A 163,218-nucleotide genomic window follows, 5' to 3' on the forward strand; every position below is an offset into this window, starting at 1 on the left:
GATCCGCGTTCCCGTTCGTTTGGGGTCGGTGCCGGTCCGGGGTACCGGTTACACGGGCAATGGCGCCGCAGGTCTGCGAGCGTGCACGTCCGGGTCGGGGGCGCCCGTGTAACCGGCACCCCTCCCCGTCCCCTTCCGACGGTCGTGCGGCTGCGGGCCGGTGAGGGTGCGCGTCACCTACACCTCCGCCGCGTCCCCTTCCGACGGTCGCGCGGCTGCCTGCCGGTGAGGGGGCGCGTCACCTACACCTCCGCCCCGTCCCCTTCCGCCCGGAGCGCGGCTGCGGGTGCGGGTGCAATGGGGGGTGCGCCTTACGCGCAACCGGCACGGCCGGGCCGCGGGTGCGGGTGCGATGACCCCGCGCCCGGCGGCGTCACCCTCCGGAACCCGGGCCGACCGTGGGAGGATCGCCGGTGTCATGACTGCGACCGCACTCTCCACCCAGACGCCCGACACCCCCACCGAGTCCACCGGGCACGAGGCCCTGCACCGGCAGGTGATCGCCTGGTTCGACACCCATGCCCGCGACCTGCCCTGGCGCCGGCCCGATGCCGGTGCCTGGGGCGTGATGGTCAGCGAGTTCATGCTGCAGCAGACGCCCGTGAACCGGGTCCTTCCCGTGTACGAGCAGTGGCTCGCGCGCTGGCCGCGGCCCGCCGACCTCGCGAAGGAGGCGCCGGGCGAGGCCGTGCGCGCCTGGGGCCGGCTCGGCTACCCGCGGCGTGCGCTGCGGCTGCACGGCGCCGCCGTCGCCATAACGGAGCGGCACGGCGGCGACGTACCGACGAAGCACGCCCAACTGCTCGCGCTGCCCGGCATCGGCGAGTACACCGCGGCGGCCGTCGCCTCCTTCGCGTACGGGCAGCGGCATGCCGTGCTCGACACCAACGTGCGCCGGGTCTTCGCCCGCGCGGTGACCGGCGTGCGCTACCCGCCGAACGCGACCACCGCGGCCGAACGGCGCCTGGCCCGCGAGCTGTTGCCCGAGGAGGAGGCCACCGCCGCGCGCTGGGCCGCCGCCTCGATGGAGCTCGGCGCCCTGGTGTGCACGGCGAAGGGCGAGGAGTGCGGGAAGTGTCCGATCGCCGCGCAGTGTGCGTGGCTGCAGGCGGGCAAGCCCGAGCATCAGGGGCCGCCGCGCCGCGGGCAGACGTACGCGGGCACCGACCGGCAGGTGCGCGGCAAGCTGCTCGCCGTGCTGCGCGAGGCCGTGGCGCCCGTGCCGCAGGACGTGCTCGACCGGGTGTGGGACGAGCCGGTGCAGCGGGCCCGTGCCCTCGACGGGCTGGTGGCGGATGGTCTGGTGGAGCCGATGGAGGGCGGGTTGTACCGGCTGCCCACGGCCTGAGGAGGGCCTGAAGAGGGCCTGAGGACGGACGGCTCGCTGCGGCCGGGCACCTGGTGGGTGCCCGGCCGCAGGTGTGTTCCGCAGGGGCGGCTGAAGGATCAGCGGCCCAGGAACGCGTTGTGGAAGGTCAGCTTCGAGGTGTTGCCCTGCCGGTCCACGACGGTCGCGCGGAGCGTGATGCCCTTGCCCTTGGCGGGGGCGAGGACGGCGGCCCGGCCGAGGAGGGCCGGTGCCGTCACCCAGTGCTCGCCGCCGTCGTAAGAGGCCTCGATCTTCAGGGACTTGAGGTTGTCTCCGGCCGCCGCGCCCTGGATCTCGTACGGGATGAGCAGCGGGCGGTGGGCCTTGACCTTCGACTCCAGGTCCACGGCCGGGTGGAAGCGGACGGTGGAGGCGGGCACCCAGCCCGAGTCGCCGGACTTGGAGCGGAAGCTCCAGCTCGCGTCGATGCGCGTGCCCGCCCAGAAGTACCGCGGATCGCGGATCTGGGTCGTGGTCAGCGTGTACGCGCTGTCCTCGGCCGGCACGGCGAACGAGGCGAAGCTCAGGTCGTTGTCGCTCTCCGCGATCTTCTCGCCGTTGCGGTGGAGGGTCGTGGTGGCCTCGGGCGGGTCGATGTCGGAGAAGATCCCGGTCTCGTGGCCGTCCCCGTCCGCGAACATGGAGAGGAAGGCGTAGAGCGTGTCGCCGGAGCGGGTGATCCCGGCGCGCTCCTCCTCGTCGAACACCGGCCCGAAGACACCGGTGTTGAAGTCGGTGCGGTGGGTGCGGCCGGCCTCGAACTTCTTCCCGGAGACCGTGTAGCCGACTTCGGTGGGCAGCCAGCCGTTCGGCAGCGGGTCGCCGATCTGGTCGGCGTTGAGGTACCAGGTGGCGTCGTTCTCGGTGGACAGGTACAGGTGCTGCCGCATCGGCGCCTCGGTGAACCGGCCCGAGGTGTAGCCCTGGACCGAGCTGCCGCCGATCCTGACGAAGCCGCCGGCGGAGATCCACCCGGTCTTGCCGGCGGCGAGCGTGCCAAGACCCGCGTCGACATGGGCCAGTTCGCGCTCGGCGGCGTGCTTGGTGTAGCCGTCGCCGAGGCGCGTGACCGTGCCGCCGTAGACCAGGGAGTACTGGGTGTTCTCGCCCTTGACGAAGTCGGCGTCCCAGACCTGGCTCAGCGAGCCGTCCGTGAGCTCGGGGCCGAGGTGGGCCGTGCGCACGTTGTCATACGTGTCCAGCTGCCAGGCGAACCGGTTGTCCCGGTAGCCCTTCTTCACGCCGTACGACATGAAGGCCTGGTCGGGCGTGGCCTCGCCGTCGGGCACCGTGATGTCCACCGGCTTCGCCGTCCGCGCGTCCAGGGTGAGGGAGCTGCCCTTGTCGGTGACGACGAGCTTGGGCTGGGCGATCCAGTCCAGGCCCTTCGACAGGTCGGCGCGGTCCTCGATGATCATCGACTGGACGGTGTACTCGCCGGCCGGCAGCCGCAGCGTGCTGGAGTCGCTGGTCTCGTCGAGCTCGAACTCCTTGACCTCGTACTGATCGCTGAGCTCGGTGACGTAGGTCTGGAAGTGCTTCGCCGCCTGCCCGTCGCGTCCGAGGTTCTTCAACTCGACCGGGTAGGAGGCGATTTCGCGGTTGACCGCGAAGGCGCTGCGTACGCTCTGGCCCTCGGCGGTGGCGACGACGGCCCCGCTGTAGGCGCCGTTCGGTGCCTCCACCTTGGTGTCGGCGGTGACGGCGGCCTCGGCGGTGCCGCCCGCGGGGACGGTGAGTCGCGCCGGGCTGACCGTGAACATGCCCGCGGGGGCGGGCGTGCCGTCCGGGCCCTTGCCGCCGGCGGTGAGGTCGAAGGTGACGTCGGCCGTGCCCTCGTTCTTGTACGTGAGGGTCTTCGTGACCGGCTCGTCGTCCTCGTGCGGGTACTGTGCGGTGCCGAAGTCCAGGGAGACGGGCGTCGCGTGGACGGTCTGCGCGAGGGCCCGGTCCGACTGGATGCGGCCCGCGCCCTGCTCGAAGGCCGTGTGGCCGACATCCTTGGCGGAGGCCGTCAGAACTCCCTTGAGCTGGGCGGCCTTCCAGGCCGGGTGCTGCTGCTTGAGCAGGGCGGCGGCGCCCGCGACGTGCGGGGTGGCCATCGACGTACCCGAAATGGTCATGTAGCCGGGCGGGTTCTCGCCGTACTCCTCGGCGATGGAGTTCCCGGGGGCCGAGGCGGCGGTGATGTCCACGCCGGGGGCGGAGACGTCGGGCTTGATGCCCGCGTCGCCGACGAGCGGGCCGCGGCTGGAGAAGTCCGCGAGCTTGTCGCTCTTGTCCACGGCGGCGACGGTGAGCGCGCCCTCGGCGGCGCCCGGGGTGCCGACGGTCTTCTCGCCGGGGCCCTCGTTACCGGCCGCGATCGCGAACAGGACGCCCTGCTCGGTGTACCGGTTGACCACCTCTTCGAGCGGCTCGACGCCGGGGGCGTCCGGGCCGCCGAGGCTCATGTTGACGATGTCGGCGCCCTCGGCGGCCGCCCACTCGATGGCCTCCATGATGTCCGACTCGGAGCCGCTGCCCTGGTCGTTGAGCACCTTGCCGTCGATGAGCCGCGCGCCGGGCGCGACGCCCTTGTACTGCACGCCCTTGCCCGCGATGGTCGAGGCGACGTGGGTGCCGTGGCCCTGGCGGTCCTTGGTGTCGGCCGAGGTGGAGAAGTTCTTCTCGACCAGCTGCTGCCCGGCGAGTTCGGGGTGGGTCTCGTCGACGCCGGTGTCGAGGACGGCGACCTTCACGCCCGTGCCGTCGTAGCCGGCCGCCCAGGCCTTGTCGGCGCCGATCTGCGGGACGGAGACGTCGAGTTGGGCCTTGACCTGGCCGTCGAGCCAGATCTTGGCGATGCCGGAGGCGGTGGTGGTGCTGACAGCGTTGTCGGACGCGGCGGTGAGCGCCTGCCACAGCCGCGGCAGGTCCTGCGCGGGGGTCGTGACGGCCTCCGCGTTCAGGGACGCGAGGGTGCGGCGGATGGTGGTGGCGCCCGCGTCGTCGACCTGGGCGCGGGCCGCGGGGGCCTCGCCCTGGTAGCCGACGATGACCTTCAGGCCCTTCCTGTACGCCGCCCGCGCGTCCGCGGTGCTCAGGGCGGTCGCGTCGAACAGGCGCCGGTCGAGCCTGCCTCGGGAGATCAGGCGCTGGGCGTCCAGCGGTACGGCGTACTCGTGCGCGCCGTGGCTGCGCACGCTGACGGGTATGCCCTCGCGGCCCTTCGCCGGGTGGAATCCGGTGACGCGCCCCTCGGTCACCTCGACGGTGTCGCCGGTGATGAGCCGGACGCGGTGCGGGACCGCCTTCCTCTTCGGCGCCTTCTGCTGCGCCTTGTCTTCCTGCGCCTTGGTGGCCCGGGCAGCCGTCGGGGCGCCCGGGGTGCCGGCCGCGCCCGCCGGTGCGGCGGCTCCTGCTGTCATCGCCAGGGCCGCGGTGGCGGCCAAGGCGACGAGGCCTGGTCTTCTCGCCTGGCTTCGCACGTGAATCCTTACGGGTCGGGTCGTCGCCGCATGGCGAGCCCCCGACCGTCGTGCACTGGCGAGTCGAACCGCCGGCGACAACCGGCGCTGCTGCGCCAGAAGTTGCTTGCGCGGCGCAGTATTCAGGCGCCCTCCGGGGTGATCAATAGGTTCGACGGTAGCGGTATACCGTTAGCCCACGTTTGCCGGGAAAGCTTTTTCCCGGTCTTGGCCTACGGCTACGGGGTGCACCGGCGAGGACGCGCGGGGTGATGGCCGCAAACGGCAGGGAGCGGCGGTTCAGGACGGGACCGAGGGTGGCTCGCACCCCCTTCGAGACCCCCTGAAACCGGGCATACGAGGCGCCCCTTTACGCACCCCGTACTTCTGTTACACAACCGAGGGCCAGCCGTGCGGCCACCGCAGGCTCGTTCGCGAATCCCCGTTACACCGCCTCCGTAGCGTCGAAGACGGAGCCGGGAGAGATCGGGTTCCACCTTCACGAAGCGGTTCGAGGAAGCGTTCGGGGACGGAACGGAGGCGGTTGGAATGGCGCACGGCGAGGTGCTCGAGTTCGAAGAGTACGTACGGACGCGGCAGGACGCCCTGCTGCGCAGCGCACGCCGTCTGGTCCCCGACCCGCTCGACGCGCAGGACCTGCTGCAGACCGCTCTGGTCCGCACTTACCACCGCTGGGACGGCATAGCCGACAAGCGGCTCGCGGACGCCTATCTGCGCCGCGTCATGATCAATACGCGTACGGAGTGGTGGCGCTCCCGGCGTATCGAAGAGGTGCCGACCGAGCAGCTGCCCGACACCGGCATGGACGACTCCACCGAGCAGCACGCCGACCGCGCGCTCCTCATGGACGTCCTGAAGGTGCTCGCCCCCAAGCAGCGCAGCGTGGTCGTGCTGCGACACTGGGAGCAGATGTCCACCGAGGAGACGGCCGAGGCGCTCGGCATGTCGGCCGGCACGGTCAAGAGCACGCTGCACCGCGCGCTCGCCCGGCTGCGTCAAGAGCTGGAGAGCCGGGACCTCGATGGGCGATTCCTGGAGCGTGAGGAGCAGGAGCGTTGCGCGGCCTGAGCGGCGGCAGCAGCCCGGAGGATCCGGGCGGGCGTACGGCGGGGGCGGGGACGGCCCCCGGCCGGCGCAGGCGCAAGGCGGGGAGCACGGCCACGGCCGGGCTCGCCGCCCTCGCGCTGTGTGCGGTGGCCGCGACGGCCTGCGGCACCGGCGGCACCGGCACCCGCGACGAGGGCGCGGCCGAGGTGGCGGGCGAGCACGCACCGAAGACCAGCGCCTCCCCGGCACCGGCCGAGAAGCACCTGACCACGGTGGACGCGGTCGCCCTCGTCAAGGACGACCCGAAGGTCAGCGCCCGCGTACGGGCCGATCTGAAGCCCTGCTTCAAGGACGCCTATCCCGTCGACGTCTCCTACGGCAACCTGACCGGGGGATCGTCCGACGATGTCGTGGTCAACGTGATGACCTGCGGAGATGCCATCGGCGTGGGCAGTTACGTCTATCGCGCGGACGGCAAGAAGTACCAGAATGTCTTCAAGGCCGAGGAACCACCGGTTTACGGCGAGATCGACCAGGGTGATCTGGTCGTCTACCGGCAGCTGTACGCCGAGGACGACCCGGTGGCCTACCCCTCCAGCGAGGAGGTCATCACGTATCGCTGGCAGGGGGACCGGTTCAAGGAGACGGACCGGACGCACAACGACTACAGCAATGCGGTGAACGGGCCGGAGGCCGCGCCGCCCGAGGAGAACTGAGAGCAGGCGATGGCCGATCAGAGCAAGACGCGCGTGCTGTTCGTCGAGGACGACGACGTCATCCGCGAGGCCACACAGCTCGCCCTCGAACGCGACGGCTTCGACGTCACCGCCATGCCCGACGGCCTGTCCGGCCTGGAGGCCTTCCGCGCGGAGCGGCCCGACATCGCGCTGCTCGACGTGATGGTGCCGGGGCTCGACGGGGTCTCGCTGTGCCGCCGTATCCGCGACGAGTCCACCGTGCCGGTGATCATGCTGTCCGCGCGCGCCGACTCCATCGACGTGGTGCTCGGCCTCGAAGCCGGCGCCGACGACTACGTGACCAAGCCCTTCGACGGCGCCGTCCTGGTCGCCCGGATCCGCGCGGTCCTGCGCCGCTTCGGGCACGCCGGCGGCCCGAACGGGGGGACGGCCGGCGGCGAGGAGCCGGTGCAGGCCGGCTCGGGGGTGCTGTCCTTCGGCGATCTGGAGATCGACACCGAGGGCATGGAGGTCACCAAAGGCGGCGAGCCCGTGGCCCTGACGCCCACCGAGATGCGCCTGCTCCTGGAGTTCTCGCACGCGCCCGGCACCGTGCTGTCCCGCGACAAGCTCCTGGAGCGCGTCTGGGACTACGGCTGGGGCGGCGACACCCGCGTCGTGGACGTCCACGTGCAGCGGCTGCGCACGAAGATCGGCCAGGACCGCATCGAGACGGTCCGCGGCTTCGGCTACAAGCTCAAGGGATGAGCGCACAGGGATGAACCGCACGGGGGCTCAGGGGACCGCCCGCAGAACGGCTCCGGGGACGAGCCGTACTCCTGCCGCCGGCGCTCCGCGCACGGCCCGCCTCACCGCAGGCGCCCAGCGGCTCAAGCAGCGCCTCACGCACGGGATGCGCACGGGTCTGCGCTGGAAGCTCAGCGTCGCCATCGCCCTGGTCGGGGCGCTGGTGGCCGTCACGCTCAGCCTGGTCGTGCACAACGCGGCCAAGGTCTCGATGCTGGACAACGCGCGCGATGTGCAGGACGAGCGGATCGTGTTCGCGCAGCGGATCTACGAGTCGACCAAGCGCACCCAGTTCAACACCCGGCTCGACGACCCCGCCCTGCCCGCCGAGCTCAAGGACAAGGCGGCCGAGGGCCGGCGCGCCACCTACGTCCAAGAGAACGAGGACGGCCCGCCCGACATCTGGGCCGCGATGCCGGCCGGCGACGGGCACGTCCTGTCCCTGCACAGCAAGTTCACCGACCGCAGCGCGAGCATCATGAGTGACCTCGACCAGGCGCTCGTGATCGGCTCGATCGCGGTGGTCGTGGGCGGCAGCGCGCTCGGCGTGCTGATCGGCGGCCAGTTCTCGCGCCGGCTGCGCCAGGCGGCCACCGCGGCGAACAAGGTGGCCCAGGGCCAGACCGAGGTCCGCGTGCGCGAGGCCATCGGCGGTGTGGTCCGCGACGAGACGGACGACCTGGCCAGCGCGGTGGACGCGATGGCCGACGCGCTCAAGCAGCGCTACGAGGCCGAGCGCCGCGTCACCGCCGACATCGCCCACGAGCTGCGCACCCCGGTCACCGGCCTGCTGACGGCGGCCGAGCTGCTGCCGCCCGGCCGCCCCAGCGAGCTGGTCAAGGACCGCGCGCAGGCGCTGCGCACCCTGGTCGAGGACGTCCTGGAGGTGGCGCGCCTGGACGGCGCGTCCGAGCGGGCCGAGCTGCAGGACCTGATGCTCGGCGAGTTCGTACGGCGCCGGGTGGGCATCGCGTTCCCCGACGTCGCCGTGCAGGTGCTGCACGAGTCCGAGGTCACCACGGACCCGCGGCGCCTGGAGCGGATCATCGGCAATCTCCTCGCCAACGCGGCCAAGCACGGCAAGGGGCCCATCGAGGTGTTCGTCGAGGGCCGCGTGATCCGGGTCCGCGACCACGGCACCGGGTTTCCGCCGGAGCTGCTCGCGGACGGCCCGAGCCGCTTCCGTACGGGCAGCAGCGACCGCGCCGGGCACGGCCACGGCCTCGGGCTCACCATCGCGGCGGGCCAGGCCCGGGTGCTCGGCGCCCGGCTGACCTTCCGCAACGTGGGCTCGGAGGGCGGGCCGGTCGAGGGCGCGGTGGCGGTCCTGTGGCTGCCGGAGCACGCGCCGACGAACACGGGGAGCTTCCCGATCCTTCAGCTGCCGCCGCAGAAGTGAGCGGGCGCGCCGGGGCGCCCGCGGTCAGCCCCAGGACTTCGAGAAGTCCAGCTCCTCGTTGCGCTCGGTCAGCGAGTACCAGTTCCCGTTGTCGTCGCGGAAGATCGCCTCGATCCCGTACGGACGCTCCTGGGGCTCCTGCAGGAACTCCACGCCCTTCGCCTTGAACTCCTCGTAGTCCCGGCGGCAGTCGTCCGTCGTGAAGGCCCCGGCGCCGATCGCCCCCTTGGTCACGAGCTCGGTGAGCGCCTTGGCGGTCTCCGGGTCGGCGCCGGGACCGTCCGGCCGCATCAGGGCGAGCTCGACCTCGGGCTGGTCCTTGGCGCCGACGGTGATCCAGCGCATGTCGCCCATGGCGAGGTCGGTGCGCACCTCGAAGCCGAGCTTCTCGGTGAAGAAGGTCTTGGTCCGCTCCTGGTCGAGCGTCCAGACGGTGCTGATGGCGAGTCCCTTGATCATGGCTGCCGCTCCTGTCGTGTGGCGGTGGATTCCGTGGTTTCACGGTAGGCAGCACCCTTCGAGCGGGGCTTCTCCAAAATTGCGGTGACCCAGGTCTCAACGCGTTCCGTCCCCTCGTGACATGACGCACAGGCGTTTTGTCCGTTACTACCCGGAATAGTGGAACGCCGGGTCCTCGAGGCCGGGACTTTGGTCCCGCGAGGGCTGGACCATATGTCCCATTTGCCCGTGACCAAGAGCCGGCAACGGAAATCTCGCCTCAGGCGCCCCCGCGAAGTGCGACTAAACCTGCGTACGACAAAGTTTGCGGAGAAAACCGGCGAACCGGCGCGCAGGCCGCCCCGACCCGTCAAGGGCCGGGCAGCCCTCGTCCGGTTTACGAGGTTGCGTAGTAGATGAGGGGTTTGGGCTGAGGCGTCCCGGCGGGTTACCAAGGGATGGCCACCCCGGCCGTGCGGTCCTCGACGAGGCCTTCGCGACCGGGTCCGTTCATGTCAGGCCACGCTCACGTCCCCGAGCCGCAGCCCCTGGAGGAAACGCGATGTCGAAGCGCGCCAAGTCCCACATACCCGGCCCCCTGTTCTCCCGTACCCGCGTCACCGCAGCCGCCGTGACCGCCGGTCTCGCAGCCACCACGCTGCTCGGAGCAGGGGTCGCCACGGCAGCGGACGAGGCAGCCGGCGACGCGCTGCAGGATGTCACCGCCACCCAGGTGACGAGCCTCAAGGCGCAGGCCGCCGCCCAGGCGAAGTCGGCCGGCACCGCCCAGCAGGCCGCGGCCAAGAAGGCCGCCGGCTGGGAGGACCCGGTCGACGACTACACGCTGACCGCGAGCTTCGCGCAGGCGGGCGGCATGTGGGCGCACAAGCACTCCGGCCAGGACTTCGCGGTGCCGGTCGGCACCCCGGTGGACTCCGTGCACGCCGGTACGGTCGTCAAGGCCGGCCCGAACGGCGCCGGCGACGGTCCCGCGTACGGCAACGCCATCGTGATCAAGCACGACAACGGCAAGTACTCGCAGTACGCCCACCTGTCGAAGATCCAGGTCCGCGTCGGCCAGAAGGTGAACACCGGCCAGCAGATCGCCCTGTCCGGCAACACCGGCAACTCCAGCGGTCCGCACCTGCACTTCGAGATCCGTACGACCCCGAACTACGGCTCCGCGATCAACCCCGTCGCCTACCTGCGCTCGCTCGGCGTCACGGTCTGATCCACCCCGACACCTCCACCGGGGACGACTGAACTACTGCTCGCCGTGGCCCGCGTGGGCCCGGGTGACGAGATCGATGGCGACCTCGAGGACAGCGGCACGCTTGTCCTCGGGGTCGCCTTCGGCGTCCTGGAGGTGGAAGTTCCCGGCGTGCATCGTGATCAGCGCGCTGACGCAGCGGACCTGGTCGACCAGGGGCGCATCCGGCTCCTTCAGGATCGCCATCAGCTCCAGGATCCGGTCCTTGAACATCTCGCCGATGCTCAGCTCCCGTACCGTCGCCTGGTTCTCCTGCATGAAGCGGAAGATGGGCCCGGCGTCCATGACGATCCCGCTGTAGCGCCGCAGGACCTCCTTCTTGGTCTCCAGGCCGTGCGGCTGCCCCTCCGCCCACTCCACCAGCTCCCTGATGGGCCGCGTGCGGTCCTCGAAGACGCTGATGAGGATGTCTTCCTTGGTCTTGAAGTGGTAGTAGAGCGCCGCCTTCGTCACTTCGAGCCGCTCGGCGATCTCGCGCAGCGAGGTCTTCTCGTACCCCTGCTCGGCGAAGAGCTCCAGCGCGACGTCCTGGATGCGCTTGCGGGTGTCGCCCCGGCGGGGCTGCCGCGTACTGCTCGTCATGGCTCTCTCCTGCCTGCCCCAGTGGCCCCGAAGCCCTAGGTCCAAGGGCGGAGCCAGGGTCAACACAAACTTACTTGACGCCCGGCTAGTTGCCCAGCTACCTTCACATCGTAGCGAACTAGCCGGGCGGCAAGTAAGTGCCGGGGACAGGGAAGTGATGGGGATGGCGACCCAGAGCGCGGGGACGGCCCCGCAGGACAGCGCGGGCATAGCCCCGCAGGGCGTGGCGGAGAAGGAACCGAAGCAGCGCAGCGTGCGCGTCGTGCTCGGCGCACTCATGATCGCGATGCTGCTCGCGATGCTGGACAACATGATCATCGGCACCGCGATGCCGACGATCGTCGGCGAGCTCGGCGGCCTCGAGCACCTCTCGTGGGTGGTCACCGCGTACACGCTGGCCACCGCCGCCTCGACCCCGATCTGGGGCAAGCTCGGCGACATGTACGGGCGGAAGGGCACCTTCCTCACGTCCATCGTGATCTTCCTGATCGGCTCCGGACTCTCCGGAATGGCCCAGGACATGGGCCAGTTGATCGGCTTCCGCGCGATCCAGGGCCTGGGCGCCGGCGGCCTGATGGTCGGCGTCATGGCGATCATCGGCGACCTGATCCCGCCGCGTGAGCGCGGCAAGTACCAGGGCATGATGGCCGGCGTCATGGCGCTCGCCATGATCGGCGGACCGCTGGTCGGCGGCGTCATCACCGACCACCTGAACTGGCGCTGGACCTTCTACATCAACCTGCCGCTCGGCATCCTCGCCCTGATCGCCGTCACCGCCGTCCTGCACCTGCCGAAGAAGCGCGCGCAGGCCCGGATCGACTATCTCGGCGCCGCGCTCCTGACCGTCGGCATCACCGCGATCGTCCTGGTCACGACCTGGGGCGGTACGGAGTACGCCTGGGGCTCGGGCCAGATCATCGGCCTCGCCGTCCTCGGCGTCGTCTCGCTGGCCGCGTTCATCGGCTGGCAGACGAAGGCGGCCGAGCCGATCCTGCCGCTGCACATCTTCCGCAGCCGCAACTTCTCGCTGATGGCCGTCATCGGCTTCCTGGTCGGCTTCGTGATGTTCGGCGCGACCCTGTTCCTGCCGCTCTACCAGCAGTCCGTGCAGGGCGCGTCGGCCACCAACTCCGGCCTGCTCCTGCTGCCGATGCTGCTGTCGATGATGGTCGTCTCGCTGGTCGTCGGCCGGATCACCACCAACACCGGCAAGTACAAGATCTTCCCGATCGTCGGCGGCGTCCTGATGATCGTCGGCATGTTCCTGCTGTCGACCATGGACACCGGGACCTCGCAGGTCACCTCCGGTGTCTACATGGCGGTGCTCGGCGCCGGCATGGGCTTCCTGATGCAGATCACGATGCTCGTGGCGCAGAACAGCGTGGAGATGAAGGACATGGGCGTGGCCTCCTCGTCGGCCACCCTGTTCCGTACGCTCGGCTCCTCCTTCGGTGTCGCGATCATGGGCGCGCTGTTCAACAACCGGGTCCTGCACGAGATGGCCTCGCGCGGCGCCGCCGAGCTGCAGAACGCCCAGCTCACCCCCGAGCAGCTGAAGGGCCTGCCGGCCCAGGCCCGCGAGGCCTACGAGTTCGCGGTGTCCTCGGGCACGCACCTCGCCTTCCTGCTCGGCGCGGGCATCACGGTGATCGCGCTGATCGCGGCCTTCTTCGTCAAGGAGATCCCGCTCAAGGGGGCGGGCCCCAAGCCGGCCGAGGCATCCGCGGAGGGTGGGGACGCTCCGGTGGAATCTCGGGACACCCGGGACAAGGCGGCCGTAGCGGAGACCGTCTGACCCCTGGCCCAGCCCGGCCGACGAAGCCCCCGGTGACCTCTGGTCGCCGGGGGCTTCGTGCGGCGCAGGTGGTCGCCGGGGGCTTCGTGCTGCGCGCGGGGGCTTCGTGCTGTGTACGGCGCATCCTGCGGGACGCCGTTGTCAGTCCCGCGTGCCAGCATCGAGTCATGGCCCCGGAACCGCCGCCACCCGCTCCCCCGCCCCCGGACGTCACCCCCGTGACCCCGCACCTGACCCACCTGCGGCAGCTGCGCCTGGCCAAGGACGCGATGGACCGCGACTGGTCGGACCCGGAGCTCGACCTGGACGCGGTGGCCGCCCACGCCGGCTACTCGCGCTTCCATTTCGTACGGGCCTTCAAGGCCGTATACGGAGAGACGCCGGGCCAGTACCTGTCGCGCCGCCGCATCGAGCGGGCCGAGGAGATGCTGCGCACGGCGGACCTCTCCGTCACGGAGATCTGCATGCTGGTCGGCTTCAGCAGCCTGGGCACCTTTTCCACCCGCTTCAAACAGCAGACGGGCCTCACGCCGAGCGCGTACCGGTCGAAGAACGTCGGCCGCGGCGCCGCCCTGATCCCCGGCTGCTATGCATTGCTGTACGCGGGCGGCTTCCCGGGCCGGGAGCGGCACCGCCGGGCGGACTCCTAGCGCCCGGACGGCAGGCACGGGCGGTGTCGGAGGCGCGTGATAGTTCTGCCGCATGGCCGCGTTCAAGGACTTCAACTTGAAGCTCGTCGTGATCGACGTGCTCATGTACCGGCAGGGTCTCCTCACGCCCGCCTTCGATCTCGATACCCGCATGCGGGAGCGGGGCATCGAGATACCCGCGGTGTACGTGCTGGAGAACGACATCGACGACGAGATCCTCGACGAGTCGCGCACCTTCTTCGAGGAACTGGTGATCGCGGACGAGCTCCTGGCCGAGGTCGATCTGCTCTGCTTCGACGCCGGCCAGGAGATCTACCGGCACTGCGCCCCGGCCTGGGGCGGCGAGGACGACCTCTTCGACATCCGCTCCCTGGACGACCTCGCGCTGCTGCCGAACCTGAAGCGCGTCACCGCCGTGCACGACGGTGTGCTGGTCGCACCGGGCAAGTGGGAGACCTTCGCGGCCCGCGGCATCGAGGCGAGCTGAGGGGCGTGGACATGGCACCCGGACGAGCGGTCATGCTGTGTGCGTACTGCCGACGCGAGATCGTGTGCGGGCGACCGGCCCTGGGCGGCCCGCCCTGCCCGGGGCAGTTCCACGTGCACAGCAACGAGGCGGCGTGCTTCCCCGAGCAGGGCGCGGCGAGCCCGCGCGCCTGGCCACCCGGCGGGTGCGGCTGCAAGCCCCGGGAGCTGAGGCAACGCGTGACCGGCCCGCCCCCGGCACCGAGGGCCGGTACGGAGCAACTGGCCGAGACCGGCAAGGCGTTCCTCGGCCTCGCACCGGGTGCGAGGGTGAACGTCGTCGAGCTGCCGGACGGCCGGGGCGTGTGCGTCGTCCAGACCGGACGAGGCGGCGGCAAGGCATACGTCGCCCCGGACCGCACCGTCCTCTTCGTCCCGTCCGGCACGGACTTCGACACCGGCCTCGCGGCCTTCCTCGGCGGCGCGCGCACCCCCGCGAAGGACTCCGAAGCCCGGACTTAGGGTCAGACTCCCGGGCTGCGGACTCCAACTCCCTGAAGACACAACGGCGTTGGACGTACGCTCGGATCATGGTCGATCCGGGAATGGTGGGGGTCCGTGTCGCATCGAGCGCCGTCGCGCCCCTGGTCCGCAAGCTCTTCGCGCAGCCGGGGCCCGGGGCGGGTCTGGTCGAGAAGCCCGTACGGATTTCCTCCCTCGTCAGCTTCAAGGGTGAGCAGCGCACCCTCGGCCCCAAGGAACTGAAGCGCCTCGTAAGGGAGTTGGTGCGGCGCACCGGCGAGCGGCACGTCCCCGGTGAGCTCGACGCGGTCGCCGACGCCCTCGAACGCACGCTGTACGCGCTGGGCGACCTGGACCTCGATGACGTACAGGCCGTGGGCCTCGGCCACCAGGCCCTGGCCCGGCGCCTGCGCTACGCGGCGGGCGGCGACCAGGTCGTCCGATGGCTGAGCCAGGCCGCCGAGGACCTCTATGCGCGGCTCCTGGACAGCGCCTGCCTCCACATCCTGCACTTCTTCAGCCGGCGCTCCCCGTTCGTCGCCCGCACGCTGGTGGAGCAGAGCCGGCAGCTGCGGGACCTGATCGAGGGCATCGACCTCCTCGTCGAGCGCATCGGCTCCCAGTCCGCGATCGACGCCGGTTTCGAGGAGCGGTACGCGGCGCACATCGCCAAGAAGCACAGCAGCCTCACCATCTACGGGATCGACCTCACCGAGAACGACCAATGGCCGCTGGACACCGCGTACTTGAGCCTGCGGGCCACCGCGGAGCCCGCCTTCGGACACGTCGACGGCGCCGAAGCCGGCAGGGGCGAATGGACGCCCTCCGCCGTCCCGTCCGCCGCCCAGCCCGCCGACCGGGCGCTGTCCGGCCGCTCCCGCATCCTGCTGCGCGGCAACGCCGGCTCCGGCAAGACCACGCTCGTGCAGTGGCTCGCGGTGACCACGGCCCGACAGGACCGCCTCACCGGCGACCTCGCCCATCTCATCGGCCGCGTCCCGTTCGTCCTGCCGCTGCGCACCCTCACGCGCAAGGGCGCCGACCTGCCCCCGCCCGCGGACTTCCTGCGGGCGGTCGGCTCCCCGCTCACCGGCGCCGAACCGCAGGGCTGGGCGGACCGTGTCCTTGCGGCAGGACGCGGACTGCTCCTCGTCGACGGCATGGACGAGGTTCCCGAGCAGGAGCGCGCCCGCGCCCGCGGCTGGCTCACCGACCTGCTCGCCGCCTATCCCGACACCCTGTGCCTGGTGACCTCGCGTCCGTCGGCCGTACGCCAGAAATGGCTGGACGGCGAGCAGTTCACCGAGCTGTCCCTCGCCCCGATGACCCGCGAGAACCTCAAGGTCTTCATCGACCGCTGGCACGAGGCGGCGGGCGCGGACCCGGCGCTCGCAGCTACCCTCCTCGACGCGATCCGCACCAAACAGGACCTGAGCCGCCTGGCCACCAACCCCTTGATGTGCGCGCTGATCTGCGCCCTGCACCGCGAACGCCGCGGCTTCCTGCCCCGCGGCCGCAAGGCCCTCTACGACGCCGCACTCTCGATGCTCCTGGAACGCCGCGACCGCGAACGCGACATGGCGGGCGCCGGCCTGGAGCTCGACGAGGAGTCCCAGACCGAACTGCTCCAGCGACTCGCGTACTGGCTGATCCGCAACGGGCGTTCGGTCATGGAGCGGTCGGACGCCCTCGTCCAGCTGGACCGTCTGCTCCCGGCCATGCCGTACGTGGCGCAACAGGGCGACGCCGAGGCGGTGCTGCGCCATCTCCTCGACCGCTCCGGCCTGCTGCGCGAACCCGCCACCGGCACCGTCGAGTTCGTCCACCGCACGTTCCAGGACTACCTGGGAGCGCGGGCCGCGGTGGAGGAGCGCGACTTCGACCTGCTCCTCGGACAGGCGCACCTGGACCAGTGGGAGGACGTCCTGCGCATGGCCGTGGCCCACGCCCGGCCCGACGAACGGGCCCGGCTGCTGCGCGGGTTGGTCGAGCGCGGCGACAAGGAGCCGGGCCACCGCACCCGTCTGCACCTCCTCGCCACGGCTTGCCTGGAGCACGCGGCGAAGCTGGATCCGCAGGTAAGGGCAGAGGTGGAGGAGCGGGCGTCCCGGCTCATCCCTCCGTACGACTTCCGTGAGTGCGACGAGCTCGCGGCCCTCGGCCCGATCGTCCTGGAACTGCTCCCAGGGCCCGAAGAGCTGGCAGACCCCGCTGCCGCTCCGTACGTCATCCACACCGCCGGCCTCATCGGCGGTGATGCGGCCCTGCCTTGCATGCTGAAGTACCGGTCGAGCGACGACCGCATCGCACGCTTCCAACTCGCCCGGCATTGGGTCGACTTCGACACCGACACCTACGCCACCCAGGTCATCGACGGGCTGCGTTTCAAGCCTCTCACCTCGATCACCGTCCGTTCCACCGCGGAACTGGCGGCCTTGGTCCGCCTCGGCGGCCACGACGACGTGGACTGCGTGGGCGACCTCACCGCTGCGGAGCTGGTGGAGCATCTCGCTCTTATGCCCGTACGGCGCCTGCGGATCGCCGAGAATGCGGTCCTGGACGGACTGGAATTCCTCCGGGATTTGCCGGACCTGCGCGGTCTCACGCTCTACCGGTGCCCCAGGATCTCCTCATTGGAGCCCCTGCGCGGGCTTCCGCTGGAAGACCTGTTCGTGAACGAGACCCCCATCGCCGATTCCGGCCCGCTGCGCACACTCACCTCCTTGAGATCCGCGAGTCTGCGCGGTGTATCGGCGTCCCTCGATCTGGCCGACCTTTCCCGGCAGGCCCCGTTGGAGGTCGTCCATCCGCCCGTCGACACGACAGGGCTCGCCGCCCTGGGCGAATTCCCCGGACTCCGTCTCGTCGGCCTCGAACTCACAAATCTCCCGGGCCCCGAGGACTGGAGAGCCCTGGCACGGTTGCCGGAGCTGAGATACGTATCCCTGACGGGCCGCGAACTCCACTCCCTTACGGCCGGGGGCGCCGTTCTGGAAACGGTCCGCACCCTCGTGGTCCAAGGCGAGCACGAGACAGTGCACACCCGCGGTCTGGCCGAGGCGCTGCCCGCACTCACGACCCTCACGGTGACCAACGCCTCCGAGATCGACCTGGCCCCCCTCACGGCCTGCTCGCGTCTGGAGGTCCTGAACGTGCGAGATACCTCCGTGGTCAGGCACGCCGACGCCTTGCCGGAGCGCATCCGGCTCACGCGCCACCCCCGCCCCGACCGCCACCCCTGACCGCCACCCGCCCCACCAAAAAGACCGGCCCGGCCGCTCCCCGAAGGGAACAGCCGGGCCGGCCTCATGAGCTCACTCCGAACGCTTACGCGTCCTTCGTCAGGTTCGGACCCGAGCCGCCGGTGGCGGACTCGATCGGCGGGACGTCGGGCAGCGCCGACTTCTCCTCGCCGCGGAAGGTGAAGGTCTTCTCCTCACCCTCGCCCTCCGTGTCCACGACCACGATGTGACCGGGGCGCAGCTCGCCGAAGAGGATCTTCTCCGACAGGCTGTCCTCGACCTCGCGCTGGATCGTGCGACGCAGCGGCCGCGCGCCCAGGACCGGGTCGTAACCCTTCTTGGCCAGGAGCTCCTTGGCGGACTGGGAGAGCTCGATGCCCATGTCCCGGTCCTTCAGGCGCTCGTCGACCTTGGCGATCATCAGGTCGACGATCCGCAGGATGTCTTCCTGGCTGAGCTGCGGGAAGACGACGACGTCGTCGACACGGTTGAGGAACTCGGGCCGGAAGTGCTGCTTGAGCTCGTCCGAGACCTTGTTCTTCATGCGCTCGTAGTTGGTCTTCGTGTCGCCCTGCGCCGCGAAGCCCAGGTTGAAGCCCTTGGAGATGTCACGGGTTCCAAGGTTGGTCGTCATGATGATGACCGTGTTCTTGAAGTCCACGACGCGGCCCTGGGAGTCGGTCAGGCGACCGTCCTCCAGGATCTGGAGCAGCGAGTTGAAGATGTCCGGGTGGGCCTTCTCGACCTCGTCGAAGAGGACCACGGAGAACGGCTTGCGGCGCACCTTCTCGGTGAGCTGACCGCCCTCTTCGTACCCGACGTAGCCGGGAGGCGAGCCGAAGAGCCGCGAGACGGTGTGCTTCTCGCTGAACTCCGACATGTCGAGGGAGATCATCGCGTCCTCGTCGCCGAAGAGGAACTCGGCGAGCGCCTTCGACAGCTCCGTCTTACCGACACCGGACGGGCCGGCGAAGATGAAGGAACCACCGGGACGCTTCGGGTCCTTGAGGCCCGCACGCGTACGACGGATCGCCTTGGAGAGCGCCTTGACGGCGTCCTCCTGGCCGATGACGCGCTTGTGGAGCTCGTCCTCCATGCGCAGGAGTCGGGAAGACTCCTCTTCCGTCAGCTTGAAGACCGGGATGCCCGTGGCGGTCGCGAGGACCTCGGCGATCAGCTCGCCGTCGACCTCGGCCACGACGTCCATGTCGCCGGCCTTCCACTCCTTCTCGCGCTTGGCCTTCGCGGCGAGCAGCTGCTTCTCCTTGTCGCGGAGCGAAGCTGCCTTCTCGAAGTCCTGGGAGTCGATGGCCGACTCCTTGTCGCGGCGCACGCCCGCGATCTTCTCGTCGAACTCGCGGAGGTCCGGCGGCGCGGTCATCCGGCGGATGCGCATCCGGGAGCCGGCCTCGTCGATCAGGTCGATCGCCTTGTCCGGCAGGAAGCGGTCCGAGATGTACCGGTCGGCCAGCGTGGCCGCCTGCACGAGGGCCTCGTCCGTGATGGAGACACGGTGGTGGGCCTCGTAGCGGTCGCGCAGACCCTTGAGGATCTCGATGGTGTGCGGCAGCGACGGCTCGGCGACCTGGATGGGCTGGAAGCGGCGCTCGAGCGCGGCGTCCTTCTCCAGGTACTTGCGGTACTCGTCGAGCGTGGTGGCACCGATGGTCTGGAGCTCACCGCGGGCCAGCATCGGCTTGAGGATGCTGGCGGCGTCGATCGCGCCCTCGGCGGCACCCGCACCCACGAGGGTGTGGAGCTCGTCGATGAACAGGATGATGTCGCCGCGGGTGCGGATCTCCTTGAGCACCTTCTTCAGGCGCTCCTCGAAGTCACCGCGGTAGCGGGAACCGGCGACGAGCGCGCCGAGGTCGAGGGTGTAGAGGTGCTTGTCCTTGAGGGTCTCGGGCACCTCGCCCTTGACGATGGCCTGGGCGAGACCCTCGACGACGGCGGTCTTGCCGACGCCGGGCTCACCGATCAGGACCGGGTTGTTCTTGGTACGGCGGGACAGGACCTGCATGACGCGCTCGATCTCCTTCTCGCGCCCGATGACCGGGTCGAGCTTGGATTCGCGCGCGGCCTGCGTGAGGTTGCGGCCGAACTGGTCCAGGACGAGGGACGTCGAGGGCGTGCCCTCGGCGGGGCCGCCGGCGGTGGCGGTCTCCTTGCCCTGGTAACCGGAGAGCAGCTGGATGACCTGCTGCCGGACCCGGTTGAGGTCTGCGCCCAGCTTGACCAGGACCTGGGCGGCGACGCCCTCGCCCTCACGGATCAGGCCGAGCAGGATGTGCTCCGTGCCGATGTAGTTGTGGCCCAGCTGAAGGGCCTCGCGGAGCGACAGCTCCAGGACCTTCTTGGCACGGGGGGTGAAGGGGATGTGCCCGGACGGAGCCTGCTGACCCTGCCCGATGATCTCCTCCACCTGCTGGCGGACCGCCTCGAGCGAAATCCCGAGGCTCTCCAGGGCCTTAGCGGCGACACCCTCGCCCTCGTGGATCAAGCCCAGGAGGATGTGCTCGGTGCCGATGTAGTTGTGGTTGAGCATCCGGGCTTCTTCCTGAGCCAGGACGACAACCCGCCGCGCGCGGTCGGTGAACCTCTCGAACATCGTTAATCGCTCCTCAGAGCGGTCAGGCAGTTAGGGGTCGGTCCCCTCCCTGTCCTTCCGCAGCTTAGTCCCGCAAGCGGGGACCGCTCATTCCAACTGCCGACACCCGGCCCAGAACCTCGGGGGCTTTTCTGCCCCGAGAGCCGACAACTGCTCCAACCCGATGGTGCGAGACGATGTTCCCGCAGGCCAGGCAGTTACCCCTTCCTCCAGTACGCCGATGGCGAACGTGAGACGCCCAAGTCCTGCGTGTCGCCCCTCCCCACTAGGGATGTCTTACCCGCAGGCACTGACAGTCCATGCGGCGCACACCGGTTCCCTCCGCTACGGGCGAACACCCTTGCGCCCCCACGGCGGCCTTGACGCCCACCGGAAGCGAACCATCCGTACACGGCTTGGAACGCTGCGTAACCCCGGATGGTTCCCGGGAGTTGCTCCTGGCATGGTCCCCGTCGCCCACGGCACCCCCGCGGCTCCGCTCCAGGAGACCCCTCGCGTACCGCTCCCCCGCCGCCCGCTCGTCGGCGACCGCGTGCGGCGGTGGTACGAGAGGGAGCTGGGCTGGGCGGTCGTGCCCGGGGCGCGGGTGCGGCTGCGCACGGGGCTGCGGTTCGACGTCATCGAGGTGCCGGCCGCCGCGGGCCGCGCGGTGTGCGAGCGGCTCGGCCCGCACGCGACGGGGCCGGTGGCCCTGCACGGGACCGTGCTGCGCTTCCTGGTCGCCGCGGGCGCCGCCGACGAACTGCCGGGGCTGCTCGACTGGCTCGAGTGGGGTCCGCTCGCGCGCGACGTGCGGGCGGTGGGCGCGGGCGGAATGATCGACGCCCCGCTGCCGCCCGCGATCCCGGGCCCGCAGGGGGCCGCCGTATGGCTGCGCCCCCCCGAGCCGGGGTGCGAGGTGGAGCCGACATTGCCGGCCCTCACCGGTCTCGGGGGCGGCGCGCAGGCGTCGCCGGGCCCCGATCTCGTACGCCTGGTGGACGCGGCGGCGACGGAGTGCCACCGGGCCCGGCTGCTGCGTGCGGCTCAGCCGTTGGCCTTCTGGTAGGCCTCGCGGATCTCCTGCGGGACGCGGCCGCGCGGCTTGACCTCGTAGCCGTTGTCCTTGGCCCACGCACGGATCGCGGCGGTGTCCTCGCTGCCGCCCGCGGCGGCGGCGCGGCCCTTGCCCCGCGCGCTCGACGCACGGCCACCGGTGCGACGGCCGCCCGCGACGTAAGGAGCCAGGGCTTCACGGAGCTTGTCCGCGTTGGCGGTGGTGAGGTCGATCTCGTACGTCTTGCCGTCCAGCGCGAACGTCACGGTCTCGTCGGCCTCGCCGCCGTCGAGGTCGTCGACAAGAAGGACCTGAACCTTCTGTGCCACCGGATTTCCTTTCATCGATAACTTCAAGGGCCCGGCGCCAGTGGCCTCGTCCGCCGCTGTTTCACCGCCCCCGGTTATATGGAGTACGCCGGAAAGCAAACCGCTTTTGCTGGGAAAACACAAACCCCCTGGGAGAACCCCACGAGCCAAGAGCCCTTGAAACATGCGCGTTTCGGACATAGCAGCCGCTTCAAGAGCGGCCTCCGGAACACTGCTCAGGAACAGCGCCCGAAAAACCTCACAGGTGCAGAAGCATCCGGCTGTTGCCCAAGGTGTTCGGTTTCACTCGTTCGAGACCGAGGAACTCCGCGACGCCTTCGTCCGCGGACCGCAACAGCTCGCTGTACACATCACCGTCGACCGGAGTCTCGCCGATCTCCACGAAACCGTGCTTCGCGAAGAAGTCGACTTCGAAGGTGAGACAGAAAACCCGGCGCACTCCGAGCCAGCGCGCGGTCTGCAGCAACTTCGCGAGGAGTTGGTGCCCCACTCCCGCGCCCTTGACCTCACCGTTCACGGCGAGCGTGCGGACTTCCGCGAGGTCTTCCCACATCACATGCAGGGCGCCGCAGCCCACGACCTTCGCGTTGTCATCACGTTCCGCGACCCAGAACTCCTGGATGTCCTCATAAAGCGTCACCGTCGCTTTGTCGAGGAGGATGCCCCGGCGCACGTAGGAGTCGAGGAGCTCGCGGACCGCGGGGACATCCGCGGTGCGGGCGCGGCGGATGGTGACGGCTTTCGCCGGCTCCCGCGGTTCGGGAACCGGTTCTCGGCGTTCGGGAAGTGCAGCGGACATGTCCGGACGCTATCGCCCTTGACCGCCTTCGTCGGACGGGGGGTTGTCCGGTCCCTGCACCACCCGCATCGCGTCGCTCAGCGCCTCGCGCTGCTCGGGGGACATCATCCCGAAGAAGGCGACGAGTGCGGCGGCCGCGTTGTCGCTGCGCGACCAGGCTTCGTTCATCAGAGCCGCGGCGTACGCGGCACGCGTGGAGACCGCTTCATAGCGATAGGCGCGGCCTTCCGCCTCCCTGCGGACCCAGCCCTTCTGATGGAGATTGTCCAGAACGGTCATCACGGTGGTGTACGCGATGGACCGTTCCTGCTGGAGGTCTTCGAGAACCTCGCGCACGGTCACCGGGCGGTTCCACTTCCACACCCGCGTCATGACCGCGTCTTCGAGTTCTCCCAGGGGGCGAGGCACAGCAGCACCTTAGTGGGAAATGTCCACTATGGCCTGCGTTTGACCTGCGTTTGGAGCCGGACTTCGGGAAAGGGAAGTGCGCCGCGGCGCAAAAGCGCCGGGAAAGGCCCCGCGGTCAGGCCTTCGGGGCCTCGGGCGTGGCCGCCGCGCTCTGGCGGGCGGCCTCGGCACGGGCGAGGGCCGCGTCCACCGCGGCGTCCTCCTTGGCCTTCTTGTCGCCGCCCTGGGTCTTCACGATCACCCTGATGACCGCACCGAAGAAGACGGCCATCACGACGGGGGGCACGAGCGCGGAGACGTAGTCCATGTCTTCCAGAGTAGCCACGGGGGTGTGGGGGTCCGGCCTCGGGCCCGGTTTGCCGGACCCCGGCCGGACCGGCCGGACCGCCCCGAAGGTCAGCCCGCCGCGCGCTTCTGCGGCGGGTCGGCGGGCGCGGGCGCCGGTGCGGGGCGGCGCTTGGGCGGGAAGACCTCGGCCGGGGTCGGCACCGGGCGCGCGGGCGCCGGGCGCTGGGGCTGGGGACGGTTCGGACCGGGCTCGTCGGCCGCGCGTCCGCCGGGCAGGGCGAGCAGGCGGGTGCGCGAGAGCGGGACCGTACGGCCGGAGAGCTTGGCGCGTACGGCGGCTTCGGCGAGCGTGCGGCAGCGGTCGAGCAGGGCGGCCGCGACCGGGTTGCCGCGCAGCGCGCGCAGGGCGGCGAGGTCGTCGGGGTTGGGCCGGTAGCCGGCGGCCAGGGCATCCGCGAGGAGTTCGAGGTAGCCGGGCGTGCTGCCGGGCAGGGCCTGGCGGTAGCGCGCCAGGTCGGCCAGCAGGAAGGCGCGCAGCCGTTCGCTCTCACGAACCGCTTCGTCGAGGCTGTCCGCAAGGCGCAGACAGTCCTGCAGCAGGGCCTCGTCGGGGGTGCCGGCGTGGTCGGTCTTCAGGGCGATGGCGAGGGCGCCTTTGAGCACACGCAGCTCGTCTGCGCTGAACGCCATGCCGCCGCGGGATCCGTATGGCGTGGGCATGGGCCGACGATACGCACTAATCGGACAAAAAACGTTTAAGGGTTCTTTGGTGGGCGCGTTGCCGAAGCCTGAGGGCAGGGCGTGCGGGATCGGCGCCTGGTCCGTGGCGGGCCGGCGCCTGTGCCGCGTACGGACGCAGGCGCCGGTCCCCCTTCGTCAGCTGCGCGCCACGTTCCGCTCGTACACCAGGCGCAGGCCGATCAGCGTCAGCCAGGGCTCGTGTTCGTCGATGACCGTGGAGTCGGCGAGGACCAGCGGGGCGAGGCCGCCCGTGGCGATGACCGTGACGTCGTCCGGGTCCTCGGCGAGCTCCTTGGCCATGCGGTTGACCAGGCCGTCAACCTGGCCCGCGAAGCCGTAGAGGATGCCGGACTGCATGGCCTCGACGGTGTTCTTGCCGATGACGTTGCGCGGCCGGTTGAGCTCGATCTTGCGGAGCTGGGCGGCGCGGACGCCGAGTGCCTCGACCGAGATCTCGATGCCGGGGGCGATGACGCCACCCACGTACTCGCCGCGCGCGCTGACCGCGTCGAAGGTGGTGGCCGTGCCGAAGTCGACGACGATCGCCGGGCCGCCGTACAGCTCGTTGGCCGCGACGGCGTTGATGATGCGGTCGGCGCCGACCTCCTTCGGGTTGTCGAAGAGGATCGGGACGCCCGTCTTGACGCCCGGTTCGACGAGGACGGCGGGGACGTCGCCGTAGTGCCGGCGGGTGACCTCGCGCAGCTCGTGCAGCACGGACGGGACCGTGGAGCAGATGGCGATCCCGTCGATGCCGTCGCCGAGCTCCTCGCCGAGCAGCGGGTGCATGCCCATCAACCCGTTGAGCAGCACGGCGAGTTCGTCGGCGGTGCGGCGGGCGTCCGTGGAGATGCGCCAGTGCTCGACGATCTCGTCGCCGTCGAAGAGGCCGAGGACGGTGTGGGTGTTGCCCACGTCGATGGTGAGCAGCATCAGACGTCAGCTCCGGTCGCTTCGCGCAGGTCCAGGCCGATGTCGAGGATCGGCGACGAGTGGGTCAGGCCGCCGACCGCGAGGTAGTCGACGCCGGTCTCGGCGTAGGCGCGGGCGGTGTCGAGGGTGAGGCGGCCCGAGGACTCCAGGAGCGCGCGGCCCTTGGTGAGGGCGACGGCCTCGGCAGTCTCGGACGGCGTGAAGTTGTCCAGGAGGATCAAGTCGGCGCCCGCGTCCAGGACTTCGCGCAGCTGGTGCAGGGTGTCGACCTCGACCTCGACGGGCAGATCGGGGAACTGCTCCCGTACGAGCTTGAAGGCCTGCGCCACTCCCCCGGCCGCCACCACGTGGTTGTCCTTGACCAGGGCCGCGTCCGACAGCGACATGCGGTGGTTGACGCCGCCGCCGCAGCGGACCGCGTACTTCTCCAGGGCGCGCAGGCCCGGGGTGGTCTTGCGGGTGTCGCGGACCTTGGCTTTCGTGCCCTCCAGGACGTCGGCCCACCTGCGGGTGGCGGTCGCGATGCCGGACAGGCGGCACAGGAGGTTGAGCGCGCTGCGCTCGCCCGTGAGCAGGTCGCGGGTACGGGTGGTGACGCTGAGGAGCTTCTGGCCGGCCTCGACGCGGGCGCCGTCCTCGACGTGCCGCTCGACCTCGAAGGCCTCCTCGCACACGATCGAGAGCACCGCCTCGGCCACGCGCAGGCCCGCCACGACGCCGGCCTCGCGGGCGGTGAAGTCGGCGGTGGCGACGGCGTCTTCGGGGATCGTGGCCACCGAGGTCACGTCCACGCCGCCGTCGAGGTCCTCCGAGAGGGCCATGTGCGCGATGTCCTCGACGAGTACGGGGTCGAGGCCCGCCTCGGCGAGCAGCTCGGCGAGCGCGGGGTCGAGGCCGCACTCCAGGAGCGCGTCCTCGTCGGAGCCGCAGGCGCAGCCGTCGCCGCAGCCTTCGTCCGACTGGGCAAGGGGAAGGTCGGTGCTCACAGCTGCTCCTGGGCTCGGGTCGGAGGGAATTGCGCGGTGTCGGTGGTGCGCACGGCGAGCGTGCGGTCGGGGTTCAGGGTCACGACGATGTGCCGGCGCCAGCTCGCGTCGTCGCGCTCGGCGTGGTCCTCGCGCCAGTGGCAGCCGCGGGTCTCCTCGCGGCGCAGGGCGGCGGTGACCAGGACGCGGGCGACGCACAGGAGGTTGGTGGCCTCCCAGGTGTCCGTGCCCGGTTCGGCCGTCTTGCCGTGTTCGGCGAGTGCGCCGCGGGCCGCGGCGTGGATGGCCTCGATCTCCTCGGCGGCCTTGGCGAGCGAGGCGGCGCTGCGCAGGACCCCGGCGCCCTCGGTCATGATCCGCTGGATCGCCAGGCGCGCCTCGGCGGGAAGCAGCGGGTACTTCGGCACGTCCGGGTGCGGCACGGGGACGGGGGCGCCCGTGGCGGGCAGGCCGGACGCGATGTCGGCGGCGATGCGCTCGGCGTAGACCAGGCCTTCCAGAAGGGAGTTGGAGGCCAGGCGGTTCGCGCCGTGCACGCCCGTGCAGGCAACCTCGCCGCACGCGTACAGGCCCGGGACCGTCGTACGGCCGTGCAGATCGGTGCGGACACCGCCCGAGGCGTAGTGCGCGGCGGGCGCGACCGGGATGGGCTCAGTGACCGGGTCGATGCCGTGGGCGCGGCAGGCGGCGAGGATCGTGGGGAAGCGCTGCTCCCACATCTCGGCGCCGAAGTGCCGCGCGTCCAGGTACATGTGCGCGGCGCCCTGCTCCTGCATGCGGCGCATGATGCCCTTGGCGACGATGTCGCGCGGGGCGAGCTCGGCCAGCTCGTGCTGCCCGACCATGAACCGGACCCCGTCGGCGTCGACGAGATGGGCGCCCTCGCCGCGTACCGCCTCCGAGACCAGCGGCTGCTGGCCCTCCGCGTCCGGGCCGAGGAAGAGCACGGTCGGGTGGAACTGCACGAACTCGATGTCGCTGATCTCCGCGCCCGCGCGCAGGGCGAGCGCCACGCCGTCGCCGGTGGACACCGACGGGTTGGTGGTCGCGGAGAAGACCTGGCCCATGCCGCCGGTGGCGAGCACCACCGCGCGCGCGTGCACCGCGCCGACGCCGTCGTGCTGGCCCTCGCCCATGACGTGCAGGGAGACACCGGCCGCGCGGCCCTCGGCGTCCGTCAACAGGTCCAGGACCAGGGCGTTTTCGATCGTACGGATGCGGCCTGCCGGATCCGGGGCGTCGCTCGCGTACTTGGCCGCCTCGACCAGCGCGCGGGAGATCTCGGCACCGGTGGCGTCGCCGCCCGCGTGGGCGATACGGCGGCGGTGGTGGCCGCCCTCGCGGGTCAGCTCGATGACGCCGAGCGCGTCCTTGTCGAAGTTGGCGCCACTGTCGATCAACCGCCGTACCGCGCCCGGGCCTTCGGTGACCATGAGGCGCACCGCGTCCTCGTCGCACAGGCCCGCGCCCGCGACCAGGGTGTCGTCGAGGTGCTGCTCGGGGGTGTCGCCCTCGCCGAGCGCGGCGGCGATGCCGCCCTGCGCCCAGCGCGTGGAGCCGTCGTCGAGGCGGGCCTTGGTGACCACGACCGTGGAGAGGCCCGCGGACGCGCAGCGCAGTGCGGCGGTCAGGCCCGCGACGCCGGAGCCGACCACGACCACGTCCGCGTCGATGGACCAGCCGGGAGCGGGGGCGTGCAGTCGTATGCCCGTTCCTGTCGTCCGTGTCGTCATGCGGGGGCTCCGAAAGTCAGCGGAATGTTGTCGATCAGGCGGGTGGTGCCGACCTTCGCGGCGACCGCGAGGATCGCCTCGCCGGTGAAGGAGTCGTCGATCTCGGTGAAGTCGGCCGGGTCGACCAGCGCCAGGTAGTCCAGGACCAGCGGGGGCCGGGCCTTGACGGCGTCGTCGAGCACCGCGCGGGCGGCGGCGCGGACCGCTGTGGGACCGCCGCTGTGCGCCTGCGCCACCGCGTGCGCGTCGGCGGCCGCGCGGGCCTCGCCGAGCGCGCCGAGCGCCTTGGCACGGGCCTTGGTGGCGGGGGACGCCTGGGCGCGGGCGTGCAGCGCGGCCTGGGCGGCGAGGCGGTCGCGGCCCGCGAAGAGGGCGGCGGAGAGGGAGAGCGCGGTGCGGCGTTCGGCCTCGGAGAGGTAGCGGTTGCGGGAGGACAGGGCGAGCCCGTCCGCCTCCCGTACGGTCGGTACGCCGACGATCTCCACCGGGAAGTTCAGGTCCCGCACCATGCGCTTGATCAGGGCGAGCTGCTGCGCGTCCTTCTGGCCGTAGAGGGCGATGTCGGGCGAGGTGAGGTGGAGCAGCTTGGCGACGACGGTGAGCATGCCGTCGAAGTGGCCGGGACGCGTGGCGCCTTCGAGACGCTCGCCCATCGGGCCCGCGGAGAGGCGGACCTGGGGCTCCCCGCCCGGGTAGACCTCGTCCGTGAAGGGCGCGAACACGGCGTCCGCACCGGCCTGTTCGGCGATACGGAGGTCGGCGTCGAGGGTGCGCGGGTAGCGGTCGAGGTCCTCGTTCGCCCCGAACTGAAGCGGGTTGACGAAGACGGTGCCCAGGACCTGGCCGCCCTGTCCCTTGGGTCCGGCGAGCTCGCGGGCGCGGCGGATCAGAGTGGCGTGGCCCTCGTGCAGGGCGCCCATGGTCATGACGACGGCGCGGGTGCCGTCGTGGCGCAGTTTGCGCAGCTCCTCGGCGGTGCGCAGCAGTACGGTCATCGGCCTTCCCCGTCCGCTCCGTTGGCGAGTACCCCGAGCAGGTCCTCCGCCAGCTCCGGCTTGAGCAGGCCGTGGGCGAGGGCGCGGTCGGCGGTGGCGCGGGCCATCGCGAGGTAGCCGGCGACGGTCTGCGGCGCGTGCTTGCGCAGCTCCGAGACATGGGCCGCGACGGTGCCCGCGTCGCCGCGCGCCACCGGGCCGGTGAGGGCCGCGTCGCCGGAGCGCAGCGCATTGTCGAGCGCGGCGCCCAGCAGCGGGCCGAGCATCCGGTCCGGGGCCGAGACACCGGCCTGGCGCAGCAGGTCCATGGACTCGGCGACCAGCGTGACCAGGTGGTTCGCGCCGAGCGCGAGGGCCGCGTGGTAGAGCGGGCGGGCGGACTCCTCGATCCACTCGGGCTCGCCGCCCATCTCGATGACGAGGGCCTCGGCGGCGAGCCGCAGCTCCTCGGGCGCGGTGACGCCGAAGGAGCAGCCCGCCAGGCGCTGGACGTCCACGGCGGTGCCCGTGAAGGTCATCGCGGGGTGCAGGGCGAGCGGCAGGCCGCCGGCGCGCAGCGCGGGCGCGAGCACCTCCACGCCGTACCGCCCCGAGGTGTGCACGAGCAGCTGGCCCGGGCGGACCGCGCCGGTCTCCACCAGGCCCTCGACCAGGCCCGGCAGGGCGTCGTCGGGGACGGTGAGCAGCACGAGGTCGGCGCGCTGGAGCACTTCGGCGGGCGTGACGATCGGGACGTCCGGGAGCATCTCCCCGGCCCGGCGCACCGAGGCGTCGCTGACGCCGGAGACGGCGACCGGGCGGTGCCCGGCGAGTTGCAGGGACGCGGCGAGCGCGGGGCCCACACGGCCCGCACCGACGACGCCCACGGTGAGGCGGGCGGGGCGCTCGCTCGGGTCGGGCAGGCCGGAGCCCGGGCGGGCCGGTCCTGTCGGACCTGAGGAGTGGCCCGGTCCCTGCGGGTGGCCCGGTCCGGGTGGGTGGCTTGCGTTCACTAGACGACGGCCTTCCGTTCCAGTCCGCTCGGGGTACCGGACGTTTCCGTCCGCTCATGCAGCGCGGTCTGCTGCCGGACGATTTCTCGTCATGTTAACGCGAGGGGGTGCGGCGGGCTCCGGCCGTCCACAGGCTCCGCCCGGCCCTCGGGAGTTATCCACAGGCTGTGCGCGGGCGGCGGGGTGTGCGCGAGTATCTGTGGATGGAGCGGAACGACGCACGGGAGCAGGGGGCGGGGACCGTGGAGCAGGTGGACGAAGTGGACGAGGTGGTCGTCCGGGCGGGCGAAGGCGCCGTCCGGGCGGGCGAGCAGGCCGACCAGGAGGGCGGCGTTCCCGATGCGCGGGAGCGGCGGCTCGCGGCGCTGCGGGCGGCGAAGCGGGTGCTGTCCCGGCCGTCGGTGGACCGTACCCTCGCGGACAGCCTGGAGCGGCTGACGCGCCGTGCGCCCGAGGTGTACGAACTGGGCAGCAATGCGGACATATACGGCGACGCCATCGTCGAGGAGGTCGAGCGCCGGGTCGCCGGGCTGCTCGGCCTGGAGGACGCCGCGTTCTTCCCGACGGGCACGATGGCGCAGCAGATCGCTGTCCGGGTATGGGCGGGCCGCACGGGGAACGGGACGGTGACGCTGCACCCCCTGTCCCACCCCGAGCAGCACGAGCGGGACGCGTTCTCGGTGGTCAGCGGGGTGCGCACGGTGCATCCGACCAGCGAGCGCCGGCTGCCGACGGCCGAGGAGATACGGGACTTCGAGGAGCCGTTCGGCACGCTGATGCTCGAACTGCCGCTGCGCGAGGCCGGGTTCGTGCTGCCCACGTGGCAGGAGCTCGTCGAGGTGACGGAGGCCGCGCGGGAGCGGGACGCCGTGGTGCACTTCGACGGTGCGCGCCTGTGGGAGTGCACCGTGCATCTCGGGCGCCCGCTCGACGAGATCGCCGCGCTCGCGGACAGCGTGTACGTGTCGTTCTACAAGTCCCTGGACGGGCTCGGCGGCGCGGTGCTCGCGGGCTCGCGCTCGTTCGTGGCCGAGGCGAAGACCTGGCGGCACCGGTACGGCGGGCAGATCTTCCAGCAGTACCCGACGATGCTGTCCGCGCTGATCGGCCTGGCGGACGAACTGCCACGGCTGCCTTCGTACGTGGCGCACGCGCGGGTGGTCGCCGGGGCGCTGAGCGAGGGCTTCGCGGAGGCAGGGCTGCCGTTCTTCCGCGTCCACCCGGAGGTGCCGCACACGCATCAGTTCCAGGTGTGGCTGCCGTACGGGGCCGAGGTCCTGGACGAGGCGTCGGTGCGGCAGGCGGAGGAGACCGGGGTCGGCCTGTTCCGGCGGTGGTTCCCGGGCGAGATCCCCGGGGTCTCGGTCACCGAAGTGACGGTCTCCGGACCGGGGTTGGAGTGGTCGGCGGAGGAGGTGCGGGCTGCGGTGGGCGAGTTCGTGCGGCGGTTGGGGTGACGGGGTCGGTGCGGCGGTTGGGGTGACGGGGTTCGTGCCGTGGTCGAGGTGAGGCGGCTGGCGCGGCGCTTGAGGTGAGGGCGGCTGGCGCGGGGCTCAGCGCAGTACGCCCTCGATGAAGTCGCTGCCCAGGCGGGCCACCTTGCTCAGGTCCAGCTGGTGGAGCACGTAGCGGCCGCGGCGGCGTGCCGTGATCAGACCCGCCTTCTTCAGGACGGCCAGGTGGCGTGAGATCTCGGGCGCGCTCATGCCGTGCACGTCGACCAGTTCGCTGGTCGTGTACGCGCCGCGCGCGAGGTTGCGGCACAGGCGCATCCGTACCGGGTGCGAGAGGGCCTCCATGCGGCGGGTCAGTTCGTCCACCGACGCGGCCGAGGACAGCGCCTCGCCCGCCACCGGGTAGTGGATCACGGGCGTCCAGCCGTACCGGTGCAGCACGAGCAGGTGCGGCCGGCCCATCACGGTGGGGATGAGCCGCAGCGTGCCGTTCTCGGGCAGCGCCACCCGGCCCACGACCAGCTTGTCGACGCCGATCTGCTGCCCGTCCTCGGACAGGCTCAGCGCCTTCGAGGCCGCGGTCAGGGCCTCGCCCAGGCCCTTGCGCCGCAGCAGGTCCGTCTTGTGCCGTGCGTCGGCGGCGAGCTGGTGGTGCACCCGCGCCCAGACGTCCCCGAAGAACGCCTCGTCGCAGGCCTCGAAGAACCGCCGCAGCCAGGCCCGCACGGCCGGCGGGTCGTCGAGCAGCCGCTGGGTGAACTGCACCTGCCGGGTGCCGCGGGTCGCGGCCAGTTCGAGCACGCGCTGGCGCGCGGCCGCGTCCGTGAGCAGCGGGGCGGCGGCCAGCTTCCCGTACGCCAGCGTGCAGGTGAACTCGAGCGCCGCGTCGACGAACTGCTCGTCCTCCAGCTTGTCCAGCTGGTCGAGCTCCTCGCCCAGCGTGCCGGCGGGCAGCGCCTCGACGTCGGGCAGGCCCGAGAACGGCAGGAAGATGTCCGAGAACGTGGACCGCCACAGGAAGTCGGCCTCGCACATCATCTCCGCGAGGCACTGGTCGAGGCCCGCCATCACCGAGGTCGCCCAGCCCTGCAGCCCCGGGTGGTGGCCCGGCTCGCCCAGCGCGTGCAGCGTCATGCTCAACTCCGCCAGGGGCGAGGGCACGAAGGCCACGCGCTCGGGCAGCCGGTCCTGCGGAAGGGCGCTGATGTCGACGGTGAAGCTCATGGCCCCAGTGTGCCTGCCACCGAGACGGACCCCGCGCCCGATTGACGGCTCCCGTCAATCGTCACGGCCCTCCCGGCACTAGATAGGTTGCATTGCTAACTAGGTCGCCCTACTGTCTAGATAGCTGCACAGAAGCTGTTGAGGCAGGTGCACAGACGAAGCGCCAAGGGGGAACCATGACCGTCCACCCGGAGTTCGGCACCGCAGGTGCCGTCGCGGCCTCGGCCCTGGCCGCGTATCTCGTCCTCGTCGATCCCTGGATCGGGCGGCGGATGTACGCGTCACTCGAGCGCAGCCGCGCCGCCGAGCCCGAGGCCAAGCCCGAGACCGAGACCGAGACCGAGACCAACGCGGGCAGCAGCGAACCGAGCGCGCTCACGCGCTACTTCACCGTGGTGACCGTCCTGTGGTGGCTGCTCGCCGCGGCGGCCGTGGGCGCCCTCCTCGTCGCGGAGAACGTGAGCGCGGCGGACGTCGGGCTCACCGCACCCGAATCCCCTTGGTACGCGGGCCTGTTGTGCGTCCTGCTCGTCGGCATGGCGGTGGCCACCGGGCGCAGTCTGCGCCGGCTCGCCGCCGAGGGCCGCAACGTACCGGGGCTGAGCACCATCGCGGCGATGCTCCCGCGCACCCCGGCCGAACGCCGCCTCGCCACGGTCGCCGCCGTCACCGACGGCCTCTGCGCGGAGTTCGTGTACCGGGGCGTGCTGATCGCCTTCGGCGTCGGCGTGCTCGGCCTGAACCTCTACGCCGCCGCGGCACTCTCCCTCGCCGTCCACGCGCTCGCCGGCCTCTACCAGGGCCGCCGCGGGGTGCTCGCCTTCGCGCTGTTCGGCGCCGTCGCCACGCTCTTCTACCTGGTCACCGGCTCGCTCCTGGTGCCGGTGGTGTTCCATGTGGCGATGACCGTACGGGATCTGGTCTTCATCCCCGTACCTCCGCGCGAGCGGCACACGGGCGCACCCGCGGCCCTGTGACCGCCGCAACCGACCCGGCATGAGAGGCAGTCCTGTGAGCGCGACCCCGGCCGACCGCAGAGCCAGCTGGTTCAAGGGTGTTCTCGACCTGCTGGTGCTCGCGAGTCTGACCGGCGGGGAGAGTTACGGCTACGAGATCGCGAAGTCCCTGGACGCGGCGGGGTTCGGGCGGATCAAGGGCGGGACGCTCTACCCCGTACTCAACCGGCTCGAAGAGGCCGAGCTGGTGGCGGCCGAGTTCCGCGCCGCCGAGAAGGGGCCGGGGCGGCGGTACTACACGCTGACCGACGCGGGGCGCGCGGTGCTGAAGGAGCAGGGGGCGCAGTGGCTGGCCTTCGACGCGTCGGTACGGGAGTTGCTGGCCGAGGGGGGCGTGGCATGAGCGGCGAGGACACCGGTACCGCAGGCGGCAACGGCGACGGCGACGGCAACGGCAACGGCAACGGCAACGGCAACGGCAACAACACCGCGTATCTCGTCGAACTCGCCTCCGCGCTGCGCGCGTCGGGCCTGCCGGACGAGCGGATCGACGCGACGGTCGCGGATCTCGCCACGCATCTGGAGCAGACCGGGACGGACGCGGTCGAGGAGTTCGGTCCGGTCGGGGAGTTCGCCGGGCAGCTGGCGCCGCCGGACGGGGCTGGCGCGGCCGAGAACCCGGTCGAGACCTGGCGCTGGACGGCCGACACCTACGCCGACGAGGCGCTGCTCAACCGGTTTGGCGCCGAGGGCTGGGAAGTCGAGCGGATCGACGCGCTCGGCCGCTTCGTGAGCCGGCGCGACACGGAACAGGTCCAACAGTGGGAGTACCGGCGGGAGTTGGTCTCGCTGCTCGGCCGCGAGGGCCTGGACGAGCGGCTCGCGCCCGACGGCTGGGAGGCGTGCGGGAACTGGCTGGTGTACGCGTGGTTCAAGCGGCCCGTCGCGGTGCGCGAAGGCCCGGCCGCCGAGCTCGCGGCACCGCCGCCGCGCCCCGCGGCCCCCGGGTTCCGCGCCGCCTTCGGGCGCCGTTTCCGGTGGACGCTCGCCGTCACGGCCGCTGTGATCGTCGCCGTCGCGGTGACCGTGGGCGTGCTGGAGGGCGACGCGGCTTCGGGCCTGGGCTTCGCGACCGGCCTCCTCGCGGGCGCCGCCGTTCCCCTGGCCTTGATGGCCGTGGCTTCGTGGCGCACGGAACGGGCGCGGGCGAGGGCGGACTCGGAGGCGCTGTGAGCGAGGCGGACTCGGAAGCGCCCCCCGCTAGTCGAACCGAATATGCCGCACCCCGGTCGCCACCCGCCGCAGCCGTCCCCGTACCGCCCCGTCCGTGTTCGGGAGCAGCGGCAGGCCCGCCGACTCGGCGATCCTGTCCGCGACTTGGGGGATCGTGACGGCGTCCGTCCACAGGTGCTCGGCGAACTCGGGGCGCGCCAGGGACTCCAGGCAGGCGTCGAGGCGGCGTACGGCGAAGGACTCGCGTCTCAGGGGCGCGTCCTTGCCGGCCACCAGCTGCAGCGCCCGCCCGAACGCCCGCTCGCGCAGTCGGCGAAGGACCGTCTCGCGCGCGGCGAGGAGCGCGAAGTGGCGGACGTCGTGGCCGCGTTCGCGCAGCCGGCCGACCGTCTCCTCGAAGTACGCGGGCTCGATGACGGTCATCGGCACGATCACCGGTCCGTCGTGCTTGGCCAGGGTCAGGTCGAGGACTTCGTAGACGCCTTGCCGCCAGGCCGGAAGGTCCTGGAAGTCGCCGCGCAGCCCGGCCGGCATCATCCGGTGCAGCCCGAAGCCCACGTGCTCCGGGTCGCAGACGACACTGCCCGGCAGCCTGCGCCGCAGCTCGTACGCGGTCTGCGTCTTGCCGCCGCCGAAGGGGCCGTTGATCCAGACGAGCACGCGGTCAGCTCCCGCCGCCGGCGCGCACCAGACCCGTCTCGTACGCGAGCACCACGACCTGCACCCGGTCGCGCAGCCCCAACTTGGTGAGGATGCGGCCGACGTGGGTCTTCACCGTCGCCTCGGACAGGACCAGGCGCGCGGCGATCTCGCCGTTCGACAGGCCCTGCGCCACCAGGACCATGACCTCGCGCTCGCGGCCGGTGAGCAGCTCCAGCTCCTTCTGCGGCGGCTGCGCGCCCGTGTGCGGCAGCATCGGCGCGAAGCGGTCGAGCAGGCGGCGGGTGGTGGACGGGGCCACCACCGCGTCGCCGCTGTGCACCGAGCGGATCGCGCCGAGGAGTTCGGCGGGCGGCACGTCCTTGAGCATGAAGCCGGAGGCGCCGGCCTTCAGGCCCGAGAAGGCGTACTCGTCGAGGTCGAAGGTGGTCAGGATGAGGACCTTCGGCGGGTTCTCCTGCTCGCAGATGCGGCGGGTGGCCTCCACGCCGTCCAGCTTCGGCATGCGCACGTCCATCAGGACCACGTCCACCGCCGTGGCCCGCAGCACCTCCAGCGCCTCGGCGCCGTCGCCGGCCTCCGCGACCACCTCCATGTCCGGCTGCGCGGCCAGCACCATCCGGAACCCGGTGCGCAGCAGCACCTGGTCGTCGACGAGCATCACGCGGATGGTCATGGGGTTCCTTCCGGGGACTTCGGGCGAGGGACAAGGGGCAGAGGAGCAGGGGCAGAAGAGCAGGGGCAAGAGGCAGGGGTCAAGGGCCAGGGCCCAGGGGGCAAGGGCCAGTGACAGGTGTCAGTGGGCCGGTTTGAGAGGCAGCAGGGCGCTGATGCGGAATCCTCCGCCGGGACGCGGCCCGGCGTCCAGGGTGCCGCCGACCATGCCGACCCGTTCGCGCATCCCGATCAGACCATGGCCGCGCCCGTCGGCGCCGCCGTCCTCGTACAACTCGTGCGGCGCTCCCTTGCCGTCGTCCTCGACGAGCAGGCCGAGACCGTCGTCGAAGTAGACGATGCGCACGCTCGCCCCGGCGTGCGGGCCGCCGTGCTTGCGGGTGTTGGTGAGGGCTTCCTGGACGATGCGGTACGCCGTGAGCTCCACGCCGCTGGGCAGCGGCCGCGGTGTCCCCTCGATCTTGAAGTCGACCGTGAGTCCGGCCTCGCGGCACTGGCTGACGAGGTCGTCGATCTGCTCGACATCGGGCTGCGGCACGTACTCGCCGCCCTCGGCCGGCTCCCCCGTGCGCAGCACGCCGAGCAGCCGGCGCATCTCGGCCAGCGCCTGGCGGCCGGTGCCCGAGATGGTCTCCAGGGCCTTCTTCGCCTGGTCGGGGGCCTGGTCCATGACATACGCGGCGCCGTCGGCCTGCACCACCATCACCGACACGTTGTGCGCGACGACGTCGTGCAGCTCGCGCGCGATCCGGGCGCGCTCGGCGGCCACGGCCACCTTCGCCTGCGCCTCGCGCTCCTGCTCCAGGCGGGCCGCGCGCTCCTCGAGCTGGGCGAAGTAGGCGCGGCGGGTGCGCAGCGAGTCGCCGAGCACCCAGGCGAGCAGGAACGGGACGATGAGCATGCCCGCGATGAAGATCTTGCCCGCGGTGCTGGCCTGCTGCTCCTGCCAGCGCATCTGCGCGAGCGGCGAGGCGACGACGGCGCCGCCGAGTGCGAAGCGCCGCGCCCAGGTCACGTCGCGCGTGGCGACCGTATAGATGATCACGAGCATCGCGAAGTTCGAGATCATCACGTCGGTGTCGGTGATCAGCTGGAACAGACCGCCGGCCGCCGACAGGAGCAGCATCTTCTCGGGGGCCCGGCGGCGCAGGGCGATGACGACGCACTGCACGAGGGCGAGCAGCACCGTGATCGCGTCCGGGTCGCGGCCCTGCTGACCGGCCTCCGTGGCGAGTCCGAGCGCGGTCACCCCGAACAGCACGACAGCCCAGAAGCTGTCGACACCGGTGGGGTGTCTGCGGAGGAAGTCGTAGAGGCGCTGCACGTAACCCAGCGTAGAGAGAAGCAGCACGTGCTGGGGTCAACCGCTGGGGCGATACGTGGTGAGGCCGCCTACTCCCCAAGGTGGAGGCGCCCACCGACCCGCAGCGGACAACCTGCCGCCGCCCGGCCCTGTCCTAGGCTGAACCGGCACGCGGACGACGAGAAACCGAGGTGAGCGGCGTGGCCGAGACCGCCGACAGCGGGCAGCTCCAGGACCTCATGGCCGAGCTGGCCGCGCTCGATGACCCCAAGGTGCGCGCCGTGAACGAGAGGCACGGCGACGACCACGGCGTGAACCTCACCAAGCTGCGCGCCGTCGCCAAGCGCCTGAAGACCCAGCAGGACCTCGCGCGCGAGCTGTGGGCCACGGACGACACCGCGGCCAGGCTGCTCGCGCTCCTGGTCTGCCGGCCGAAGGACTTCGGCCGGGACGAGCTGGACTCGATGCTGCGCGCGGCCCGTACGCCCAAGGTGCAGGACTGGCTGGTCAACTACGTGGTCAAGAAGAGCAAGCACGCCGAGGCGCTGCGCCTGGCCTGGACGGACGACCCGGATCCGGTGGTCGCGAGCGGCGGCTGGGCGCTGACCGCCGACCGCGTGGTGAAGAAGCCGCAGGGCCTGGATCTCGACGGGCTGCTCGACGTGATCGAGGCGCAGATGCGGGACGCCCCGGACCGGTTGCAGTGGGAGATGAACAACACCCTCGCCCACATCGGCATCGAGCACCCCGCCCACCGGGCCCGCGCCCTCGCCATCGGCGAGCGGCTCAAGGTGCTCGAGGACTACCCGACCTCGCCGGGCTGCACCTCGCCGTACGCGCCGGTGTGGATCAACGAGATGGTCCGCCGCAAGGAAGCCGCGGGCAGCTGACCCCGGCCGAAGCAGCGGTCGGGGCACCGGCCGGGAGCGATACGGACAGCGGGTGTCACGCCCCCTGCTGCCCCGACATCCACCGGTCGGGAGCGGCCGTCCGGCGTCCCGTGCGCGAGCGCTCGGCCTGGGACTCCAGCAGCTCGGCGGCCTCGGCCGAGGGCCGCAGCCGGGCCGCGACCGAGGTGTTGGCGCCGGTCTCGACGTGCACGTCCGCCACACCCTGGCGCCGCATCCACGGCCCCTGGATCAGCCGTACGCTCTGCACCTTGGCGTGCGGGACGAGGGACAGCTTCCGGCGCAGCCGGCCGTGCCGGGCGGCGAAGACGGTGTCGGTGACCGCGAGCCCGTAGCCGCGCCACCACAGCGGTACGCACCACCGCGCCGAGGACGGCGGCCGCGACAGCGCGCCCGTGGCGGGCACCACGACGCCCGGCAGGATCCGCTCGATGACCTCCGCGGCCACCGCGCGGGGCGCCACCGGGACGAGCACGTCGTTGGAGGACCCGGCCACGTCCAGCTCGATGCGCACCCACCCGCGCCGCCGCCACAGCAGCGGCTCCACGACATGCACGGTCTGCACCCGGCCCGGCGGCACCGTCTCGTGCGCCTTGTCGAGCAGGCCGTGGTCGAGCCGCAGCCCGTCCGGGGATGCGCCCACCGTCCAGTCGTACTCCTTGATGAACCGACCCACACTGCTCGCGCCCGCCGCCCCGAGGAGCGGCAGTCCCGTGCCGATGACCAGCGGAATGGACTGCGTGGCGAACCACAGCAGGACGGGCACGGTGATCCCGGTGACCGCCCACGCCCACATCCCGCCGGACAGGACCAGCGACATGGCGAGCATCTGCGGCGGTACGTGGAGCAGCACCGCGGCCGGCGCTTCGCCCACCTCGCGGGCGCGCTCGGGCGCGAACCCGGCCGCGCGGGCGAGCAGTTCGGCGCGCAGGGCGCGGGCCTCGGGCTCGCCGAGGTAGGCCAGCTCGTCCTTCTTGTCGGTGCCGATGACGTCCAGCTTCAGCTTGGCCACGCCCAGGAAGCGGGCGAGCAGCGGCTGGTTGAGGTCCACGGCCTGGAGGCGGTCGAGCCGGATGTGGGCGGTGCGGCGGAAGATCAGGCCCGTACGGATACGGAGCTCGGTGTCGGTGACCGAGAAGTGCGTGAACCACCAGCTGAGGAAGCCGTAGAGCGAGGCGGCGATCAGGAGCGCGCCCGCGGCGAGCAGGATCGTCTCGGCGGCGAGGTCGGAGACCCTGCGGTAGGCCCCGTCCGGGTCGTGCACGGCCCAGCCCGCACCGACCGCGACCGGCGCCCAGGCGCGGCGCAGCGGGGTGACGGGGTGCAGCCGGCGCTCGACGGCGGTGGACTCCGCGGCGTCCTGCACCCCGTGCTGCCCGCCCACAGCCTCGCCGGACTCCTGCTGCCCGCCCACAGCCTCACCGGACCCTTGCGGCCCGCTCACGGTCTCACCGGACTCCTGCTGCCCGCTCACAACCCCGCCGATCGTGCCTCGCCCAGCTCGGTCAGGCGGTCGCGGAGGCGTTCGGCCTCGGCCGGGTCGAGGCCCGGGATCGTGGCGTCGGTGGCGGCCGCCGCCGTGTGCAGCTGGAGCGAGGCGAGCCCGAACTTCCGCTGGAGCGGCCCCGATTCCACCTCCACGAGCTGCATCCGCCCGTACGGGACCACCGTCTCCTCGCGCCACATCACGCCGCGCTGGATCAGCAGGTCGTCCGCGCGCTCGGCGTACCGCCACGAGCGCCAGTTGCGCCCGAGCATCGGCCAGCCCCACACCAGGAAGAACCCGGGGATCAGGGCGAACAGCGCCCACCCGGGTCCGGCGAGCAGCCCGAGCAGCAGCCCGGTGGCGGCCGTGACCGGCACCAGCCACAGCACAAGGAGCAGCCGGCGCAGCCGCAGCATCGCCTCCGGGAGCCCCTGCCAGACGGGCTCCTCGCGCGCGGGCCGGTCCTCGCGCTCAGTGGGGCCCGCGGGCCCCGCGTCCTCGGCCGAGCCCGTCATCCCCGTATCCCCTGCCTTCACGCGTACCACCCTACGTACGAGAGACTGTTCGCCATGAGTCCCAAGACGGAGACCATGGTCGGAATCGGCGGCGCGGCCGAGAGCACCGACATGGTGCTCAACATCGGCCCGCAGCACCCGTCCACGCACGGCGTCCTTCGCCTGAAGCTGGTGCTCGACGGCGAGCGCATCGTGCAGGCCGAACCGGTGATCGGCTATATGCACCGCGGCGCCGAGAAGCTCTTCGAGGCGCGCGACTACCGGCAGATCGTGATGCTGGCCAACCGCCACGACTGGCTCTCCGCCTTCTCCAACGAACTGGGCGTGGTCCTCGCGGTCGAGCGGATGCTCGGCATGGAGGTCCCCGAGCGCGCGGTGTGGACCCGCACGCTGCTCGCCGAGCTGAACCGCGTCCTCAACCACCTGATGTTCCTCGGTTCGTACCCGCTCGAACTGGGCGGAATCACCCCGGTCTTCCATGCCTTCCGGGAGCGCGAGGAGCTCCAGGCGGTCATGGAGGAGGTGTCCGGCGGCCGGATGCACTACATGTTCAACCGCGTCGGCGGCCTCAAGGAGGACCTGCCGCTCGGGTGGACGCAGCGGGCCCGCGCCGCGGTTGCCTCGGTGCGCTCGCGGATGGACGTCTACGACAAGCTCGTGCTCGGCAACGAGATCTTCCGCGGCCGCACCCGCGACATCGGCGTGCTCACGCCCTCGGCGGTGCACGCGTACGGGGTGAGCGGGCCGATCGCCCGCGCTTCCGGGGTGGACTTCGACCTGCGCCGCGACGAGCCGTATCTCGCGTACGGCGAGCTCCAGTCGGTGCTCAAGGTGGTCACGCGCGAGGAGGGCGACTGCCTGGCCCGCTTCGAGTGCCTCCTGGAGCAGACCCACAACTCCCTGGACCTGGCCGACGCCTGCCTGGACCGGATGGCCGAGCTGGCGCCCGGGCCGATCAACCAGCGCCTGCCGAAGGTGCTCAAGGCCCCCGAAGGCCACACGTACGCCTGGACCGAGAACCCGCTCGGCATCAACGGCTACTACCTGGTCTCCAAGGGCGAGAAGACCCCGTACCGCCTCAAGCTCCGCTCGGCCTCGTACAACAACATCCAGGCGCTCATCGAGCTGCTGCCCGGGACGCTGGTCGCGGACATGGTCGCGATCCTCGGGTCACTCTTCTTCGTCGTCGGCGACATCGACAAGTAGCGCGTCCGGAGAGACGGGTCCCGCGGGCTGCAACAGCCAGCCGAAGTCGCCGAGGCCGCCGGGCGCGGTGAGCTCGGCGGCCTCGCCGGTGCTCGCGAGTGCGCGCACGTAGGCGGCCGGGTCGGTGCTCGCGAGCGCGAGCGGCGGCCGCCCGGCGCGCAGGCCCAGCGCGTGCAGGGCCTCGCGCTGCGTCAGGAGTACGGCGCCGGGGCGGGCGCAGGCGTCGAGCGCCACGTGGGCGGTGATGTCGCAGGAGCCGTCCGGCACGGGACGGCACTCGCGGCCCTCGCGGAACCCGGTGAGCGTCCCGAACGGCGGCCGCTGCGCCTGCTCGTGCGCGTAGTCCACGGCCACGGCGAGGCCGCCGCGCACGGCCCGTACCGCCTCCGCCCAGGCCTCGTCGCGCGGGCGGCCGATCTCGGCGCGGCTGCCGGGCTCGTCGCCGAGCGGCCACCAGCGCGCGAGCCAGTCCCGGTCCGGTCCGTCCGGCAGCGGCTCGCCGAGGGTCTCGGTGCCGTCCTCCTCCGATACGAGGACGAGGCGGGGGATGCCGTGCTCGTCCACCTCGACGACGTCGACGGGCACGTTGTCTAGCCATTCGTTGGCGAAGAGCAGGCCGTCGACCTCCGCGGGGATCTCGTCGGTCCACTCGATGCGGCCGTCGTCGAACCCGGCCGGCCGGGGTGCCCGCTCCACGGCGTACGCCCTCGTGCGGGCGGCCACCTCGGGGGGCAGCGCGTCGAGCACACCGCGGGTCAACTCCGCGCGCCCCGCGCCCACATCGATGAAGTCGAGCGGGTCCGGGCGGCCCAGGGCCCGGTCGACCCGGGTGAGCAGGGTGGCGACGGCGCGGGCGTAGAGCGGGGAGGCGTGCACGGAGGTACGGAAGTGGGCGGCGGGGCCGTCCGGCCGCAGGTAGAAGCCGCCGGGGCCGTACAGGGCCCGCTCGGTCGCCGCGCGCCAGCCGCGGGGGTCAGTGCTCACCGGGTTCACCGGGTGAGTATCCACCGCCACCCGGGAGGGCCGGCAGGCGAGGCCGTCCCCGCCGCGTACGGGTCCTCAGGACATCGCGGACCGCAGCCCCGCCACGTACGCATCCTCAGGACATCGCGGACCGCAGCCCCGCCACGTCGATCTGCTCGGTCTCGTCGTGGGCCGTGAGGTCGATGACCTCGCCCACCGCGCGCTCGGCGGCGGCCTTGGACTTGAACTCCCCCTCGGCCTCGGCCTTGTGCAGCGCCAGCGCCTCCGCGCCCACCACGTCCGCGAGGTCCTCGTTCTGCACCGCTTCGATCTGCGCGGCGCCGCCGCCCGTCTTCGTGCCGAAGAAGTCGAAGCCGCCGATGAGCGGGCGGCGCACCGGCGTGTGCGGCACCACGGCGGCCGCGGGACGCGTGGCCGGGTGCAGGGCGGCGGCCGGGCGCTCGTGGGCGACGGCCGCCTCGGGCTTCCCCTCCGCCGTCGCCTCCTCGGACGCCGTCCCCGGTGCGGGGCCGTCACCCGAAGTGCGCTGCTGTGGCACCCGTGCCAGCTTGTCCAGCGCCGCGTTCGCCTTGAGGTAGAGCGAGACGGTGCCGCGCGGTGCGCCGTCCGCGTCCGCCGGCGGCAGCGCCTTCGCCGGCGCGGAGGCCTCGATGGCCAGCCGGCGCCGGCCTTCGAGGGCGCTGGCACGCTCGGTCTCGGCCGTCGCGTACCGCCGCAGCAGCGCCGCGTGTTCGCCGCGCAGCGCGGCCAGTTCGCCCCGCTTCGCCCGCAGTCGGGCCTCCAGCTTGGCGCGCAGCTCGCGCGACTCGTCGAGGTCCGTCTCCAGCTCGGCCACGCGCTCTTCGTGCTTCCACTCGTCGCTCGCGCGCGCCCGGGTCAGCTCGGCCACCTGCTTGCCGGCGAGCCGGTCCCAGCGGCGCATGACCACGGCGCCGGTCACGGCGGAGGCCGCCGCGACGCCGGCGAGCAGGCGCAGCACCAGGGTGTCGGGAACCAGCCAGGCGCTCGCCGCGGCGACGACCGACACGGCGGCGACCGTCGACGGGGGAAGCAGTCGGTGCAGTGGGGGGGAATGGCGGTGGCGTCCACGTGGCATGGCCAGAAATTTACCGCGCGTAAGGCCCGGTCGGACCCCCGCCCGGCAATCTGTTCCCTTCCGGTTACTCAACTTCGCAAACGGAACTCGGCCACCCCTACTCCCCCGCCGCGCCTACTTGAGCAGACCCTTCGATTCCAGGTACTCCTTCGCCGCGTCCGCTTCCTTCACGCGCTCCGCGTCGACCTTGCGGTTGAGCTCCACGAGATCCTCGGTCGTGAGCGTTTCGGTGAGCTTCGCGAGCGCGGCCGCGATGTCCTTCGCGCCTGCGTCCTCGGTGTTGACCACCGGGAGAATGTTGTCCGCGTTCTGGAGCTTCTTGTCGTCCTCGAGCAGGACCAGGTCGAAGTTCTCCAAGGTGGCGTCGGTCGTGGTGGTCAGGACGAGCTGGTCCTCACCGTTCTTCACGGCCTGCTTGGACTGCGGGGTGCCGACGCCCTTGGGGTCGATGCCGGTGACGTCGATGCCGTACTTCGACTTCAGGCCGGGCGCGCAGAACGGCCGGACCTCGCATTCCTCACCGGCCGCGATCTTCACCTTGAGCTTCGACTTCCCCAGATCCGAAAGGGTCTTGAGCTTGTTCTTCTCGGCGTATTCCTTGGAGACCGCGAATGCGTTCTGGTCCACGGCCTCGCCGGCGGGCAGCGCGGTGAGGCCGCGCGGCGTGGCCAGCTTCTCCAACTCGGCCACCGTCTTGGCCACATCGCTGGAGGCGACGGGCTTCTCCTCGGAGGCCTTCGGCCCGTTCACCTTGGTGTTGAGGAATTCGGCCATCGTGGCCGCGTACTCGGGCACCACATCGATATCGCCCTTTTCCAGGGCCGGTTCATAGACCTCGCGGCTGTCCACCGTCTTGATGGACGTGCCGTATCCGGCGTCGCTGAGCAGCTGCGCGTACAGCTCGGCGAGCACCTTGGACTCGGTGAAGCTCGCCGAGCCCACCACCAGCGAGCCCTTCTTCTTGTCGCCTCCGGCACTGCCGCCGGAGCCGGAGCCCTTGTCCTCGAGGCTGTCGCCGCCGCAGGCGGTGAGCCCCGCGCCGAGAGCCACGACGGCGGCCGTGGCCGCTGCCATCCGTATGCCACGGGGGAACTTCTTCATGGGGTCCACCATTTCGGGAATCGTCTTCCGCAATCACTGGTCGTCAGGCGGCTGTTCGCAGAACATCCGCATCGAGAACGTGTATGTCGCTGCTCACACCGCCCGTGCCGCCCGCCCCCGCATCGGGTCGCACACCTTGCCGACCACCACGAGCAGCAGCTCCACCAGGAGCGCGAGCGCGGTGACGAGGACCGCGCCGGCGATGACCTGCGGGGTGTTCTGCACCGTGAAGCCCTGCGTGATGATCCGCCCGAGGCCGCCTTCGCCGGCCATGGACGCCAGCGTCGCGGTGGCCACCACCTGCACGGCGGCCGAACGCAGGCCGGTCATGATCAGCGGGTACGCCAGGGGCAGTTCGACCCGCAGGAACAGCTGGCCGCCGCTCATGCCCATGCCGCGCGCCGCCTCGACCACCGCCTTGTCCACCTCGCGCATGCCGAGGTAGGCGTTGGTCAGCAGGGGCGGCACCGCGAAGAGCACGAGGGCGATCAGCGTGGGCGCGTCCCCGTACCGCCCGAGCGGGCTGAGCGTGAGCAGCACGAGCACCGCGAGGGTGGGGATCGCGCGGCCCACATTGGAGATGTTGACCGCGAGCGCGCCGCCCTTGCCGATGTGCCCGAGCCACAGCGCGAGCGGCAGGGCGATCAGCACGGAGGCGGCCAGGCACACACCGCTGAAGTAGAGGTGCTCGGCGAGCCGGTGCCACACCCCCCGCTCGCCCTGCCAGTTGGCCCCCGTGGTCAGCCATTCGAAGGCACCCGATAGCGCGTTCATGCCGGCTCCGTCACCTTCGCGACCCCGGTCGGGGATATGTGGCCGCCCGAGGGGGCGGTCCGTATGCGGGTCCAGGGTGTCAACAGCCGCTGGAGCAGCAGCAACAGCAGATCCGCGGCGATGGCGAGCAGCACGCACAGCACGGACGCGGTGAGCACCTGCGCCTTGAAGTCGCTGCGCAGCCCGGACATGATCAGGCCGCCGAGCCCGCCGTATCCGACGATGGCGCCGACCGTGGTGAGCGCCACCGTCGAGACCGTGGCGATCCGCACGCCGGCCAGGATCGCCGGTATCGCCAGCGGCAGTTCGACCTCCCACAGCATCCGCGCCGGACCGTATCCGAGCCCGCGCGCGGCCTCGCGCGCCTCGTCGGGCACGGCCTCCAATCCCGCCATCACATTCCGTACGAGGATCGTCAGGGAGTACAGCGCCAGGCTGGTGATCACCGTGGCCGGCGAGAGCCCGAACACCAGCAGCAGCAGGGAGAACATCGCGAGCGAGGGCACCGAGTACAGCGCTGTGGTCACCCCGAGCACCGGCCCGGCGAACAGCCTTCCGCGGCGCGCGAGCAGCGCCAGCGGGAAGGACACGACCAGCCCGATGGCGACCGAGGCGGCTGTGATCCCCACATGCTGGACGGTCGCGTCGATCAGCTCCTGGCTGCGCGTGTCGAGGTATTCGAGGCACACCCAGTCGTTCGTCACCAGGCAGTTCTGTCGGCTCACGGCGCTCACCTCCCCCGTCACGCCGAACCTATGTATGACTCGTCCGTATCCGCGTACGAGTCGTCTGTCCGTCCCGCGACCCTAAACCCATGGACTGACAATCGCCGAGGGCTGTTGTCTTGCAGCAACATGGCGTTCACAACAAGCCCACCACAATGGGGAGTCATGATCCGGTTCGAGCACGTCAGCAAGCGGTACGCCGATGGCACCACGGCGGTGGACGACCTGTCCTTCGAGGTCACGGCGGGTGAACTGGTCACGCTGGTGGGCCCGTCCGGCTGCGGCAAGACCACCACGATGAAGATGGTGAACCGTCTCATCGAGCCGACCTCGGGGCGGATATACCTCGACGGCGAGGACATATCCGATATCGATCCGGTCCGTCTGCGGCGCCGTATCGGCTATGTCATCCAGCAGGTCGGCCTCTTCCCGCACAAGACGGTCCTGGAGAACACCGCGACCGTCCCGCATCTCCTCGGCTGGAAGAAGGGCGACAGCAGGAAGCGCGCCGCCGAACTCCTCGACCTCGTGGGCCTCGACCCCTCGGTCTACGGCGACCGCTACCCCGAGCAGCTCTCCGGCGGCCAGCGTCAACGCGTCGGTGTGGCACGCGCGTTGGCGGCCGATCCGCCCGTCCTGCTCATGGACGAGCCGTTCGGCGCGGTGGACCCGGTGGTGCGCGAGCACCTCCAGACGGAGTTCCTGCGGCTTCAGCAGGAGCTGCACAAGACGGTGCTCTTCGTCACGCACGACATCGAGGAGGCCGTACGGCTCGGCGACCGCATCGCCGTCTACGGCCAGGGCCGGATCGAGCAGTACGACGCACCGGCGGCCGTGCTCGGCGCCCCGGCCACCCCGTATGTCGCCGATTTCGTCGGCTCCGACCGCGGCCTCAAGCGCCTGTCGGTCACGCCGATCGAGGAGGGCGACCTCGAACAGCCCCCGGTCGTACGCCTGGAGGACCCGGCGGAGTCCGCCGCCGCGCGGATGCGGGCGGAGGAGGCCGGCTGGGCGGTGGTCCTGGACGCCGCGGGCCATCTGCACGGCTGGGTGGGCGCCGACCACCTCACATCGGGCACCGTGTCCGACCATGCGCGCCGGATGGAGGCCTGGCTGCCGGTCGGGGCTTCGCTGAAGCGGGCGTTCTCGACGATGCTCCAGCACGACGCGGGCTGGATCGCGGTGATCGACGAGAGCGGCGAGGGCCGCTTCCTGGGCGTCCTGACCCCGGCCACGCTGCACGAGGCCTTGCGCAGATCGACGGCGGCGGACGCGCGGGACATCTCGCGGGCCGAGGTGGAGCTGGAGTCGGTGAGCGGGGTGTGAACTCCCTTCCTGGGTTCAGGCCTTGAGCCGTTCAGGCCTTGAGCCGTTCACGCCTTGAGCCGTTCACGCCTTGAGCCGCTCACGCCTTCAGCCGTTCAGGCCTTGAGTCGCCCGCTGATCCACACCAACGTCGCCGGGATCTCCCGCCGCCACGTGTTGAAGTTGTGGCCGCCCGAGTCCAGCAGGATCGAGGAGACCCTCGTCGGGGACTTGACCTTGTCGATGAACTTCAGCGTGTCCGCGTAGTTGTCCTCGCCCTGCTTGCTGCTGGTGGCGAGGAGCGAGACGGGCGGCGCGGGCCGGTGGTCCAGGAGCCACATCAGGTCGGACTCCCGCCTGACCTTCTCGTCGCCCTGGAAGAGGTCGCCGGTCTGGTCGTCGATCGGTGCCATGTAGTTGGCGGAGAGTCCGGCGCCGGCGGCGAAGCGGTCGGGGTGCTTCATCGCGATCTTCAACGCGCAGTAGCCGCCGGTGGAGTTGCCGATCACGCCCCAGTTCTCCGCCTTCGTACCGACGCGGAACGCGCCCTGGACCGCGGCCGGCAGGTCCTCGGCGAAGAAGGTCTCGGTCTGCGGGCCGTGCGGTATGTCCACGCACTCGGTGTCCCGGCCGGGCACGATCGCGGGCCGCAGCATGACGAGGACCATCGGCTGCATCGTGCCCTCGCGGGCCTGCTTGTTGGCGGTCTGCGGGTAGTGCAGGCCCTTGATCAGGTTCTCGGCGGTGCCCGGGTAGCCGGTGATCACGACGGAGGCCGGGAACTTCTTGTCCTTGTACTCGGGCCTGAAGTACTCGGGCGGGAGATAGACGTACGCCTGACTGGAGAGCTTCGACTTCCGGCCGGCTATCTCCACCTTCTGTATCTGGCCGCCGACCTGGAGCTTCGCGCCGCCGGGCACGTTCACGGACTGCTTGCCGGTGACCTTGACCGGACCGCTCGCGCCGCCCGCCGTGTCGTGGTCGACCACCACACCCGGCTCCTGCTCCTGCCCGAAGAGGTCCGCCCATGAGGCGTAGAAGCCGAACTCGCGGTTGGCCGCGAGCCCGATCGAGGCGAAGACCATGACCTGCGTCAGGGCGAGGAGCACGATCCGGCCCAGGACTGCACGCCAGGTGCGCCCGGCCAGCTTCGGCCAGAGCCAGACCGTGCCGACGAACAGGAGCACGGCCAGAAGGACGGCCAGTGCCAGCACTGTGTTGCTCGTGAGACCCATGGGATGACTGCCTGTTCTTGCGTGCTGCGAGGGGAAGGAAGGCCGCCGCCCGGTTTGCACAGGTTTTCTGCGGCCACGAATGAACCCACCTCCCGGTCACGCCGTCCTAAAGGGCGCAATTCGTCCGGAGCGCAGGCGTCCGGACCTCGGCTCTCGCAGAACCATGGGATGCGATGTCCAGCAGGATAGATGCGGAAAAAACGGACGGGGTTCCCCGTGCTGCCCAGATCACATCCGGCTCCACTGCTGGTCCCAGGATGCGCAGGCTCGCCCGCGGCCCGCGCTCCGAGAAGGTGCCGGCCCTCGTCGCGACCGCCTGCACCCTGATCGGCCTGCTCGACATCGCCGCCGGTGTCTTCCCGCGCTTCCGGCACAGCCGACTGCACGCGCTGGCCGCTGATCTGCTGCCGGGCGCCCTCGGCCCGTACGCCGCCGCCCTCGCCATCTGCGCCGGCGTCCTGCTCCTGCTGCTCGCGCACGGTCTGCGCCGCCGCAAGCGCCGTGCCTGGCGGGCGGCCGTGGTGCTGCTGCCCGTCGGGGCCCTGGCGCAGTTCACCTACCGGCACTCGCTCGCCGGGCTCGTGCTGCCGCTGCTGCTGCTCGCGCTCCTGCTGGGCCATCGGAGTGAATTCACCGCCCTTCCCGACCCCCGCAGCCGCTGGAAGGCGCTGACGAATTTCCTGCTGATGAGCGCCTTCTCGCTCGGCCTCGGCACGGTGATCGTCTCCACCCACCCCGCGCACGTGGTCGGCGACCCCTCCGTCACCGATCTGCTCACGCACGTCGTCTACGGCCTCTTCGGCGCGGAGGGCCCGGTCGACTACCACGGCCGTACGTCCTGGCTGGTCAGCACCTCGCTCGGCGCGCTCGGCCTGCTCACCGCGCTGACCACGATCTACCTGGCGCTGCGGCCCGAGCACCCGGTCGCCCGCCTCACCGCGGAGGACGAGGACCGGCTGCGCGCGCTGCTCGCGCGGCACGGCGCCCGGGACTCGCTCGGCCAGTTCGCGCTGCGCCGGGACAAGGCCGTGGTGTTCTCGCCCAGCGGCAAGGCCGCGGTCACCTACCGCGTCGTCTCCGGCGTGATGCTCGCGAGCGGCGATCCGATCGGCGATGTGGAGGCCTGGCCGGGCGCGATCGAACGGTTCCTGGCCGAGGCCGAGGCCCACTCCTGGACCCCGGCCGTGATGGGCTGCTCGCAGACCGGCGGCGAGGTCTGGACCCGCGAGAGCGGCCTGGACGCCCTGGAGCTGGGCGACGAGGCGATCGTGGACGTGGCGGACTTCACGCTGTCCGGACGCGCGATGCGCAACGTCCGGCAGATGGTCAAGCGCATCGAGCGCGCCGGCTACACCACGCGCGTCCGCCGCGTCCGCGACCTCACGCCCGAGGAGCTCGACCGCGTACGCCGCGCCGCCGAGGACTGGCGCGGCACCGACACCGAGCGCGGCTTCTCGATGGCGCTGGGTCGCATCGGCGACCCCGCGGACGGCGACTGCCTGATCGCCACCGCCCACCTCGCCGACAGCGAAGTCCCGGGCCCGTACGGGGACTTGAAGGCGATCCTGCACTTCGTGCCGTGGGGCGAGGACGGCGCGTCCCTCGACCTGATGCGCCGCGACCGCGCCGCCGACCCGGGCATGAACGAACTGCTCATCGTCGCCGCCCTCCAGGCGGCCCCCGCCCTGGGCCTGACGCGCCTGTCGCTGAACTTCGCGATGTTCCGCTCGGCCCTCGCCCGCGGCGAGCAGCTGGGCGCCGGGCCGGTCCTGCGCCTGTGGCGCGGACTCCTTGTCTTCCTCTCCCGCTGGTTCCAGATCGAGTCGCTCTACAAGTTCAACGCGAAGTTCCGGCCGCGCTGGGAGCCCCGCTTCGTCGTCTTCCGCTCCTCGCGCGACCTGCCGCGCATCGGCTTCGCCGCGATGCAGGCCGAGGGCTTCGTCACGCTGCGGCTGCCGCGCTTCCTGCGCCCGACACGCGCCTGCCCGCACCAGCTGCACGCCCGCCCCGCCGCCCACGGCTCCCCGACGGGGGCGCACCCGCACCCGCCGGAGGGCCCTAGGCTGGCCCCATGAGCAAGCCGCACGGCCGAGGACATGTCGAGGGCCTACCCGATTGGGACCGCTGCGCGGTCATGGGCGTGGTCAACGTGACCCCGGACTCCTTCTCCGACGGCGGCCGCTGGTTCGACACCACCGCCGCCGTCAAACACGGCCTCGACCTGGTCGCGCAGGGCGCGGACCTGGTCGACGTCGGCGGCGAGTCCACCCGCCCGGGCGCCACCCGCGTCGACGAGGCGGAGGAGCTGCGCCGGGTGATCCCCGTCGTACGGGGCCTGGCCTCCGAGGGCGTGACCGTCTCCGTGGACACGATGCGCGCCAGGGTCGCCGAGCAGGCGCTCGCGGCCGGCGCCCTCCTCGTCAACGACGTGAGCGGCGGTCTCGCCGACCCGGCGATGATCCCGGTGGTCGCCGAGGCCGGGGCGCCGTTCGTGGTCATGCACTGGCGCGGCTTCAGCGAGGACATGAACAGCCTCGCGGTGTACGAGGACGTGGTCGGCGAGGTGCTCGCCGAGCTCCGCGTCCGCCTGGACGCGGTGGTCGAGGGCGGCATCGCCCCCGAGCGCATCGTGGTCGACCCGGGCCTCGGCTTCGCGAAGAACGCCGAGCACGACCTGGCCCTGGTGGCCCACATGCGCGAACTGCGCGCCCTGGGGTACCCGGTCCTGGTGGCGGCCTCGCGCAAGCGTTTCCTCGGCCGGGTCCTGGCAGCCCCCGGGGCCACCCCGCCGCCCGCGCGCGAACGCGACGCGGCCACGGCGGCCGTCTCGGCCATCGCCGCCCACGAGGGCGCCTGGGCGGTCCGCGTCCACGAGGTGCGGGCCACCGCGGACGCGGTCCGGGTGGCGCGCGCGGTCGAAGGCGCCGTATCGCCCCCGCGGCCCGCCCGCGCCGGAGCGGACCCGCAGCACCCCCACCCGAACCCCGAAGGAGCCCGGTGACGTCACGCGTGGATCTCGAGGCCGTCGAGCAGGCCAACACCGCCTTCTACGAGGCGATGGAGGGCGGCGACTTCGAGACGCTCTCCGACCTGTGGCTCACCGGCGACGAGGGCGACGGCGTCACCTGCGTCCACCCCGGCTGGCCGGTCCTGACGGGCCGCGGCGAGGTGCTCCGCTCGTATGCCCTGATCATGGCGAACACGGAGTACATCCAGTTCTTCCTGACGGACGTCAAGATCTCCGTGAACGGCGACACGGCCCTGGTCACCTGCACGGAGAACATCCTGAGCGGCGCCCCCTCGGAGGAGGCGGGCGAACTCGGCCCGCTGGTCGGCCAGTTGGTGGTCGCCTCCAACCTCTTCCGGCGCACCCCGGACGGCTGGCGCCTGTGGTCCCACCACGCCTCCCCGGTCCTGGCGGAGCGTGACGAGGACGAGGACGAGGACTGACCGCAGACCTCGGATCGCAGCCACAGGACTGACCAGGGTCCGCCGCTCAGACGGGAAGCGCCCGCCGCGCAGCCTCCCCCGTAAGCTCCCCGCTCCTCTCCCGCGCCGCCGCACGCGCCGCCGCCGCGAAGGCCTGGAGCGCGCCGGTGTGGTTCCCGGCCCGCCACACCAGGCCGTACCCGACGGGATCCGCATCGACGAACGGGACGTACGCGATGCCCGGCCGCGCGTAGTACGTCCGCGTGTGCGCGGCCGTGAACAGCGCGCCCCGGCCGCCCGCGACCAGCATCAGCGCCTCCTGCATGTTGGTCACCGCGGGCCCACGCGCGATCGGCAGCCCGCCAGGGGTGTGCGCGGGCGCCTGGAGCTCCTGCCAGTAATCCGGCACGTCGCCGTCGATGGTGAGCAGCGGCACGTCCGCCAGGTCCTCCATGGAGACCGCGTCCCGCACGGCGAGCGGATGCGAGGAGGGCACCGCGAGCACCCGCTCCTCGGCGAACAGCTGCGGTCCGCCGCCGAGATCGTCCTCGCGTACGGGAAGCTCCTGCAACTGCACGTCGAACTCCCCGCGGCGCAGCTGCCCGTACGGATCGGTCAGCGGGACCTCGCAGATCTCCACCGCGAGCCCGGGGTGGCTGACCCGCAGTGCCTCGGTCGCCTTGAGGACGATCTCACCGGTCAGCGGCGTGGAGAACCCGACGTGCAGCACGGTGTCGATGCCGCGGGCGGTGGCGACGGCGCGGGCGAGCGCGGCCTGCATCGCGCGGTGGTGCGGCTCCAGGTCGGCCCGCAGCTGCCGGCCCAGTGAGGTCAGGGCCACGCGGCGCGAGGTCCGTACGAACAAGGGGGCGCCGACCCGCCGCTCCAGGCGCTGCACCAGCTGGCTGACCCGGGCCCGCGAGAGCCGCATGCGCTCCGCCGTCCGGCCGAAGTGCAGCTCTTCGGCGAGCAGCAGGAAGACCTCGACCTCGTCGCGTTCCATCGATTCCCCCAGGTGAACCGGGCCGCCCCGGGCCCGTCCCCGGATCGGTAAGCGTGGTTGAACGAACGTCGAGTTCTTCGCCGTTGTTCCCGCCCGGCACCCCGGCGGAAGGTGGTTGCACTCTCAACCACCTTTCCTGCTCCAGGAGTTGATCCGCCATGCCTGCCACCAGTCCGCCGAAGAGCCCGTCCGCCTCGCTCGGCGCCCGCGAATGGGGCGTGCTGCTCGTCCTGTGCGGCGCGATCTTCCTCGAGGGCATCGACGTGGCCATGCTCAACGTGGCCCTGCCCGCCATCCGCGCCGACCTCGGCCTGTCCACCGGCTCCCTCCAGTGGGTCATGAGCGCCTACGTCCTCGGATACGGAGGCTTCATGCTGGTCGGCGGACGCGCGGCCGACCTCTTCGGGCGGCGCAGGATGTTCGTGTTCTGGCTGACGGTGTTCCTGCTCTTCTCCGGCCTCGGCGGCTTCGCCACGGACGGCTGGATGCTGATCACCGCCCGCTTCGTCACCGGGGTCGCCGCCGCCTTCATGACCCCGGCCGGCCTGTCCATCATCACCACCGGCTTCGCCGAGGGTCCGCAGCGCAACAAGGCGCTGCTCGTCTACTCCGGCACGGGCGCGGGCGGCTTCTCCATCGGCCTGGTCGTGGGCGGGCTGCTCGCCTCGGCCGACTGGCGCTGGGTGTTCTTCGCGCCGGTGGTGCTCTCCGCGCTGATCCTGGTGGCGGCGCTGGCCCTCGTACCGAAGGCGCCGCGCCCCGACCGCACCGGCCAGAGCCTCGACCTGGCCGGCGGCCTCGCCGTCACCGCGGCGATCCTGCTCCTGGTGCTCGGCGTCGAGCGCGCGAGCCACACCTCGGCCGCCTGGACCGCGGGCACGCTCGGCGCGGGCCTCGCCGCCCTCGCCGCGTTCGCCGCCGTCGAGCGCCGGGCCGCGGCGCCCCTGGTCCGTATGGGCATCTTCCGCAACGCCGAGCTCGTACGGGCCAACGCGGCCGGACTGCTCTTCGCCGCCGGGTTCTTCGGCTTCCAGTTCCTGGTGGTCCTCTACCTCCAGGAGCTGCGCGGCTGGTCCACCCTGGAGACCAGCTTCGCGATGGTCGTCGTGGGCATCGACGCGATCCTCGCGCCGACCCTGGTGCCCCGCCTGGTCACCCGCTTCGGCAACGCCCGCCTGATCCTCGCCGGACTGCTCGTGACCTCCACGTCGTACGCCCTGTTCCTGCCGCTCGGCGCCGACTGGACCTACCTGGCCATGTTCCCGAGCCTGCTGCTGCTCGGCATCGCGTTCGCGCTGACGTACGGCCCGCTCACCATCGTCGCCACCGAGGGCGTGGCGGAGGAGGAGCAGGGCCTCGCGGGCGGGCTGCTCTACACCTCGTTCCAGTTCGGTGCGGCCCTCGGCCTCTCGGCGGCCGCGGCCGTCAACGTGGCCGCCACGGCGTCGACTTCACCGGCCGCCCTGCTCGACGGCTACCGGGCGGCCCTGTGGGTGCCGCTGGCGGCGGCCCTGCTCGCCACGGCCGTGAGCGTCTTCGGCGTACGCCGCTCCGCCGCCGGCCGGGTGATCGGCGGGGGCGACGACACGGCGGCTCCCGACCGCACGACCGAACAACTCCCCACCGCCCACTGACCCTTGCCCCGCCCCTGTTGAGGAGGACCTCCCGTGCCCACCACCAAAGCCGCCGGCTTCACCGACCTCCAGGACACGTTCTTCGCGTACATCCGCGAGATCAAGTACGCCACGATGATCACGCTCGACCGCAGGAACCGCCCGCGCGCCCGGGTCCTGTTCCCCGTCTGGGAGGTGGTGGACGGCCGCCCCGTCGGCTGGCTCGCGGTGTACCGCACGCCCGTCAAGACGGCGCACCTCGCCCACAGCCCGCACACCACCTACTCGTACTGGAGCCCCCGCCAGAACACCGTCCACGTCGACGCCCGCTCCACTTGGGACGAGGACCCGGCCGACAAGCTCCACGCCTGGGAGCTCTACCGGCGGGGCGGGCCGCCGGGAGTCGGGTACGACCCGGTGCACTACTGGCGGGGCGGCCCCGAGGACCCCGAATACCACGTGATCCGCATCGACCCGTGGCGCGTACAGCTGGTCCGCGGCTCGGACCTGAAGAGCACGATCTGGCAGGCGGAAGAGAACTGACATCCGCCGCGGCACACCTCCCGCGCCCCCTCGTGTCCCCCGCCGGAGTGGGCACCGGCCCGAAAAGGGTTGGTGTCCACTCCGGCGGGTAGGCGCCGCAACCAGCCGCCCGTAGTGCCCGGCCTTAGCACCACCCAGCCCACCTGTCCATAGCCCCCACGGGCGAGCACCGCCCTCACCCGAAGGTAGATTCGAAGGGGACTGGTGTGCCGACCGCACTCGGCTGCAGCCCGCCGAAACCGAGATGAGCAGGAGTGATTCGCGTGGACCGTGTCGCGCTGCGCGGCCTGAAGGCCCGTGGTCACCACGGCGTCTTCGCCCATGAACGCGAAGAGGGCCAGACCTTCATCGTGGACTTGGTGATGAGCCTGGACACCCGCTCGGCCGCCGCCGACGACGACCTGACGAAGACGGTGCACTACGGCGTGGTGGCCGAGGAGGTCGTGGCCGTCGTCGAGGGCGAGCCGGTCGACCTCATCGAGACGCTCGCCGAGCGGATCGCCCAGACCTGCCTGAAGCACGAGCCGGTCCAGGAGGTCGAGGTCGTCGTGCACAAGCCGGACGCCCCGATCACCGTGCCGTTCGACGACGTGACGATCACGATCACCCGGAGCCGAGTATGAACAACGTGCAGAGCGACCCCACGGTCCAGCCCGTACCCGCCTCCGTCACGGCGCAGGTGGACGCAGCCGACACCACGCTGCAGAACCCCAAATTCGCCGTGATCGCCCTCGGCTCCAACCTCGGCAACCGCCTGGAGACCCTCCAGGGCGCCGTGGACGCCCTCGAGGACACCCCCGGTCTGCGCGTGAAGGCCGTCTCGCCCGTGTACGAGACGGAGCCCTGGGGCGTCGAGCCCGGCTCGCAGCCGAGCTACTTCAACGCGGTGCTCGTCGTGAAGACCACGCTGCCGCCCTCCTCGCTCCTGGAGCGCGCCCACGCCGTCGAGGAGGCCTTCCACCGCGTACGCGACGAGCGCTGGGGCCCGCGCACCATCGACGTGGACATCGTGGCCTACCAGGACGTCGTCTCCGACGACCCGCAGCTCACCCTGCCGCACCCGCGCGCCCACCAGCGCGCCTTCGTGCTCGCCCCCTGGCACGACGTGGACCCCGAGGCCGTCGTGCCCGGCCACGGCCCGGTCGCCCAGCTCCTCGCCGCCGTGACGCGCGAGGGCGTGGCCCCGCGCGCCGATCTGGAACTGCGGCTGCCCGAGTAATCGTTAAGGTCTAACGGGCCCGGGTACGAGGGCCCGCGGGCTCCCATCCGAGAGCCCGGGGCTCCCTGCGCGGGGCCACTCGGACCGTACGAGGGCGGGACCACCCCGCCCCTGTGGAGGCGAACGCACTCGTGAAGCAGCTGCGCATCAGGACCCTGGCGGGCCTCTTCGTGGTCGCCGGCGTCCTGTCCTGGGCCCTGGCCAAGCTGCTGGTCGCACGGGACTCGCTCGGCACCCTGCCGAGCGTCCCGCTGGCCGCCCCCATCGTGCTCGCGGTCATCGCGGCCGCCATCCTGGCCACGGCCCTCTCGCTCCGCTCCCGCCTGCGCGCCCAGCGCGACCGCGTTCCGGGCGCGAAGGGCGTGGAGCCCCTCATGGCCGCCCGCGCGGTGGTCTTCGGCCAGGCGAGCGCCCTGGTCTCGGCCCTGGTCAGCGGGGTCTACGGCGGGGTCGGCGTCTTCCTCCTCGCCCACCTGGACGTCCCGGCCCGCCGCGACCAGGCCATCTATGCGGCCTTCGCGGTGGTGGCCGGCATCGCCGTGGTGGCGGCGGCGCTGTTCCTTGAGCGCGTCTGCAAGCTCCCCGAGGACGACGACACCCAGGGCGCGCCCGCCTAGCCTCTTCTCCGCCCGTATACGAGGAGGGCGCGGCATCCTGGGATGCCGCGCCCTCCTCGTATACGCCCTGGTCAGCGCGCCATGATCAGACTCATCGCCTCGGCCCGCGTCGCCGGGTCGCGCAGCTGCCCGCGCACCGCCGACGTCAGCGTCTTCGCCCCCGGCTTGCGCACCCCGCGCATCGTCATGCACATGTGCTCGCACTCGACGACCACGATCACCCCGCGCGGCTCCAGGATCTCCATCAGGGAGTCGGCGATCTGCGTGGTCAGCCGCTCCTGCACCTGCGGCCGCCGCGCGTAGACGTCCACAAGCCGGGCGAGCTTCGACAGGCCGGTGATCTTGCCGTCGGTGGACGGGATGTACCCGACGTGCGCGACCCCGTGGAAGGGCACGAGGTGGTGCTCGCAGGAGCTCATCACCTCGATGTCCTTCACGAGCACCATCTCGTCGTGCCCGAGGTCGAACGTCGTGGTCAGGACGTCCTCGGGCTTCTGCCACAGGCCCGCGAATATCTCCCGGTACGCCCGCGCCACCCGCGCCGGCGTCTCGAGCAGGCCCTCGCGGTCCGGGTCCTCGCCGACCGCGATGAGCAGTTCGCGTACGGCGTTCTCGGCGCGCTTCTCGTCGAACTCGCCGATCTTGGACGCGCCGTCCAGCGTCACCGGGTCGGTCATCTGTGCCTCGTTCCTGTACGTCGCCCTCGGGCCCTGCCGGGCAGCCACTCTGGCGCCCTCCCCCGAGCTCTCGACTCGTTCGAGCTGGGGGCGCCCCCAGCGGGCATACGGAAATGCCGCGCCCCCCAAGGCTAAAACCTGGGGGGCGCGGCATCCATTCCGGGCCTGCTGAGGCCGCCGGGGCGGCCGCTCGCAGGGTCACGCCTCGGGGCGGTCCTCCGGGGCGGGCGCCGGGGCCTTGTTCAGCTCCGGCGTGGCCGTCTCGGTGGCGGTGACCGCGGGGGTCGCGCCATTGGCACCGTTGGTCAGCGAGAGCTCGCGGGGCGAGAGCACCGGGGGTCGCGTCGAGGGCGTACGTCGGGCGGAACCGGTCCACGCGGGGCGGGCCGGACGCTTGACGATCGGCGCGAAGATCTCGGCGATCTCCTCCTTGTTGAGCGTCTCCTTCTCCAGGAGCGCGAGGACCAGGTTGTCGAGAACGTCACGGTTCTCGACCAGGATCTCCCAGGCCTCGTTGTGCGCGGTCTCGATGAGCTTCTTGACCTCTTCGTCGACCAGCGCCGCGACCTCTTCCGAGTAGTCGCGCTGGTGCGCCATCTCCCGGCCGAGGAACGGTTCGGTGTTGTCGCCGCCGAACTTGATGGCGCCGAGCCGCTCGGTCATGCCGTACTGCGTGACCATCGCGCGGGCCGTGGCGGTGGCCTTCTCGATGTCGTTGGCAGCACCGGTGGTCGGGTCGTGGAAGACGAGCTCCTCGGCCGCGCGCCCGCCCAGCATGTACGCGAGCTGGTCGAGCATCTCGTTGCGCGTGGTCGAGTACTTGTCCTCGTCCGGCAGCACCATCGTGTAGCCCAGAGCACGGCCTCTCGAGAGGATCGTGATCTTGTGGACCGGGTCGGAGTTCGGCGAAGCCGCCGCGACCAGGGCGTGCCCGCCCTCGTGGTACGCGGTGATCTTCTTCTCCTTGTCCGACATGATCCGGGTCCGCTTCTGCGGGCCCGCGACCACACGGTCGATCGCCTCGTCCAGCATCTGGTTGTCGATCAGCTTCTTGTCCGAGCGGGCCGTGAGGAGCGCGGCCTCGTTCAGGACGTTGGACAGATCGGCACCGGTGAAGCCGGGGGTGCGGCGGGCGACGGCCGAGAGGTCGACGTCCGGGGCGACCGGCTTGCCCTTCTGGTGGACCTTGAGGATCTCCAGACGGCCCTGCATGTCCGGGCGGTCCACCGCGATCTGGCGGTCGAAACGGCCGGGGCGAAGCAGCGCCGGGTCGAGGATGTCGGGCCGGTTGGTGGCGGCGATCAGGATGACGCCGCCCTTCACGTCGAAGCCGTCCATCTCGACGAGCAGCTGGTTGAGGGTCTGCTCGCGCTCGTCGTGACCGCCGCCGAGGCCGGCGCCGCGGTGGCGGCCGACCGCGTCGATCTCGTCGACGAAGACGATCGCCGGAGCATTCGCCTTCGCCTGCTCGAACAAGTCACGGACTCGGGAGGCACCGACACCGACGAACATCTCGACGAAGTCGGAACCCGAGATCGAGTAGAAGGGGACCCCCGCCTCACCGGCGACGGCGCGCGCGAGCAGCGTCTTACCGGTACCGGGCGGGCCGTAGAGCAGCACACCCTTGGGGATCTTGGCGCCGACGGCCTGGAACTTGGCCGGCTCCTGGAGGAACTCCTTGATCTCGTGGAGCTCCTCGACGGCCTCGTCCGACCCGGCCACGTCCGCGAACGTGGTCTTCGGGGTGTCCTTGGTGATCAGCTTCGCCTTGGACTTCCCGAACTGCATGACGCGCGAGCCGCCGCCCTGCATCTGGTTCATCAGGAAGAGGAAGACGACGACGATCAGGACGAAGGGCAGCAGCGAGAGCAGGATGCTGACGAACGGGTTCTGCTTGGAGGGCGAAACGGTGTAGCCCTCCTTGATGTCACCGTTCGCGTAGCTGTCCTGCAGCGTGTTGGCGATCTGGAAACCCTGGTCGCCGATGTAGCTGGCCTGGATCTTGGCGCTGCCGCCGTACTTGTCCTTGTCGGCGTCGCTGATGTTGTCCTTCAGCTCGACCTTGATGAGCTGCTCGTCACCGGTGGTGAGCTTGGCGCTCTGGACCTGCTTGTCCTTGATCGCCTGGTAGACCTGGCCGGTGTCCACTGTCTTGTAGCCGCCGGACGAGCCGACGACCTGCATCAACACGACCACGGCGAGGACGGCCAGCACGATCCACATGACCGGCCCACGGAAGTATCGCTTCACGTCCATCCATACGGAGCGGAGCCGCCCCGTCCCTCCTGCCATAGTGAGTTTGATAAGGCTTCAAAAAAGCTGTTCTTCGGACGGTACCCCAGCATTGTCACCCGACACGGCAGGGGACGGCCGGTAAACCCGCCTTCCCATGCTCCAACGCGGGGAATCGGGCGAGGGTTCCCGCCGCGAGAAGAGCGGGGCCCCAACGGCCGTACGGGGTACGGAAGCTCAGCCGCCGCGCACGGACGGCGCGACCGGGGTCAGCCGCCGTAGACGTGCGGGGTACCCGGGGTCAGCCGCCGTAGACGTGCGGGGCGAGGGTGCCGACGAACGGCAGGTTCCGGTACTTCTCGGCGAAGTCCAGGCCGTAGCCCACGACGAACTCGTTGGGGATGTCGAAGCCGACCCACTCGACGTCGATCGACACCTTGGCCGCCTCGGGCTTGCGCAGCAGGGTGCAGACCTTGAGCGACTCCGGCTCGCGCGAGCCGAGGTTCGACAGGAGCCACGAGAGCGTGAGCCCGGAGTCGATGATGTCCTCGACGATCAGGACGTGCTTGCCCTTGATGTCGGTGTCGAGGTCCTTGAGGATGCGCACCACGCCCGAGGACTGGGTCCCGGCGCCGTACGAGGACACCGCCATCCAGTCCATCGTGACGGGGGTGGACAGCGCGCGCGCCAGGTCCGCCATCACCATCACGGCGCCCTTGAGGACACCGACGATGAGCAGGTCCTTGCCCGCGTACTCCGCATCGATCTTCGCGGCCAGCTCGGCCAGCTTCGCGTCGATCTCTTCCTTGGTGATGAGCACCTTCTCGAGGTCGGTGCCCATGTCTTTCGCGTCCACCCGCATCACTTTCGTCGTCCGAGGTGCCGGCCGCATCAGGAGTCTGCGTCAGCCCTGCCGGATGACAAGTCTGCCACCCTGGCGCTGGGCGACGACCCGGCCGGGCAGATTGATGGCCCCCTGGCCGCGCCAGCCGGTGATGAGACGGTCGACCTCCTCGATGTGCCGGGCGAACAGCGAGCCCGCGGGCGCCCCGGCCTCGATGGCCGCGCGGCGCAGGATCCGCCGGCGCACGGCGGGCGGCAGCGCGTAGAGCTTCGCGCACTCCAGGAGCCCGGTGTCGTCCCGTACGGTCGGATCGGCCTGTGCGGCCCAGGAGTCGAGGGCGTCGGCGTCGTCCCGGGAGAGCTGGGCGGTGCGGGCCAGCGCCTCGACGACGCCCTTGCCGAGCGCCTTCTCCAGGGCGGGCAGTCCTTCATGACGCAGACGCGACCTCGTATAGGCGGGGTCCGCGTTGTGCGGATCGTCCCAGACGGGCAGCGACTGGACCATGCAGGCCTTGCGCGCCGTCTGCCGGTCGACTTGCAGGAACGGGCGGCGGTAGCGGCCGGCGACCCCCGAGGTCTCGGCCATACCGGACAGCGAGCGGATCCCGGAGCCGCGGGCGAGGCCGAGCAGCACGGTCTCGGCCTGGTCGTCGCGGGTGTGGCCGAGCAGGACGGCGGCGGCGCCCAGGCGCTGGGCGGCTTCGTCGAGTGCGGCATAGCGGGCGTCGCGCGCGGCCGCTTCGGGGCCGCCTTCGCGGCCGACGGTGACGGCGGCGGATTCGACGGGGGCGAGGCCGAGGGCGGTCATCCGCACGAGGACCTCGGCGGCGCGCAGATCGGAGCCGGGCTGGAGACCGTGGTCGACGGTGATGCCACCGGCGCGGATGCCGAGTTTGGGTGCCTCGAAGGCGAGGGCCGAGGCCAGGGCCATGGAGTCGGCGCCGCCGGAGCAGGCGACGAGGACCAGGGGGCCGTCGGGGGTGTCAGGGGTGTCGGTGAGGATGTCGTGGAGAACGCGGCGGACTGCCAGGCGTATCGCCGCGACCGCAGGATGGGGACCCATGTCCGGTTCCCTTCGTGGAGCTCTGTGGAGTACGGGGGCGTGAGTACGAAGTCTTGCCAGCTGGCCTTTGTCACTCAGAGTGCATAGATGGTGACAGAGACGAGTCGCTCCCTGAGCATTGCACGCCTTCCGCAGGCCCACGGTCCCTCGGAAGGGTGATTACGGAGGCCCTGTTCTGCCGTTGGGTGGCGTGCGGCTCAGGAATCTGCTTTGCGGTGCACCCGCGCGACCCAGTCCGCCGGTTTCGCGATCTCCGACTTGGTGGGCAGCGTGTTGGGTGAGGTCCAGACGCGGTTGAAGCCGTCCATTCCGACCTCGTCAACGACTGCGCGCACAAAACGTTCGCCATCGCGGTACTGCCGCAGCTTCGCGTCGAGCCCGAGCAGCTTCCGCAGCGCCATATCCAGCCGCGAGGCACCCTTGGCCCGGCGCTGCTGGAACTTCTCCCTGATCTCCCCCACCGACGGCACGACATCGGGTCCGACACCGTCCATCACGTAGTCCGCGTGCCCTTCGAGCAGGGACATCACGGCGGTCAGCCGGCCGAGGATCTCGCGCTGGGCGGGGGTCTGGACGATCTCCACGAGCGAGCGGCCGCCCTCGCCCTCCTCGTCCTCCGACTTGTTCCCGGCCAGCGCGGAGGCCGCCTCGCGGAAACGTTCGAGCACGGTCATCGGGTCGACCTCGGTCTCGCCGAGGAATGACTGGATCTCGCCCTCGAGGTGGTCGCGCAGCCAGGGCACCCCGGTGAACTGGGTGCGGTGGGTCTCCTCGTGCAGACAGACCCAGAGCCTGAAGTCGTGCGGGTCCACGTCGAGTTCGCGCTCCACGTGGACGATGTTCGGCGCGACGAGGAGCAGCCGGCCGCCGCCCTCGGCGCTGCCGGGCAGCTCCTTGGTGGGCGGCGCGAAGGTCTCGTACTGGCCGAGGACGCGGGAGGCCAGGAAGCTGAGCAGCATCCCTAGCTCCACGCCGGTGACCTTGCCGCCCACGGCGCCGAGCATCGCGTTGGCCGGGCCGCCGCCGCGCCGCTCGTGCATCTTCTCGAGCAGCGGCTTGAGCACCTCGCGGAAGCCCGCGACGTTGGCCCGCACCCAGCCCGGGCGGTCCACGACGAGGACGGGGGTGTCGTGCACTGCCTCGGTGGCCATCTGCGTGAAGGAACGGACGTGCTCCTCCGAGGACTTGGCGTGCCGGCGCAGCTCCGCGACGATGGCGCGCGCCTCGTCGCGGCTGACCTCGGGACCTGGCCGCACCAGGCGGGTCGCGGTCGCGACCGCGAGATTCCAGTCGACCATCCCCTGTGCGGCACCGCCGATGCTCGTCATGCGTCAACCGTACGTTGTCGACGGGCCGGGCGGTGAGGGTTCGGGACGGGGTGGGTTGTTTCCGGGGGTTCGCCCCTAGGGGCCCGGATGGCGGGGGCGGGTACGGACGCCCACCCTCACCGGCACCCGCAATTCGCCACCGTCGCCGCCAGCCGGTCCAGGGTCGACTGGGCCGCCTGGGGGGCGGCGGTGCCCGAGGCCGTGAAGGCGAAGAGCAGCAGGCGGCCGTCGGCGTCCACCACCGAGCCGGCCAAGGTGTTGATGCCGGTCAGCGTGCCCGTCTTCGCGCGGACCAGGCCCGTGCCGGGGGCCGCGCCCTCGGAGTCGTAGCGGTTCTTGAGCGTGCCCGTGAAGCCCGCGACCGGCAGGCCCGTCAGGGCAGAGCGCAGTTCGGGACGGGCCGGGTCAGCGGCCTTCGCGAGCAGGGCCGTCAGGAGGCGGGAGGTCACGCGGTCGGCGCGGTTCAGGCCGCTGCCGTCGGCGAACCGGGCGCCGTCCACGGGCAGTTGGAGCTCGCGCAGCCGCTTCTCGACCGCCTTCGCGGCCCCGTCGAAGCTCGCCGGCTCACCGGAAGCGAGGGCCGTCTGGCGGACGAGGGCCTCGGCGATGTCGTTGTCGCTGTGCGTCAGCATCCGCTCGACCAGCGCCGACAGGGGCGCGGACGCGGTGCTGCCGAGCTCCTCGGCCTTCGGTCCCGCCTTCGACGCCTGCGGCGCCCCCTCCAGCCGTACGCCTTCCTCGCGCAGCAGGTCCGCGAAGCGCTTCGCGGCCGCCTGTGCCGGGTCGCCGGTGCGCGGGGCCGGGCCGCTGGTGGAGTCGTCGAGCCGGCCCTCGTCCATCATCAGGGCGCTGACCGGGGCGATGTTCTCGTTCGGGCCGATGGGGTGCAGGGGCGGGCCCGAGTAGAGCGAGGTGTCGTACGTGAGGCGGATCTTGCCCTCGCGCGAGTGGTCGAGCAGCGACTTCGCGGTGGCCCGGGCGAGTTCGCGCAGGCTGGAGCCGCCCTTCACCTCGTCCCTGCCGGTCAGGGTGGGGTCGCCGGCGCCGACGAGGACCACCTCGTTCGCACCGGGGTCCGCGACGGTCTTGGTGACGATGCGGTGGTCGGGCCCGAGCGCGCTCAGGGCCGCCACGGCCGTGGCGATCTTCGTGGTGGACGCGGGCGTGACGGGGTCGGCCGCTCGGGCCGCGTAGAGCTCCTCGCCGGTCAGGGCGTCGACCACCGAGGCGGTGCGCAGGCTGCCGAGCGAGCGGTCCTTCAGGAGCGGGTCGAGGACGTCGGCGAGGGCGCTCTTCGTCGGTGCGGGCGCCGAGCCCTGCGGGCCGCCGAGCGCGGACAGGACGTCCGGAGCGAGGGGTGCGGCGGCGGGCCTGCGGCCGTCGCGGCCGTGATCTGCGCCACCTGCGGCTTCCCGCGATGCGGCCCGGGCCCGCTCGGCCGTACGCTGGCCTGAGTCCCAGGGACCGGCCGCGGTCACCACCACGGCCGAGAGCACCACACCGAACGTGGCGGCGGCGGCCGTGAACTGCCAGGTCTTCAGCGGTCCGCGCCGCCGAACGGACCGGGGCGGCTGCGGCCTCGACGGCTCGGAGAGCTCGGCATCCTCTGCGAGCTCCGGGTCCTTGAGCTCGGGCACCACGGACCAGCCCCTTTCGCGATCACACACCTGCGTGAGGGACACTTAATCACTGCGCATTAACAAGTATGTGTTGATCATGGAGGAGACACCGGTGGAGTTCGACGTCACGATCGAGATCCCGAAGGGTTCGCGTAACAAGTACGAGGTGGACCACGAGACCGGTCGTATCCGTCTGGACCGTCGTCTGTTCACCTCGACCAGCTACCCGGCGGACTACGGCTTCGTCGAGGACACCCTGGGCGAGGACGGCGACCCGCTGGACGCGCTCGTCATCCTGGACGAGCCGACCTTCCCCGGCTGCCTCATCAAGTGCCGCGCGATCGGCATGTTCCGCATGACCGACGAGGCGGGCGGCGACGACAAGCTGCTCTGCGTCCCGGCCTCGGACCCGCGCGTGGAGCACCTGCGCGACATCCACCACGTCTCCGAGTTCGACCGCCTGGAGATCCAGCACTTCTTCGAGGTCTACAAGGACCTGGAGCCCGGCAAGTCCGTCGAGGGCGCGAACTGGGTCGGCCGCACCGAGGCCGAGGCCGAGATCGTCCGCTCCTACGAGCGCTTCAAGACCGAGGGTCACTGACCCCTCGGCTCACCGAGCCATTTCGCGGTCGCGGCGACGGGCCGCCCGCTTCCCGGTCAGGGGAACGGGCGGCCCGTTCGCGTGTGCCCGCGGGGGTGCGGGCGCCGCCCCCTCGGGGTGTACGGGCGCCGCTCCCGGTTACCGGGAAGATCGCGTGCGGATACGGAAGGGGCCGGTGCGCCGGTTCGAGTATCCGTACGCATACTGGGCGTATTGGCCGTGCCGATGATGGAGAAGAGGGCGTGACGGAACCGGAGGCCGAGGACCGCAAGCCGGTATCGGACGAGGCGCGCAGCGCCTTCGCACCCGTGGGCGGGATCGAGGCGCCGCCGGTGCCCGAGGTCGACCAGCCGACCTCGGAGTTCACCATCCCGGAAGGCCTCAGACTGCCGCCCGCCCCGGACGCGGACAGTTCGGCGTTCTCGGCGCCGCACACCTACCACCACGGGGCCTTCACACCGGCCGAGGGCATCCCCAAGGTGCGGCTCACCAAGGACGCGCCCTGGCAGGACCGGATGCGCACCATGCTGCGCACCCCGGTGGCGGACCGGCCCGCGCCCGAGCCCACGCAGAAGCACGAGGACGAGGGTCCGGCCGTGCCGCGCGTGCTCGACCTGACGCTGCGTATCGGGGAGCTGCTGCTCGCCGGCGGCGAGGGGGCCGAGGACGTGGAGGCCGCGATGTTCGCGGTCTGCCGCTCCTACGGGCTCGACCGCTGCGAGCCGAACGTCACCTTCACGCTGCTGTCCATCTCGTACCAGCCCTCACTGGTGGACGACCCCGTGACGGCCTCGCGGACGGTGCGGCGGCGCGGCACCGACTACACGCGTCTGCAGGCCGTCTACCACCTGGTCGACGACATCAGCGCCGAGGAGATCGACGTCTCCCTGGAGGAGGCGTACCGCACGCTCGCGCAGATCCGCCGTAACCGGCACCCGTATCCGGGCTGGGCGCTGACCCTGGCGAGCGGGCTGCTCGCGGGGGCGGCCTCCGTGCTCGTGGGCGGTGACACCCTGGTGTTCATCGCGGCGATGGCGGGCGCCATGCTCGGCGACCGACTGGCGTGGCTGTGCGCCGGGCGCGGGCTGCCGGAGTTCTACCAGTTCGTGGTGGCCGCGATGCCGCCGGCCGCGATGGGCGTGGCCTTCACGCTCAGCCATACGGCGAACCTCAGCGGCTCCGCGGTGATCACCGGTGGGCTGTTCGCGCTGCTGCCCGGGCGGGCGCTCGTGGCGGGTGTGCAGGACGGTCTGACCGGCTACTACATCACCGCATCGGCCCGGCTCCTGGAGGTCATGTACTTCTTCGTGGCCATCGTGGTCGGCGTGCTGAGCGTGCTGTATCTGGGCGTGCAGCTGGGGGCGCAGCTCGATCCCGACCAGACGGTCCGGATCACCGAGCGGCCGGTGATCCAGATCCTGGCGTCGATGGCGCTGTGCCTGACCTTCGCGATCCTGCTTCAGCAGGAGCGGGCCTCGGTGCTCGTGGTCACGCTCAACGGCGGGGTGGCCTGGGTGATCTACGGGGCGCTGCACTACGCGGGCGACATCTCGCCGGTGGCCTCGACCGCGGTGGCGGCCGGAGTGGTGGGTCTGTTTGGACAGCTCTTCTCGCGCTACCGGTTCTCGTCCGCGCTGCCGTACATCACGGCGGCGATCGGGCCGCTGCTGCCTGGTTCTTCCACGTATTTCGGTGTGCTGTCGATCGCCCAGGACGATGTGCAGGGCGGGCTCGGGTTCCTCACCCGCGCGGCGGCCACGGCGATGGCGATCGCGATCGGCGTGAACCTCGGAAGCGAGATCTCGCGGCTGCTGCTGCGGGTGCCGGGGGCGGCCGGCCGGCGGGCGGCGAAGCGCACGCGCGGCTTCTGACGCGGCGTGCGCACGGCTTCCGACGCGGCGTGCGCACGGCTTCCGGCCCCGCGTGTGCGGGCGGCTCCACCGCCGCCCGCCGCCCGGTGTCAGCGCTTGGCGTGGCGGCCGCGCTGCTGCGGGGCCACCGCGCCCGCGCCGTCGCCCGCGGCGCCCGCCTTCTTGGACTTCGAGCGGGCGCGCAGGAACTCGATGATGATCGGCACGACCGAGAGCAGGACGATCCCGATGAGGATCATCTCGATGTTCTCGTGGACGAAGTCGACCTTGCCGAGCGCGGCGCCGAGCAGGGTGACGCCCACGCCCCAGAGGATGCCGCCGATGATGTTGAAGGTGATGAACGAGCGGTAGTTCATCCGGCTCACGCCCGCGATGATCGGCGTGAAGGTGCGCACGATCGGCACGAAGCGGGCCAGGACCAGGGACTTCGGGCCGTACTTCTCGAAGAACTCGTGCGCCTTCGTCACGTTCTCCTGCTTGAAGAACTTCGAGTCCGGGCGGTTGAAGAGCGCGGGCCCGACCTTGCGGCCGAAGAGGTAACCCACCTGGTCGCCGACGATCGCGGCGATCGCAATCAGGGTGCAGACCAGCCACAGCGGATAGTCGAGCTGGTTGGTCGTGACCAGCAGGCCCGTGGTGAACAGGAGCGAGTCGCCCGGCAGGAAGAAGCCGATGAGCAGGCCGGACTCGGCGAAGACGATGAGCAGCAGGCCGTAGAGCCCGAACTCGTTGAGCAGAAAGTCCGGATCGAGCCAGCTCGGTCCGAGCGCAAGCGTCGTCATCACGGGTCCGGGCTCCTGTGGGGGTGTCGTGGGCATGAAAGCGCGCGGCGGGGCGTGGGCCGCCTAAAGCTATCAACGCAGGGAGACAGGGCCAGGTTCCACCGTGGTGCTTCCAGGATGCACCGGGGGCGAAAAGGGACAAAGCTCTGCAGGTGAGGGGGGTGGGACGGGCGCGAAGGAAGGGTCGGCGGATGGGAATCGAGGAATTCGGCGGCGGCCAGGGGCCGCAGTCCGACGTGCTGGTCGTGACGACCAACGACGTACCGGGCTATCAGGTGCAGCAGGTGATCGGCGAGGTCTTCGGGCTCACCGTGCGCTCGCGGCATCTGGGCAGCCAGATCGGCGCCGGGCTCAAGTCGATGATCGGCGGCGAGCTCAAGGGGCTGACCAAGACGCTGGTCGAGACCCGCAACCAGGCCATGGACCGGCTGGTCGAGCAGGCCCGCGCCCGGGGCGCCAACGCCGTCCTGATGTTCCGCTTCGACGTGACCGAGGCGCAGGACGTGGGCACCGAGGTGTGCGCGTACGGCACCGCCGTGGTGATCACGCGGACTGCTTGAGGCGTACGAGGCGTCCGCACGTACATGGCCGCGAGGCGCACGACTCCGCTGTCGTGCGCCTCGCCCGCTACATGTGCCGGAGCGCGTTGGCGATCATCGCCTTGCTCATGTACGCGGCCAGACCCGGCTTGGCCTTGTCGATGTTGTTCGTGAACCGCTCGTCCGCCACGAACATCTCGCCCAGGCAGCTGTGGATCTCGTGCGTGCACGTGTAGTGGTAGCGGCAGATCTGGAGGCGGTGCTCCTCCGCCATGTCCATCGCGGCCTCCGACTCCGGGTCCGCCCCCGAGTCGATGAGCGCGATCATCCGCTGCGTCCACTCGTCGGCCTCGGCCTTGATCCGCAGCCAGTCCTCCTTGGTGTAGGAGGCGGTCTTCCGCTTGGACTCGGCCCAGGCGTCGGTGCCGCCCCAGCGCTGCTCGGCCTCCTCCTCGTACTGCTCGGGGTCGTGCTCGCCGAAGACCTCGAACCGCTCCTCGGGCGTGAGGTTGATGCCCATCTTCTTCGCCTCCATGGCTTGTTCGACGGCCGTGGCCATCTTCTGCAGCTGCTCGATCCGGCCGGACAGCAGCTCGTGCTGGCGCCGCAGGTGCTCCTGCGGGTCCACACCGGGGTCGTCGAGCAGCACCTTGACCTCGTCGAGCGGGAAGCCCAGCTCGCGGTAGAAGAGGATCTGCTGCAGCCGGTCGAGGTCCTCGTCGCTGTAGCGCCGGTGGCCCGCGTGGCTGCGCTCGCTCGGGGCGAGCAGGCCGATCTCGTCGTAGTGGTGCAAGGTGCGCACCGTGACGCCCGCGAGGCCGGCGACATGTCCGACGGAGTAGCTCATGGCCGCCGATCCTTTCTGGTCCGTGCCGGCCGGGTGCGTGCGGGTGCCGCCCGCCTGTCCCGGCCGTTTCGTGCTGTCCGGTTCCCCGGTACGCCTTCACCTTGAGGCCTCACGCAACGTGAGGTGCAAGTCCGCTTTCTCCGGGCGGCTCCCGGGTTTCCCCGGGCGACTCTCGGGTTTCTCCGAGCACCTCCCGGGCTGATACATCCCGTATGCCCGTTTAGTGTGGCGAGGGGGGCATCCGAGGAGGCGAGCATGTCCCTGCACCGCGGCGCGGCACCCCACCCTGACGGAGACGGGAGCGAGCTGCGCAGGCTGTCCCTGAACCCCTTCCTCGGGGAGGCCGACCCGCTGGGCGGGATGACCGAGGCGCCGCCCCGGCACCGGCTGCCGGCCGGCCCGCTGCCGCCGTCGACCGCGTACCAGCTGGTCCACGACGAGCTGATGCTGGACGGGAACGCCCGCCTCAACCTCGCCACCTTCGTCACCACCTGGATGGAGCCGCAGGCCGGGGTGCTGATGGCGGAGTGCCGGGACAAGAACATGATCGACAAGGACGAGTACCCGCGGACCGCCGAGCTGGAGCGGCGCTGCGTGGCGATGCTCGCCGACCTCTGGCACGCGCCCGACCCGATGGCCGCGGTCGGCTGCTCCACCACCGGGTCCAGCGAGGCCTGCATGCTGGCCGGGATGGCGCTGAAGCGGCGCTGGGCGCAGCGGAACGCCGACCGGTACCCCTCGCGCGAGGCCCGGCCCAATCTGGTGATGGGCGCGAACGTGCAGGTGTGCTGGGAGAAGTTCTGCAATTTCTGGGAGGTCGAGGCGCGGCTGGTGCCGATGGAGGGCGAACGCTTCCATCTGGACTCCGAGTCCGCGGTGGCGCTCTGCGACGAGAACACCATCGGGGTGGTGGCAGTGCTCGGCTCCACCTTCGACGGCTCGTACGAACCTGTCGCGGACATCTGCGCCGCACTCGACGGGCTCCACGAGCGGACCGGGCTCGACATCCCCGTGCATGTCGACGGGGCCTCGGGCGCGATGATCGCTCCGTTCCTCGACGAGGACCTGGTGTGGGACTTCCGGCTGCCGCGGGTGGCTTCCATCAACACCTCGGGGCACAAGTACGGGCTGGTCTACCCGGGTGTCGGGTGGGCGCTGTGGCGCACCGCCGAGCAGCTGCCCGAGGAACTGGTCTTCCGGGTCAACTACTTGGGCGGCGACATGCCCACCTTCGCCCTCAACTTCTCGCGTCCTGGCGCCCAGGTGGTCGCGCAGTACTACACCTTCCTGCGGCTCGGCCGGGAGGGGTACCGGGCGGTGCAGCAGGCCTCGCGGGATGTTGCGCGCGGGCTCGCCGAACGGATCGAGGCGATGGGCGACTTCCGGCTGCTCACCCGCGGCGACCAGCTGCCGGTGTTCGCCTTCACGACGGCGCCGGACGTGACGGCGTACGACGTCTTCGACGTGTCGCGCCGGCTGCGGGAGCGGGGCTGGCTGGTGCCCGCGTACACCTTCCCGGCGCACCGCGAGGACCTGTCGGTGCTCCGGGTGGTGTGCCGCAACGGCTTCTCGGCGGACCTGGCCGCGCTCCTGATCGAGGACCTGGGCCGCCTGCTGCCCGAACTGCGGCGCCAGCCGCATCCGTTGGGGCGCGACGAGTCGAAGGCGACGGCCTTCCACCACTAGCGGGCCGGTGGCACGCCGGGCCGGCCCGCGTCGGACCGGCCCGCCGCCTTCACCTTCCGCCTCACTGCGGCGGTCCGGGTTGGCACCCGTGACCGCAGCGGCCCGGGATGGCGCCCGTCAGCGCGGCGCCCGTGACCGCGGCCCTAAGCCGTGGCGCCCGTCAGCGGTGGTCGTGGTGGTGGCCGCCGTGCGGGTGGCCGCGGCGCTTCACCGTGTCCACCAGGGCTGCCGCCATCGCCGCCTCACCCTTCGCGTTGGGGTGGAAGGGCGCGGCGGGGCTGGTCGGGACGAGCGGCTCGACCCAGCGGACGTCCGGTGCCTGGCACACGTCGTGGCCGATGGTCGGGGTGTACGTGTCCACGAAGCGGGCCCGGTTGTCGTGCGCGGTCGCACGCAGCATCGCGTTGAGCCGCTTGCCGGTGTCGCGCAGATACGGGACGTCGCCCTCGGCCATCTGCACGGCCGGCCAGCACCCCTTGCCGCTGTCCGCGACGATCACCGGGTAGCCGACCACGTACACGCGGGCGCGGGGCGCGCGGTCGTGGATCGCGTCGATCACCTTCTCGATCTTGGCCGAGGTGTCCGCGATCCGCCCGGCCAACTGGTCGGTGCCTCCTGCCGTGTAGTGCTTCTCGCACGGGTTGCCGTACGGGTCGGCGAAGCTCAGCCGCGTACACGTGCCGACGATCTCGCCGAAGCCGATGTCATTGCCGCCGATGCCCACCGTGACGAGCGTGGTCTTCCTGTCCAGCGCGTCGAGCTGCGGCGGGTTGGTGCCCTGTGCCTGCCACATGTGCACGGTGGTCGCGCCGCCGCAGCTGGCGTCCTTGAACGAGGAGACGCGCAGCTTCAGGGCCGCGACGGAGGGGTAATTGCGGTTGGAGCGCGCGCAGTTGGCGTCCACCTGGTCCGGGATGCCGGGACCCGAGGTGTACGAGTCCCCGAGCGCCACATACCGCTCGCCGCGATGCCGCTGTCCGGCCTCGGCCGGCACCGCGGTCGCGGCGAGCAGCAGCGCCGCCGCCCCGCCCGTGGCGAGCGCGCCACGCACCGCCCTCCTGGTTCTGCCGCCATGTGCCTTCGTGCCCGATTGCTCCGCCACGCCTGCCTCCCGCTCCACCGACACCAGGGGTACCGACCGGTCGGTAGCTTCGGGGCGGCGCGGGGTTGTGTCAATGCATCCGACACGAATGAGGCGACGGGCTCCGCAACGCGTCCGGCAGGAAGAGCCCGCCGGCGCGCTCCGCAATCCCCTTCCCTAATCGGTCAGTTGGAAGGTGTGCCAGCGCACCCCGTCCTTCGATATGCGGTACGTGCCGTTGCCGTAGCTGTCGCTCCACAGCCACCCGAGCGGAGTCTCGTGCGCCGATCCCGCGGGGCCGGTCGAGCCCTCGCCGGGGCGGAAGGTGCGGCCGCCGGTGGCGCTGGTCCAGGCACCGCTCTCGCCGTAGACCGTGAGGGACCCGTCGTCGGCCGCCACCGCGCCCAGCACCGACCGCGGCTCGATGCCCGAACGGAAGGCCCACACGCGCTGCCAGGTCCGTCCCTCATCCTTGCTCGCGTAGATCGCGAGCAGCCCGTTCTTCACGGTCTCCTCGGCTGGCAGTTGACCCCGCTCGAGGGCGAAGAGGCCCGCACGGCTGGAGACGACATCGAAGCCCCAGCCTTTCGGGTTCGCCTTCGGCGGCTCCGACACGGTCCATGTGCGGCCCCGGTCCGCGCTGACGGCGAGCGCGGGCCTGCCGGATTCCCGGGACTCTCCGGAGGCGAAGAACAGCCGGCCGGTCTCCCCCGCGGGCTGGACATAGCCGGCCAGGGGCGGCTGGGAGGCCAGGGCGCGGTACTCGCCGGTGGTGGGCAGCACGGTGGCGAGGCGGGAGCGGCCGCATATCTCGTTCCCGTCGGGCTCCTTGTCCCAGCGGTCGCAGTGGCCGACCAGCCGGGATCCCGCGGGCACGGCCGCCGCGGTGCCGGTGACCTTCGTCGTGCTCTCACGCCAGGTGCGCCCGCCGTCCTTCGTGAACCACGTGCGGTCGTCCACGCTTGCCAGGCCCTCGGTGATCAGCGCACGTCCCGGGCCGATCAGCATGAGGTCGGAGGTCACGCCCCAGTCGTCCTTGGTGTCGGGCACGGGCACATCGATCACCCGCCAGGTCTTCGCCCCGTGGTCGAGGACGGCTCCCTTGTGGACGCATCCGGTGCCCCGCTCCCGCTCCTCGTCCTCGTTCGGACAACGCGCGATCAGCGCGAAGCCCGAACCGTCGGAGGCGAAGCCCAGGCTGTACGCCCAGCCGGGCAGTCCCGTCATGGAGGGGATCCGCGGCGGGCTCTCGCCCCTGGGTGCCGCGGAGGCGCCTGCCGAGCCGGACGGCCCCTTCCCTCCGTCCCGTACTCCTTCGGCGGAGCTGCACCCCACCACGAGCAGGGCGGCCGCACTCAGCGCGGCCACCACCGCCCGCTGCCCGTATACCCAGTTCATGGCACCCCCGGCCTGCGGTGCCGGCCGCATCGGGCGGCCGGCAGGTACTTCTGATACACCGCAGGCCGGGTCGAGGTTCCCCTTCTCGGGCAGCAATTCCCGTACGGGGAGCGGGAGGTGGCCACACCAGGGTGTCGGCGGGTGCCGACCAGGCCCCGAGGCCCGTTGTCAGTGGCCGCCGATAGGCTTGAGCGGGGCGGTTCCCCCGGGTGGGAGGGCTTTGTCCACGGGAGGGAGGGCTATCTCCACAGGAGGGAGGGCTTTGGCACCCTCACCGGCTCAACCGCCCGAACCTCCGCACCGCCAGCGGAAAGAACACCGCCACCAGCACCACCGGCCACACCACCGCGAGCAGCGAAGCGTGCTCCGAGGCCCAGGACGCCGTCGAGACGCCACCCTCGTTGCCGAACAGGTCGCGTACCGCCGTGGCCGTCGCCGACATCGGGTTCCACTCGACCACCGCGCCCAGCCAGCCGGGCATGGACTCCGGGGTCGCGAACGCGTTGGACAGGAAGCTGACCGGCCAGACCAGGATCTGCACGGCCATCACCAGTTCCGGCTTGCCCGCGACCATCGCGAGGTGGATGCCCATCCACAGCATCGCGAAGCGCAGGAGCAGCAGCAGCCCCATCGCGCCGAGCACCGCCGCGAACGAGCCGTGCCAGCGCCAGCCCACCGCGAGCCCCACGCCCATCAGGATGATGAGGGACAGCAGGGACTGGAGCATGTCGGCGGCCGAACGACCCACCAGGACCGCGCCGTTGGTCATCGGCATCGAGCGGAAGCGGTCCACCACACCCTTGTTGAGGTCCTGGGTGACCGCGACCATCGTGGCGTCCAGGCCGAACGCCATGGTCAGCGCGAACATGCCCGGCACGAGGTACTCGCGGTAGTTGCCCTCGATACCGAGGCCGCCGCCCATCAGATAGCCGAACATCAGGAGCAGCATCACCGGGAAGGCCAGCCCCACCACGACCTGCACAGGCTGGCGCGCCCAGTGCAGCAGCTCGCGCCGGGTCATGGTCCAGGAGTCGGCGAGCGCCCAGCCCAGCCGCGTACCGCCGGCGGATCCGGCACCGGTCTCCACGGCCTCGAACGTCGTCGTGCTCATGCGTCCTCCTTCACTTCGGTGCCGCGTCCGGTCAGGTCCAGGAACACCTCGTCCAGCGTCGGCCGCCTGAGCGCGATGTCCTCGGCCTCGATCCCGGCGTCCTGCAACGCCCGTACGACCTGGGTGAGCGCCGCCATCCGGTCCGCGACCGGGGCGCTCACCATCCGCCGGTCCTCGTCCACCGAGGCCTCGCCCGGCAACAGCACTGCGGCGGCGGCCAGTTGGGCCGAGTCATGCAGGACCACGTCGATCCGGTCGCCGCCCGTCTTGGCCTTCAGCTCGTCCGAGGTGCCGTCCGCGATGACCCGCCCCTCGTCGATCACGGAGATACGGTCCGCCAGTTGATCGGCCTCCTCCAAGTACTGGGTCGTGAGCAGCACCGTCGTACCGCCGCCGACCAGCGAACGCACCGCGCCCCACACCTCGCCGCGCGCCCGCGGATCGAGACCGGTGGTCGGCTCGTCCAGGAACAGGACCTCGGGGTCGGTGATCAGCGAGGCCGCGAGGTCGAGCCGGCGCCGCATGCCGCCGCTGTACTGCTTGACCGCCTTGCTCCCGGTGTCCGCGAGCCCGAAGCGTCCGAGCAGCTCGTCCGCCCGCGCCCGGGCCCGGCGCACACCGAGGTGGTAGAGCCGCCCGAACATCTCCAGGTTCTGCCGGCCGCTCAGGTCCTCGTCGACGGCGGCGTGCTGCCCGAGCAGGCCGATCCGCCGCCGTACCGCGTCCGCGTCCGTACGGACGTCGTATCCCGCGACCCGCACGTGTCCCTCGTCGTGCCGCAGCAGGGTCGCCATGATCCGCACGGCGGTGGTCTTGCCCGCTCCGTTCGGCCCGAGCACGCCGTGCACGGTGCCGCGGGCGACCGTCAGATCCAGGCCGTCCAGGGCCTTCCTCGCCCCGTAGGTCTTCCGTACGCCTTCGACCGTGATCGCGTCGGTCATGAGCCTCCTTCTTCCGCCCGCACATTAGTCAAACTTGACTAGACGCACGAAGGTACTCCCCGTCCCGAGCATTAGTCAAACTTGATTACGGAGATTTCCGCGGTGGCGCCAGGCGCAGCCCTACTCCCGGTCCCCCGGATGCACCTCACCCGTCGCATACGGGTTCTCCTGGTCCTCGGCGAGCACGCCGACGAACGGCTCGCCCTCGCCCGAGAACGTGTACGCCCCGCCCTCGATCCGCTCGATCAGGCCCCGCGTCCACTCCGCGCCCGCGTCGGCCGAGTGCACCCACAGGTGCATGATCTCGCCGATGTGGCCGAGCTGGCCGGGACCGTCCTCGGGGATGTAGTGCTCCAGGACGCCGGCACGCCACTCCTCGATCGCCTCGACCCGCTTCTTCAGGAGGGCCACCGCCTCCTCGCGGGGCAGGTCGACGATGAAGCCGATCGCGGACGAGAGCACGTCCATCTTCTGGTCGTAGGCGACCAGGGACTCCTTGAGGAGCGTGAAGTACTCCTCCGTGCCCTTCTCGGTCACCTCGTACTCGGTGCGCGGCGGGCCGCCGGCCGTGGAGGGCGCGACCTCGTGCGCGTGCAGCAGGCCCTGCTTCGCCATCTGCTTGAGCGCGTGGTAGATCGAGCCCGGCTTGGCGTTGGACCACTCGTTGGCGCCCCAGAACTCCAGGTCGTTGCGCACCTGGTAGCCGTGGGCGCGGCCGTGCATGCGGACGGCGCCGAGGACGAGCAGACGGATCGCGGAGGGGCCGGACATGCACGGGTCCTTTCAGTCGAGTGCCTCCCAGCACCGATACGTTCTATTCAACTTTGACTAGGCTACCCGTATGACCGCGAAGACCAAGCAGGCGCGTGCCAGGACGATCCCCATCCTCCCCTGCCGGACCCTCCAGCCGGTGCTCGACTTCTACTCGGCGCTCGGCTTCGAGATCACCTTCCAGCAGAAGAGCCCGAACCCGTTCGCCGTCGTCGCGTACGGGGACATCGAGTTGCAGTTCTTCGGCCTGAAGGCGCACGATCCGCAGGCCTCGTACAGCACTTGCTACGTGCTGACCGACGAGGTCGACGAGCTGTACGAGGCCTTCCGTGCCGGGCTCAAGGCCGCGTACGGGAGGATCCCCACCCGCGGGCTGCCGCGGATCGGCACGCTCAAGGACATGTCGTACGGGGTACGGCAGTTCCTGATGACGGACCCGGGCGGGAACTGCATCCGGATCGGCAAGAAGATCAGCGAGGACCAGCGGCACAGGCCCGCCCCGCAGGAGACGTTCGCGCGGGCGCTGCACAACGCCTCGCTGTTCGCCGACTCCAAGGAGGACCCGGCCGGGGCGGCGAAGATCATCGACCGGGTGCTGGGGATGGCGGACGAACAGCCCACTCCCGTCCAGCTGTTGAGGCTGCTGGTGCTGCGGGTGGATGTGGCGCTGCGGCTCGGGGACGAGGAGCGGGCCCGTGCCGCGCGTACGGAGGCGGAGTCCGTCGCGGCTCAACTCGGCGGCGTTGAAAGGGAGTCGGTGCGCGACGAGCTGGCACGGCTCGCGGATCTCGGGAGCAGTTAGCGGCGGCTGCCCGCCGGTTGTCGGTGGTGACGCGTACCGTACGCAGGCACGTACACCCGAGGGGGAGAGCATGGGCGACTGGTTCCGGACGATCGTCGACACCGAGGCCACGGCGGAGGAGGCACAGGAGCTCGCGGCGGGCCTGCTCGACTGGCTGATCGCGGACGGTTACGTCGTGGCGGAGCGGACCGACTGCGTCCTGGGCGCCGACGCCGGGCACGCGCCGGGGCCGCGGTACGCCGAAGCCGTGGTGGAGCCGGACCCCGGGCTCGCCGCCCTGTGGAGCAACGGGCTGCACATCACCGTGGAGCGCACGGTCTTCGACGCCGGGCAGGGCGAGCCCACGGCCGTCACCTGCCCGCACTGCGCGACGGAGGTGCCCTTCGTCGACGAGCGCTGGATGCCCGTCGAGGGGAACTGGGAGCTGTTCGCGGACGCGGTGCATTCCTGGGCCGACGGGGACGACGAGCCCGTCGCGTGCCCCTCCTGCGGTCGCACGGCCCCCGTGCACACCTGGCGCTGGGCCGATGACTACTTCGCCTTCGGCCGGCTCGGCTTCACGTTCTGGAACTGGCCCGAGCTGCGCCCCGAGTTCCTCGCGGAGTTCTCGCGCCGGCTCGGGGGCCACCGCACCGTACTGCTCGAAGGAAAGCTCTGACCCGCGCGGGGGCGCACACGCCGAACCCCAGCTCTGACCCGCGCGGGGTCACGCGCCCAACCCCAGCGCTGACCCGCGCGGGAGCGCGCGCCTAACCCCAGCTCTGGCCGCTCTCCTCCGCCACCAGGTCCCAGGCCGACTTTCCGTCCAGGGACTCGCGGATGATGTCGGCGTGGCCCGCGTGGCGGTTGATCTCGCGGATGAGGTGGAGGCCCACCCAGCGCAGGGAGACGCGCTCGTCCTTGGGGTACCAGGGCTCGTCCGGCAGCGCGAAGGTGGCGTTCAGGTCGGGGGCCGAGCGGAAGAACTCCTCGGTCTCGTCGGCGACTTGCTTCCAGTACGCGAGCTGCGAGGCGACCGTCTCCTCGCCGACGAGCGTGAAGCACTCGTGCCAGTTCGACTCGTCGCGCTGCACGCGCTCCGGCTCGCCCTTCGCCTTGGCGATCCAGCCCTGCTCGACCTCGGCGACGTGCTTGACGAGCCCGGCGAGCGAGAGCTCGCTGGCGCTGGGCTTGGACGAGGCCTGCTCGTCGCTCAGGCCGAGCACCGAGCGGCGCATCCCGCCGCGGGCCTCCTCGATGAAGGCGAGCAGCGCGCCGCGCTCGTCGCCGTGGGCCTCTGCCGATACGTGGGTGACCATGGTCCGTCCGCCTTTCGCAGCGCCTGGTACGTGGGCGTGCGGCTCGCGCAGCGCCTGTCTCCTGCTGACAGAGACCACGCTACGGACCCTTGCGGTCAGCCGCTGTCCTAGTTGTCCACCGCCACGTAACGACTACAAAGGGAACCCGCTCCTGCACCCGCTTCCTACAGCGGGAACTCGCTGCGCCCGTGCTGCACCGAGATCCACTTCTGCGTGGTGAAGGCCTCGACGGTCGCGTCCCCGTTCAGGCGCCCGAGCCCCGAGTGCTTCTCGCCGCCGAAGGCGACGAAGGGCTCGTCGTGCACGGTGCCGTCGTTGACGTGCATCATCCCGGTCTCGATGCGCTTGGCGAAGCGGACGCCGCGCTCGACGTCGGCCGTGTGCACGGCGCCGCTGAGGCCGTACGGGGTGTCGTTGGCGATCCGTACCGCGTGCTCCTCGTCGTCGAAGGGCACGAGCAGCACCACCGGGCCGAAGATCTCCTGGCGCAGGATCGGAGAGTCGGCGGGCAGGCCGGTCAGGACGGTGGGCTCGACCAGGTTGCCGACCGTGCGGCCCTGGAGGAGCGCGGTGGCGCCTTCGTCGAGCGCTTCCTTGACCAGGGCGGAGAGCGCGTCGGCCTGGAACTCGTTGATCACCGGGCCGATGTGGGTGTCGGGGTCGCGCGGGTCGCCGGCCTTCAACGCCCGTACGCGCGCGAGGAACTTCTCGGTGAACACCTCCCACAGCGAGCGGTCCACCAGGATGCGGTTGGCCGCCATGCAGACCTGGCCCTGGTAGACGAAGCGGCTGAAGACCGCGGCGTCCACCGCGTAGTCCACATCGGCGTCGTCGAGCACCACCAGGGCGCTGTTGCCGCTGAGTTCGAGGATGGCCTTCTTGAAGTGGGCGGCCGTGACGGCCCCGACGTGCCGGCCGACGCGGTCGGAACCGGCGAAGGAGATCACCTTCGGGACGGGGTGCTCGATGAGCGCGTCGCCGATCTCCGCGATGTCCGTGATCAGCACATTGAGCAGGCCGGGCGGCAGGCCCGCGTCCTCGAAGATCTTGGCGATCAGGCCGCCGCCGACCACCGGGGTGTTCTGGTTCGGCTTGATCACCACGCCGTTGCCGAGCGCGAGCGCCGGCGCCACGGACTTCAGGGTCACCAGGAACGGGAAGTTGAACGGGCTGATGACGCCCACGACGCCGACCGGGATCCGGTAGAGCCGGTTCTCCTTGCCGGCCGTGGGCGAGGCGATGATGCGGCCCTCGGGTATCAGCGCGAGCTGGATGGCCTCGCGCAGGAACTCCTTGGCCATGTGCACTTCGTAGTGCGCCTTGAGCCGGGTGCCGCCGAGCTCGTCGATGATCGCCTCGACGATCTCCGGCTCGCGCTCCTCGGTGATCGCAAGGGCCCGCTCGATGACGGCTCGTCTCTGGTACGGGGAGGTCTCCGCCCAGTCCTTCTGCACACGCTCGGCCGCGCGGTACGCCTCGTCGACCTCGAAGCGCGAGGCGACGGTGATGGCGGCGAGCTTCTCCCCGTTGTACGGGTTGAAGTCGATGATGTCCCACGAGCCGTTGCCCGTACGCCACGCACCGTCGATGTACTGCCGGCCCAGGTCGGTGAAGAAGGACATGCGACCCCTGTCACTGCTCTGCTGTCACGTCACGTCACATCACTGCTCTGCTGTCACAGCTGTGCGATCACTGCCGGGCGCCTGGTGAGCACGTACGACAGATCCTGATAGCCCGTCATCGTACTTGTGTTTCAGGACAGTTGGAGTAGACCACGGAGCAGATCGCGGGTCTGGTCCGGATTCGGACTGTCCTTCTGGAGCCGCTCCATGGCCTTCTCGTACAGCGCGACCTCCTCGCGCTTGTCGAGGTACAGGGCGCTGGTCAGCTGTTCCAGGTAGACCACGTCGGAAAGGTCCGATTCGGGGAAGCGCAGCAGAGCGAAGGCGCCGGACTCCCCGGAGTGGCCGCCGAAGCTGAACGGCATCACCTGAAGGGTGACATTCGGCCGTTCCGAGACCTCGATCAGATGCTCCAACTGCCCGCGCATGACCGAGCGGTCGCCGTACGGGCGGCGCAGCGCGGCCTCGTCGAGCACGAAGTGCAGCTGCGGGCCGCGCTCGTCGACGAGCAGCTTCTGTCGCTCCAGGCGCAGGGCGACGCGGCGCTCCACCTCGGCATGGCTGATCTTGTCCGCATTGCGCGTGACGACCGCGTGCGCGTACGCCTCGGTCTGCAACAGGCCGTGCACGAACTGGACTTCGTACGCGCGGATGAGGGAGGCGGCGCCTTCCAGACCGACATACGTCTGGAACCAGCCGGGCAGCACGTCCGAGTAACTGTGCCACCAGCCCGCCAGGTTGGCCTCGCGGGCCAGATCGAGCAGGGGCCCCCGCTCGGCCTCGTCCGTGACGCCGTACAGCGTCAGGAGATCCTCCACGTCCCGCGCCTTGAAGCTCACCCGTCCCAACTCCATGCGGCTGATCTTCGATTCGGAGGCACGGATCGAGTAGCCGGCCTGCTCGCGGGTGATCCCGCGCGACTCCCTCAGGCGCCGCAGCTGCGACCCCAGCAGGATGCGCCGCACCACTGAGCCGCTCGACTCCCCAGCCGTCACTGACTTCTACCCTCCCAAGCCCCCTCCGGGCTCCCACAGGAGCCGAAGTCTGCCATTAAACGCTTCTGCGCGTACTCATCTGGTTACAGAAACAGGACTCTCACAGAACGACTACGAAAGAATACGCAGGAAGAAATAAGCAACAACCGGTACTTGAAGGTCCAACTCCGGCACGTGCACGTGCATCTGCCCTTGCATCCGCCGTACGCATTCGGAACGATGGGCGCGCGCACCACCGCAACATCGCTACGGCCGCGGAACCGGGAGTGCCTCGCATGGGGACGAATGGATCGACCATGCTCGAGCCGTTACGGCAGGGGCTTCCCCCCATCGACCCCTCAGCGGTGTCCAGCGCGGCCTCGGTGGCCCTGCCCGCCCGCTACGAAGCGGTGCGCGGGGCACGGCAGTTCACCCGCAGGACCCTCGACGAGTGGCAGCTGGACGAGCGCTTCGACGACGTCGCCCTGGTGGTCTCCGAACTCGTCACCAACGCTCTGCGCCACGCCCTGCCCGCCGACACCGTCCGCGAAGACACCGCACCGGTGCGGCTGCACCTGATGCGCTGGAGCTCGCGGCTCGTGTGCGCGGTGCGCGACCCCAGCCAGGAGAGCCCGGTCTCGCGCGAGGCGGAAGCGTACGAGGACTTCTCGGCCGAGTGCGGCCGAGGGCTGTTCCTCGTCGACTCCTTCGCCGACAGCTGGGGCTGGCACCCGCTCGCGGGGACGCTGGGCGGCAAGGTGGTGTGGGCGCTGTTCCGGCTCGACGGCGCCGAACAGCCGTCGGCCTGAGGGGCTGGTGCGGCGGAGCTGCTTGAGCGGCTTGTGCGGCCGGAGCTGCTTGAGCGGCTGTTGCGGCCCGAGTAGTTCGGACACGCAGAAGAGCCGCCGCCCGCAAGGGAGTTGGGGCCGGGACGCCGATCGGGCGGCCCGGCCCTCGTGCTGCGTCAGGCGCCCGCTATCAGGTGGTCGAACTCGCCGTCCTTCACGCCGAGCAGCATCGCCTCTATCTCCGCGCGCGTGTAGACGAGCGCGGGCCCGTCGGGGAAGTTCGAGTTGCGGACCGCCACCCGCCCCTCCGACAGCCGGGCGAACTCCACACACGCGCCTTGCGAGTTGCTGTGCCGGCTCTTCTGCCAGACGACCCCGTCGAGCTCTGTGGCCGCCATACCGTTGTACGCGTGGTCCACAAGTTGCTCCCGTTGGCACTGAGACTGATGATGCGGTGCGGTCAACTGTCCCGGATCATAGCCGTGTTCACCTGCACTTGCATGGGCAGATGCACGTGCACGCGGGGTGCGCACCTGGTTACAGCCCCGGGAGCGCTCCCCTGGCGCACGCGCCACGGCGCCGTCACAGCGCCGCGAGCACGGCCTTCAAGGCGTCGAGTACGGACGAACGCCAGCCGCCGCCCATGATCTTGCGCGCCATGAGCTGGGCCGGGTCGTCCGGGTCGAAACCTTCGTGCACCAGGAAGAGACGCGTCCCGCGGCCTTCCGGCTCCAGCGTCCACGTGATCGTCCAGTCCGCGGCATCCGGACGCCGCGCGTCCTGCCAGCGGACGGCCAGCATCCGCTCCGTCTCGTACGCGAGCACCTCGGCCGCCACCGTCCCGGAGAACTCGGTGTTGGGCCGCGGCAGCGCGGTCATCGTGTAGCGGTGCCCCACTTCCAGACGGAAGTCACCGGGCATCATCCACTGGGCGATCAACTCGGGCTCGGTGAGCGCCCGCCAGACCTTGGCGGGCGGGTGCGGCAGGAACTGGGCGACGCGGATCGTGGTGAGATCACCGTCGTCGTCCGCGGCCTCTTGCTCGTACGGGGGTGTGGTCATGCCTCATCGTCGGGCAGCCGGTCGAGCAGACTGCCGAGCTCCTTGAACCTGTCGCGCCAGAACCGCTCGTACGGATGGAGCCAGTCCTGCACGTCGGCGAGCGGCGCGGCCTCCAGGCGGTAGATGCGCTGCCGGCCCCGGCGCTCCTCGGAGACCAGGCCGGCCTCCCGGAGCACCTTGAGGTGTTCCGAGAGGCTCGGGCGCGCCATGTCGAAGTGGTCCGCGAGCGCCTGCACGGCCTGCGGCCCCTCCTCGCGCAGGAGGCGGAGCACCTCGCGGCGCGTGCTGTTGGCGAGGGCGGCGAAGATCCGGTCCTCGAGGGCGGTGCTCGTCGGGGAACTGGCCACTTCGGTCCTTCGGTCAGGCGCTGGGGTGCTCCGCAAGGAGCATGAAGCCGTTGCCGTCGGGGTCCCTGAAGCCGGCCATCCGCCCCCAGGGCATGGGGTCGGGACCGGTCACATCGACTCCGGCGGACTTCAGGCGCTCGACGTCCGCGTCGACGTCGGACGTCACGAACATGATCCCCTGCGTCTGGCCCGGCGTGAAGCCGCCCATGCCCGGCCCGGAGAGCGTGAGCACGGTCTGGGCGCCCTCGGGGGCGACCTGGAGCCAGCGGCCGGGCGGCATCTGCCGGTCGGCGGTCACCTGGAAGCCGAGGGTCTCGGTCCAGAAGCGCAGGGCGGCGTCCTGGTCGGTGACGGGGACGGTGATGAAGGAGGCGTGGGTGATGGTCATGCCCTCCACGATAGGTAGGGAAATCCCTACGCGTCAAACGTAGGGGATTTCCTACGCATCAAGCGGTGGGGATTCCCTACGCGTCCGCTTGCTCGTCAGCGCGGCGGCGACGGCGCCAGCGCGTCCGACAGCTCGTCGAGCGCGTCGAGCAGCAGCCGGGCCCCGCGCAGCACCACCCGGTCCGGCACCCCTTCGCCGTCCCAGCAGTCCAGGCACTCGCGCACGGGTTTCCAGTCGGGCACCTTGCGCTCGCGCACCGCCCTCGCGCCCTGCTCCGCCGACTCCCGCAGCGCGTCCGCCAGTCGGGCCGCGGCGGGCACGGGTGTCGTGCCGCGCTCGGGCAGGTGCGCCTCCATGAGCATGCCGATCCGGGCGATCTGGGCCAGCGCCTCGCCCGCCCCGTCCGCGGCGGAGCGCGACAGGCCGCGGTGGCGCACAGGTTCGGTCTCGGCCCGCTTCAGGGCGTCCTGCCAGGCGATCCGGGCCGCCCGCGCGTCGAGCAGCGCCTGGCGGACCTCGCTGCTGCCGTGGCCCGCGGGTTCGGCGTAGTGCTGGACCACGGCCGCCGCGTACCGCCCGTCCGCGACCAGCCAGTCGGCCAGCCTGGTGCGCAGCCGCGGGGTCTCCCACGCCGGGTACACCGCGTACGAGATCATCGCGAGCACCCCGCCGAGCAGCGTGAGCAGCACCCGCTCGTAGACGGTCTGGCCCACGTCCGCGCCGATCGTGCCGAGCAGGAAGACGATGTATGCGCCCACGACGATCTGCGAGATCACGTAGCCGGTGCGCATCAGGAGGTACATCAGGCCCGCGCAGACGATCACGAGGGTGATCGAGAGCGGGATGCCGGGTTCCGTGGCGTACACGATCGCCGAGGCGAGCGAGACGCCGACGATCGTGCCGCCGAAGCGGGCGACCGCGCGGCCGTACGTCTGCGAGAAGTCCGGGCGCATCACCATGACCGAGGTGAGCGGCGCCCAGTAGGCGTGGCCGAACGGCAGGTAGTGGCCGAGCACATAGCCGATGACGACCACGGCGGTGACCCGGATCGCGTGCCGCAGGTAGGGCGAACCGGTCTGCGTGAGCTCGTCCTTGAGTGTGCGGGCGGCTCTGGGGCCGAGTTCGGGGACGCTCGGGCGGATGAGCGGGATGGGGCGGGTGTCGGACTGGACGGTGCCGGGGGCCGTCGTGGGTGGGTCCGAACGTCCGCCTCCGATGGGGCGTTCGGGGGTGCGGCGCAGGACCAGGGCGAGGCGGGCGAGCACGGTCCTGGGCGCGCCCGCCGCCGTGTCGGGCGTGGCCGTCTCCACCACGTCGTCGAGCAGCACCGCGAGCCGGCGCGCGGCGCGGGCGGCGGGGCCGGTGAGGATCGCGCCGGTGTCCGGGGTGCGCAGGGCGGCCACCGCGCCCGCGGGCAGGTCGACCGGGTCGCCGTGGCGGATGGCGCGGGCGGCGGCGTCGAGCACCGAGCCGGCCGCGGCGAGCAGTTCGCGGACGCGGTCGCGTTCGGGGCCCTCCGCCGCGGCGCCGACGGCCGGGTCGGCGAGGGAGGCGAGCACCGGGCGGATGCGTTCGGCCAGGCCGCGGGCGCCGTGCAGTTCGGAGGGGCGCTTGCGGGCCTGGCGGGCGGTGACCACCGCCGCCTCGCGCGCGTGCATCAGCGGCGCGGGGTCGAAGGGGGCGGTCGGGTCGTGGCGCAGCCGGCGCGCGTAGTCCGCCTCGGCGGCGAGTGCGTCCGCGAGCGCGTCGCGCTGGGCGCCCCAGCGGCGGATCGGGAACAGCACGATCAGAGCCGCCTGCACCAGGCCGCCCAGGAAGATCACGGCCGCGTGGCCCGCCGCCTCGGCGACGGTGGTCGGCAGCGTGACGGTGACAAGCACCATGGCCACGTTCGAGGAGGCGATCACGCCGACCGTCGGGCCGAGGGTCCAGCTCAGACCGGCCGCGAAGGTCCAGACGGCGAGCAGGCTCAGGAAGAGCAGCAGATGCGCGCCCGCGAGATAGCCGAGGAAGGTGGTGACCGCGAGCGTGCTGCCGGAGGCGAGGGCGAGCACCGGGCGCGGGCGCCAGCTGCGCTGGAAGGTGGCGATGGCGGCCTGGAAGGCGCCGAACGCCGAGCTCACGGCGGCCTCGGGGCCGGACAGGACCAGCGTGCCGACCACGACGAGGGCGAGGCCGGCGGTGGCGCGGAGGGCGAAGAGCGGTTCGAGCCGGCTGCGCTCGACCTTCAGGCCCGAGCGCGTGGTCTCTTTCAGCGCTCTGAGCCAGCTCACGGGGTTCAGGATACGGAGGTACGGGGGTTATGCGGCGTTTGTGCGGGCGGGCGGGTGCCCGGGGGACGGAGCGCCGGGGCGGCGGCCGGGGCTCCGTCGGGGGCGGCTCCCCGTCTCCTCTGCGAGGATTTGTCCGTACGTGAAACGGAGCGGATCATTCCGTACGCGCCCGACCCGCACAGGTCGACCCGCAAAGCCCCCCCACCCCCGCACCCCGCACCCCGCACCCAAGGAGCCCCCCAGATGCGCGTGGCCCTCGCCCAGACCGACTGCGAGCTCGGCGATGTCGAGAAGAACCTGGCCGTCGCGCGGGAACAGGTCGAGCAGGCCGTGGCACAGGGCGCGAACCTCGTGGTCTTCCCCGAGCTCAGCCTGCACGGCTACCACCTGGGCGGGCTCAAGCGGGACGAGTCGATCGAGGCGCAGGACCCGCGGGTGCTCGAGCTGAGCACGCTGGGCGCGGACGTGCTCGTCGGCATGCACGAGCACACCAGCCTGCGCGCGTACAACACCTCGGCGTACTACACCGAGGGCCGCCTGCTGCACGCCCACCGCAAGCTCTACCTGCCGAACTACCTGGCCTGGGAGGAGCGCAAGCACGTCAGCCCCGGCCAGCACATGCGCGCCTACGACCTGCCCCGCGGCATCGGCCGCGCGGCCACCCTGGTCTGCAACGACGCCTGGCAGCCGGTGCTCCCGTGGCTGGCCGTGCAGGACGGCGCCGAGGTCATCATCGTGCCGACCAACAGCGCCGCGAGCCTCGACCCGGAGGCCATGGACACGGGTCTGTACTGGGACACGCTGCTCTCGTACACCGCCCGCATGCTCCAGTGCTGGGTGGTCTTCGTGAACCGCGTCGGCAACGAGAACGGCGCCACCTTCTGGGGCGGCTCGCGGGTCGTGGACCCGCGCGGCACCGTGGTCGCGCAGGCCCCGAAGTGGGAGCCCGGCCTGGTCACCGTGGACATCGACGTGCACGAAGCCCGCCGCCAGCGCCGCGCGGTCCCGCTGGTGGCGGAGGCGCGGCTCGGCCTGGTGGGCCGCGAGGTGCGCCGGCTCATCGACGAGGGCGGGGACAGCTAGCCCCGCGGTCGGGGGCGCTCAGCGGGCCGGCTGCGCTCCCACCGCCGCGGCGTACACGTCCAGGGCGGGCCGGGGCTCGCGGCCGAGCAGCGTGCGCAGGTGGCCGACCGGCACCCCGCTGCCGTCCAGGAAGCCGCCCTGGATCGCCGAGTACGTGCTGAGCAGCATCGGCACCTGGAAGGGCAGCGCCTGCCCGGCCGCGGTGATTGCGGCGCGGGTGGCCGCCAGCGTCCCGGGCTCGTACGAGCCGCCGACCGCGGCCGCCAACTCCGCGCCCCCGAGCGCCACTTCGCCCACCAGCTCGTAGGTCCGCCCGGCGTGCGCGGCCGGGTCGAGGGCCACCCGCACCGCCGCCTCCGCCAGGTCCGCGCGCGCCACCGCCGCGAGCCGGCCCTCCCCGAGCGGCGCCGCGATCGTGCCGTCGGGGCCGGGTGCGGCGACGGCGGCGAGGAACTCGGCGTACAGGCCGTTGCGCAGCACCGTCCAGTCGAGCGAGGAGGTGCGCAGGCGGCGTTCGGTCCAGCGGTGGGCGAGGGCGTACGTGAGGTGGTCGCCGTCGCCGCTGAGGCTGGTGTAGACGACGCGCCGCACGCCCGCCTTCTCGGCCGCCGTTATCACCGCGTCGTGCCGGGCGATGACCACGTCGTCCTCGGCGGCGCCCGCCGAGATCATCAACAGGGTGTGGACGGAGGTGAAGTCGAGCGAGGCCGGGTCGTCGAAATCGATGCGCCGCTGCCCGGGTCCGGGGTTGCGCGTGCCGACGACGACGTCGGAGCGGTCCGCGAGCAGCGGCGATGAGGTGACGAGACGGCCGAGAGCGCCCGTGGCGCCGGTGATCAGAAGCATGGACTTATCGTTGCCGGGGCCGGCCCGCTTCGTAAGGAGGCACTTTCATGTCACCAGGGCACACCGATGTAACCGCGCAGGTCACGGGCGCGCAGGTCACGGATGCGCAGCCCGTGGGTGCGGACGCCCGGGTCACCGCGGAGGGCGATCCCGTCATCGTCTGCGAGACCCCGCAGGACGAGTGCGGTGTACGGGACGTCCTGGACCGCCTCGGCGACAAGTGGTCGGTGTACGTCCTGGTCGAACTGACCACGGGCACCCTGCGCTTCAAGGAGCTCCAGCGCCGTATCCACGGCGACGTCTCGCAGCGCATGCTCACCCTGACCCTGCGCCGCCTGGAGCGCGACGGCCTGGTGCAGCGGACCGTGCATCCGACGATCCCGCCGCAGGTCGAGTACGAACTGACCGCGATGGGCCGCTCCATGAGCCATCTGCTCCGGTCCCTGTCCGAGTGGTCGATCGCGCACCGGCCCGCCATCGCGGACGCCCGCCGCGCCTACGACGCAAGCCACCCGGCCTCGTGACCGACGCGACCGGCCGGTCCGGGCGCGGCGGCCGGACCGGCTCCGGCGACTCCACCGGCACGGGCGGCGCGTCCGACCCGGTGACCCGCGCCTTCGAGGCCGCGCTCTACACGGCCGACGACTCCGCGCTCGACACGGGCGCCGCCGTACTCGCCGCCGATCTCTCCCTCGTACGGGAGGCACGCGCGCGCGGCGCGGAGTTCGTCACGCAGGCCTGGCGGCGCGGCTGGCAGCCCGCCGACGTCGTACGGATGGTCCGTCGCGAACTGTCCGAGGAACACGCCCAGTTGGCCTCCGGCCTGATCCAGGACGAGACCGCGCGGTACGGGGACGGCCTGCCGCCGCGCTGGCAGGAGCAGCTCGCCGCGCTGCCCGGACGCCGCGAGCCCGCGGACCGTTTCCTGTACGCCACGGCGCTCCTCGAACTGTTCCGGCTGCTGCTGCGGCTGCCCGCACTGGAGCCGGTCGGCCCGGCACCGGGCACGGCCGGCCGGCTGCCGCCGCCGGCCCCGCACGAGCCGCGCATGCTGACCCGGATCCGCGCGCTGCTCGCGAAGGCCGAGGCGACCCAGTACCCGCAGGAGGCGGAGGCGCTCACCGCCAAGGCCCAGGAGCTGATGGCCCGGCACAGCATCGACGAGGCGCTGCTCGCCCACCGCGAGCACCCGGCCGAGACTCCTGCGGCCTGCCGGATCGGGGTGGACGCACCGTACGAGACGGCGAAGGCGATCCTGCTCGACGCCGTCGCCACCGCCAACCACTGCCGCGCGGTGTGGAACGAGTCCTTCGGCTTCTCCACGGTCGTCGGTTTCGCGCCCGACCTGGAGCTGGTCGAGCTGATGTACACCTCGCTCCTGGTGCAGGGCACGGCGGCGATGACCACGGCCGAGGCGGCCCAGCGCTCGGGCGGCCGCAAGCGCACCAAGACCTTCCGCCAGTCCTTCCTGATGGCGTACGCGCACCGGCTCGGCGAGCGGCTGCGCGCCACCTCGGAACACGTCGTGCCGGAGGACTCCTCACTGCTGCCGGTCCTGGCGGCACGGGAGGTGGCGGTGACGGGCGCGGTGGACGCGATGTTCCCGTCGACGACCACGACCCGCGTGCGGGGTGTGGACGACTCGGCCGGCTGGGAGCACGGCAGGGCGGCGGCGGACCGGGCGCGCACGGCGGGCCACGGCGCCGGGTCGCGCACACCGAGCAGGGCGCGGGGCGGAGGCGGCGGACGCGGGAGTGGTCCGCGTGGCGGCGGCTCGCGCGGAGACTGATCGGATCCGGGCGGCTCGCGCGCGGGGCCAGGTGCCGGGGTGCCGGGGCGGGAGACACCGGGCGCGAGACACCGGGGGCATGGGCCACCGGGGCGCGAGCCGCACCCCGAACCGCCGGCACCCGGAATTGTCAGTGCCGCCTGCCACCATCGGGACCATGACGCGGTGGGCCCTGGAGGCGACGGAGGACGGGGGCGCCCGGCTCGTCGCGCTGACCGCCGACGGTCATGCGGACGGGGAGATCCGCCAGGAGCCCGACCTCGTCGCCGCCGTGCGCAGCCGCCCCGAGGTCACCCGCTGGGTGTGGCGTTCCACCTTCGGCGTCTATCCGCGCCTGCTCGCCGCCGGTGTGCGGGTCGAGCGGTGCTACGACATCGAGGACGCCGAGTCGCTGCTGCTCGCCCACGAGGGCCGGCTCGGCGAGCCCCGTTCGGCAGCCGCGGCCCTCGCCCGGCTGCGCGGCGGCCCCGTCCCGCCCGACCCGCCCCAGCGCGCGGCCGAGCCCGGCTCGCAGTCCTCGCTCTTCGAGCCCGGCCCCGTCCCCGTATCCCTGGAGGAGCTCCTCCAGGTGTACGCGGACCAGCTGAAGCGGCATGACGCGGCCGAGCATCCCGGGCGGATGCGGCTGCTCACCGCGGCCGAGTCGGCGGGCATGCTGATCGCCTGCGAGATGAACCGCTCCGGTCTGCCCTGGAGCGCCGAGGTGCACCGCGAGGTGCTGACCGAGCTGCTCGGCGAGCGCTATGCGGGCGGCGGTGAGCCGCGGCGGCTCGCGGAGCTGGCGGACGAGGTGTCGGCGGCCTTCGGGCGGCGGGTGCGCCCCGATCTGCCCGCCGACGTGATCAAGGCCTTCGCGCAGGCCGGGATCCGCGTGAAGTCCACACGGCGCTGGGAGATCGAGTCGGTGGACCATCCGGCGGTGGAGCCGCTGCTCGCGTACAAGAAGCTGTACCGGATCTGGGTGGCGCACGGCTGGTCCTGGCTTCAGGACTGGGTGCGCGAGGGCCGCTTCCGCCCCGAGTACCTGCCGGGCGGCACGGTCACCGGACGCTGGGTCACCAACGGCGGCGGTGCTCTTCAGATCCCCAAGGTGATCCGGCGCGCGGCGGTCGCCGACCCCGGCTGGAAGCTGGTGGTCGCGGACGCCGACCAGATGGAGCCGCGCGTGCTCGCGGCGATCTCGCGCGACCCCGGTCTGATGGAGGTGGCGGGCCGGCCCGGCGACCTCTACCAGGCCGTCTCCGACCGCGCCTTCTCCGGCGACCGCGAGATGGCGAAGCTCGCGGTGCTCGGCGCGGTCTACGGACAGACCTCGGGCGACGGCCTGAAGAACCTCGCGCTGCTCCGCCGCCGCTTCCCGCGCGCGGTGGCGTACGTGGACGACGCGGCGCGGGCGGGCGAGGAGGGCCGTCTCGTACGGACCTGGCTGGGGCGCACCTGTCCGCCGGCCGCGGGGGCGGGCGAGGCGGAGGAGGCGGGCATCCCGCAGGAGGCACCCGAGCCGCCGGGCCCGGGCCCGGGCCCGGCCTCCGGCCCTGGCTCGGCTTCGGGTTCGGCTTCGGCTTCGTCGGAGGAGGACGAGGCCTGGGTCCCGGGCTATGCCTCGACCAACTCCCGTGCCCGCGGCCGCTTCACGCGCAATTTCGTGGTGCAGGGCAGCGCGGCCGACTGGGCCCTGCTGATGATGGCCGCCCTGCGCCAGTCCATGTCCGCGGCCAAACTCGCCGCCGAGCTGGTCTTCTTCCAGCACGACGAGGTGATCGTGCACTGCCCGGAAGCGGAGGCACCGGCGGTCGTCGAGGCGATCCGCGAGGCGGCCCAGCGGGCCAACGTGATCGCGTTCGGCGAGACGCCGGTGCGTTTTCCGTTCAGTACGGCGGTGGTGTCCTGTTACGCCGAGGCGAAGTGACCGGACACCGCCGCTTGTTACCCGTGCCCCTCTCCCGCCCTTCTACTGTCCTTCGACCCACTTCGGGCTGGTGGCAAGGGACTTGAGCTGTTCCTGGGTCAGGGCAGGTGTCGCACGGGTCGGCGCGTCGTGCTGCGTACCGGAGTTGAAGGCGCTGACGACCACGCGCAGTCCGTCCATGCGGATCGTGTCGGCGGTCCACATGACGCTCCCGTCGACGCCCTTGTCGCCACCGCTCTCGCGCCAGGTGTAGAGGATTCCGCCGGGCAGCTCCTCGGCGTCGCCGAAGAGTTCGCCGCTGACGTCCTCCATGCCCGGCTGGACGTTGATCTGGACGAGGCTCGCGCCCTTGCCGTCGTCGACGACGGCGTACGCGTACTCGCCCTCGCCGCCCTGGTGCAGGACCTTCATCCCCTTCGGCAGCAGCGAGAGGAACGTGGACCGGACGGCCTGGACCTGCGCCGCGTCCCCACCGCTGCCCGGTCCCTCGTCCGCGGTACCGCCCTTCGCGGCCTCCTCCTTCGCCGCCCCCTTCCCCGAGTCCTTGCCCGAGCCCTCCCCGGCGAGGCCGTCCGCGGGGCTCTTGCCCGGCGTGAGCCCGCCCTTGCTCTGGCCGGTCGGCTTCTCGAGTGCGGGGGCGTCGAAGACCGGATCCCACTTGTCGGAGGTCACGAGCGCCTTCAACTGCGACGGGGACAAGGGCGGTTGGGACCGGGTGACCGGAGCATCCTTCTCCGCGGCCGCGTTGTGCGCCATCGCGTCGATGAGGTGCCCCTCGTGGGTGGCGAGGACGGCCCGCCACTCCTTGGTCTCCGCGCGGCGGTCCGGATACACGTAGCCCTGGAACACCATCAGCCGCGACCCGTCCTCCAGCGTGCTGCTGGTGCACGCGTCGTGCGGGACGAGAACCTTGTCCGGGCAGGTGGTCATGGAGCGGGCCTCGTCGCCGTCCGGATCGGCCACCCGGTTGAACGAGATGGCGACCGCACCCTTGCCCTTGCCGTCGTCCAACACGACCCGGGCGTACGGCCCCGGCAGCTCATCGGTCCCCCGCCCGTCCGACTCGGTGACCTCCCCCTTCGGCAGCAGCGAGGTCAGCGTCCCGATCAGCTGCTCCCGGGTGACCGTGTCGCCCGTGGCCGGGGTGCCCACACCTGCCACCGCGCCGGTGCCGTCGCCTGACGACTCCGCGCTCTCCCGGCCGGCGGCCGCGGGCTGCGCCGGCCCCTCACCGGCCAGACCGGGCACGGCGACGGCACCCGTCACCGCGAGCGCAGCCACCGCCGCGGCCCCGCCGAACACCGCCGCCCGCCGCCTGCGCACCATGCGCCGTCCGCGCAGGTGCCCGCCCTCGACGAGCGTGTGCTGATCGGTGCTGAACCCCTCGCCCGCGCGCCGCAGCGCCTCGCCGAGCTCATCCTCGTACGACATCCGCTCTCCGTATCCCCTCATCGCCCCGTCCGTCCTCACCCGCACCGCCCGGCCTCACCGGCCGGCGGCATACTCCCCGACCTCGCCCCCGAGCAGCTCCCGCAGCCGCGCCAGTGCCCGCACCGAGCGGGTGCGCACCGCCGCCGAGCTGACGTGCATCACATCGGCGGTCTCCTCGATCGACCGGTCCTCCCAGTACCGCAGCACCACCACCGCCCGGTCCTTCGCGGACAGCTGCCGCAGCGCGTCGAGCAGCGTCAGCCGCAGCACCGCGTCCGCGTCCGGCGGCCCCGGTCCGTCCGGCAGCACCGCGGCCGGCCGCTCCCCGCTGCTGCGCCGCCGCGCATGCGCGAGATAACTCCGTACGAGAACGGTCTGGGCGTAACCGGCCGGATTCCCGATCCGCGCCACCCGCCCCCACACCAGGTACATCCGCCCGAGGGTCTCCTGTACGAGATCCTCCGCGAGATGCGTATCCCCGCCGGTCAGCAGGCAGGCCGATCGATACAGCTGCCGCGACCTCGCCCCCGCAAACTCGAGATACGCCTGCTCCCACTCCCCCGCCCGTCGCATACCCTCCCCGTCCGCTGTGGCGTGCTCTACCTATGTGATGCGGCGGGGACGGGAAATGTTTCAGTGTTCTCGCCGCGCATTCCGGCGGGTGTTTCTCCGCGCGCGGCCGGGCAGTCGGCGGGCCGGCACCGCTCGCCTGCCGGCGGACGCGGTCCGGCAGGATGAGCCGCATGCCCGACAGCCCCATAGCCACCCCCGACCGCCACACGGCCTCCGGCACCGGCACGGCCTCAGCCCCGGTTCCAGCCCCGGCCCCGGCCCCGGCCTGCAATGAGAACCTCCTCCCCGCCGCCCTGAGCGGACTCATCGAGGGCTCCGGCAACTGGCGGCCCGGCACGCTCGCCGGGTTCACCGAGGCCGGTGCCTACCTGACCGGGCAGCGCACGGAGGCGCCCGTCCGCTGGCAGGGCTGGAACTGGCACCGGTTCATCGGCGGGATCGGCGCGGTGGCGCTGCGGGCCACCGCCTTCCACGTGCCCGACGACCTGCGCGCGGTCCAACTGGCCCTGCTGGACGTCTGGTCCGCGACACCCTTCGCCGATCCTGAGGTCCGGGCCCGGATGCGTACCGGCACCATCGAGCTCGCCGACAAGGACACCTACGCCGCGCGGGACGCCCGCGGCGCGGTGTTCGCGCCGCACGGGCTCGGTTCGGGCGAGGAGGGGCAGCGCTTCATCGAGCTGCGCACGGCCGCGCCCGAACCTCCGGCGCCCGGCCGGGTCCTGAGCGGCGAGCCGGTGCCCGCGGCGAGTTGGGAGACCCCGGAGCGGCTGCGGCGCCTCGTCGGTCTCGTACGGGAGAAAGGGCCCGCGCCCTGGGACCGTGCCGCGGCCGCCCGCCTCGCCGGGGCGACGGGCCTGAGCCGGGCCGGCGCCGCGCTGCTGCTCGCCGGAATCCCCGATGTCGCGTACGGGCACCGGAGTCTGAGCTCCGAGGCGCGCAAGGTGATGGGGCTCGGGCAGGCCGAAGCGGCAGCAGGGGAACGCGAGCTGGCGGCGCTGCGCGTGTCCGCGCGCCTCGCCCTGCTGGCCGACGTCCTTCCGGAAGACCCCGGGCAGCTCTGGCGGGAGGGCGGCCAACTGGCGCTCGCCGAACGGATCGCGGACGCCTGGCGGGCCCAGCAGGGCGTGCGTCCGGACGTGCCGGAGGCCACGCTCGCCGTGGCCACGGAGCACACCGACGTACGGATGGCACCGGCCGCTCTCTGCGCGGTCCTCGCCGACCCGTCCCGCGAACCCCGCCTCACCCGCACCCCCGACACCCGCCTGCGGGTGAACCGCATCAGCCGCGGCGGCTGGGAGGGCGAGGAGGGCTTCCGGTTCACAGAGCTGATGACTGCGCTCTGCGACGCCGTCGACTGGATCTACGCGGAGCTCCCCGAAGGAGACCCCGTACGCGGCGGGGTCCCCGAGGCCATACGGCTGCTGCGGGAACGCCTGGCCGATCCGCACCTGCTCCTTTCGGCCCGCGGCCGCAGCCTGCGCGGCCGCGAGGTCGCCACACTCCTCGACACCTTCCCCGGCGCCGGTCCCTACCTGGACGCGGCCGAACCCCTGGAACACCCCACGCTCGACGACGGCCTGGTCGTCGTGGCGGAGGCCGGGCACGACCGGCGCGGCGACCGCGAGGCCCCCTCCGTGTTCTTCCGGCCGGGCCGGTACGGCGCCGATGAACGCTCGCGCCGCCTCGAGAGCGTGATCGACACGCAGCCGTACCCTTTCCCGTCACACCTGGCACGGGTCCGCTGGCTGCGCGGACCCGAGTGCGAGCGGATCGTGCGGCGCATCGCGGACCGGACGCTGCCGCCCGGCGGCTACGAATCGGACCCGCGCCTCTCCGCCCCGGACGTGGTCGAGGAGGCGGCCGCCACGACCGGCCTGCCCGAGGACGCCGCGACGCTCTACCTCCAGCTGCTCGCCCTGCCCGTCCCCACCGACCGCCGCATCCGCCGCTTCAACCGCTGGACGCCCGCCCACCACAAGGCGGTGACGTCCGCGCTCGTCGAGGCCGGCCTCGTGACCCCCGACCGCAGGGCGCGGGCGGGACGCGGGGTGTTCCTGCCCGGCGGCTGGGCGCGCGGCGACAAGTTCCACCCGCCGATGGAGACGTGGAAGGCACGGCTGCTCGGCGTCCGCGTCATCGGCGACAAGACGTACTCCGTCCCGGTGGCGGGCCCGCTGCCGGAGCTCTTCGCGAGGGCTTGGCGGGACCGCCCGCGCGAGACCTGACCCCTCACGATGCACACGGTCCCGCCCCTGCCCGGCCCCTGCCCGGACGGGGTGCGGACCGCGCCCGCGGCCCTGGTCGGAGGCACTCCGATTAACCCTGTAGACTTGGCGTCGCTGCTGATGCGAACCTCTTCCCACGGGGAGAGGTTCTCGTACGCACCTCGTACACATCGCCGCGGCGCCGCCTTAGCTCAGATGGCCAGAGCAACGCACTCGTAATGCGTAGGTCTCGGGTTCGAATCCCGAAGGCGGCTCACTTGGACCCCAGGTCAGACTGTGTCTGACCTGGGGTTTTTCATGCCTGGGGGTGGCGGCGGCGACGGAGACGAACGCGGCGAGGCTCCGTGGTCTCAGTTGTGGTCTCAGTAGAGCTCACCAACGGGGGTGCGCTCAGAGCTGTCCGGGCTGCCCTGGTGAACCTTTCCCTACTGAGTTCACGCTCCTCCCGGTTCCGCTGAAGCTCCTCGACCATCGCGAACGCCTGCTCCGAGGCGGCGAAGAGCCGCTCGTAGTTCGCGTTCAACGCTTCCATCGCCTCCCCAGAGGCTTGCCGGTATCGCTGAATGCTCTCCATCGCTGCGCGCAGTACGGGGTGCCCATCCAGTTCTCGAAGATCCCGGCCCTGTTCTCTATATGCCGCCACGAGATCTGCGAGGTCCCGGTGACGGCGCTCGTACTCTGCGGTTGCCTCGGGCACCGCGTCGACGGGAACAGGGTTTCCTTCAACCTCTGTTGTCGCGGCCCGCATGGCCTCAACGAACCTGATTGCGATGGCCACGTCTTCCCCCATCGACTTGGCGAGGGACTCAGCCGCGTACGTGACATCCTGCGGCCCCAGAAGCGCAATGCGCCGTGCACGTTCCTCCATGCGTCCTGCGGCAAGTCGAAGAGGCTCCAGTGCCGCCGCATCGGTGGAGTCGGCGTCAGCAGATCCTTGGGAGAGCCGTAGGCACTCATCCCAGGCTTCAAGAAAACTCTCGTAGGTACTGAGGCGTTCTTGGCGCATCCAGTGACCGTGCTCGACGGCGCCTTGGTCCTGTACCTGCCGCCGGACGGCTTCGGCGTTCTTCTCCGCGCCGAACCTAGCTGCCCGCGCTCCAACAACGGCTCCCAAGCCGGTTGCCACTAAACCGATCACCGCGATGGCGAGAGGTACCACGAAGTCCGTCACGGCGGCACATCATCGCTGGCCGATCGGTTCAGGGGAACACCGCGTTGTATACGAGCCCCCAGGCCGAAGGCGACTTCGGTCCGGGGGCTCTGTTCAATGGATGCGGCACCGACGGCGCGACCTGGCTGCCCGGGTGTCGTTCTGCCCAGTCTCGGACTCAGCGACGCCGGGGCGATTCTGCGACTGAGGGACGAAAAACTCGCCCATGCGTCGCATCGCGTCCTTCGAGAGGTGCGATCTTCGGCCGGCCGTGCGCGCGCGAGAACACATCGTCGAACTCCTGCCAAAGCTCCCCCGCCGCCCTGCACGCCTCGTCCTGCGTCATCTTGTGCTCACGCACGAACGGGATGAAGACGGGCGGGATCGGTACGGGTTCTGGCTCTTCACATGGAGACGATGGTCCCCGGCAAGCGGCACGGTGAACGCCGGCCACTCGGCCCGCTCCCACAACTGCCGCCCGAACTCGTCGGTCGCGTCGTAGTCCGCGCCGTAGAGCAGTTCTGCGGCTTCCTCACTGTCGGCGCACGACGTGAGGTGCCCCAGCCAGAACAGCGGCTCGTCCAAGAGCTGTGGCTGGTGCGTGAGTGGGCCGCCGTCGTATCCCGCTATGCGGGTGGGGTGCGGGTCTGCACTGTTCGACACGGGGACATCTTGCCGGGCGCGGGCGCCCGCCCGGAATCCCATGGATCCGCCGGGGCCGACACGGCAGAATCCCCGCAGAACCAGGGCGAGGGGGAATATGGTTGGACGTGTTCGAGTGTGCCGCGTGCGGTACGGAGCTGACGGCACCGGTGGCGCGGGTCGCTCTCCCTGTGCACACGCACTATGGGGCGTGGGAAGAACTCCATCCTCCGCTGATGGAGCCCGCGACGTACGCGGTGGAGCCCCTGCCCACCGGACCGCCCTGGCGGTTGTGGGAGGACGTCGGGGCGGAAGTGGCCGCTCAGCAGGGCGTGTTCGCCCGGGTGTACCGCGTCTCCTTCGGCGCGCGGAACAGGATCGTCATCGCCCCCGGCGACTCCCGGTCGATGGTCCTCATCCCCGAGAAGTGCGAAGGCTACTGCCGGGGTGTGGACGGCCGGGACGGTCCGAACCTGGCGTGTGAGGGGTGCGGGGACCCGGTGGCGACGCGTATGGACGACTGCGGCATGTGGCAGATGGTCTGGCTCGAGCCCGAATCGGTCGTACGCCGCTCCGCAGGTCCGCCGAGCGGACCACCTCCTGACTGGAGTGACCTGGAGCGTCCCGAGCATCGCGTTCCACCCGTCGAATCCGACGGATCGTGGAGCCGGCGCTGGGAGGCAGCCGTCGGCGTCGCACTGGCGCACCTTGTGGCAGTCACCGATGACCGTCCCGTGAGCCTTCCGGCCGGTTCTGTCTCGGAGTTGCTCGGACACGCGGTCGGTCAGTGTCTGCGGATTGGGAAAAACGGGGCATGGTCCTTGGAGCTCGGCGGGCCCGGGATTCCACTGCAGCACCCCCGGCCCGACGTCCTGCTCGTGCCCCGCCACCCCGTGACGGGCGCACCCTGGCGGCCGCCTGGTGACGAGGGGGCCGTGGTGCCGCTGGACAGCGGAGTCTGGGCCTACCTCGCGCACCCGCAGGAGACCTCTCCGATGCCCGCGGCCGGGGTACTGCCCAAGGGCATCCTGCGTGACGACTACCCGCTGCCCCCGCGGCCCTGGCGTCTGCTGACCGCCCACCGCTACGCCCTCACGGACACCTTGGCCCGCCTACCTGCCATACGCAGCCCCCGACTGCGCAGGTTCCGCGAGGACTGAGGTAGTCCGTGCCTACCCGAGCGGTCTTGCTGTCGTCCCCACCCGACGGAGGTCGGCTCATGGAGGACCTGGCTGCGGTCCGGGGCGGCCGAAGGGCCGGTGACGTCTATGGGAGGCGGGCGGCCTGCATCCCGGATGACAACGGCAAGAAGAAGTAGCCCGCACCACCTCGGCTGCGGCTCATTCGGCCCCAGGTCACGTACTCCGTGACCTGGGGCGTTCCCGTGACACGAGGGTGTCGGCGCAATGACGACAGAGGTTGTCGGGTTTACGGCCGACGATGCCCGTATGCGCGAAACCCCAGAAGAACTCGACAAGCTCCAGTCCCTCCTCGACTCCTCCCTCTCCGGCTCGACTGCACACCTCCGCTCGATCGTCGAGGGCCGCACGATCACCGCGGCGCAGCTCAGCGGGGTCCTCACCGGCATGTGCACGCTCGCCCTGTCCACGGTGACCGCGAAGGGTGAGCCGCGGATCAGCGGTGCCGACGGGCACTTCCTGCACGGCCGGTGGCACTTCGGCACGGCCCGCACCGCCGCCAAGGCCCGTCATCTCGCGGCCCGTCCGGCCGCCAGCGTCGCGCACCTGCGCGGCGAGGACCTCGGCGTGTTCACCCACGGCACGGTGGAGGAGCTGAACCCGCTCGGCGCCGAGCCCACCGCCGACTGGCGGGAACTCCTCGCCTACTTGAAGGACCACTACGGCGACGAGGACGCCTTCGACTGGGACCGCGAGGTCGTCTACTACCGGCTGAACCCGCACTGGATGACCGTCTACGCCCCCGACCTCGACAAGCTCATCGGCACGTGACGCCGGGTGCCTGCGCTCCGGGCCGGCGTCAGGGGTGACCCCGCGACCGCACTCAGGGTCCCCGCAGGGAAACGTCGGGGCGGCCCCCGATGTCCGGTGGGGTGGTGCGGCGGCACGCTGAAGGCATGATCGCGTCGAGGTTCCGCCGTCACCGTCAGCTGCTCGCCCCCGCCGTGTGGACCACCGTGGTCCTCGCCGTGGCGGCAGCCCTCTGGATGCCGTCGGTCAACGATCCGGGGCTCAGCCCCTTGCAGCTGACGGTCAGCGACTTCGCCGCGCTGGACCGCGGCGGGCCGATCGAGACCACGATGGGGCTGCTCGGCGCCGTGTCGCTGGTGCTGCTCGCGGTGGCGAGGACGGGGCGGCTGCCCGTGCGCGGGCTGCCGTCGGTGCTGATCGGGGTCTGGGGTGTGGGGCTGCTCGTCGCGGCCGTGGTGCCCACCGACCCGCTGACCGCCGAGCTCAGCGGGCCCGCGTATGTGCACCGGTACGCCTCCATCGCAGCGTTCCTGGCGCTGCCGCTCGCCGGGCTGATCCTCGACCGGCGGACGCGTCCGCTGCCGGGTGCGGCGGTGAAGTCGGGCGGGGCTGTGGTGGACGCGGCGGTGTCGGGCGCGGGGGTGACGGGCGGCGCGGTGTCGAGGGCCGCAATGCCCGTGCTGCGGCTGCGGGTTCTGGCCTGGGCGGCGCTGGCCGGCGCGGTGGTGATGGCCTGGTCGGCCGGGCCCGGCGGGCGGGAGCTCATCGGCCTGGTGGAGCGGGTGCTCCTGGGCTGCGAGGTCGCGATGATCGGGGTGTTCGGGCGGTACGTGCAGCGGTGGACGCCGCCCTCCGGGCTGCGCCTGGCGGCGTGACGGTGCTGCGGGTGCTGCGGGTGCTGCGGGTGCTGCGGGTGCTGCGGGTGCTGCGGGTGCTGCGGGTGCTGCGGGCATGGCGGAGGCGGAGGCGACCCTCGCCTCCGCCTCCGCCATGCCCGGGTTCCGGCGTGCCCGCTGTCCCGGCTTCCCGCCGTCCCGCCTTCCCGGCTACGCGCTCAAGTGCCCGTCCCCTGCCGCGCGTTGATGGCCTGCAAGCGGTCCAGGAGCTCGTCCTCCCTGCGGTCGAACGTCTCCTCGTCGATCTCTCCCGCGTCCAACTTCGCTTCCAGCGCGCGCAGTTCGGCCTGCACGGCCGAGGGGTCGTAATAGAGGCGCTCCGCTTCCGCCACCACCTGGTCCAGAACCCACATAGAGCCACGGACCGGGGCGAGCGGCAGCAGGAGCACCTCGCTCAGGAGGCCCATCGCCGCGTCAGGAGGCGGCGGACGAGGCCGACGGTGTCTGTTCGACGAAGCTGTACGGCGGCAGCGGGCCGTTGACCGTGAGGACGACGTGCGGGAGCTGCTGCCGGAGTTCTTCGACGGCCTGGAGGAGCTGTTCGGAGGTCTTGCGATCCACCAGGAAGGACAGGTTGGCGATCCAACCGCTGCTCTCCGGGCCGGGGTTGACGGCGTCGGCGTGCGGGGCGAGTGCCGCCCGTACCACCTCGGCGTCCTCGCTCTCGCGCTGCTGCACGCAGCGCGCGACCGCCTCGCCCAGGCGCAGCTTGTCCTCGTGGCTGCCGCCGCCCGCCGCCCGGTTGCGGGCAGCCAGTTCGCGCAGGTCGTCGTGGTCCGCCATCACGGTGCGCAGCACGCCCTCTTCGTCGTGCTGGGCCTTGACGTTGTACTCGACGCGGTCCTGCAACGCGGAAAGCCGCTCCTTGTAGTGCTCCGCGTGCTCCTCCAGCGCGGCGACGACCGCCGCGTCGTCCTCGGCCACGCTGCCGAAGCGCATGGGCAGCACGGTGCCGGCGGCCCCGGCCTCGGCCAGCACGTTCTGGTGCGCGAGCAGATCACGGCGCTTGGGCCGCAGCCCCTCGGGGGCGTCGCCGACCACCGCGGCGAGCCCGGCGCCCGTCACGACGCGGACCGTGGTCGCCGGGCTGCCGACGCCTTCCATGCCTTCGGGCAGACCCGTGTGGTCCGCGTCCGCGATCCCGTAGACGTACGTGCTCACTCCTGCTCCTCCTTACGGCTCGACGTGCGGCGCCGGCTGCTGGTCTGGCCTTCCTGGCGGGCCTGCTTGAACGCGTCGGAGATGGTCTCCGCCGCGCCGGACAGCGCTCCCTTGGTCTTGCCGCGGGCCCCGGACTCCAGGGAGTCGCCCACGATGTCGGTGAGCCCCGAGGGCTTCTTGTTGCCCGTCTCCAGGTCGAGGCGGTTGCACGCCTCGGCGAAGCGCAGATACGTGTCCACGCTCGCGACCACGACACGTATGTCGATCTTCAGAATCTCGATGCCGACGAGCGACACCCGGACGAATGCATCGATCACCAGTCCTCGGTCCAGAATGAGTTCGAGGACGTCATAGAGGCCACTGGTGCCTCCGCTCCCACCACCTTGGGTCGTGGCGACGGTCATGGGTGGTTCTCCTCCTCGCGTGCGTACGTCGTACGGTCTGCTGTGCCTGTGCCTGTGCCTGTGCCTGTGCGCCTGTGCCGGTCCGCCCGCGCGGGGGCGGTTCAGCCGGAGCCGCGGGCGTCCGACCGGCCGCGCTCGTAGCGCCGCACCCTGCGGTAGCCGGTGAGCATCCCCTCGTCGTCGAGCGTGACCTCGTAACTTGCGAGCAGGCTCATCGTGTCCGGGACCCTGGACAGCTCCAGGACCTCGACCTCCAGGAGCCAGCCGTCTTCGGTGGCGGCGAAGGACGACACCGACTCGACCGGCTGCCCGATGAGCTCCGCCAGTTGTTCGCGCCCTGCCCGAACTGCCTCCGCCGGGCGTAGCTTTCGCGGCTTCCCGGACTTCGCCTCGTCCCCGGCCTTCGCGTCACCGTCGGCCTTCGCGTCACGCTTGGCCTTGGCGTCTCCGTCGGCCTTCGCCTCGCCCTTGTTCCTCGCCGCTCCGGAAGAATTCGTCATCAGCGCCTCCCCGCCCGATTGCCCGCGTTTGCCCGGCCGAATCTCCGGTTCGCGTATCCGTGTGCCTGTTCCGGGTGTCCATGTGTCCGGGTGCGAGTCCGCGTGTCCGCGTATCCATGTGTCCGGGTCACGGATCGACACCGCGTCGTGACGGCACCGGGTGACCCGTACCGACGGCGGCAAACCATGCCCGGGGCACGTGACCCCGAGGGCCGCGCCGGTCGGCACGCGCGCGGTCCCGGCCGTCGCGAGCCGGGCTGCATGAGGGCGGACGGGCCGGGCAGACGGAGGCCGAAGGCGTACGCATCCGGCGAGGAGGAACAGACATGCTGATGGCACATCCGGCGGTGCACACGGAACTCGTCGCCCAGTACGACGCGCTGCGGGTCCTGAACGCCGAGCAGAGTTCGCCCGCCGTGCGCCAGCGCATGGACGACCTCGCGTACACCCTGTGCACCGCGACCGGTACGGCGGATGTCGACGCCGCGCTGGTCGCCGCCCGGCACCGGCTCCCCGGCGCACGCCCCGAGGACGACTCGCTCGTGACCGACTAGGGCCACGGACTCACGCGTACGGTCAGCGCAGCGGCACGTACGCCGTGACGACCTTGCCCAGGCCGTCGGCCCGGACCTGGATGACGGTGCGGGTGGAGACCCGTTCGACCAGGGCCCAGCCGAAGCCGCCCGGCTCGCCCGCCCGGCGTACGGGCGAGACCGGCAGGGCGGTGGACCCGTCGGCCACGGCGATCACCACGTGGCCGTCCTCCGTCCGCACCTCCAGCGCGGTGCAACCGCCGCCGTGCCGACGGGCGTTGGACAGCAGCTCCGAGCAGACCAGCTGGGCGTCGGCGAGCCGGTCCTGCGGCACCTCGGCGAGCCCGAGGGCGGCGCCGTACTCGAGCATCGCCGTCCGCACCAGGTGACGGGCCTGGGCTCCGGAGAGCTGACCGGGCGGCGCGGGCACGGGCAGCGCGTCGGATACCGGCGCCATGCCGGGCAAGGGGTCGGGCCCAGGCGCCTCACCGAGCCGCGGCTCCGGCAGAAGCGTCGTCCCGTCCACCGCGGACGGCAACTCGCCTGCTGAGTCCGCCTGTTCAGCCGCGAGCGGGACCAGCCCCTCGGGGACGTCCTGCGCGTCCTGTCCCCCCGCCGTGGTCAAGAGAACTGCCCGGCACCCGAGTTGTCCGCGCTCCGCGGCGCCGCCTCGTCCGCGGTGTCGGCGGCCGCCGTACCTCCGTCCTCGGACGGTCCGGCCAAGTGGTCGAGCGTCCCGGTGATCTCAAGGAGTCTGTCGAGGCCGGCGCTGCGCCGGTCGAGCCGCAACTCCACCTCTCTCGCCCGCAGTCGGCGCCGTAGCATCAGGAACGCCGAGAGGCCCATCGAGTCCACATGGTCGATGCCCGTGCAGTCCACGCGCAGCAGCTCGGTGCCGGGGTTCTCCGCCAGCGCTTCCGCCACGTAGCGGTCGAATTCCTCGCCGGTGTCGAAGTCGAGCGCGCCCACGGGGCGGACGGTGAGCACCCGCCCCTGCCGGACGGCGGTCAGTTCCAGGCCGGGCCGCCGGCTCATTCGTGCCTCCCCGGGTGCGGGATCGTCAGGGCGCTGCGGGCCGCGGTCAGGGTGGCCGCCGCGCGCGGGAAGTCGCCGAGCTGGTGCAGCAGCGAGTCCAGGGCCGGTACGAGGCACCGGGGCGGGACCCCGCGCGCCTGGAGGATGCCGCCGGTCCAGGTGATGAACGAGGTGAACAGGGCGGGGTCGTCGACGTAGAGCGCCGTGGCCAGGAAGCCGACGATGTGGTCGATGTCCTCCGCGGTCCGCTCGCGCTGGAACTCGCTGTACGAGCGCATCGCAGCGAAACCGTTCTCCACGTCCGCGAGCGTCTGCTTCACCAGCTGCGCCTTCGTGCGGCGCACCAGCGTGTACTCCTGGTCCTTGAGATGCGGCAGGTCCAGGTCGGGCGTGCGGGCCGCTTCGGGGCCGGGCTGCTCGAGACCGCGGGCCAGCAGCTCCGCGGCCGCCGTGGCGTCGGGCGCCCACTCCGCCTTCATGAGCCGCGCGTACCGCCCCTGGTCCCCGAACGCCGCGCCGCCCGCCACCACCGGCACCCCGGCGGCCTGGCAGGCGCTGATCGCGGTGTGGGCGGTGGGCAGGTGGCTGGGGATCGAGGAGGACAGCAGGACCGCCTCGGCACCGCTCGTGTGGACGTGGGCCACGAGGTGCTCGGTGGGCACCTGTGCGCCGAGGTAGTCGACGCGCCATCCGCGCAGCCGCAGCACCTCGGCGACCAGGCGCGCCGGCAGCGCGTGCCACTCGCCGTCGACGCACGCCACCACGGCCCGGCCGCGGTGGGGCGGGGGCAGCGCGTCCGCCGCGTCGTCGAGGAGCGCGGCCACGCAGCGCTCGTTGATCGCGGTGGCCGCGTGCTCCTGGGCGACGGTGAGCTCGTTCGCCGCCCACGCCAGGCCCACCCGGGCCTGCGCGGGCGCTATCAGGGAGAGCAGGACGTGCTCCACGGCCGCGCACCGGTCGCCGTCGAAGCCGCCGACCGCGGTGCGGACCGTGGCCACGGCGTGGATCTCGTCGCAGTCGAGCAGCGCGTCCCACAACTGGGTGCGCAGGCCGGCGAAGGAGTGCAGCTCCCTGCTGAGGGTCGTCATGCGGTGAACCTGCCCCTGGTGTGCCCGTCCACCGCGGTGAGATGGGTGTTTCTGGGCGCGGTGATCGCCAGCAGCGCCATGTCGTCGTGCCGTCGCTCGCCGGCCCACTGCGAGGCCAGCATCTGGACCCGTTCCGTGACCGCGTCCGCCGGCAGGCCGGCGCACTCGGCCAGGGTCTGCCGCAGCCGCCGCTCGCCGAACATCTGGTCGCCGAGCGGTCCTCCGCGGGCCTCGGTGATGCCGTCCGTGTAGAGCAGACAGGTCTCCCCGGGCGCCAACTCCACTGCCGCCGTACGGACTTTGATCTCGGGCAGGGCGCCGATGAGGGTCCCCCTGGTGTCGGCGGCCTCGACCGTGCCGTCGCCGCGGACGATCAGCGGGGCGGGGTGCCCCGCGCTGGTCACCCGCAACCGCACGACCCGGCCCTCGCGCCGCGCGGAGACCAGGGCGAGGGTGGCGAAGCGGGTGTGGTGCGAGGAGAGCAGGGCCGTGTTGAGGAGCGTCAGGAGCCGTTCGTGGTCGGCGGAGAACGGGAGCAACGCCTCAACGGTGTTGCGGATCTTGCCGGTCAGGACCGCGGCCTCAAGACCCTTGCCCGCGACGTCGCCGAGGACGGCGAAGGTCTCCCCCGTGGACTGCCCCGGACCTGCCTGCCCCGCACCCGCCGTCTGCCCCGCACCTGAGGGCTGCCTCGGGCCTTGGGTCTGTCCCGCACCCGGCGCCTGCCCCGGACCTGACATCTGCCCCGTAACCGCGGCCGACACCTGACCGGCCGACTGCCCCGCACCGGCCGACTGCCCGGACCCGGCGACCCGTCCCGGACCGGCCGGCGGCCCTGACCCAGACCCCGGCCCCGACCCCGCGGCCTCTCCCGGCCGCCCGTCCTCCACCTGCGCGGGATGGACGTCGTAGAAGTCCCCGCCGATCCGCTCTCCCGCCGTCGCGGCCCGGTAGCGCCCGGAGAAGTCGATGCCCTGGACGCGTGCGAGCTCGGGCGGCAGCAGGTCCCGCATCAGGACGCCGGCGATGTGCGTCTGCTCCGCGTAGATCCGCGCGGCCGAGAGCGCCGCCCCCGCCCGCGCCGCGAACAGCCGGGCGAAGTCCTCCTCCGCCTCGGTGAACGCCGACTCCCTGCTGCGCCGCAGCAGCACCACGGCCCCGGCCGGCAGCCCGTGCCCGGGCAGCGGGACCACCACCACGGAGCCCAGCTCGGCCACGGATCCGGCGAAATCGGCGGGCACGATCCAGGAGGGGACCCGGCGCGGGTCGATCCAACGGGAGGGCACGGGCGGGAAGCCGAGCAGCGCCTCGGGCAGGCCCGGCATCTCCTCGGGATCGACCGCGACCTTTTCCCGTACGGCGTCACCGCCGGTGACGCACCACGTCACGGGGCGGCTGCGTCCGCTGCCGACCCCGACGATCGCGACGGCGTCGGCCAGGTGCTCGGCCGCGAGGCGGGCGGTGACCTCCATGCACCGGTCCACGTTCAGGGACGCGAGGAGTTCGCTGGAAACCTGCTGCAACAGCCGTGAGCGGGCGCGCTCGGAGTCCAGACGGGTGCGCAGCGACCGTGCTTCGCCGTCGTCGACCAACCACCAGAGCAGGGCGCCCCGCCTGGTGCGGCCGGGGAAGGCGTCCACGCCGTGCTCGCCTATCAGGCCGCGCGCCGGCTGCGGGTACGCGTCCTCGCCCAGGGCTACCCGCTCGTCGTGGGCGCGCGCGAGCCACGGCGGTACGACGTCGGCGAACCGGGCTCCGGGGTGCGCCCCCGGCAGCAGCGCGCCGGCCCCGTCGCTGACGGAGACCACGGCGCCGCCCGTGTCGACAACGATCGACGGCCGCGCCTCGGAGGTACGCGACTCGGAGGCACGCGACTCCGAGGTACGCGCCTGCGGAACGCGTCCCGCGCACGTCGGTTCCGGAATGGAGACCATGCTTCGGCTGCCGCTGTCGCGACCGCCCACCGCCCTCTCTCGCGCGGGAATCAGTCACTCCACCGTACGGGGCCCGCGGGAACCGGCACAGGCCCCCTCGTCCGGCCTCCGCCTCCCAGGGCTGCTACCAGCGCAGACGCGGAGGGCGAGGGGGCCGGATTCACGCGGAAGTCGGAGTGCTCGCACACAAGCCCGGCCGGCGCGAGCAGCGCAATCGGCGCGAGCAGCGCAGTCGGCGCGATCAGCTTCACCGGGCACTAGGCGGAGAAGACACCGCCTGGCATCAGGCGGCGAGAACCTCACCCGGCGCGCGGCGGCGAGAAGCAGGCCGTGACGTCCTTGCCCTTGGGGCACGGCTGGGCGGACCAGGTGTCGGCGAGGGCGTCGACGAGCAGCAGACCGCGGCCGCCGAGCGCGTCGGCGCCCGGCTCGCGGGCCTCGGGCGGCAGCGGCGAGGAGTCGTGCACGGTCACGTGCAGGCACTCCGCGTCCCAGGTCAGGACGAGTTGGGCGGTGCTGTGCGCGTGCACGTGCGCGTTGGTGACGAGTTCGGACACGGTCAGGAGCACGGCGTCGGCCGTCTCCGGGGCGGTACGGGTCCACCCGAGGTCGTCCAGGCGCGCCCGGGTCCAGTCGCGTGCCGCCTTCACCCCGCTGCTGACGGGCAGCGAGCGCGCCCAGCCCACCGCCTTGAGCGACGCGTCGTCCATGGCCGTTCCCCTTCGTCCGCCCCGTATGCCGGTACGCGGCGGCCGTCCGCCCCGCGGTGGGGGCCGGCACCGCGCATGGTCACCCGTCGTTCCGCGCCGCCCTGCCGACGGCTTCCGCCACGCTGTCGCACATCTCCAAGTAGTCGCAGGTTCCCGTCAGTTCGAACACCCGCATCGCCTGCTGCGGCACCGCGACAAGGAGCAGCCTGCGCTGCCGGGCCACGCGCAGTACGTGGTTGAGCAAGGAGGAGTCACAGAAGGTCAGCGCCTTCATGTCGAAGGCGACGGGGCCCTCGTGCATCCGGAACGCCAGCGCCGTGGCCTGGGCCACCGACTCCACGTTCTCGTGGTCGAAGTCCCCCTTGAGCTCGATCACCCACAGCGGGCCCCGGGCATACGAAGCCCCGATGCCCGGCCAGTGATCACTGCGATCCACTCCGTCCTCCTTCGGACAGCTGTCACCACTCGGTTCCCCTGTGCGCCGCTTCCATGCCGGAGGGCGCGCCCGGGGCACAACTCGCCTGACCGAACGCCGCCGAGGGGCCGCGGAGGGAGAACGTGCCTCCGCGGCCCCTCGGCGCAGCACGGCTCAGGTGGTGGCGAGCAATTCCTTGCCCAGCCGCTTCATGATCTTGTTCAGCAGCCGCGACACGTGCATCTGCGAGCAGCCGAGCACCTCGCCGATCTCCTGCTGGGTGCGCTCCTCGACGAAGCGGAGATGGATGATCGTGCGGTCGCGCTCGTCGAGTTCGCCGATCAGCGGTGCCAGCGTGTGGAAGTCCTCGATGAGTTCGTACGCGCTCTCCTCCATGCCCACGAACTCGGCGAGCGGAGCCTCGCCGTCCTCGTTCTGCCCGGAGAGCGAGGCGTCGAGCGAGGACGCGTTGTAGCCGTTGGCCGCCATCTGCACCTGCGCCACCTCGGCCGGCTCCAGCTGCATCAGCTCGGCCAGCTCCTGCGTGGAGGGCGTGCGGCCAAGCCGGGTCTGCAACTCCTCGGTGGCCTTCGACAGTTCGAGCCGGGCCTCCTGGAGCCGGCGCGGCACGTGCACCGCCCAGGTCGTGTCACGGAAGAAGCGCTTGATCTCACCGGTGATGTACGGCACCGCGAAAGAGGTGAACTCGACTTCGCGGGACAGGTCGAAGCGGTCGATCGCCTTGATCAGGCCGATCGTGCCGACCTGCACGATGTCCTCCATCTCCTGCGGTCCGCGGTGCTTGAACCGCGAGGCGGCGTACTGGACCAGGGAGAGGTTCATCTCGATCAGTACGTTGCGCACGTACTGGTGCTCGTGGGTGCCCTCCTCCAGGGTGTGGAGCCGGTCGAAGAAGGGCTTCGAGATCTCGCGTGCGTCCTTCGGCGCCACCGATGCCGGGTCCACAACCGGGAGATCGGCCAGCTCCTGGGATGCCGTGGGACGCACCGGCGCTGAAACCGTCTGGGTGGTCATGTCCTTCCCTTCCGCTCGTGGTCGACTGCCGCTCGCTGTCGCGCTGTTGCCGGATCCATGTGCCCCGGTCCTCGGTCTCCACACCTCTTCCCGCTGAAGCGTGCGGAGGGATGACGCAAAATGTGCGCCGCGGTGCCCTGCTCAGATCCGGCCTGCGGTGAGGCGGGTGAGCGGTCCGTGCGCGGCGCGTTCGGCCCGCCGCCCGGCGGCGAACGCGGCCGCGGCCACAGCGGTGACCCCTGCCGCGCCGGAGGCGGCGACCAGCTTGCGCCCGCGGACTGCGGTCCATGCGGAGGCGGCCGCGGAGCCGGCCCGGCTCACCACGGGGGCCGCCTGTGCGCGGACGGTGCCGAGCGCGGAGGCCACGGCCGCGGTCGGGGAGGCCGCGGATGCGGACTTTGCCGCCCCGGCCGCCTTGTCCGTGACCGTCTTGGCCGCCCCGTCCGTCTTCCCCGCTGCTGCCGTCGACTTCGCCGTCCCTGCCGTCGACTTGGCCGCCCCTGCTGTCGACTTGGCCGCCGCGGCCGACTTCCCGGTGCCTGCCGTCGACTTGGCCGTACGTGCTGTGTTCTCGTCCTTCTGTCGTGTGTTCGCCATGGTCTCCGCATTGCCGCATCCCCCGCCGACAAACAACTCCGCCCTGCGCCGGCCCCCGCCCACTGCCCACGAGACCCCTCAACTCCCCCGTGCTGCCAAGCGAGTTGGACACTCGCATCCCACGGGTTTCACCTCGGCGCGCGCGGACATCAGAGGTTCCACCGTCACCCTTCGTCCACGGGAGGAAGACCCATGACCGAGAGCGTGTCCAGGCCCCCGTCCGGGAGAGCGCCCTTCACGGCCGAGGAAGTGATCGGCTTCGGCGTGCAGGCCGCCGACGGACCCGCGGGCGAGGTCGGCCGGCACACCGCCGAGGTCGGCCCCGACCACCTGGTCGTCAACCGCGGCGGCACCCTGTTCGACAAGCACGTCCTGCTGCCCTGCCGGATCGTGACGGACGTCGACCGGACCGCGGGCGTCGTGTACGTCTCCGCAACCCGGGACCTGATCAGGGACGCCCCGCGCTTCGACCCGGACCTCCGCGTGACCGACCCCGGCTACCGGGCGCACATCGACGCGCACTACGGGAGCGGCCCGGTGTGACACCCCGGCCGCGCCGTGCGCCCGCGGGGAGTTACGCACCCACGCCCGCGGGGAACCGACCCCGCATGAGCCACACCCCCTCCGACCCGGCGCCGGCCGGCACACCGGATGCGGATCCCGAACTCCATTCCGCCCTGCGGCTGTTGCGCGCATGCGGCGCCGAGGACATGGACCACCCCGGCGGCACCCTGCTCGCGCATCTGCTGCGCGTACGGCAGCGGCTCGCCGTCTGGGAGGCCCGCCCGGCGCTCCAACTGGCAGGCCTCTGCCACGCGTTCTACGGCACCGACGGCTTCGCCCAGGCCCTGCTGCCGCTTGAGCGGCGGCCCGAACTGGCCGAGGCGATCGGCGCGGAGGCCGAAGCGATCGTCCACTTCTACGGGGCATGCGACCGGAAGGTCTCGTACCGCGAACTCGGCACGTACCGGAACAGGTTCACGGGCCGCACCCGCGACGCCACACCCCGGGAGCAGCGGGACCTCGCCGAACTGACCGCGGCGAACGAACTCGATATCGCCCTCGCCGACGAGGAGTTCAGACTCCGCCACGGCGCGGACCTGCTCGAACTGTTCACGAGGATGCGGCCGGCCCTGAGCCCGGCCGCGTGGCGGGAGACGGCGAAGGTACTGGGCGACACCGCGTGAGCCACACCACGTAAGCCACACCGCGTGAGCGACACCCGCTGAGCGGCGCCGACCCGAGGGGCGCCGCCCCGCACCCTCAGTGACCCCCCACCCCCTCCTGCGCCTTGAGCGGCAGCAGCCGCAGGGCCGGGAGGCAGACCGCTGTGATCGCGAGGACCACGAGCAGGCTGATCTTCATCGCGTGCACCGAGCCGTCGGCGAGGAAGTGGAAGTAGACGGTCGTGACGGTGGCGGAGCCGATCCCGTTGGCGAGTTGCTGCACCGCGGTGAGGGAGCCGCTCGCGCTGCCCGCCTCGTCGGGGTCGATGTCGCCGAGCGCGATGTCGAAGATCGTGCCGAAGCAGGCGCCCATGCCGAGGCCGGTGACGAAGACCGCGGGTGCCAGGGCCCAGAGCGAGACGGACAGGCCCGAGGTGAGGACCAGGGCGAGCAGCCAGCCCGCCCCGGCCATGGTCAGGAGCATGCCGATGAGGACGAGCGTGCGGCCCAGCTTCGCGGCGAGGCCCATGCCCGCGAAGGCGGCCACGATGATGCCGAGGGTCAGCGGCAACATCCCGAGCGCGGTGTCGCCGGGGCTCGCGTGCAGCCCCTGCTGGAGGAAGAGCGAGATCACGTACGTGAGTCCGCTGGTCACCGCGAAGAAGAGCAGGCCGACGAAGAGGCCCGAGGTGAAGCCCTTGTTCCTGAGGAGCGAGGGCTTGATCAGCGGGCTGGCCGCGGTGCGCTGACGACGGGCGAACAGCGCGAGGAAGACCAGGCCCACCGCGAGCGACCCGAGCGACAGCGCGCCCCAGCCGTACGTGGAGCCCTCGATCAGGCCGAACATCAGGCCGAACATGGTGACGGCGAGCAGCCCGGCACCGCGCCCGTCGACGACCGTGCGGTGGTCCCCGTCGTCCTTCGGCAGCAGCCGCGTGGCGGCGAACAGGCCGAGGACGCCCAGGACCAGGTTGACGAGGAAGACCGGCCGCCAGGACAGCCCGCCGAAGTCGGCGTCGATCACGAAACCGGCCAGGACCGGGCCGCCCACGGAGGCGATGCCGAGCAGCGGGCCGAAGAGCTGGAAGGCCTTGCGCAGCATGTCGCGCGGGAAGGTCTTCGTCAGGATCGCCATGCCCTGCGGGATCATCAGCGCGCCGAAGGCGCCCTGCACCGCGCGGGCCACGACGAGCAGCGCCGGGTCGGGCGAGAGGCCGGCGACGGCGGAGGCCGCGGTGAACCCGGCCATGCCGATCAGGAAGAGCCGACGCTGGCCGTACTTGTCGCCGAGCCGGCCGCCGACCACGAGCAGGACGCCCATGGCCAGGGCGTAGGCGGAGCCGAGCCACTTGATCAGGGACTCGCCGCCGCCGATGTCGCCGACGATCGTCGGCGCCGCGATGTTGGTGACGGTCGCGTCGATCATGTCGAGCGCGTCGGCCAGCAGGACCAGGCCGAGGATCAGCCACAGGGCGGTACGGGAGAGGGCGGCCGCCGTCGTGGGCGGCCCGGTGAGAGCAGGCGTCGCGGACATGACGGCCTCCTTGGGGGGTGGGTGGGGGCGGGACGAGTGGCGGCGTGCTCGCCGCGGGCCCGCGTCGGATGGCGGCCGCGGTGGCCGCACTTCCAGAAAAGCACACCCATTACGAAACCGCAATCACTACGGTTTTGTAGCGCATACGGGTGTGGGATCGCTTCGGTAAGCTGGCGGCATGGCGGAAACAGCGAAGAAGGCGCCGAAGGTGGCCTCGCCGAGGACAGGCGCGCAGAAGGAGCCCGGGCGCCGTGAGCGCAAGAAGGCGGCGACGCGCAAGGCGCTGTCGGACGCCGCGCTCGAGCTGTTCCTGGAGCACGGCTTCGAGAAGGTGACCGTCGCGCAGATCGCCGAGCGCGCCGACACCGCGGTGACCACGCTGTTCGCGCACTTCCCCGGCGGGAAGGAGGCGCTGGTCCTCGGTGACGACGTCGAGCGCGAGGCCTCGCTGACCGCGGCGGTGCGGGAGCGGGGCGAGGGCGAGTCGGTGCTCGACGCGCTGCACCGGTTCTTCGAGGGCCGCGGGATCTTCGCGGCCGACCTGGACAACGAGTACCGCAAGCGGGTCGAGTTCGTGGCGGCCACCCCCAGACTCCGGGCGCACGCACGGCAGTTGTGGGTGGCGTGCGAGGAGTCCCTCGCGAAGGTCATGGCCGAGGAGACCGGCCGCCCGGAGGGCGATCTCTCGCTGCGGGTGCTCGCGCGCTACGTCCTGGAGACCCCGGACCTGGCCTCACTCGAACCGGACCCGCGCCGCGCACTCGACACCGTCTTCGAGCATCTGCGACGCGGGTGGCCGGAGGTCTGATCCGGGCGGCCGAGAGGCCGACCCTGAGCACCGCTCAGGCGCCGGCGCTCGGCCCTCAGGGCACACTCATCCGACCACCATCCCCACCGCGAGCCCCGCGATCAGCGCACTCGACGCGGCCGCCGTCGCCAGCCGGCCCCGGCGCCCGGTCAGCGCCCGGCCGAGCAGCGCTCCCCCGCCCGCGAGCAGCAGCTGCCAGCTCGCGGAGGCGGCGAACGCGGCCAGGACGAACACCGTCCGCTCGGCGCCGCCCGCCGGGGCGGCGGACCCGGACCCGAGGACGAGCGCGGTGAAGTAGACGATCGTGACCGGGTTGAGCAGGGTGATGCCGAGCAGGCTCAAGTAGGCCCGGAGTGGGGTGAGTTCGCGGACCTCGCGGCCGTTCGCCGCCGCGCCCCGGTACTGGCGGACGGCGGTCAGGAAGCCCCGTACCGCCAGAGCGAGGAGCACGACGGCCGAGGTCCAGCGCAGCGGCGTGGTCACCGAGGCGAGCAGCGGGGCGAGTGCGGTGCCGCCGAGCGCGGCGGTCAGGGCGTAGAGGCCGTCGGCGCTCGCGACGCCCAGCGCGGCCGAGGCTCCGGTGCGCAGGGAGGTGCGGGCGGTGAGGGCCACGAGATAGGTCGCGACCGCTCCGACCGGGATGGCGATGCCGTATCCCGCGAGCAGTCCGGCGACCAAGGCCGTGCTCACGCGGGACGCGGATCGGGCCTCCGGTGGACGCCGGGCTGCTGCTGCGCGCGCACCGGCGAGGTGGCGGCGGTCTTGGGGCATCCCCTGAACGCATTGCTCGGGGAAGGCCGGGCGGCGGAAGAGAGGGATGTCATGCGTGGATCGTGGCGCCGCGGCTCCGGTGACGGCAACTCGATTTTCCGGGCTCGACCTCCCCGGCTCGATCTCTCCGGCTCGATCTCCCGGGGCGCGATCTCGCGGGCTCAATCTCCCGCGGGCCCCCGCTGTACGCCCCCGAGCTTGTCCGGGTTCACCTGGAACCGCAGATCGTGGATCCGCCCCTCCGACACCTCGTACGAGAGCGTGCCGATGGTGACGCCGTCCAGCGTGAACAGGAGGCCGAGTTCACCGTTGATGACGGCCGGCGTGGTGGCCATCGCCGCATAGTCCGGCTTCGCGAGGACGCCGAGCACCCAGCGGGCGACCGCGTCGGCGCCGTGCAGCGGCCGGCGGGCCGCGGTGACCTTGCCGCCGCCGTCGGACCAGCAGGTCACATCGGGGGCGAGCAGCGCCATCATGCCGTTCAGATCGCCGCCGGACGCGGCCTCCAGGAAGAGCTGCGTGACCCGTTCACGCTCGGCGCCGTCCGCCTCGTACCGCGGCCTGCGCGCCTGGACGTGGGAGCGGGCGCGGTGCGCGGTCTGGCGTACGGACTGCTCGGACCTGCCGAGCGTCTCGGCGATCTCCGCGTGCGAGTAGCCGAAGACCTCGCGGAGCACGAACACCGCGCGCTCCACGGGCCCGAGGGTTTCCAGGACGACCAGCATCGCCATGGAGACGGACTCGGCCATCTCGGCCTCCTCGGCGACGTCGGGGGTGGTGAGCAGCGGTTCCGGCAGCCAGGGGCCCACATAGGTCTCGCGGGTGGCGCGGGCCGAAGTCAGCCTGTTCAGGCAGAGGTTGGTGACGGTGCGGACGAGATACGCGCGGGGGTTGGCCACATCCGAGCGGTCCGCCTTGGACCAGGTCAGCCACGCGTCCTGGAGCACGTCCTCGGTGTCCGCGACGCTGCCGAGCAGCCGGTAGGCGGTCGCGAAGAGCAGCCGGCGGTGCGCCAGGAAGGGGTCGTCGGGGTGCGGGGCTGCGGTGGCGCGATCGTCCGGCATCGCGCCACCTTGGCAGTCGACTCGCTTACGGTTCAAGGGGGTTCACGCCTTCGTCGCCCGGCCGCCCTGCGGCCAGACCAGCGCGCCGGCGAGCTTCCGGGTGAGCCGGTACGTCTTGACCGGGCTGCCGCTGACCGTCTCCTTGTAGAACACGGCGCTGCGGCCGGTCAGGCGGATCCGCCGGGGGGTGTCGTCGGGCCGCGTGAACTGGATGACCGCGTCCTTGCGCCCGAGGCTGACCGGCTGGTGCACGTAGCCGAAGCGGAACGGCTTCACCTTCCGTCCGCGCAGCCGCCGCGCGATCGCGTCCGCGGTGTACGCGGCCGAGGGGATCCCCGACTGGCAGGTCCCGTGCACCGTCCCCCAGGCCTGCTCGATGCGCGCGGCGTCGCCGATCGCGTGGATCTCCGGGTGCGACACGGAGCGCAGCGTGCCGTCTGTCCGGATCCGCCCGGCCTCGTCTACCGCGATCCCGGCGTCAGCGGCGAGCGCCGGCACGCGTACGCCCGCGGTCCACAACGACACGTCGGAGACGAGCAGTTCACCGTCCGCCAGCTCGACGGCGTCGGGCAGCACCTTCGCCACCCGCACCCCCGCACGCACGGTGACGCCGAGCCGGTCGAGGGCACGGAGCAGATACGCCTGCGCCTTCGTCCCCATCATCGAGCCGGGCACCTCGTGGCTGAGCAGGGTGACATCGAGGCCCGGGTGCGCCTCGGCGATCTCGGCCGCGGCCTCGACCCCGGTGAGCCCGCCGCCGCTGACGGTCACGGCCCCGCCCCGCACCGCGAGCCGCGCCAGTTCCTGGGACATCCGGCGGGCGGTACGCGGGTCGTTCAGGGTGTACGCGTGCTCCGCGACGCCCGGCACGCGGCTGGTGTCGGTGGAGCTGCCGAGGGCGTAGACGAGGGTGTCGTACGGGAGCGGCTCCGCGCTGCCCGACACCTGGACCTCCCGGGCCTCGACGTCGATCGCGGTGGCCCAGCCCTCGACGAAGGCGACGCCGGTGCCGTCGAGCAGCTCGGTGATCCGGTGGTCGGCGAGCTCCTGTCCGGCGGCGATCTGGTGCATCCGCAGCCGCTCGGTGAACCGCGGCGACGGGTTGACCAGCGTGATCCGTACCGCCGGGCCGCGGCGGGTGCGCCGCGCGAGCCGGGTGGCGGTCATCATGCCGGTGTAGCCGGCACCGAGGACGACGATGCGGTGGGGGGTGGCGGGGGCGGACTCGGTGTTCATCACGGGCTCCTCTGCTGTCTGTTCCGCACGGTGTCGCCCATGGGACAGACGGCCCCGCCCGGATGTGACAGGAGGCCCGCTGTGACCTGCGTCACAGCGGGCCTCGGGGAGGAGAGCAGCACGGGATCCCGCGCGTATCCGCAGCTCAGCAGCGCTTCCCGTCCTCCGGCGCCTTGCCGTCGAGCAGATAGCGGTTGACCGCCGTGTCGATGCAGTCGCTGCCGCGCCCGTACGCCGTGTGCCCGTCGCCGTCGTACGTGAGCAGCGTGCCGGTGGCCAGCTGACCGGCCAGCGACTCCGCCCACTTGTACGGGGTCGCGGGGTCGCGGGTCGTGCCGACCACCAGGAGCGGGGCCGCGCCCTCCGCCGTGATGCGATGGGCCGAGCCGGTGGCCTGCTCGGGCCAGTACGTGCAGGTCAGACCCGCCCAGGCCAGCCCCGTACCGAAGACGGGCGAGGTCTTCTCGAACTCGGGCAGCGCCTTCTCCACCTCGTCCGGCCCCTTGAACGCGGCAGGCAGATCAAGGCAGTTGACGGCCGCGTTGGCGAACATGATGTTCCCGTACGAGCCGTCGGGCTGCCGCTCGTAGTAGCTGTCCGAGAGCTGGAGCAGCCCCGAGCCGTCGCGGTCCTTCATCGCCGAGCCGAGCGCGTCGCGCAGCTGGGGCCAGGCGCCCTCGTCGTACATCGCGGCGATCACGCCGGTCGTGGCGAGGGATTCGCCGAGCCTGCGGTCGCCGGCCGGGATGGGCTGCTTGTCCAGCTGCAGGAAGAACTCCGTCAGCCGGCGGCCCGCGCCCTCGGCGTTCTTCGTCCCGAGCGGGCAGTCGCTCTGCCCGACGCAGTCCTTCGCGAAGGACCGGAAGGCCGTCTCGAAGCCGGCGGTCTGGTCGAGGTTCATCTGCTCGGCGGGCAGCGAGGGGTCCATCGCGCCGTCGAGGACGAGGCGGCCGGTGCGCTCGGGATACAGCTCGGCGTAGGTCGCGCCGAGGAAGGTGCCGTACGAGGCGCCGACGTAGTACAGCTTGTCGTCGCCGAGCACCTCACGCAGCAGATCCATGTCCCGCGCGGCCTCGACGGTGGAGACATGCGGAAGGACCGTGGCCGACCGCTTCTCACAGCCCTGCGCGAACTCCTTGTAGGCGGTGACCAGTTGCTCCTGCTCGCGCTCGTCGTCGGGGGTCACGTCGGTCTGCGTGTACGCGTCCATCGCCTTGTCGTCGAGGCACTCGACGGGCTCGCTGCGGGCCACGCCGCGCGGATCCATGCCCACCATGTCGTAGCGGGCGCGGACCGGGGCCGGATAGCCGAGGGCCGCGTACGCCTGGAGGTACTCGATGGCGGAGCCGCCGGGCCCGCCCGGGTTGACCATGAGCGAGCCGATGCGCTTGCCCGGGCCGGTGGCCTTCTTGCGGGAGACGGCCAGCTTGATCTGCCCGTCGTCCGGCTTCGCGTAGTCGAGCGGCGCCCGGAGCGTGGCGCACTCGAACCCCGGCACACCGCACTCGCGCCACTTCAACTTCTGTGTGGCGTACGGCTTCAGGGCCTCCTTCGCCGAGGAGTCGAGGGAGGACCGGGCCGAGGGATCCGGCGAACTCCCCCCGGAACAGCCGGAGATGAGCAGCCCCGCCGCGAGCAGGGCGGCGGCGGTACGGGCGAGGGGGGCCTTGATGCGCATCCACCGAGGGTAACGGGGCGGTAGCGGTACGCAGTTGCTCCGACTCGTACGAGTGAGCCGGGCCTCCGGGGAGTCCCGGCGTCAGCCCGCCCGCAGCGCCACCCTCACCGTCACCGCGTCAGCCCGCCCGCAGCGTCACCGTCACCGCGTCAGCCCGCCCGCAGCGCCATCGTCATCGCCTCCACCGCGAGCAGCGGGGCGACATTGGACTCCAGGGCCTCGCGGCAGGCGGAGATGGCCTCGATGCGGCGCAGGGTCGACTCGGGCGAGGAGGCGCGGGCCAGCCGCTCCAGGGTGTCCCGCTGGTCGACGTTGGCGAGGGCGACCTGGGAGCCCAGCTGGAGGGCGAGCACATCACGGTAGAAACCCGTGAGGTCGGTGAGCGCGAGGTCGAGGGTGTCGCGCTGGGTGCGGGTGCGCCGCCGCTTCTGCTTGTCCTCCAGGTCCTTCATCACCCCGGCCGTACCGCGCGGCATCCGTCCGCCCTGGGCCGCGCCGAGCGCCGCCTTCAGCTCCTCGGTCTCCTTGGTGTCGACCTCCTCGGCGAGCTGCTTGGCGTCCTCGGCCGCGGAGTCGATCAGCTCCTGGGCGGCCTTCAGACACCCGCCGATCTCGTCGATCCGCAGCGGCAGCTTGAGCACGGCGGCCCGCCGCTCGCGCGCCCGCTCGTCGGTCGCGAGCCTCCGGGCGCGCCCGATGTGCCCCTGGGTGGCCTGGGCCGCGGCCGCCGCCACGGGCGGCTCGATGCCGTCGCGCCGTACGAGGATGTCGGCCACGGCGGCCACCGGCGGGGTGCGCAGCGTCAGGTGCCGGCAGCGCGAACGGATGGTGGGCAGCACGTCCTCGAGCGAGGGCGCGCACAGCAGCCACACCGTGCGCGGCGCGGGCTCCTCGACGGCCTTGAGCAGCACATTGCCCGCGCCTTCGGTGAGCCGGTCGGCGTCCTCCAGGACGATCACCTGCCAGCGCCCGCCGGCCGGGGACATCTGGGCCCGCCGCACGAGGTCGCGGGTCTCCTTCACGCCGATGCTCAGCAGATCGGTCCGTACGACCTCGACATCCGCGTGCGTACCGACAAGGGCCGTATGGCAGCCGTCGCAGAATCCGCAGCCCGGCGCGCCGCCGAGCGCACGGTCCGGGCTCACGCACTGCAACGCGGCCGCGAACGCGCGCGCCGCCGTGGAACGCCCCGATCCGGGCGGCCCCGTGAACAGCCAGGCATGCGTCATCTTCGAACTCGACGGCAGCTCACCGCCGCCGGCCGCGACCGTCACATAGGCGTCGGCGTCCCGCGCGGCAGCCTCCAGCTGCGCGGTGACCCGGTCCTGACCCACCAGGTCGTCCCATACGGGCATGGGTGCCGCCTCTCTTCCGGTGCGCGGGCTGTGGTGCCGACGTCGGTGCCCTGCCCGTCCATTGTGGGGCAGGGCACTGACAAGCCCGGACCGTCAGCGGCGCCGGCCGCGGCCCCGGCCGTCCTCGTCGTCGTGGTCGCCGAGCAACTCGTCCGCCAGGGAGGGCAGATCGTCCAGCGGGGTCTCCTCCGCCCAGTCCGAGCGCGGGCGGCGGCGCGGCCGACCCGTCTCGTCCACCTGCGGCAGCTCGCGCGTACGGTCCTCGGCCCCGGCCTCGGGCCGCTCATCGCGGAACAGGCCGGGCGGCAGCCGGTCGGCCGGGTTGTCGCCCGGCACCGGCGGCACCGCGTCCACGCGTACGGGCGGCAGCACCGCGGTCTCGTCCGCGGCACCCGGGGCGGGCGGCGCGGGCAGCACGGCGGTCTCCTCGGACGGGCTGACGGCCGGACCGCCGGACGGTGCCTTCGCTTCGGGCGCCGAGTCACGCGCGGGCTCGGAACCGGACTTGGATCCGGACCCGGATCCGGACTTGGAACCGGCTTCGGGAGACGAGGCGGCCCCGGAGCCCCCGGCACCCCGCCCGGGCTCCTCCTCCTGCACCGCCGGCAGCACCGCCGTCTCGTCGGCGGGCGGCGCCGAGGGCGAGGGCGCGACGATCGGCGTGGAGACGGTGGTCTCGTCCGCGCCCTTCACGACCGGCGTCGGCACCGTGGTCTCCGCGTCGGGCAGCGCTGCGGCCGCGGCCGCAGCGGCGGCCGCGGCATCCGCCCGGCGCGCCTCCTCGGCCCGCAGCAGCGCCTCCTCGGCCTTGCGCTGCTTGTCCAGGCGCCGCGCCTCCGCCTCGTCGCGCAGCCGCTGCTCCTCGGCGGCCTGCCGCCGGCGGCGCTCCTCCTCCGCGGCCCGCAGCTGCTCCTCGGCCTCACGTCGGCGGCGCTCCTCCTCGGCGAGCCGGCGCGCCTCCTCGGCGCGGGCCCGGGCCTCCTCGGCCTGCCGCTCCTCCTCGCGGCGCCGCGCCTCCTCCAACTCCCGGCGCTTGCGCTCCTCCTCCTCGGCGCGCAGCCGGGCCAGCTGCTCCTGGCGCTCGCGCTCCAGGCGCTCCTCCTCGGCCTTGCGCGCGGCCTCTTCCTCCGCGCGCCGCCGCGCCTCCTCCTCGGCCGCCTTGCGGGCCTCTTCCTGCGCCTGCTTCTCGGCGTCGGACAGCGGCAGCATCTGGTCGAGCCGGTGGCGTACGACGGTGGTGACGGCCTCGGGCTCCTGGGCCGCGTCGACCACGAGGTAGCGCCCGGGGTCGGCGGACGCGAGGGTCAGGAACCCGGCGCGCACCCGCGCGTGGAACTCCGCCGGCTCCGATTCCAGCCGGTCCGGCGCCTCGGTGAACCGCTCGCGCGCGGCCTCGGGCGAGACGTCGAGCAGCACGGTCAGATGCGGGACGAGCCCGTCGGTGGCCCAGCGCGAGATCCGGGCGATCTCGGTCGGCGAGAGATCGCGGCCCGCGCCCTGGTAGGCCACGGACGAGTCGATGTAGCGGTCGGAGATGACGACGGCGCCGCGCTCCAGAGCGGGGCGGACCACCGTGTCGACGTGCTCGGCGCGGTCGGCCGCGTACAGGAGCGCCTCGGCCCGGTGCGAGAGTCCCGCGCTCGACACGTCGAGGAGGATCGAGCGCAGCCGCTTGCCGACGGGCGTGGCCCCGGGCTCGCGCGTGAGCACGACCTCGTGGCCCTTGGCACGGATCCACTCGGCGAGCGCCTCGGCCTGGGTGGACTTGCCCGCGCCGTCGCCGCCCTCCAGGGCGATGAAGAACCCGGTGGCGGCCGGGACCTGGGCGGGCTCGGCGCCGCGCAGCGCGTCGGTCAGATCGCGGCGCAGCGGCACCCCGGACCGGTCGTCGGTCTTGGCGAGTACGAGCGCGGCCACCGGAAGCAGCAGCGCACCGGCCAGCATCAGCAGGAAGGCGGCGCCGCCGTGCGCGAACACGAACTTGCCGCTCGCGAGCCGGTGTTCCCCGATCAGCCCGGCGAGCACCGGCGCGATCACCGCGGAGAGCGCCACGGTCACGCGGACGACGGACTGCAGATGCTCGGTGGTCCGGGTCCTGCGGAAGTCCTCGACCTCCTGGTCGAGCAGGGTGTGCCCGGTGTTCGCGGCGATACCGGCCGCCGTACCGGCCAGGCCGAGCAGCAGCAGGACCGTGGTCTGGTCCGGTACGAGTCCGGCCGCGAGCAGCGCGATCCCGGCGACCGCGACCGCCAGGGCGAGCAGGCGGCGGCGCGACAGGGCGGGCAGCACGGAGGGCGCGACACGGATGCCGAGCACGGTGCCGGCGGTCAGCGCGGCCACGAAGATCCCGAACAGGACGGGCCCGCCGCCCAGGTCGATCGCGTGCAGCACCACCACGGCGACGGCGGCGGCGATGGCCGCGGCGACCGAGGCGCAAGCGAAAACGAGCAGCGGGATGGCCCCCGTGCGCCCCTTGTCCACGCCGCTGCCGGTCTTCGGCCGGCGCAGCCCCTCAAGCGGCGAACGGGCCCGCGGGGTCTGCGCGTCGGGCAGCTCGATGAAGTAGACGACGGACAGCGAGGCGGCGAAGAGACCGGCGGCGACATACGAGGCGAGCGCGGCCTGGTGCTGCGCGAACCAGTCCACGCCTGCACCGATCAGATTGCCGATCAAGGTGGCGGTGATCAGGACGAGCGCGCCGATGGGCAGCGCCACGAATCCGGTACGCAGCGAAAGCCGGCGCAGCGCCTCGGTGTGGTCCGGCAGCGGCCGCACCGTCGCGCCCTCCAGCGGGGGCGCGGGCAGCAGCGCGGGCGCGGCGCTCTCGCGGGCCACGGTCCAGAAGCGCTCGGCGACCCCGACCACGAACACGGTCACGAGCAGCACGGCGAGCGCGCTGTCCGGGGTCCAGTCGATCCACAGCGGGGCGATGATCAGGAGCGCGGCCCGCAGTCCGTCCGCGGCGATCATGGTCCAGCGGCGGTCGAGCGGGCCCTCGGCGGCGGTGAGCGCGGTCAGCGGTCCGAGCAGGACCGCACCGAACAGCAGGGTCGCGAGCACGCGCACCCCGAACACGGCGGCGATCGCGAAGGCCACCCCGCGGTACCCGCCCCCGAAGGACTGCTCGGCGAGCGCGGCCTGCACCCCGAGCAGCACGAGCACGAGCAGCGCGAGCGCATCCCCGATCCCGCCCACGAACTGGGCGCTCCACAGGCGCTTCAGCGGGGGATGGCGCAGCAGTGCACGAACAGCACGCTCACGGGAGTCGGCGACCAGGGCGGCATCGGAGTCGTCTCGGGTCATCCGGCCAGCCTATCCGGAGCGCCCCCGTCCCCGGACCACGTCCCGAACAAAGTTCCGCCCCCCTCACACCACCGCCCCGACGGCGAGATGCGGGGGCCCGGGGGGGCAGGCCCCCAAAGCCGAACGCCGAGGACGCGAGCCCAGAATCGCCCTCCACGAGGACCAGGTGCGGGGGCCAGGGGGCGGAGCCCCCGAAGTCGGGCGTGTGGGCGCGAGCCCGCAAAACACCCCGCCCCCGCCCGGGAGTCCGAGGGCAGAGCCCTCGGTTTCGGGAAGGGGCGGGGTGGGGGAAAGCTCAGTCCTCAACCGGAGCCGACGCCGCAGCCTTCTTCGCCGCCGCGGCCGTCGCCTTCTTCGCCGGAGCCTTCTTCGCAGCCGTCTTCTTGGCGGCGGTCTTGGTAGCCGCCGTCTTCTTCGCGGCCGTCTTCTTCGCCGCCGTCTTCTTCGCCGGCGCCTTCTTCGCCGCCTTCTTGGCGGTCTTCTTCGCCGGGCCCTTCGCCCGCTTCTCGGCGAGCAGTTCGAAGCCGCGCTCCGGCGTGATCTCCTCCACGGAGTCCGCCGCCCGCAGCGTCGCGTTCGTCTCGCCGTCCGTCACGTACGGACCGAAGCGCCCGTCCTTGACGACCACCGGCTTGCCGGAGACCGGGTCCTCGCCCAGCTCCTTCAGCGGCGGCTTCGCGGCGGCACGCCCCCGCACCTTCGGCTGGGCGTAGATCGCCAGCGCCTCGTCGAGCGTGATCGTGAAGAGCTGCTCCTCGCTCTCCAGCGAGCGCGAGTCCGTGCCCTTCTTCAAATACGGACCGTAGCGCCCGTTCTGCGCGGTGATCTCGACACCCTCGGCGTCGGTGCCGACCACGCGAGGCAGCGACATCAACTTCAGCGCGTCCTCGAGCGTCACCGTGTCCAGGGACATCGACTTGAACAGCGAGGCGGTCCGCGGCTTCACCGCGTTCTTGCCCGTCTTGGGCGTGCCCTCGGGCAGCACCTCGGTGACGTACGGACCGTAACGCCCGTCCTTGGCCACGATCTCGTTGCCGCTCACCGGGTCCTTGCCCAGCGCGAAGTCACCGCTCGGCTTGGCGAGCAGCTCCTCGGCGAGCTCGACGGTCAGCTCGTCGGGCGCGAGGTCGTCCGGCACGTCGGCGCGCTGGTGCCCCTCGGAGTCCTTCTCACCGCGCTCGATGTACGGACCGTAGCGCCCGACGCGCAGCTTGATGTCGTTGCCGACGGGGAACGAGGAGATCTCGCGGGCGTCGATCGCCCCGAGGTCCGTGACCAGCTCCTTGAGACCGCCGAGGTGGTCCCCGTCACCGTTGCCGGCGTCGGCCGCACCGCCGGCGCCGGCCGTGCCCTCGGGGCCTTCACCGAAGTAGAAGCGCCGCAGCCACGGCACGGCCTGCGCCTCGCCCCGCGCGATGCGGTCGAGGTCGTCCTCCATCTTGGCCGTGAAGTCGTAGTCCACGAGCCGCCCGAAGTGCTTCTCCAAGAGGTTGACCACGGCGAAGGACAGGAAGGACGGCACAAGAGCCGTGCCCTTCTTGAAGACATAGCCGCGGTCGAGGATCGTGCCGATGATCGACGCGTACGTCGACGGACGGCCGATCTCGCGCTCTTCCAGCTCCTTGACCAGCGAGGCCTCGGTGTAGCGGGCCGGCGGCTTGGTCGCGTGGCCGTCCACGGAGATCTCGTCGGCGGACAGCGCGTCGCCCTCGGCCACCTGCGGCAGTCGGCGCTCGCGGTCGTCCAGCTCGGCGTTCGGATCGTCGGCGCCCTCGACGTACGCCTTCAGGAAGCCGTGGAAGGTGATCGTCTTGCCGGAGGCGCTGAACTCGGCGTCCCGTCCGTCGGCTGCGGTGCCACCGATCTTGACCGTGACCGAGTTGCCGGTCGCGTCCTTCATCTGGGAGGCGACCGTGCGCTTCCAGATCAGCTCGTAGAGCCGGAACATGTCGCCGGTCAGGCCGGTCTCGGCCGGGGTGCGGAAGCGGTCGCCGGAGGGGCGGATCGCCTCGTGCGCCTCCTGCGCGTTCTTGACCTTGCCGGCGTACGTGCGCGGCTTGTCCGGCAGGTAGTCGGCACCGTAGAGCTGCGTGACCTGCGTACGGGCGGCCGTGATCGCGGTGTCGGACAGCGTCGTGGAGTCCGTACGCATATAGGTGATGTGGCCGTTTTCGTACAGCTTCTGCGCGATCTGCATCGTCGCCTTGGCGCCGAAGCCGAGCTTGCGCGAGGCCTCCTGCTGGAGGGTGGTCGTACGGAACGGCGCGTACGGCGAGCGGCGGTACGGCTTGGACTCGACGGAGCGGACCGCGAACTGCGCGTTCTCCAGGGCGGCGGCGAGCGCGCGGGCGCCCGCCTCGTCGAGGTGCAGCGTGTTCGCGCTGTTCGCCTTGAGCTGCCCGAGCGAGTCGAAGTCGCGGCCCTGCGCCACGCGCTTGCCGTCGACCGTGGTCAGGCGCGCGATCAGCTGCGAAGGGTCGGAGGCGTCGCCCTTACGGCCCGTGCCGAAGGTGCCGGTCAGGTCCCAGTACTCGGCGGAGCGGAAGGCGATGCGCTCGCGCTCGCGCTCGACGACGAGCCGGGTCGCGACCGACTGCACACGGCCCGCCGACAGCCGCGGCATGACCTTCTTCCACAGGACCGGCGAGACCTCGTAGCCGTAGAGGCGGTCGAGGATGCGGCGGGTCTCCTGGGCGTCGACCATGCGCTTGTTGAGCTCGCGCGGGTTGGCCACGGCACCCTGGATCGCGTCCTTGGTGATCTCGTGGAACACCATGCGCTTGACCGGGACCTTGGGCTTCAGGACCTCGAGGAGGTGCCATGCGATGGCCTCGCCCTCGCGGTCCTCATCGGTGGCGAGGAAGAGCTCGTCGGAGTCCTTGAGGAGGTCCTTGAGCTTCTTGACCTGGGCCTTCTTGTCGGCGTTGACGACGTAGATCGGCTGGAAGTCGTTGTTCACGTCCACGCCGAGCCGGCGCACCTCGCCGGTGTACTTCTCCGGCACCTCTGCGGCGCCGTTCGGCAGGTCGCGGATGTGCCCGACGCTCGCCTCGACGACATACCCCGGGCCGAGGTAGCCCTTGATCGTCTTCGCCTTGGCAGGGGACTCGACGATGACGAGTCGGCGGCCGCCCTGTGCGGTCTCGCTGGTCGGGGACAACGTGGCTCTTCTCTCCGGTCGACGCTCTCGCTGCTGACATCTGCGGTCCGTATGCCCGGCATACGGCTCCCGTTCCGTATGCCTTCATACGACGGAGCCGCAGACATTGCCACGGCGGCGCCCTATGCGTTTATACGGTGACGCTGCGGAGTGTGACGGTACAGCCCGCCCCCGTGTCAAACGGGGAAAGCCCGCAGCAGCCACTCGAACGGTAACCCGACTCCCGCCCTTCCTGCCGCCCGGACTGCCGACCTGCCCTTTCCCGGGAAGCGGAGCCTTCTCTCCCGGATTGGCCGTTTCCGTACCCTCGGGAGATCACTGGGAGGTTCGTGCGGAGATCGCGGACGGGCCGGTGGGGAGGCCGCGGCGGGGCCCGGGCCCAGATCGCCGCGAGGTCCGTGCGGAGATCACCGAGAGGTCCGGCTCACATGCGGACGAAGCACCAGACCCCGAGCAGCAGCGCGGCGGCCGCGACGAGCGTGGCGAACGTGGCCGAGGTCACCGGGCGGGCGCCGTGGGCCACGGGCCTGCGGTGCGCGACCCGGACGGCGGTCCACGTCAGCAGACCCGCCCCGAACAGCGCGAACACCGTGCCTGCGAAGATCGCCGGTCCGCTCTCCATGGCTCGCATCCTCCCCGCAGGATCGCCTCGATCGCGGCAGGCTGGCAGACACGGACCACGGACGGGCGTCTTCCGGGCGAACCCGGGGTGAACGCCCGCCCCGACGTCTGGCCCGACGCCCGACCCCTGACCCGACGCCTCGCCTCAGGCCCGCACCCCGGCCGCCTCCTCCAGCGCCGTCTCGTCCTCCGCGCCCTCCCCGGCGGCCCGCATCCCGGGGATCGCGAGCGCCACGAGCGCGGACAGGAGCGCCACCACGCACCCGATCAGGAGGCCCACACGGAACCCCGCCTCGGAGGCCAGCGTCCGGCCGCCGACGCTGATCGTCATCTGCGCGAGGACCACACCCACCAGGGCGGCACCGACCGTGGTGCCGAGCGAGCGCATCAGGGCGTTGAAGCCGTTGGCCGCCGCCGTCTCGGAGAGCGGGACCACGCTCATGATCAGGGCGGGCATCGCCCCGTACGCGAGCGCCACCCCGCTGCTGATCACGATGCCGACGACCATCAGACCCCAGGTCGAACCCATCAGCGCCTGCGCGAGCCCGTACCCCGCACAGATCACCAACGCACCGGAAACCAGCGCGAACTTGGGCCCGCGCGAGCCGATCAGCTTTCCGCCGAGCGGCGAGATCAGCATCATCATCAGGCCGCCGGGCGCGAGGTAGAGACCGGCCGCGAGCATCGACTGGCCGAGCCCGTACCCGGTCGCCTCGGGGAACTGAAGGATCTGGGGCGCGATCAGCATGTACGCGTACATGCCGACGCCGACGAGCACCGAGGAGGCGTTGGTGAGCAGGACGCGCGGCCGGGCGGTGGTGCGCAGGTCGATCAGCGGGTCGCGGGTGCGCAGTTCCCACCATCCCCAGACCGCGAGCGCCACGACGGCGAGGGCGAAGAGCCCGAGCGTGACGCCCGAACCCCAGCCCCAATCGGCGCCCTTGGAGGCCGCGAGCAGCAGCGAGACCAGACCGATCGCGAGGCCGACGGCCCCGGCGAGGTCGAAGCGCTGCCCCTTCGCTCCGGCCGGCACGTCCGGCACCATCACATGAATCAGAACGCCGATGACGAGGGCGAGCACGGCCGAACCCCAGAACAGCGCCCGCCAGTCGGCGTACTGCGCCACCCCCGCCGCGATCGGCAGCCCGATCGCGCCGCCGATCCCCATGGAGGCGCTGACCAGGGCGATGGCGCCGGGCAGCCGGCGGGCCGGCACGACGTCGCGCAGGAGCGCGATGCCGAGCGGCACCATGCCCATGCCCATCCCCTGCAGCCCACGGCCGACGATCATCGGCAGCACCGAGGAGGACAGGGCGCACACCACCGACCCGAGGACCAGCGGCACCGAACACACCAGCAGCATCCGGCGCTTGCCCACGAGATCGCCGAGCCGTCCCGAGACGGGGACGCACACGGCGGCCACGAGCAGCGTCACCGTGACCACCCAGGCCGCGTTCGACGGGGTGGTGCCCAGGAGCCGGGGCAGTTCGGCGATCAGCGGCGTGACCAGGGTCTGCATCACCGCCGCCACCGTCCCGGCGAGCGCCAGGGTAGCCACGATGCCGCCCGGCCGCCGGTACGCCTGGGTGCTCTCCATGGGCGCTCCTCGTCATCTTCCGTTGTACGGCGGTGCGTTGAGGTCCTGGTGCGGGCACCGGCTCCGGACCCTTGCACAGCCGTGTGCATCGTACACATGATGTGCATGACGCACATCGGCCTCCGCTCTGCGATACGGTCACCCCGGGAGGTCGTACGTATATGGACAAGCCGTCGCATCTGGTCGAGTTCGAGCACATGGTGCTCGGCCGGCACCAGCTCAGCAGCGCCAAGGAGCGCAAGGAGCAGGGCCGGATGGAGCGCAGCGCGTACATCATGCTCAGCCGCATCCAGATGCAGGGCCCGATGACGATCGGCGAGCTCAGCGAGGCCTTCCGGTTGGACACGTCGACGGTGAACCGGCAGACGGCGGGCGCCGTGCGCGCCGGCCTCCTGCGGCGCATCCCCGATCCCGAGGGCGGACTGGCGCGCCGCTTCCAGCTCACGCCCGAGGGCGAGCGCGAGGTGGACGCGGAGCGCGAGATCCGCGTACGGGACCTCGACCAGGTCTTCGAGGACTGGCCGGCCGAGGACGTGGCGGCCTTCGCCCGCTATCTCCAGCGGTTCAACACGAGCGTGGAGCGGCTGAGCGGCCAGCCCTGGCCGCGCTGACCGCGCCCACCTGGCCGGGAGCGCGCGCTCACAGCGAGAGCCCACTCACGGCGAGAGCCCGCTCACCGCGAAGGCACGCCCACGCGACGAACGCGCCCTCCCCGCCGACACCGACACCGACACCGACACCGACGCCGACACCGACACCGGCACCGTCACCGACACCGACACCGACACACCGGCTACCGCGGCTCCAGGAACCCCTGCTCCACGAGCAGCCGGATCTGCGCGGGCGTACGGTCCCGCAGCAACACCGGGTCCTCGCCCACCAGTTGGGCGATCGCATCCAGGATGCGGCCGGCGCTCATCGAGCCGTCGCAGACGCCCGCGAAGCCCGCGCCGATCGTGTCCACCTTCGTGGCCCGCCGCATCCCGCGGTGCTGGCGCAGCACGACATGCTCGGGGTCCTCCGCGCCCGGAAGCCCGACCTGCTCCTGCACCACGCCCTCGGCCAGCACGAAGTGCCCGGCGAGCAGCGCCGCGTCGTCGTGCGCGCGCAGATGGTCGAGCCGCGCGAAGTGCGCCTCGACCACCGCGCCGAGCGGCTGCTCGACGGGGTGCGGCCACTCCTCGACGGTGACCGAGGGATCGTCCTGGGCCGCGGCGGACTTGCGCAGCGTGATCCACCCGAAGCCGACCGCCTTGACCTTGCGCGCCTCGAACTCGTCCAGCCACGCGTCGTACCGCGCCGCGTACTCGGCCGGATCCGTGCGGTGGTCCCCGGCGTCGCGCAGCCACAGCTCCGCGTACTGCGTGATGTCCTGCACCTCGCGCTGCACGATCCACGCGTCACAGCCGCGCGGCACCCATGAGCGCAGTCGCTCCTGCCAGTCCTCCCCTTCGACGTGCTGCCAGTTGGCCAGGAACTGGGCGTATCCCCCTTCGTTCAACCGCTCTCCCGCCTGCTGAACGAGCGAGCGGCACAGATCGTCCCCGCCCATCCCGCCGTCGCGGTAGGTCAGGCGCGCGCCGGGAGAGATGACGAACGGCGGGTTCGAGACGATCAGGTCGTACGTCTCGTCCGTGACCGGCTCGAAGAGCGAGCCCTCGCGCAGCTCGGCCTCGGGGGCGCCCGAGAGCGCGAGGGTGAGCGCGGTCATGCGCAGCGCACGGGGGTTGAGGTCCGTGGCGGTCACGCGCGTGGCGTGCTGGGCGGCGTGCAGCGCCTGGATACCGGAGCCGGTGCCGAGGTCGAGCGCGCTCGCCACCGGCTTGCGGACGGTGATCCCGGCGAGCGTCGTGGACGCCCCGCCGACCCCGAGCACGACCCCTTCGTCCTTGCTGCCGATCCCGCCGGCCCCGCCGACCGCGCAGCCGAGGTCGGACACGATGAACCAGTCCTCGCCGTCCGGCCCGCCGTAGGGCCGTACGTCGACCGTGGCGCGCACGAGCTCGCCGTCGTCGGTCAACCAGCCCTGGGCCACGGCCTGTTCGAGGGGCAGCGCCTGGGCCACGCGGGCGTGCGGCAGCGCGTCCTGGAGCAGGAAGAGGCGGACGAGCGTCTCCAGCGCACCCTCGCCACGGGTGGCCCGGACGGCGGGCACGGTCTCGCTGCGGGCGAGCGCGGCGTACGCCGGGGCGCCGAGCAGGTCGAGCAGTCCGTCCGCGGTGAAGTCGGCGGCGAGGAGCGCGGCGCGCAGCGCGGCCGCGCCGGTGCGGTCGGTCGAGGGCAAGGGCTTCGTCGTACTCACCCGTCCATTGTCCCCGCACCACGCCCTCGCCGCGCACGCGAAACGGCTGTCCCCGCACCACGCCCGCGCCGCGCACGCGAAACGGCCCGGCGCGCAGCGCGCGCCGGACCGCTCTCTTCAGGTCTCTTCAGGGAACGTCAGTTGGCGGCCGACGGGGACGCCGACTCCACCTTGCAGTCGGGCTGCTTGCCGATGGCCTCGCCGACCTCGCCCTCCGTGAGGGACTGCAGCGCGTCCGCGCCCTCGTCCTGGATCTTGCCGAGCTCGTCCGCGATCTTCTTGAGGTCGTCGGAGAACTTCTTCACGCCCTCCGGCGAATCATCCTTCGCGTCCATCTCGTCGCTCTGCTTCTTCAGGTCCTCGTACGCCTTCGAGGCCTTCTCGAGCTCCTTGACGGTGTCCGTCTGGATCTTCTTGCCGTCGTCGACCGGCGGCGGACCGGCCTTCTCGAGCGCCGCGGCGATCGCGGTGTACGCGTCCGCGCTGGCCTGGAAGGAGGCCGAGTCGACCTTCTTGATCTCTTCCCGGTTGCCGTCCGCGGCCGTGGAGATGATGGCCTGCTGGGCCTTCACGCTCTTCTCGAGCTGGGGCTTGATCTGGCCGCACAGCGACTTGGCCCAGTTGTCGAGCTCCTTGTTGCCGTCGTCACTGCTGCATCCCGACAGCGCCATAACCAGTACCGCACCGCCGGACAGTGCGGCTGCGAGCTTCTTGTTCACCGGATTGGTCCCTTCCATGGCTCTCGGCCCCGGAACTTACACGCCAACCGGGCGCCATACCCGCGCCGAGGGTCCCGTATATCCGCTATTGCAGCCATTTGCACCAAGGGAGATGAGAGTCACGGAAACAAAAAACGGGCGGACGGCGCATCAAAGTGCGCCGTCCGCCCGCCTGTTGAGCAGGAAGGACCGTGCGGCTAGGAAACCACCGCCGGGTCCGCCGAATTGGCCACCCGCCCGGAGTTGTCTTCGTCACCCACGGCGATACCGCGCCGCTTGGAGACGTAGACCGCGCCGACGATGACCAGGATCGCCGCCACCGCGATGCCCGCGCGGATGCCCGCGCTGGCGTCGTCGCCGTAGCTGAACTGGATGACCGCGGGCGCGATGAGCAGCGCGACGAGGTTCATCACCTTCAGGAGGGGGTTGATCGCCGGACCCGCGGTGTCCTTGAACGGGTCGCCGACCGTGTCGCCGATGACGGTCGCGGCGTGCGCCTCGGAGCCCTTGCCGCCGTGGTGGCCGTCCTCGACGAGCTTCTTGGCGTTGTCCCACGCGCCACCGGAGTTGGCGAGGAAGACCGCCATCAGGGTGCCGGTGCCGATGGCACCCGCGAGGAACGAGCCGAGCGCGCCCACACCGAGCGTGAACCCGACCGCGATCGGGGTGAGCACGGCGAGCAGACCGGGCGTGGTCAGTTCACGGAGCGCGTCCTTGGTGCAGATGTCGACGACGCGTCCGTACTCGGGCTTCTCGGTGTAGTCCATGATCCCGGGGTGCTCGCGGAACTGCCGCCGCACCTCGTACACGACCGCGCCCGCGCTGCGCGAGACAGCGTTGATGGCGAGACCGGAGAAGAGGAAGACGACCGCGGCGCCGAGCACCAGGCCCACCAGGTTGTTGGGCTGCGAGATGTCCATGACCAGGTTCATCGGAGCGCCGTCGCCGAGCTTCTCGCCGACGTCCGCGGCCGCGGTCGCGATGGCATCGCGGTACGAGCCGAAGAGCGCGGCCGCCGCCAGCACGGCGGTGGCGATGGCGATGCCCTTGGTGATGGCCTTGGTGGTGTTGCCCACCGCGTCCAGGTCGGTGAGGACCTGGGCGCCCGCGCCCTCGACGTCGCCGGACATCTCGGCGATGCCCTGCGCGTTGTCGGAGACCGGACCGAAGGTGTCCATGGCCACGATCACGCCGACCGTGGTGAGCAGACCGGTACCGGCCAGGGCCACCGCGAACAGCGCGAGCATGATCGACGTACCGCCGAGCAGGAACGCCCCGTACACGCCGAGCCCGATCAACAGCGCGGTGTAGACGGCCGATTCGAGCCCGATGGAGATACCGGCCAGGACGACGGTGGCCGGGCCGGTGAGCGAGGTCTTGCCGATGTCCCGCACGGGACGCCGGTTCGTCTCGGTGAAGTAGCCGGTCAGCTGCTGGATCACAGCCGCCAGCAGGATGCCGATGCCGACCGCCACGATCGCGAGGATCCGCGGATCGCCGCTCTTGGCACTGATCGCCGCGTCGGTGACACCCTTCAACTCCGCGTACGTGGACGGCAGATAGGTGAAGGCGGCCACGGCCACCAGGCCGAGCGAGATCACCGCGGAGATGAAGAAGCCGCGGTTGATGGCCGACATGCCGCTGCGGTCCGACCTGCGCGGGGCCACCGCGAAGATGCCGATCATCGCCGTGATCACACCGATCGCCGGAACGATCAGCGGGAAGGCCAGACCCGAGTCGCCGAACGCCGCCATGCCGAGGATCAGCGCGGCGACCAGCGTCACGGCGTACGACTCGAAGAGGTCGGCCGCCATGCCGGCGCAGTCGCCGACGTTGTCGCCCACGTTGTCCGCGATGGTCGCGGCGTTACGGGGGTCGTCCTCCGGGATGCCCTGCTCGACCTTGCCGACGAGGTCGGCGCCGACGTCGGCGGCCTTGGTGAAGATGCCGCCGCCGACACGCATGAACATCGCGATCAGCGCGGCGCCCAGGCCGAAGCCCTCGAGCACCTTGGGTGCGTCCGCCGCGTAGACGAGAACCACACATGCTGCGCCGAGGAGACCGAGCCCCACAGTGAACATGCCGACGACGCCGCCCGTACGGAAAGCGATCTTCATGGCCTTGTGCGAGACGGCCGTCAGATCCTTGGCCGGTTCGCCCTCCGCGGGAGTCGCCTCACGCGCCGCCGCGGCGACACGCACATTGCTGCGCACGGCCAGCCACATGCCGATATAGCCGGTGGCGGCGGAGAAGAGCGCACCGATCAGGAAGAACACGGAACGCCCTGCGCGCTGATTCCAGTCGTCCGCGGGCAGCAGCATGAGCAGGAAGAAAACGATCACGGCGAAAATGCCGAGCGTCCTCAACTGCCGTGCCAGATAAGCGTTTGCGCCCTCCTGGACCGCGGCCGCGATCTTCTTCATGCTGTCGGTTCCCTCGCCTGCCGCGAGGACTTGGCGTACGAGTACGCCGGCCACGACGAGCGCGGCGAGTGCGACGATTCCGATGACCATCACGATCAGCCGGTTGTCGTCGGTCAGTACTGCGGCTGCGAAGGTTGTGGGGTGGTCAAACTGATGAGGGGTAGAAAGCCCCGCCATTCGTCCTCCTTGACGCCTGTGCTGAGCTCAAGATGTGGACGGATTGTAGGGAGCGGACCCTGATCAAAACAGTGGGCGACAAACGGAATTGGCCTTCACTTGCTCCTCAGCAAATGATCGCGTCACAGGATTCACCTCGAAAGAGGTAATGCCTCAAACACATTGACCCTTGATCGAAAACCGTTCGACGCCCGGAAATGCGATCAACGGGGATCAGGAAGAGGATCAACGGGGATCAACGGGGATCAAGAAATGTGCCCGGAAATGCCGAAGGGCCCTGCTCAGCAGGGCCCTTCGGTAACGCTGATGTTGTTCGGCCGCGCAGGGGAGCGCCGCCGCTCACCTCACCACGGGCGCGACACTCACCGGCCAGGTCATCCTGATCCGGCCGCCGTCCTCGCCGGTGGTGACCTCGACATCGTCGACGAGGCCGCTGATCACCGCGAGCCCCATCTCGTCCTCGGCCTCGGCGTCGGCCTCCGCGCCGGCTTCGGCCGCAGGCGCGTCCTTGCCGTTCGCGTGCGGCGCCTCGTCGCCCACCTCGATGGAGAACTGCTTCTCCTCCTCGATGAGCACCACCCGCACCGGCGCCGCCACCTCATGGCTCTGATGCAGCCCCACGGCACGGGTGCAGGCCTCGCCGACCGCGAGCCGCACTTCGTCGAGCACGGCCTCGTCGACCCCGGCTCTGCGCGCGACCGCTGCCGCCACGAGACGGGCGGTCCTGACGTGCTCGGGCAGCGCGCTGAAACGGAGTTCAACGGTGGCCATCAATCCCCCTCCGCATACGTTCCTCCGTGCTGTCGGGGGCGGGCCGGGCCTCGACGGCCCGGTGCCCCCGGCTCCCTCCGCACCGGGCCCTGCGCCGCCCAGCTTCCGCTGAGCGCCGCGGCCCGGGACGCGGCCGTCAGTCGGTGGCCGCCACCGCTTCCTCGACCGAGGTGTGAATGGGGAACACCTTGGTCAGGCCGGTGATACGGAAGATCTTCAGGATGCGCTCCTGGTTGCACACCAGGCGCAGCGAACCCTCATGGGCGCGCACTCGCTTCAGACCACCCACCAGCACGCCGAGCCCGGTGGAGTCGAGGAAGTCCACGCCCTCCATGTCGACGACAAGGTGGAAACTGCCGTCGTTCACCAGCTCGACCAGCTGCTCGCGCAGCTTGGGCGCGGTATACACATCGATTTCGCCACCGACCTCGACGACCGTACGATCGCCGACGGTACGGGTCGACAGGGACAGGTCCACGGATCCTCCAGCACCTTGCTATCGGGCGGTCGCCCCCTGGGCTCCTGAGCTTCAGGACTGGGGCGTGACGCCAGCCGCGATGGCATTCAATCACTTACGGGCAGGCGAGCACGACGCCTTGGGAGCATTGTCCGTCACGCCAGTGACACACTCGGTGCCGATGGCCACGAATCACCGCCCCGACCCGCGCATCGACGACCGCCAGGAGCCGCCCACGGCGGGCGCCTCCCGGCGGCCTTCTCCGCGCGCGGTGCTCGACCGGCTCGCCTCGGGGGAGAGCCGGTCCGCGCGCCTCACTCATACGGAGCACTTGCCCCCACGTGAGGGGCGGCATGCCCTCTGGCCCGACCGTATCCGCCCCGAGGTGATCTCGGCCCTGAACGCGGCCGGAATCGAGCACCCCTGGGCCCACCAGGCACTCGCCGCCGAACACGCCCTCGACGGCGAGTCCGTCGTGGTCGCCACCGGCACGGCCTCGGGCAAGTCCCTGGCGTATCTGATGCCGGTCCTGTCCGCGCTGCTCGACGGCTCCGAGGCACCCAACGGCCGCGGCGCGACCGCGCTCTACCTCGCCCCGACCAAGGCGCTCGCGGCCGACCAGTGCCGCGCGGTCAAGGCGCTCGCGGCCCCGCTCGGCAAGGCGGTCCGGCCGGCGGTCTACGACGGCGACACCCCCTTCGAAGAACGCGAATGGGTACGTCAGTACGCCAACTACGCCCTCACGAATCCCGACATGCTGCACCGCGGGATACTCCCCTCCCACCCCCGCTGGTCCTCCTTCCTGCGCGCCCTGCGCTATGTCGTCATCGACGAGTGCCACACCTACCGCGGTGTCTTCGGCTCCCATGTCGCCCAGGTCCTGCGCCGCCTGCGCCGCCTGTGCGTGCGCTACGGCTCGGACCCGGTCTTCCTCCTTGCGTCCGCGACGGCGGCCGACCCGTCCATAGCGGCCGAGCGCCTCACCGGCCTCCCGGTCAAGGAGGTGGCGGACGACGCCTCCCCGCGCGGCGAACTGGTCTTCGCCCTGTGGGAGCCGCCGCTGACGGAACTCCACGGCGAGAAGGGTGCACCCGTCCGCCGCACCGCCACCGCCGAAACCGCCGACCTCCTCACCGACCTGACCTTGCAGGGCCAGCGCTCGATCGCCTTCGTACGTTCCCGGCGCGGCGCCGAGCTCATCTCGGTCATCGCCCAGGAGCGCCTCGCCGAGATCGACCGCTCCCTGGTGGGCCGCGTCGCGTCCTACCGCGGCGGCTATCTCCCGCACGAACGCCGCGCGTTGGAACGCTCCCTCCATTCCGGCGAACTCCTCGGCCTCGCCGCCACCACCGCCCTCGAACTCGGCGTGGACATCGCCGGCCTGGACGCCGTGGTGATCGCCGGCTATCCGGGCACGCGCGCCTCGCTGTGGCAGCAGGCCGGCCGGGCCGGGCGCTCCGGTCAGGGCGCTCTGGCCGTCATGGTCGCCCGCGACGACCCGCTGGACACCTTCCTGGTGCACCACCCCGAGGCGCTGTTCCACCAGCCGGTGGAGTCGACGGTCCTGGACCCCGACAACCCCTACGTCCTCGCTCCTCACTTGTGCGCGGCAGCGTCCGAACTGCCGCTGACGGACGATGACTTCTCCCTCTTCGGCCCGACGGTCCCCGAGCTCCTCCCGCAGCTGGAGACGGCCGGTCTGCTGCGGCGCCGCACGAAGGCCTGGCACTGGACCCGCCGCGAGCGCGCCGCCGACCTCGCGGACATCCGCGGCGAGGGCGGCACACCGGTGCAGGTCGTCGAGGCCGGCACCGGGCGGCTGCTCGGCACGGTCGACGCCTCGGCCGCCCACACCTCCGTGCACGAAGGCGCGGTCCACCTCCACCAGGGCCGCACGTACGTGGTGAAGGAACTCGACCTCGACGAGTCGGTCGCCCTCGTCCAGGAGGCCAACCCGCCGTACTCGACGACCGCCCGCGACACCACCGCCATCTCCGTTCTGGACACCGATGTCTCGGTGCCCTGGGGCGAGGGCCGCCTCTGCTACGGCTCCGTCGAAGTCACCAACCAGGTCGTCTCCTTCCTCCGCCGCCGGCTCATCACCGGCGAGGTACTCGGCGAGCAGAAGCTGGACCTTCCGCCGCGCACCCTGCGTACGCGTGCCGTGTGGTGGACGGTCACCGAGGACCAGCTCGACGCCGCCCGCATCAACCCCGAGATCCTCGGCGGCGCCCTGCACGCCGCCGAGCACGCCTCGATCGGCATGCTGCCGCTCTTCGCCACCTGCGACCGCTGGGACATCGGCGGCGTGTCCATCCCCCTCCACCCGGACACCCTGCTGCCGACCGTCTTCGTCTACGACGGCCACCCGGGCGGCGCGGGCTTCGCGGAACGCGCCTTCCACACCGCCAGGGAGTGGCTGACGGCCACGCGCGCCGCCATCGCCTCCTGCGAGTGCGAGGCCGGCTGCCCGTCCTGCGTCCAGTCCCCGAAGTGCGGCAACGGCAACGACCCGCTGCACAAACGGGGAGCGGTCCGCCTCCTGACGGAACTCCTGAAGGGCGCGCCGGAGACTTCCGGGGACGCGGCGGGCCAGGGGGCGTGAGGGCCCTCGGGGCCCAGGGGGCGTGAGGGCCCTAGGGCCGGATGCCTTGGAGGATGAGGGTCCTTCGGCCGGACGCCTTAGAGGACCTGAGCGCTTGGGGCCTGGGCGCCCAAGGCATAGGAACTCGGGTGCCCGAGGAGGCGTGTCAGACGTCGGCCGATGTGCGAGCTAAGGCACCGGCCCGGGCGGCCCCGCCCTGGACCGCACCTCCGACACCAGTGGTCGCTCCCCGGCCCGTACCGTCACATCCGCGATCTCCCCTCGTACGGCGCACCGCACCACATCCGTCCCCTGCGCCCGCGCCACCCGCAGGGCGCTCGCACACGCGGCCTCCTGTCCGCGCAGCGCATGGTCCGCCGCCGCGAGCGCCGCCAAGTCGGCGGCCGCGCCTGCCCGATGACGGGCAACGACAGCCTGCGCCGCGAGCAGCAGTCCGGCGAGGATCAGACACAGGACACCGATCAGCCCGACCACCCACACCGTCGCCGACCCCCGGTCGTCGCGCCCCCGCTCCCGAAGCGCCGCCCGCACCGCGGCCCCTCTCACTTCTCCACCCCCACGGTCTCCTCCGCCAACGCCGCCGCGGAGGCTTCCAGCGACATCGACAGCGCGTCCGGCCCGGGCGACGCGGCCGTGACAGTGACCCGTACGAGATCGCCCTCTCTGGTCACGGAGACCTCCGCACCGTCCGGCGCCACCGCCCGCGCGACGCCGGCCGCCGCGTTCTCCGGCTCCTGGCGGGCGGCCGCCCGCGCACCGGCCCGTGCGGCGTCCACGCACTGGATGTGAGCGGCGGCGCACATGAGCCCCCACATCAGCGCCAGTCCGACGACCAGCAGCGCGGGCAGCGTGCAGGCCGCCTCCGCCGTCACGAAACCGGCGTCCCCGCGCCGCTCGGAGCCGGATGCCGGGTTCGTCCCCGAGCCAGCCGCGGAGCTTCGTCCCGAGCCAGCCGCCGAGCGCCTCCCCGCGCTAGCCACCGAGCGCCTTCCCGATCACCCCTTCGAGCAGCCGCTTCACGGTGCCGGACGTCACCACCCGGTACAGAAGGGCCGCGAACGCACAGGCCGCCACCGTGCCCAGCGCGTACTCGGACGTGATCATCCCGGCATCGGCTCTGCGCATCCGGGCAAGCCGGGCACGCCACACCCGCCTCGCCATGCCGCCAACCGAAGCCCCGGCCTCCCCCACCCGTCGCACCACGCTTCCGAAGGCTGCGCCCACGCCTCCGTCAACCGCTCCCGCTCCCTGTCCGTACCTGCAGAAATGCATGCCAACTCCCCGTAGAAGAAGGGCCGTTATCGGCCCTCGATTGATGTGCTCGGCCGCTCCGCGGATGTGCTCGGTCGTTCCGCGGATGTGCTCGGTCGTTCCGCGGATGTGCTCGACCGTTCGCGATGATGCGATCGGCCGCTCCCCGCCCCTCAGACCCCGCGCAAGATCTCCCCCGCGAGCCCGATGACCACGGGCGCCACCCCGAGTGCCAGGAACGCGGGCAGGAAGCAGAGCCCCACCGGTGCCGTGACCGTGACGGCCGCCCGGTGCGCCCTGGTCAGGGCCGCACGTGCCGCGCGCTCGCGGCAGTCCGACGCCACCCGTGCCACCTGCTCCGCGGCCGGCGCACCGGAACTCCAGGCCCGCTGCAGACAGCGGGCCAGCGGCACGGCATCGGGTATCGAGGCCAGCCGTCCCCAGCACTGCCCGGGTTCACCCCCGAGCCGCAGCTCGGTGGCCACCCCGGACAGCCGCTCCCCCACCGGCCCGCCCACCGACTCCCCCACGGCCGCCGCCGCGGCGGCAGGCCCGGCCCCGGCGGCGATGCACGCCGCCAACAGATCTGCGGCCAGCGGCAGTTGACGCCGCGCTTCCTCGTCCGATCCGGCATCGGCGCTGTCCGCCCTGCGCCGCCACCAACGCCACACGCCCAGTCCCACCATGACCCCGAGCGCCAGCCCTGCCGCACCGCCCACGAGGCCGTACGCCAAGCAGGCAGCGCTCACCACCGGCGCCCACCGCCGGATGGCCGCCCTCCGGGCCGGTGCCCGAACAGGCCGCCCCTCCGAGCACGGCTCGCTCCTCAGGAGCTGCGTGAGCCGCCTCCGCAGGGCCCGCTCCCGCCGTTCTCCCACCAGCACACTCGCCACCACGGCCACGAGCGCGAGGCACAGCACTGTCCCCGTCACCGCCCCCAGCCTGTGGACAACTTCCCCGCTCACCACCGCTCCTCCCGGCCCGACGGCACCAGCGACGCAGCCGGTGCCGGAGCGGAAGACGGCGCTGGCGAGAGGGAGAGCCTCGACGAAGACACAGGCCCCGCCGATGAAGCGCGCCCCCGCACCGGCCCCTCAGCCGCCCGCACAATGCGCCCCGTCCACCACAGCCCGACCCCTTCGAGGACCGCTCCCACGACCAGGCACCCGATCCCGGCCGGGGTGTGGAACAGCACGCCGAGCGGATCCGCGCCGAGGGCGGTGCCCATCAGGAGACCGACCGCGGGCAGGACCGCGAGCATCACCGCGGTCGCCCGCGCGGGTGCCAACTTGGTCTGCAGGTCCGCCTGTTGATCGCGCTGCGCCCGCAGCGCCGCCTCCAGCCGGTCAAGCCCTTCGGCCAGCCCCGCACCGCTGTCCACAGCGACCTGCCAGCACGCCGCGAGCCCCGCAAGCCCTTCGGCCCCGGGGCCGCGCGACGCCTCCCGCAAGGCACCCGGCACATCACCCCCGAACCGCGCCGCCGCAAGGACCGCCGCATCCGCGGCACCCGCTGCGAGCGCTCCGGTATCGCGCGCCGCCATCGCCAGGGCGTCCGCGGGCTGTCGCCCCGCCCGCACCTCCGAGGCCATCCCCGCGCACAGAGCGATCACCTGCTCCACCCTGGCTGCCCGCTCCTGTCGCGCCCGGCGCCCCCGCAACACCCGCCCGACGAGCGGCACCGCCAACACGCCCAGAATCAGCGGCAGTACGGACCTTCCGGCCAGCCCGACCGGGACGCCAGCCGCAGCACACCACCACTCGGGCCGCACCCGCACCGTCACCCAGGCCCGCCACCGCACCCACGGCGGCACCACCTCGGGCACCGCTGCTCCGGCGAGGGCCAGCCCGCGGGCCCGCCGCAGTCCGCGCTCCTGCCCCATCGCCAGCCACACCGCGACCCCTGCACAGAACGCCGCCGCATAGGCCGCAGTCCCAGCCCCGGCCCCCCACATCATCGGTACGCCGCTCATCCCGCACCCCCGACGATCTCCCTCAGCCGCTCCCAGCCCCGGTCGTAGGCGAACGCCCGCTCGCCCCAGCGCAGCGCCGGCACTGTCCGCACCAGCCCTGCCGCGTCCCGCTCCAGGACATGCACCTCCGCGATCCGGCGCCGCCCGCCCCGGTCCCGTACGAGATGCAGCACCACCGACAACGCCGCCGCCAGCTGGCTGTGCAGCGCCGCCCGGTCGAGGCCTGCCGCCGTGCCGAGTGCTTCGAGCCGCGCGGGGACATCCGCGGCGGCATTGGCATGGACCGTCCCGCAGCCCGCGTGTCCGGTGTTGAGCGCGGCGAGCAGGTGCACGACCTCCGCCCCGCGCACCTCACCCACCACCAGCCGGTCCGGCCGCATCCGCAGCGCCTGGCGCACCAGGTCCTCGAGGGTGACCCGGCCCGCGCCTTCCTGGTTCGCGACGCGGCATTCCAGCCGTACGACATGAGGGTGATCGGGCCTCAACTCGGCCGAGTCCTCCGTCAGTACGATCCGCTCGTCGGGTCCGGAGAGTCCGAGCAGTGCCGCGAGCAGGGTCGTCTTGCCCGAGCCCGTGCCCCCGCTGATCAGGAACGACGCCCGCGCCTCGACCAGCGCCCGCAGCACCCGGTCACCCCCGGGCGGCACGGTGCCCGCCGCCGTCAGCTCGCCGAGCGAGAACGCCCTCGCCCGTACGACCCGCAGCGACAGACAGGCCGATCCGACGGCGACCGGCGGCAGGACGGCGTGCAACCGCGTGCCGTCCGGGAGGCGCGCGTCCACCCAGGGCCGCGCGTCGTCGAGCCGTCGTCCCGCCACCGCGGCGAGCCGCTGCGCGAGCTGCCGCACGGCCTGCGCGTCGGCGAAGGTCACCGAGGTGAGTTCGAGCCCGCTCCCCCGGTCCACCCACACCCGGTCGGGCGCCGAGACCAGTACATCCGTCACCTCGGGATCCGCGAGCAGCGGCTCCAACGGCCCCGCGCCCACCAGCTCGGACCTCAACTCGCCGACGACACCGAGCAGTTCGCTGTCGCCGAGCACCCTGCCCTGCGCGCGCAACGCCTGCGCGACCCTCGCCGGAGTGGGCTCCGCCCCGGATTCGGCCAGCCACTGCCGCACCCCGTCCAACAGCGCCGCGCTCATGACGCGCCCTCCACCGGCACCCGCTCCCAGAATGAGGCGCAGAACCGCGACAGCGGCTCCTTCGCACCCGCAGCCGGCACGCCGCCGCTCAACACAGCGGGATCGACGGGCAGTTCACCGACCAGCGGAAGGCCGAGCATCCGGGCCGTCTCCTCGGCGTCGAGCCCCGAGCCGAACGGGCCGCGGACCACCGCCCGCAGATCCCTCAGCACCATGCGTACCGCCGAGGACACCCGCTCGGCGGCGGCGAGCGCCCGCAGTTCGGCCGGCACCACCATGAGCCCGAGATCCAGCTGGGCCAGCACCTCGGCCACGCCCTCGTCCACCCGCCGCGGCAGGTCCACGACGACCACGCCGCCCCGTCTGCGCGCCGCGGCGAGCACGGCGCGCATCGCTTCGGGCGGGACCGTCAGCATGTCCCCGCGATCCCAGCTGAGAACCCGCAGCGCACCGAGCTCCGGCAGCGACTCCTCGAGCGCCGCGCTGCCGAGCCGCCCTCGCGACTGCGCGAAGGCAGGCCACCGCAGGCCTTGCGCCGCTTCACCGCCGAGCAGGACATCGAGTCCGCCGCCGAGCGGATCCCCGTCCACGAGCATGGAGCGCCGCCCGGCCCGCGCCGCCGTCACCGCCAGCGCGCAGGCCAGCGTCGAGGCCCCCGCGCCGCCCCGGCCGCCGATGACGCCGACCGTCAGCGCGGGCCGCCCCACACCCTCGACGGCGTCGGCGATCCGGTCGACGATCCACTGCTCGGCATCGGGCAGCCGCAGCACATGGTCGGCACCGATCTCCACGGCGCGCTGCCACACCCCGGGATCGTCCTGATCCCTGCCGACGAGACACACACCCCGCCTACGCGTGGCGCCGCGCACCCTGCGGGCCGCATCGTCCCCCACCAGTACAAGGGGAGCGTCCTCCCAGCTGCCCCTTCGCTCGGGCACCCCGTGGTGCACCTCGGCCCGCGCGCCCGCGGCGGCGCACAGCCGCAGCAGATCGTCGAGCAGCTGCGCATCCTCCGTCACGATCAGCGGTCCGCGCCGCTTCTCCCCGGCCTTCCGTCCTTCCGCGATGGCTTCCGCCATGACCCGCCCCTCTCCTGAACGCCTCGAACGCCTTGAGCGCCTTGAACGTCCTGAGCGCCCGGACAGCCGACGCCGCACATACGACGTCGAACATCCGTGAACGCTGCGAACGATGTGAATGCCGCGGTCCAATCGCGGCCATGAAGGCGCAGGGCGCCGGGCCGCGAAGTCCGCGAGCAGGAATCACGATGGGCGGAGCCGGGAAATCGTGTGGATCTTGGTCGAAATCTGTGGACAACCGAACCGTTGTGAATAACTCCGTCACCCGAACCGGTGAGTTCTCCATGACTTCCACAGCGCAGCGCAACCACTACGCAAGGTGACGAGTCTCAACGTGCGGAGGAAGGCGCCGGCTGGGCGCAGGAGGGGATGTCCGGGCCCGATGAGGCCAAGAAAAAAGGGCCCGACCGGGCCCGGACATGCGACGACCCCCGCCGGGGGGGAGAGCGGGGGTCGTCCCCACGGTCCGACTCGGGGGGGGGAGGAGCCAGACCGGGTTAGCACGGTCGCGAACGATCCGTGACTTCCATGGTGTACCCGAGAGCCTTCTCAGGCAAACCCACGCGCCCCAGCTTACGCCGAATGGTGGGCGCCTATGCTCGACCACGTGGAAAACCACTCCTTGCCCCGCACAGCCGCCTTCTTCGACCTGGACAAGACGGTCATTGCGAAGTCGAGCACGCTCACGTTCAGCAAGTCCTTCTACCAAGGCGGCCTGATCAACCGCCGGGCGGTGCTGAGGACTGCGTACACCCAGTTCATCTTTCTCGCGGGCGGCGCCGACCACGACCAGATGGAGCGGATGCGCGAGTACCTCTCCGCGCTCTGCAAGGGCTGGAACCAGCAGCAGGTCAAGGAGATCGTCGCGGAGACGCTGCACGATCTGATCGATCCGATCATTTACGACGAGGCCGCCTCGCTCATCGAGGAGCACCACCTCGCCGGGCGCGACGTGGTGATCGTGTCGACCTCGGGCGCCGAGGTCGTCGAGCCGATCGGCGAGATGCTCGGCGCGGACCGCGTGGTGGCGACCCGCATGGTCGTCGGCGACGACGGGTGCTTCACCGGGGAGATCGAGTACTACGCGTACGGGCCGACGAAGGCCGAGGCCGTGCGCGCGCTCGCCGAGTCCGAGGGGTACGACCTGGAGCGCTGCTACGCGTACAGCGACTCGGCCACCGACCTGCCGATGCTCGAATCCGTCGGCCACCCCTACGCGGTCAACCCGGACCGCACCCTGCGGCGCGAGGCGCTCGCCCGGGACTGGCCGATTCTCGACTTCCACCGCCCGGTCCGGCTCAAGCAGCGCGTGGGCCGGCTGCCCGTACCGCCCCGGCCCGCGCTCGTGGCGGCTGCGGTGGGCGCGGCGGCGGCCACGGCGGGACTCGTCTGGTACGCGAGCAAGCGCCGGGCGCTTGCGACTTGAGCGCGAACGGCGCCTGCGACTTGAGAGCGAACGCAGCCCCCGTGCGCGGGCCGGGAGCATAGCCCTCCCGCCCGGGGGAACCACCCGTTCCATCGTATCGACGCCCACTGACAACACCCGCTGACCTGCACCCTCACGGCACAGCACACCCCCGCCCGTTTCGCACCTGTTTGAACCTAAAAGTAAAGAAGTGCGTTCAGGGGTTCCACTTCCTCCATGACAGGAGTACAAAGGACTCAACGGCCCGCGAGACCAAGGACATCCGAGAGGATCACCTTTAACGCAACCAAGGCCCCACGGACCGAGCATGGAAGCCACAGCACCCACGCGACGTCGACCCGTCGATTACGGGCCAGCCGCACCAGGCAACGGGCAAAGTTCCCCGACCTGATGGGCATATATCGAGGACGCTTGGTAACTGGGCGGACATGCCAGCGGCGGTACCAATTCGGTACCGCCGCAACCCTGTTCAGGGGACGTTTCCTTACGGGCCAGCCACAGCGCCCCGCACCGGCAGGCCTCAGGCCGCCCCGCGCTGCAGCGCCTCGCACACGGCCGTCGACTCGCGCACGCCCAGCTCAACCGCCTTGGCGCAGTGGCCGATCCAGGCGGCCATCCCCTCCGGCGTACCGGAGACATAGCCTTCGAGCGCGGCCACGTAGGCGGCCCGCCCCAGCTCCGCGTGCCCCACCTCGGCCGGACAGATCGACTTCGGGTCGAGACCGCTGCCCACCAGGACGACCCGCTCCGCCGCCCGCGCGACGAGACCGTTGTGCGCGCCGAACGGGCGCAGCGCCAGCAGTTCGCCGTGCACGACCGCCGCCGTGACGATGGCCGGCGCGGAACTGCCCGCGATGATCAGCTGCGAGAGCCCTTCGAGCCTCCCCGCCACCTCGTCGGCCTCGGGCAGCGGCAGCTCGATGAGCGGCTCGTCGACCGGCTCGCCCTTCTGCCGCGGCCGGCCCACCGTGTCGTCCTGGACGCCCGCGGCCACCAGGTGCAGCCGGGCCAGGACGCGCAGCGGCGACTGGCGCCAGATGGACAGGAGTTGACCGGCTTCGGCCGTCAGGCGCAGTGCCGCGCCGACCGTGCGCGCCTCGTCGTCGCCGCTGAAGTCGCTGCGCCGCCGCACCTCTTCGAGCGCCCAGTCCGCACCGGACAGCGCGGCCGAACCGCGCGCGCCACGCAGCGCCGCCTCGGAGGTGACCGCATGGCTGCGCCGGCGCATGACCCGGTGCCCGTAGACCCGGTCCACGGCCTTGCGTACGGAGTCCACGGAGTCGGCCACGGTGGGCAGTGCGCCGAGGGTGGCGAGCGGATCGGCTGTACTCATGAGTAAGACAGTACGCAGCAAAGCCGCCCGCTCCACGAAGGAGTGGTCTTCTTCACGCGGAGCCGATGCGCAGTGCATTCATCCGACTACGCTTGGTGAACATGAAAATTGCTTTCGTTGGCAAGGGCGGCAGCGGCAAGACCACGCTGTCCTCTCTCTTCATCCGCCACCTCGCCACCACCGGCGCCCCGGTCATCGCCGTCGACGCGGACATCAACCAGCACCTGGGCGCCGCGCTCGGACTCGACGAGGACGAGGCGGCCGCGCTGCCGGCGATGGGTGCGCGGCTGCCGCTCATCAAGGAGTACCTGCGCGGCAGCAACCCGCGGATCGCCTCGGCCGAGACGATGATCAAGACGACCCCGCCCGGTGCGGGCTCGCGTCTGCTGCGGATCCGGGAGGACAACCCGGTCTACGAAAACTGCGCGCGCGAGCTGGAACTCGACGGCGGCACCGTCCGTTTGATGGTCACAGGGCCTTTCACCGAATCCGATCTCGGCGTCGCCTGCTACCACTCGAAGGTCGGGGCGGTGGAGCTCTGTCTCAACCATCTCGTCGATGCCCGCGACGAGTTCCTGGTCGTCGACATGACGGCCGGGTCCGACTCCTTCGCCTCCGGCATGTTCACCCGCTTCGACATGACGTTCCTGATCGCGGAGCCCACCCGCAAGGGCATCTCGGTCTACCGGCAGTACAAGGAGTACGCCCGCGACTTCGACGTCGCCCTCAAGGTCGTGGGCAACAAGGTGCAGGGACAGGACGACATCGATTTTCTACGGGAGGAGGTCGGCGACGATCTGCTGGTGACGGTCGGGCACTCGGACTGGGTGCGCGCGATGGAGAAGGGCCGGCCGCCCCGGTTCGAACTCCTCGAAGCGCCCAACCGGGCCGCGCTCGAGACGATGCACACGGTCGCGGACGCCTCGTACGAGCGGCGCGACTGGGAGCGGTACATGCGCCAGATGGTGCACTTCCACCGCAAGAACGCGGCGAGTTGGGGCAATGCGAAAGCCGGGGCCGACCTGGCGGACCAGATCGACCCCGGCTTCGTACTCGACGAGCGCGCGCTCCTCGCGGACGCGTAGCGCGTCAGGCGTGCAGCAGCACAGTCAGACGCGCAGCACGTCAGGCGCCCGCGCCGTTCTGCGCCGGCTTGGCCGCCGGTGCGCCCGGGACACCCTTGGGGGCCGGTGCGGGCTGCTGTCCGGAGAGGAAGGACGCCCAGCCTTCCTTGGGGGCCTGGCCCACCTTCAGCGTGCGCATCTTCTCGAGGACCTGCGGGTCCTGTGCGTCCAGCCAGTCCGCCAGCTGACGGAAGGAGACACAGCGGACATCACGCTTCGTGCAGACGCGCTCGATCGTCTCCTCGATGGCGCGCATGTACGTGCCGCCGTTCCAGGACTCGAAGTGGTTGCCGATGATCAGCGGCGCGCGGTTGCCGTTGTACGCGCGGTCGAAGCCCGCGAGCAGACCGTCGCGCATCTGGTCGCCCCAGTACTCGTGCTTGGAGGGGTCGCCCTGGGTGGTCGTGCCGGACTGGTTGACCATGAAGTTGTAGTCCATGGTCAGCGTCTCGAAGGCGCGGCCCGGGACGGGCACGAGCTGCATCGACAGGTCCCACAGGCCCTGCTTCTTCTCGGGCCAGACCTGGTTGTTGACGCCGCTGGTGTCGTAGCGGAAGCCGAGTTCGCGGGCCGCACGCGTGAAGTTCTTCTGCCCCTCCAGGCAGGGGGTGCGGGCGCCGATCAGCTCCTTGTCGTAGTCGAAGGGGAGCGGAGCGGCCTTCGCGGAGCCCGAGTTGGTCTTCCAGTTCTTCACGAAGGACTTGGCCTCCGCGATCTCGTGCTTCCACTCCTCGACCGACCACTCGCCGACTCCGCCGCCCTTGCCGCAGAAGTGGCCGTTGAAGTGGGTGCCGATCTCGTTGCCCTCGAGCCAGGCGCCGCGCAGCTGCTCCACGGTGTCCTTGATGCCCTGGGCGTCGCCGAAGCCGATGTCGGAGCGGCCCGCTGAGTGCTGCGGGGGCTCATACAGCTCCTTCTTGTCCTCCGGCAGCAGGTACACGCCGCTGAGGAAGTAGGTCATCGTGGCGTTGTTCGCCTTGGCGACCTTGCGGAAGTGCGAGAAAAGCTTCTGGCTGTCCTCGCCCGCACCGTCCCAGGAGAAGACCACGAACTGCGGGGGCTTCTGACCCGGCTTGAGGCGCTCGGGCTCGGCGAGGTTCGGCTGGCTTCCGGTGTAGGCGGTCGAGCCGTCACCGATGAGGCGATTGACGCTTCCCGGGGCGGGGACCTTCGGTGCGTTCTGCGCACCTGCGGCGCCCTTCTTCTTGACGTCCTCGCCGGACTCTCCGCCGGCACAGCCGGCGAGAGCCACGGCAAGTGCCGTGGTCGCGGCCAGGCCCGCGGCGAGCCTCCTGGTGGCGGCCATGCGCCCACCTTCCTTCGGATCTCGGGGTGCTCGGGGTTGAGGCGCCGCCAAGGTCGCATGCGAAAGGTGATGAATTGGTATGACAAGCCGATAGATTCCCCCATTCACTCGCGAGAGGGAATGATTACCCCATTTGCCCTGGTAATCCCGCCCCGCTCTTTACTCTCCATTACGATCCGTTTACCGAGAGTTGAGAAAAATCCCGCCGCTGTACGCCGTGACCCACGGCCGCACCCCACCCCCGACCCATGGCACCGGGGGTCCCTGAGCGACCGCGTAGCCCCGGAGGAGACGGGAACCCATGTCTGCTTTTGTCCCCAGCCGTACCAGCCGTACCGACAGCACCTCGCCGAGCGGCGAGAAGGGCGAGCCGCACGGACCGCCCGAGCGCCGGCGCCGGTTTCATCTCGCGGGCGCCGACGTGTCCGCCTCGATCTCCGTCTTCCTGATCGCGCTGCCGCTGTCCCTGGGCATCGCGCTCGCCACCGGGGCACCGCTGCAGGCGGGCCTGGTGGCCGCCGCCGTCGGCGGCCTCGTGGCCGGCCGGTTCGGCGGATCCCCGCTCCAGGTGTCCGGCCCCGCCGCCGGCCTCACCGTGGTCACGGCCGACCTGATCCAGCAGTACGGCTGGCGCACCACCTGCGCCATCACCGTCATGGCCGGGCTCGCCCAGCTGGGCTTGGCGTATCTGCGCGTGGCCCGGTCCGCGCTGGCCGTCAGTCCCGCGATCGTGCACGGCATGCTGGCCGGTATCGGCATCACCATCGCCGTGGCGCAGCTGCACATCGTGCTCGGCGGCTCGCCGCACAGCTCCGTGGTGGACAACGTCCGTGAGCTGCCGAGCCAGTTGGCGGACATCCACCCCGCCGCGCTGTCGATGAGTGCGCTGACCCTCGTCGTGCTGCTCGCGTGGCCGCGTATCCCCGGGGCGGCCGGGCGGCTGCTGCGGAAGATCCCCGCCGCGCTGGCCGCGGTCGCGACCGCCACCGCCGTGGCCGCGTTCGCCGGGCTCAATCTGCCGCGGGTCGACCTGCCGTCGTGGAGCAACCACGCGCTCGTCGGGCTACCCGAAGGGCCCGTACTCGGCCTGATCGCCGCGGTGTTGACGATCACGCTGGTCGGCAGCGTGGAGTCGCTGCTGTCCTCGGTCGCCACCGACAAGCTGGCCTCCGCGCGGCGCGACACCATGCCCGTGCCGCGGGCGGACCTCGACAAGGAGCTGCGCGGGCAGGGCATGGCGAACATCGTCTCCGGTTCGCTCGGCGGGCTGCCCATCACCGGCGTCGCCGTGCGCAGCACCGCGAACGTGCGGGCGGGCGCGGTGAGCCGCAACTCCACGATGCTGCACGGCTTCTGGATCATCATCGCCTCGCTGCTGCTCGTGCCCGTCCTCGACCTGATCCCGCTGGCCGCGCTCGCCGCGCTGGTGATGGCGATCGGCATCCAGATGGTGTCGATCAACCACATCCGCAGCGTCACGCGCCACCGCGAGGTACTCGTCTACGCGGTCACGACTGTCGGCGTCGTGTTCTTCGGCGTGCTCGAAGGCGTGGGCATCGGGATCGCCGTCGCCGTCGGTGTCGCGCTGCACCGCCTGGCCCGTACGCGGATCACGCACGAGGAGCGCGAAGGGGTCCACCATGTGCGCATCCGCGGCCAGTTGACCTTCCTCGCCGTGCCGCGGCTGACCCGCGCGCTGCACCAGGTGCCGAACGGGTCCGAGGCCGTGGTCGAGCTGGACGGCTCGTTCATGGACCACGCCGCGTACGAGACGTTGCAGGACTGGCAGGACGCGCATGCCGCGCGCGGCGGGAAGGCCGAGCTGACCGGGCGTTCCGGGCCGCTGGCCGTGACCGCGCACGGCAAGGGGCGGCGCAGCGGCGAGGCGGACCACTCCTGCTGCGGGCCGTGGACGCCGTGGCGCAACCACAGCTGCGCGCCCGAGCGGACCGAGCTGGCGGGGACGCACCAACTGGCCAGCGGGATCAGCGCGTTCCAGCGCAACACGGCGCCGCTCGTGCGCAGCGAGCTCGCCCGGCTCGCGCGTGAGGGGCAGCGGCCGCAGCAGCTCTTCCTGACCTGCGCGGACTCCCGGCTCGTCACCTCGATGATCACGTCGAGCGGCCCCGGGGACCTCTTCGTCGTCCGCAATGTCGGCAATCTCGTGCCGCTGCCCGGCGCCGAGAGCGGGGACGACTCGGTGGCGGCCGCGATCGAGTACGCCGTGGACGTGCTGCGCGTGCAGTCGATCACCGTCTGCGGGCACTCCGGGTGCGGAGCCATGCAGGCCCTGCTCAACACCCCGCCCGGGGAGGCCGATTCGCCTCTGCGGCGCTGGCTGCGGCACGGGCAGGCGAGCCTTCAGCGGATGGCCGCGGACGAGCACGCCTGGCCGCGGCTCGCGGGACGGCAGCCGGCCGACGCGGTCGAGCAGCTGTGCCTGACCAACGTGGTGCAGCAGCTCACGCATCTGCGGCAGCACCCCGCCGTGGCCCGCGGGATCGCGGAGGGGCGGCTCGAACTGCACGGCATGTACTTCCATGTCGGCGAGGCCCAGGCCTATCTGCTCGCCGAGCCCGAGCGGCTCTTCGACCGGGTGGCGGCGGTGACCTCGGACGAGGAGGAGTCCTCGCCAGCGAAGAAGGGGTCGCTGCCGGCCGAGAAGGAGTCTCCGCAGGCCGTGGGCTCCTCGGCGGGCTGAGCCCGCACGTCGGCAGACCGGGCCCGGCCGCCGGGCGCGGTTGAACCGAACCTGTCTCCCTTACGTGTGAGGGTGTGGTTCCGCAGTGCGGAGCCGCACCCTCGCCGCACCTTCGCACAGGTCTAAACCAATCCGCCGTAGACCCTTGTCATCGGCCGGGTCGGTCTGATGAGCTGTGGCCTGGGACACAACGGTCGCGCCCGTCGCAAAGCACCGTAAGGGAGATGTCGTGAGCAACGAATCCTTGGCCAACCTGCTCAAGGAAGAGCGCAGGTTCGCGCCGCCCGCCGACCTGGCCGCGCACGCCAACGTCACCGCGGAGGCGTACGAGCGGGCCAAGGCCGACCGGCTGGGCTTCTGGGCCGAGCAGGCCCGCCGGCTGACCTGGGCGACCGAGCCGACCGAGACGCTCGACTGGTCGAACCCGCCCTTCGCGAAGTGGTTCGCGGACGGCAAGCTCAACGTCGCGTACAACTGCGTCGACCGCCACGTCGAGGCCGGCCACGGCGACCGCGTCGCCATCCACTTCGAGGGCGAGCCGGGCGACAGCCGCGCGATCACCTACGCCGAGCTCAAGGACGAGGTCTCCAAGGCCGCCAACGCCCTCACCGAGCTGGGTGTGCAGAAGGGCGACCGCGTCGCGATCTACATGCCGATGATCCCGGAGACCGCGGTCGCGATGCTGGCCTGCGCCCGGATCGGCGCCGCCCACTCCGTGGTCTTCGGCGGCTTCTCGGCCGACGCGCTCGCGACCCGTATCCAGGACGCCGACGCCAAGGTCGTCATCACCTCCGACGGCGGTTACCGCCGCGGCAAGCCCTCCGCGCTCAAGCCGGCCGTGGACGACGCGATCGCCAAGGGCGCGGGCGTCGAGCACGTGCTCGTCGTGCGCCGCACCGGCCAGGAGGACATCTCCTGGACGGAGGGCCGCGACGTGTGGTGGCACGAGCTGGTCGACGGCCAGTCCGCCGAGCACACCCCCGAGGCCTTCGACGCCGAGCACCCGCTGTTCATCCTCTACACCTCGGGCACGACGGGGAAGCCGAAGGGCATCCTGCACACCTCCGGCGGCTACCTCACCCAGGCCGCGTACACGCACCACGCGGTCTTCGACCTCAAGCCGGAGACCGACGTCTACTGGTGCACCGCCGACGTCGGCTGGGTCACCGGCCACTCGTACATCGTCTACGGGCCGCTCGCGAACGGCGCCACGCAGGTCATGTACGAGGGCACGCCGGACACCCCGCACCAGGGCCGCTTCTGGGAGATCGTGCAGAAGTACGGGGTCACGATCCTGTACACCGCGCCCACCGCGATCCGCACGTTCATGAAGTGGGGCGACGACATCCCCGCGAAGTTCGACCTGTCCAGCCTGCGGGTGCTCGGTTCGGTCGGCGAGCCGATCAACCCCGAGGCCTGGGTCTGGTACCGCAAGAACATCGGCGGCGACCGCACCCCCGTCGTGGACACCTGGTGGCAGACCGAGACCGGCGCGATGATGATCTCGCCGCTGCCGGGTGTCACCGAGGCCAAGCCCGGTTCGGCCCAGCGTCCGCTGCCCGGCATCTCGGCCACCGTCGTGGACGACGAGGCCAACGAGGTCCCCAACGGGGGCGGCGGCTACCTCGTCCTCACCGAGCCGTGGCCGTCGATGCTGCGCACCATCTGGGGCGACGACCAGCGGTTCATCGACACCTACTGGTCGCGCTTCGAGGGCAAGTACTTCGCGGGCGACGGCGCCAAGAAGGACGAGGACGGCGACATCTGGCTGCTCGGCCGGGTGGACGACGTGATGCTGGTGTCCGGGCACAACATCTCCACCACCGAGGTCGAGTCCGCGCTCGTCTCGCACCCGTCGGTGGCCGAGGCGGCGGTCGTGGGCGCGGCCGACGAGACCACCGGACAGGCCATCGTGGCCTTCGTGATCCTGCGCGGCAGCGCGGCCGAGAGCGAGGACCTGGTCGGCGAGCTGCGCAACCACGTCGGCGCCACCCTCGGCCCGATCGCCAAGCCCAAGCGGATCCTGCCGGTGGCCGAGCTGCCCAAGACCCGCTCCGGCAAGATCATGCGGCGCCTGCTCCGGGACGTGGCGGAGAACCGTCAGCTCGGTGACGTCACCACGCTGACCGACTCCTCGGTCATGGACCTCATCCAGTCGAAGCTGCCGGCGGCGCCTTCGGAGGACTGATCCTCGTACGGGAGGCACGGGGGCACGTCCACCCCACGGGAGGCACGTCCACCCATACGTACGCGAAGGGGCACCCGGCAGCGCGCCGGGTGCCCTTTCGCTCCGTAAAGTGAAGATCACCAGATTCGTCCTTGTGGGTGCCCTGTAAGGTGATGGACGCGTCAAGAGCGCGACAAGAAATCAGGGTGTGCCGGGAAGTCTGGTCGGCGACTGCATCAAGCGATCCGTCGTTGCCGTACCGACCCGGAGGAATCCCGTGGCCGCGCCCAGCAAGAACAACCGCAAGATCCTCGGCACGCTCTCCCTGCCCGAGCGGTCCTTCGTCGCGGAAGCCCTGCGGACCGAGACGGTCGGCGGCGTACTGCTCCTCCTCGCCGCGATCGCCGCGCTGATCTGGGCGAACACCCCGCTGAGCGACAGCTACGAGTCCGTCAGCGACTTCCACATCGGCCCGTCCGCGCTCGGCCTCGACCTCTCGATCCAGCACTGGGCGGCCGACGGGCTGCTCGCGATCTTCTTCTTCGTGGCCGGTGTGGAGCTCAAGCGCGAGCTGGTCGCCGGCGATCTGCGCGATCCCAAGGCCGCGATCCTGCCGGTGGTCGCCGCGCTCTGCGGCATGATCGTGCCGGCGCTCGTCTACGTACTCACGAACACCGCCGGCGGCGGCTCGATGGACGGCTGGGCGGTGCCGACCGCCACGGACATCGCCTTCGCACTCGCCGTGCTCGCCGTCATCGGCACCTCGCTGCCCTCGGCGCTGCGCGCCTTCCTCCTGACGCTCGCCGTGGTCGACGACCTCTTCGCGATCCTGATCATCGCGGTCTTCTTCACGGAGCAGCTGAACTTCGCGGCCCTCGGCGGCGCCTTCGTGGGTCTGGCCGTCTTCTGGCTGCTCCTGCGCAAGGGCGTACGCGGCTGGTACATCTACGTCCCGCTCGCCCTGGTGATCTGGGGTCTGATGTACAACAGCGGCGTGCATGCCACCATCGCCGGTGTCGCGATGGGCCTGATGCTGCGCTGCACCCGCCGCGAGGGCGAGCAGCACTCCCCCGGCGAGCACATCGAGCACCTCGTACGGCCCGTCTCGGCCGGACTCGCGGTGCCGCTGTTCGCCCTGTTCAGCGCGGGGGTGTCGGTCTCCGGCAAGGCGATCACGGACGTGTTCACGCAGCCCGAGACGCTCGGTGTGGTGCTCGGGCTCGTGGTCGGCAAGACGGTCGGCATCTTCGGCGGTACGTGGCTCGCGGCCCGCTTCACCCGGGCCGAGCTCAGCGACGAGCTGGCCTGGCCCGACGTGTTCGCGGTGGCCTCGCTGGCCGGCATCGGCTTCACCGTCTCGCTCCTGATCGGCGAGCTCGCCTTCAAGGGCGACGCCGTGATGACCGACGAGATCAAGGCCTCCGTGCTGCTCGGCTCGCTGATCGCCGCGGTGCTCGCGACGGTCCTGCTGAAGATCCGTAACGCCAAGTACCGGGCGATGGTCGAGGACGAGGAGCGCGACGAGGACCTCTCCGGCATCCCCGACATCTACGAGCAGGGCAACCCCGAGTACCACCTCCGGATGGCCGCCATCCACGAGAAGAAGGCCGCCGAACACCGCCGGCTCGCCGCCCTCGGTACCGGGGAACCGGGCCCCGCGGGAAGCGGCGGGGACGACAGTCCGGCATGATCTGACATTGCCGTAACCGACATTGAAGTCATTGCCGTGACCGACGTCGCGGTGAGGCCACGCCAGATCTGAAGAGGGAGACCGCGATGAGCGCAGCCGACGGCGGCGACCAGAGCCTGGGGCAGCTGGTCGCCTCGGCGACCAGCGAGATGTCCGCCCTGATCCATGACGAGATCGCGCTGGCCAAGGCGCAGTTGCGTACGGATGTGAAGCGGGGTGCGACCAGCGGTGGCGCGTTCATCGCCGCGCTGGCCGTGCTGATCTTCTCGCTGCCGATGCTGAGCTTCGCGCTCGCGTACGGGATCCACGCCTGGAGCGACTGGCATCTGTCGGTGTGCTTCCTGCTCTCCTTCGCCGCGAGCGTGCTGCTCGCCGGGCTGCTCGCGCTGATCGGTGTGGTCTTCGCGAAGAAGACCTCGAAGTCCAAGGGCCCGCAGAAGGTGGCCGCCTCCGCCAAGGAGACCGCCGCCGTGCTCGGCAACGTCAAGCCGCATCCGCGTCCCGTCACCGCACCGGCCAGGGGCGAGCTGACCCGGGCCGTCGAGGACGCCAAGCCTGTGGCACGCTCGTCTTCATGACGGACCCCGCCACCGCTCCCGCGGCCTCCTCGGCCCCTTCGGCCTCCTCGGTCGTACGCCTCGACGTCCCCGGCGGACAGCAGGTGTCGCACCGGGACGTCGCGGCGAACGGGGCCCGTTTCCACATCGCCGAGATGGGCGAGGGCCCGCTCGTGCTGCTCCTGCACGGCTTCCCGCAGTACTGGTGGACCTGGCGCCACCAGCTGCCCGCGCTCGCCGAGGCCGGCTTCCGCGCGGTCGCGATGGATCTGCGGGGCGTCGGCGGCAGCGACCGCACCCCGCGCGGTTACGACCCGGCGAACCTCGCCCTCGACATCACCGGGGTCATCCGGTCCCTGGGCGAGCCGGACGCCGCGCTCGTCGGGCACGACCTGGGCGGGTACCTCGCCTGGACCGCGGCCGTGATGCGGCCCAAGCTGGTGCGCCGGCTCGTGGTCTCCTCGATGCCGCATCCGCGGCGGTGGCGTTCGGCGATGCTCGGCGACATACGGCAGACCAAGGCCGGCTCGTACATCTGGGGCTTCCAGCGGCCGTGGCTCCCGGAGCGCCAACTGGTCGCCGACGACGGCGCGTTGGTGGGCGAGCTGATCCGGGACTGGTCGGGGCCGCGGCTGCCGGACGACGACGCGGTGGACACGTATCGCACGGCGATGTGCATCCCGTCCACGGCGCACTGCTCGATCGAGCCGTACCGGTGGATGGTGCGCTCCCTGGCGCGGCCGGACGGGATCCAGTTCTACCGGCGGATGAAGCGGCCGGTGCAGGTGCCGACGCTGCATCTGCACGGCTCGCTGGACCCGGTGGTGCGCACGCGCAGCGCGGCGGGCTCGGGCGAGTACGTCGAAGCGCCGTACCGATGGCGGCTGTTCGACGGGCTCGGGCACTTCCCGCACGAGGAGGATCCGGCGGGCTTCTCGAAGGAGCTCGTGGAGTGGCTGAGGGACCCGGAGCCGGACCGGTAGACAGCGCCGCAACCCCGGGCGAACACCCGTACATCGAACGGCTTTTGCCTCGCGCATAGGCCAATTGAGTGCGGCTCGTGCGGTTACCGACCATGAGGCACGGGCAGACGTCGGGGTATGGGCTGGACGCACGACTACAGTGACGCAGCACGCAACCGCCGCTCGGCCTCGGCGCCGAACCCGTTCCAGGGAGGCGGCCCCCAGGGCCAGGGTCACCGGTCCTCTCAAGTGGCCATCGGGATCCCACGCATCCTGCGCCGCCGCGCCCGCTGGGTGTCGGCCCGGCTGCGTCATACGACGCGGGCCTGAGCACCCCTCGGGCGCGGCCTCACCCCCTCCCCCGCCGGGGAGTTACAGCGCGCACTCCTGGCTGTCCACCTGCTGGTTGGCCTTGAGGCCGCGGCTGATGTCCTCGCGGATCTCATCCACCGTGAGCGCATAGCCGGTGTCCGCGCTGTCCAGGGACTTGGCGAAGATCACGCCGTAGACCTTGCCCTCGGGGGTGAGCAGCGGGCCGCCGGAGTTGCCCTGGCGGACGTTCGCGTACAGCGAGTACACGTCGCGGCGGACGCTGCCGCGGTGGTAGATGTCCGGTCCGCTGGCGTTGATCCGTGCGCGGATACGGGCCGAGCGGACGTCGTACCCGCCGTTCTCCGGGAAGCCGGCCACGATCGCGCTGTCGCCGGTCTGCGCGTCGCGCTCGGTGAACCGCAGCGGCTTCGCGTCCAGATCCGGTACGTCGAGCACGGCGATGTCGCGCTTCCAGTCGTAGAGCACGACGGTGGCGTCGTACTTCTTGCCCTCGCCGCCTATCTGGACGGTGGGCTCGTCGACGCCGCCGACCACGTGCGCGTTGGTCATCACGCGGCGGTCCGCGAAGACGAAGCCGCTGCCCTCGAAGACCTTGCTGCAACTGCTCGCCGTGCCGAGGACCTTGACGATGGAGCCCTTGGCCTCGGCGGCGACCCTGCTGCCCGCCAGCTTGGGGTCGGGCGGGCGGACCTCGGTGATCGGCTCGTTGGCGAACGGGCTGAAGACCTGCGGGAATCCGTTCTGCGCGAGCACCGAGCGGAAGTTGGTGAACCACGTGTCGGCCTGGCCCGGCAGGGCGCGGTCGATCCCGTTGAGGATCTTGGAGTTGCGGACCTCCTTGCCGACCGTGGGCATCGTCGTGCCCGCGAGCAGCGAGCCGATCAGCCAGGAGACGAGGAGCAGCGCCGCGACGTTGACCACCGCGCCGCCCGTGGCGTCCAGGGCTCTGGCCGGGGACCAAGTGATGTAGCGGCGCAGCTTGTTGCCCAGGTGCGTCGTGAAGGCCTGGCCCACCGAGGCGCAGACGATCACCACCACGACCCAGACCACGACGGCCGTCGTGCCCGCCTGCTCCTCGGTGAACTGCTTCCAGATCACCGGCAGTACGTAGAGCGCGACGAGGCCGCCGCCCAGGAAGCCGAGCACCGAGAGGATGCCGACCACGAAGCCCTGGCGGTAGCCCACGATGGCGAACCAGACCGCGGCGAGAACGAGCAGGATGTCAAGGACGTTCACCGAATCACGCCTCGCCTCGCGTCACAGTTCGCCACTCCTCGGCGGTCGGGGCCGATCGCCGGTCCGCGGCCGCGGAGTCCTGTCTCCGCGGCCCCGTCCCTGGTCAGCCGTGTCACATCTGCGGTCCTGCCCCGTTCCGGAGCACGTCCCGGGTGCCTTCCCCGAGGGTGCCCGGGCAAAAGCACAGAGGCCAAGCCTGTCATGCGTGCCAGTCGAGAGGGACCTGCTTTGTGCGGTCCCAAGGTCTCTCCCAGCCCGCGTAGTGCAGGATCCGGTCGATCAGACCGGCCGTGAAACCCCAGACCAGAGCCTCACCGACCAGAAATGCCGGTCCTTGGTGGCCGCGCGGGTGCACCGAGGTCACGCGGTGCTCGGCGTCCGTGAGATGTGCCACGGGAACCGTGAACACCCGGGCCGTCTCGGCCGGGTCCACCACGCCGACCGGGGTGGGCTCGCGCCACCACGCGAGGACGGGGGTGACGACGAAACCGCTCACCGGGATGTAGAGCTTCGGCAGCACCCCGAAGATCTGGACGCCCGCGGGGTCGAGTCCGGTTTCCTCCTCGGCCTCGCGCAGGGCCGCGCGCAGCGGTCCGTCGCCGGCCGGATCGCCGTCCTCCGGGTCGAGGGCGCCGCCCGGGAACGAGGGCTGGCCCGCGTGCGAACGCAGCGAACTGGCCCGCTCCATGAGGAGCAGCTCGGGCCCCTGCTCGCCCTCGCCGAAGAGGATCAGGACGGCCGACTGGCGGCCCGCGCCGCTCTCGGGCGGCAGGAACCGGCTGAGCTGGCGCGGCTCGATCGTCTCGACGGCCTTGACCACCGGGTCCAGCCACTCGGGCAGGCCCTCGCTGGATACGGCCACGTCACCGCCGTGGGTGCCGCCGGCCGCGTGGGTACCGCTGTGGGTGCCGCTGCTCGCGTGTGTCATGCCCTGCTACCCCCGTACGAAGTGCTCGGAGCTGTGAACGCCTCGCGCGCACCCGATCGTTCCCCTGTCACCGCGCCCGATCGCTGCTCCGTCACCGCACCCGGTCGCTGCCCCCTCACACAGCCCCCATCGGGGGCGCGGCCATGCCCGGGTAGTCCGGCGGCGGCTTCAGACGCTGGCCGGGGAAGCCGCCCTTCTCGTACTTGAGCAGCTTCTTCGCCTTCTCGGGGTCGATCTCCCCTTCCCCGTACGAAGGGCAGAGGGCGGCGATCGGGCAGGCGCCGCAGGCGGGCTTGCGGGCGTGGCAGATACGGCGGCCGTGGAAGATGATCCGGTGCGACAGCATCGTCCAGTCGCTCTTCGGGAAGATGTCGCAGATCAGCGCCTCAACCTTCTCGGGGTCCTCCTCGTCGGTCCACTTCCAGCGGCGCACGAGGCGGCCGAAGTGGGTGTCGACGGTGATGCCGGGGACCCCGAACGCGTTGCCCAGGACGACATTCGCCGTCTTGCGGCCCACGCCCGGCAGCTTGACCAGGTCCTCCAGGCGGCCGGGCACCTCACCGCCGTGTTCGTCGCGCAGCGCCCTGGCGAGGCCCATGATCGACTTGGTCTTCGCGCGGAAGAAGCCGGTCGGGCGGATCAGCTCCTCGACCTCCTCCGGGTTGGCCGCGGCGAGGTCCTCGGGCGTCGGGTACTTGGCGAAGAGGGCCGGCGTCGTCTGGTTGACCCTCAGGTCGGTGGTCTGCGCCGAGAGGACCGTGGCGACCAGGAGCTCGAAGGGGTTCTCGAAGTCGAGCTCCGGATGGGCATACGGATACACCTCGGCGAGCGCCCGGTTGATCTTCCGCGCCTGACGCACCAGGCCGGTCCGGGTCTGCGGCGGCTTGGCTTTCCTGATCACCGGAGGGCCCGCGGCACCCGGCTCCTTGTCGCTTTTCGCCATGCCACGAGGGTACGGGGAGGGGCTGACAGCGGGTGGGGTGTTGGCCGTGCCGGCCGGTTCGGGGCTCCGAGCGTTGTGGGCCCTGGCTCCCGACGGGCTCTTCGGCCGGCCCGGACCGGTCGAAGATCCCGCTCCTCGTGCGCACCGGTGAGGGCCCGAATGAGAATGGTGTCCGGACTCGAGATGCTTTGCGGAGACCTGGGGATCCCAAGACCCGGAGATCCGGAGATCCGGAGATCCGGAGATCCGGAGACCCCCAGATGCTCTGCGGGAGAACTCCGGCGGCCGGAAGGGGCGCGGTGCGAGCGGAAGACGGGGCGACCCCCGGCGCGGGGACCCCACCGGAACCCGGCGGGGGGCCGGACGCCGGGGTGCCCGGCGGGGCGGCCGGTCCGGACTCCCGGGTGCGGCAGGCCGAAGCCCGAGTGCGGCCCGAGCAGACGGCCGTACGACCGGACGGCGCCCGGACACACCCCGAGGAGGCGGACCTGCGACCGGACGAGACGGACCTGCGGCCGGACAAGGCGGGCCCGCGACCGGACGAAGCGGACCTGCGACCTGACGAGACGGATCTCCTCCCGGAGGCGGCGGACCCGGACGCGCGCTGGCTGACGCTCGTCATGCATCTGACGTTCTTCGTGCTGCACGGCACGGCCCTCGTCCGCTTCATCCAGCGCCACCCGGCCTCGGTCAACACGACCACGGTCATCTGCCTCGCCGCGCTCCTCGCCGTCCTGTACGCCTCCGGCGTGGGCCGTGATGCGTACACGGCGATGAACCCGTCGGCGCGGCGGCCGCAGACCTGGCGGGTCGTCTGGCTCGCCGCGGTGGTCGTGGTGTGGGCGGTCCTGGTGGACCTCGCGCCGAGCTTCGCGTGGGTGGCCGTGCCGCTGATCTACGCGGCGCTGCGGATCCTGCCGCCGGTCGCCGCGTGCGTCCTGGTGGGCGTCCTGACGATCTTCGTGATCATCGCCCAGCTGGCGCTGTCGACCCGGTTCGACCTGGACGTGGTGGTCGGCCCGGCCGCCGTGGCCGGCTTCGCCACCGCCGTGTTCCTGCACATGGAACGGCTCGCGGAGCGGCAGCGCCGGCTGATCGACGACCTGATCCGCACCCGCCGCGAACTCGCCGCCACCGAACGCCGGGCCGGCACCCTCGCCGAGCGCCAGCGCCTCTCCATGGAGATCCACGACACCCTCGCCCAGGGCCTGTCCAGCCAGCAGATGCTGCTCCAGGCGGCCGAGCGGACCTGGGGCACGGATCCGGCCAAGGCGCAGGGGCACGTCCGCGCGGCCACGAAGATCGTCGAGCACAACCTCACGGAGGCCCGTCGCTTCGTGCACGACCTCGCACCGGCCGACCTCGCCCTGTCCGGCGGCCTGCCGGACGCGCTGCGGGCGCTGGCCGCGCGCGAGAGCGACGAGCGGCTGCGGGTGCTCGTCCATACGGAGGGGCACATGGCCGGGCCCGATGAGGAGCCGGGACCGGGGAGCGCGGAACTGCCGGAGCAGGTGCAGGCGACGCTGCTGCGGATCGCGCAGGGCGCCCTCGCGAACGTACGGGAACACGCCCGCGCCACCACCGCCGTCCTCACGCTGACCACCCTCGAGGACCGTGCCGTCCTCGACATCGCCGACGACGGGCGGGGATTCGATCCGGCCGCGCTGCCGGACACGCCCGAGGGCGCGCGCGGCCACGGCCTGCCGGCGATCCGGGTCCGGGTGCGGCAGCTGGGCGGGACGCTGACGGTGGAGTCCGCGCCCGGGGAGGGGACGGTGCTGACGGTGACGGTTCCGCTGGAGGAGGGCGACGCGAAGGAGCTCGGCCCCGAGAGGTGATGGCTCGGTCCCGACAGGTGAGGCCTCGGCCCCGACAAGTGAGGACAGGGCTCGACTCCCGGCCCGCCCATTTGCCCGTTTTGCCGCTTTCTCCGGGATCGCGGCGGTCCGTTCGCCAGCCGTTCGCCCACAGCAGAATCAGCCGGGGCAACCATCCCGCCGTACACCCTTGGCCAGCGCTCTCACCGGCCTGTTGGAGCTCCGGGCCTGCTCACGCGGACCCTCCCGAAAATGGCCGGATCTCGCCCGCGGGCCCCCGATTGGGCCCCCTGTCGCACTGGACACCTCGTCGGTACGGCAAACTTGTTGTGACTGATCACACTGTTTGCTACGTCCGGCAAGATGGGCACCACAGCCTCTTGAGCCGGTCGACATAGGAGAGAACTCGTGGACGACGTTCTGCGGCGCGCCCCGCTCTTCGCGGCGCTCGATGACGAGCAGGCGGCGGAGCTGCGCGCCTCCATGAGTGAGGTGACCCTCGCGCGCGGCGACGCGCTGTTCCACGAGGGCGACCCGGGTGACCGCCTCTACGTGGTCACCGAGGGCAAGGTGAAGCTGCACCGCACCTCCCCCGACGGCCGCGAGAACATGCTCGCCGTCCTCGGCCCCGGTGAGCTCATCGGTGAGCTCTCGCTGTTCGACCCGGGCCCGCGCACCGCGACCGCCTCCGCGCTGACCGAGGTCAAGCTGCTCGGCCTCGGCCACGGCGACCTCCAGCCGTGGCTCAACGCGCGCCCGGAGGTGGCCGCCGCGCTCCTGCGCGCCGTCGCCCGGCGCCTGCGCAAGACCAACGACCAGATGTCCGACCTGGTCTTCTCCGACGTGCCGGGCCGTGTGGCCCGCGCGCTCCTCGACCTGTCGCGCCGCTTCGGCGTGCAGTCCGAAGAGGGCATCCACGTCGTGCACGACCTCACGCAGGAAGAGCTGGCCCAGCTGGTCGGCGCCTCGCGCGAGACGGTCAACAAGGCGCTCGCCGACTTCGCGGGCCGCGGCTGGCTCCGCCTGGAGGCCCGCGCGGTGATCCTCCTGGACGTGGAGCGACTGGCGAAGCGCTCGCGCTGACATCCCGCGCCCATACGTGGCGTCGCACGTACGCGAAGAGGGGCCCCGCCGGCATCGGCGGGGCCCCTCTCGCTATCGCAGGAACGTGCCGTACATCGCGGTGATCAGCGCGATCACCCCGGTCACCGCTGCAACCGAAGGCAGCGGCCAGCGGGCGCGCTCCAGAGCGTCGATCCGCGCCTCGTGATCGACGAGCTGCTTGTCGGTCTGGTCGCTGCGCTGCACCAGGAGGGCGAGGGAACCGTCGGCCCTGGCGAATCCCGCCTCGACGGTTCCGCGCAGACGTTCCAGCTCCAGGGCCACGGGGGTCGCGTCCGGAACACTCGTGCGCTGGGCGCTCATGGCGGATCTCCTTCCGTTGCGCCTGCCGTCACGGCTTCTCCCGTACGCAGCCACGGAGGCAGCAGCTGTTGCACGCCCGGCAACGCCATGGCTCTGGCGAGACCGCCGGCGACGGCGAGCGCGCCCGCCACCCACGGCAGACCCGCGGGGATGCCTGAGGCCTCGACGAGAGCGGGCAGGACGACGGCTATGCCGACCGCAGTCTGCAGCACGGTGCGGAGGGTGCGCTTGGCGGCTTCGGTCATGGCTCTCCTCCGGCTCACACGGCCCAGTAGTTGGCCTGAAGGTCGGAGAATGCGAGCGTGCCGTCCGCTGTTCCGGTGGCGACCTGGATGTGCCACTGCACCCGGTTGCCGTCATCGCAGTAAGCACCGTTGCG

Annotated in this window: 152 protein-coding genes and 1 tRNA gene; 59 read left to right on the forward strand and 94 right to left on the reverse strand. The window is 71.5% G+C overall.

Annotated elements, in window-relative coordinates; translation table 11 throughout:
• Window positions 1-418 precede the first annotated feature (418 nt).
• Window positions 419-1,348, forward strand: a complete 930-nt coding sequence (locus BLT97_RS19340; RefSeq protein ID WP_245769414.1) for an HhH-GPD family protein — start codon at window positions 419-421, stop codon at window positions 1,346-1,348.
• A gap of 98 nt (window positions 1,349-1,446) precedes the next feature.
• On the opposite strand, the gene BLT97_RS19345 is transcribed toward BLT97_RS19340, so the two are convergent.
• Window positions 1,447-4,839 carry a S8 family peptidase gene (locus tag BLT97_RS19345; protein WP_342742750.1) on the reverse strand — a complete coding sequence of 1,131 codons (3,393 nt, stop codon included), beginning with the start codon at window positions 4,837-4,839 and terminating at the stop codon, window positions 1,447-1,449.
• Window positions 4,840-5,367: 528 nt separating this feature from the next.
• On the opposite strand from BLT97_RS19345, the gene BLT97_RS19350 reads away from it, so the two are divergent.
• Genes BLT97_RS19350 through cseC form a run of 4 tightly spaced genes read left to right on the forward strand, consistent with a single transcriptional unit; the run spans window position 5,368 to window position 8,769 of the window.
• Complete coding sequence (locus tag BLT97_RS19350) at window positions 5,368-5,907, forward strand: SigE family RNA polymerase sigma factor (RefSeq protein ID WP_093611899.1); 540 nt, start codon at window positions 5,368-5,370, stop codon at window positions 5,905-5,907.
• The gene (locus BLT97_RS19355) at window positions 5,895-6,602 is read left to right on the forward strand and encodes a hypothetical protein (protein ID WP_425442731.1); all 708 of its coding nucleotides are present in this window, start codon (window positions 5,895-5,897) and stop codon (window positions 6,600-6,602) included. Before BLT97_RS19350 ends, BLT97_RS19355 begins: the two co-directional genes overlap by 13 nt.
• A 9-nt stretch (window positions 6,603-6,611) precedes the next feature.
• Complete coding sequence (gene cseB, locus BLT97_RS19360) at window positions 6,612-7,331, forward strand: two-component system response regulator CseB (protein WP_093611901.1); 720 nt, start codon at window positions 6,612-6,614, stop codon at window positions 7,329-7,331.
• 10 nt (window positions 7,332-7,341) lie between these two features.
• On the forward strand, window positions 7,342-8,769 hold the full coding sequence (gene cseC, locus BLT97_RS19365; protein WP_093611903.1) for a two-component system sensor histidine kinase CseC: 1,428 nt from the start codon (window positions 7,342-7,344) through the stop codon (window positions 8,767-8,769).
• A gap of 24 nt (window positions 8,770-8,793) precedes the next feature.
• On the opposite strand, the gene BLT97_RS19370 is transcribed toward cseC, so the two are convergent.
• On the reverse strand, window positions 8,794-9,228 hold the full coding sequence (locus BLT97_RS19370) for a VOC family protein (RefSeq protein ID WP_093611905.1): 435 nt from the start codon (window positions 9,226-9,228) through the stop codon (window positions 8,794-8,796).
• 541 nt (window positions 9,229-9,769) lie between these two features.
• On the opposite strand from BLT97_RS19370, the gene BLT97_RS19375 reads away from it, so the two are divergent.
• On the forward strand, window positions 9,770-10,438 hold the full coding sequence (locus BLT97_RS19375; protein WP_093611907.1) for a M23 family metallopeptidase: 669 nt from the start codon (window positions 9,770-9,772) through the stop codon (window positions 10,436-10,438).
• A gap of 33 nt (window positions 10,439-10,471) precedes the next feature.
• On the opposite strand, the gene BLT97_RS19380 is transcribed toward BLT97_RS19375, so the two are convergent.
• The gene (locus BLT97_RS19380; protein WP_093611909.1) at window positions 10,472-11,059 is read right to left on the reverse strand and encodes a TetR/AcrR family transcriptional regulator; all 588 of its coding nucleotides are present in this window, start codon (window positions 11,057-11,059) and stop codon (window positions 10,472-10,474) included.
• 163 nt (window positions 11,060-11,222) lie between these two features.
• Between BLT97_RS19380 and BLT97_RS19385 the strand changes: the two genes are divergently transcribed.
• From BLT97_RS19385 to BLT97_RS19405, 5 genes are all read left to right on the forward strand, one after another.
• Window positions 11,223-12,854, forward strand: a complete 1,632-nt coding sequence (locus tag BLT97_RS19385) for an MDR family MFS transporter (RefSeq protein WP_093611911.1) — start codon at window positions 11,223-11,225, stop codon at window positions 12,852-12,854.
• A gap of 269 nt (window positions 12,855-13,123) precedes the next feature.
• Complete coding sequence (locus tag BLT97_RS19390; protein ID WP_245769431.1) at window positions 13,124-13,504, forward strand: helix-turn-helix transcriptional regulator; 381 nt, start codon at window positions 13,124-13,126, stop codon at window positions 13,502-13,504.
• A gap of 52 nt (window positions 13,505-13,556) precedes the next feature.
• Entirely contained in the window at window positions 13,557-13,991 is a 435-nt protein-coding gene (locus BLT97_RS19395; RefSeq protein ID WP_093611915.1) for a DUF6892 domain-containing protein, read from the forward strand.
• 11 nt (window positions 13,992-14,002) lie between these two features.
• Window positions 14,003-14,491, forward strand: coding sequence for a hypothetical protein (locus BLT97_RS38555; protein WP_245769415.1), 489 nt, complete (start codon window positions 14,003-14,005; stop codon window positions 14,489-14,491).
• 68 nt (window positions 14,492-14,559) lie between these two features.
• Complete coding sequence (locus tag BLT97_RS19405) at window positions 14,560-17,733, forward strand: NACHT domain-containing protein (protein WP_245769416.1); 3,174 nt, start codon at window positions 14,560-14,562, stop codon at window positions 17,731-17,733.
• A gap of 85 nt (window positions 17,734-17,818) precedes the next feature.
• Here BLT97_RS19405 and BLT97_RS19410 read toward each other — a convergent pair whose 3' ends face one another.
• A complete protein-coding gene (locus BLT97_RS19410; RefSeq protein ID WP_093611917.1) occupies window positions 17,819-20,344 on the reverse strand; it encodes an ATP-dependent Clp protease ATP-binding subunit in 2,526 nt (841 codons plus the stop codon).
• 442 nt (window positions 20,345-20,786) lie between these two features.
• Here BLT97_RS19410 and BLT97_RS19420 point away from each other — a divergent pair, with 442 nt between their 5' ends.
• Window positions 20,787-21,392 (forward strand): SCO3374 family protein, encoded by a 606-nt coding sequence (locus tag BLT97_RS19420; protein ID WP_093611919.1) that lies wholly within the window; start codon window positions 20,787-20,789, stop codon window positions 21,390-21,392.
• Here the strand turns inward: BLT97_RS19420 and BLT97_RS19425 are convergent.
• From BLT97_RS19425 to BLT97_RS19470, 10 genes are all read right to left on the reverse strand, one after another.
• Complete coding sequence (locus tag BLT97_RS19425) at window positions 21,371-21,709, reverse strand: histone-like nucleoid-structuring protein Lsr2 (RefSeq protein ID WP_093611921.1); 339 nt, start codon at window positions 21,707-21,709, stop codon at window positions 21,371-21,373. The genes BLT97_RS19420 and BLT97_RS19425 overlap by 22 nt on opposite strands.
• Window positions 21,710-21,947: 238 nt before the next feature.
• The gene (locus tag BLT97_RS19430) at window positions 21,948-22,508 is read right to left on the reverse strand and encodes an amino-acid N-acetyltransferase (protein WP_093611923.1); all 561 of its coding nucleotides are present in this window, start codon (window positions 22,506-22,508) and stop codon (window positions 21,948-21,950) included.
• Window positions 22,509-22,517: 9 nt separating this feature from the next.
• Window positions 22,518-22,904 (reverse strand): BlaI/MecI/CopY family transcriptional regulator, encoded by a 387-nt coding sequence (locus BLT97_RS19435; RefSeq protein WP_425442739.1) that lies wholly within the window; start codon window positions 22,902-22,904, stop codon window positions 22,518-22,520.
• Window positions 22,905-23,031: 127 nt separating this feature from the next.
• The gene (locus BLT97_RS19440) at window positions 23,032-23,223 is read right to left on the reverse strand and encodes a hypothetical protein (RefSeq protein ID WP_093611927.1); all 192 of its coding nucleotides are present in this window, start codon (window positions 23,221-23,223) and stop codon (window positions 23,032-23,034) included.
• A gap of 89 nt (window positions 23,224-23,312) precedes the next feature.
• Window positions 23,313-23,924, reverse strand: coding sequence for a hypothetical protein (locus tag BLT97_RS19445; protein WP_093611929.1), 612 nt, complete (start codon window positions 23,922-23,924; stop codon window positions 23,313-23,315).
• A 156-nt stretch (window positions 23,925-24,080) separates the two neighbouring features.
• Window positions 24,081-24,878, reverse strand: a complete 798-nt coding sequence (locus tag BLT97_RS19450; protein ID WP_093611931.1) for a type III pantothenate kinase — start codon at window positions 24,876-24,878, stop codon at window positions 24,081-24,083.
• Window positions 24,878-25,864 (reverse strand): carboxylating nicotinate-nucleotide diphosphorylase, encoded by a 987-nt coding sequence (gene nadC, locus BLT97_RS19455; protein WP_093611933.1) that lies wholly within the window; start codon window positions 25,862-25,864, stop codon window positions 24,878-24,880. The genes BLT97_RS19450 and nadC overlap by 1 nt, the downstream gene beginning before the upstream one ends.
• Complete coding sequence (locus BLT97_RS19460; protein WP_093611935.1) at window positions 25,861-27,597, reverse strand: L-aspartate oxidase; 1,737 nt, start codon at window positions 27,595-27,597, stop codon at window positions 25,861-25,863. The genes nadC and BLT97_RS19460 overlap by 4 nt, the downstream gene beginning before the upstream one ends.
• Window positions 27,594-28,592: a pantoate--beta-alanine ligase gene (gene panC / locus BLT97_RS19465; RefSeq protein ID WP_093611937.1), complete on the reverse strand. Its 999-nt coding sequence runs from the start codon at window positions 28,590-28,592 to the stop codon at window positions 27,594-27,596. The genes BLT97_RS19460 and panC overlap by 4 nt, the downstream gene beginning before the upstream one ends.
• Window positions 28,589-29,494 (reverse strand): Rossmann-like and DUF2520 domain-containing protein, encoded by a 906-nt coding sequence (locus tag BLT97_RS19470; protein WP_093612192.1) that lies wholly within the window; start codon window positions 29,492-29,494, stop codon window positions 28,589-28,591. The genes panC and BLT97_RS19470 overlap by 4 nt, the downstream gene beginning before the upstream one ends.
• 293 nt (window positions 29,495-29,787) lie before the next feature.
• Here BLT97_RS19470 and BLT97_RS19475 point away from each other — a divergent pair, with 293 nt between their 5' ends.
• Window positions 29,788-31,041 (forward strand): threonine aldolase family protein, encoded by a 1,254-nt coding sequence (locus BLT97_RS19475; RefSeq protein WP_093612194.1) that lies wholly within the window; start codon window positions 29,788-29,790, stop codon window positions 31,039-31,041.
• Between the two features lie 96 nt (window positions 31,042-31,137).
• On the opposite strand, the gene BLT97_RS19480 is transcribed toward BLT97_RS19475, so the two are convergent.
• Entirely contained in the window at window positions 31,138-32,262 is a 1,125-nt protein-coding gene (locus BLT97_RS19480; RefSeq protein WP_093611939.1) for a DUF5937 family protein, read from the reverse strand.
• Between the two features lie 176 nt (window positions 32,263-32,438).
• Here BLT97_RS19480 and BLT97_RS19485 point away from each other — a divergent pair, with 176 nt between their 5' ends.
• The 3 genes from BLT97_RS19485 to BLT97_RS19495 are packed head-to-tail and all read left to right on the forward strand — an operon-like array spanning window position 32,439 to window position 34,451.
• Complete coding sequence (locus tag BLT97_RS19485; RefSeq protein ID WP_093611941.1) at window positions 32,439-33,239, forward strand: CPBP family glutamic-type intramembrane protease; 801 nt, start codon at window positions 32,439-32,441, stop codon at window positions 33,237-33,239.
• A gap of 19 nt (window positions 33,240-33,258) precedes the next feature.
• Window positions 33,259-33,621: a PadR family transcriptional regulator gene (locus BLT97_RS19490; RefSeq protein WP_093611943.1), complete on the forward strand. Its 363-nt coding sequence runs from the start codon at window positions 33,259-33,261 to the stop codon at window positions 33,619-33,621.
• Window positions 33,618-34,451 carry a hypothetical protein gene (locus BLT97_RS19495; protein WP_176953827.1) on the forward strand — a complete coding sequence of 278 codons (834 nt, stop codon included), beginning with the start codon at window positions 33,618-33,620 and terminating at the stop codon, window positions 34,449-34,451. The genes BLT97_RS19490 and BLT97_RS19495 overlap by 4 nt, the downstream gene beginning before the upstream one ends.
• Window positions 34,452-34,478: 27 nt before the next feature.
• On the opposite strand, the gene BLT97_RS19500 is transcribed toward BLT97_RS19495, so the two are convergent.
• From BLT97_RS19500 to BLT97_RS19510, 3 genes are all read right to left on the reverse strand, one after another.
• A complete protein-coding gene (locus tag BLT97_RS19500; RefSeq protein WP_093611945.1) occupies window positions 34,479-35,111 on the reverse strand; it encodes an AAA family ATPase in 633 nt (210 codons plus the stop codon).
• A gap of 4 nt (window positions 35,112-35,115) precedes the next feature.
• Window positions 35,116-35,787, reverse strand: coding sequence for a response regulator transcription factor (locus BLT97_RS19505; protein WP_093611947.1), 672 nt, complete (start codon window positions 35,785-35,787; stop codon window positions 35,116-35,118).
• Window positions 35,788-35,907: 120 nt separating this feature from the next.
• A complete protein-coding gene (locus tag BLT97_RS19510) occupies window positions 35,908-37,110 on the reverse strand; it encodes a sensor histidine kinase (protein WP_093612196.1) in 1,203 nt (400 codons plus the stop codon).
• Between the two features lie 218 nt (window positions 37,111-37,328).
• On the opposite strand from BLT97_RS19510, the gene BLT97_RS19515 reads away from it, so the two are divergent.
• Window positions 37,329-37,979 carry a DNA alkylation repair protein gene (locus BLT97_RS19515; protein ID WP_093612198.1) on the forward strand — a complete coding sequence of 217 codons (651 nt, stop codon included), beginning with the start codon at window positions 37,329-37,331 and terminating at the stop codon, window positions 37,977-37,979.
• Between the two features lie 55 nt (window positions 37,980-38,034).
• Here BLT97_RS19515 and BLT97_RS19520 read toward each other — a convergent pair whose 3' ends face one another.
• Together BLT97_RS19520 and BLT97_RS19525 are read right to left on the reverse strand one after the other, a co-directional pair.
• Window positions 38,035-39,381, reverse strand: coding sequence for a PH domain-containing protein (locus BLT97_RS19520; protein WP_245769432.1), 1,347 nt, complete (start codon window positions 39,379-39,381; stop codon window positions 38,035-38,037).
• Between the two features lie 86 nt (window positions 39,382-39,467).
• The gene (locus BLT97_RS19525; protein WP_093611951.1) at window positions 39,468-39,998 is read right to left on the reverse strand and encodes a PH domain-containing protein; all 531 of its coding nucleotides are present in this window, start codon (window positions 39,996-39,998) and stop codon (window positions 39,468-39,470) included.
• 54 nt (window positions 39,999-40,052) lie between these two features.
• Between BLT97_RS19525 and BLT97_RS19530 the strand changes: the two genes are divergently transcribed.
• Window positions 40,053-41,204 carry an NADH-quinone oxidoreductase subunit D gene (locus tag BLT97_RS19530; protein WP_093611953.1) on the forward strand — a complete coding sequence of 384 codons (1,152 nt, stop codon included), beginning with the start codon at window positions 40,053-40,055 and terminating at the stop codon, window positions 41,202-41,204.
• Here the strand turns inward: BLT97_RS19530 and BLT97_RS19535 are convergent.
• From BLT97_RS19535 to BLT97_RS19555, 5 genes are all read right to left on the reverse strand, one after another.
• On the reverse strand, window positions 41,169-42,188 hold the full coding sequence (locus BLT97_RS19535) for an SAM-dependent methyltransferase (RefSeq protein ID WP_093612200.1): 1,020 nt from the start codon (window positions 42,186-42,188) through the stop codon (window positions 41,169-41,171). The two genes, BLT97_RS19530 and BLT97_RS19535, sit on opposite strands and share 36 nt — an antisense overlap.
• Before the next feature lie 115 nt (window positions 42,189-42,303).
• The gene (locus BLT97_RS19540) at window positions 42,304-43,284 is read right to left on the reverse strand and encodes a hypothetical protein (protein ID WP_093611955.1); all 981 of its coding nucleotides are present in this window, start codon (window positions 43,282-43,284) and stop codon (window positions 42,304-42,306) included.
• Window positions 43,285-43,398: 114 nt separating this feature from the next.
• Complete coding sequence (locus tag BLT97_RS19545; RefSeq protein ID WP_425442734.1) at window positions 43,399-44,385, reverse strand: ABC transporter substrate-binding protein; 987 nt, start codon at window positions 44,383-44,385, stop codon at window positions 43,399-43,401.
• Window positions 44,386-44,478: 93 nt separating this feature from the next.
• Window positions 44,479-45,159, reverse strand: coding sequence for an ABC transporter permease (locus BLT97_RS19550; protein ID WP_093611957.1), 681 nt, complete (start codon window positions 45,157-45,159; stop codon window positions 44,479-44,481).
• Window positions 45,156-45,884 (reverse strand): ABC transporter permease, encoded by a 729-nt coding sequence (locus tag BLT97_RS19555; protein ID WP_093612204.1) that lies wholly within the window; start codon window positions 45,882-45,884, stop codon window positions 45,156-45,158. Before BLT97_RS19555 ends, BLT97_RS19550 begins: the two co-directional genes overlap by 4 nt.
• A 165-nt stretch (window positions 45,885-46,049) precedes the next feature.
• Between BLT97_RS19555 and BLT97_RS19560 the strand changes: the two genes are divergently transcribed.
• Window positions 46,050-47,210: an ABC transporter ATP-binding protein gene (locus BLT97_RS19560; protein WP_093611959.1), complete on the forward strand. Its 1,161-nt coding sequence runs from the start codon at window positions 46,050-46,052 to the stop codon at window positions 47,208-47,210.
• Between the two features lie 95 nt (window positions 47,211-47,305).
• Here the strand turns inward: BLT97_RS19560 and BLT97_RS19565 are convergent, their stop codons facing one another.
• Window positions 47,306-48,424 carry an alpha/beta hydrolase gene (locus BLT97_RS19565; RefSeq protein WP_093611961.1) on the reverse strand — a complete coding sequence of 373 codons (1,119 nt, stop codon included), beginning with the start codon at window positions 48,422-48,424 and terminating at the stop codon, window positions 47,306-47,308.
• A 257-nt stretch (window positions 48,425-48,681) separates the two neighbouring features.
• Between BLT97_RS19565 and BLT97_RS19570 the strand changes: the two genes are divergently transcribed.
• The 3 genes from BLT97_RS19570 to BLT97_RS19580 are packed head-to-tail and all read left to right on the forward strand — an operon-like array spanning window position 48,682 to window position 51,874.
• Window positions 48,682-50,499 (forward strand): phosphatidylglycerol lysyltransferase domain-containing protein, encoded by a 1,818-nt coding sequence (locus BLT97_RS19570; protein ID WP_245769418.1) that lies wholly within the window; start codon window positions 48,682-48,684, stop codon window positions 50,497-50,499.
• Window positions 50,496-51,425, forward strand: coding sequence for a dihydropteroate synthase (folP, locus tag BLT97_RS19575; RefSeq protein ID WP_093611965.1), 930 nt, complete (start codon window positions 50,496-50,498; stop codon window positions 51,423-51,425). Before BLT97_RS19570 ends, folP begins: the two co-directional genes overlap by 4 nt.
• On the forward strand, window positions 51,422-51,874 hold the full coding sequence (locus BLT97_RS19580) for a nuclear transport factor 2 family protein (RefSeq protein WP_093611967.1): 453 nt from the start codon (window positions 51,422-51,424) through the stop codon (window positions 51,872-51,874). Before folP ends, BLT97_RS19580 begins: the two co-directional genes overlap by 4 nt.
• 46 nt (window positions 51,875-51,920) lie before the next feature.
• On the opposite strand, the gene BLT97_RS19585 is transcribed toward BLT97_RS19580, so the two are convergent.
• The gene (locus BLT97_RS19585) at window positions 51,921-52,856 is read right to left on the reverse strand and encodes a LysR family transcriptional regulator (RefSeq protein ID WP_093611969.1); all 936 of its coding nucleotides are present in this window, start codon (window positions 52,854-52,856) and stop codon (window positions 51,921-51,923) included.
• 158 nt (window positions 52,857-53,014) lie between these two features.
• Here BLT97_RS19585 and BLT97_RS19590 point away from each other — a divergent pair, with 158 nt between their 5' ends.
• The 5 genes from BLT97_RS19590 (at window position 53,015) to BLT97_RS19610 (ending at window position 56,848) form a co-directional block, all read left to right on the forward strand.
• Entirely contained in the window at window positions 53,015-54,490 is a 1,476-nt protein-coding gene (locus tag BLT97_RS19590) for an MFS transporter (protein ID WP_093611971.1), read from the forward strand.
• 33 nt (window positions 54,491-54,523) lie between these two features.
• The gene (locus BLT97_RS19595; RefSeq protein WP_093611973.1) at window positions 54,524-55,012 is read left to right on the forward strand and encodes a pyridoxamine 5'-phosphate oxidase family protein; all 489 of its coding nucleotides are present in this window, start codon (window positions 54,524-54,526) and stop codon (window positions 55,010-55,012) included.
• A 254-nt stretch (window positions 55,013-55,266) separates the two neighbouring features.
• Complete coding sequence (folB, locus tag BLT97_RS19600) at window positions 55,267-55,635, forward strand: dihydroneopterin aldolase (protein WP_093611975.1); 369 nt, start codon at window positions 55,267-55,269, stop codon at window positions 55,633-55,635.
• Window positions 55,632-56,231 (forward strand): 2-amino-4-hydroxy-6-hydroxymethyldihydropteridine diphosphokinase, encoded by a 600-nt coding sequence (gene folK, locus BLT97_RS19605; protein WP_093611977.1) that lies wholly within the window; start codon window positions 55,632-55,634, stop codon window positions 56,229-56,231. Before folB ends, folK begins: the two co-directional genes overlap by 4 nt.
• Window positions 56,232-56,362: 131 nt before the next feature.
• The gene (locus BLT97_RS19610) at window positions 56,363-56,848 is read left to right on the forward strand and encodes a DUF3180 domain-containing protein (RefSeq protein WP_093612206.1); all 486 of its coding nucleotides are present in this window, start codon (window positions 56,363-56,365) and stop codon (window positions 56,846-56,848) included.
• Window positions 56,849-56,919: 71 nt separating this feature from the next.
• On the opposite strand, the gene folE is transcribed toward BLT97_RS19610, so the two are convergent.
• The 6 genes from folE to dacB form a co-directional block, all read right to left on the reverse strand.
• Complete coding sequence (folE, locus tag BLT97_RS19615) at window positions 56,920-57,525, reverse strand: GTP cyclohydrolase I FolE (protein WP_093611979.1); 606 nt, start codon at window positions 57,523-57,525, stop codon at window positions 56,920-56,922.
• A 198-nt stretch (window positions 57,526-57,723) separates the two neighbouring features.
• Complete coding sequence (gene ftsH, locus BLT97_RS19620; RefSeq protein ID WP_093611981.1) at window positions 57,724-59,781, reverse strand: ATP-dependent zinc metalloprotease FtsH; 2,058 nt, start codon at window positions 59,779-59,781, stop codon at window positions 57,724-57,726.
• A 277-nt stretch (window positions 59,782-60,058) separates the two neighbouring features.
• The gene (gene hpt, locus BLT97_RS19625; RefSeq protein WP_093611983.1) at window positions 60,059-60,619 is read right to left on the reverse strand and encodes a hypoxanthine phosphoribosyltransferase; all 561 of its coding nucleotides are present in this window, start codon (window positions 60,617-60,619) and stop codon (window positions 60,059-60,061) included.
• Window positions 60,620-60,661: 42 nt separating this feature from the next.
• On the reverse strand, window positions 60,662-61,663 hold the full coding sequence (gene tilS / locus BLT97_RS19630; protein ID WP_093611985.1) for a tRNA lysidine(34) synthetase TilS: 1,002 nt from the start codon (window positions 61,661-61,663) through the stop codon (window positions 60,662-60,664).
• A 197-nt stretch (window positions 61,664-61,860) separates the two neighbouring features.
• Entirely contained in the window at window positions 61,861-62,991 is a 1,131-nt protein-coding gene (locus BLT97_RS19635) for a zinc-dependent metalloprotease (RefSeq protein WP_093611987.1), read from the reverse strand.
• A 116-nt stretch (window positions 62,992-63,107) separates the two neighbouring features.
• Window positions 63,108-64,628 carry a D-alanyl-D-alanine carboxypeptidase/D-alanyl-D-alanine endopeptidase gene (gene dacB, locus BLT97_RS19640; RefSeq protein ID WP_425442735.1) on the reverse strand — a complete coding sequence of 507 codons (1,521 nt, stop codon included), beginning with the start codon at window positions 64,626-64,628 and terminating at the stop codon, window positions 63,108-63,110.
• Window positions 64,629-64,722: 94 nt separating this feature from the next.
• Here dacB and BLT97_RS19645 point away from each other — a divergent pair, with 94 nt between their 5' ends.
• Together BLT97_RS19645 and BLT97_RS19650 are read left to right on the forward strand one after the other, a co-directional pair.
• Entirely contained in the window at window positions 64,723-65,211 is a 489-nt protein-coding gene (locus BLT97_RS19645; protein WP_093611989.1) for an inorganic diphosphatase, read from the forward strand.
• A 242-nt stretch (window positions 65,212-65,453) separates the two neighbouring features.
• Window positions 65,454-67,082 carry a threonine/serine exporter family protein gene (locus tag BLT97_RS19650; protein WP_093611991.1) on the forward strand — a complete coding sequence of 543 codons (1,629 nt, stop codon included), beginning with the start codon at window positions 65,454-65,456 and terminating at the stop codon, window positions 67,080-67,082.
• A gap of 89 nt (window positions 67,083-67,171) precedes the next feature.
• Here the strand turns inward: BLT97_RS19650 and BLT97_RS19655 are convergent, their stop codons facing one another.
• Window positions 67,172-67,864 (reverse strand): DedA family protein, encoded by a 693-nt coding sequence (locus BLT97_RS19655; RefSeq protein WP_093611993.1) that lies wholly within the window; start codon window positions 67,862-67,864, stop codon window positions 67,172-67,174.
• Between the two features lie 191 nt (window positions 67,865-68,055).
• Here BLT97_RS19655 and BLT97_RS19660 point away from each other — a divergent pair, with 191 nt between their 5' ends.
• On the forward strand, window positions 68,056-68,424 hold the full coding sequence (locus BLT97_RS19660) for a YbjQ family protein (protein ID WP_093611995.1): 369 nt from the start codon (window positions 68,056-68,058) through the stop codon (window positions 68,422-68,424).
• 67 nt (window positions 68,425-68,491) lie between these two features.
• Here the strand turns inward: BLT97_RS19660 and BLT97_RS19665 are convergent, their stop codons facing one another.
• Complete coding sequence (locus BLT97_RS19665; protein WP_093611997.1) at window positions 68,492-69,250, reverse strand: MerR family transcriptional regulator; 759 nt, start codon at window positions 69,248-69,250, stop codon at window positions 68,492-68,494.
• Window positions 69,251-69,505: 255 nt separating this feature from the next.
• Here BLT97_RS19665 and gad point away from each other — a divergent pair, with 255 nt between their 5' ends.
• Window positions 69,506-70,936 carry a glutamate decarboxylase gene (gene gad / locus BLT97_RS19670; protein ID WP_093611999.1) on the forward strand — a complete coding sequence of 477 codons (1,431 nt, stop codon included), beginning with the start codon at window positions 69,506-69,508 and terminating at the stop codon, window positions 70,934-70,936.
• Window positions 70,937-71,096: 160 nt separating this feature from the next.
• Here the strand turns inward: gad and BLT97_RS19675 are convergent, their stop codons facing one another.
• The 5 genes from BLT97_RS19675 to BLT97_RS19695 all read right to left on the reverse strand — a co-directional run bounded on the left by BLT97_RS19675 (window position 71,097) and on the right by BLT97_RS19695 (window position 76,238).
• Window positions 71,097-71,987 (reverse strand): SGNH/GDSL hydrolase family protein, encoded by an 891-nt coding sequence (locus BLT97_RS19675; RefSeq protein WP_245769420.1) that lies wholly within the window; start codon window positions 71,985-71,987, stop codon window positions 71,097-71,099.
• Window positions 71,988-72,194: 207 nt separating this feature from the next.
• On the reverse strand, window positions 72,195-73,415 hold the full coding sequence (locus tag BLT97_RS19680) for a sialidase family protein (protein WP_143041352.1): 1,221 nt from the start codon (window positions 73,413-73,415) through the stop codon (window positions 72,195-72,197).
• A gap of 271 nt (window positions 73,416-73,686) precedes the next feature.
• Window positions 73,687-74,526, reverse strand: a complete 840-nt coding sequence (locus BLT97_RS19685) for an ABC transporter permease (RefSeq protein ID WP_093612003.1) — start codon at window positions 74,524-74,526, stop codon at window positions 73,687-73,689.
• The gene (locus tag BLT97_RS19690) at window positions 74,523-75,467 is read right to left on the reverse strand and encodes an ATP-binding cassette domain-containing protein (protein WP_093612005.1); all 945 of its coding nucleotides are present in this window, start codon (window positions 75,465-75,467) and stop codon (window positions 74,523-74,525) included. Before BLT97_RS19690 ends, BLT97_RS19685 begins: the two co-directional genes overlap by 4 nt.
• A 120-nt stretch (window positions 75,468-75,587) precedes the next feature.
• On the reverse strand, window positions 75,588-76,238 hold the full coding sequence (locus BLT97_RS19695; RefSeq protein ID WP_093612007.1) for a PadR family transcriptional regulator: 651 nt from the start codon (window positions 76,236-76,238) through the stop codon (window positions 75,588-75,590).
• A gap of 70 nt (window positions 76,239-76,308) precedes the next feature.
• On the opposite strand from BLT97_RS19695, the gene BLT97_RS19700 reads away from it, so the two are divergent.
• Both BLT97_RS19700 and BLT97_RS19705 read left to right on the forward strand, forming a co-directional pair.
• Complete coding sequence (locus BLT97_RS19700; protein ID WP_093612009.1) at window positions 76,309-77,040, forward strand: bleomycin resistance protein; 732 nt, start codon at window positions 76,309-76,311, stop codon at window positions 77,038-77,040.
• Between the two features lie 70 nt (window positions 77,041-77,110).
• On the forward strand, window positions 77,111-77,698 hold the full coding sequence (locus BLT97_RS19705) for a hypothetical protein (RefSeq protein ID WP_093612011.1): 588 nt from the start codon (window positions 77,111-77,113) through the stop codon (window positions 77,696-77,698).
• 91 nt (window positions 77,699-77,789) lie between these two features.
• Here BLT97_RS19705 and BLT97_RS19710 read toward each other — a convergent pair whose 3' ends face one another.
• From BLT97_RS19710 to BLT97_RS19720, 3 genes are all read right to left on the reverse strand, one after another.
• Window positions 77,790-78,338, reverse strand: coding sequence for a DinB family protein (locus BLT97_RS19710; protein ID WP_093612013.1), 549 nt, complete (start codon window positions 78,336-78,338; stop codon window positions 77,790-77,792).
• 164 nt (window positions 78,339-78,502) lie between these two features.
• A complete protein-coding gene (locus tag BLT97_RS19715) occupies window positions 78,503-79,960 on the reverse strand; it encodes an aldehyde dehydrogenase family protein (protein ID WP_093612015.1) in 1,458 nt (485 codons plus the stop codon).
• Window positions 79,961-80,091: 131 nt separating this feature from the next.
• Window positions 80,092-80,955 carry a helix-turn-helix domain-containing protein gene (locus tag BLT97_RS19720; protein WP_093612017.1) on the reverse strand — a complete coding sequence of 288 codons (864 nt, stop codon included), beginning with the start codon at window positions 80,953-80,955 and terminating at the stop codon, window positions 80,092-80,094.
• 275 nt (window positions 80,956-81,230) lie between these two features.
• Between BLT97_RS19720 and BLT97_RS19725 the strand changes: the two genes are divergently transcribed.
• Window positions 81,231-81,743, forward strand: a complete 513-nt coding sequence (locus BLT97_RS19725) for an ATP-binding protein (RefSeq protein WP_176953830.1) — start codon at window positions 81,231-81,233, stop codon at window positions 81,741-81,743.
• 155 nt (window positions 81,744-81,898) lie between these two features.
• Here BLT97_RS19725 and BLT97_RS19730 read toward each other — a convergent pair whose 3' ends face one another.
• The 5 genes from BLT97_RS19730 to BLT97_RS19750 form a co-directional block, all read right to left on the reverse strand.
• Entirely contained in the window at window positions 81,899-82,120 is a 222-nt protein-coding gene (locus BLT97_RS19730) for a DUF397 domain-containing protein (RefSeq protein WP_093612212.1), read from the reverse strand.
• A 184-nt stretch (window positions 82,121-82,304) separates the two neighbouring features.
• Complete coding sequence (locus tag BLT97_RS19735; RefSeq protein WP_093612021.1) at window positions 82,305-82,784, reverse strand: SRPBCC family protein; 480 nt, start codon at window positions 82,782-82,784, stop codon at window positions 82,305-82,307.
• Window positions 82,781-83,131 carry an ArsR/SmtB family transcription factor gene (locus BLT97_RS19740; protein WP_093612023.1) on the reverse strand — a complete coding sequence of 117 codons (351 nt, stop codon included), beginning with the start codon at window positions 83,129-83,131 and terminating at the stop codon, window positions 82,781-82,783. The genes BLT97_RS19735 and BLT97_RS19740 overlap by 4 nt, the downstream gene beginning before the upstream one ends.
• Window positions 83,132-83,144: 13 nt before the next feature.
• On the reverse strand, window positions 83,145-83,519 hold the full coding sequence (locus BLT97_RS19745; protein ID WP_093612214.1) for a VOC family protein: 375 nt from the start codon (window positions 83,517-83,519) through the stop codon (window positions 83,145-83,147).
• A 95-nt stretch (window positions 83,520-83,614) separates the two neighbouring features.
• Window positions 83,615-85,792, reverse strand: coding sequence for an FUSC family protein (locus BLT97_RS19750; RefSeq protein ID WP_093612025.1), 2,178 nt, complete (start codon window positions 85,790-85,792; stop codon window positions 83,615-83,617).
• 243 nt (window positions 85,793-86,035) lie between these two features.
• On the opposite strand from BLT97_RS19750, the gene BLT97_RS19755 reads away from it, so the two are divergent.
• Window positions 86,036-86,875: a nitrilase-related carbon-nitrogen hydrolase gene (locus BLT97_RS19755; RefSeq protein ID WP_093612027.1), complete on the forward strand. Its 840-nt coding sequence runs from the start codon at window positions 86,036-86,038 to the stop codon at window positions 86,873-86,875.
• Between the two features lie 18 nt (window positions 86,876-86,893).
• Here BLT97_RS19755 and BLT97_RS19760 read toward each other — a convergent pair whose 3' ends face one another.
• Window positions 86,894-87,721 (reverse strand): NAD(P)H-binding protein, encoded by an 828-nt coding sequence (locus tag BLT97_RS19760; RefSeq protein ID WP_093612029.1) that lies wholly within the window; start codon window positions 87,719-87,721, stop codon window positions 86,894-86,896.
• A 47-nt stretch (window positions 87,722-87,768) separates the two neighbouring features.
• On the opposite strand from BLT97_RS19760, the gene BLT97_RS37905 reads away from it, so the two are divergent.
• The 3 genes from BLT97_RS37905 (at window position 87,769) to BLT97_RS19775 (ending at window position 91,419) form a co-directional block, all read left to right on the forward strand.
• A complete protein-coding gene (locus BLT97_RS37905; RefSeq protein WP_093612031.1) occupies window positions 87,769-88,245 on the forward strand; it encodes a winged helix-turn-helix transcriptional regulator in 477 nt (158 codons plus the stop codon).
• An 80-nt stretch (window positions 88,246-88,325) separates the two neighbouring features.
• Complete coding sequence (locus BLT97_RS19770) at window positions 88,326-89,510, forward strand: DUF2786 domain-containing protein (RefSeq protein ID WP_093612216.1); 1,185 nt, start codon at window positions 88,326-88,328, stop codon at window positions 89,508-89,510.
• Window positions 89,511-89,667: 157 nt separating this feature from the next.
• Entirely contained in the window at window positions 89,668-91,419 is a 1,752-nt protein-coding gene (locus BLT97_RS19775) for a bifunctional 3'-5' exonuclease/DNA polymerase (RefSeq protein WP_093612033.1), read from the forward strand.
• Window positions 91,420-91,461: 42 nt separating this feature from the next.
• On the opposite strand, the gene BLT97_RS19780 is transcribed toward BLT97_RS19775, so the two are convergent.
• Window positions 91,462-92,850 (reverse strand): hypothetical protein, encoded by a 1,389-nt coding sequence (locus BLT97_RS19780; RefSeq protein ID WP_245769421.1) that lies wholly within the window; start codon window positions 92,848-92,850, stop codon window positions 91,462-91,464.
• Between the two features lie 54 nt (window positions 92,851-92,904).
• Window positions 92,905-93,423 (reverse strand): SigE family RNA polymerase sigma factor, encoded by a 519-nt coding sequence (locus BLT97_RS19785; RefSeq protein ID WP_093612037.1) that lies wholly within the window; start codon window positions 93,421-93,423, stop codon window positions 92,905-92,907.
• Between the two features lie 170 nt (window positions 93,424-93,593).
• Here BLT97_RS19785 and BLT97_RS19790 point away from each other — a divergent pair, with 170 nt between their 5' ends.
• Together BLT97_RS19790 and BLT97_RS19795 are read left to right on the forward strand one after the other, a co-directional pair.
• Window positions 93,594-95,651 (forward strand): hypothetical protein, encoded by a 2,058-nt coding sequence (locus tag BLT97_RS19790; protein ID WP_093612039.1) that lies wholly within the window; start codon window positions 93,594-93,596, stop codon window positions 95,649-95,651.
• A gap of 180 nt (window positions 95,652-95,831) precedes the next feature.
• Window positions 95,832-95,905, forward strand: a tRNA-Thr gene (locus BLT97_RS19795).
• Between the two features lie 41 nt (window positions 95,906-95,946).
• Here the strand turns inward: BLT97_RS19795 and BLT97_RS19800 are convergent.
• Both BLT97_RS19800 and BLT97_RS38560 read right to left on the reverse strand, forming a co-directional pair.
• On the reverse strand, window positions 95,947-96,822 hold the full coding sequence (locus BLT97_RS19800) for a hypothetical protein (RefSeq protein ID WP_143041353.1): 876 nt from the start codon (window positions 96,820-96,822) through the stop codon (window positions 95,947-95,949).
• A gap of 321 nt (window positions 96,823-97,143) precedes the next feature.
• A complete protein-coding gene (locus BLT97_RS38560; RefSeq protein ID WP_245769422.1) occupies window positions 97,144-97,386 on the reverse strand; it encodes a hypothetical protein in 243 nt (80 codons plus the stop codon).
• A 293-nt stretch (window positions 97,387-97,679) separates the two neighbouring features.
• Between BLT97_RS38560 and BLT97_RS19815 the strand changes: the two genes are divergently transcribed.
• The 3 genes from BLT97_RS19815 (at window position 97,680) to BLT97_RS19825 (ending at window position 100,267) form a co-directional block, all read left to right on the forward strand.
• Complete coding sequence (locus BLT97_RS19815; protein ID WP_245769423.1) at window positions 97,680-98,603, forward strand: hypothetical protein; 924 nt, start codon at window positions 97,680-97,682, stop codon at window positions 98,601-98,603.
• A 288-nt stretch (window positions 98,604-98,891) separates the two neighbouring features.
• The gene (locus BLT97_RS19820; RefSeq protein WP_093612045.1) at window positions 98,892-99,413 is read left to right on the forward strand and encodes a pyridoxamine 5'-phosphate oxidase family protein; all 522 of its coding nucleotides are present in this window, start codon (window positions 98,892-98,894) and stop codon (window positions 99,411-99,413) included.
• Between the two features lie 125 nt (window positions 99,414-99,538).
• Entirely contained in the window at window positions 99,539-100,267 is a 729-nt protein-coding gene (locus BLT97_RS19825) for a DUF998 domain-containing protein (RefSeq protein WP_176953832.1), read from the forward strand.
• A 179-nt stretch (window positions 100,268-100,446) separates the two neighbouring features.
• Here BLT97_RS19825 and BLT97_RS19830 read toward each other — a convergent pair whose 3' ends face one another.
• The 4 genes from BLT97_RS19830 to BLT97_RS19845 all read right to left on the reverse strand — a co-directional run bounded on the left by BLT97_RS19830 (window position 100,447) and on the right by BLT97_RS19845 (window position 102,353).
• Window positions 100,447-100,695 (reverse strand): gas vesicle protein GvpG, encoded by a 249-nt coding sequence (locus BLT97_RS19830; RefSeq protein WP_093612049.1) that lies wholly within the window; start codon window positions 100,693-100,695, stop codon window positions 100,447-100,449.
• A gap of 7 nt (window positions 100,696-100,702) precedes the next feature.
• The gene (locus BLT97_RS19835; RefSeq protein WP_093612051.1) at window positions 100,703-101,449 is read right to left on the reverse strand and encodes a GvpL/GvpF family gas vesicle protein; all 747 of its coding nucleotides are present in this window, start codon (window positions 101,447-101,449) and stop codon (window positions 100,703-100,705) included.
• Window positions 101,446-101,853 (reverse strand): gas vesicle structural protein GvpA, encoded by a 408-nt coding sequence (locus BLT97_RS19840; RefSeq protein ID WP_093612053.1) that lies wholly within the window; start codon window positions 101,851-101,853, stop codon window positions 101,446-101,448. The genes BLT97_RS19835 and BLT97_RS19840 overlap by 4 nt, the downstream gene beginning before the upstream one ends.
• A 101-nt stretch (window positions 101,854-101,954) precedes the next feature.
• The gene (locus BLT97_RS19845) at window positions 101,955-102,353 is read right to left on the reverse strand and encodes a gas vesicle protein GvpO (RefSeq protein WP_093612055.1); all 399 of its coding nucleotides are present in this window, start codon (window positions 102,351-102,353) and stop codon (window positions 101,955-101,957) included.
• Window positions 102,354-102,679: 326 nt separating this feature from the next.
• Between BLT97_RS19845 and BLT97_RS19850 the strand changes: the two genes are divergently transcribed.
• Complete coding sequence (locus BLT97_RS19850) at window positions 102,680-102,907, forward strand: DUF5133 domain-containing protein (protein WP_093612057.1); 228 nt, start codon at window positions 102,680-102,682, stop codon at window positions 102,905-102,907.
• A gap of 22 nt (window positions 102,908-102,929) precedes the next feature.
• Here the strand turns inward: BLT97_RS19850 and BLT97_RS19855 are convergent, their stop codons facing one another.
• The 8 genes from BLT97_RS19855 to BLT97_RS19890 all read right to left on the reverse strand — a co-directional run bounded on the left by BLT97_RS19855 (window position 102,930) and on the right by BLT97_RS19890 (window position 109,700).
• Window positions 102,930-103,343, reverse strand: coding sequence for an ATP-binding protein (locus BLT97_RS19855; protein WP_143041354.1), 414 nt, complete (start codon window positions 103,341-103,343; stop codon window positions 102,930-102,932).
• 164 nt (window positions 103,344-103,507) lie between these two features.
• On the reverse strand, window positions 103,508-103,921 hold the full coding sequence (locus tag BLT97_RS19860; RefSeq protein ID WP_093612061.1) for an STAS domain-containing protein: 414 nt from the start codon (window positions 103,919-103,921) through the stop codon (window positions 103,508-103,510).
• Window positions 103,918-105,009 carry a cobalamin B12-binding domain-containing protein gene (locus BLT97_RS19865; protein WP_093612063.1) on the reverse strand — a complete coding sequence of 364 codons (1,092 nt, stop codon included), beginning with the start codon at window positions 105,007-105,009 and terminating at the stop codon, window positions 103,918-103,920. Before BLT97_RS19865 ends, BLT97_RS19860 begins: the two co-directional genes overlap by 4 nt.
• Window positions 105,006-106,943, reverse strand: coding sequence for a PP2C family protein-serine/threonine phosphatase (locus tag BLT97_RS38565; RefSeq protein ID WP_245769424.1), 1,938 nt, complete (start codon window positions 106,941-106,943; stop codon window positions 105,006-105,008). Before BLT97_RS38565 ends, BLT97_RS19865 begins: the two co-directional genes overlap by 4 nt.
• A gap of 299 nt (window positions 106,944-107,242) precedes the next feature.
• Window positions 107,243-107,653, reverse strand: coding sequence for an ATP-binding protein (locus BLT97_RS19875; RefSeq protein ID WP_093612065.1), 411 nt, complete (start codon window positions 107,651-107,653; stop codon window positions 107,243-107,245).
• Window positions 107,654-107,732: 79 nt separating this feature from the next.
• Entirely contained in the window at window positions 107,733-108,089 is a 357-nt protein-coding gene (locus BLT97_RS19880; protein ID WP_176953833.1) for an STAS domain-containing protein, read from the reverse strand.
• 153 nt (window positions 108,090-108,242) lie between these two features.
• Window positions 108,243-109,103 carry a SigB/SigF/SigG family RNA polymerase sigma factor gene (locus BLT97_RS19885; protein WP_093612069.1) on the reverse strand — a complete coding sequence of 287 codons (861 nt, stop codon included), beginning with the start codon at window positions 109,101-109,103 and terminating at the stop codon, window positions 108,243-108,245.
• A gap of 141 nt (window positions 109,104-109,244) precedes the next feature.
• A complete protein-coding gene (locus tag BLT97_RS19890) occupies window positions 109,245-109,700 on the reverse strand; it encodes a hypothetical protein (protein WP_093612071.1) in 456 nt (151 codons plus the stop codon).
• A 192-nt stretch (window positions 109,701-109,892) separates the two neighbouring features.
• Between BLT97_RS19890 and BLT97_RS19895 the strand changes: the two genes are divergently transcribed.
• Window positions 109,893-110,243: a hypothetical protein gene (locus tag BLT97_RS19895; protein ID WP_093612073.1), complete on the forward strand. Its 351-nt coding sequence runs from the start codon at window positions 109,893-109,895 to the stop codon at window positions 110,241-110,243.
• Between the two features lie 65 nt (window positions 110,244-110,308).
• Window positions 110,309-110,887: a DUF6817 domain-containing protein gene (locus BLT97_RS19900; RefSeq protein ID WP_245769425.1), complete on the forward strand. Its 579-nt coding sequence runs from the start codon at window positions 110,309-110,311 to the stop codon at window positions 110,885-110,887.
• A gap of 76 nt (window positions 110,888-110,963) precedes the next feature.
• Here the strand turns inward: BLT97_RS19900 and BLT97_RS19905 are convergent, their stop codons facing one another.
• Window positions 110,964-112,400: an MFS transporter gene (locus BLT97_RS19905; RefSeq protein ID WP_093612075.1), complete on the reverse strand. Its 1,437-nt coding sequence runs from the start codon at window positions 112,398-112,400 to the stop codon at window positions 110,964-110,966.
• Window positions 112,401-112,578: 178 nt separating this feature from the next.
• Here BLT97_RS19905 and BLT97_RS19910 point away from each other — a divergent pair, with 178 nt between their 5' ends.
• Window positions 112,579-113,208 carry a TetR/AcrR family transcriptional regulator gene (locus tag BLT97_RS19910; protein ID WP_093612077.1) on the forward strand — a complete coding sequence of 210 codons (630 nt, stop codon included), beginning with the start codon at window positions 112,579-112,581 and terminating at the stop codon, window positions 113,206-113,208.
• Between the two features lie 66 nt (window positions 113,209-113,274).
• Here the strand turns inward: BLT97_RS19910 and BLT97_RS19915 are convergent, their stop codons facing one another.
• The 9 genes from BLT97_RS19915 to BLT97_RS19955 form a co-directional block, all read right to left on the reverse strand.
• Window positions 113,275-113,898, reverse strand: a complete 624-nt coding sequence (locus BLT97_RS19915) for a LysE family transporter (RefSeq protein WP_176953834.1) — start codon at window positions 113,896-113,898, stop codon at window positions 113,275-113,277.
• 242 nt (window positions 113,899-114,140) lie between these two features.
• A complete protein-coding gene (locus BLT97_RS19920) occupies window positions 114,141-115,043 on the reverse strand; it encodes an RNA polymerase sigma-70 factor (RefSeq protein WP_093612081.1) in 903 nt (300 codons plus the stop codon).
• A 42-nt stretch (window positions 115,044-115,085) separates the two neighbouring features.
• A complete protein-coding gene (locus BLT97_RS19925; RefSeq protein WP_093612083.1) occupies window positions 115,086-116,279 on the reverse strand; it encodes an NAD(P)/FAD-dependent oxidoreductase in 1,194 nt (397 codons plus the stop codon).
• A 145-nt stretch (window positions 116,280-116,424) separates the two neighbouring features.
• Window positions 116,425-117,957: an alpha/beta hydrolase gene (locus BLT97_RS19930; protein WP_093612085.1), complete on the reverse strand. Its 1,533-nt coding sequence runs from the start codon at window positions 117,955-117,957 to the stop codon at window positions 116,425-116,427.
• A gap of 149 nt (window positions 117,958-118,106) precedes the next feature.
• A complete protein-coding gene (locus tag BLT97_RS19935; protein ID WP_093612087.1) occupies window positions 118,107-119,312 on the reverse strand; it encodes a DNA polymerase III subunit delta' in 1,206 nt (401 codons plus the stop codon).
• A 93-nt stretch (window positions 119,313-119,405) separates the two neighbouring features.
• Complete coding sequence (gene tmk, locus BLT97_RS19940; protein WP_093612089.1) at window positions 119,406-122,615, reverse strand: dTMP kinase; 3,210 nt, start codon at window positions 122,613-122,615, stop codon at window positions 119,406-119,408.
• Window positions 122,616-122,910: 295 nt separating this feature from the next.
• Window positions 122,911-125,775, reverse strand: a complete 2,865-nt coding sequence (gene topA / locus BLT97_RS19945; protein ID WP_093612091.1) for a type I DNA topoisomerase — start codon at window positions 125,773-125,775, stop codon at window positions 122,911-122,913.
• Between the two features lie 424 nt (window positions 125,776-126,199).
• Window positions 126,200-126,397, reverse strand: a complete 198-nt coding sequence (locus tag BLT97_RS19950; RefSeq protein WP_093612093.1) for a hypothetical protein — start codon at window positions 126,395-126,397, stop codon at window positions 126,200-126,202.
• Window positions 126,398-126,541: 144 nt separating this feature from the next.
• Window positions 126,542-127,993, reverse strand: a complete 1,452-nt coding sequence (locus BLT97_RS19955; protein WP_093612095.1) for an MFS transporter — start codon at window positions 127,991-127,993, stop codon at window positions 126,542-126,544.
• A 161-nt stretch (window positions 127,994-128,154) separates the two neighbouring features.
• Between BLT97_RS19955 and BLT97_RS19960 the strand changes: the two genes are divergently transcribed.
• Window positions 128,155-128,604: a MarR family winged helix-turn-helix transcriptional regulator gene (locus BLT97_RS19960; RefSeq protein ID WP_093612097.1), complete on the forward strand. Its 450-nt coding sequence runs from the start codon at window positions 128,155-128,157 to the stop codon at window positions 128,602-128,604.
• 182 nt (window positions 128,605-128,786) lie between these two features.
• Here the strand turns inward: BLT97_RS19960 and BLT97_RS19965 are convergent, their stop codons facing one another.
• The 5 genes from BLT97_RS19965 to bldG all read right to left on the reverse strand — a co-directional run bounded on the left by BLT97_RS19965 (window position 128,787) and on the right by bldG (window position 134,863).
• Window positions 128,787-130,295, reverse strand: coding sequence for a DUF7059 domain-containing protein (locus BLT97_RS19965; RefSeq protein ID WP_093612099.1), 1,509 nt, complete (start codon window positions 130,293-130,295; stop codon window positions 128,787-128,789).
• Window positions 130,296-130,432: 137 nt separating this feature from the next.
• On the reverse strand, window positions 130,433-131,032 hold the full coding sequence (locus BLT97_RS19970; RefSeq protein ID WP_093612101.1) for a small secreted protein: 600 nt from the start codon (window positions 131,030-131,032) through the stop codon (window positions 130,433-130,435).
• Between the two features lie 179 nt (window positions 131,033-131,211).
• Window positions 131,212-133,614 (reverse strand): sodium-translocating pyrophosphatase, encoded by a 2,403-nt coding sequence (locus BLT97_RS19975; RefSeq protein ID WP_093612103.1) that lies wholly within the window; start codon window positions 133,612-133,614, stop codon window positions 131,212-131,214.
• Window positions 133,615-133,953: 339 nt separating this feature from the next.
• Window positions 133,954-134,385, reverse strand: a complete 432-nt coding sequence (locus BLT97_RS19980; protein WP_093612105.1) for an ATP-binding protein — start codon at window positions 134,383-134,385, stop codon at window positions 133,954-133,956.
• Between the two features lie 136 nt (window positions 134,386-134,521).
• Complete coding sequence (bldG, locus tag BLT97_RS19985; RefSeq protein WP_003975386.1) at window positions 134,522-134,863, reverse strand: anti-sigma factor antagonist BldG; 342 nt, start codon at window positions 134,861-134,863, stop codon at window positions 134,522-134,524.
• A 79-nt stretch (window positions 134,864-134,942) separates the two neighbouring features.
• Here bldG and BLT97_RS19990 point away from each other — a divergent pair, with 79 nt between their 5' ends.
• On the forward strand, window positions 134,943-137,447 hold the full coding sequence (locus BLT97_RS19990; RefSeq protein ID WP_093612107.1) for a DEAD/DEAH box helicase: 2,505 nt from the start codon (window positions 134,943-134,945) through the stop codon (window positions 137,445-137,447).
• A gap of 168 nt (window positions 137,448-137,615) precedes the next feature.
• On the opposite strand, the gene BLT97_RS19995 is transcribed toward BLT97_RS19990, so the two are convergent.
• From BLT97_RS19995 to ssd, 7 genes are all read right to left on the reverse strand, one after another.
• On the reverse strand, window positions 137,616-137,978 hold the full coding sequence (locus BLT97_RS19995) for an Rv3654c family TadE-like protein (protein ID WP_342742753.1): 363 nt from the start codon (window positions 137,976-137,978) through the stop codon (window positions 137,616-137,618).
• An 11-nt stretch (window positions 137,979-137,989) separates the two neighbouring features.
• Window positions 137,990-138,319: a TadE family type IV pilus minor pilin gene (locus BLT97_RS20000; RefSeq protein WP_093612110.1), complete on the reverse strand. Its 330-nt coding sequence runs from the start codon at window positions 138,317-138,319 to the stop codon at window positions 137,990-137,992.
• Window positions 138,320-138,419: 100 nt separating this feature from the next.
• The gene (locus tag BLT97_RS39120; protein ID WP_425442737.1) at window positions 138,420-138,719 is read right to left on the reverse strand and encodes a DUF4244 domain-containing protein; all 300 of its coding nucleotides are present in this window, start codon (window positions 138,717-138,719) and stop codon (window positions 138,420-138,422) included.
• A gap of 152 nt (window positions 138,720-138,871) precedes the next feature.
• Window positions 138,872-139,447 (reverse strand): type II secretion system F family protein, encoded by a 576-nt coding sequence (locus BLT97_RS20010; RefSeq protein WP_342742755.1) that lies wholly within the window; start codon window positions 139,445-139,447, stop codon window positions 138,872-138,874.
• A 212-nt stretch (window positions 139,448-139,659) separates the two neighbouring features.
• Window positions 139,660-140,670 (reverse strand): type II secretion system F family protein, encoded by a 1,011-nt coding sequence (locus BLT97_RS20015; protein WP_245769426.1) that lies wholly within the window; start codon window positions 140,668-140,670, stop codon window positions 139,660-139,662.
• On the reverse strand, window positions 140,667-141,812 hold the full coding sequence (locus BLT97_RS20020; protein WP_093612116.1) for a TadA family conjugal transfer-associated ATPase: 1,146 nt from the start codon (window positions 141,810-141,812) through the stop codon (window positions 140,667-140,669). The genes BLT97_RS20015 and BLT97_RS20020 overlap by 4 nt, the downstream gene beginning before the upstream one ends.
• Complete coding sequence (gene ssd, locus BLT97_RS20025) at window positions 141,809-142,891, reverse strand: septum site-determining protein Ssd (protein ID WP_093612118.1); 1,083 nt, start codon at window positions 142,889-142,891, stop codon at window positions 141,809-141,811. Before ssd ends, BLT97_RS20020 begins: the two co-directional genes overlap by 4 nt.
• Window positions 142,892-143,486: 595 nt before the next feature.
• Between ssd and BLT97_RS20030 the strand changes: the two genes are divergently transcribed.
• Window positions 143,487-144,317 (forward strand): HAD family hydrolase, encoded by an 831-nt coding sequence (locus BLT97_RS20030; RefSeq protein WP_093612120.1) that lies wholly within the window; start codon window positions 143,487-143,489, stop codon window positions 144,315-144,317.
• A 520-nt stretch (window positions 144,318-144,837) separates the two neighbouring features.
• Here the strand turns inward: BLT97_RS20030 and BLT97_RS20035 are convergent.
• Window positions 144,838-145,650 carry a Fic family protein gene (locus BLT97_RS20035; protein WP_093612122.1) on the reverse strand — a complete coding sequence of 271 codons (813 nt, stop codon included), beginning with the start codon at window positions 145,648-145,650 and terminating at the stop codon, window positions 144,838-144,840.
• Between the two features lie 101 nt (window positions 145,651-145,751).
• Between BLT97_RS20035 and BLT97_RS20040 the strand changes: the two genes are divergently transcribed.
• Complete coding sequence (locus BLT97_RS20040; RefSeq protein WP_176953835.1) at window positions 145,752-146,735, forward strand: ATP-binding protein; 984 nt, start codon at window positions 145,752-145,754, stop codon at window positions 146,733-146,735.
• A 40-nt stretch (window positions 146,736-146,775) separates the two neighbouring features.
• Here BLT97_RS20040 and BLT97_RS20045 read toward each other — a convergent pair whose 3' ends face one another.
• Window positions 146,776-148,080 (reverse strand): polysaccharide deacetylase family protein, encoded by a 1,305-nt coding sequence (locus BLT97_RS20045; protein ID WP_093612126.1) that lies wholly within the window; start codon window positions 148,078-148,080, stop codon window positions 146,776-146,778.
• A gap of 301 nt (window positions 148,081-148,381) precedes the next feature.
• Between BLT97_RS20045 and BLT97_RS20050 the strand changes: the two genes are divergently transcribed.
• From BLT97_RS20050 to BLT97_RS38570, 6 genes are all read left to right on the forward strand, one after another.
• Window positions 148,382-150,781: a bifunctional SulP family inorganic anion transporter/carbonic anhydrase gene (locus BLT97_RS20050; protein ID WP_093612128.1), complete on the forward strand. Its 2,400-nt coding sequence runs from the start codon at window positions 148,382-148,384 to the stop codon at window positions 150,779-150,781.
• 229 nt (window positions 150,782-151,010) lie between these two features.
• Window positions 151,011-152,969, forward strand: a complete 1,959-nt coding sequence (acs, locus tag BLT97_RS20055) for an acetate--CoA ligase (protein WP_093612130.1) — start codon at window positions 151,011-151,013, stop codon at window positions 152,967-152,969.
• Window positions 152,970-153,225: 256 nt separating this feature from the next.
• Window positions 153,226-154,638, forward strand: a complete 1,413-nt coding sequence (gene nhaA / locus BLT97_RS20060; protein WP_093612132.1) for a Na+/H+ antiporter NhaA — start codon at window positions 153,226-153,228, stop codon at window positions 154,636-154,638.
• A gap of 86 nt (window positions 154,639-154,724) precedes the next feature.
• Entirely contained in the window at window positions 154,725-155,216 is a 492-nt protein-coding gene (locus BLT97_RS20065) for a phage holin family protein (RefSeq protein WP_093612134.1), read from the forward strand.
• On the forward strand, window positions 155,213-156,178 hold the full coding sequence (locus BLT97_RS20070; RefSeq protein WP_093612136.1) for an alpha/beta fold hydrolase: 966 nt from the start codon (window positions 155,213-155,215) through the stop codon (window positions 156,176-156,178). Before BLT97_RS20065 ends, BLT97_RS20070 begins: the two co-directional genes overlap by 4 nt.
• A 117-nt stretch (window positions 156,179-156,295) precedes the next feature.
• Window positions 156,296-156,487: a hypothetical protein gene (locus BLT97_RS38570; protein WP_093612138.1), complete on the forward strand. Its 192-nt coding sequence runs from the start codon at window positions 156,296-156,298 to the stop codon at window positions 156,485-156,487.
• Window positions 156,488-156,529: 42 nt separating this feature from the next.
• Here BLT97_RS38570 and BLT97_RS20080 read toward each other — a convergent pair whose 3' ends face one another.
• From BLT97_RS20080 to nth, 3 genes are all read right to left on the reverse strand, one after another.
• Window positions 156,530-157,726 (reverse strand): MarP family serine protease, encoded by a 1,197-nt coding sequence (locus BLT97_RS20080; RefSeq protein WP_093612140.1) that lies wholly within the window; start codon window positions 157,724-157,726, stop codon window positions 156,530-156,532.
• A 199-nt stretch (window positions 157,727-157,925) separates the two neighbouring features.
• Entirely contained in the window at window positions 157,926-158,654 is a 729-nt protein-coding gene (locus BLT97_RS20085) for an NUDIX hydrolase (protein WP_093612142.1), read from the reverse strand.
• A gap of 115 nt (window positions 158,655-158,769) precedes the next feature.
• Window positions 158,770-159,597 carry an endonuclease III gene (nth, locus tag BLT97_RS20090; protein ID WP_093612144.1) on the reverse strand — a complete coding sequence of 276 codons (828 nt, stop codon included), beginning with the start codon at window positions 159,595-159,597 and terminating at the stop codon, window positions 158,770-158,772.
• Window positions 159,598-160,001: 404 nt separating this feature from the next.
• Here nth and BLT97_RS20095 point away from each other — a divergent pair, with 404 nt between their 5' ends.
• Complete coding sequence (locus tag BLT97_RS20095) at window positions 160,002-161,435, forward strand: sensor histidine kinase (RefSeq protein ID WP_425442738.1); 1,434 nt, start codon at window positions 160,002-160,004, stop codon at window positions 161,433-161,435.
• A 387-nt stretch (window positions 161,436-161,822) separates the two neighbouring features.
• Entirely contained in the window at window positions 161,823-162,497 is a 675-nt protein-coding gene (locus BLT97_RS20100) for a Crp/Fnr family transcriptional regulator (RefSeq protein ID WP_016642758.1), read from the forward strand.
• Window positions 162,498-162,569: 72 nt separating this feature from the next.
• Here BLT97_RS20100 and BLT97_RS20105 read toward each other — a convergent pair whose 3' ends face one another.
• Window positions 162,570-162,839 carry a hypothetical protein gene (locus BLT97_RS20105; protein ID WP_093612146.1) on the reverse strand — a complete coding sequence of 90 codons (270 nt, stop codon included), beginning with the start codon at window positions 162,837-162,839 and terminating at the stop codon, window positions 162,570-162,572.
• Complete coding sequence (locus BLT97_RS20110) at window positions 162,836-163,084, reverse strand: hypothetical protein (RefSeq protein ID WP_093612148.1); 249 nt, start codon at window positions 163,082-163,084, stop codon at window positions 162,836-162,838. Before BLT97_RS20110 ends, BLT97_RS20105 begins: the two co-directional genes overlap by 4 nt.
• Window positions 163,085-163,218 lie beyond the last annotated feature (134 nt).

It is taken from the genome of Streptomyces indicus (assembly GCF_900100315.1).
GTDB lineage: Bacteria > Actinomycetota > Actinomycetes > Streptomycetales > Streptomycetaceae > Streptomyces > Streptomyces indicus.

Coding starts and splice junctions, on each gene's coding strand:
- cseB (WP_093611901.1), top strand. CDS start 6,612: ATGGCCGATCAGAGCAAGACGCGCGTGCTGTTCGTCGAGGACGACGAC.
- BLT97_RS19735 (WP_093612021.1), bottom strand. CDS start 82,784: ATGACCACACCCCCGTACGAGCAAGAGGCCGCGGACGACGACGGTGAT.
- BLT97_RS19885 (WP_093612069.1), bottom strand. CDS start 109,103: ATGACCACCCAGACGGTTTCAGCGCCGGTGCGTCCCACGGCATCCCAG.
- BLT97_RS19475 (WP_093612194.1), top strand. CDS start 29,788: ATGGAGCGGAACGACGCACGGGAGCAGGGGGCGGGGACCGTGGAGCAG.
- BLT97_RS38555 (WP_245769415.1), top strand. CDS start 14,003: ATGGCACCCGGACGAGCGGTCATGCTGTGTGCGTACTGCCGACGCGAG.
- BLT97_RS20045 (WP_093612126.1), bottom strand. CDS start 148,080: ATGGCCGCCACCAGGAGGCTCGCCGCGGGCCTGGCCGCGACCACGGCA.
- BLT97_RS39120 (WP_425442737.1), bottom strand. CDS start 138,719: ATGCATTTCTGCAGGTACGGACAGGGAGCGGGAGCGGTTGACGGAGGC.
- BLT97_RS19730 (WP_093612212.1), bottom strand. CDS start 82,120: ATGGCGGCCACAGAGCTCGACGGGGTCGTCTGGCAGAAGAGCCGGCAC.
- BLT97_RS19690 (WP_093612005.1), bottom strand. CDS start 75,467: ATGACCGACGCGATCACGGTCGAAGGCGTACGGAAGACCTACGGGGCG.
- BLT97_RS19490 (WP_093611943.1), top strand. CDS start 33,259: ATGAGAGGCAGTCCTGTGAGCGCGACCCCGGCCGACCGCAGAGCCAGC.
- cseC (WP_093611903.1), top strand. CDS start 7,342: ATGAACCGCACGGGGGCTCAGGGGACCGCCCGCAGAACGGCTCCGGGG.
- BLT97_RS19695 (WP_093612007.1), bottom strand. CDS start 76,238: ATGTCCGGCCCCTCCGCGATCCGTCTGCTCGTCCTCGGCGCCGTCCGC.
- BLT97_RS19590 (WP_093611971.1), top strand. CDS start 53,015: ATGCCTGCCACCAGTCCGCCGAAGAGCCCGTCCGCCTCGCTCGGCGCC.
- BLT97_RS19760 (WP_093612029.1), bottom strand. CDS start 87,721: ATGCTTCTGATCACCGGCGCCACGGGCGCTCTCGGCCGTCTCGTCACC.
- BLT97_RS19530 (WP_093611953.1), top strand. CDS start 40,053: ATGAGTCCCAAGACGGAGACCATGGTCGGAATCGGCGGCGCGGCCGAG.
- BLT97_RS19970 (WP_093612101.1), bottom strand. CDS start 131,032: ATGGAAGGGACCAATCCGGTGAACAAGAAGCTCGCAGCCGCACTGTCC.
- BLT97_RS19960 (WP_093612097.1), top strand. CDS start 128,155: ATGGACAAGCCGTCGCATCTGGTCGAGTTCGAGCACATGGTGCTCGGC.
- BLT97_RS19725 (WP_176953830.1), top strand. CDS start 81,231: ATGGGGACGAATGGATCGACCATGCTCGAGCCGTTACGGCAGGGGCTT.
- hpt (WP_093611983.1), bottom strand. CDS start 60,619: ATGCGGGTGGACGCGAAAGACATGGGCACCGACCTCGAGAAGGTGCTC.
- BLT97_RS19560 (WP_093611959.1), top strand. CDS start 46,050: ATGATCCGGTTCGAGCACGTCAGCAAGCGGTACGCCGATGGCACCACG.
- BLT97_RS19405 (WP_245769416.1), top strand. CDS start 14,560: ATGGTCGATCCGGGAATGGTGGGGGTCCGTGTCGCATCGAGCGCCGTC.
- BLT97_RS19745 (WP_093612214.1), bottom strand. CDS start 83,519: ATGACCATCACCCACGCCTCCTTCATCACCGTCCCCGTCACCGACCAG.
- BLT97_RS37905 (WP_093612031.1), top strand. CDS start 87,769: ATGTCACCAGGGCACACCGATGTAACCGCGCAGGTCACGGGCGCGCAG.
- ftsH (WP_093611981.1), bottom strand. CDS start 59,781: ATGGACGTGAAGCGATACTTCCGTGGGCCGGTCATGTGGATCGTGCTG.
- BLT97_RS19825 (WP_176953832.1), top strand. CDS start 99,539: ATGATCGCGTCGAGGTTCCGCCGTCACCGTCAGCTGCTCGCCCCCGCC.
- BLT97_RS20030 (WP_093612120.1), top strand. CDS start 143,487: ATGCTCGACCACGTGGAAAACCACTCCTTGCCCCGCACAGCCGCCTTC.
- BLT97_RS19660 (WP_093611995.1), top strand. CDS start 68,056: ATGGGAATCGAGGAATTCGGCGGCGGCCAGGGGCCGCAGTCCGACGTG.
- BLT97_RS19495 (WP_176953827.1), top strand. CDS start 33,618: ATGAGCGGCGAGGACACCGGTACCGCAGGCGGCAACGGCGACGGCGAC.
- BLT97_RS19480 (WP_093611939.1), bottom strand. CDS start 32,262: ATGAGCTTCACCGTCGACATCAGCGCCCTTCCGCAGGACCGGCTGCCC.
- BLT97_RS19485 (WP_093611941.1), top strand. CDS start 32,439: ATGACCGTCCACCCGGAGTTCGGCACCGCAGGTGCCGTCGCGGCCTCG.
- BLT97_RS20070 (WP_093612136.1), top strand. CDS start 155,213: ATGACGGACCCCGCCACCGCTCCCGCGGCCTCCTCGGCCCCTTCGGCC.
- BLT97_RS19380 (WP_093611909.1), bottom strand. CDS start 11,059: ATGACGAGCAGTACGCGGCAGCCCCGCCGGGGCGACACCCGCAAGCGC.
- BLT97_RS19440 (WP_093611927.1), bottom strand. CDS start 23,223: ATGGACTACGTCTCCGCGCTCGTGCCCCCCGTCGTGATGGCCGTCTTC.
- BLT97_RS19565 (WP_093611961.1), bottom strand. CDS start 48,424: ATGGGTCTCACGAGCAACACAGTGCTGGCACTGGCCGTCCTTCTGGCC.
- BLT97_RS20085 (WP_093612142.1), bottom strand. CDS start 158,654: ATGACACACGCGAGCAGCGGCACCCACAGCGGTACCCACGCGGCCGGC.
- BLT97_RS19755 (WP_093612027.1), top strand. CDS start 86,036: ATGCGCGTGGCCCTCGCCCAGACCGACTGCGAGCTCGGCGATGTCGAG.
- BLT97_RS19775 (WP_093612033.1), top strand. CDS start 89,668: ATGACGCGGTGGGCCCTGGAGGCGACGGAGGACGGGGGCGCCCGGCTC.
- BLT97_RS19715 (WP_093612015.1), bottom strand. CDS start 79,960: ATGTCCTTCTTCACCGACCTGGGCCGGCAGTACATCGACGGTGCGTGG.
- BLT97_RS20040 (WP_176953835.1), top strand. CDS start 145,752: ATGAAAATTGCTTTCGTTGGCAAGGGCGGCAGCGGCAAGACCACGCTG.
- folK (WP_093611977.1), top strand. CDS start 55,632: ATGAACAACGTGCAGAGCGACCCCACGGTCCAGCCCGTACCCGCCTCC.
- BLT97_RS19785 (WP_093612037.1), bottom strand. CDS start 93,423: ATGCGACGGGCGGGGGAGTGGGAGCAGGCGTATCTCGAGTTTGCGGGG.
- BLT97_RS19990 (WP_093612107.1), top strand. CDS start 134,943: ATGGCATTCAATCACTTACGGGCAGGCGAGCACGACGCCTTGGGAGCA.
- BLT97_RS19385 (WP_093611911.1), top strand. CDS start 11,223: ATGGCGACCCAGAGCGCGGGGACGGCCCCGCAGGACAGCGCGGGCATA.
- BLT97_RS19430 (WP_093611923.1), bottom strand. CDS start 22,508: ATGTCCGCTGCACTTCCCGAACGCCGAGAACCGGTTCCCGAACCGCGG.
- BLT97_RS19975 (WP_093612103.1), bottom strand. CDS start 133,614: ATGGCGGGGCTTTCTACCCCTCATCAGTTTGACCACCCCACAACCTTC.
- BLT97_RS19840 (WP_093612053.1), bottom strand. CDS start 101,853: ATGACCGTCGCCACGACCCAAGGTGGTGGGAGCGGAGGCACCAGTGGC.
- BLT97_RS19860 (WP_093612061.1), bottom strand. CDS start 103,921: ATGAGCCGGCGGCCCGGCCTGGAACTGACCGCCGTCCGGCAGGGGCGG.
- BLT97_RS20065 (WP_093612134.1), top strand. CDS start 154,725: ATGAGCGCAGCCGACGGCGGCGACCAGAGCCTGGGGCAGCTGGTCGCC.
- BLT97_RS19375 (WP_093611907.1), top strand. CDS start 9,770: ATGTCGAAGCGCGCCAAGTCCCACATACCCGGCCCCCTGTTCTCCCGT.
- folE (WP_093611979.1), bottom strand. CDS start 57,525: ATGACCGACCCGGTGACGCTGGACGGCGCGTCCAAGATCGGCGAGTTC.
- BLT97_RS19450 (WP_093611931.1), bottom strand. CDS start 24,878: ATGCTGCTCACCATCGACGTGGGCAACACCCACACCGTCCTCGGCCTC.
- BLT97_RS19925 (WP_093612083.1), bottom strand. CDS start 116,279: ATGAACACCGAGTCCGCCCCCGCCACCCCCCACCGCATCGTCGTCCTC.
- BLT97_RS19545 (WP_425442734.1), bottom strand. CDS start 44,385: ATGAAGAAGTTCCCCCGTGGCATACGGATGGCAGCGGCCACGGCCGCC.
- BLT97_RS20020 (WP_093612116.1), bottom strand. CDS start 141,812: ATGAGCGCGGCGCTGTTGGACGGGGTGCGGCAGTGGCTGGCCGAATCC.
- BLT97_RS19550 (WP_093611957.1), bottom strand. CDS start 45,159: ATGAACGCGCTATCGGGTGCCTTCGAATGGCTGACCACGGGGGCCAAC.
- BLT97_RS19850 (WP_093612057.1), top strand. CDS start 102,680: ATGCTGATGGCACATCCGGCGGTGCACACGGAACTCGTCGCCCAGTAC.
- BLT97_RS19910 (WP_093612077.1), top strand. CDS start 112,579: ATGGCGGAAACAGCGAAGAAGGCGCCGAAGGTGGCCTCGCCGAGGACA.
- BLT97_RS38565 (WP_245769424.1), bottom strand. CDS start 106,943: ATGGTCTCCATTCCGGAACCGACGTGCGCGGGACGCGTTCCGCAGGCG.
- BLT97_RS19920 (WP_093612081.1), bottom strand. CDS start 115,043: ATGCCGGACGATCGCGCCACCGCAGCCCCGCACCCCGACGACCCCTTC.
- BLT97_RS19680 (WP_143041352.1), bottom strand. CDS start 73,415: ATGAACTGGGTATACGGGCAGCGGGCGGTGGTGGCCGCGCTGAGTGCG.
- BLT97_RS19525 (WP_093611951.1), bottom strand. CDS start 39,998: ATGACGGGCTCGGCCGAGGACGCGGGGCCCGCGGGCCCCACTGAGCGC.
- BLT97_RS19570 (WP_245769418.1), top strand. CDS start 48,682: ATGCGCAGGCTCGCCCGCGGCCCGCGCTCCGAGAAGGTGCCGGCCCTC.
- BLT97_RS19410 (WP_093611917.1), bottom strand. CDS start 20,344: ATGTTCGAGAGGTTCACCGACCGCGCGCGGCGGGTTGTCGTCCTGGCT.
- BLT97_RS38570 (WP_093612138.1), top strand. CDS start 156,296: ATGGGCTGGACGCACGACTACAGTGACGCAGCACGCAACCGCCGCTCG.
- BLT97_RS19865 (WP_093612063.1), bottom strand. CDS start 105,009: ATGACGACCCTCAGCAGGGAGCTGCACTCCTTCGCCGGCCTGCGCACC.
- tilS (WP_093611985.1), bottom strand. CDS start 61,663: ATGGGTCCCCATCCTGCGGTCGCGGCGATACGCCTGGCAGTCCGCCGC.
- BLT97_RS19665 (WP_093611997.1), bottom strand. CDS start 69,250: ATGAGCTACTCCGTCGGACATGTCGCCGGCCTCGCGGGCGTCACGGTG.
- BLT97_RS19505 (WP_093611947.1), bottom strand. CDS start 35,787: ATGACCATCCGCGTGATGCTCGTCGACGACCAGGTGCTGCTGCGCACC.
- BLT97_RS19845 (WP_093612055.1), bottom strand. CDS start 102,353: ATGACGAATTCTTCCGGAGCGGCGAGGAACAAGGGCGAGGCGAAGGCC.
- folP (WP_093611965.1), top strand. CDS start 50,496: ATGAGCAAGCCGCACGGCCGAGGACATGTCGAGGGCCTACCCGATTGG.
- tmk (WP_093612089.1), bottom strand. CDS start 122,615: ATGACCCGAGACGACTCCGATGCCGCCCTGGTCGCCGACTCCCGTGAG.
- BLT97_RS20015 (WP_245769426.1), bottom strand. CDS start 140,670: ATGAGCGGCGTACCGATGATGTGGGGGGCCGGGGCTGGGACTGCGGCC.
- BLT97_RS19790 (WP_093612039.1), top strand. CDS start 93,594: ATGCCCGACAGCCCCATAGCCACCCCCGACCGCCACACGGCCTCCGGC.
- BLT97_RS19340 (WP_245769414.1), top strand. CDS start 419: ATGACTGCGACCGCACTCTCCACCCAGACGCCCGACACCCCCACCGAG.
- BLT97_RS19710 (WP_093612013.1), bottom strand. CDS start 78,338: ATGGTCACCCACGTATCGGCAGAGGCCCACGGCGACGAGCGCGGCGCG.
- BLT97_RS19395 (WP_093611915.1), top strand. CDS start 13,557: ATGGCCGCGTTCAAGGACTTCAACTTGAAGCTCGTCGTGATCGACGTG.
- BLT97_RS19900 (WP_245769425.1), top strand. CDS start 110,309: ATGAGCCACACCCCCTCCGACCCGGCGCCGGCCGGCACACCGGATGCG.
- BLT97_RS19855 (WP_143041354.1), bottom strand. CDS start 103,343: ATGGCGCCGGTATCCGACGCGCTGCCCGTGCCCGCGCCGCCCGGTCAG.
- BLT97_RS19980 (WP_093612105.1), bottom strand. CDS start 134,385: ATGGCCACCGTTGAACTCCGTTTCAGCGCGCTGCCCGAGCACGTCAGG.
- BLT97_RS19585 (WP_093611969.1), bottom strand. CDS start 52,856: ATGGAACGCGACGAGGTCGAGGTCTTCCTGCTGCTCGCCGAAGAGCTG.
- BLT97_RS19445 (WP_093611929.1), bottom strand. CDS start 23,924: ATGCCCACGCCATACGGATCCCGCGGCGGCATGGCGTTCAGCGCAGAC.
- BLT97_RS19930 (WP_093612085.1), bottom strand. CDS start 117,957: ATGCGCATCAAGGCCCCCCTCGCCCGTACCGCCGCCGCCCTGCTCGCG.
- gad (WP_093611999.1), top strand. CDS start 69,506: ATGTCCCTGCACCGCGGCGCGGCACCCCACCCTGACGGAGACGGGAGC.
- BLT97_RS19655 (WP_093611993.1), bottom strand. CDS start 67,864: ATGACGACGCTTGCGCTCGGACCGAGCTGGCTCGATCCGGACTTTCTG.
- nth (WP_093612144.1), bottom strand. CDS start 159,597: ATGGCGAAAAGCGACAAGGAGCCGGGTGCCGCGGGCCCTCCGGTGATC.
- BLT97_RS19390 (WP_245769431.1), top strand. CDS start 13,124: ATGGACCGCGACTGGTCGGACCCGGAGCTCGACCTGGACGCGGTGGCC.
- BLT97_RS19955 (WP_093612095.1), bottom strand. CDS start 127,993: ATGGAGAGCACCCAGGCGTACCGGCGGCCGGGCGGCATCGTGGCTACC.
- BLT97_RS19780 (WP_245769421.1), bottom strand. CDS start 92,850: ATGTCGTACGAGGATGAGCTCGGCGAGGCGCTGCGGCGCGCGGGCGAG.
- BLT97_RS19460 (WP_093611935.1), bottom strand. CDS start 27,597: ATGACGACACGGACGACAGGAACGGGCATACGACTGCACGCCCCCGCT.
- BLT97_RS19540 (WP_093611955.1), bottom strand. CDS start 43,284: ATGCCACGTGGACGCCACCGCCATTCCCCCCCACTGCACCGACTGCTT.
- BLT97_RS19685 (WP_093612003.1), bottom strand. CDS start 74,526: ATGAGCACGACGACGTTCGAGGCCGTGGAGACCGGTGCCGGATCCGCC.
- BLT97_RS19420 (WP_093611919.1), top strand. CDS start 20,787: ATGGTCCCCGTCGCCCACGGCACCCCCGCGGCTCCGCTCCAGGAGACC.
- BLT97_RS19875 (WP_093612065.1), bottom strand. CDS start 107,653: ATGGACGACGCGTCGCTCAAGGCGGTGGGCTGGGCGCGCTCGCTGCCC.
- BLT97_RS20035 (WP_093612122.1), bottom strand. CDS start 145,650: ATGAGTACAGCCGATCCGCTCGCCACCCTCGGCGCACTGCCCACCGTG.
- BLT97_RS19705 (WP_093612011.1), top strand. CDS start 77,111: ATGGGCGACTGGTTCCGGACGATCGTCGACACCGAGGCCACGGCGGAG.
- BLT97_RS19950 (WP_093612093.1), bottom strand. CDS start 126,397: ATGGAGAGCGGACCGGCGATCTTCGCAGGCACGGTGTTCGCGCTGTTC.
- BLT97_RS19515 (WP_093612198.1), top strand. CDS start 37,329: ATGGCCGAGCTGGCCGCGCTCGATGACCCCAAGGTGCGCGCCGTGAAC.
- BLT97_RS19905 (WP_093612075.1), bottom strand. CDS start 112,400: ATGTCCGCGACGCCTGCTCTCACCGGGCCGCCCACGACGGCGGCCGCC.
- BLT97_RS19935 (WP_093612087.1), bottom strand. CDS start 119,312: ATGCCCGTATGGGACGACCTGGTGGGTCAGGACCGGGTCACCGCGCAG.
- BLT97_RS19350 (WP_093611899.1), top strand. CDS start 5,368: ATGGCGCACGGCGAGGTGCTCGAGTTCGAAGAGTACGTACGGACGCGG.
- ssd (WP_093612118.1), bottom strand. CDS start 142,891: ATGGCGGAAGCCATCGCGGAAGGACGGAAGGCCGGGGAGAAGCGGCGC.
- BLT97_RS19820 (WP_093612045.1), top strand. CDS start 98,892: ATGCGCGAAACCCCAGAAGAACTCGACAAGCTCCAGTCCCTCCTCGAC.
- BLT97_RS20110 (WP_093612148.1), bottom strand. CDS start 163,084: ATGACCGAAGCCGCCAAGCGCACCCTCCGCACCGTGCTGCAGACTGCG.
- panC (WP_093611937.1), bottom strand. CDS start 28,592: ATGACCGTACTGCTGCGCACCGCCGAGGAGCTGCGCAAACTGCGCCAC.
- BLT97_RS20050 (WP_093612128.1), top strand. CDS start 148,382: ATGTCTGCTTTTGTCCCCAGCCGTACCAGCCGTACCGACAGCACCTCG.
- BLT97_RS19370 (WP_093611905.1), bottom strand. CDS start 9,228: ATGATCAAGGGACTCGCCATCAGCACCGTCTGGACGCTCGACCAGGAG.
- BLT97_RS20105 (WP_093612146.1), bottom strand. CDS start 162,839: ATGAGCGCCCAGCGCACGAGTGTTCCGGACGCGACCCCCGTGGCCCTG.
- BLT97_RS19635 (WP_093611987.1), bottom strand. CDS start 62,991: ATGACGAGCATCGGCGGTGCCGCACAGGGGATGGTCGACTGGAATCTC.
- BLT97_RS19700 (WP_093612009.1), top strand. CDS start 76,309: ATGACCGCGAAGACCAAGCAGGCGCGTGCCAGGACGATCCCCATCCTC.
- BLT97_RS19830 (WP_093612049.1), bottom strand. CDS start 100,695: ATGGGCCTCCTGAGCGAGGTGCTCCTGCTGCCGCTCGCCCCGGTCCGT.
- BLT97_RS19815 (WP_245769423.1), top strand. CDS start 97,680: ATGGAGCCCGCGACGTACGCGGTGGAGCCCCTGCCCACCGGACCGCCC.
- BLT97_RS19895 (WP_093612073.1), top strand. CDS start 109,893: ATGACCGAGAGCGTGTCCAGGCCCCCGTCCGGGAGAGCGCCCTTCACG.
- BLT97_RS19890 (WP_093612071.1), bottom strand. CDS start 109,700: ATGGCGAACACACGACAGAAGGACGAGAACACAGCACGTACGGCCAAG.